Raw genomic sequence first — 220,380 nt, 5'->3', positions numbered from 1 at the left:
TGCTGACTAGCCCGGCGCTGACGTGGTTGACAAGAGTCAGCTTTACTGCGACCTTGTAGGCTTCAAAGCTCATTGGGCATTTCCGTGAATAGAATTGACAAAATGCAAGAGTGGCTGGCCGATCGCGTTGGCTTCGTCCAGTACCCTCGGCTGCGACCAGCGGATGCCCGCACGCGGCGGCATCACGGCATGCAGTGGAAATATCAAATGCCGCTGCTAACTCGGCTCGGTCTTGCTGTTTTCAGCCTCGCCACCATCGTCGTTGCGGGCGCCGCGCTGATTGTCATGTTGTATATCGCCTACGTGGCGATCTTCTAGTCCAGCAATGCATTGCCGCCGGCGATGGCGTCGGCCAATCCGCGATGCATGATCTTCGACACCCTCTCTCGCGTGGCAAACTCAGCTGGCCCCACCACTGGTCGCGGAGGGATCTTGTCGGTCCCGAACTCTTGATAAACCATGATTTCCGAAGTCGATCCGGCAACTGCCTCGCCGTTCGCGGTTTCGTGGCTGATACTGGCGTACAGCTCGCCGTGCACCAGCAGCGGCGTGTCACCGACGCCGGCGGCAGCGTGCTGGTCCAGCGTGGCTGGCGTCAGCTGCGGCCATTCTGGGTAAGGACCAACCGCCGGCTGGTAGTAGCCAATCTCGGCGCGCGCAGCGTCGGCGATTGCCTTTGCCGACTTGTCGAGCGCGGTTTCCGCGCGCTTCATCAGCCCCACCTCGACGGCCAGCAGGTGGTTGGCGAAACTCGCCAGGTCAAATTCGCTCATTTTGGATCTACCCAGCTCATTGAGTCGTAATCGAACTTGCCGCCGCCGCGCTCGCCAGCGACGATCACCCACGCCTTCCGGATCTCGTCTCGCATGTTAAATGCGACATCGATAGGGACGCCCTTTTCAACGAGGAATGTAGCCTCTTGAAATTCGGCGTCCCAGGCTAGTTTTTTACCGCCTCCTCCGACAGCTCGGCCTCTGCCGGATTGCCGTACACGTGGCCCATAACGGCATCCGTGCCCACTTCGCCCAGGCGCGTGATCAGCGCCTCCAACTCCCGTTTCGTGGAGATCGGCGGGGTTGGCGTCTCATTGATTGCAATAATCCAGAGCAGCGGTAGCACCATTCCCATATACGTCTGATTTTTGGCGGCGTCGCCACCAACGATTTCGACGATTCGGTACTGGGCCAGCACACCCGGTTTCTTGAGGGTGATGGTGATGTCACCGGCCGGGATCGTTGCCACCTCTGCGGATTTGGTAATTGCTGCGGTAGCAGCGACGTCAGTGTTGACGCGGACTTTTGATGCGTTTGCCATGGTGCGTTCCTATTGTTGGCAGGCGGCCGGAGCCGTCCTGACCGGGTTTAGCTGGCGATGCGGCGCGATGCCACGAAGTCCAGCTTCTGCTTGATGGTCTTGTTGCCCTCGCGGCTGCCGATGTCAGTCAGCTTCAGCACTACCTGGGTGTAGGTGTACTGCGACACCGACAGATCAGGATTCGTGATGGTTTCCTGAATCGTGCCCCAAGGGAGCGCGGTGCCGGCGTAATATGCCGCCTCGGCCGCCGCCCAGAAGTCGTCCAGCACCGAATTGAAACGGTCCACCTCAAACGAGCCGTTCCAGCCTTCATGGGTGACGTTGTTGCGCACCTGGCCATCAAGGCCGATGCGCTTCTCGTCGCCGGTGACCGGCTTGGAATCGAACTTGGTAATGGCCGCCGCCGGGATGTTCAAGGTGCCGGACGCGGTCACGATGACGACGCTGACGTCCTTGCCGAGGGATTGTCCGCCTGTGCTCATGAGCGCTCCTTATTGTGCGGTGGTGTTGGTGCGGACGATGTCGACATTCTGACCGCCCTGCAGGTTGATGATGAAGTTCTCGACGACCGACAGATAGCGGACGCTGACGTCGGCCTGCAAGTAGCCGGCCGCGATGCGCGTCGCTGGGTTATTGCCCAGGTCGCACTTCGTGTTGTAGTCGTCGATCATGCCGTTCGAGCTCGCAGCAGTGGTCTGCTTCATGCCCAGCAGGAAGTTGTCGAGCGTCGCCTTCACCTGTGGTCGCAGCGTGTCTTGCGCGCTTTGCGACTGCAGTTGGCCGACGTACTGCCCCATGCCAGAGTTCAGGCTGGCGGCGAGGTAGTTGGTCATGCGGGTGTAGTTGTCGCCCCGGATCGACTGGCTGCTCGACGTGTTACGGCCAAAGCGCATACCGAAGTAGGCGCCGCCCGGTACCGGGTTGCAGATCAGGTCCAGCCCGGCCTGGCCGAGGATGGTCAGTTCTGCCTGCGAGTACTTCTTGTTGGCAGCGCTGCGCTGGGTGCCGACGACGCTCTGCACCTGTTTGTTCAGGCCGGAGCTGGCCGGGTTGATATTGGCCAGCAGGCCGGCGCTGAACGCCTGCGGCGACACCAGGCGCGTGACCGAGTTCACCGAATCGGCCCAGTAAATCCAGTCGCCAAACAGCAGCTTCAGCGCGTAGGAGTCGATGCCCAGATTCTTCTTGACGTATGCGGCGCCGGTGGTGACGCCGTCGCCGACCGAGTCGCCGGCCGGGCCGGTCGCGACCATGTAGACGCCCTCGGCCAGGCCAAAGGCTGCTTGCGTCGCCCAGGTGGTCGAATCATCGCAGTCGGCCAGCATGCCGACCGAGATGCCGGCGCCGCGCCAGGCGTACATGCCTTTACGGGACACACCGTCGGTGCCGATCAGCACGGTGCCGGTGATGGTAGCGGCGCCATCGGTGCCGCCGGTCAGCGTCACGGAGCCAGCGACTGGCGCAGCGGTCAGCGCGCCGGCGGCGGCGACCACCAGGTCCGACTTGCCGCGCAGGTCGGAGTTGCCGTTGTTGATCGCGGCGGCGGCATTGACCCAGAAGGCGTTTCCGGTACCGGTGATGTTGTCGAACACCTCCGGCGTGAATCCCGGCAGTGCGAGGGTCAGCTTGAACGAGTTGGCCGCGCTGCCGTTGGCGATGGTCGCCTGGATCTGGTTGCCCAGCGTGCCGGTATATTTCGCGGTCAGCGTCAGGCCAGTGGTCTGCACGGTGGCGGTGGCGGCCACGTCGGTGCCATCGGTCACCCGGGTGCAGCGCATGTTGTTCGCGCCCTGCTGGACCGCGATGGCGACGGCCGTGCCCATGTCGTACTTGCGATTCTGGATGGCGCCATGCGCCTGCGCGTAGTCCGACATCGCGGAAATCGGCGTCGCCGCACCCACCGGACCCCACTGGGCGGTGCCGCAGATGCCCAGCACGTTCGACGGCACGCCGTTCAGCGTTGCTTGGCTCGGCGGGATCACCTGGACGAACAGGTCCGGCACCACCTGCGCGGTGGCGTTGATCTGCCCTTGTTGGTAAATGGTCATTCTGTACCCCTAATAAAAAACCGCGCACGTGGCGCGGTCTGGTTTGAGCTGGAGGCTGCGGCGTGCAGCGCGGGAATTAGTCGGCGGCCTTCGATTTCGCCGCCGGCGCAGATACGGCGACCTTCACCACGAAGTGCGCCTGGTCGCTCTCCAGAATCGCATCGATCTTCGCCTGTTCGGTGATTTCGTCGCCGATTTGGTAGTCGGCGAACTGGGTGATAACAACGAGCTTCATGGGCATCCTCACGTGTAAATGGTTTTGTTACCGATCGCGCCACCGGTGGCCAGCGGTGCATTCGTTTGCTTGATGGTCACGTTCAACTGGGTGGTCACCACCTCGGTCGCCGTGGCCGTCTGCGTGGTCACGTATTCCACCGCGTAGTTCATGTCGCGGCGGAAGGCGCCCTGCTTCACCAGCGCATCGGTCTGCACGCTGTTGCGGTACCGCAGGACGGCGCCGGTGCCGTCCGTAAGCACGATGCGCGTGGTGCCGCGCAGCGCCGGGTCGAGCACCTTGGCCAGCCCGTCCCGCGCCGCTGGTGATGGCGCCCAGATCGTGATCTGGAACACCTTCTCGATGCGCTCCAGCGGCGCAACCATCGTCGCGGTGCCGCCCGTCTTCTGCGAAATCAGCCGCGCGCCCGGGACCGTAATCACCGGCCCGGCATTCGTTGCCGGCTGCGCCGCGCTGATCGCGTTCGCCAGCGCCGTCGCGATGCCAGTCGTGCTGTCGTTCTGCTGAACGGTGTAGCCGAAGGCGGCGCCGTCGATCACCAGGCCGATGTTCTGGCCAGCCGTTGCGGTGCCACCGACGGTGATCTGGTTGCCGGCCACCGTGACGGTGATGGTCGGCTCTACCACTTCCAGCGGCATCAGCCGCGCCGCGAACGAGTTGGTAATCCGCTCGATATTGGTCGGCCAGACCGAAACATGCACCCGCTTGCTGTCGCTGACCATGTCCTGGTCGAGATCCGGTGGATTCGGCCAGCCTTGATAGAGCACGACCGGCAAGCCGATCACCGACGGCGCGGCCGTGCCATCCGGGTAAGCGATGCCAGCCAGCAGACCGACCAGCTCGTCGGCGATTTCAGTGAAGTCGGCCATCAGGTTTGCGCCTGCATTGCGGTGAGGCGCCAGCCCCGGTCGGTCAATTCAGCCGAACTTACCGTGTAGCGGCGCCCCAAATCATCGGTTATCACATCGGTCGACCGCAGCACGACGCCAGGCCACGCCGGCAGCAGGATTGCCCACCACGGCGAGCGGATGTCGGCCGGCAGGTTCGCCTCGGTTTTTTCGCCTTTCGTGCCCTGCAAGATGGAACAGGGCCACTGCGTCATCAATGCGACCTCGTCCGCCACGACGCTGCCGCCGTAGCCCTGTGCGCCGGCGCCGGACTGCTGCTTAGGTCGCGTTACGGTGGCCACGCGATTGCACCGCACTGCATCAATCGGCAGTGCCAGCTGCTGGGCGGCGATGAAATACACCTCGGCGCCGTTCACCAAGTAATCGCCCACCTTGGTAAGCCGACCGTCCGTCAGGCAGTACCAGCCCGGCTTGGCGTAATCGCCCGCCGACCCGTATTTCATGTCCTGCGGGTTAAAGCTGGCCATCACCGTAGCGACGAGCTGCGCCGGTGCGACCGGGTAGTCGGCCGCCGTCGGCCTGTAAAGGTCGTATTGTTGCCCCAGCTTCAGTGCAGCCTTCGCATAGCCTTTGTACAGCTTTTCTTGTACCGAATTCATGCTCACTCACGCCTCCGCATAGTTCACGTTTTCGGCTCCAGATAGTCGTGCGGCGGCGTTTTCGCGAACCGCACGGCCTTAATCGTGGCGTTGCCGTCGATCAGCGCACGCAGCACGCGGTGCCATCCGTCCATGATGAAGCCTTCCTCGGACATGATCACCGGGTAGCTTGTGTCAACGTCCAGCGCCCGGCGCATGTGAAAAGCCATGCCATACGGAGTGCCAGTTGCGCCCCACACCTCGGTGCCGAGGTAGATCGCGGCCAGCGGAAGATCGAATGGTTCCAAGTCCTTCGCGCGGGCGATCAGATTGGTAACGTTCCAGACCTTGCCATCCTGGCTAAAGGTGTTCTCGTGCACTGCGCAGCCTTCAATCTGCACCGCCGGGTATTTGCTCATCCGCGCACCAGCCTTCCCGAATTACTCGATCCACACAGGTACGGCGCCAGCATGCGGTCAACCGCCTTGAAGCGAGGCGATTCTGCCGCACCGCCCTCATATTCGGTGGTAATGGGGCCGACGGTCTCGCGGCTGATGGTCCGCTCGAGATCGGGCGACAGGTCAACACCGCTCGCCACGCGCAACGCCAGCTCGGCGCACGCATTGCGCACTTCTGCCGGCACCACGTTCGAAGCCAAGATCGACACGAATCGGCCATAGCCGACGTCCGGCACCTCGACGTCATAACGCGGCCAGTCGAGCGCTTGCGTGCTGGTGGTGCGCACGCCCTTCCAGCGCGACCGATAGGTCTGGAGCATGTAGAGCGTCGCCTTGCGCAGCGCCTGCTCGCGCAGGGTGTCGCTGGCCAGCGCCGCCCAGGCGGCATTGCCCAGGCCGGCGTGGTATGCGGTGGCGTCGGCCACGCTAATGTAGCTCTCGGCGTTCGGAAGGCCGGCGCCAGTTTCAGTGATGAGGCCCACGATCAGCTCGCCGTGTACTCGACGGCACCAATAGTCGGTAGACGCTCGTACGCGGTTCCAGTCACGTCGTACAGGCCATCAATGTGCCGCACGCCGGCATTCACCAGCGGGCCACCCGCGATTGGCACGGCGGTGGCCCCGTCGAACCAAGTGGCGCCGCCCGAGGTCAGCACAGCGGCCGTAGCGGTCAGGTCTAGCGTCGGGTTGGTGCCGGTGAGTGAGATCTCTTGAACCTTGGCTGCGTCGCTCCAGCCGGAAATTGCATTGCCAGCGCAGTATTTCGTCGGCGAGTCCGCCTCGATGCGGATAGCGGGCTGACCCGCCACACTAGCGGTGCGGTGCAGCGCGTTGTTGAACACCCGCACGCTGCCAGCGGTTGCCGGTTTGAACCACACCGAAATGCCGCGACGGGGATCGGAGGTTGTGCCGCGCTTGAGCTGGTTGGTGTCCACCAGGTTGTTGATGTACGTGCCGTGCGCCACCACCACATCGTTGCCGCCAGTGCCGTCGTCGGTCACCGTGCAGTGCACGTTGCAGTCGATTGTGATGTTCGACAGGAACTGCATCTGCTTGGCGCTGTTCGCTTGAAGGCCAACGTGCGAGTGCTCCACGATATTGGCGTAGGCTACACATTTGTCCGACGTGACGTCGAAATAAACCCCGCAGCCGTCGAACGGTGAGCCGTAGCCCGAGCCGGCGCCCTGCGCCGAGTTGTTCAGCTCGGTGCCTGTGCCGTTCCACGCATCGCGGATGTAGTTGTGGTGGATGCGTCCGTCACCCAGCGCGGCAGATACCAGTTGGAAGTAGAAGCCGCCATGCGCCGACTGCTGCTTGTTGCAACCGTAAATCTTGTTGTACGACATATCGTACGTGTGGGTGCCGCCGTTGGAGTTTTGCGACGCCTTGATTAGCGACGAACCGCAGTCACGCCCGATATTGTTGCTAGCCGTAAAGGAGTGCGCGCCGGCCGATCCGCTGAACCAGCCCAAAAGCTGACCACGGTCCACCTCGCAGTTACGCACATCCAGGCCAACGTGCGCGCCAGCACCTGAGCTGACGTTATTGGAGATGCCGGCGGCCATATCCTGGAAGTGCAGATTCTCGATAGTCGTGTATTGCAGGCCCTGCCATACGTTATGAAACAGACCGCGCGTATTCGGGCAGGTGCGGACCTTCCCGTAATAGGAAGTAGGGTTCTGCGTGCTCGGTGCCCAAACGTACAACTTGCCAGGAGACCCTGTGATGAAGCCGTATTGCAAATCTCCGAACAGCGGTGGATGGTTACCCTGCCACGCATTGGTGCCAGCGATTTTCGCAGTGCCGAAGAAGCACGCCATATCTTGCTGTGGCGATGCTGTTGCAATGGTCAATTCCCATGCATTGTAGGTGGCGCTCCAAACCCAATCTCCTGCGGCTGGCTCGTAGCCATAAGTGAAAGTTGGCTTCAGTCCAGTATGGCCAGCAGGGTCATACGCGCCGATATATAGGCGGTTTCCCGAAGTGCCTTTCATGTTTTGCACATCAATGATGTTGGATGCAGCGGAGGTAGCCACGATGTCCCACAACGAGTCAGTGGCAAAAAGGATAAGAGAATTGCCGCCGATGCTTTGCCCGCTGATTGATGATGGGTTCTTCTTCGGCGAGTAGCGGGTACCAGGGTTGGTATCTAGGCCCCGGTTGAAGTCGATGTAGATCTCAGTTGGCGCCGCTGTAGGGGTGTTGGTATGTGTGAAAGTCGCGCTTTTCAACTCCTTTCGGGTGCGCACATAAAACATCGGCAGGCGTTTGCTCTGCGGCGAGTATGCCTCACCAAGCGTGCGCCGGTTGCCAATAGTGTCTATCAGGGCACCTCCAGCAGTGTCGAGCTGCGGCATCACCAGCACTGCATCCCCCACAACCGCATCAATACTGCCTACGGTGCAGGTCACAAGCACCTTCTGCGCGCCATTAAACGAGCCGATCGGCGGCAGCGGACCAGTGCCGATCACCCACGACTTGCTGGAGTTCGTGCCACCGAGTGCAGGGTCCAGCAGATACGCCATGCCGGCGGCGCCGGCCGAACCCGTGATGGTTAGCGCCTTACCTTCTTGCAAGGTGATGGTCTTGCCGAGCTCGCCGGCGTTGATCGTGGTGGTTTGGGACATGGGCTATCTCGGCAGCGGAATAGAAAATGCCCGCGCGCGGCGGGCTGGAGATGAAGCGTGTTGCGATTACTGAGCAGCGGTCAGCAGCGCAACCAGTTCAGCCTTGTCGGCAGTCGACGAGTAGCTGACGCCCTTGGCGGTCAGCGCCGCCTGCAGCTGGGCCTTGGTCATCGACGAGATGTCGGCGCCAGTGGTGCTGGCAGCGGCCAGATCAGCGAGGCGCTGCGCTTCGGCAGCGTTTGCAGCCTCGCGGTCGACCAGCGCCTGCTCACGCTCGTCCAGCGCACTGGCGCGCTGGTTCAACTGCAATTCGCGGTCGTCCAGTTCGTCCTTGCGGGACGCCAGTTGGCTCTGGGCGACGATCAGCTCAGCCAACGTCGGGACGTCCGAGTTGGTGGTGTTCGTATCGTCGCCCAGAGTTTCGCCGTCCAGTAGCTCGTGCTGACTGGGATCGAAGTCGGATTTGTTGATCACGACATAGCCCAGCGAGTTGTCCGCGCTGATCGGGGCTTTGATTTTGATGGTATCGATTTGCATTCGAAACTCCAGAAAAGGGAGGGCCGAAGCCCTCCTCTATCAGGCCGACAAGCGGCGAATTAGCCCAGCAGCAGCGCGATGTGCTCGTTTTTGGCAGCTTTGACACCCCAGGCCAAGCCAATCTCGTACTTGATCTGGCGGTACATTTTGTACATCGCCACCTGGTAGACCAGGCCGGACAGCGGATCGACCAGTTCGATCACGTCGTCAGCCATGTCCATCGGCTTGCCGTCAGGACCAACCGGCATTGCCGGCGCGCGGGTGATCAGCTGGATCGCATTGCGGTTGAACGCCAGGTTGCCGGTGTAGCTGGCGCCGATGGTCAGGGCGGTTGCCGATGCTGGAATCGCCTGTTGCAGACCGGGAGCCTGCAAGGTGATCGCGCCCGGGCCGGTGATGCCCACGGCAACCACGTACTTGTTGGCATCGCCAGCGAAGGTGACAACGTCGCCCGCCAGCACGGTGCCGGTACCGGTGATCAGGTTGATGACCGTTGCGCCAGCAGCGTAGCCGGCGGTGTTGGTGGTGTACGCCGAGCCGGTGCCCTTGGTGAAGGTCTTGATCTGACCCGATTCGTGCGGGTAGAAGCCATCCACAGGCAGCGCGATCGAGCCAGTGCGCAGCAGGATTTCGGAGCCGGCTTCATTCACTTTGAACAGGCCAGCCTGTTTGCCGCGCATGTTCGCAGCCGCAGCGGTGTTCATCACCATCTGCAGGTCGGTCTGCGGCGCGCCGTTGTCGATCAGGATCTTGCGCGACTGGGCGAAGTCCGACAGATCGTTGGCGGTGCCGAACGGGGTGGTGCCGGCGGTGCCATAGGCGCGCGATGCGCCGATAGCCAGTGCGGCCAGGTCAGCCTCGACAGCGTTAGCCAGCGTGCGGAAGCCCTGGGTGAACTGATCCAGCAGCGTGGTGTTGAAGGTGCCTGCGTTGATCTGGCTGCGCTGCTCCTCGCCGGCCCATTTCACCTCGTAGGCTTTCGACTTCGAGATGGTCATGGTGTTCGGCACGATGGTTTGATCGCCACCATTGCCCGGAGTCACACCAGGGACGATGTCGACCAGCGAGCCCTGAGGGGTGACGGGGATGGTGATCACCTGCCCCAGCGCGGCACGCTCGCCGCTGGAGTTGCGCGCAACCGCCGGGATGAAGCCGACGGCTTCGCGGGATACGGTGTCCAGCGCCTGGAACATCGTCGGGATCAGGCCGGTCAGCGTGTTCGCGCCCAGCATCAGGCCGGTGTTGGCCATGTGGTTGCGCAGGTATGCGCCGGCGATTTCGGCAAACGCCTTGCCGTACAGCTCGGTTTTACGTGCGACTTCGTGGCCGTGGCCAGTCAGGTCGGCGAACAGCTGGAAAGCTGGCGCCAGCGCCAGGGCGACAATGGCCGCCAGCGCGAAGATAATCATCTTCATGGATATTGCCTTTCAGGTATGTGTTTTGGGGTTTCAGAACAGACAGGCCATCCAGCCCAAAGCACCGACTTGCCCATCCAGGCGCCGGCAGAGGTGTTGCGGGTGAAGCGTGGCGCGCGTCGAAGCGCGCCGGAAGCGGTGTTAATCGGTGATGGTCGCACCTTCCTTCATCGCGGAATTGCGCTCTTGCGGGTTCATGGAGTCGAAGGTGGCCCGGGTGATCGTTTTCTTCCCGCCGGGAGCGCCGCCGCTACCGCCAGGTGCGCCGCTGCCCGAGCCACCAGTGCCCTTCAGGATCATGTCCTTGTTCGAGTATTGGCCGACCATCACTTGGATGGCTTCTTCGAAGTCGGCGTGGTTGCCGTGATTCGTGGCCGAGAAGATGGGGTTGCCATCGGCGCCCAGCGGCACCAGCTTGCCGTCATCCACCTTGAAGCGGTCACCGAAGAATTTTTGCGCGATGTCGGCTGGAATGGCCAACTTGTCAGCGATGAACTTCGATCCGGTGAAAGCGCCGCCGATGATGTGGTTGTTCAGGTTCTCCGTCAGCTTTTCGTTTTGTTCGGTCAGCGCGCGTTGCTTTTCTTCCGCCTGGCGGGTAGCGTTGGCGACAGCTTCATTTGCGGTACGCGTAGCAGCGTCCTTGATCTCCTGCACCTTGCCGGCAGTGACCAAGTCGCCTTCCTTGATGTTCTTCGCCAGCCTCACTGCCTCAGCTGCTGCGACTGGATCTTCGATGCCCGCATCCTTGAACGGCTTCAGCGCAGCTTCGGCGGCTTCTTTGGCGATGCGGTGTGCCTTGGCCTCACCGTTCAGGCGGCCAATGGTATCGACGGTACTATCAGCATCGAATGGTGCCTCGGTCCCGTTCGGGTGGATGAAGATCGGCAGTTTTCGCTCGGCGTCCATCGCAATGGTGCCGTCGGCATTGAATTTATATGGCATGGTTCAGTCTTTCCGGGCATCCGCCCTATCGATGGCCTTCCGGCCGGTGCGCCGCGTCGCATCCGCTTGCGGCAAAAGAAAAGGCCGCCAGGTTGCCCGGGCGGCCTTGAGTAAATCCGAATGATTTGGCGCTACTACGGCACGACAACGTCTGGCGCCTTCGGTGGCGCCGGCGGATCGGCGGCAATGCGCGCCTTGACATCCTTCCAGACCAGGTCGGGATTCACGATACCGTATCGGCGCATCTCGTTGAAGGCATCCTCCTTCGATAGCATGCCGGTCTCGACCAGGTCGATCAGTGCTGCTACGAACGGGCCGGCGGTCACCAGTACCGCGTCGGAGCTGAAGTCCTTGAAGATGTCGGTTTTGCCGCTGAACTCGCGCCCCACCCATTCGTGCATCAGGGTGATTGCATTGTCGAGCGCGTCCTCCTCGCCCTCCACCATCAGTTTCAACTGCGACTTGGCTTCGCTGTCCTCGATGTTGTTTTGGGTTGCGGTGGTGGCGACTTGCGTCTCGGCCAGCAGCTCGGCGCCCATGGCGCGCATCTGGTTTTCCAGATCCTGCAGCGACATGCGCCCGGCCTCGATCGCGGCGCCTGTGTGCTCAACATACTTCGCCTCGCCGCCAACAGGGAGGCGGAGAAAGGCTTTCGGTCCGATCTCGATATTGTCGTCATCTTGCAAGCCCGAGATGGCCAGCAGCGGCACGCGGGCGGTGTGCAAGATCGAGTCTTGATCGCTGGACGACTGCCAGTGCTTGATGTTCAAGTCGGCCATGTCGATCAGCGGCGGTGTCGCAGTCATGAACCCGGTGCGCTTCGTGTAGAAGGTCACCAGCGGCACCTTGCCCAGAGAGACCGGACCTTGCTTATGCGGCACCCAGTCTTCCGTGGCCTGGCCGGCGGCGGGCTTCTCAGCCTTGCGGTAGGTCGCCCAGGTCGACGGCGTCAGCACACGGATCTGCGGAATCGTCTTGGTGCCAAATTCGCCATCATCTTCGTCCACCGATTCCATGAAGCGCAGCATGCTCAGCGCTTCCTGACCATCTGGACCGCGCGCGCTGCGCCAGCCAAGAATCTGCTTCGGACTGATCAGCACCAGGTACGGCCGCACTCCGGCGGACTGCTCTGCTGCCTTGGTCGGGTACAGCTGCTTGCCGTCGTCATCCACCGTCGACGGCATGTCGACCAGCACGTGGGCCAGGCCGTAGCCGAGCCCAGCGAGGAACAGCTTGTGCGCGAACACGGTCACGTTGTTGCCGCACAGGTCGATGTTCTCCAGCCACTTCTCGGAATCGCCGTCGATGTCGCGCACGGTCGTCGCTTCGGCGAATGGCTTGGCCGCCATGTTCTCGACGGTCCGACCGGTCGCGTTGTACAGCGTACTGGTCTTCACCCGGAAATCATAGGCATCCTTGCTCTCGGCAGGGAAGCGCGGCAGGTACTTCTCCCCCGCCGCGCGCATGGCCTTGGTGCCGCCGATCAGGGCGTCCATCTTGGCCCAGTCTTCCTCCATGGCCTCGACGGCAGCAGATTTGTCGTTGACCTTGGACATAGATTCCTTGCTTAAATTCTGAGCTCGCCCGACTGGGCGGTGCGTTTGACGATCGGGTACCTCTTCACAATGAAGTAGCCGTTCGCGTCGTTCGGGTGATCGTGGCCGGTCTTCTTATCCGGCTGACCATCGAGCCCCCAGACCTGCTGCTCCAGCGCCTCGGTCGTCGTCGGGCACAGGTCGGTGTTAATCTTCCAGCGGCGCTCGCCGTCGGCGTTCAGGATCATCGCGTTGTAGGCGTTGACCCGGTCCTTCACGGCAGGGTTAGCCGGATTCACGTCGATCTGGAAGCGCGCTGAACGTAGGATCGAAAGATCCGACTCGCTCGCGTTCTTGCTCGTGGTGTTGGCACCAGAGGCATCCGGGTAAATCTTGATCTGGTGACCTTTGTCCGCGAAATCCTCCTTCAGGATTCGGGCCATGGCCGGCGTGTCGCGGACCTTCACGCGCTCAGCCAGCGTCAGCGGCAGGCCGTCGCGCACGACGTTGATGCATGCGGTCATGTTCTGCACGTTGAAGTCGAGCCCCACCTGCAGCGGTTCGCCCGGCAGAATGATCTGCGTTGTGCGATTCTGCACGCGGTCGAAGTCTGGGTAGACGCTGCCGCTGGTCAGGTTGGTGAACTTGCCGCGCAAGTAGGCATCGATCAGCGCCGGCGGATAGCTGGCCAGTAGCGACGGAATGTAGTCTGCCGGCAGGTTCAACTCGTTGTCGAACGTGCTGGCCTGAATCAAGCCGTACAGCGCCGCCAGTTCTGGCTTGTCGCGCACCGCCTTCACGAACTGCTGGTAGACGAACTTGAAGCCCTCGGGCGTGGTCGTCACATCGATGCCGTTCAGCAGCCCAGGTACGTTGTAGCGCATCCGCGCAATGATCTTACGCCACGCAGTCTGCGCCTTGAGCATCGGCATCACGTCGAGCTCGTCGATCAGCGCGTGGCCGATCTTGAAGCCGACGATGGTCTCGGGCTTCTCCATTGACCGGCAGATCACCGTACCACGGTAAAGCCGGCCCTGGTAGACCTCGACCTCGTGGTCACCCTGCTTGACCTTGATTTTCAGGCCCATCGCATAGGCCACCTCTTCCATCGTCGGATAGAAGATGTCGCGGATCTGCGGGTAGGTCGGCGCGAAGTAGCCTTGGTTTATGCCGGGCCACTGCCAGAAATGCATGCAGATGCCCACACAACCGACGAAGGTCTTCCCCGAACCAAAGCCAGCGACATAGGCCTTGAACTTGTGCGGCAGGTTGAGGAAATTCGCCTGCGGTACGTTCAGTTCAAGATTCGGTGTCATCGTGCTTCGCCGCGTCCTTCACGCCGATCGTGATTTGCACCGGCGTGGGCGGCTGATCGTTCTGCTCAGCCTTGTTCTTGTTGACGTAGATGTCGCCAACCTCCTTGGCAGCCTGTTCGATCACCTGGACGGCCAGCGCGATGTTGCGCATGCCCTCAGCCTGCTGCGCCATCCGGCCCAATGCGCGGAGGCGGAATGCACGGCTGGCAATCGGAATCTCCGCAACCTCGTCGCGGAACTTGGCGCGAGTGTCGTTGAACACAGTGCGCCACTTCTCGCTGAGATTGCGGCCGACGTAGCAGTTTGGGTCGTAGCAAGCCACCTGCTGGCGGAGCACATCTAGCCCGAATTCCTCTTTTACTGCCTTCGCCACCTGCGTCGGCGTGTCGTAACAGGCCAGCGCTTGGACGATGAACTGCTTCACCTCGTCTTTGAGTGCGGCCATAGTTGCCTTCCGGTAAAGCGTGCGTAAAGCTTACGCAGCCTTCAGCAAGCAGGTGCCGCAAGCCCTCGCTATATTGATCTTTGCCACCTCCGGGGTGGCGTTTGCAGCTGCGACCAGTTGAGCCAGAGCGCCGTCGGGGTGGCCGATGCCGTAGCGCCGGACCACGCCGACGAACTCTTCGATATCGTGACCTCGGATCGTCAGCTTCGGCATGCCGTACTTGTCGAAAGCCGGGCTGCCGAATGCGTCCATCTCCTGCCCGATGTGGTAAAGCTCGTGCTCGACCAGCGCGCAGAACTCGGCATCGGTGCAGGTCAGGCAGTAGCTGGCGTCCAGCGTGATCAGGTAATCCGGCACCGCGCCGAACCAGTCGGCCATCTGCTGTTGCTGGCGGCCTTTTTGCCACGGCCCGCAGCGAAACAGCATCTCTTCGCACTGGCCGATGACCGTGCGGCCCTGCTTCTGGAAGCTGCCGGGCGCCCATAGGAACTGAACGTCGCAGTATTCCAGGTGAGCGTGGTCTTCGTTGAACAGTTGGCCGCCGCCGGTCAGGATCTCCGCCCTCGCCCACTTCAGCACCTCGGGCGCTGGGGTGTAGCGGGAATTCAGAGGGTCGGCGTAGATGGCCGGCGGCATCGGGCGGCCGGCGCCTGGTGCGGCGGGCTTCTTCGCCATGGCTACAGCGGGTCGACCGACACCATCACCGGCGGCATCGTGTGGCCCAGCACCGCCAGCTCGACGCTGCCGCCAGCGTTCAGGATGGCCAGCTCTTCGGCGCTCGGGCGCCAGTAGGACTTCACCACCGGCATGCCGGCGTACTCGCTGCGCGTAATGGCCAGTGCCTCGCACGGCAGTTCGGCCTGGTTCCAGCCCTCCGGCGCGCCGAGCACGGCATTGTTCGATGGGTGCTGGATCTTGTTCATGTTGCTCTTTCAAGGTGTCACCGCCCGCGCCAAGCAGGGACTACTGGGCGTACTACATTGCCCAGCAGCCGGAAACACCTCTTGGCCTCGTCTTCGTCGGTGATCTGCGCCGCTTTTCGTAGCCCGCCCGCTGTGCGCTTTGGACGGTCAGCACGCGTCAGGAGTATGGCCAGTTGCAGGCCGTGTTCGGTTTGCGCGGCGCGGATGGCACCGGCGACATCTGGTCGACGCCGTACAGGATCATCATGATGGCGAGCAGTGACATTTGAGCACCTCGAACCCACTATTAAAAAGCTGGCGGGATGTTAATATTTCACTTCTTACCTAAAAGGAACCACATGCTCATCCTCTTGATAGACGATGATGCGGATGCCGTTGAGCTGTACAAAGAGTTCTTCGGACTGCTCGGCCACGAAGTGCATCTCGCAAGAACCGCCTATGACGCGCTCAATCTGGTAACCAAGCACGAATACGACGGAATTGTTCTGGACATCTTGCTACCGGACCTCGACGGCTACGCCCTCGCCAGTCGAATTAGGCGACTTCTCGCCTTTCGCCGCCGCGTCAGCATCGTGGCGCTTTCGGGAATGCCATTCGACCCCGCGCACCCACTCGCTGCGGAAGCAAACTTCGATGCCTATCTGCTCAAGCCGGCCCACCTTGATGTGATCCTTGCTGCGCTGGAGCGTTGTGGCGCATAACTGCTGCCGCGATGTGCGAATAAAAAGCCGGCGGCGCACCATGCGCGCGGCGGCGAAGGATCATCTGGCGACGATCGGGAGAAGCTGGAGCGGGCGAAGGGAATCGAACCCTCGTCATCTGCTTGGAAGGCGGCAGCTCTGCCATTGAGCTACGCCCGCGTGTATAGCGTTTCACAGCCCTGCGTTCTCATCCTCTGCCGTGGCCTCGGGATTACCGCAGGTGCTGCAACCACACAGCAGCGTGGCGGCGCGGTGCCGTCGCTGGTGTGTGGCCCCTCTTGCAAGGGGTGGTGAGGACCGCCAGTTTTCGCCGTTCAGCCCACATGGGCCTGGCGATCCTCGTGCTGCTTGGTTACTCGGCGGTGGTGGCGTGCTTCTTCGCCTGCGCCGCCTGGTACGGCATCCATTCGACGTAGCCATATGCTTCGGCGCCATCGACCGTCTTCGGCGTTGCATCACCCTCCTGGATCAGGGTGACGGAGGTCTTGGTGAACGGCTTGCCGTACACATCCAGCACCAGCACGTTGACCAGGCGGTCGCCGTGCACCGCCAGCACCGTTGCATCCAGCGGCTGCGGGTTGTAGTCGGGATTGCCCTGCATCGCCATCGGCAGCGGGCCAGTCAGATCGGAGCGGCTCGGACGGTACCAGACCTTGCGGCCTACGGTCGGAGTGATCATGTGAAATCCTTTGATCGTTGGTGCTGGGTTACCAGCGAGCTGGCTTGCGCGGCAACGTCGCAGCAGCGTCGCAGCAGCGTCGCGCGCCGCCGCCATGCCATCCTGTAACGCGAGCAACGCCATGCATATGCGCACCCAGCGAATCCTGGCGTGAACCTCGGCGACGGTGAGTGTGGTTTGCATGGCAGCCTCGCGAATCAGGCGCGGAAAAAGAAAAACCGCCACGAGGGCGGTTCGGTTTTTGCTCCAGCGCTATCTGCGAAGTGAGCGGTTTGTACACGCGAGCGAAAGCATCAAACGATTTTGGTGCTATCCTCGAATCACTGCTAGCGGTGAGGCTCGAAGCCTGCATTACGACACGCAGTGAGTGTGTAGGGCCCGACGTTAACGTACTCTTCGAGCGCCTGTCAACTCAAATGTGTATGCCACGCGCCACGCAGCATACCGGCAGCGCGCGCGTTGTGCGCTTGGAGCAATCCCTCCAGCTCCGACACCATGTCCAACACGCGCTCACGCTCAAAGCCTTGGCCGCCGACTTCGCCGCGCCCGGTTCCTTTGCAGGGAGTGCAGATGCGGCGATCCTTGTTGCCGGTGCCGGCGCACGTTGGACATTTTCCATCCAACCAGTGCGCAAGCGAACGCTCCGCGACGCGGCGATACAGCGCCTCGGCCGCCTGGCCATCCCAGGCATTGCCGATCTTCACCCACTTCCGTTCACGGCCCTTTTCGATCACGCGCGCAGTCCAGATGCGAAGCAGGCCGGCCAGGTTGGCGCTGCCCGATTCGAACATCTTGTGCTGCGTGCCGTCGGCGTACTTCACGCGCGACAGCAGCGCACCGAAGCCAGCGCCGGCCGTGTCCGCCACCGCCGCCGCGCACAGCGCATCGGTCGCATGATGGTGCTCATCGTCCAGCAGATTGCTCGAATTAACGGAGTGAAGGTATCGGTCAGCAAAGCCCATGTGGTGCGCTCCTTGGTGTGTGGCTGGACGTTAACACAGCCCTTCGCGCTTGCAAAGGGCTGCTGACTAACTTAGTCGGATGTGCCGGCGCCGGGCAGCGCCGGCGTGGTGCTCGACTTCAGAAAATCGATCTCCGGCCGCTCCCCGCGCAGCGCGGCATACGCCAGTTGCACCTTGGCCGATGAGATTATCTTGCCTGCGGTGTTGTTAATTTCGACCGCCTCCTTCGCTTCCATCGTCCCATCCTTCAGTCCGTTAAAAACTTTGATGAGGTCATTGCGGATATCCGTAATGGTTGTCATTTTATGATCCTCCTTTCTTTAGTGATTTAACTTGCCTACGAATTTTTACGATGACTCGCTGCAGCTCGAAAATTTCGGGCGGAACATCCGCCACCCTCACGCCCCAACTACTCGCGATGTACGAATTACTGACTCTGTCACGCCTACTCCGGTACTCCTGTCGCCCCTTGGCGCGCTGCTTTTCAAGTTGCGTCGGCGATAGTTCTCCGACCTTCTTCGTCACATTTAACCGAGCCTTATTCTCGCGATAGTAGCGATCCTGATAGCCGGGATGGTTCAGCCGCCACTGCCGTGTCCTCTCACTCGCACACGCTTTACATTCGGACTTCAAACCATCCGCAGCTGAGGTGCAACGAGAATAACTTGACCGCGATTTTTCAATTTCGCAGCGACTACAACACTTAAATCCCTCCTCGCTCATACCCGCAACACCCCATTGCGGTCGAACTCGCGAACAGCCGCGGCAGCGGCCCGCGATATGTCCGCATTCGACACCGTGCGCAGGAAGTCCATCACCTGCGGCAGCCCGGCCTTGAGCGCGCGCATCTCGTCGCCGCTGGCGCCGATCTTGCCGATGCGCTGAGCGCGGTGCTGGATATCGGCGCACGCCAGCACCATGTTCTGCGCCACCGCGAGGATGGCGTGGCCGGCCGGCGCGGTCCGCTTGACCATGTCCGCCGCCGACAGCAGGTCGTAGACGTGCTGCTCTTGCAGGTGGTCCATGCCCAGCGCGATCATTGCCTGGTAGCCGGGCATCTCCATCTGCACCTGGCGGCGCATGCCGAACGGCAGCACGGCCGGCTTGGGCGTGTAGCGCTTGCGTGGTTTTTTCGTCTTGCTCATGCTGCATCCCTTCGTCCACGATACGATTCCCAGTCGAACACCACCACCTTGCCGCCGCCCTCGCGCAGCCGGTCGACCGCGCGCGCGCCGAGGAACTTCTCCAGCTCGCCGAGCGCCAAGTTGCTGATGATGATCGTCGGCAGCCGCCTCTCGTAGCGGCCGTTGATAATGTCGAACATGATCAGCTTTTCGGTGTCGCTGCCGAACTGGACGCCCACCTCGTCGAGGATCAGCAGGTCCGGCGAAACCAGTTCGCGTATAACCTGGGCCTCTGTCTTCGCCGCGCCGCGCTCCCAAGTCTCCTTGACCGAGGCAATCACCCCGCGCACCGAGGCAAACACCGCCTGGCCGCCCTGCTCCAGCACCACATGCGCGATACCGACCGACAGGTGGGTTTTGCCGGTACCGATGTCACCGCAAAAAATCAGGCACATGCCGGCCTTGCGCACTGCGCCGAAGTTGTCGGCGTACCGCTGCGCCACCTGCAGCGCGCGCTCGGCCTCCGGGCAGGTCGGCTTGTACGTCGACAGCCGACGGTCTGAGAAGCGCTCTGGGATCGCCGCGCGGCCCAGACGAGCCTCCCATGCCCGCGCACCGAGTTCGCGCCGCCAGGCGTCGTTTTGGCTCGCCAGCGCGTTCATCTCGACCTTATTGGCGCACGCGATGCAATCGGACCAGCGGTCGGCCACCAGCATCGATGTGAACTCGCCATGCTCCGGGCAAGTCTCCAGGATCGCGCTGAAGTAGCGCGGCCGGCCTTCAGAACGAGCCATCTGCGCCAACTCCCTTGCGGTAATCCTGCGCCCCAAAGTTTCCATGCTGTTGCCCTTTCTGCGGCGTGCCGCGTTTGATGTTGAGTTGGTCCCACTTGCTTCGCAGCTTCGACGGCGACAGGATGTTGGCGCGCCAGAAGCTGTCGTCTTGCGCCCAGCCGAACAGCTCGCAGATCTCGCGGTGCGTGCGTTTGTCGCTCTCGCGCATCAGGCGTACGTCGTTCGCCCAGGTCGCGAGCTTCGGAAGCTTGTGGTTGGGATTGGTTTTTTTGATGCGGTCGAACAGCCATTGCGCGCAGGCCTCGTCCTCGGGCGTGTACTTCGGCGCAGCCGGTTCGCCCTGCTCAGCACCATTGCATTTCTGATCATCCTTCTGCTCGTCGGCGGAATTCGCCGACAAAGAAGTATGTATACTTGGTGTATGGGTAGTGGGTATTGGTGTCTGGGTAGCCGTAACAGGCGTTGCAGGTGCCGTTGCAGGTTGCGTTTCAGGCGTTTCAGGCTCAGCCGTTGCAGCAACCGTTGCAGGTAGGCCGGCAACCATCTTGCGCAGCTCCTTCATCGTGGTGTTCCAGGCCGCGTGAAGGCCGGCGGCCGTCAGCTGCTGGAACAGCGCCGCGCGCTCTTCGCGGTGGCGCTTCAGGCGCGTCTCTTCGTTCGCCTTCTTCGCCTCGCGCTCCGGCTCGCCGGCCAAGAACGCAGCAATATCAGCATCGCAGCGAGCATTGCGCCAGCCATCCTCGCCCAGCACGAAGAACTCGGCCAGCACCGTCTCCACCGCATCCTTCTCCTCCTTGGTGCGCGCTCCGACCAGGCGCTGCACTGCCTTCATGTCGGCCGGCAGCGGCTTCTCCTTGGCGTAGTACTTGCGGATGCAGCGGCTGTATGCTGCATCCTCGACGAACGACAGGTGCGCTGTCGCCTCGGCGTAATCGCCGATGTGGTGCTCGAAGTAATTCACTTCTCATTCTCCTGGTCCAGCGCCACCAGATCGAAGAGCGTAGGCATGCTCACCTCACGCTCGGCCAGCTGCAGGTAGTGCACCTGGTCGCGGAAGTAGCCGGCGTTGAGCTCCGATCCGGCGCCACGGCGGCCGAGCTTCACCGCGCGCACGCCCACTGTGCCCAGGCCGTGGAACGGGTCATAGACCACGTCGCCCGGGTTCGTGTAGCGGTTGATCAGGCGGTCAACGATGTCAATCTGGAATGGGCAAACGTGGTTCTCGACGGCGCGGGCAGACTGCTCACCGTTCAGGGTGCGCATGCGCACGATGTCGTGCCAGACCATCGGGTCGGTGCTGCCCGGCGCCAGGCTCATGAACGTGGCCGGTAGCGTCTTGTTGACCAGCATCTGCTCGCCGGTGGCGACGTGCAACTCGTAGTCGTAGACGTTGGCCAGCGACAGCTCGGTGAACAGCTTGGCCAGCTTGCCCGGGCCATAGGCGGCCAGCTCGGCCGCGCCCAGCAGCCGGTCGCCGCTGGCGCGCCAGAAGGCGTGCGCGTCGACCTGCCAGCGCGCCACGCTGTAGCCAGTGCCTGGGATCGGCGCCAACTTGCGGTCGAACGGTACGGCGGCGCCGGTGGTGGCATCCGTGCACAGCGGCTTGACCTTGGTCACCGGCACGTCGGCGTAGCCGCGTGAGCGGTCCGACTGCGGCTTGTGGAACAGCAGGACGTATTCCGGCATGCCGACGCCCATCTTCGTGCCGTCCTTGCACACCTCGGAGTAGCCCAGGCGGTAGGTCTGATTGTTCTCGCGCACCACGTCGGTCACCACCGTGATCATGCCCATGTAGTCGAAGCCGTGGCGGCGCGCGTGGAAGATCGCTTCCGCGTGGAACGGGCTGACGGTCGGCACGCCGGCGCCGGTGACGTTGCCGAACAGGATGCGGTCCTTAACGTGGCAGGCGTAGATCCGGCCGGGCTGAAGGATGCGCAGCAGCTGCGGCGTCAGGAAGTCCATCTGGCGCCAGAAGTGGTCATTGTCCTGGCTGTGGCCAAAGTCGTTGTAGCTCGCTGAATATTCGTACTGGTTGCCGAAAGGAATCGACGTCAGGATCATGCCCACCGAGTTATCCGGCTGCTCCAGCGCCTCCAGCACGCAATCGTTGTTCGCCACGCTGAAGTGCTCGCCCACGGCCACCTGGCGCAGCACGCCGATGGTCCGCGCCAGCGAGTCCTGCATCTGCAGCTGGTCCAGCCCGTATTCCCGGATAATCTCGCCCATGCGCGCCACCGCGTCATCGTGTAGGCGCCACTTCTCCATCAGCGTGGCCAGCACCGCGCGCTCCACTTCGGTGTGGATTAGGTGCACGCTGCAGGTGCCGGTCTGGCCAAACCTAAATATCCGATGAACGGCCTGGATGAAGTCCGCAAATTTGAAGCCGATGCCGGCGAAAATCATCATCTGGCACTGCTGCAGGTTCGGGCCGGCGCCGTACATCACCGGCTTCGACAGGAAGATGTCGGTGCGGCGCTCGCGCCAGTCGTCCATCAGTTGCTCGCGCACGTCCTGGTCCTGGCTGCCGTCCAGCGACGACACTTTCCAATTTGCCGCGGCAAAAGCGCGTTCCAGCGCGCGCTGCTCGTCGTTCAGGTCACACCACACAATCGCCTGCGCGCCGGCCGGACGCTGCGCCAGCAGGTCGACCACCTTGGCGACGCGGTCGTCCAGGCTCTCGCGCTTCTCGCCGGCGGCGGCCGACAGGCTCATGGCCACGTTCGGGATCAACAACCCCTGCCCGCTTTTCTCGTTGCCGGCGGCGTCGTAGTTGCTGGCCAGCTCGTGCACCTGCAGGTCCAGCGGCGGCAGAACGTAGCCGTCATCCGAGTGCCCAAGGTCGCTCGGCTTCTGAAGGTACAGCGCCCAGCTGGCCACCCACAACCAGAATTCATGCACCTTATGCGGATACAGCGTCAGGTTGCCGGCCTTCTCGCTGTCGCGCTGGAAGAAACGAGTCAGCGCCTGGCCGGTGTCCATCACGCCCAGGAACCCGGCGTAGTGGATCAGCTCCTTCAGGCGGTTCGGGCTCGGCGTGGCCGTGTAGACGAAGAGAAATTGCGCGTGCGCGAACATCGGCAGGAACTCTTGAAACGTCTTGCTGCCGTAGCTGCGCAGGATTGCAGCTTCGTCAAGGGCGACCGCATCAAAAAGTGTCGGATCGATCTTGCCATCGCGCACCGGCTCGTAGTTCGTCACGTAAATCACGTCATCACGGTCGACCTCGGCGCTCGACTTGATGAACTTCAGCTCGACCGTCAGGTCGCCAGTGAAGCGCTGGCGCACCTCGCGCGCAAACTCTTGGCGCACACCCAGTGGCATGATGATCAAACGCCGCACACCAGGTCGATGGATGCCGATCTGGCGCATCACCTCCAGATTGGTGGCGGTTTTGTGTAATCCGAAGCTGGCGAAGATAGCGCGCTGGCCGCCGGCGAGCGCCCACCGGACGATGTCGCGCGTGTGCGGTTTCAGGTGTGGGTTAATTTGTTCCAGTGGAACGTCGAAACCCTTCTTCGGCGCCAACTTGATCTTCTCGCGCAGGAACTGGCCATATTCAGCCTGTACCAGCAGTTTCTGTTCTTCGGGGCTAAATGCGCTCATTGATTCTCCGTTTCAGTTGTTCTGGACCGGCCGTCAAGCTGCGGCCGATTTCAGTTCTTTCAGTTTTTGTTTGTAATGCGCGGTCATGGCGATCAGTTGGTCGACCGTGTAGTGGCGCGGTTCGTTGTCCGCCTCCAGCGCTTCGACCCTGGCCAGCCCGATGCGCGCAATGAGGCCGACCCGGTAATCGATAGCGCGGCCGGAGTCGTAGCGGTTGCACTTCTTGAGTTGGGCGTGGCAGTTGTCAGGCTCAAACCGCAGGTGCGGCGCGCTACCACGGCTGCGGTAGTGGCCGGCATCCCATGTGCCGCCGCGTGACACGGCATCCGTTTTCCGGCCGCAGCAGATACACGGCAGATCGCGGTCGCGGAAACGCACCCAGGCATTGAAGGCCTTCTGGCAGTCCGCGACGTGGTCAGCCTTGCGCTTGAACTTGGCCAGCTTCTGTTCACGGTCCTTGCGCTCGGCGGACGCTGCTGCCTGCTTCTGCTTCTCCAGCTTCGCCATGGCCAGCACCGTGCCGCACTCCGGCGAGCACCAGATGACGAACGGCGCCGGCCGGACGAACTCCGCGTGGCACGTGCGGACAGCGCACTTGTGCTTTTTCTCGCGCACGGCCTTGGTCTTGATCTTCGTGACCTCCCGGTCCTCGATGCGCTCCGACCGAGCGAAGCCGCCGCGCTTCATCGGCGTGCTGCCCTGCTTGAGGGGTGTGCGGCGCATCATGCTAAGATTCCATTTTTACAAGGGTCTGCATGAACACCAGATTTCTCGAATGGCTCGTATTCGCCGTCTTCGGCGGTGTGATGCTCTACTCCTTGCACCACATACTCGCGGGCAGTTTCCCAGCTAACACCACGCCCGCGCATGGAGCCGGTGACTGGGCAACATGGGTAGGTGCGATTGGCACGGTAGGGACTTTGATCGGAACAATTTGGCTTGCAACCGCTGCAACTCGAAGGGAAAAGCAAATTGCTCACGATAGTGCCGTGTTGGCCGCAGCTGGCATTCAAATTCGACTTCTGGATACCCTGCATGCCCTGGTTGCGATTGCCGAAGAATTGGGTCGACCCATCGAAGACGATGGAAAGCCACAGCCATACGTCACCTGGGCCCACCGGATTAGATCCTCGATTACGTGGCAAATCGCAGACTTGACCCCGCTTATCCACGCGAAAGGCCAACCAGCCCCGGCGCTTGCAGTTGCCAGGGAATGGCTCTTGTCGTGTGCTGATGAACTGCAAAGCCGCCCTTTTAATCAGGATTACGACGACTTTGAATACTGGGAAGCGGCGGAGTTCAACCAATCCCAAGCCGACATCGTTCACGGTGCTGCCGAAATGATCCGCGAAGCCAAGAGGGCGTGCGATAGGCTTCTTGAGCACGTCCCTGCACCATAAGGCCGCGAAAGCGCTCGCTTTCCTCAAGGCGCCACCTCATCCGGAACGTTTTTGCCGTAGACGCTGGCCACCAGCGCGCGCATGGCGGCGATAAGGGGCGTAGCTCCCTCCTTTCTCGGACCACCGTCGGCTCCCGCCAACACGCGGGCATGCCAGCCGCAGCAGCGCCACCGGACGATGTCTGTCTCGTCCTTAGGAGCAATGCCCTGCAGAATGCCGAAACCGATTTCGTATTTTTCGATCAGCGGGCCGCCATGCTCCCAGTTCAGGTCAGGCCGGTAGCCGTGCTCGCCAAATGAGCTGCAAAAGCCATTCGGGAAATACACGATCCAAAGCCCGTTGCTTTGGTCGCCGTCACGCACCACATTCAACTTCTGCGCCCGCGCCACCCATAGCGCCAGGTCGGTGCCGGTCAGTTCAGATACGAGGCGGATCAAGATTGCACCTCTACGAGAGTCCAGCAGATCTGCCTGCCATAGGAACTTGCCACACGGCGCACGCGGCCAGCTTTCTCCATCACCTTTAGCCGGCGCAGAACAAACGCCGTGTCCAGCCCGGGGAAAGTCCAACGCAACCGATTAGCGACGACGTAGGTCATCAGGCCGCCGGTGTGCATCGCAGCCACGATCTGATCATCGGTCGGCTTTAATGCGTTTTTCACCTGGGTCGTCATAACACCGCTCCCAGCGCGCGAGCAATGCCCGAACGATCAAGGCCAGCAGCGCGACAACCGTCGCGAGTGGCGTGGTAGTACTGGGTTTGCAGCAGCTGCTCGCCGGCGAGCGCCAGGCCGGCGGCCACCAGGCGCTCCATCGCGGCGCGATCCTGCACGTTGCACAAGTAGTGGTTGCGGAATCCGGGCTTGGCCGCCGAGTTGCCGGCGGCGCCGAGCATGTGGAGCAGCTTGTCGAGGTCACCCTCTTCCAAGCCGGCCGTCAGGCGGCAGTGCTCGCACTTGCCGTACTGCGCCAGTTGGCGCGCGGTGATGTTTTTGCCGCAGGGGCACTGCTTCGATTCCAGCACCGGGCCGGGCTTTTCTTTCTGGATGGCGCGGTGCTGGCGCTCCGCGCGGGATAGGTCGTAGATCATGATATTCTTTTCTTTTTAATAATTTAAGGGGGCGAGATGCGATACAACTGTGATACGCGACATGGGATGTCTCTCGCGATAATTGGTGTGCTGCACCACAGTGCGACTGTTACAATTGAGTGGCGAGCCAGTAGCGTGAACGACCATGTAAGTTACGTGGCCTACAACATCACGCCGCCAGATGGCTTGCAGAATCAAGGCGTGATTAATGTCGAAGCCTATGCTGCGGCCGCACTTTCGCATTTCCATCGCACGGACCGGCCAATCACGGATCAGCCCGCACTTCGCTTCAGGCTTAACGAAATCGAGCGAGACGGCAGCTTGCGGCTGTACCCAGTTCTGTAATTTCACGCGGCCACCAGCCCCATCTCACGCTCGTGCGTGAAGTTGGTGCAAGCCGGCCAGGCGCCAGTTAGGGCGAAGTGAACGCGGCGGCCGATCCAGCGCATGTTGAACACACACATGGAGTTGCCCAGCGCCTTGTAGCGCGGGCCGTCGGCCGACAGCTTCCACCACTGGCCATCGATCTCAGCCACCGGCTCGCCGCGCACGAGAAGCGTTTCAGCGCGACTTGCCTTTACCTTACTCAGCGGGATCAGGGTGTGGAAATCAGGGAACGATTGCAGGCGCTCGCACTCGCGCGGAGTGAGGCGGCGGACGGCCATGCTGGATGGCGCAAGCAAGCCAACCGGCGTGCCGGCGCCGCGACTGCGGCCTGCGGCGGCATCTAACGTTGCAGCGACAATCGGCTGGCCGCGGCCGGTGCCATCCTCGCTGGCGTCAAAACCTTCAGCCTTCAGGGTGTGCGTGACTTCGCCGGTGATGCAAACCGCCTGCGCCTGCGGGCTAGATGATCCTAGCGCCCCGAACACCTCGATGCTACTCACGCAGTCCTGCCGCGCATCGAATGCGATGGCCGGCGGCTGGCCACCGTTGGCGTGGCTACTGGCGTGATTGCCAGCGCGCAGCGTCGGTGCGCAATCAACCATCGCGTCACCGCCGTAATCCTTAACGCTGAAAGCGATCAAAGAGTCCAGACCATCACCGCGGGGGCGCTCGACCGAACGCTGCACCGGCGCCGCCACCGTTGGCACGAGGTGGCTGTGACCATGGTTGGCGTCTTGACCGGAGCAACCTTGCAGCCGCCCATAGCTGGCGTCGAGCGTGGCAGTCGCGTCAACAAAGCCACCCCCGATGGTAGGAATCAGCGTCTCCGTCTCCGCATCGATGCGCGTCTTTGTTGTCAGGCACCGCGCAAGTTGCCCCCCCGCAATCAAATCAATCGACTGAGCGTTGCCGAAGCTTTGCACCAGTCCCGCCCCACCCTGCTCAAAGATCTCTTGATTGCTGGCGCCTATGCTTCCACTGCGACTTTGCGACGCTTGGCTTAATGGCGGGTGCGCGTACCCGTTCCAGTGGGATTTATGCCGGCTACCTGCTCCAGCGCCAGGCGTAATGCTATCGGTAGCGCCTTGCTGCGCTTCTCGGCTCGGCGGAGAATCCCGGCGCACGCCATCGGGCTCAAAAAGTACCGCTGCGGGATCGAACCCGTCTCGAGCACTTGCGACAACGAACACACGACGGCGTCGTTGGGCCACTCCGAAATATTGGGCATCAAGGACTCGCCAGGCAATATTCCTTTGGGGTCCAAAGACACAACCAGCGTTCGGCCATTTGCCCCCTGGCGCGAGCAGCGGGCTATCCTCGCCGGCAAGCGCTCCCAAAAAGCAGCCGAAAGCGTTGTCCTTGGTGCTGAGCACTCCGGGAACGTTTTCCCAAACGATGACGCACTCGTCGTCTCCGAGAACATGTCGAGCTGTGTCGATTTCATTGGCGATATTTACAAAAGCGAGGGTGAGCTGGCCGCGCGCGTCATCTAGCGATTCGCGCAGACCGGCGATGGAGAAGGCTTGGCACGGCGTGCCGCCGACCAGCACGTCGGGTGCAGCCACCTGGCCGGCGCGCACCATGGCGGCAATCTTGGTCATGTCACCCAAGTTCCGCGGTCCGTCTGTGACGGCCGGCAGCATGCTCACCGCCTTGATCGCGGCGCGCCGCGCATCGCGGTCGCCAGTCATCAGGTCGTCGTTGCGCTCATCCGGATCAGGCATGTGCAGCGGCCGGCCACTGCCATAGTGGTGATGCAGCAGGCGCGCTGGGAATGGTTCGATTTCAGCGACCCATGCGGCGCGCCAGCCCAGCGGATGCCAGGCCACACTGGCCGCCTCGATGCCGCTGCACACCGAGCCGTAGGTGATCTCCGCCGGCAGAGCGTCGCGCTTCATGCCCGCACCTCCGTCGCGCGGCGCGTGATGTAGACGGTGCGAGGATCGTGTTTGCCGCGGTAAGCCGGGCCGGCGATCTGGCCGACGTATGGCGCCGGTGCCGGCTCTCCCAGGGCGCGGCGCGCCTCGGCGGTCAGCGAGTAGCGGATGCCTGTCAAGCGGACGTTACCGCCGATCATGTGGTCAAAGATGTGGCGCAGCGCCTCTTCCAGGCGGGCGTCCTCGATGTCGAAGCCGGCGCGCTCGCAGACTTGATAGAACGTGGCCGGGCCTTCCAGTAGCGCGACCAGCAGCGCGTGTGAGCGGCTGCCTTTCGATGGCATGAAGGTGTTCGTCACGGCTGGCCAGCCTTTCCGTTCAGGTCATCGGCGGCGCTGCGCAGTTCCTGCCGCGCGCGGTACTCAGCGCGCTGGGCCTCGCGGTCGGCCTTGTCGGCAACGTGCGCACGGTCGCGCTCGCGCCAAACGCCAAGTTTGCGCAAGGCAGTGCCCTCCGGCGTGCCAGGTTGGTCTGGCGCCGGTCCTTGTTGTAACGATGTGGACATGGATTTCCTTTGCTGATTTACGGTGCCGCGTTGCAGCACGGCCACGGATTACTTATCTGTAATGAACTTCGTCTCTAGGCGTGTTAGTGTCTAAAATGCAAGTGTCGAAAACTGTCTGGCTGAAAAGTGGTACGGCCGCCCAGAAAATGCGGCCTTTTATTTCCGCCCTTCTGCTGCTTCCTGCGCCAGGCGTTCGTGGTGCTCCCGCTGGTGGTGCTTCTCCCGCTTCATGACGTGCGCTGGCTCGACATCCATTGGTGGCTCGTCGGTGCCGCCGGCCTGCTGCTGGTGCTGCGTCATGGGTTCATCACTTGGCCGGCCAGAATCTGGCGCATCGACTGCACGGTGAAGTTGAACTTCTCGTGCGCCTTCAGGATCATGCTGTCGCCGAATGGCAGCTTGTCGTGACGGATCTTGCTGATGACCGGCGGCGCCACTTCGAACGCGCGCGCCAGGGCGGCATCATTCTTCAATTGCAGCTTGTCGGTCAGGTGGTCGAGCAGCGCCGCGTTGGCGCCGGGCTTCTGTTGCGATGCTTGAGGCATGCGTTTCTCCATCTTCTTCTGCGCCGCACGCAACGGGGTGCGGCATCCCGTATTCACAATGCGATTTCTGCCAAAACGGAATCAGTCCACTTCACCTGCTGGATCGGCGTTCCGTTACCATGGGCCTTGCCGGTGTCGAGCACGACGGCGTGGCGCCGGCCCTTCTCCGTTGGAACCCAGTGTCCGTTGATGCTCTCTTGCAGCCCGGCGTCAGTCAGGCGGCGGTTGAATGCGATGGCGCTTTGGCAGAAGCGCTTGCCCAGCTCGGTCGGCGTGTAGCAGATTTGCTGGGTAGGGGTTGGCAGATGCGTCTGGCCGGCCATGGCCAGCAGGTTCACGCCGGTTTGTGCTGCGGCGATCTGGTTGGCGCCGATGGCGGCAGCGTTCTTGTCAATGCCGCACGCACGCAGTGCGCGGAACACTGGCGGAATCATCGCAGCAGCTTCCAGGACTGGCGGCTTTGGCAGCGCGGTCCGTTTCTTCGGCTTCTCGATCGGCACGACAATGCTGGTGGTGACGGCATCGAAAGTGCGGATCACCTGCAGGTGGAATTTTGGACTGATCCACATGGCGTATGCGTACACCAGTTCCTTGCAGACGAAGGTTCCTTGGCCAGCGCCGCCCCGGACGACCGATATGGGATTCTGCATATCGCTTTCCGACAGCATTTCTTTTGCCAGCGCGCCGGTGGAGTCGAGCCGCAGAAATTGGGCTGGCTGGTGACGCACTTCGCCGCCGGCCGCCTTATGCAAATCGTTCAGCGAAAATCGACCGACGTCATCAAAGCGAATATTCACGCCGGCGATTTTCACGGTTGGTGGAATGGTCAGTTCATTCTGGATCACGGTGGCTCCTTTGCGTTGCGGTTATTTCGAACCTGCGACATGCGATCAGCTAGGTGATCAAAGACGTGGGCGAGGCATCGGCGCGCCGCCCATGCGCCCGCGCGCTGCTGGCAGTTCGACGCGAACTCGGCCGAATTTCGGCCGTTCCCGCCGCCGGTCAGCGCTGCTACGATTCGCCATGTCGGCATCGCGATTGATCAGCACTCGGATGCGAGTCGCGACTGCGACGCCGGCGGCCTGGCAAACGGATTTGAACGACTGGAACTCGTCGACGTTCAGGCTGGTCTTGATTTCCAGGTGACGCGTGTTGCATTTCTTGGGCTGCGTTTTCATGGTGGGTTCCTTTTAGTGGGTGGTTCAGGATTTCAGGTGCTGCAAGTGATACAGGTGCTGCAAACTTCAAAATTCGGGCGGGAGATCCAGATGCGATACAGTTGCAGTTCTCACACAACAACTTGCAAAGGGATCCCCCATGATTGGTACTCTCTCGACCGCACTCTCAAGCCTTAAGTCCGCTACGGACTTGGTTAAAACCGCGCTTCGAGAACGAGACGACCGCTTAATCGATAAGGTGATCGGCGACATGAACGACCGAATGATCGACGTCCAGAATCAATGCTTGGCGCTTCAAGAGCAGCAATTTGCGCTGGCCGATAGCGAACGCGAGCTCAAAGAAAAACTGCGCGAGCAAGAAAGGCGGAACGCGGACCTGGAGAATTACGAACCGCATCGCACCGCTCGTGGTGGCCTGACGTATCGCCAAAAGACCGGATTGAATGCTGGTCAGACCCCGATAGACATTTGCGCAAACTGCGCGGCTAAAGGAATAAAAACCTACCTTCAGCCGAAAGATGATGGCTTCAATCTGACGTGCTCGACGCATGGCGATATTCCTTCTGACAAGGTCCGCGAACCAGGGCCGGTTGGCGCTGTTGGGTACGGCGGCGGTCATGATCCGTACGCTAGTTGATGCGATGCCACCCGCAATCGCCGGCGCGCGGACATACCCGAAGCGCGCAATCAGCGCGTCGATGCGGTTACGGATGGGCATGGGGTTCTCCGGTGGTGGCGGTATCGAACGCTGGCTGCAGCAACTCAAACTTGGTCACCCGACCACCGACAGCGCGCTCAATTGCTTCGCAGCGCTCGACTGGCGGATGGCCCTTCTTCAGCCATTTGTAGACCGCCTGTGCGCTCACGTTGCAAGCGGCAGCGAGGTTGGCAACACCGTCAGTAAGTTCGACGGCCCGCTCGATCGGGGATGAGGATTCGGTTTTCATGACCGAATTAAACCACAGGTTGATTTCGAATTCAACCAGAGATTGGTTGAAAGATGCGAAATTTAAACTGAAGATTCAACTTATGAGTACATATGTTGGTGAAATCCTGTCGAAACGACTGGAAAAAATGGGCAAGACACAAGGCTGGCTCGCTGAGAAAGCTGGCGTGTCTAACAACGCCGTATCGAAATGGATTAAGACTGGGAAGATCTCCAGGGCGAACGCTGTCACAGTAGCGAACCTATTGCAGGTTAGCTTGGACGATCTCTTGTCCGATGGCATTGCGCCACCGGTCGACGGCGACCAAAAGCCACCTCTTCCGACCAGGTTCAAATTGCCGTCGGCACCGCGCTCAGATAGTGATCATGTGCATGCCGACGTGCTGGCGGAACTCAACGTCATATCGCAGCGCGAGGCGCAACTTCTGAATTGGTTTCGGATGGCGACGGAAGATTCAAAAGGAATCATCGAGGATGTGGCGCGCTCAATCGAAAAATCACCCCTAACGTCGGTTGTTGACAACCAAACGAAGGGCGGCCTTTCTGGCGCGTGATACAGCAAGGCTTTTTAATACTGGCAACATGATGCGGCGGCGGTTTGCATCCAACTTTTTAAACGCCCTCATGGCCCGTTCAACGTCATTCATTGCAAGCAACTTTCGTATTCGATAAACAACAATACGACATAACTTGCAGTTAGAAACTATCAAATTGTCACTTCACTGAACTTTACATTTGTAAACGATTGATCTGCAACTTTTAGGCAGATCAATTTGGTGCATATCAGGTCATTGTTTTTGATCTGGTTTAACGATTCGGAGCTCTGGCTTGGGCTCCTCCTCGTTCTTTTCGACCATTTTCTCCAGTGCGTCGGCCATGGCTTTGACGGCTTCGTCACTCATTTTCTCCAAAGCCTCCCTAGCTTGCTCATCTTCCGAGTGCCGGGATTCATTACAATTCATTTCATAACTCCTTGATGTTATTAGGGTAATTACGAATATACGCGAATTGTCACATGATTCCGATAGGAACTTTATATTATCAATTGGAAATTTATCGATGCCCCGCTATGCCCAGTGCGGTTCCTGTAGTGAGCGCGAGTCTTGAAATTTTTCCGAGAGTCGAAAAAAACTGACACTTATCCGCACCAAATACAACACTTTGCGAAATTGTCCCGCAATATCGCGCGCATGACCGATTCCAAACTGAACGCCAAAGTTAAGGCTCTGACAATCCGGATGCCAATGACCCTGCATACCGAACTGAAAAATATCGCGGAGTCCAAGGGCTGGACGCTCAACGACGAAATCAACTTCCGACTACGGGCATTCAACCTGCATGAACAGATGCGCACGGTAGCGACCGATGTTGATGACATCAAGGCAATGCTGCGTCGAGCCGAAGCCGAAAAGTAGTGATAATTCGATAGATTTCCTATTGTCAAGTTTGCATATAATTCACTTTCCATCTATTGGTGATGACTTCTTATATGCATAAACTCCTCATCATTTTCGCCTTAGCTTCATCGACGTGCGTGGCCGCAGATGCCGATATCAATGACGCTTGTCACATCAAGGTCTGCTCTGCAGGCGATCGCGCAATCACCTACTTCAAAAAGGACGATCCATATTACGCCTGTGCGAGCAAAGAGTTATCCGAATACGTCAACTTCGTTATAGGCTTGGTGAGCACGTCGATTCAGTTCACGGGACAAATGCCGGCCATCTCGCCTAAAACTGGCGAGCCTGAATATCTCGATGGTAAAGATGGTCCAAACAAGACTCGCATGATTCTGGATTTGCTCCGTAAAAAGGCTGGTGTGGCAACCCTTGACCAGGCGATGGCTCAGTGCACCAAAGGCAGCCCCAATATCCGCGTCTCTGTGATGAACAATCCGGCCGACAGTCAGGCGATATGGGTAATTGCTGACAAGAGCAAGAAATCTTTCTGGATGCCAAAGTCGCACTTGACCAAGAAATAGCCCGCGAACCATCCGATGCGGCGTGAGAATTCGATAGATTTCAAGATAGCAAGATTACGTATACTGCAAATAAAGGCGCGTGACTCGCGGCAAAGTTGCTGCTGCGTGAGAGCGTTCTGGCAATCAAGCCGACTCGGCAAGCCGGAACCCCAAACTATTCAACACCACTTAACCACTTGCGCCCGCACTAAGTCTATAATCGAGACATGAAAACCAAATTAACAAGAGCGGTTCGCGGTATTCTTGGCGGCGACAAGGTCGACAGGAAAGATGCTGCCCGTGTATTTGGAGTCATTGCTGAGGACCTAAACTCAAGAGGGCGCGAGATTTCGGAACAACAAAAGAAAGCTCGCGATGCAATTGAATCAGGAACAAGAATCACCAAGCGTCGAATACCTCTGTGACTACGTCTACATCGACAACGTCAAGTTGTCGCATTATTACAGTCAACTCTCCTCCAACGGATTGGTCGTCGGATCGAAGCGGATCACAAAGGAAGGTGGCAAACAAGGGTCTAGCGGCACCGTAAAAATTCCGGTCCTTTCCGGAGGAATGGCTGCCGAGACGACAAATGAGCACTCGTTAGAGATCAACATCGATGCGGCTTTTTCAAGGCCGCAAGAGACGCTGGACGCCCTCTTCGATGCTGGCTACATTTCCGGCGGCCTCAGTAACTCCCCGGTGGGCGCACTTGTTCTCGTCAAAGGCTCAATAACCTTGGTTGATATCCGAATTCTCCGCGACCTTTGGGTAGATATGGGGGAGATGGTTGCTGCCAATGAGACTGCGAGCATACAGAACATCAAAGAGCGCCAAAGAGTCGCTGTGCAAAAAAAGAAGGAATTTGAGGCGCTAGCGAAGATGATCGCCAAGCTCCCCCATTCGTTACAAGGGACCTTGTTCACTGACTCCGATGCCGCATGGTTCACACTGAAGCCCGAGTGTCTGCTTGCCAGCGCCGACGACTTAACGTTTAAGCACGGAAGTGCACTGCAGGGGGAGTGGCATACGTTAGGCATTCTCGACGCGCTGCCTGATGGCCTCTATTTCGGCTCGGACGCTCAAAACTACCATCAATTAAGTCCAATCGAAATTGCGATGGGCACGATGTTGAACGGCGTCCGAGAGGGACTCGGGCGACCTGTAGATCGGTACGGCATCACGCCAATCATGATTTTCCGCACGACTAAGAAGATCGCACCTGAGTCGCTCGAATAGTGCGCTTTATAGAAAGCCCCGCCAGTCGGGGCTTTTTAACACCTATCGCTTATCCAGTTGGCCTGGTACTTCGAGACCCAGCTTTAGTTGGATGTCCGCGCGCAGTCGATCCATTGTGCCAGTCAGTTCCGGCTTCTTTTTTTGCCAAAGGCGCATGTTTCTAGCACTGGCGCTCACCTTCGACTTCTCGTTGGTGTACTGCACTTCTGTTGCAAAGAACTGCCTCACCAAGTTATTCCCCTGATTTTGCAGTTGATCCGCCATAGCATTGAAAGCGGCGATGAATCGAATTCGCACAAGGCGGGCCCGATCACCAGTGAAGCTCATAGCCAACTCACTGAGGCCGTCTTTGGTCATCAGGTACATGCGCGACTGCCGGGTCTGCCCCTTGCCCGTTTTGTAGGTTCGGATTCGCGGCTCAAAATTGAGCCGCCAATGATTTGCGATCTCTGGCTGCTTACTGTCCCGCATCTGATCAATCTGCCGCAAGATGTATTTGTGGGCCTTCTTGAATGCCTTGGCCACGCCGAGCGAGTCCGCGACCAATTTGTGATCCTCAATTGTAATGAGTCTCTCGAAGTCAATCACATCGGCGGCGTCGGCGATAGCCTGAGTTGCAGCTTGGGCTGCAGCAGCCGCCAGCAATTCTTGTGAAACTCGATCGTTCATGTCCGATCCCTATATGGTTGGATTAACGGTGCTATTCCTGCGCGAAACGAAACTTCCCTGAAGTGCCACTGGCGCCGCACCCATCGCGCCCACTACGGCTGAATCGCAAGAGTATCACCACCAGCATCGCCTTCGATAGACCCGGCCGGCGCCACTCCATTTTCGGCCACTCTTTCCCAAACACTGCCTGTCAGGCAGCATCCCCACTCCGAAGTCCATACGCCGGCGGCTCCAAGCGGCAAAAGCCCAACAAATCAAAAAAATTTCGATTCAACCGAAAATATATTCAACCTTGGGTTGACGTTTAAATTCAACCTATGGTTTAATGACTCCATCGACACACCAAACACGATGGAGAGCGAAATGGCTACCTACCTAGTCAACGTTAAAACCGAAAACCCAAACGACGGCTGCTACAGCGACGCCTTCGCCACGCTGGATGAGGTCCGCAATTTCATCAAGGACCGCGCTGCATCGTTCCGTCGTTGGAACCCAGCTCTGAAGTGCCACGCGTTCATCATGCGCTCGGGCACGACCATCGCCCAAGGCCGCACGGTCGACTGTTAATTCGGAGGCCACCATGTCCAAAGCCGAACTGAAAGCCCTCGCTGATGCGGCTGCTGCCGCCGGCGACGTGGCGCCAAGCTTCGACCTCAACCAGCCGGCCGCGCCGGCAACTCTGGGCTGATCACCATGAACGCACCTGTATCCATTGCAATCCTGGCCGCCCGTGCCACGCTCCCGAGCAACCCGCAGCCGGAGCAGCCGCAAGTCCCGGACAACTTGAGCCGCTTGGCGACCCGGTACCTGCACGGCAACCTGATCTTGGATCTGCACGGCTATGCCGACGAGGACGAGGGCTGCAGCGTGGAGGCGGTCTCGCTGACCGGCACGCGAGACGACATTTCGGAACTCGTGTCGCCAGCGCAGATGAAGCAGATGGGCTGGGCCGTGGACCGCGCCGCAGTCCGCGCCAAGCAAGCCAGCCGCGCAGAGGATCGCGCCGACCGCGCCGCGTGGGACCGCGCTGCAATCGGCTGAGGCCGAACTCGCACACAAATTCCCCGAGACCACCCTAGAGGTGGTTTCGGCAGTGAGAGGGAATCCTCCCGATCATCAACAAACCATGAAAGGCAACATCATGAAAGGCTTCCTCAAATCAGCCATGCTGGCTGCTGCGGTGATGCTGGCGGCATGCGGTGGCGGCAACGTCAACGCGCAGTCGATCCCCGCAGCTGTCGGCCAATACGTTCAGAACCAGGTGTACTTCGGCCCCAACCAGACCATCGACATCACCCACGCTCGCGCTGTCGATCTGGTCGGCGGCAACTGGAGCGTGGTCGATGCCAACGGCAGCGCGACCGCCGGTCACTTCCTGAACAATTCGGCCTTCTTCAACGCTCCAGCATTCGCGCTGTACGTTCGCTCGACCTACAACGGCGGCTACCGCTGGTGGAACACCGATGCAATCAGCCGCACGGCGTGCGCCAACGGCGAATCGCAAATCACCTGGCACAACGGCGCCCAGACCAACATCGGCGACGGCTGCTCCCTGCAACTGAACATCAGCAACTTCAGCCGCAAGCAGTAATCACCGCGTAGTTGAGTAGCACCTTCCCGCGCCGGTGAAGCGCGGGAACCACAAGTGATCCGGCTGCAATAAGGGCGGACGGCCTATCTGCAGATGGGCTGGCTTACTGCACCGACCTGCCGGTGTTGCCCGAATACGTGGGCCACGCAACCGGATCACTTGTGGTGACCGTAATCCGTGTGATGGATCAAGAAAGTACGCGGCCGCGAAATCGTGGGAAGCGCACGGAACCGATGTATTGCCACCCTAACCTGCGCCGGGTAAGCGCGCAGGAGCCACAGAGCAAGGGCGGAATTGAAAGCAGAAATTCCCCTCACCGCGTTGGGATCAGTTCGCGGAGAAGGTATTCGGTTTCGGGTCGTGCTACCGCGACATAGCCAACCGATAGCTGGAGTAGCGCCCAGCCCTTTGCTCTGTGGTGAAGCGAAGAAGTCCACCACACGCCAACCTGGGGCAGATCACCGCCCACGGCGCACAGGTCCGCAATCGGCGCGGTAAGAGCTGACCAGCTGGTGAAAGGCCAGTCCAACAACGAAGTCAACACGGAGAGCACGATGAGCAAAGAAACTGGCGGCGCCGCATTTCCAGACCCGGGCCGCGCACAAAGCGCACAGCATCGCAAAGATCTGACCGAAACTGGGATGACTTTGCGCGACTACTTCGCCGCGCAGGCGCTGACCGGATTGATCAACGAACCTTCGGAAGGTCGTGGCGGGTCGACCGCAGGCGATATCTGTGCAGCCAACAACAAGCTGCAAGACAACGTCCAAGGCGTCCTCGCGCACGCCGCATACAGCATCGCCGACGCCATGCTCGCGGAGCGTGCCAAGTGAGCGCCGTCACCCACATCACCGCCGGCAAAGCCTCGCGCCTCGCTGTCTCGGGCCTGCTGCATTTCGACTATCAGGACAGCGGATTCGAAGACGTGCTGAACAGCGGCAACCTGGACGCGCCAGAGCAGGCGCCGGCCGGCAGCCACATCAGCCGCTACCAGATCGCTGGCCGCAGCCGCAACAGCGTGGCGCCGCAGCTGGCCGCGCGCGAGTTCGGCCTGACCTACACCGTGACCGAGCGCACTGCCGCCGGTGCGCGCAGCTACACCGCAATCGGCGCAGCCGGCGCGCTGGCCGATGCCGCGTACGACAACGGCGCCATCGGCGTGACGGTGATGGTGCGGCCATGAGCGATCACCGCGATGCCCTGGCGGACATCATGCGCCTGTGCGCCACCTCGCGCACTTACACCCGCCGCGTGCAAAACATCAACGAGGTGGCCATGGTGGCGCTGGGCATGACGGCGAATCAGCGCCACGCCCAGCACCTGGAGATTCTGGATCGCATCGGTGACCAGCCATTCAAAGACGCCTACATGAAGCGCAAGGCCCGCCGCGAAGAGAAGTTCTCGACCTTGCTCGAAGCCGCACAGCACGAGGATGCCTTCGGCGCCTATCACCTCGATGGTGCGCAATGAGCGCCGCTGACCGCCCGCTGCTGGACATGCTGCTGGCCGCCGCGCAGGCCACGCCGGCGGAGCGGGCTCTGCAAAACCTGCTGACGATCATGCGCAACAACGCTGCGCGGCTGGAGCCGCACGAGTTTCGCTACTACGAGATCGCACTGGAAGGCTTGGGCGTGCCGAGCCGCCAACGCCAAATCGAGGTGCGTGTGCTGATCCAAATTAAACGCGACTGGCTGGAAACACGGCGCGCGGCGCGTGAAGGAGGCGGCTGTGAAGAGACTGCGTGAAGCGCTGACCATCGCCGCGCTGGCAATGATCATCCTTGCCGGCTACGCCTTTATGCAGTGGGCTGACGCGGAAGCTGCCGAACGCGAGCAGGCGGCGAGCGCCTGCAAGGCGGATCAGTGAAAGCCGCCCTCGCCCACCTGGCGGCCGACACGCTACGCAACCTGCGCGCCGGCCACCGCCCACAACACGCATTACGTCTTGCCCTGCTGAATGCAGCTTTAACGAAGTTGAACCGGAGAACGAAATGAACGCTGTAGTTGAACTGCCACCGCGCGAGGTGGCCGGCCTCACGGCCGCAGAGGTGCACCGCTACTCGGCCGCCGAGATTCGCGAACGTGTCAACCTGGTGCAGGAGGTGATGCGCGCCGTCATGAAGGAAGGCGTCCATTACGGAAAAATCCCAGGCACACCGAAGCCGACGCTGTACAAGGCTGGCGCCGAGGTGCTGTGCGTGGCTTTCCGCATCGCCCCGTCCTACCGCGTCGATGACCTGGGTGAAGACGGCATCGCCCGGTGCCGCGTCACCTGCGTGGGTACGCATCAGACCACCGGCATCGTTCTGGGCGAAGGTGTGGGCGAGTGCTCGTCGGCAGAAGAAAAATATAAATGGCGAAAGGCTATTTGCACCGAAGAGTTCGATGTCACGCCTGAAACGATGCGACGCATCAAGTTCGCAAAGGGTGAGCGCGGCGCGATCTACAAAAATCCCCAAGTTCGCACCGAAGCCGCCGATCAGGCAAATACGGTTTTGAAGATGGCGTCGAAGCGCGCACACGTGGCAATGACGCTGACGGTCACCGGCGCTTCGGACATGTTCAGTCAGGACATCGAAGACCTACCCGAAGAGCTCCGCCCGTACGAACACTACGAGCCAGCCGCCACGCAATCGGCAGCCCCTGAAGGGCCGCCACCATGCAGCGACGACCTGTTCAACGCTGAATCGCCGAAGTGGAAAAAGACGGTCGAGTCCGGTAAGAAAACGCCGGAGCAGCTGCTCGCAATGCTGAGCACTCGCGCCACCTTCACCGAAGCGCAAAAGAAAACCATCCTGTCCTGGGCGCCAAAGGCGGCCGAGGCAAGTAACGCTGACAAGGAATAATTATGCAACGCGATCCTAACATTCATCACGTAGTGCACCAGCTCGCCCAAGGTAGCGACGAATGGCACACCTTCCGCTCGCAGCACAACGGCGCCAGTGAAGCGGCTGCCATGCTGGGCCTGTCCGACAAAGTCACTCGCGACGAACTGGTGCGCATGAAGGCAACCGGTTTGGCGAAAGAATTCAGCGACTGGGTGCAGGAAAAGATCCTGGACCACGGCCACGAAGTCGAAGCGCTGGCGCGCCCGCTTGCCGAGAAGGTCATCAACGATTCGCTCTACCCTGTTACCTGCTCGCTCGGCCGCATCAGCGCGTCGTGCGACGGCCTGACCATCTGCGACTCGCTGGGCTGGGAGCACAAGCAGTGGAACGAGCAGCTGGCCGCCGCCGTTGCGGCCGGCGAAGTGCCCGACACTCACATGCCGCAGGTCCAGCAGGAGCTGATGGTCACCGGCGCCGAGAAGTGGATGTTCATGGTGTCCGATGGCACCGAGGCGAATAGGGTGTGGACCTGGGTGTATCCAGATACCAGCTGGTTCGCACGCATCGTCGCCGGCTGGGAGCAGTTCGACGCGGATGTAGCCAGCTACACACAGGTCAACCACGCCGTGAAGCCCGAGGCCGCGCCGGCCACCGCCCTGCCCGCGCTGGTCGTGCAGACCGAAGGCAAAGTAGTCAGCAGCAACCTGATGGCCTACCAGAAGGCCGCCGAGAAGTTCCTCGCGACGATCAAGACCGACCTGCAGGATGATCAGGACTTCGCCGACGCCGAGTACAACGTCAAGTTCTGCGGCGAGGCCGAGCAAAAGCTGGAGCTGGCCAAGGCCGCCGCGCTGGCGCAGACCTCGACCATCGACGAGGTGATGCGCACGGTCGACCACATCAAGGCGCAGTTCCGCGCCAAGCGCCTGGAACTGGAAAAGCTGGTCAAGGTGCGCAAAGAGCAGATCAAGGAAACCATTCTGAACGAAGGCCGCTATGCCTATCAGGATCATGTTGTGGCGCTTGAAGAAGAAATTGCGCCGCTGAAAATTTCACTGCCCGCACCCGACTTCGCCGGCGCCATGAAGAACAAGCGCACGCTGGCCAGCCTTCACGACGCCGCCAACACCACGCTGGCGAACGCCAAAATCGCCGCGAGTCAAGCAGCCGCCGATCTTCGCGCCAAGCTGGCCTGGTACAACGCAAACGTCGGCGACCATGCCGGTTTGTTCCGCGACTTGCAACAGTTGTCGTGGAAAGCTATTGATGATTTCCAGCTGGTGGTGCGCACCCGCATCGCCGACCACATCCGCGCCGAAGAGGTCAAGCAGGAAGCGCTGCGCGCCCGGATCGCCGCCGAGGAAAAGGCCAAGGCCGAAGCTGCCGCCGCTGAGAAGCTGGCCGCCGAGCGCAAGGCTGATGCTGATCGCCAGGCTGCGGCCGCGCAGGCCGAACGTGACCGCGTGGCCGCCGAGCAGCGTGCCCAGCAGGCCGCCGTTGCTACCCAGGCTCGCCCGACCACGGCCGCCGCCGCAGTTGCCCAAGCTCAAGCCTTGGCAGCCGCCGCGCGCACCACCACCCCGCCAGCCAGCGGCGCCGCCGATGTGCAGCGCACTGCCAGCTTCTACCGTGACGCGCCGCTGGCCAGCACGCCGGCGCCGGCCGCCACCGGCACCACGGCCGGCCTGTTCGACGTGGCCGACCGCGAAGTGCGGCAGGACATCGACTTCCTGAACTCGCTGGCCAGCTCCGCCGGCATGCAGCTGGCCGCCCTGCTCGACCGCCTCGTCATCATCGATATCGCAACCCTGCGCGCCGAACTGCGCGCTGCAGCTTAACCACCAACCACGGAGAAACCCATGAGCGCCACCCCTACCATCGTCATGCAGCAGGTCGAATCCAGCCAGTTCGCGGCCATCGGCCATGTGCCGGAGCTGAGCCTGCTGGCGATCAAGTTCCACCCGAAGAAGAAGACCGGCGAAAGCGACATCTATCACTACCAAAACGTCAGCGCCGAGATGTTCGCTGAATTCCTGGGCGCCGATTCTCAGGGCTCCTTCTTCATCCAGCGCATCAAGAAATTTGACGCTCAGTTCCCTTACACGAAGGTCGACCAGACGCAGTTCAACCACACTGCGCCGCAGCCGGTCGTCAATACGCCGGCCGAATCGGTCGCCGCGCCGGCGCTGACCAAGGAACTGCTGGCCGTGGCGCTGAACGGCCGCTCAACTCCGTTCGACCTCACGGCCGAGGAGCGGGCGCATGCCAAGGCGGCGGGCCTGGTGGTGATCTTCGGCGCTGGCGGTTACCCGTTGAAGTTGCGCGGCGCCATCCCCGATTATTTCAGGCAGCTTGGCGAGAGCACCGTAGTTATCGCCAATGTGTCGGTGGAACTGCTAGACGGCGGCGCCGATGTCGGCCCCATCTACCGCACGACTGTACCGCACGCCACCTTCGACATCATGGAAGACGGCATCGTGTACTGCCGTGGCATCGTCATCAGCGTGGTCGACCTGGGCGGCGCGGCATGAGCATGACAATCGGGCGCATTGACCGCGCCGGAACCATCACCTTCGGCGACGCCAGCCTCAACATTTACGAGGAAGGCATATCGGCCGCGCGGGCAGCTGGCGGCTACCCGGAGGAAAAGCGTTGGTGCCGCGCATTCAAGCGCGAAGTGTTCGCACGCATTGTCCAGACGCTCAATCGCCTTGGCTGGATCTGCGCGATGCCCGAGGTGTGCGAGCACGACGTCAAGCACTACGGCGGCAATGTGGCCCGCTGGTCCGCTGAGTCGAAACGGCTTTGCCAGAAGGGTGATCTGCACGCAGATCTAAATATTTCGGGGCGGTGCATTCAACTGGATTTCTTCCAAAACGTGAATGCCCCAGACCGACCTGATAACGGCGGCCGTTACCAACACGATAAAGAAAAACATATGCCATACGTGATGTGGCTCGAAATGGAGCGGGCACGGCGTCGGATTCGCACTTACCTTCTCAATGTCCTGAGCGGCTACACGTTTAAACCATCCAGTCCAAAGCTAGGGATTGATGGCGCCACTGCGCTGGAATATGCGAAGCATAGCCAACGCACCTCCGGTCATTACGTGGAGCGCCTCGGCCGTGCTTCCTTTAACAGCCCAGAGGATGGCTTCACCGGTGACGGCGTCGCCATCGAAGACGGCTCCAAGGTCTATGCGATCACAAGTGCCGGGCGGGTGGTGTACGGCTCCGCGTATTACAGCTTGAATGGCCGCTGGATGGTGGTAACTGGGACGCATGGAATTGAGTGGGCGTACCACAAGGAGCTGTACAGCGAGTGCCCGGGCGATCCAAGGGTTAAGCGGAATGCTCGACAGCGCCGCAGCCGCTTGGAAGGTGAAATGGCTAAGGCGATCAAGGCATTGAACTTCGAGCGCGCCGGCGCTCTGCGCGACATCCTGTTTCCAGGCAATCCGGCGCTGTTCGCGATCTACCACACCGGCCACGAACTCTATCACCGCGTGGGCGCGTGCGGCTATACGAGCGACCTTTCGCAGGCCGGAAAATTCACTGCCGACGAGGTGGCTGGCTGGGATCGCGCCCCGAACAAGGTGATCGCGTTGAATTCGCAGACGGTAACCACCAAGGTAGCAGCGCTGGCGGTGGAGACGCCGCCTTGACCCGCCCGAAGTTCGAGCAGCGCAAGTTGCTGCTGCGCGGCCAGGAGCAGGTCGACCGCGCCATCGCCCTGCTCCGCAACGTGCCGCTGGACGCCGAGCGTCCGCTGGAAGTGTTGGTACGCGAAGAAGTAAAGGTGCGGAAGCTGGATCAGAACGCCCGCATGTGGGCGGGCCCGCTGAAAGACATCTCGGAGCAGGTGTGGAGCGACAGGCGGCAGTACAGCGCCGAGGTGTGGCACGAGTACTTCAAGCAGCAGTTCCTGCCAGATGAATTCGACCCGGATCTGTGCAAGGACGAGCAGTACAGGAAGTGGGACTTCGACCCGGGCGGCCAGGCGGTGCTGGTAGGTAGCACCACCGACCTAACGGTCAAGGGCTTCGCCCAGTACATGGAACAGATACACGCATTCGGCGGCCAGATGGGCGTCGAGTTTCACGAACCACCAATACGAGGGCCGCAATGATTGCCGACAAACTCGAGGGCCAACGATTCGGCCGACTTGCAGTCGGCGAGATGGCAAGAAGCACCTCCGGGAAAATCGTTTGGACATGCAAATGTGATTGCGGGCAAACGACCTTTGTTAGGGGTAGTCATTTGAAATCCGGTCAAGTGAAGTCCTGCGGCTGTCATGCAGCAGACAAGGCGCGTGAGCGTGCAACTCATGGCATGTCGGGCACTAGTACGCATGTCATCTGGAAAACAATGCGGGCGCGCTGCGGCAAGCCGGGCTCTTCGGGTTATGCCGGATATGGAGCTCGCGGCATTACGGTATGCAAAGAATGGGACTCTTTCGAAGTGTTCCTGGCTGACATGGGTGAGCGTCCGGCTGGCATGTCACTGGAAAGAATCGACAACAGCAAAGGTTATGGGCCGGACAACTGTAAGTGGGCGACGAACGCGGAGCAATGCCGAAACCGGCGCAGCAATCATCAAATTACCCACAGAGGAAAAACCATGTGCCGCAAAGATTGGGCCGATCAGCTCGGCGTTACAGCAGAGCGCCTGAACCGACAAATCCAAAAACACGGCGTTGAAGCCGCATTCGAAAAGTTAGGGAAATGAGCATGTTCTTCAAAAACCTTCAAATTTATCGCATTCCGGGATTCACCATGACCGCCGAGCACCTGGCCAAACAGCTGGCCAGCTACACGTTCGCGCCGGCCAGCAGCAACGAGCTGATCCGCCAGGGCTGGGACGCGCCGCGCAAGGATGGAGGCCTGGTGCACACCGTCAACAAGCAGATGCTGATCCGCCTGCGCGGCGAAAAGAAGCTGCTGCCGGCCACCGTCATCAACCAGGTGACGAAGGCGCGCGCCGCCGAACTGGAAGAGCAGCAAGGCTTCGCGCCCGGCAAGAAGGCGATGAAGGAATTGAAGGAGCGCGTCACCGACGAGCTGCTGCCGCGAGCATTCACGATCGAATCGAACACCTGGACGTGGATCGACCCGGTCAACGGCTGGCTAGTAGTGGATGCCGCTTCCCCTGCCAAGGCCGATGAAGTCATCAAGCTGCTGCTGAAGGCGGTCGACCGCATGCCGCTGGAAAGCCTGCGCGTGCAGCGCTCGCCGGTGGGCGTGATGACCGAATGGCTGCAAACCGACGAAGCACCGGCCGGCTTCACAGTCGACCAGGACGCCACGCTGCGCGCCACCGGCGAGAGTAAAGCCCAGGTGGCCTACAAGAAGCACACGCTGGACCCGGCCGACGTGCGCCGTCACATCGAGAACGGCAAGCAGTGCACGCGGCTGGCCATGACCTGGGATAGCAAGATCAGCTTCGTGCTGGACGAGAGCCTGGCCGTCAAGTCGGTCAAGCCGCTGGACGTTCTGACAGAGAAGGAAGTCACCAGCCGCAACGACGGCGAGCGCTTCGACGGCGACTTCATGCTGATGACCGGCGAGCTGGCCAAGCTGCTGGGTGATCTGGTGGAGGCGCTGGGCGGCGAGGCGCGCGCGGACGGCACGCCGGCGGAAGCTGACGCTGCCGCACCTGCATCACCTGCATCACCTGCTAAGGGCGACGAGCCGGTGCGCGCGCAGCGCGTGGTCGGCGCGGCCGGCGAAGTTCCGCCCGGCGACGGCACCGCCAGCGATCCGCTTTACCAGCAGGCAGTGACCGTGGTGCGCACCAATCGGCGCGCGTCTGTATCGCTGCTCCAGCGCCACCTGCGCATCGGCTACAACCGCGCAGCCCATCTGATGAATGCGATGGAGGCCGCCGGCGTGGTCAGTGCAGCGGCGTCGAACGGTGACCGTGCGCTGCTGGCGCAAGGCGGTGCAGCATGAGCGCCCACCGCCCCGACATCTTGCTGCGCTCCGGGAACTTCTTCAATTTCCTGTCGCCGGAGACCTCGATTATCACCATCGAGGACATCGCAAGCGGCCTGGCCAACGAGGCGCGATTCAACGGCCAGACGCTTAGCTTCTACAGCGTGGCTCAGCACTCGGTGCTGGTCAGCTTGATCGTCCCGCCAGAGCTGGCCATGGTCGGCCTGCTGCACGACTGCTCCGAAGCAGTGATGAAGGACTTGCCGAAGCCGCTCAAGCGGTTGCTGCCGGACTACCAGGTGCTGGAGCAGGCCATTGAGGCCGCGATCCTCGGGCGCTTCGGCATCACCCTGCCGCTGGACCCGGCGATCAAAGCTGCCGATCTGATCTTGCTGGCGACGGAGAAGCGCGACCTGATGCCACCGCATCACTATCAGGAATGGCCGGGCGTCGAGCCGCTGGCGCAGGTGATCGTGCCAATGCAACCGGTCGAAGCGTACAGCTATTTCATGGACCGCTATCACCAGCTGATGGCATACCACGGTGCGCCACAACACTGAAATTTCACCACCAAGAAGTACAACTTTAACAACTAAAGGAGTCTCATGAACGCAATCACCGCAACAGAAGCCACCGCCATTCAGGCGACGGAATCGATCTTCGTACGTGTGCCGGAGCGCACCCTGCCGGGTGGCCGAATCGTGCCGTCGTTCCTTGTGGGCCAGTACCTGACCTCGCGCAACGATGCGGGCGAGTTGATGGCCGTAGCTGATCGCGCGCCGCTGGTCGAGATCAACTACCACGACGCCGTAACCGCCAGCAAGGCCGCCGGCCTGGCGCTGATCACCGAATCGCAATACCTGTCGCTGGCATTGGATATCGCCAGCGTGGCCGCCAACTGGACCAGCGGCGTGGTCGGCGAAGGAAAGCTGAAACAAGGTCTGCGGAAATGGTCCGTCGAATCGGCTCTGGCCGGCACCTACGTGTCATCGGATGCCGACGAGGACCGTTGGTTCACCCTGTCGAACGGCGAGCGCATTTGCGACGCATCCGGCAACGCATTCACCTGGATCTTCGACGACGTACAGGGCGACGAGCAAGGTCTGGTGACCTCCGCCTTCACCGCCGACTCGCCATCGATCACCAGTGCGGTCGCACCGTCCATGACCAAGGGCGCCGGCTGGCAACCACGTGTTGGCAGTGACTGGGCTGGCGATGCCCTCCTCCGGGGCGGCTGCTGGGACTCCGGGGACTGCGCCGGCGTGTTCCGTCTCGACCTCGGCTGGCCGGACTACGCCGTCGCCTACGTGGGCCTCCGCTGCACCAAGCCCGAATAGGACTCTGGTCACTGGTCACTGGTTTCCGATCACTGCGCAGCGGTGGTCGGTACCCCCCCCTCAACTGAAACGAGAACGATGATGCAAGAGTACAAGTCACAAAACCCGACGGCAGCCGAGCGGGACCAATTTGCGATTCGCGCAATGCGCGGGGTCGACATCGGGCTGGGCGCAGCAGACGCTGGTGCCGTCCAAGCCGCGAAACTGGAGCAGCAATATCGCGATCACCTCATCCTGATCCAGGCTGGCGGCTTCCTGCACGGCTTCGATCGCACCGCGCACGTGCTGGCAACGCTCAAGAGCTACAAACTGCAGTTGGTTGGCACGACGGACCAGCCGCATATTCGTGTCGGCTTCCCGATCAAGAATTTCCAGAAGCGCCTTTGGCCTATGGTGCAGGAATTCGGCATGCCTTATGTGGTGGCGCTTGGCGCCCGGGGCGAGGATCAGAAAATCTACGTTTCCGAACAAAACGCCGGCACCTCGAATCTGATGGCCAGCGTCAGCGCCGATATCGTTCACCAGGTGATCGACGATCTGCGGACTCGCGGGCAACTGAGCCAGGCTGCCGCGAAGCAGATCCTTGCGAATCCCGACAGCTCAGGCTTCAAACTGAAGTCTCACGCGCAAGCGCTGGACGACGCCCTTCTGGCGGACATTATCAAGATGCCCCGCGACCTGCGCACCACGTACGGGGAAAACCTGCGCGCCTGCATGGGGCGAATCATGCGTGCGATCTACGCCTTCGGCGAAGCCGCAAACAAACCGATAGTTCTGACCTCGATTTCGGCCGACATTGATTTGCTGAAACATTACCTCACTCAGGCCGCAGGGCTTAGCCAACTCAAATTTGCGTTTGAGCATCGAGTTGGCTTAGCCGTCGAGCTTGGGCGTCTGACCGGAGGCATCATGCGCTCCATGAAGGCAAAAGCATGAACCATCTCGACAAAGGGGAGTCTCTGAAGGGGCTGGCAATGCCCTCATCCGGGGCGGCTACTGGAACTCCGAGGACAACGCCGGCGTGTTCAATCTCGACAACGACTGGCCGGACAACGCCAACGACAACGTGGGCCTCCGCTGACCCAAAAATTTCATACCTAGACGTTCGGCTGCTAGCCGACGGAAGGTCAATTCTTGGTCGAGACTCTCCTGGGATAATCATCCCGAAAGCGCGGCAATCTGCCAAACCGAAGACCGCTGCGGTGCTCACGAGTGCCGCAGCGGAACGCGGCACGGCGCCGGCGAAGTTCGCCGAACTGACGTCATTGCCCAACCTCTATGCGTGCTGGCGCCAGGCGAAGCGCAGCAAGTCAGCCAGCCTCCGCGTGCAGCGCTTTGGCGACGACGCGCTCCGGCACCTGGTTGAGATCCAACGCCGGCTGCGCGCCCGCGAATACACCTTCGGGCCGTACAAAACATTCACCGTGCGCGAGAAAAAATTCCGCCACGTGGTCGATGCACCAATGAAGGATCGCATCGTCCATTGGATGCTGTACCAGTACCTGCTGCCGATCTGGCAGCCAAGGTTCATCCACGACACCTTTGGCAACCTGCCGAATCGCGGAACGCATGCTGCGGTCGACCGCTTGGCGCAGTTCGCACGCTCGCCGGCGAACAGTTGGGCGCTGCAGGTAGATATCTCCAAGTACTTTTATTCGGTGAATCACTCCCTGCTGAAGGCGCGAGCGCTGCGCTACATCGGCGACCAGGACGTGCGCGCCCTGATCGTCGGCCTGATCGACTCGTTCCGCACCGACGACCAGTTCGATGCCCTATTTCCGGCTGATGGCCTGTACCGCCGGACACGGGATAAGGGAATGCCGATTGGCAATTTGTCTAGTCAGCTGTTCGCGAACGTCTTCCTGTCGGACTTCGACCACTGGATCAAGCAAGACCTGCGCGTGAAAGCATACGTCCGCTACGTCGACGACATCGTCATCCTTGCATCCTCCCGCGCGCAGTTGCTGGAGTTGAGCACCGCCATCGTCGAAAAGCTGGCCGGCGACGGGCTGACCCTGCATCCCAAGAAAATCCGCTTGGCACCGGTGGCCGCCGGCGTGCCATTCCTCGGCTACATCGTTTGGCCGAACCACATATCACTCGGCGCCTACGGCCGCAGCCGCTACCACCAACGGCTGCGCCAGCACGAGTCCGGCATCCGCGACCGAAGCGCCGCGATCCGATCCTATCACGCGATGTTCAGCCATACCGGCACAACTACAAAGAAAAGGACTGCAGCATGACCGCAAACACCGAAACCGAACTTGCCGCGGTAAAAGCCAGCCTGGCCAGCGCCGAGCAGTTGGTGGCCGAGCGCGATCAACGCATCGCCGCGCTGGAGCGCCACACCGAGACCGTCGCCAAGATCATGAACGACCTGCTGGTCGGCAATCAGGCCGCGTGGATTGAATGGCAGCACGGCGCTGGCGCCGAAGCTGCGATGACGTGGGTGGAAGGCAGCCTGATGGGCGTGGGAGTGCCAGGGGAAGATGAGCCGTGGGCGAAGGAGGCGCGGGCGTGGTACAGCGCCAACAAGTCCGATCAGTTCCCGACCTGCTTCTGCGGCCGGCCGTCGAACATCCTTTGGATGGGGCGAGGCTTCTGCAGTGATGCGCACCTGGACCAGGCGCAAGCCAAGGCGAAGGCCGAGGTAGCAGGAAAAACCGGGCTGCCGATTTTCGACGGCAAATCCGAAGATACCGAGGGAGGCAGCTGTGACTGATCTCCAACTCGGACTGAAAGCCTATGAAGTGCGGGAGCCGAACGAAGGTCACTGCGTGATCGTTTTCGCCAACAATGGTGCGGCGGCGCGGCGCGAAGGCGCCAATGAGCTGGATTGCGGCTTCGGAGAAGTGGAGCACTGCAAGCGCAAGCCGCAGTTCGACGCCTACGCGCCCGGCCCGGTGCCGCACGCGGTGCTGATCGATCACGGCTGGTGGTTCGAGTGTCAGCAGTGCAGCCGGAAGGTCAGCGAGGACATGTGGCAGGAAGCTGAGGACGAAGGCGAGGACCACGAACACCTCGGGATCACCACCAGCGGCCGGTCCGTCTACTGCAGCCAGCGCTGCGTGATGACGGAATTCGTCGAACGCCGCGCGCACAAGGCGGCGGAGGTAGCGCTGATCGAATACTTCGCGACCGAATATCCAGAGTGCCAAATCACCGGTGCGCATGTGAGCGGGCCACTGGTGTCTGGGCCCGACAAGCGCGGTCACGCCCAGTCGCTGGTGTATTTCAAATTCCCGGGTGGTGAGTACGGCGCGACGTTTGTATTCGGCGATGGATTCCGCGTGAATCGAACCGACTTGCCGGCCTACTACGCATGGCGCGGCGTTGAGCCGCCGGCGGAGGTGGCATGAAAGGTGTCCTCATACTCGGCGGCCGTCTTGCGGGCAGGGTCACCGCATACCGCGCGGCCACCGCGCAGCAGGCAACCATCATGACCGGGCAGGTGTCCGGGCTGAAGGCTGGCCAAACGATCCAGATCGTTGGCGACAAATTCCGGGTTGTCGGCACCGGGCCCGGGCTGTCGCAAATTGTGATCGAACTGGCGGCGCGCGAGGTGTCGGTCATGCCGGCTTTGCCCGAGCCGCCACGTAACAAACCAGCTTTCGGCAGCGACCGCCCCTACCTCAAAAAGAAGAAAGGAAGATCATGAATTTGAACGACGCACCAAACAATGAAAAGGACCACAACACCCGCGCTCAGTTCTGGCGCCGGATCATCGTTGTCGGCGCCATGGTCGCAGTGGTGGTGCTGATCTCGTGGTGTGTTGAGTGATCGCCCGCAACAAGCAGCCGACCACCCCGGAGCCGACGGCGCGCGACCTGGCGGAGAAGCACGAACGCCTGCTGCTGCGCTGCCGGCAGGAATGCCGCCAAGTGCTCTACCAAGGCGCGAAGCAGTTCATCGCCGGCCTGCACTGGCACAAGGGCGAAGCCGAGGCTGTCGTCTACCTGGAAGGCCGCGCCGAGCCGGTGAAGCCCGCCGAAATCACTTTTATCAAGGAACCAGAATGAGCGACAACAACGAAAACGAGCCGCTGCACGACAACCTGCGCGACCTGATCGGCCAAGCCATCTCCGACGAAATCGCCGCTGGTGCCGAGCAGCCGGACTGGTGCGATAGCCGCGAGATCGACCGGCTGGCTGACGCGGTGCTGGCCGCGCTGCGCAAAGAGGCGCCGGCGCCGCGCCTCGACCTGAATATCGTTATCGACGACACCCTGCCGGCCGACACGGCGGTGCTGGAGGCTGGCGGCCAGTCGGTGGCTCTGGTAGGCCTTGGTGGCGCGCCGGCAGTGACGGTGGATTCACCGGAATTCAACGTCCTGCTTGGCAAGTATGCGGCGGCAGTTGCCGATACCTATCAAGCAACGCATGCTGAATTGACAGCACACATAGAGACTTGGCAGCGTGCCGTCACCGCGCAGGCCGTGGTCGCCGAGCGCGAGCGGGCCGCGCGGCTGGCGCTCCAATGGAGCAATGCACGCATGGCTGAAGGCGGCGGCTATGCGCTCCGCAACTATGCCCAGGCGCTGCGCGATGGCGTCGACGTGGATGAGCGCGACAGCGACTATCATTGGAGCAAATCACCTGCCGCCGCACAGCAGCCCGCGCCAGCGCTTCCAGACCTGACCTGCGTAATCCACTGGCTGGAAAATGGCTGTGACCCGCTGAATGCGGCCAAGGAACTGCGCGCCTATCAGAAACAGATGGGCTTGCCGGATGTGGCGGAATTGCCGGCGCGGCAGCATGCGCAACCGGCGCTGAGCGAGGAGCGGCGCCATCTGCTTCATACGGTCATCGACTGCTGCGAGATTCTTAATAAGCGCCCGCGTCCGATGTGCCGAGACTGCGCTGACGAAGATGGAACCTGCCCACATGGCGGCCTGCAATGCGATATGGACAAACTCTTCGCTGATGCTCGCGCCATCCTCGCTACCAGCCAGTCCGCGCCAGTAGCTTTCGTCCCCGGCGGCGTGCAGGCGCTGGCCGACGTCACCGGTCAGTCGGTGAGGTATGGCGATCAGGAGGTGATGCCGAACGCGCCAGCAGACTCAGCGCTAGTCGATGCAGGGCCGCGCTACATCGCCAATCCAGACGATCTCCAAACGAAGATACTCCACGCGATGTATCGCTGTGCTCAGCGTGGCGACACCGTGGAGCGAATGCACTTCGATGTTTGCCAAGTCATTGCCGCCCAGCCATCCACCGCGCAGGGTGATGCAGTGGGCCAAGATGCTTCTAAGTTCGGCCGATTCATGCGCTGGGAGTACTGCCCGGAATGCGGTTGCCTTGAAAGCAGCCTGCCGGATGAAGAATCACGAACCGTCTGCGCAGGATGCGGCCAAGAGTGGTACACGAAAATTGACTACTCAGGCGTAGTCCGTACCAACCTTCAACGCCTAGTCCAGCGCGCCGCCAGCAAGGACAGCGAGCGCGATGCGGCGCTGCCTGCCGCTGTGATCGCATGGCACACCGCCGAGAAGGCGCGCATCGAAGCCGTCGGCAAGTACAACGGGAAGCTCGCTGCAGCAAAAGAGCATGACTTCCCCGGCCCGGACGTGAGTGCCGAGTTCAAGGTGATGACGGATACCGGTAACGCTGCGCACCGCCTATTGCGCCCGATGTATGAAGCCATCGCCGCCATCGCCGCGCAGCAGAGCGAGAAAGGCGGCGCGTGATGTCCCACTCAGATCAAAGACCGCTGCCGCACCTGGCCGCCGTGCCGCGCGACTTCATCCGCTCCCTGGCGCAGACCGAGCCGACGCTGGGCGACGTGCTGGCCGCCGTCAACTCGCTCGCCGCCCGGTTCGACCGGCTGGAGTCCGCGGTAAATCCACCGCCGTCGCAGCTGGTGGTCAACCCCGATGAAATCGCACGAACCATGGCTCAGCTACGGATAGCGCGGCCAATTACGCGTGTACCGCGATAAAACGAAAAGGAACATCACATGGACATGAGCGAAAGCCAAATTATCAAGCAGCTGGTTGCAGCAATCGAGAAACTTCAACGGCCAGCACTTCCGGTGGCGGTCGACCTGTGGGATACCAGCTTGGTTGCGGCATACCTGAAGCGATCAGTGGACAACGTCCGAAAGGAGATCATCCCGCTACCGTCATTCCCCAAGCCTATCCGATTGCCGGTCGCAGGCCGCGCCCAGGCACTCTACCGCGCGCGTGACGTGATCGCCTGGGCGGAAAGCCACCAGTTAAAGTCGTGAGGCGATGTCCTCGGCCGACTCGTTGTAATAAATCATCAACTTGCGTATGTCCTTGTGGCCGGTCATTCGGGCCAAATCAAGGACATGCAGCTTTTTCGCGAGACGCGTAATCGCCTCATGGCGCGTATCATGGAAATGCAGATCCTTGATAAGCGTGCGCTCATCACGCGCCTGACGGAATAGCGCGTCGATCGATGCGGCCGTGATACCAAACCCCTCCGGCACCATCTTCCAAATCTCCACTGCGCGCGCCGACATTGGCACTCGCCGGTCCTCTCCATTCTTCGCATCCAGCACCAGCGCCACCGGTGGCGTTACCAGCGATTTCGTCAGCTTCACGATTTCACCAGCACGCATGCCAGTCTCGATCGCAAATAAAAAGGCGGCGGCCACACGCTGCTGCTTCGTCACCGGAGGCTTGTTCTGCCAGCCGAGCGCAACGGTTATATGGTCAATCTCGTCCTGGGTGATCCTTCGGAAGCGGGGCGGAGCGCTTTTTGGTCTGCTGACGTCGGTCGTGGGACTGGCCTTGATCCACTTCCATTCTTTCCTGGCTATCGTGAATACGTGCGACAGGAGTGTCAGCTCCCGATCAACCGTTGCGCCGGTAACCGTTTTCAGCCGAACATCACGGTAGGCGGCGATATGTGAAGCATCGATATCAACAACGCGAATTGAGCCGAGTGTGGCGTCGCCGAATGCTGGCAGCGCGGTGCGTCCGGCCGCCGCGAGTCTAAGCGCTTCCCATCGATGCCCCTTCTTCCTGGATGAGATGTCGCGCTCGTACCGATCGAACGCGTCCTGGCAAGTCTGCGTCGTCGCGATGGTCTTGCCGGTCACGACAGTGCGCTGTTCCGCCTCCCACGCGAGCGCGGCGGCCTTGGTCTCGAACGTGCCTGACGTCCGAACACCCTTCACCATAATACGGTGTCTCCACTTGCCATCAACCTTGACTGGGCCTGCCATCGTTGCCAATTCCTTTGCCAAATTTTGGCAAATGGTAGCACTATTTTGCCCAAAAACATCCGTTTTTAACCAAAATCCCAAAAGCAAAAAAGCCGGTTTCCCTCTGTAATATCTAGGGAAACCGGCTTTTATCTGCATTCTTGAATTTGGATGGTGGTGCCTCGAGCCGGAATCGAACCGGCACGCCTTGCGGCGGGAGATTTTAAGTCTCCTGTGTCTACCGATTTCACCATCGAGGCCCACACAAGCCCAATATTATGCCATGAAGTAGGCATAACTGCCAGACAACTATTGAATCCGTTAAGATGTTGGCATTGTCCACTGCCGCCCGAGGATGCCGATGTCCGCTCTGCGCCGCCTGCTGTGCGCCCTTCTGTTAATCACCATGTGCGGTGGCGTGTTTGCCGCCGATGCGTCTGCGCCGACGGTTGGCGCGCCAGCCGCCACGTCGGCCACACCAGCGCAAGCGCGGCTGGTGGTGGCGAACCGCACCATCTACGTGTTCCGCACCGCCATGGCCGGCTTCACACCCGACGACCGCGCCGAGGGGGCACGCAAGCGGCTGGACGCTGTGCTGGCACGCGGCGGCGCGCAGCACGCCGGCATCCATCCGATCAACGAGGGCACGCAGGTGATGCTGGACGGCGCGCTGCTGTTCCTGGTCACGCCGGCCGACATCAACGCGCTGGCCGGCGACACCACCGACAGTGTGGCCACCGAAAGCGCCGAACAACTCACAAAGGCGCTGGCCGAACGCCGCGAACAAGCCAGCCCACGCTATCTGGCCATCGCCGTCGCGTTGTGCGCGGTCGCCACGCTGGCGTATGGCTTGGTGCTGCGCGGCCTGTCGCTGCTGCATCGCTGGGTCGGCAAACGCTCGGCACAGACGTTGAGCCGCCATCTGGGCCGCGTCAAAGTCAAGAACGTGCGTGTGCTGGATGCCGAACACTATGTGCGCTTCATGCGGCATGTGGTCAATTTGCTGATCTGGGCGCTGCGGCTGATCGCGACCTATCTGTGGCTGGCATTCGTGCTGGGCAAAGCACCGTACACGCGCAGCTGGGGCGAGCGGCTGCAGGATTATCTGATCGACGTTATCACCGGCGTGGCCACCAGCATCGTCAACGCCCTGCCCGGCCTGGTGCTGGTGGCGGTGATCGCCGCCATCGCGCGGCTGGTGATGCTGACGCTGGGCTCCGTGTTCCAGCGCGTGGAAAGCGGCGAGCTGCAAGTCGGCTGGCTGGACCAGGATACCGCCGTGCCCACACGCCGCATCGCCAATGTGGTGATCTGGCTGTTCGCGCTGGCCATGGCCTACCCTTATCTGCCCGGCGCGCAGACGGCGGCATTCCAGGGACTGTCGGTGCTGGTGGGGCTGATGGTATCGATCGGCGCCTCCAGCATCGTCGGCCAGGGCGCCAGCGGTTTGATCCTGATGTACGCGCGCTCGCTGCGCAAAGGCGAGTACGTGCGCATCGGCGAAGTGGAAGGCACGGTGGTGGAACTGGGCATGTTCGAAACCCGTCTACGCACCGGCCTTGGCGAAGAAGTCACCATGCCCAACGCCTGGGTGCTGTCTAACACCAGCAAGAACTACTCGCGCGCGTTTGACGGCACCGGCTTCGTGGTCGACACCAAAATCTCGCTCGGCTATGACACGCCCTGGCGCCAAGCACACGCGATGCTGGAACTGGCCGCGCGCCGCACGCCGGACATCGCCGCCACGCCCGCACCTTATGTGATGCAGTCCGCCCTGTCCGACTTTTACGTCGAATATAAGCTGGTGGCCTACTCCAACGCCGAAGCACCACGCCAGCGCGCCGAGGTTCTGAACCGGCTGCACCAGCACATCCTGGACGTGTTCAACGAATACGGCGTCGATATCACCTCGCCACACTTCTTCCAGCCGCAGGAAGGCTCACACATACTGCCGCAGTCCGAATGGCATCGGGCACCGGCTGCGCAACCTGGCGCCGATTAAACTGAAGGCGGCTTGCGGTCGCGCGCCACTGGCGGCAGGCGGTGCTTGAGCAGGCCGACGCGCTGGGCGCGATAGATGCCGCTATGGCCGGAGAACAGGTACGCCACCACGCACGCCAGCGCCGCATAAGGTCCGATCTGCGGACCGAATAATTCGATCGCCATGATGGTAGATGCCAGCGGCGTGTTGGCGGCGCCGGCAAACACGGCGACGAAGCCAAGGCCGGCCAGCATGGCGAACGGCATCTGCAACAGCGGCGCCAGCGCATTGCCCAGCGTCGCGCCGATGTAGAACAACGGCGTCACCTCGCCGCCTTTGAATCCGCTGCCCAGCGAGGCGACCGTGAAGGCGAATTTGCCGAGGAAGTCCCACGGTGCCACCGGCTGCTGGAACGCTTCGACGATCACTGGAATGCCCAGGCCGATGTAGCGCGTGCCCAGCCACCACACGGCCAGCGCCACCACAACGCCGCCGACCAAGGGACGCAATGGCGCGTAGCTAATGTGCCGCTTCATGAACGCGGATGCGGCGTGCGTGGCCTTGGCGAAGCCCATGCCGACCAGTCCAAACACGATGCCGGCCACCAGCACGGCGGCCACGCTCCACAAGGTGATCGGGGCGATGGCGCTGATGGCGTAATGGGTGTGATGCACGCCCCACGCCATCCCCACCTGGTCGGCGGCGATGGCGGCCATCATGCAGGGGAAGATGGCGTCGTAGCGCAGGCGGCCGATGGCCAGCACCTCCAGGCCGAAGATGGCGCCGGCCAGCGGTGTGCCGAACACGGAGGCGAAACCGGCGCTGATGCCGGCCATCAGGACGATGCGGCGTTCGCTGTGGCGCAGCCGGAAGATGTGGGTCAGTTGATCGGCCAGCGTGCCGCCCATCTGCACCGCCGTGCCTTCGCGCCCGACCGAGGCGCCGAACCAGTGCGACACCACGGTGCCGAACAATACCAGCGGCGCCATGCGCAGCGGGACGACTTTCTTGGGATCGTGGATTTCGTCGATCAGCAGGTTGTTGCCGGCTTCCACGCTGCTGCCGAATTTGAGGTAGATCCAGCCGACCGCGAAGCCGGCCAGCGGCAGCAGCCAGATAATCCACGGATGCGTTTCGCGCCAGTGGGTGGCGTAGTCCAGCGAGAACAGGAAAAAGGCCGAGGCCGTGCCGCTCAGTGCAGCGATCAGGCCAGCGAGCGCGGTCCATTTGCCAATATAGGGCAAGAGCAGGATAGGTTCCGGGTAGCGGGAGACTTTCATAGAGCTTTGCATACTAGCAAATCTACTGAGATGGATCAAATCGCATGCGGATAGGTCTAACACCTTATCAGCCCGCCATTGCCGCACTCACTCCGCAGGAGGACGATTTCATGGAAGACCGTATCGCCAAGCTGGAAACCACCAGCGCCAACCATACCGCCGCGCTCGCCAAACTAGAGACTGAGATGGATGACCGCATTCAACACATGCAAGAACAAATCACCGACCTGCAGCATAACAAGGTCGGCGTCGAGCTACGCGGGGACATCAACCGGCGCTTTGACGAAATGCGACAAGACATCGACCGTCGCTTTGACGACTTGAAACAAGAAATCGACCGTCGCTTTAACGACTTGAAACAAGAAATCGATCGCCGGTTTGACGATCTAAAAGAGCACTTCACGCAGCGATTTGACCAAACCGACAAACGTCTCGACCGCATCGAAGCCACCGTCGATGGCGTACGCCGAGATCTGCATGTCTTCATGCTGTGGATGGTAGGCGGCCAGCTCACCATCGCGTTCGGCGTACTGGCACTGGCCGCCAAGGCTTTTTACGGTCAGTGATGGTGATGCATATCACCACCGTCGCGCTTCACGTCCATCGCTTCTGACGGCTTGGACGGCGGCACGCCCGGAGCGCGTGGCGCGGCCGGGGTCTCACCGCTCCACTCCCGTGCCACCGTCCCCTTGGGATGCCGGTACCAGCCCGGATCCTTGTAGTCATTGCGCGCCAGCCCTTCCCTCACCTTCACCACCGTGAACATGCCCCCCATATCGAGCCCGCCGAATGGTCCCTCTCCGGTCATCATCGGCAGCGTATTCTCCGGCAGCGGCATCTGCATGCCATCCATCGCCCCGCCCTTGTCGCCCATGACCATATAGCCTGGCACCAGATTATTAATCTTCTGCGCCACACCACTGTGGTCGACACCGATCATGGTCGGCACATCATGCCCCATCGCGTTCATGGTGTGATGCGATTTATGGCAGTGGAAGGCCCAATCCCCCGGCTCGTCGGCGATGAATTCGATGGCCCGCATCTGCCCCACCGCGATATCCGTGGTCACCTCCGGCCAGCGCGCCGCCGGCCGCACCCAGCCGCCGTCGGTGCCGGTCACCTCGAACGAATGGCCATGCAAATGCACTGGATGGTTGGTCATGGTCAGATTGCCGACACGGATGCGCACCCGGTCATCCTTGCGCACCACCATCGGATCGATGCCGGGGAAGGCGCGGCTGTTGAAGGTCCACAGATTAAAGTCCGTCATGGTGTTGACCTTGGGCGTGTAGCTACCCGGATCGATATCGTAGGCGTTCAGCAGGAACACAAAGTCGCGGTCCACCGCATGCAGCTTGGGATCGTGCGGATGCGTGACCCAGAAGCCCATCATCCCCATCGCCATCTGCGCCATCTCATCGGCGTGCGGGTGATACATGAAGGTGCCAGCATGCTTGGCCACAAATTCGTAGACAAAGGTCTTGCCCGGCGCGATGCCAGGCTGCGTCAGGCCGGTCACGCCATCCATGCCATTCGGCAGACGCTGGCCATGCCAATGCACGCTGGTATGCTCCGGCAGCTTGTTGGTGACGAAGATGCGCACCCGGTCGCCCTCCACCACTTCGATGGTCGGACCGGGGCTCTGGCCGTTGTAGCCCCACAGATTGGCCGTCATGCCGGGAGCGATCTCGCGCACCACCGGCTCGGCCACCAGATGGAACTCCTTGACGCCATCCTTCATCCGCCACGGCAGCGTCCAGCCGTTCAGCGTGACGACCGGGTTATACGGCCGCCCGTTCGGCGGTGCCAGTGGCCCCTGCGTGGCGGCCGACGATTGCAGCGGCGCTTCCGGCAACGACGCCGCGCCGGCTTTGCTTACGACGCCGGCACCCAGCAAGGTGGCGGCACTGCCCAGAAAAGATCGGCGGGTGGTCATGGTTGTACTCCTTTATTCGATGGCAGACGACCGCCCAGCGCGGCCTCCAGATTGGCTTGCGCGGTCCAGTAAGCTTGCAGCGCGCCGATGTAGCCGCTGACGGCACTGGCCTGTTCGCGCGCATCGGCCAGCAGCTCGAAGACGCTCATCAGCATGCCGTTATAGCGCAACAGGGTTTGATCGGAGATCCGCTTGCGCAGCGGGACCACCTGATCGCGGTAGTGGCGCGCCAGCTCGTACGAGGCACGGTAATCGGCATAGCTCTCGCGCGCCTCGCTGCGCGCCTGCACCGCCGCTTGCGCCAGCAGGTTCACCGACTGCATATAGGTCGATTCCGCCCGTGCCACGCGCGCCGAGCCCCAGTCGAACAGCGGGATCTCCAGCGACAGCTCATAGCCGCGCGTGGCGGTGCCGCCGTCGGTATTGCGCACCGCGCCCAGATCCAGCACGTTGATGAAGCGCGTGCTGCGCGTCAGTCCCAGCGTGGAGGCGGTTTGCTCGGTATCCAGCTTGGCGGCTTGGACATCCAGCCGCTCGTTGAGCGCGACCTGCTCGATGTCCGCCAGCTCGCGCGGCGTGGCCGGCAGCTCAGGCAGATGATCCGGCAGACGATAGCTCGCCGCCTGCTCGCCGCTCAGGCCCAGCAAACGGGTCAACTTCTCGCGCGCGCTGACGGCAGCCTTTTGCGCGTGCGTGACTTCGGCCACGGTCTGCGCGTGATACGCCTGCTCGCGCGCCAGATCCAGCGCGCTCCAGTTGCCAGCCTTGCGCATGCGCTCCGCCAGTTCGGCGCTGGCCTGGGCCGATGCCTCCACCTGCTTTGCGTAATCGGCGATCTGGCTGGCGGCCACCGCATCCACCCAGGCGCGGCGCGTATCGGCTGCCACCTTCAGCGCCTCGTTGGCGACCAGCAGCTTGGTCTGTTCATAGCGGCGGCCTTCAATACGGCCGGCCATCGGCGCGGTAATCAGGCCGACCAGATTAAAGGTCAGCGTACGCTCGATACCGACTTCACCGTTGCCGTGGCTACGCTTGAAATCCAGCACCGGGTTTTGCAGACGGCCGGCCTGCACCAGATCCGCCTCGACCACGCCCAGCGACCAATAGCTGGCTTGCAGCCCACGGTTGTTCAGCAGCGCGATCTGCACCGCGTCGTCGGCAGCCAGCGGCTGCGCCAGTTTTTGATGAATGATGGCGGCCAGTGCGCGCTCATCGTCTTCGTTACGCGGCAAGCGTCCCGCGACGCTGGCTTTAACGCCGGTGCGCGCTTCGCTGATGCCGGCGGCGGCGCCAAAGCCGCCATCGCCGGACAGCGACGCACAGCCGCTCAGCAGCAGCACCAGGCTGGCGCCGCCGGCAAGTTTATGCAGACAAGTCATGTCTTACACCTTCAAGTGACAAATTATTAGGAAATTACGCAGCTCGCGGACGGAGCTTGGGTGACATCAGGCGTCGCGGCCTTGAGGGGGACGTTCAGGGTGGGCCAGATCGACCGCAGGAAGGAAGTCGGAATAGAACGGCACCATGCGCGACGCCAGCGGCGACGCGGGTGCGCTCAGGTCCAGCGTCAGCAAGGGCGCGGCGGCAGCGCAGCATGCGGAGCCGGTGCACTTCATGTTGGAATGGCTGGAAGACTGGTCGCCGTCATGCTGATGCGCGGCTTGCGCCGCCAGCATGGCCGCGTGATCGTGCGGGCCGGCCGGCATGTTCATGGCCGCATGCGCTTCCTGTGCCGGCGCCGGAACGACGCACAGCAGCATCTGCGCCGAGGCATATCCCTGATACGGGAGCGCCAGCAGCATCAGCCAAACGAGGAAGGAGCGGAACAGCACAGTCATGCAGCTATGTTATCACAGGCCGCATGGCCATGCTCTTAAGCCAGCCTTACTGCGGATTGGCGATGATGTTGTCGATCTGCGCCCTGGCCTGCGCGCAGGCGGCGGACAGTGCGGCCTCGCGGGTGGTGCTTTCCACCGGTTCGGTCACGTCCTCAAACACTTCCTGGCCATCGCCGGTAATGCGGGCCAGGTCGCAGCTGGCGGCCCAGTGGTGATGGCCGGTCGGTAGCGCGGTGGGAATGATGGCCCACCCTTTATAGTGTAGCGTATCCATGATGTCCTCCCTATCTGTCTGGAAGTCTATCACGGTGGCGGCAGGCCCGGAGCACGGCTGCGCCGGGCCTGTTGACACTTACTCCTGCTTCGGCACGCGGCCGATATTTTCTTCCATATTGGCCAGGAACCAGCTGAGCGAGGTCAGTACCGCCACATGGCGTTTCAGCTCATACGGATTGACCTTGTCCAGCGTGTCGGCCGGGGTGTGGTGGTAGCTGAAGTAGAAGCTGGAGTCCACCAGCGGCTGGAACGACGGCACACCGGCGCGCTCCAGCGGGCCGATGTCGGCGCCGCCAGCCATGTCGTGGCGCTCAAACACGCCGGCGCCAATCGGCTCCAGCGCGCTTTTCAGCGGCGCGAAATACTTCACCACCGGCTGTGGCACGCTGCCGATAAAGCCGAACGGACGGCCGCCGCCCTCGTCGGACTCGATGGCCGCGTAGTGCTTCTCGACCTTATCCTTGTTGACATCGAAGTAGGCGCGGCCACCACGGGTGCCGTTTTCCTCGTTCATCCAGGCGATCACGCGGATGGTGCGGCGCGGTTTCAGGTTGAGCTGCTTCAGGGTCTGGATCACGCCCATCGCGCCGGCCACGCCGGTGCCGTCGTCGTGGGCGCCGGTGGCCAGATCCCAGGAATCCAGGTGGCCGGAGACAATCACCACCTCATCGGCCTTGTCGCTGCCCGGCCAGTCGGCGATGACGTTGTAGCTGTCGGCGTCCGGCAGGGTTTGCGGGGTCAGGGTCAGGTGCATTTTCAGCGGGCCGCGCGCCGACAGGCGGCTCATCAGCATGGCGTCTTCCGCCGTCACCGCCGCCGCTGGAATGCGCGCGCCGTCCGCCAGCAGGGTGGCGCCGGTATGGGCGATGCGGTAGTTGGCGCCGCCAACCGAACGCACCAGCGCCGCCACGGCGCCCAGTTCCGCCGCCGCGCGCGGGCCGAGGGTGCGCACGCGCGAGCCCTGGCCGTAGGCCGGACCGGCCTGGCCGCGATCCGCCATCTCCTGGTCGAAGGCGACGTCGAACAACACGATGGCACCCTTGGCTTGCGCGGCCTTGGTCTTCAGTTCATCCACGCTGCGCACCACCAGCACCGGTGCGGTCAGGCCAGCCGCCGGGGTGGCGCCGGAGCCGCCCAGCGCGGTCAGCACCACTTTCTGCGTCACGCCATTTGGGCGGCCGGTGTAATCGACCAGTTCAGCGGTCTCCGCGCCGCGCACCCAGTGCGGGACTTTGACCGGCTGCAGCGTGACCTTGGCGCCCAGCTTGCGCATCGCTTCCGCCACCTGCTCCACCGCCGCCGCCGCGCCGGCGGAACCGGACAAGCGCGGCCCCACCAGATCGGTCAGGTCGGACAGACGCTCATAAGCCCAGTCGCTTTGCATGGCGCTATCGCGGATCTGCGTCAGCGTGGCCGGATCGTTGGGGGCGGCGCTGGCGCCAACGCTCAGCAGACTGCTGGCCAATACGGTCAATCCGGTCAACGAGCGGGATTTGGAGAAAACGGAGTGCATGCGGTTCCTGTTCTATAAAGGGTTGGGTAGCAAGATCGTTCAAAACGATAACCCAATGTGACGAACTTGTCATCCATGTTGATTTGCTATCGCGCTTGCACTACCATCAAACTTCAACTGGAAGAACGAAAGCACCTATGCTCAAGGGTCAACTCTGCACCGTCCGCCATCTGGTAACCGCCGATCTCAACACCTTTATCGCCCTGGTCAACGACCTGCCCTCGCGCGGCGACTATTTTTCGACCCAGTTCAAATCGCCCGAAATCATGCGCAAGGAGTTCGTGCAGAACAGCTTTGTCACTGAAGACAGCGAGCTGTTTGTGATCGAAGATGCGCTGCACCACATTGTTGGCGTCATCACCCACTTCAAAAGCCGCACCCCGACCACGCGCGAAATCGGCTACCGCCTGTTCGAGCCCAAGCTGACCGGACGCGGATTTGTAACCGAGGCGTGCCGGCTGCTGGTGGATTATCTGTTCAGCGTCCACCAGTATCAGCGGCTGGAACTGCTGACGGCACCGGAGAACGTGGCCTCGGTGCGGGTCGCGCAAAAATGCGGCTTCCAGGCCGAAGGCACGCTGCGTCAGGCGTTCTTCATCAATGGCCGTTACCAGGATGTGGAGGTATTCAGCCTGCTGCGTCCGGAGTGGGAAATGCGGCGTCTTTGAACCCGCAACCAAATGTAACAAGCCATTACCGGCCTGTCCCCTTTGTAAGCATGTGTATAAGACGTGGCGGATTTGCGCCTGCGGTTTATAGTGGAATCACTGGCTAACGCATCATTCCGATGTGAGACCACAGTAAGGGGAAATACCATGTTGAGCAAAAAAATGATGGGTGTGGCGTTACTGACCGTAGCAGCGGTATCGTCGTCAGCATACGCAGGCGACCGTGATTTCAACACGGTGGCCGGTGCTGTGGTAGGTGCTGCAATTGGTAACAGTGCTGGCGGACGCGATGGCGCCATAGTAGGCGGCCTGGTAGGCGCGGCGGTCGGCAACAGCATCCGCACGGACGACCGTTACTATCGCGGCGGTGGCCGCGGCTACGTTGAAACCCGCGTGTATTCGCAGCCGGCGCCGGTCTATTACGAGCGTCCCGCCCCGGCGTACTACGCGCCGCCCCCACGCTACTACGAACCGCCACCACGCGTGGTCTACGTTGAACCGGCCCGCCCGTACTACCGCGAATACCGCGAAGAGCGCTATTACCACCGCCACGACCGGCACGATCGCTGGGATCGTTAATCCCCAGACAATAATGTCCAAAAATGTCCACCTTCGGGGTCAGACCCCGAAGGTGGACATTTTTTTTCGTCCGCCCTCCGCTTGCGCTATGCGACGGGGGAATCATGACGACAACAGACACTATCATCGCTTTGGAATTGGGCCACTACCGGCTGCGCGAGCAGATCGGCGGATCGGCCTACGGCATCATCTGGCGCGCCAGCGGGCCGCAGGCCACGCGCGACGTGGCCATCAAACTGGTGAACCAGGAGCAGATGGCGCGCGCCCTGCCGGCCCAGCGCGAGCGCTGGATCGCCAGCGCCAGTAATGAAATCGCCTTCCTGCAGTCGCTGGAGCCGTGGGACGAGCGGCATATCGTGCGGCTGCTGGACAGCGGCTGGCACGAGGGTCTGCCGGTGCTGGCGCTGGAGTTGATGCCCACCGATCTGGGCAAGCACATGATCGCGCTGAAGGGGCGCGGCGCGGCGGTGCCACTGCCGCAGGCGCTGGGTTGGATCGCGCAGCTCAATCAGGCGCTGGCCAAGGTGCACCAGTACGGCTGGCGGTATCTGGATCTGAAGCCGGCCAATGTGCTGCTCGATCCTCATCTGAACACGGTGAAGCTGGCCGATTTCGGCACCAACCGCGAGCTGGCCAGCCTGAACGAGCATTCCTACGCCGGCACCGCCAACTGGCAGGCGCCGGAGCAGTTCTTCCCGGCCGATGGCGGCGGTTATGCGACCAGTCCGCGCAGCGATTATTTTTCGCTGGGGGCGCTGCTGTATTTTCTGGTCAGCGGCGGCTTGCCGTTGCGCTTCTGCGCCGACTGCGGCCAGGCGTATCGCGACCATCATGTGGCGGGCGCGGATGTGCTGCGCGGCCGCCATGGCGGCGAGATTCCGGTGGCACTGCATCCCGCTGAAGAGGAACGCTTTGCCGCCGCCGTACCCGAAGACAAACGCGATGCCGCGCTGGAGCTGCTGCGGGCGCTGCTGCATATCGATCCGGCCAAGCGTCCGCACCACGCGATTCAGATCAGCCGCATGCTGAATGCGGTGCAGGGGCTGAAGCCGGCACGCGGCACAGTCGACATCGTGGACCCGGCACATGCGATGCGCCGGCCTTCGGCCGCCAACGGCTGGCATACCATGCAGGAGGCGTGATGAGTGGATCGTTTTCTGACGCCACGGCGCGGCGCCCGGTGCGGCGTTTGGTATTGCGGCCTTCGCTGGGCGAACGTGTGGCGGGGCTGATGTCTGGCGTGCTGCGGCTGGCGTTGCGCAATAGCGCGATGGCGTTGACGCTGGCGATGCTGACTGGTTTGTCCGGCTTGCAGGCACTGGCCATGCTGCGGGCGCCGGCGGCCTGGCTACCGGCCGCGATGACGGTGGAACTGGCGGCGGGCGACAGCATCACGCTGGGGCAGCGCGAACTGGCGGCGCCACAGGCGGATCGCAGCCATGTGGTGTTGCGGCGGGATGCGGATGGCTCTTGGATGGTACGTAATCTCAGCACCTCGAAGCAGGTGGCGCTGGTGCGCGATGCGGTCGAGCAGCGCATGGGCAGTGTGACGCTGGCCGGCGTGGAGCGCTTTCAGATCGATGGCACGGTGTTTGAGGTGACGTCGGCAGACGCGCGTAACGTCAGCTTTACGCAGGATGGCCATGCGTGGCGTTACGACGGCGCGGTGCTGTATCGGGATGGCCATCAGCAGGATAACTGTCCGGATGCGCGGCTGGCATCCAAACTGCTGTCGGTGTGGAACCGCGTGATACCACTGGCGTTGACGATTGCGCGGCCGCTGAGTTTTGGCGGCAATCTGTATTGCGACAACCGGCTCGGACTGGCGCAGGTGACGCCGGGCGCGGCGCAACTGGCGCGGGCCAATGGCCGCTTGCAGCTGGTCGCCGGCAATCCGGATGGCGACCGGGCGGCGGTGCTGGTGACGGGACGCGGCGGCGTGACGGATTTGCGCAAGCAGGAAGCGTCGCTGGTAGGCGTGAGTGCGATGCTGGTCGGGCACACCCGTCTGCAAATAGCGGCTGGCGGCGATCGACTGCTGTTGACACCCAGCCGCCACGTTCAGCTGTTCAGCGAGCCGGAACTGAAGCTGCCGGCGCAGGTCAGCTGGCAGTGGCAGCAGCGCGCGTTGTGGAGCGGCGACCATGCGTACGCCATCCTGATCGCCATCGCCCTGTGCGCCACCGGCCTCGCTATCAGCCTGGCTGCCCGCTGGGCTGCGCACTTCCGCCGCGCCGCCCCTGCGTCCGCGCGATCAGGCGCCGCAACGTGGCCGGGGGTGGGGTCGTGGTCATCGCGGCTGGCGGATGGCGCGTCGGTGTTGGCGGCGGTGGGTATGTTGGTAGCGGGCCTGGTGGCGCTGATTGCGCAGCGGGCCGGCTACGCGCCGAGTGCCGCCTGCTCGCTGCTGCTCGGCGCCAGCGCGCTGCTGCTGTGGCTCGCCCTGCCCGGCCGTCTGACGCTGGTCACCGCCGCAGGTGCGATCCTGCTATCGGCTGGCCTGCTGGCCCAACTGGAACTCGGCCTCGGCGCCCCGGAATCGTCCTGGCTGCGCTACTACCAGAAAAGCACCGCAATGCTGGCGATCGGTACCGGCCTTGGCGGCCTGCTGCGCCTGTGGGCACGCCACCAGGCCGCGCGCGGCATCCACCTGCAACAGCGCAGCATCGAATGGATGCTGGCCGCCTTCGCCGCCATCGCCCTCGCCGCGCTGGCCGCGCAAGTACTGTGGGGCGACGAAACCGGCGTCTTCGATCTGCAACCGGTGGAACTGGCCAAACTCGCGCTAACCGCGCTCACCGCGCACTGCCTGGCGTTGCGCTTCCACTGGCACAACGGCCCGCAACGCCTGACCGAACACGGCGCCCGCTGGCTGCAACTGATCGCTCCCGCACTGCTGTTCGTGGCCCTGCTCGGCCTCGCGCTGGTGCAGGTGGACGACTTCTCGCCGCTGATCCTGATGCTGGTCTGGAGCACCGGCATGGGCCTGGCCTACGCGCTCGCCGCCCGCAACCATCTGCTGGCGGCACTGCTGACCGCCACCGCATTGCTGGCCATCGGCGCCATCGTCTACCTGCGCTTGCGCGGCACCGACGACCTGATACGCTGGGGCTTCTACGCCGACCGTTTCCTGGTCTGGCTGAATCCCGCCGAACATCCGCACACCGGCCAGCAACTGCTGCTGGGCGCACGCGCCATTGGCGACGGCGGCTGGCTGGGCGCCGACCACTGGCTCGGCCTGCGCGCGCTGGGCCAATCGGCCGGCAGCGTGGTGCAGATCCCGGCGGTGCAGGACGACTTTGCCGCTTCCTTCTTCCTCAACCGCCACGGCCTGCTGGGCGGGCTGCTGCTGTGGAGCGTGCAGGCGGCCTTCCTGATCGGGATCGTGCTGGCCGCGCTGCACAGCCACCGCAGCGGCGCGCTGGCACGCAACTTCCGCCACGCCTGGCTGGGCCGCTTCCGTTACTTCGCGCTATGCGGCGGCGGCGCGTTTGTGCTCGGCCACTTCCTGCTGTCGTGGGGTACCAACCTGGCGATCTTCCCCATCATGGGCCAGCCAATGAGTTTTCTGTCGGCCGGGGGCAGCCATCTGCTGTTTTTCCTGTGCCCCCTGCTTACCTTCGTTGCGATATCTACTGAAGGAGTCTGAATCATGCCGACCTATGTTCAACACGCCGTCCTGGGGCGCATTCCGGATGTGTTCAATGCCGAAGCGATCTGGCAGACGCCGGGCCTGGCGCTGTTCTCGCGCCGCCCGCTGCTGCGCGACCTGCTGGAGCGCAGCCCGCGCGAGCATCGCGGCCGCGCCGCCACTCGCTGCTTTTCGCATGTGACGCTGATGCTGCCGCAAGAAGATGTCGACGACGATTATCACCTGACGCGTGGCGCCCGCGCGCGCGATCTGGCGCAGACGCTGACGGCGTTGCATCAAAAGGATTTCGGTGACCTGCTCGGCAGCGATCAGGTGCGCTATGACGTGGTGGGCGATGCCACGCTGGCACAGGGCGAGATCGAGGTGATGTTCGGCCATGCGGTGTATCTGCCGGCGCCGGACGAGAAGATTCTGTACAACGTCAGCGTGTCGCGTGACAGCGCGATCTGGCAGCCGGTGTGCCCGATGTATCCGCACCAGCGCCTGGCGCTGATCGGTGGCGAAGGCGGTGAAGCCAGCGCCGTGGCGCCGGCCTGGCCTTTCGGTCCGGATGCCGCGCTGCTGGTGCTGAATGATGGCCCCGACGCGCCGCCGGTGGTACAGATGCGCCCAAAGGACGCCTTCGACTGCCGCTATGATCCGCGCAGCGGCTACTACACCATCAAGTCAATGCGCGAGCCGGGCGGCCAGCGCTTGATGCTGAAGATCGAACGCACGGCTAACACCGCCGCCAGTATGAATAGCGCATCACGGGCGGTATCGTCGGCAGCGGCGCCGATGTCGGCGGCTACCGAGGCGGTAGCGGGGACGCGCGCGGCGGCGGCGGCGGGGGCGGCATTCGACCACGCCACGCCACGCGCTGCCTTGGACGCGGCGGCGAGGGTGGCAACGGCTGCTGCAGCTACCGCGTCCACGCCAGCCCGCCCCGCCGTATGGCAAAGCCGCTCCGGCAGCTCGCGGCCCATCGACTTGACCGCCGTGCCGGCCGCCAGCCACAAGCCCGCCAACCGCCCCGGCGAAAGCGACGCCACCTACGCGCCGGTATCGCAACAACGCATCTCGCTGGTGGCTCTGGCCCTGCCGCGCCTGAGCCGCTACCGCGACACCGGCACCCAGGCTCTGGAACTCCCGTTCGACCGCCAGCTCGCCATCTCGGCCGACGCGCCGGCCGCCATCACCCTGATCGTGGACGCATCGGACCATCTATACGCCTGCACGCCGGAAGGCCGCCAACGCATCGAAGCACCCGCCACCTTCGCGCCAGTCGACGCCCGCGCACTGCGCCTGCTGCCCGCCGCGCCGGAAGTGGCGGACCGCTATCGCGCCATCGTCTGCCTGGCGCAGCCGGTCAGCACCGGCGTCGCCAGCGGCGCGCGCTTCACCTTCGGCCGCAATTCGCCGATGTTGGCGTCACTGCGGCTGCTCGACTCCCCGCGCTTCGTCAAGCGCGCCGCCGATGCGGTGCCCGCCAGCGCCGACCGCATCGGCTTGTCGCGCAACGCTTTCAGCTTTGAAGCCGTCACCAAGGGCTACTCGATTACCCGTCAGAGCACCACGCAGGCGCTGTACCACCTGGACGACAAACTGCAATTCGTCGCCAGCATCGGCGACGCGCCGTACCTGCTGCCGCATGGGCATCACCTGATGGCCGGCCACTACGTGCTGCGCTTCGAGGCTTGATCGGACATGGACGCCGCCAAACTTTATGCCGCCGGCGCTTTCGCCGCTGGACTGGTCGTCACGCTGTTCCTGGCCGCGTATCTGACGCCGCGCGGATGGTGGCGTAGGCCCAACGCCCGCGCGCTGTTCATCATGATCGCCGGCGCCTGGGGTTTCGGCAGCTTGATACTGTACGCCAGCCACGCGCCGGTCTTCAGCGCGCATGCCGCGACCAGCGCAGGTGGTCCGGTGACGGTCGCGGCGGCGTTGCCAACGGCGGCGGATGCGACCGCCGACACCCTGGCCGGCCCGACCTCCGGTCAGCCATTCCGCGTCCACCGCACGCTCAACCTGCGCGCCGCGCCTGGCGTGCATGCCGCCCGCGTCGCGTTGGTGCCGGCCGGCGCCATCGTCACCCCCACTGGCGAACGCCATGGCGACTGGTGGCAAATCCAATCCAGCGCCGACGGCCACACCACCACCGGCTGGGTCAGCAGCCTGTGGCTGCGCCGGAGCGGCGAATGACACACACTCCACCCACCGCCGGCGCCAGGTTTTCGGCTAAGCTGTGGCCTTTCGCATCACGCGCCGCAGCGCCCGCACAGATGACACGCATCACAGACCAACTCCATTTCGGCCCCCATCTCGACGTCGCCGCGCGCAGCGACGCCAGCATCAGCAAACTGCAAGTGCCTGAAAACCAGGACAACCTGCTGATCGTCGACGCCACTGGCCGCGCCCTGCTGCTGCGCGACCAGAAGCCGCACACGATCCAGCTACCGGACTGGCCGCAAGGCCACGTGCGGCTGGCGGTCCTGGACGGCATGGGCGGTCACGGTCATGGACGCCAGGCCGCCGAAGCCGTCGCCAGCGGCCTGCTGCGCGTGCCCGCCTGCGCCACGCTGGAACAACTGAGCCAGCACCTGGACCAGTTGCACCACGACCTGCAAACCCACTTCGCCCGCCCCGACGACCACGACACCTTCCGCCGTCCCGGCACCACGCTGACGCTGATCGAAATCCCGCCTGGCCAACAACCGATGCTGTACCACGTCGGCGACTCGCGCCTGTACGAAATCACCACCCAAGCCGCCACACCGCTGACGGTGGACCACGTCCCCGCCACCGCCTTCGCCATGCACGGCCTGCTGGGCGAACAGGAATGGTGGCAGCAGGTGCACGGCGAACATCGCGCCCAGATCACCCAGGCCTACATCCTCGGCAACGCCTTCGCCAATCCGCAGATCCTGGAAGACGGCCTGCTGCCGCTGGACCAAACCAAGCTGCCGCCCTTCCTGCACCACCTGGCCGACCGCCGAATGCTGACCATGCGCGCCGACGCCACCTACCTGCTGGCCACCGATGGTTTCTGGTCCTGCGCCCAGCCGCAACCGTGGACCGAACGCTGGCCGGCGTTGCTGGCAACGCGCGAGCGTCACGCCGGCCAGGCGCTGGACGCCCTGTTCGCGGACTACATCCACAATCCGCCGCCCCAACTCCACATCGACAACCTGAGCGCCATCGTATTCCGCTACGCCGCGCCTCCGGTCACCGGCAATATTGACGAAACAGCACTACCAACCGCACCAATTCCGTCGCATTTTTGACACCTGCACAGTCAGGCGGAGAAATCGGTTGCAAAATTTGCCAATCAGAGTGAAAACCGCATAAACTGACGGGTATCCCATCGGTCGGTTTGTCATGAAAAAATGCAGTAATGCCCAGCACCCGCATTGCACTTATTGGGTCATGCAAGGAGCGCAAACTTGTGAAGGCGGCCACGCCCAAACAGAAGCCTCCAGCTACGATCTTTTGACTGCCCTGCGCACCACCCGTGCCGCCACTTCGGCCACGGCGCTGGATGCCGTCCCTGCAGCTGATATTCCCGTCACCGAAGCAACCAACTACGCGCGCCCGCTACACCGTGCCCAGGCCCGTCCGCAGTTGCACATCAGCGGTTTCGACCCGCGTGCCGCCGGCGGCCGCCAGACCCTGAAGATGGAACTGCGCGGCATGCCGGACGCCTGCGCGCCGCAACTGGCGCTGCAACTGCAGTCGGACCTGATTCCCAACGGCGCCTCACGCCAGCATTTCGTGCGCGCTGTCAGCGGCGAATGGCGGCCGGTGTTCGTCGAGTTTTCCTCGCGCGGCAAAGAGCATGGCCAGTACCAGATCAGCATCGAACTGCTTAGCCAGCACACCGGCATGGCGGCGCGCAAATGGGTGTGCACCTTCGTCATCCTGGTGCCACGACTGGACGCCACACTGACCGAGATCCACCGCATCTTCCTCAGCACCCACAAGAACGTGCGCGTGATGGCGGACGACGCCTCGATCGCCCGCGTCAGCGCGCAAGGCGGCGACTCGCTGGACATCGACGTCACCGCCCGCAACGCCGGCATCGCGCATCTGGACCTGAACGCGCCGGCCGGCAAAGTGGACCTGGGCTTCTCCACCATCGCCTGGGACGAAGACCTGATCGAAATCGACATGCCGCAGGCGGCCGCCGTGCATCCGCACCCGAGCCAGGCCGCCTCGCTGGTGAACGCCGCGCCGGAAGCCGGCGCCCAGCGCCAGATCCGCATGTTCGCCATGGACGAATGCGTGATCGGCCGCTTCGAACTGGTCGATCCGGAAGCCAACCTCCTGCTGACCCACTACAGCGCCGACGGCCAGGACACCAATGGCCTCACGCGCCGCCTGTCCGGCCGCCACGCCATCATCCGCCGTTCCGGCCAGGGCTTTGAAATTGAAGACGTGTCGCGCTACGGCATCCTGCTGGATGGCGTCTGGCCCGGTAAACACAAGCCGACCGCGCTGCGGCTCGGCATGCGCATCGAATTCAGCGCCAGCATCAAGGGCATTGTGGCGCTGAGCGTATCGGCCATCATGCCGCACGGCGTGATCCTGCACCGCGTCGACCATGGCGCCAATGCCGAATGCTTCTATCTGCTGGCGCCGGACACCCATCCTGGCTATCCGGTCAAGTCGTTTGCCGCCGCGCCGCATGCGGCCGCGCTGCCGCTGCTGCTGCACCGCGACGGCGGCTTCTGGCATCTGGATCAGCTGACCGGCAAGGAGACCGCGTTGGCCCCTACGGTCTCGCTGGATAAGCTGAGCCGCGTGCCACGCCACACCCGCTTCGCCAGCGATCCGTATCCGGAACACTGGATCATCCGCACCAACGCCAACGATTTGTACAGCACTGTGGCGGCGAACGCCATGTCCACCGCCTGACCTTCATCTCCGCCCCAAGGCGATGGACGCGTGATAAGATGGACATCTTTACAACCTTCGCCAGCCATCCGTCGTGCGTCGAAAACCCTCTCCTGATACCCGCCGGTGGGAGCGCGTTGCGCTTGCGGCGCTGATTATTCTTCTCGTCGGCTTGCCACTCGCGGTCTGGATGGACATGCAGCACATCGCCGCCGCCCGGCTGCGCAGCCAGGCCAACGACCTCAATTCCATGATCTCCAGCATACGCGGCTACTACGCCAGCGCGGTGGTGCGGCGCATCCTGGAAAACCATGGCACGGATACTCAGGTGATCCACAACTACGAATCGGTGCCGGGGGCGATTCCGATTCCGGCCACGCTGTCATTGGAACTGGGGCGAGTGATCGCGGACAAGCAATCCAACGTCAGCTACCGCTTCATCTCCGACTACCCGTTCCGTGGCCGCAGCGCGCATACGCTGGACGCTTTCGAAAGCAAATCGCTGGCAGCGCTGCGCGCCGATCCGGAACAGCCACCGCTAATCCTCGCCACCAGCAGCGGCACCGCCTCCAAGGTACGGCTGATCGCGCCGGTGCTGATGGGCGCCGCCTGCGTGCAATGCCACAACCGCCATCCGGACAGCCCGAAAACCGACTGGAAAATCGGTGACGTGCGTGGCCTGCAGGAGATCGAGATCCAGGACGAAATCAGCACCAGCCTGTGGTCCTTCAAATACAGCCTGGCTTACTTCCTGCTGGCCGCCGCCACCGGCCTCGGTTTCATCCTGATGCAACGGCGCCAGAACGCGCTGATACGCGGCATGAACGATGAACTGGCCAGCGCCAACGACTTCCTGGCATCGGTGTCGATGAAGATCTCGCACTACCTGTCGCCGCAGATTTATCGCAGCATCTTCAGCGGCGAGATGGAAGTGTCGCTGCGCACCCAACGCAAGAAGCTGACCATCTTCTTCTCAGACATCAAGGACTTCACCGCCCTGACCGAATCGCTGCAGCCGGAGGCGCTGACGGAGCTGATCAACGAATACTTCACGGCGATGTCGGGCATCGCCATCCGGCACGGCGGCACCATCGACAAATTCATCGGTGACGCGCTGCTGGTGTTCTTCGGCGATCCGGAATCGAAAGGCACGGCGGAAGATGCGCGCGCCTGTCTGCGCATGGCGGTCGAGATGCAGAAGGCGCTGTTCGAACTGAATCTGCGCTGGCGCAAGCGCGGCGTGGAAGCGCCGCTGATGGTCCGCATGGGCATCAACACCGGCTACTGCAACGTCGGCAATTTCGGCAGCAGCGATCGCATGGACTACACCATTCTGGGCGCGGAAGCCAATCTGGCGGCGCGGCTGCAATCGATCGCGCCACCGGGCGGCATCACCGCCAGCTACGAGACCTACGCGCTGGTGCGCGACATCGCCGCCGGCCATGCACTGCCGCCGGTGCACATGAAAGGCATTGCGCGCGAAGTGGTGCCGTATGTGATCGATGGCCTGGTCGATGAGGAAGGCAACACCACGCAGGTGTTCACCCATTCCGGCGACGGTCATGATCTGTATCTGGACCTGGGCCGCATCGATGCGGACGCCGCGCGCAATCTGCGCGGCGTACTGCATCAAGCGATTAGCGCCCTCGATAACAAGACTTAGGAAGGCCGCTTCGGCGGCAGCGGGATGCGGTCAGTCTCGCCGGGCACCTGCGGGAAGCGTTGCGCTTCCCAATCATCGGCCGCCTGCGAAATGCGTTCCTTGCGCGACGAAACGAAGTTCCAGTACATGAAGCGGTGGCCGTCCAGCGGCTCGCCGCCGATCACCACGAAACGCGCCTCGCTGTTGGCCTTCACGCATTGCGGGCCGGCGCTGTCCAACAGCGCCATATTGTGCAGTTCCAGCGCCGCGCCGTCGATTTCCAGCTCGCCGCTGATCGGATAGATCGCTGCTTCGGCCGGCAATTCATTCAACGTCAGCAGACTGCCCGCTTTCAGCACCACGTCCAGATACAAGGTCTGGCTGTAAGTCTGCACCGGCGAGGTGTGGCCGAAGGCGGAACCGATCAGCACCCGCACCTTGGCACCATCCAGCTCCAGCTCGGGAATCTCACTGGCCGGCGTATGGCAGAAACCCGGCGCGCTCTCTTCATGCGCCACCGGCAGCGCGGCCCACAGCTGCAGGCCATGCGTGCGATGCGGCTTCCCGACCAGGTCCTTCGGCGTGCGCTCGGAGTGCACGATACCGCTGCCGGCCGTCATCCAGTTGACGGCGCCCGGCTCGATGCGCTGGAACGTGCCCAGGCTGTCGCGGTGATCCATCGCGCCTTCAAACAGATAGGTCACAGTGGCGAGGCCGATGTGCGGATGCGGACGCACGTCATGATCGGCATCCAGCGGCACCTCGACCGGGCCGAAATGGTCGAAGAAAATGAACGGGCCAACCGCCTGCTTGACGGCGGACGGCAGATAGCGACGCACCAACAGGCCGCCGCCCAGATCCTTTTCGTGCCCCTTGAGCAGATTCGCAATCGTCATGATCTTATCCCAGCACGGTGGTGATTTCGGTGGTCACGGAGGTCATCAGTTTGTGAATCGGGCACTTCTGCGCGGCGGCCAGCAGCTCGGCGCGCTGTGCTTCGCTCAGATCACCGGTGACGTGCAGCGTGGCGTTCAGACGATAGGTGCCCTGACGCTCCTCGCTGGCGTCGCGCTCCATGCTCACTTCCACGTGCTCCAGCGGGATGTTCTTGCGCTTGGCGTACCACACCACGGTCAGCGCCTTGCAGGCGCTGAGGGCGGCGTCGTACAGGTCGTGCGGCGACGGGCCGGCATCGTTGCCGCCCTCCTCCACCGAACCATCGGCGGAGATGATGTGATTGCGCACATGGACGATATGGCGCATCGGCAGGGATTGATCGCGCAGGGCTTTGATAGTCATTCTGTGTTCCTTTTGAGCGTTGAATCAGAACCCACAATGTACACCGAAAGGCCGGCCTGCGCTTCTGCCAGAAGCCTACGCGCCCACCAGCAGCATCGAAAAATCGGCGCCGGACTGACGCAGCGCTTTCAGGCGAGTGTGCTCCGGATCGTCATACCACGCCTGCGCTTGGGCCGCCGATGGAAACTCGATCACTACCACCGCCTCCGGTTGCGGCGGCGAGCCTTCCAGCGCTTTTGGTGCCGAGCGCGCGACCAGCTTGCCGCCGTGTTTGGCCGTCAGCGCCGGCATGTGGGCGCCGTATTCCTGTTGCCATTCGGTGCTGCGCAGGGTCGCGAAGCCAATTGCGTATGCGGTCATGATGAACTCCTTTGCTGTGTAAGAGACTTCATTATCATCCCGAGCTAATTCGGTATAAATAGGCTAAACTTTGCTTCACCCCTAACCAAAAGTTCTGAATATGAGCGACAAGCTACGCAGCATGGAAGTGTTTTCGGCGGCCGCCACGGCCGGCAGCTTTGCGGCTGCAGCGCAGACGCTGGAGATGTCGGCGGTCATGGTGGGCAAGCACGTGCAGGCACTGGAGCAGCAACTGGGCGCGCGCCTGATCGAACGCAGCACGCGCCGCCAGACGCTGACCGAAATCGGCGCCGCTTATCTGGAACGCTGCCGCGACGTGCTGGCCAGCGTGGCGGCGGCCGATCAGGTGGCCGAGAATCTGCGCGCCGAACCGCAGGGCAGCCTGCGCATCTCCGCGCCTGCCACCTACGGCGAGCAGCGCCTGACGCCAGTGATCGCCGAGTACACGGCGCGCTATCCCAAGGTGCGCATTGATCTGGTGCTGAGCAACCGCGTGGTCGACATGGCCGAGGAAGGCGTCGACGTCACCATCCGTTCCGGCCCGATCGTCGACACCACGCTGATCGCGCGGCCGTTGCAGCCGGGGCGCGTGTTGGCCGCCGCCAGTCCGGCCTACCTGAAAAAGCATGGCACGCCCAAACATCCGGCCGATCTAGCGAAGCACAACTGCCTGGTGTTTGCCGGCGCCAGCACCACCTGGCGCTTCCGGCGCGGCGACGAACAAGTTGACGTGGCCGCGCACGGCGACATGGTCAGCAACACAGGCGCCTCGCTGGTGATCGCGGCCATCGCCGGCATGGGTGTCGTGCTGCAGGCGGATGCGCTGATGGAGCCAGCCATCAAGGCCGGCCAGTTGGTACGGCTGCTGCCAAAATGGGAGCTGCCCTCACGCGCCATGCACATCCTGCGCCGCCCGGAAGCACGGCCCAGCGCCAAAGTCCGCAGCTTCGTCGACTTCGTGCTGGAGCGGCTCGGTTAGCAGCTGCTGGACACCACGGTCGCCGATGGCGGCGTAATGGTGCTGCCGGAAACGCTGGCACCCACGTACAGCGTGTAGCAGTTGAGCGCTGCCGCGGTATTCGCCACGCTGACCGGAATCGCGGCAAATGAATTGATGGGTAGCGCCGGTTGGGTCGGGGTTGCGGTGGCGGAGCCGTAGCGGATAATGTAATCGGTGGTACTCAGGCCAGCCGCCAGCGCCATGCCACCGCCGCTGGCCGGCGACGGATACCCCGACACCAGCGTGATCGCGACGCCTTCATTGGTGATGGTGGTGGCGCCAGGATTGATCAGCGCCTGGCCATGCACCATGGCCGAAGTGGATTCCAGCGCGCCTTTGACCGCCGCCAGTGAAGCGATGCGCGCGTCCTTGCTCAGATCGGAGAATCGCGGCAAGGCGGTCGCCGCCAAAATGCCGAGAATGACGATCACCACGATCAATTCAATCAGCGTGAAGCCAGTTGGTTTCTTCATGGGAGTGAGAGCGTAAATTCAGCTATTCCACTCTAATCCCGTTTCAGCACAGCGCCAATCGGACGCGCCTCGGGCTTGAAATTTGAGGTTAAATTACAACGAGTACAATGCGCGCAAGCGTGATGGAGGACGATGGATGGAAGCGGAACTGTTGGAGGGCTGGCTGCGGGCGCGTTCGATCGCGCGTGGCTTGCCGCAGCCGGTGGCGGATCACGGCGGCCTGCGCGTGGATACGGGACTGCCGCACGAACGGCGGCGCTATGTGTTTGCCGGCCCGGCGCCAGGCATCAGCGAACTGGCGCTGAAGATCAGCGAGCCGCATATCTACATCAAGATGCTGGGACCAGCGCCGCAGTTGCTGGCACAAGTGAATCCAAAATGGACGCTGCAACCAGGCGGCTACTTCATGACCAAGGAACCCGGCCGCACACCGGTGCCATCGCTGCCGCCGGGTTACCGGCTGCAAGTGATCACCGAACTCCCGCTCACCACCGCGCGCATCCTGGCGGAAGATGATACCGTGGCCGCCAGCGGCTACGCCGCCGAATACGAGGGTGTGTTTGTGTTCGACCGCATCGCCACCGCGCCCGCGCATCAACACCAGGGGTTGGGTGCGGCCATCATGGCGGCACTGGGCGGCGCCCAGCAATCGCAGACCGCGCAGCGCGTGCTTGTGGCCACCGAAGCGGGACGCTCGCTGTACACCACCATCGGCTGGCGCGTGCGCTCGCCCTATTCCACAGTCGCGATCAAACCACTTTCTTGACGAACTCCGTCTTCAGGCTCATGGCGCCGAAGCCGTCGATCTTGCAGTCGATATCGTGATCGGCATCCACCAGGCGGATGTTCTTCACCTTGGTGCCCACCTTGACCACGCCACCGCCGCCCTTCAGCTTCAGATCCTTGATGACGGTGACGGTATCGCCATCCTGCAGCAGGTTGCCGACCGCGTCGCGGTACTCGCGCGCGCCATCATCCGCTTCAGCCGCGGCGCCGGCGGTCCACTCGTGCGCGCACTCCGGGCACACCAGCTGCGCGCCATCTTCATAGGTATATTCGGAACTGCATTTGGGGCATGGTGGCAAAGCGCTCATAGGGAATCCTGACTTTTCAAAGCCCGGCAGTATACCTCATGCCAGCTTGCGGGCGATGCGGAAGCCGACGATGTCATTCGCCAGCACCGCCGAAAAACCATTACGCACCGCCGAACGCAGATAACGCGGGTTGTACAGCCACGAGCCGCCGCGCAGTACGCGCCGCACCGCATCGCCTCCCTCTTCCCATGCGCTGCCGTCAACCGGCGCGCCGACGTAGTTATCGTGCACCACGTCCTGCGTCCATTCCCACACGTTGCCGTGCATGTCGAACACGCCCCACGGATTCGGCTGATAGGCGCCGACCTTGCTGGTGCCTTGCAGGTAAGCGCCGCGCGGGCCGCCGTTGTAGGTATAGTGGCCGTCGTAGTTGGCCTGCTCAGGGCTGATGGTGTCGCCAAAACTGAACGCGGTTTTGGTGCCGGCACGACAGGCGTACTCCCACTCCGCTTCGGTCGGCAGGCGATAAACCTGGCCGGTCTTTTCGTTCAGCCAGCGCAGGTACTGCTGCACGTCCATCCAGCTGACGCCCACCACCGGATGCTCGTCGGTCTGCTTGAAACCGGGTTCGCGCCAATCAGTATCCGACTGCGACTCCCAACCGGTATCCTTGACGAAGCGACGCCATTGCCCCACCGTCACCGGGAAGCGGCCCATCGCGAACGAATGCTCGATGCCGACCCAGCGCTGCGGCAGCTCGCGCTCCAGCCAGTTCTTTTGCGCGCCGGCCTTGATGGCCAACGCCTGCTCATGTTCGTGAGAGCCCATCTGGAAGCGGCCGGTCGGAATCAGCACCAGGTCGGGGCCGACGCCGCTGCCGTCCAGGAAGCGGTCGCGCAGCACGCCGTTGGCATCCGCCACCGGGCTGGTAGGCGTCGGGATCATCGCTTTCAGCTCGGCCGCGTGACGCTCCGCCTGCTGCTTGCGATGACGCTCCTGCTCCTGGCGGTACGCCAATTCCGCCTTCACCTGCGCCGCCTTGCGCTGCTGCTCCTCACGCTCCTCGCGGGCTTTCTTCGCATCGGCCTCGCGCCGTGCCTGCAACTGATCGCGCAACACCTGCTTGCGCGCTTGCGCGGCCACTTCCGCCTCGGCGCGCTGCTTGGCTTCCAGCAGGCGGCGCTGCTGCTCCTGACGCGCTTTTTCCGCTGCCGCAGCCTGCATCTCGGCCTGACGCCGCGCCACCAGTTCGGCCACCTGCGCCTTGCGCTGCTCCTCCGCCGCGCGCGCCTGCTCGGCCTGCGCCGCCATTTCCTTCTGACGCTGCTGCTCGCGCGCCGCCTGTTCGCGCGCGGCTTGCGCGGCCTGCGCCGCCAGCTCTTCCTCGCTCGGGCCGGCGGCGCGGCGCAACTGCGACAACAGCTCATTCACCGATGCCGGACGACGCTCCTGCAAGTACGCAAAGCCGTCCTGCAGCACCTTCCACTGCCGTTCGTTCAAACCACGCGGCGACGATGGATGGAAGTCGGCAGGCCGCATATCGTCAAACGGCATGCGGCCTTCCAGCAGTTGATAGATCATCACCGCCACCGCGTACACATCCAACCTCGGCGCCGGCTGGCGTTGATGCGTGCCCGCTTCCGGCGCGCGGTAGCCGGCGGTGCCGGCGTTCGGCGTCTGCAAACCAAGGCTGCTGCCGGCACTGCGCGCGCGCGAAGCGATGCCGAAGTCCAGTAGTTTGATTTCGCCGCGCTGGGTCAGGAACACATTGCCCGGCTTAATGTCGCGGTGAACCAGCTTGTGCTTGTCCCACGCGTATTGCAGCGCCTCGCCCACCGGCTCCAGCAGCTTGTACACGGCATCCAGCGACAGCGTGCCCTGCTCGGCCAGATAGGCATCCAGATCCTGCCCTTCCAGATACTCCATGATGATGAAGTAGCTGGACGTGGCCGGGTCCTGCGCCCATTCGTACACCCGCACGATATTCTCATGCGCCAGCTTGCGCGCCTGCGTGGCTTCCTCGATCAGCAGTTTGGCATGGGTGGCGCTCTGGGTCAGTTGCGGCGGCAGGATCTTCAGCGCCACCTGGTCGCTGTGGCCGAGTTCCGCATGCGTGGCGAGGTCGGTCGCCAGCCACACCTGGCCCATACCACCCATGCCGATCAGGCGCTCCAGCCGATAACGGCGATTCTGCGGCCCGATCTCCTGCCCGGTCATCAAGCCCAGCTCCGTGCCCTGACGCGGCGGCAGAACCACAGGCGTGGCGCTGCCTCCCGGTGGCGCGTACTCCGCATCCAGGATGGCGTTCTTGCGACGGTCGAACTCTTGGAGACTCAATAAACCGTCATCATGTAAGGCCCGCAGTTCGCGGATCTTGTCTCTTGCTGTTTGCATCATTACTCGATAGGTTACCGTCCCCTAAACCAGGGGCGCGCCGCATTCGGCGCAAAACTTGTCATGCTCGCGGCCGGGCGGCACCACGTGGCCATGGACGCAGCGGCGCACAGCGGCCGGCGCATGGTGATGATGCACCGGTGCGCCGGCTTGCGCCACGCCGACGCCCAACTGGCTCTGCGTGGTCAGCGCACTGGCGCTGGCGGTGTTCTGGATATTCAACAGGTCGAGCTGGTGGCGGCGGTCCTTGTCCAGTTCCGCGTCGCGGTGCGCGCGTTCTTCCTGCACGCGTTCATAGGCCATGCGCGCCGCTTCCACCGGCGTGATGCCATGTTCGGCGGCCACCACCTGCGACAATGCCTGGATCTGGTCGGCCGTCATGCCGCCCTGGATCTGCATCTTCATGATCTGCGTGACCGCTTCCACGTTGGACGGCGCGGCCACGGCGGCCAACGCAAGGTCGCTCAGGCGGCCCATGGTTTCCATGCGGCGGATTTCATGATCCTGCTGCGATTGCTGGGTGCTGAAAGCGGCGGCGCGCTCCTGCTCGAACTTGCGAAGCTCGTGCTGCCAGGCCGCTTCCTGCTCGCGCTGTTTGAGGATTAGACGCTGTTCGTCGACCGCCAGTTGATCCAGCATCGCCTGTTTGGTGTTGGCCTGGTTCTGCCGCGCATGGATGCCGTCCGCCTCGATGGTGCGCAGCAGTTTTTCGTACTGCGCCACGGCGTCGGCCTCGGCGCCGGTGCGCTTGAGGTCTTCGATTTTCTGGTTAATCTCCGCCACCTGCACCGCATTCGACGCGTCCTTGACGGCGTCTTCGCGCAGCAGGTCGCGCTGGCGTGCCAGTGCCAGTTGGTCTTCCCACTCCTGCACCCGCTCGGCCTCGCGGCGGCGCGCCGCATTCGCCATGGTCAGTCCCTGAATGCGGGCGGCGTGGGCCTCGGCTTCGATTTGCAGCTCGCGCGCTTTTTCATCTTTTTCGCACTGGCGCAATGCCGCGAGTTCGCTGCGGCGATGCGATTCGTCCTCGATCTGCAATGCCTGGGCGATCTGGTTTTCGATCGCCTGCTGACGCAGTTGATGCGACAAGCGCTGTTGCGCCAACTGACGCTGTTCGACGGCGCTCTGCTGCAGCACTTCCAATTCTGTCCGCATGCGGATCTGCGCCAGATGCCGTACGTGCTCCCAATCCGCCTGATCGCCCTGGCGATGCGCCTTGTTGCGCGCCAGTTCATGTTCCAGGTCCGCCAGCACAGTGCCTGCGCCCTTGTCGACGGCCACTTTACGGGTCTTGGAATCCATCACGCGGCTGTACAGCTCCACCTCGCGCGCGCGCAGCGCCTGCACGCGCTCGGACTCTTTCAGCGTCAGTTCGGCCTTGTTGATGCTGGCGTCCTGGCGCAGTTCGGCGCGGCGGAAGTCGGAATGCATCTTCTGTTCTTCGCGCCAGATGGCTTGCCATTCTTCTTCGTTGTAGATCTGGTCCAGCTGTTTGACGTGCTCCAGCTGGACGTGTCGCTCGTCGGCCACCAGCCACAGGGTGCCGATGCGTTCGCGGTTGTGGTCGAATTTGTCGTGGCGCAGCGCGGCGGTTTCCACACCATCCACCGCCAGGCCATAGCTGGCGAGGCGCAGTTTGAGCGCGGCTTGCAGGCGTTCGTTCAGTTGCAGGCGCAGGTCGGGATTGCCGGCCATCTCACGCATCGAGCGGCTGCCGACGAATTCGGCCGCCAACTGGCGCACCGACGGCTCCAGCAACTCGTGCAGATGCAGCGTGCCGACCACGCCGGGCACGGTCATGAAGTGCTGGGCGAAAGCGGCGACGTTTTCAATGCGGATGCCGATCGTGAAGCGGGCCGATATCTTCAGGTGTTCGGCGGTGTGCAGGTCGCTGAACGAGAACTCGACCGGCAGCGGCAAGGTGCGGGTGATCAGGATTTCGGCGTGCTGATTGCGCAGCAGATGATTCAGGCGGGTGAAGAAGCCTTCGATTTCGTATTCGCCCTGCGGCACTTCGGTGGCTTTGTCGGCCTGCAGGATATAGGCGCGGGTGGTGGCCGGCACGCGCAGTGTCTTGGTGAAGATGCCGGACAGCGTGCTGACGCCGAAGTAGACCGCCAGTTCGTTATCGCCGGCGATCCAGCGGTTGTCGCGCAGGACCGGTTCGCTGCGCGGCGCGCCCAGCGTCAGGCCGCAGTGCTTGCAGTAGCCCGACTGGTCGTCGTTTTTGTGCTCGCACCGCGGGCATTTAACGCCGCCAAAACCAAACATTTGGAACATGTCAGACTCCTTCTACGATTCATCTTCCGGGCCGTCCTGCGATCTGCGGATTTTAGCAGGACGCGCCCGATTTGCTTCTTGCGCACGGTTCAAATCATGCCGATCCGGTCGATGCAGGCCAGGCTGGCGCCCTTTTGACGCAGTCCGGCGGCAAATCCGGGCGGCAGGTGTTCTTGCCAATCCTTGGGCAGCAGCACGCGGTCGCCCTGGCCGGCCTGGCTTAATATTAATTCAAGTTTGGGTTCGCGGCCATCTACCGTGTCGACGCGGCCGGCATGCCAGGCGCTGGAACAACCGGTGGCGATGATGCGGCCGCGTGGCACGAACTCGCGGCCGCGCGCAAGGCGGTCGGCCATCACCAGCGCCAATTGGTAGGAGCCGCCCTGAAAGCGTGGCTGGCCAAAGCGGACCACGCTGCGCCAGCGGCCTAGTCCTTTGCCGTCGAAGTGGCGGGCGGCGACCAGAGTCTGGCGGATTTCCTGTTGGGCGGCGAGGTCGAGGCCGGGGGCGGCGATGCTGTCTTCTTCGGCTGTCGCCGGGGCTTGCAGCGGGAAGACGCTGACTTCGAGCCAGCCCAGGGTGTCGTTGATGCCGCCGCTGTGTAGCGGGAACCAGGCGCGCACGGTGGAGACGGCCGCCGACGGATCGGCGTGGCCGCTCAGCGCGCCCAGATGGGTGATGTGTACAGTCTCTCCCTCGCCTGCGATCGCGCCGCCCCGCGCAGAAACGGCCGCTGCGGCCGACGCAGGCCGGGCGACGGGTGGTGAGGCGGCTGCCGCAGGGCCGGAGGCAGATGTCGCGGCGGTGGTGACGGCTGCCGCGACGGTGCTGTGCAACGTGCCGTTGACGCGGCCCAGGTGCCATGTGTCGGAGCCGCCGGTGGCGGTGAGTTGGCGGCCCGGCGCGGCAGGCGGCAAGCCGCGCACCATGCGGTCGGCCAGGACGGCGGCCAGTTCCCAATCGCGCTCGTTGGCGGACGGGGTGAGGTCCATGCTGAGCACAACCTGATCGCGCGTGTCGAGACGCGCTTCGGTGTGGCGCGCCAGGCGGACGATGTGCTGCATGTGTTCAGCGATGGCCGGCGCGTTAGGCACGGTGCATTTGACGTCGGCGCGGTTGGCGCGCGGCCGGCGGCTGGCGGTGATGGTCAGCGTGCGGCCATCTGCCAGGATGCTGCGGCATTCGACATTGGTGGGAACGGCGCTGGTGGAGATGCTGGTCATGGCGCGGGTTCCGTGTGCGGTAGATGGGCGGCGCGGCGCAATGCCAGGCCGGTTTCGAGGTTGGTGCAGATGCGGTCTGCTTCGTCCAGCAGGGATGGCCATTGTAGTTGGCCTGCGCGCTGAAGGCGGGCTAGCAGGGACCAGGCTTCGTCCAGCGCGGTTTGGGCGATCTGGGTTTGCGCGCTGCGGCGGGTCTGGTCTGCGACGGACAGTGGCTGGTCCGGCGCGGCCCAGGCCAAGGATGGCATGGTGTTGACGTTCAGCGCGGCCATGCCGAGGCGGAGCAGCACGGATTGATGTTGCTGGAAGACTGGCAGGCCAGCGGGGAGCGTCAGCAGCCGCAGTTCGCCGCTGAGGGATGGCAGCTCAAGGAACAGCCGCCGCAACGCCCGCGCATCCCGTTCGGCGACGGATGCCGGCGACGTGACCGGAGCGGCATCGGCCTCGCGCCCCCAAACCACGCCCGACGTCGCATCGACGTGCAGCGGTGCCTCATCAAGCGTAGGCTCCACACGCGCACTCGCAGCCTGCGAATTCGGGCCATGCTCCACAGAGCTGGCCGACGCAGCGGCGACCAGCGGCGCGGCGGCTTGGGCCAGGCGAGCGGCTTCGGCGGCTTGCTGGGCACGGGTTTGGAGGATGGTGGCGTAGTCGGTCTGCTCGCCCAGATCGACCGGCACGCAGTCGTCCACCGTCACACCATAGCGCGTGTACATCAGCTGATTCAAGCCGGCCCGAAACGCATGCCACTCTTCCAGCGTGGTACACGGCGGCAGTTCCAGCGTCCCTTGCGCCAGCTCCGCCTGCAACGCCATCTGCGCCGCCAGGCCAAAATCCTCCAGCGTCAGCCGCCCCGCCGTCTCGCTGAACAAGTACAAATCAAAGCGCTGCTGCGACACGCGTGGATTGGCCGCATCCACCACAAACCGCAAGCGCAAGCCCCACTCCGGCGCGGCCGCAAACGGCACCAGATCCACCGTGTACGGCCCGGCATGAAAGCAAAACACCACCTCCCCCGGCTCACAAGCCACCTTACCCGCCGCAACCCGGCGCGCATGACCGCCAGCGTTAAACACCACCACCGTGCTGCCGGCAGGCGCGACCTCCCCCGCATCGAGCCGCAGCGCGATCAGCGTCGAGCCCAGGCCCTCGGTATCGACGGCCTGCTTGCGGCGGCGGCTGAATAATCCCATCATCTACGGCGCCACCGGTTCAACGGCGAAGCCGGCTCCATACAGTTGAAAATGCGAGCCCGGCCCGACCGCAAACGGCCAGACACGCTCACACTCGCCATCCGCGTCGAGACGGCCTTGCAGCACAATCGCGCCACCGCCGTCGATTACCCGCAACAGCGGCTGCTCGCGCAGCAGACGCGCGGCAAACGGCGCCTCCGCCGACAAGGCCAGAATCACCTGCCAACCGCCATCCTGCGGCAGAAAGTGCAAAGTCCAGCAGCCGTCGTCCGTCACCAGCGCCTCCAGCTCGGTGGCGGTGGAGGCCGCGCGCAGCATGCCACGGCTGCCGGTCCATACCGGATCATTGGCCGCCGCCACTGGCACCTGTGCAGCCGCATGGTGCTGCAGCGACAACTGACGGAAGCGGCGCAAGGTCAGCGGCGATGCCGCCAACGCCTGCCGTTCATTGGGCGTCAATGGCCGCGTGCCGTCCAGCGCCGCCAGCAGCGTCGCATCGGCCAACATCAAACGGTCATCCTGTGCAGGCCGCGACAGCAGCACGCGCTCGCGCAACCGCGCATCCAGATCATCTTGTGCTGAGTTCAACTCGTTCTCCTGCATACAGTTTGTCTATTGCTTCATTGCGCCGCTTGCGCAGCGTCGGCATCGAAATCTGATCCAGCGCCGCCAGTTGCTGCAAGGTCGGCAGCTCGCCGGTGGCCGGGTCCAGCCAGGCGTCCGGATAGGTATCATCCGCCGCGCCCAGCAGCTTATGGTAGACCGCCAATCGAATCGGCAGCGATTCATCGCACAATATGCGCATCGTCCAGCTGCCGGCATCCTGCGCAGTCCTTGCCATTTCCAGATAGCGGAGGGGCAGGGAAAGCGCGTCGGCGCGAGCCTGTTCGGCCGCCAGCTCGGCCTCGCTTAGCACCGGGCCGGCGTCGGCCGGCGACAGGCCGTCATCGTCCGCCTCATCGGCATGCTCATCTTCCGGTGGCGGCAGGATGCAGTCCTCGTCCTGCGCCAGGCCGTCGGCCTCGGCCTGCTCGGACTCACCCAGCACGCGCCAGTAGTCTTCCAGCCACAATGCCGCCTCACCGGCCTCGCCCTGCCATTCCTCGCTGCGGTCCATATTGGCGGACAATTCCTCGTAGTCGCCTATCTCTGTCAACAGCGCCGCGATCTTGTCCGGACTGTTTTTCAAACTGGCGAAGCGCTTGGAGCGGGTATGCAGCGGACCAGGCGAACCGCCGAACCGCTCCAGCGTCTCGCTCCAACGGATGATCCACTCGGCCCGGCAACCGCTGATGGAGCGTATCTGCCTCACCTCGATCGGCGTGCCTGCCATCGGCCGGCCCAATATCGCCGCCACTTGCGCGGCATGCTGTTCCCATGCCACGAACAAATCGGAGATGGCGCGATAGGCCGTATCCAGCATGCGATAGGTGTAGATTTTATTCGGCGAGCATTCGCGGCCGGTGGCGACGATGTAGTTATCCGCATCCACCTTGTCGCGCAAAGTGGCATACATATCGTTGACCTTCTTGCGCAGCGCGCCCTCGGCGGTGGGATCGAGCCAGAACGCGCCATTGCGCGCATGTTCGCTGGCCATGGCCGCGGCAAAGCCGGCCCAGTAAGCCGGCTGCGCCTGCAGCTCATACAACAGCGCCAGTGACAATTCGTACACGCTCTCGCCGTAGCTATTGCCCTCGGCCTCGCCGCGCGCGGTGCGGGCGCTGGCGCGCAGCGACGCGGCTACCGCATCGGTATAGGCATCCAGCAGCGACGCATGCTGCTGCGGGTCGAGCACCTGGTGCATTTCAATCTGCCTAAATGCCTGCAAAGAGCAGGCACCGAGCAGCTTGCGCACCTGTTCCCAGCCATGTTCCTGATAGCGGGTTCCTGGCAAACGCATAAAGTCCTGTAAGTGGTGGGTGGTTCAACATGCTTTTCCCAAGGATGCCATAAACCGCCCCACCCCATTAGCGTGTTTACAAGCCTATTTCCCCTTCTGTTCACCGTTCTGCGAGGCCAGCGTGGACAGGATGGCGGCGATCACCGGCGCCGCGTGCTCGCCGCCGGTGGCGTCCGAGTGGCTGACGAAGGCCGCCATCGCCAGCCGGTGGGTCTGACCGGGCAGCGCGCCAGCCTCCAGCCAGCCGGTGAACCAGACCGTGGCCGTGTCCTCGCCGGTCGGCGCGGTGCCGGTTTTGCCATACAGGGCTGGACGGACTTTGGTCAGCGCGGCGCCACGGAAGGCGCCGGCGCCGGTGCCCACATCGACCACGCCTTTCATGCCGGCCTTGATGCGATCCAGGCGGATACCCAGCGGCGGTGCGGACTGCGTGCTGCTGGTAGTGCGGTCCAGCGTCAGCATCAGGCGCGGGCTGACCACTCGGCCCTGCCCCACCGCCGCCGAGGCCAGCGCCATTTGCAGCGGTGTGGTCTGCATGCGCAGGCCGATCGTCATCTGACGCAGTTCGTGGCGGGTGTGGATCGGGTCCATATGGGCCGGCGTGGCTTGCAGCGCGTCCCAGGCGCGCCAGTTGAAATCGGCCGGCAGCAGGCCGCCATCCAGGCGCAGCGCCTGTTCGAAGCCGAGACGGTGCGCGGCGGCGACGATGGGGCGGACCGCGTCCAGCGCGTCGGCATCCAGCGCCTGCAGGTCGGGGGCGCCGCCGTCCGGACGGCCGAACAGGCTGCGGTCACTCATCTCGCCGGACCAGGCGAACCAGGTATTCAGGCTGTAGGTCAGCGCTTGCGCCAGTCCGAGCCTGCCCTCTTGGGCGCGACGGTCCAGGCTTTGCTCGCGGTAGTTGGTGATATGAGCCAGGCGTGGATTGAGCGGATAGCTGGCGGCATCGGTCTGGAAGCCGTAGCCGCGCTGCGCGGCCAGGCGGTTGATGGCCGGTAGCGGCATGCCGCCCAACAGCGCGTCGATTTGCGGATCGTTTTGCGCGGCCAGTTCCAACCCCAGCGCGCTCACTACTTTGAAGGTGGAGCCGGGACTCTGATGAGCGCCGCCGTCATGTTGGAAGGCCGGCAGCCGCAGCGGGCTGCGCGCGGGACTGGTGCGGTCGAAGTCGCGCACTTCGGGCCAGTTGGCGGCGCTGATGTCGCCGGTGCCCGCGCCGGCGGCGGCCAGGATGTCGCCGGTTTCGGTGTCGAGGATGACCAGGCCGGCGTGACGGCCCTCAGGTATGGCCTGGCCGCCGACGCAGCGGCCATCGTCCCAATGGCCGCGTTTCATGGCGACGCAATCCAGTACGTGCTGGCTGAGCGCCTGCAGCGGCAGGTCCAGCGTCAGCGTGGCGTTGATGCTGCCTGCGGGCGCTGGCAAGCGCGCCAGCATGCCGGCGATGCTGTTGGCGTGGTCCGGCGTGATGCCTAGCAGCGGCGCCAGGCCGGCATCGATGGCGGCGTCGCTGGGCGCACCGTCGGACCACAGCATGGTGCCATTGCGGTCTTGCAGGCGCACTGCCGATGGCGCGACAGCGCGGGCGATGGTGTTGTCGCTCTGCGCCAGCGGTTGCCAGATCAGCTTTCCGCCGGCGATGCGCAGGTGGCGGTATTTCTGGTCTTCCGGGGTGTTGAAGTCGAGCGGCTGCACATCCAGCTGGATGCTGCGGGCGCCGGCTTGCAGTGTCAGTGTGATTTGCTGGACGTCGCCAGAGCTGGCGCAGGCGCGGCCGCTGCAGGCCGGGGCGTATTGCGCACCGGCGCCGCTGATGCCGCTGCCGACATGACCGGCCACCATCAACTGCAGCACTTCGCCACCGATGGCGGCATGGGCGAGGTTGAGTGTCAGGTGAACGTTGGGACGTGCACCATTGCCCTCGCCGGCCTGCGGCCAGCGAGCGACGCGGGTCCATGCTTGCCAGCCCTGCGGCAGCGCGGCGAACAGGCGCGAGGCGGCGACCGGCATCTGGCTGGTGGTGGCGATCATCACCGGGGCGTTGCGGCCGCTGGTGGTGGCGTTCCATTCCAGCGCCAGGCCGGCCGGGGTCTTGATGCGCCATGCCAGCAGGCGGCGTTCGCTGTTGTAGATGTCGATCTGCTGGCGGACGTAAGCGCCGTCGGCCTGGTAGTAGAGGCGCTTGAAGAGTTTTTGCGTGGCGGCGCCGGGCTGGATCTGCTGCCAGTCGTTGAGTTCCGCAGCGCGTTCGGTGGCGCCGGCGGCTTGCCATTGCGGCAGGTCGCGTGGCGCGAGTTCGATGGTGCCGGCGCGGGTGAGGCGGATCAGGCCTTGGGTTTGCAGGGCTTCGAACAGGGATTGGTCTTCCAGTTCGGCGCTGGCGGCGGCGGGGACTTGGTAGCTGCCGGGCGCGAGGTAGGCGCTGATGGCGCGGCCGCGCGCGGGGAAGGCGGTGACCAATGCGCTGACAGGCTGGGTTGCCGCGCCAGCCGGGCGATACATCTGCACCAGCAGTTCGCCGGCCTGCGGGCACATGGCGTTGTTGCGGCGTTCGATGCGCAGTGCGCTGGCGTCGCCCCACAGCAGCCAGCCTTGCTGGCGCAGCGCGACCTGGCCGCTGGCGCCCTGCTCTATTTGGCCGAAGCTGGCGTCACTGATCCAACGTGCTTGTCCCTGTTTGTTATGCCAGCTCAGTTGCAGTGGTTCGCTGAGCGGGTCGTTAAAGTCGGCGCGGGCGCTGCCTTCGATCTGCACTTCGGGCATGGCGTTGGTGCCGCTGTCGCGGTCTGCCACCAGCAGCACGTTGCGTAGTGAGATCTGGAGGTTGGCTTGTTCGTTGTGGGCCACCCAGCGTTTGACATCGTCGAAGCGGTAGCCGAGGCGCAGCGGCAGCAGGCGCGGATCGGTGGGGCTGCGCATCTGGCTGCACAGGTCTATGCGTACCGGCGGCGCGGCTTGCAGACCGGCGGCGATCAGCAGGGCACCGGCCGGCTGCAAACTGGTGCTGATGCCAGGCTGCCCGGGAACGGTGAATGCGGCACCGGGCAATACGGATTGGTAGGCATTGGCGGCACGGATGTTGGCGGCGGATTGCGGCGTGCTGGCGGTGGCGGCGGCCAGGTGGCGCGCATGGCCGGCAATCAGCGCGCCGCCGCCGAGCGTGACGCACAAAGCGGCCAACAACAGCCAGACGAAACGCACCGGGCTGCGATCGGCGGCGCGCGCCGGGCCGGAGGCGTCGGATGGCCCGTTGCCGAAAGCGTGGCCACGCGTGTCGCGCACGGCGCCCGTTGGCGAACGGCCGGGCTGGCCGCCAATGCCGGGCGCGGTGCTGGCTGGTGCGGGGCCGGAGCGGTCGCGCTGGGCGGTGGACGCTTGGTTAGGTGCGGCCGGGCGCGATGAAACGAGCGTCATGCCGCGCTGGCCGGCGCGCAGATTGGCCTGGCGCCGACGGGCGCGGCGGCGCTCGGCCCAGGCTTGCAGGATGGTGGTGACAAATCGCGGCATACGCCCCTCGCAGTGATGATCGCTCTGGCCGTCCTTAGCCGGGGGACCGGGAAAAATCAGGCTCCCGTCGCGCCAAAATGCATTTCGGGCCGTCCAAAATGCGGCTCGTCGCAATCCCGTCGCGGCTTGCGGGGCTTGGAGATACAGTGACTACATCGAAGCTCAAATCAACCACCGAAGGAGAAACAAAATGAACGTCCTGAAAAACTTTGAAGCCGTATTCGTCGTCACCGTCGCCCTGGCTTGCAGCGCCGCTTACTCGCTGGACCGCGCCCCGGTAGACACCACCACGGCCGCCGCCATGCCTACCGTCGTAGTCAGCGCCAAACGCCTGACGGCTGAACAGAAACTGCAATCGCTGCGTGAAGAACGCGCCACCGCGCTGGCCGCAGGCAGCAGCAAAGAGGCCGCGATTTGAACGCGCACCACAGCTTCGCCTGTCCGCACGGCCGCCACCACCGCGCCGCTGCGTGACAGACGAAGCACCTCCCTTCTCTCTCCCTTCCGTACGCCAGCGCACACAGCTCTCTCTCAGCTTTGTGTCATATGTAAAAAGTTGCATCATTCGCAGCCGAGCCTTACGCCGTTTGATAGAGTGGATTCATGCGCAGGATTAGCGCAACTGAATCAACGGAGGACTCCATCATGCTCAAGCCCCTATTCGCCACCGCCATGCTCGCACTGAGCGGCGCTGCTTTTATACCGTCGATCGCCTCCGCGCAGGTCGGCGTCAGCATCGTGATCGGCAACGCGCCGCCACCACTACGTTTTGAAAGCGTGCCCGCACCGCGTCGCGGTTATGTGTGGGCGCCGGGTTACTGGAACTGGGACGGCCATCGCCACGTCTGGTATGCCGGCCACTGGGAACAGGAGCGTATCGGCAGCCACTGGCGTCCCGCCGAATGGGTACGCGATGGCGGCGGCTGGCGTTTGATGCCGGCCGGCTGGGTGGTGGTCGACAATGGCCCGAGCTACATCAGCGTCGCGCCGCCGCCACCGCGTTATGAGGTGGTTCCTCCGCCGCGCGCCGGTTATCTCTGGTCGCCGGGTTATTGGGACTGGCGCGGCAACCGCCACGTTTGGGTAGGCGGCAACTGGATCGCTTCGCGGCCGGGTTATGTGTATTCGCAGCCGCGCTGGGAGCAGCGTGACGGCCACTGGTATCGCCAGGAGGCGCGCTGGGACCGTGGTCCGAACGGCGACCGCGATCACGATGGCATCCCCAATCGCTACGACCGTCACGACAACCGCGCCGATAATCGCGGCCGGGGTGACCGCGACCATGACGGCGTGCCCAATCGCCACGACCGCGATCGCGATGGCGACGGCGTGCCAAACAGGTATGATCGTCATCCCGATAACGGACGTCGTGATTAATGGATTCTTTAGAGTTTGAAATGCTGGCCACGGCCGCCTACAAGGGCGAGCGCGTGGCCGCGCGTCGTTTGGCGACGCGCATGCGGTTAAGTGAGCAGCAGGCATTGCTGCAGGTGTTGACGCTGGCCGCCGGGGCACTGGGGTTGGCGCATTTGCTGGCGGAGCGGGAGCAGTCAAGGCAGCGCGATGAGGAACGACGGCTGGCGCGGCAGGCGGTCAGTGCGCACAAGCTGGCGGCGCGCAAGGCCGCATTGCAGCCGGCTGGCGGCTGGCGCGGCTGGTTCGATGGCTCGGCGCATCCGAATCCGGGAGCGATCGGGATAGGCGCGCTGCTGTGCGGGCCGGATGGTCAGCAGGTGGAGATCAGCCGTCGCGCAGGGCATGGCAACAGCAGTGAAGCAGAATATCTGGCGCTGACGGCGTTGCTGGAGGCGGCGCGGTTGGCCGGGGCGACTGGACTCACTGTGTATGGCGATAGCCAGGTGGTCGTCAATGATGTGAATCTGGGAGCGGCGCGTGGCGCTAAGGGATTAGAGGAGTATCGCGCGCGGGTGGCGGAGCTGATCGCTGCGCTGGGCGGCGTGCAGCTGCGTTGGGTGCCGCGCCACCGCAATGGCGACGCGGACCGCTTGTCGCAACAGGCCATCGCCGGCGGCTGAAGCGCCATTCCTGTCATTCCCGCGAAAGCGGGAATCCATGCGGCGCCACCGAGCACGTGGCCTATGGGTTCCCGCTTTCGCGGGAACGACGTGCTAGGCGCTGCGGGCGATGCGCAGGGTTGGGCGTTCCGACGACGCGGTACGCGTGGCGCTGCCGCTGCTGCTGCCGCGCGGTGCGAATGCCGTCACACTGTCACTCACCTTGAACACACTGACCGCCTGCGCCAGCGCCGCCGCCTGATGCTGCATCGATTCCGCCGCAGCCGCAGCCTGCTCAACCAACGCCGCGTTCTGCTGCGTCACCGCGTCCATCGAGCCGATCGCCTGATTCACTTCGTTGATGCCGGCGCTTTGCTCGCTGCTGGCGGCGGTAATCTCCGAAATCATGTCGCTGACTTTATGCACGCTGGCGACAATTTCATCCATCGTGGTGCCGGCATCGGCCACCAGCTTGCTGCCCTGATTGACCTTGTCCACCGAATCACCAATCAGCGCCTTGATTTCCTTGGCCGCCGACGCCGAACGCTGCGCCAGATTGCGCACTTCCGACGCCACCACCGCAAAGCCGCGTCCCTGCTCGCCGGCGCGCGCCGCTTCCACCGCCGCGTTCAAGGCCAGGATATTGGTCTGGAACGCAATCCCGTCAATCACCGCAATGATGTCGACGATTTTGCTGGACGACTGGTTGATCGAATCCATGGTGCCCACCACCTGCGCCACCACTTCGCCGCCCTTGACCGCCACCTGCGCCGCATTGGCCGCCAGCTGATTGGCCTGGCGCGCGTTGTCCGCATTGTGCTTCACGGTCGAAGTCAGTTCCTCCATCGACGACGCGGTCTCCTCCAGCGCGCCGGCTTGCTGCTCGGTGCGGCGCGACAGATCCTGATTGCCCTGTGCAATTTCGGTGGACGAGGTGGTGATGTGATCGGTACCCGAACGCACTTCGGTAACGATGCCCAGCAGGCTGGCGTTCATCTCCTTCAACGCCGACAGCAGTTGGCCGGTTTCATCCTTGGCGCTGTCGTCGATATGGCCGGTCAGATCGCCGCTGGCGACGCGACGCGCCGCCGCCACCGCTTCCTGCAGCGGACGCACGATGCCACTGGTCAGCAGCCAGGCGGAGGTAACGCCAAACGCCAGCACCAGCGCGGCCAGCACAAACAGCAGCTGACGGCTGCTGGAAGCGATGTCTTCGATATGCGCGGCGGCGGCGTCAATCTTCGCGCGCTGCATTTTCAGCAGCTCAACGATCAATTCCTGATACTTGGCCGTGCCGGGACGGAAAACGTTTTCAAAAATCTTGTTAGCTTCATCCAGGTCGCCTGCGGTCTTCAGCTTGGCAATCTGGTCGCGCGACGACAGGTAGACTTTGCGTTGCTCGCCGATGCGGACGAACAAATCCTTCTCGTCGGCGTCGCTGATCAGGGTTTCAATTTTCTTTTGCAGCTCGGACGAAGCGGCCGACGAGGCTTTGGATTCCTCTGCAAAATAAGCGCCCAGCGAGGCATCGCTGCTGCGCGCGATCGCGGTGGTGCGGCGGATGCCGCTGTCGATCTTGCCGGACCAGTCGGAGATCATGCGCTCCTTGGCCAGCGGCACCTGCATCATTTCACTGGTGGCCGAAGCCACGCCTTGCAGGCGCCATACGCTGATGCCGGTAATCAGCATCGCAAACGCCAAAATGATCGTAAAACCCAGGGCCAGGCGTTTTCCGATACTGATATTCGCCAACATATTCATTCTTGCACCTACCTCTCACAGTAAACTCAAAAATATCGACCTACCAGTATCGGGCCTCGCCCGGTCCGGTTTAGGCAGCCAGCGCGGTGGTTTCGATCAAGCCCATGTCGGCACTCGACATCAGCTTGTCGATATCGACCAGAATCAGCATGCGCTCTTCGATGGTGCCGAGGCCGACGATGTGGTCGGTATTCATGGCCGCGCCGATTTCCGGCGCCGGCTTGATCTGCTCCGGGCTCAGCGTGGTGACGTCAGACACGCGATCCACCACCATGCCCACCACGCGGTGGCCGATGTTGAGGATGATGACCACGGTGAACTGGTCGTAGCTCGGCGTGCCCAGCTTGAACTTGATGCGCATATCAACGATCGGCACGATCAGGCCGCGCAGGTTGATCACACCCTTGACAAACTCCGGCGCGTTGGCGATCCGGGTTGGGGTTTCATAGCTGCGGATTTCGCTGACTTTTTGAATATCGATGCCGTATTCTTCCTGGCCCAGGGTAAAGGCCAGATACTCGCCAGCCTTGGAGCCGACCGACAGTTCGGTAACGTTGGACATGTGTTTTCCTTCAGTACTAAATTGACTTGGCGTAATGTTACCCCAAGTCAAGTTCAATCGCACCAAATAAATGCGTTACAGCAATAAATAAACTTATGACAATTTCCACATTGCTGTTTGCGCTATTTTTTCCTCTGCACAAGCCTGCGTCGACGCTGTATGATGCGTAGCAAATCGGCATCGCACAGGGAGAACGATGAATAGCTTGCTTACCAGCTGGCACCCACGCCTGGTGGCCCTGGCCAACGCGGCCTCGGGCATGGATGGCGCCCACGACACCAATCATTTGCACCGCGTCTGGCGCAACGCCAGTCTGCTGCTGGACGATTACCCCGAAGCCGATGCCCTGGTCGTACTGGCCGGCTGTTATCTGCATGACCTGGTCAACCTGCCGAAAGACGATCCGGAACGCCATCTGGCGTCACGCAAGGCGGCGCTGCTGGCCAGCCGCCAGTTGGCCGAGCTGGACTTCCCGCCGAACAAGCTGGCCGCCGTCGCGCACGCCATCGAAAGCCACAGTTTTTCCGCCGGCATCCGCGCCGAAACCATCGAAGCGCGCATCGTGCAGGACGCCGACCGGCTGGACGCGCTGGGCGCGGTCGGCCTGGCGCGACTGTTTTACACCGCCGGCCGCATGAATTCGGCGCTGGCGCACCCGGACGATCCGATGGCGCTGCACCGCGATCTCAACGACAAAGCCTATGCGCTCGACCACATCGACACCAAGCTGGCCACCCTGCCCGGCAAGATGCAGACCAGCTCCGGCCGTCGTCTGGCCGAAACCCGGCTCAAAGAGCTGATCGCTTTCCGCGACACCTTCATCGCCGAATGGGCCGCCAGCCCGGCCACGCCATGACCGCAGCGGCAGCGCCGGCGCGACCGGGGAATCTGAACTTCGTTCTGATCTGCGTTTTCATCGACATGTTGGGCATCGGCCTGATCGTGCCGGTGCTGCCGGTGCTGGTGGGCGAATTCGCCGGCACCCGCGAAAGCCAGGCTTACTGGTACGGCATGATGAGCGCCGTATTCGGCCTGATGCAATTTCTGTTCATGCCGATGCTGGGCGCCATCAGCGACCGCGTCGGCCGCCGCCCGGTGCTGCTGTATTCGATGGCCGGCATGTGCATCAATTTCCTCAGCACGGCGTGGGCACCGAATCTGGCCTGTCTGTTCATCGGCCGCGTGATCGGCGGCATGTCGTCGGCCAGCATGTCGGTGGCGTCGGCCTATGCGTCCGATATCTCGACGCCGGAAAACCGCGCCAAAAGTTTCGGCAAGGTCGGCGCCGCGTTCGGCCTGGGCTTCATCTGCGGGCCGATGCTGGGCGGGCTGCTGGGCGGGGTCGACCTGCACCTGCCGTTTTATGTGGCTGGCGCGCTATCGGCCGCCAACTTCGTCTACGGTTACTTCGCGGTGCCGGAATCGCTGGCGCCGGGAGCGCGCGCGCCGTTCACGCTGGCGCGTATCAATCCGCTGTCGGCGCTGGCCAAGCTGGCGCGCCGCACCGACATTCGCGGCCTGCTGCTGACCTTCACGCTGGCCACGCTGGCGCAGATGATGCTGCAAACCACCTGGGTGCTGTACACCACTTTCCGTTTCAACTGGAGCACCGGCCAGAATGGCGCCGCGCTGTTCTGCGTCGGCCTGACGGCGGCGGTGGTGCAAGCCGGCTTGCTGGGCGTACTGATCAAGCGTTTCGGTGAAGTGCGGCTGTCGCTGCTGGGCCTGATCTCGGGCGGCATCACCTACCTGCTGTACGGCCTGGCCACGCATGGCTGGATGATGTATGTGCTCATTCTTTGCAATGTGCTGTCGTTTGCCATCGGCCCGGCCCTGCAAAGCATTGTTTCCAAAAACACGCCACCGGGCGAGCAAGGCGAGTTGATGGGATCGCTGCAATCGATCAGCAGCGTCGGCGTGATTTTCATGCCGCTGCTGGGCTCGGCCATTCTCGGTGAGGTCAGCCATCTGGCGTCCAGCGACTGGCGGGTCGGCAGCACTTTCTATCTGTGCGCGGCCATGCAGGCGGTGGCGATCGTGGTGGCGCGGCGCTACTTCCGCCAGCACGAGGTGCCGGCATGAAGCTGCTGGCGGCAGCCCTGGTCGCGCTGGCGGCACATGGCGCCGCGCAGGCTGGCTGCTCGCGCGATATCTCGGTGCCGGTGTCGTCCAACGGCGCCAGCGTCATCACCGACGGCGCTGAAGTGCGCGGCATTTACCCGGACGTGTTGCGCAGCCTGACGCCGCGCACCGGGTGCCATTTCGTATTCAGCGTGGTGCCGCGCGCGCGTCAGATGGCGATGTTCAACGCCGGCAAGGTCGATGTGCTGGTGCCGGCCTCGCGCACGCCGGAGCGCGACCGCATTGGTACCTTCATCCCGATGATTAACCATCGCGCCATGCTGATTTCGGTGAACAGCGGCCGCGCGCCCATCACCAGCGCGCAGGATCTGCTGGCGCGGCGCGATTTGCGGGTGGCGGTGGTGCGCGGTTTCGATTACGGCAACCACTATGCAACGCTGATCGACGAGCTGCAGAAACAGGGCCGTTTATTTGTCGAGGTGGATGTGATCGCGGTGGCGCGGCTGCTCAATTCCGGCTCGGCCGACCTCACCATCATGGGACCGACGCTGATGGCCGGCGCCATCCGCCGCGAACCGCGCGTGCACGGCTTGCAGGAGAAGCTGAAAGCGGAAGCCATTCCCGAGCTGCCGTGGAGCATGACCGGCGCCTACATCGCCAACACGCTGGCGCCGGAAGACCACGCGCTGCTGCGCGAGGCGCTGGAAAAGGCCGGCAAATCCAATCAGATCATGGAAGGCTATCTACAGTACTTCCGCGCGGACGTGCTGACCGACAGCGTCCGTCCGCGCTAAACCACTACTTCGCTTCAACCAGCGGCAGTTCGATCGCGCTGTTGTGGTACACCTTCAGCGTGGCCTTCTTGTAATCGGATGGCTTGGCGTAGAAGATGTTCGGCACGTAGGTCTGCGGGTTACGGTCATACAGCGGGAACCAGCTGGACTGGATCTGCACCATGATGCGGTGGCCCGGCAGGAAGACGTGGTTGGCGTTCGGCAGCGCAAAGCGGTAACGCTGCACTTCATTGGCCGGAATCGGCGATGGCGTTTCCAGGCTGTTGCGGTAACGGCCGCGGAAGATGTCCATCGCGATGCCCAGCTGGTAGCCGCCCAGTTCTGGCTGCGACGGCACTTCGTCCGGGTAGACGTCGATCAGCTTGACCACCCAGTCGGCATCGGTGCCGGTGGTGGCGGCGTACAGGTTGACCATCGGCTGGCCGGCGATCTGCACTTTGGCTTTCAGCGGCTCGGTCACATAGGTCAGCACGTCGGTGCGGTCGGAGAAGCTGCGCTGATCGCTCACCAGCCACGGTTTCCACACATTGCCATCGCTGATGCGCACCGGACGCGGTACGAACGGCACCGGCTTGGCCGGATCGGCCACGTATTCGTCGTAGGCTGCGGCGCCATCCTGCGCGGCCTGGAAGCCCAGCTTGAAATCGTTCTGCAGATAGATTGGCTTGAGCGGCGCGGCGCAGCTGTCGGCACAAGCCAGCGGCCATTGCGGCAGCTTTTGCCAGCGGTTGATGCCGGTCTGGTAGTACAGCACCGGCGGCGTATCAGCGACCGGCGCGCCGTCCTTCAGGTACTGGTCGAGGAAGGGCTGCATGAAGTCGCGGCGGAATTCCAGCGCGGTGTCGCCGGTGAACTTGAGCGCGCCCAGCGTCGAGCCTTCGTAATTGACGCCGCTATGGCGCCACGGGCCGACCACCAGATAGTTCTTGTTGTTGTCCTTGTCCTTCGGTTCCAGCGCGCTGTAGACCGCGTGGGCGCCGTAGATGTCTTCCTGGTCCCAGTAGCCGACCACGGTCATGGTCGGCACTTTGAGGTCGCGCTTGGCGAGGATTTTGTCCAGCGCCTGGTTTTGCCAGTAGCTGTCGTAGGCTGGATGCTCGAACAGTTTCTTGGTGAAGTTCAGCTGATCGACGCCGAATTGCGCGGCGTAGCTGGCGATCGAACCGGCACGCAGCAGGGCCTCGTAATCGTCGTAGACGCCGGTGGCCAGTTGCTTGCCGGAGCCGCGCGCAGCGGTCTGGCCGGCGATGTAGTTCAGGTTGGAGGTGCGGAAGGCGCCGTTGTGGAACCAGTCGTCGCCACGCCAGCCGTCGACCATCGGGCTCATCGGCACTGCCACTTTCAGCGCCGGATGCGGGTTGATCAGCGCCATCAGCACGGTAAAGCCTTCGTAGGACGAGCCTATCATGCCGACCTTGCCGTTGGATTCGGGAGTGTTCTTGACCAGCCAGTCGATGGTGTCCCAGGCGTCGGTGGAGTGGTCGGTGCGGGTGTTGTTCAGCGGGCCGATCAGCGGACGGGTCATGACGTAATCGCCTTCCGAGCCGTATTTGCCGCGCACGTCCTGGAACACGCGGATGTAGCCCTCGCTCATCATGGTCTCGTCGCCCTGGGCCACGATGGACTGCAGGTTGGGACTGACGTTGCGGGCGGCGCGGCCGCTGGCGTTGTATGGTGTGCGGGTCAACACGATCGGCGCATGCTGGGCGCCTTTCGGGATCACGATGACGGTGTGCAGTTTGACGCCGTCACGCATCGGTATCATCACCTCGCGCTTGATATAGTCGGCGTTGGGGATGATGGTGTCGAACTTGGCGGGAATGTCCGGCGCCATGGCAGGAGTCTGCGCAAAGGCAGGGGCAGACAGGGCAAGCAGTGCAGCAATAACAGGACCACGCATCTCGGCTCCAGTGAGAATTCCAAAGGAGCAATATACCATTAATGCAGCAATTTAAAGAGTACTGCGGTGACGCCTGCTTGGGCTATCAGCAGTCCGCAAATCCACTGAATCAAGTCGGCCTTGAGATTTGCCAGGTCGGCCCGGAATTCAAGCCGCAGCTCATTGAGCCGCATGTCCAGATACTCCCTCGTAACCATATGGGCATCGATCAGTGTGACCAGTGCGGCGGCCAACGTCGTAGCCTGCTTCTGGGAAAAGTCGCCCGCCACCAGTGTATCGACGAAGGCATTCATATCAAGATTGTTAGCCATGTTGCACTCCTTTTCAGCTTAGACCGCCAGGCGCGCAAAATGGTTCCTGAACTTGACAGACCGGCCATGACCTGCAACCATACGGCCATGATTTTTTATGCCCCGCCTCACGCCCACACGTATTGGCGCCGCTCCTAGCGAGCGCGGCCACTGTACACCCATAGTGAAGTGATATTTTTATCAACGCCGCCCCTGTCTGGTGGCGTTTTTATTATGTGCGCGCTGGACCGGGGCAAACCCTAGCAACCCCGAGGAATCCTGATGAGTCTGCCTGAAACGCCCACTACCGAAGCCGTCGCCGTCGCCCCCAAAGGTCCGCAAATCATCCTGACCGGTGACCGTCCGACCGGCCCGCTGCACCTGGGCCACTACGTTGGCAGCCTGCGCAACCGCGTCGAATATCAGCACCAGTTCAAGCAATTCATCATGCTGGCCGACTCGCAGGCGCTGACCGACAATATGGACGACACCAACAAGGTGCACCGTAACGTGGTCGAAGTGGCGCTGGACTATCTGGCGGTGGGCATCGACCCGGCCAAGTCCACCATCCTGATCCAGTCGCAGATTCCCGAGCTGGCCGAGCTGACTTTCTACTACCTGAACATGGTCACCGTGGCGCGCCTGGAGCGTAACCCGACCGTGAAAACCGAAATCGCGCTGCGCGGCTTCGAGCGCGACATCCCGGCCGGCTTCCTGACCTACCCGGCCTCGCAGGCCGCCGACATCTCGGCCTTCAAGGCCACGCTGGTGCCGGTGGGTGAAGACCAGATTCCGATGATCGAGCAGACCAACGAAATCGTGCGCCGCTTCAACCGCATCGTTGATAAAGAAATTCTGGTCGAGTGCAAGGCACTGGTGCCGGACCTCGGCCGCCTGCCGGGCATCGACGGCAAAGCCAAGATGAGCAAATCGCTGGGCAACACCATCAACCTGGGCGCCACTGCGGCCGAAATCACCGCCGCCGTGAAAAAGGTCTACACCGACCCGCTGCACCTGCGCGTTGAAGATCCGGGCCACCTGGAAGGCAACGTCGCCTTCATCTACCTGGACGCCTTCGACCCGGAAAAGGACAAGCTGGAAGAAATGAAGGCCCACTACGTGCGCGGCGGCCTGGGCGATTCCATCGTCAAGAAACGCCTGGAAGTGGTGCTGCAGGAGATGCTGGCGCCAATCCGCGCCCGCCGCGAAGAGCTGGCCAAGGACAAGGGCTACATCATGCAGCTGCTGAAGGAAGGCACTTTCCGCGCGCGCGAAGTGGCGGCGCAGACCGCCGATGAAGTCAAGGCCGCGCTCGGCCTGAGCTACTTCTGATCGCTTCCTGGCAGCTTTGGCTGGCGGCCGCTTACGGCATCGCCAGCCTGCTCTGCTTCATCGCCTATGCGATCGACAAGTCGGCCGCCCGGCGCGGCGAGCGACGCATACCGGAGCGCACACTATTGCTGCTGGGTCTGTGCTGCGGCTGGCCCGGCGGACTACTGGCGCAACGCCTGCTGCGCCACAAGACCATTAAGACCTCTTTCCAGCTGACCTACTGGTCCAGCGTCGCACTGAATCTCGCGGCGCTGTGGTGGCTCTGCACTCTTCTTTAAGGACGTAAAACCATGTGGCAAGGCGTGTTGTGTGGCTTGCTGGCCGGTGCCCTGTGGGGCATGGTGTTTGTGGCACCGGTGTTCCTCAGCGCGTTTTCGCCGCTGGAGATGGCGTGCGGGCGCTACATCGCCTATGGCCTGATCGCCGCCAGCGTAATGGCCGGGCGCCTGCCGCCGCTGCTGCGCCGGCTGGATCGCGCCGACATTGTCGCCATGGTCAAGCATGCGCTGGCCGGCAACATCGTCTACTACATGCTGCTTGCGCTGGGCGTCAAATTTGCCGGCGTGGCGGCGACCTCGCTGATTATCGGCGTGCTGCCGATTTCGGTCACGCTGATCGGCCACAAGGACCATGGCTCGGTGCCGCTGAAACAGCTGACCTGGCCGCTGCTGCTGGTGGCGGCCGGCATCGCCTGCATCAACGTCGACGTCTTCACGCATGACAGCGGCAACGGCATGCCGCTGGCGTGGAAGCTGCTCGGGGTGCTGTGCGCGGCCGGTGCACTGGCCTGCTGGACCTGGTACTCAGTCGACAACGCGCGCTACCTGAAACGCAATCCGCATTTCAGCAGCGGCGAATGGTCGGCGCTGTACGGCGTGTCCAGCGGCCTGATCGCGCTGGTGATCGCGCTGGTGGCGCTGGCCGTGTTCCATGGCGATGTGACCGGCGCGGCCGGGGCGGCCAGTGGCCGCGACTGGGGTCTGTTCTGGCTGGTCAACGCGGTGATCGCGCTGGGCGCCTCGGCCATCGGCAACCATTTGTGGAATATCGCCAGCCGCAAGGTGCCGCTGACTTTGTCCGGCCAACTGATCCTGTTCGAGACGCTGTTCGCGCTGCTGTACGGCTTTATCTACAAGCAGCAGTTGCCGCGCACGCTGGAGGTGGCGGCGATGCTGTTACTGGTGGCGGGGGTGATGTGGTCAGTGCGGATCCACGCGCTGGAAGACCCCAGCGAGGCGCACGCGGATTAATCCAGCAGGCCGTTCTCGGCCAGCACGTCCTGCACCAGCTCCAGGCGCAGCACCGGATTTTCCTGCAGCAGCAGGCGCTGCTTTTCTTCCAGATCCAGCCGCAGCAGTTCGCACCAGCGATTGGCCACCCAGCCGGCTTCGTCCAGCCGGTACGGCGGCGCCAGCGACATATTGGCGGTGGAGATCTGTTTCTTTTGCAGCGAGCGGATCAGCGCGCCCAGCGCGTTGGCCACGTCCTGCTGTTCGCTAGGGATGGGCACCACCATGTCTTCGGCAACCTCGTCCACCTCGGCCATCCACAGGCCGTGCTTCAGCTGTTCGGCCGATTTGACCTGGAAGCGCGTGGTGCCGATGCAGGAGATTTGCAGCAGTCCCGGCAGCGGCGCGCTCCAGTCGACGATGCGCGCCATGGTGCCAGCGCCGGACAGGGTTTCGTGCTGGTCCGGCACCCGCACTTCGCTGCCGTCCAGCAGCGATACCACGCCAAACTCCTCCCCTTTGGCGATGCAGCGCTTGACCAGATCCAGGTAGCGCACTTCAAACACCTGCAACGGCAAATGTCCGTCAGGAAACAGAATGGTTTTCAGAGGAAATAGTGGTATAGAAGCCATCCCTACATGATCGCATGAAATGGACCGGTCCGGCTCACGGGCGGCGGAAAATCATGCCGCCTTTCATTACTAATTGGACAGTTCGCAGCGCCTCGATGTCCTGGGTGGGATCGCCACGCACCGCCACCAGATCGGCCAGGTAGCCGGGCTTGATCTGGCCCAGCGTGGCCGACTGTTCCAGCACGGCGGCATTGACCACGGTGGCGGCGCGCAGCGCCTCGGTGGGCGTCATGCCCAGCCGCACCATCCACGCCAGTTCGCGCGCGTTGTCGCCATGCGCGAACACGCCGACGTCACTGCCGTTGCCGATGGTGACGCCGAGCTTGCGCGCCAGTTGGAAGGCGCGCGCGGCGGCCTGCATCGATGGCGTTGGTGAGCCACCGCGCTGATACTTCTGGAAGTATTCACTGGTCGCCTCGGGCGCAGTCAGCGTCGGGAAATAGGCGACATGGCGCTCGGCCATCAGCTTGAAGGTGGCTTCGCTGCCGCCGTAACCGTGTTCGATCGTGTCGACGCCGGCCAGCGTGGCGCGCCGCATGCCTTCGTCGGTGCTGGCGTGGGCGGACACTTTGCGGCCGGACTCGTGGGCGGTGCGCACCAGCGCGTCCAGCTCGGCCTGGCTGAAGGTGGCGTGCGGGCTACCGTCGGCGCCGGTGCGGTAATCGGCGTAGACCTTGATCCAGTCGGCGCCATGCGCGCCCTGCTCGCGCACCGCCTTGACCACTTCGTCAACGCCGCTGGCTTCCTGCGCGCCTTTCGGCAGGTCAATATCGTCGCGGTAACTGCGTGGCGAGGGGCCGTAACTACCGCTGGCAACGATGGCGCGGGTGGCGATGAATAAACGCGGGCCGGCGATCACGCCGTCATTAATCGCCTTTTTAATCGAAACATCGGCATAGTTGGCGCCTTCAGTGCCAAGGTCGCGCAAGGTGGTAAATCCCGCTTGTAATGTGGCGGCGGCGTGACGGCCCGCCAGCAAGGTGCGGTATTCCACCGCTTCCTTTAACACCTGATCGTCCCACGAGGTTTCGTTATATGGATGCAGCAGCACATGCGAGTGCAAATCCATTAAACCGGGGATCAGCGTGGCGTCCGGCAGGCTGATACGCTCGGCGCCGGCCGGAATATTCATTTTATCGGCCGGGCCGACCGCCGCGATCTTGTCGCCGGAGATAAGCACGGCCCAATTGGCGTGCGCGGCGCCATCGCCGGTCCACACCCGCGCCGGGCTTAACAAGGTATCGGCAGCCTGCGTCGCCGATGAGAATATCGCAATAAACAGCGAGAATAAGACCGTGGCCCGGCTACGCTTCATGAGTGCGCCATAAAAAGAAAAAAGCTGGTAGCCGGTTTATACGATATAAACCAGACTGACCAGCTTTTGAGAATGAAGGAGAATTACTTAATCAGATAATCATCTTTATTCTTGCCTTCCAGCCATTTCGGAGCGCGGCCACGGCCGGTCCAGGTCTGGCCGGTGGCGTCGTCGCGGTACTTGGTTGGCACCGGTGCGCGTGGTTTCGAGACCTTGGTTTTGGTGGCTACACCACCCAGGTCGGCCAAGCCCAGGCCATAATCGCGCATGATGGTAGCGATTTTCTCTTTGGCTTCAGCGATCTCGTTTTTACGGGCGCTTTCTGCCAGGTTCTCCAGTTCAGCGATCTTCGCTTTGTATTCCTGGTAAGTCGTCATCTTAATTCCTCTGAACGATGGGTTGGATACTTAGAAAACCTCAAGTGACAATCTGTGAGATTCGATAGCCGCAATTTACCATAACTTTGCGGAGATACTCCAGATATATCCTAACAAAATTCAATATAGCTATAAAAGTGAATATTTTCTACCACTGTTTTAGAAATATATCATTCGCACAAGGGCCGTGGCTGTATCCCCTCGCGCACCACCTTGCGGATTAAATTCGCCAGCCGGCAGGTGGCCGGGCCGGCTATTTCGGGATTCGCCACCACCAGCGATAAGGATAATTTCTGCCGCTGCCCGACTCGCAATGGCAAAGGCTTGAGCAAGCCCTGCTCCAGCTGTTTCTGGATTTTGTGCGCCGCCAGCCAGCCAAAACCTATGCCATTACAAATCATTTCCATTCGGGTGTGCGGACTGGTGACGGTCCAGCGCTGATTACTACTCAACCAGCCGTGATCGCGCGGATTCAGCGTGCCGGAATCGCGCACCACGATATGCAGGTTGCGGTTTAAATCATCGACCTCGACATCGCGCCCTAGCGCGTGCAGCGGATTACAAGGGTGGGCCACCGCGATAAATTCGATGTCCATCAACGCATCGCCGAGAAAACCGGGCGGGATGCGGCTGACAATGGCAATGTCGACCCGCTTTTCCAGCAGCGCATCCTCGGAGCCGGACAGCACGGTTTCCTCCAGATTGACGCGGGTGTGGCGCGCCCAGGGTTCGAAGTCGCGCAGCACCTGCACCAGCAATTCGACCGGGAACAGACTGTCGACCGCGATGCTGACCTGCGGCTCCCAGCCCTCGGCCAGGCTGCCGGCCAGTTGCTCCAACTGAAAGGCATCACCCAGCAGCTCGCGGGCGCGGGTCAACAGCGCTTCGCCGTTCTTGGTAAGCCGGGCACGGCGACCGTCGATTTCCAGCAGCTCGACGCCCAGTTGCTCTTGCAGCTTGGCCACCATGTAACTGACCGAGGACTGGCTGCGATGCAGCGCCTCGGCCGCCTGCGCGTAGCCGCCGCATTCAACGATGGCTTGCAGCACCTGCCATTGTTCCAGCGTACTCTTGGGTATTTTCACTTCGATTCCATGATGAAGGTGCCGTCCCAGTCGGACGGCGGCGGATTGACCGCCATGTGGCGGCAGCGGTCGACGTACAGTTCAGCGATCTGGTCACGCGGGTTCAGCGTCAGCACATCCTCGAACAGGCGCTGGGCGGTGGCCCAGTTGCGCTTGCGATAGCTTTGCAGGCCGTTGCGGAACAGCCCCATGGCCTCGGCCAGCGCAGGGTAGCTGTCTTCGTTGTGGTAGTCCAGCACTTCGTAAATCGATACCGGCCGCGTCTTGCCCTTGACCACCACGATGTCGATTTCGCGCGCGCGGTAGGTGCCGCGCAACGCCCGGTAGGTGAACTCGCTCATCAGGATGCGTGCGCCATACTGCTTGCAGGCCGATTCCAGCCGCGCCGCCAGGTTCACGCCATCGCCAATGATGGTGTAGTCCATGCGCTTCTTCGAGCCGATATTGCCGGACACCACCTGGTCGGTATTCAGGCCGATGCCGATCTCGACCGGCGGCTTGCCCTCGCCCGCCCGCGCCAGATTCCAGACATGTAGCGCGTTGACCATGGCGATGGCGGTGCGCACGGCGCGGTCGGCATCGTCCTCGTGCGCCACCGGAATGCCGAAGGCGGCCATGATGGCATCACCGATGAACTTGTCCAGCATGCCCTCTTCGCGCTGGATGCAGTCGACCATCAGCGTAAAGTATTCGTTCAGCAGCGCCACCGTGCCCTGCGCGCCCAGTTGCTCGGTGATGGTGGTGAAGCTGCGGATGTCGGAAAACAGCACTGTGGCGTGGACGTTTTTCCCACCCAGCATTTCAGCACCGTTGGCCACCATCTGATCGGCGATGCCGGGGTCCATGTAACGCGACATGGTGGCACGCAGCCGCTTTTCGCTGGAAATGTCTTCGATCATCAGCATCCAGCCGATGCGCTTCTTTTCCATCGTCAGCAGTGGCTGCACGCTGAGGTTGACCGAGCGGGTGTCGTCGCCCAGCACCAGCTCCACGTCCATCAGGTGCTCGGCGGATTCGTGGACCTCGACCTGGCGCAGCCGGTCCATGATCCAGCCATTGGCGGCGCTAAAGAATTCGCCGGCCGGGCGGCCGAGGATGGCGAAAGCGCTGGTGCGCAGAATGCGCAGCCCAGCCTGGTTGCAGGTGACGATATTCTCCTGGCCATCCAGCGTGATCACGCCATTCGACATCGATTCCAGCATGGCCTCGTTGTAGTTTTTGATCTGCTGGACATCGGCAAACAGCTTGGCATTTTCCAACGCGATCGAGATTTGCGCGGTGAAAGCGCGCAGCCGCGATTCGTCTTCGTTGCTGAACGGGCCGCCGCGCTTGTTCAGCACCTGCGTCACGCCGATGATCTTGCCAGCCTTGTTGACGATGGGGACGCACAGGATCGAGCGCGTGAAATAGCCGGTGCGCTTGTCGAACGCCGGATTGAAGCGCAGATCGGCATAGGCGTACGGGATGTTGATGGTCTTCCCCGAGCTGAACACGGCACCGGCGATACCGGCATTGTTGGGCAGGCGGATCTGCAGCGATTCCAGGCCCTGCCCCACTTCCGACCACAGCTCGCCGGTCTTTTCATCGTTGAGGAACAGCGTCGAGCGCTCGGCGTTGAGCAGGCGCGTGGCCTCGCTCATCACCTTTTGTAGCAGCGAGCCGAGCTTGATGTCGGCCGTGACTTCGGACACCACGTCGATGAACTCCATTTCCTGGCGGCGGATTTTCTTCATGCTTTCCAGGAAGCGCGCGCTTTGCAGCGCCAGCGTGCCCTGGGTGGTCAGCGCTTCCAGCAGTTGCAGATCGGCGCGACTGAACTTGCCACGGCGCTTGTTCAGCGTCTGTGAGACGCCGATGATCTCGCCCTTCACGGTGCGGATCGGCACACACAGGATGTTGCGGGTGACGAAGCCGGTCTGCTCGTCGATCGAGCGGTTGAAGCGCGGATCGGCGTAGGCGTCGGCGATCATCAGCGATTCACCGGTGCTGAAGACGTGGCCGGCAATGCCGCTGTGGTTGAGGATGCGGATTTCGCGCTGGCCCTGACCCTGCGCCACGCGCGAAAACAGTTCGCCGGTTTCAGCGTCGTTGAGGAATAGTGTGCCGCGTTCGGCGTTCAGTTCTTCGGTGGTGACTTCGACCAGCGCGATCAGGATTTCGTCCAGCGTATCGTAAGCCGCCATGCGGCGCGACACTTCCAGCAACAGCTCGACCTGGCGCAGACGCTTGCGCTGGGCCGCATGCAGCGCCGGCTGGTCGTCGGCGCTCATTTGGCGTCCTCCAGCACGGCACGCAGCGCGCGGATGGTGTCTTGCAGTTGGGTCAGTTCGGCGCGGTGACCGGCGGCGGCGGTCTGCAGCGCATCGTTGTGCTGCTGGGTGGCGCTCTCCAGACTGTTGCGCAGCGCGACGATAGTGTCGCGCAATTGCCGAATCTCGGCCTGGGCGGCCGACAGCGCATCCTGCACCTGGCGCTGACCGTCCTGCTGCGCCTGCTCCAACGCGGCGCGCAAGGCCACCACGGTGCGCTGCAAATCCCGCACCTCGGCCAGCTCAGGCTGGAGAACATCGGTTGCGTCTGACGAATTCAGGGTATTCCCCGGCAAAAGAATTCACCGAGGAATCATACCATTCTCAGAAGCGGCGTTCCACGGTCACGCGCAGCTGGGTTTCGCCGCTGGCCACGGTTGTACGGTTAAGGCTCCCGTTGGCGTCGTTGTACAGGCTTTCGGTGGTGTAGTCCTGAGCCAACAGATTGGAGACCGCGACCCGCAGATTGTTTTGCGGATCCAGCTTCCACAGCGCGTAGACGTCGAGATCGCGCCGCACCGAGGTGTAGCCGCCTTGAGTACCGCTGATACGCGCCAGGCCGCCGTTGCGGAAGCTGAAATTGCTGCCGGTGCTGAACTGACCGTCCGGCGTCTTGTAATCGATGCCGAGCGTGGCGCTGAGCGGCACTTGCTGATCGAGCCGGTTGTCCGGGCCGGGCACGCTGTCGACGCGCGACCAGTTGCGGCTGACGCTGGCGCGCAAGTCCAGCTTGGGCGCGTGATCGATCAGCGCGCTGGCCGGGAACTTGGCTTCCAGCTCGATGCCACGGGTTTCGGCGTTGCCGTCGTTGATGGCGGTCTGGACCCAGCGCTGGTCCTGGTAGAACAGCCCCTGGTGCGTGTAGTTTTCGATCCGGCGCACCGAAGCGCTGGCGCTCAGCAGGCCGCCATCGCCCCAGTAATGTTCGAACGATGCGTCCAGTCCCAGCGCCAGTTCCGGCTTCAGATCGGGATTGCCACGACGGTCGGGATCGGTCGGGCTGTTGTTGGTCGAGGTGAACTTGCGCGGAATCAGCGCGGCGGTGGTGGGCGCTTTGTAGGTGCGGGTCAGCGCCAACCGGAACTGATCCTTCTTGTTGGGCAGCTTGATCAGGGTTTGCATCAGCGGGCTGAATACGCTGGAGCGGTTTTGCACCGGATCGATGCTGCCGCCGTCGGCACGGGTATCCAAGCCCTCCCAGCGCAGACCGGTGTAGACCGACCACAGCGGCGTGATATTCCATTCATCCTGGCCGTACAGCGCCAGCCGCGTGACCTTGGCGTTGAAACCCTCATCGCTGTTGACCGGTGTGCTGCCGGGCAGATCGGCATCGCGCTGCACGCGGGTATCGTCGCGCTGGGTCAGGCCGGCGTCCCAGCCCAGCGACAGCGCATGCTCGGTCGCCTCCTGGCCTTGCGACGGCGTGCCGAAAACGAATGGCGTGGTGTACTTGCCCTGCGTGCTGAAGCCCTGCTCCTCGCTTTCCGAATGGACAGTGCGCAGCAGCGTGGCCGACAAGCCGTCGTTACCGCCGATTTGCAGCGAATCCGCGCTGTTGCGGGCATCGCTGACGGCAGCTTTGAGGTCCAGCTTGGCGCCCTCCTCCAGCTTGTGCACCCAGTTCAGATCGGTGCGGCCGAAGCCGTTGTGGTTGCTGTAAGTGCTGTCGATGCGATCATAGTCGGGGCCGGCGCCGAAGGCCGTGTCCGTACGGCTGTGGCTGCTGCTGGCAAAGCGATTGAAATTGAAAAAGCTTTGCGAAGTCAGCGTATCACCGCCATCCAGCGCCCAGTTAATGCGCGGCGACAGATTGAAACCATCGCCACGACCGGCATCCTGCCAGGTCGAAGCGCGCGCGAGATTGGGGACGCCATCTGCGTCGGTACCATTTTCCCAGCTAGGCGTAATGCGGTCATACATAAAGCGCCAGGCGTTGCCGCCGAACGAATAGGAAGTCGTACCGCTGCGGTCCGACATCTGCAAGCTCATGCTGGGCGAACTGCCGTGACTGCTCTTGGATTCACTGAGTTTAAGCTCGCGTTGAGCCGGCTTAAGCGCCTTCTTCAGCACGATATTGATCGTGCCCGCGATCGACTGCGTACTGAATTCCGCGCTGGCGGCGCGCAGCACCTCGATGCGCTCGATCACATCCGGCGCCAGCGTATCGATAGAAAAGCCGGCTGGCGCGCGCTCGCCATTAATCAGAATCTGCGTATAGCCAGCGCCGAGGCCGCGCATACGGACCTCACCGCCGCTACGGCCGGCCGCGCCGCCAACAGTAATGCCAGGCAAGCGCTTGAGCACATCATTGACCGAAGTATCGCCATACTTCTGAATCTCCTCCGCGCTAACCACCGTCTTGCTGGCCGTATCATCCCGCCGCGCATCGTATTTCGCGGCCGAACCCTTGATCTCAACCTTCTGCACCTCCTCCTGTTTAGGCTGCTCCACCTCCGCACGGGCATGAGCAACAAAACTGAGCGCGGCAACAGCAGCGGCAATCTGCGTCAAACGAATAGGCATGATAAGAACTCGCAATTGGAAACCTAACCATTATGCCTTGCCAAGCCAAAAATGTTTAGCAAATCATAACTCCGGGGTCAGGTCCATCATTTCTACACGAGCTCATGTTGAAATGGCGGACCTGACCCCGGAGTGGGCGCTATAATGCGCGATCGTTAATTTGTATGGATTGTTATCGTGTCCGACCGTCTTGCCGTATTGCCGCAATATTTGCTTCCAAAGGGAGCGCTGACCAATCTCGCCGGTCGCATCGCCGGCGCCCGGGCTGGCAATAAAACGACCTGGTTGATCCGCTGGTTCGTCGGCCGTTACAACGTCAACATGGCCGAGGCGCTCGATCCAAATATCGAGAATTACAAGACTTTTAACGAATTCTTTACCCGCGCGCTGCGCCCGGACGCGCGTCCGCTGGCGCCAGCCGAGTACGTCTGCCCGGTCGACGGCCGCATCAGCCAGTTCGGCGCGATTGAAGACGATCAGATTTTCCAGGCCAAGGGCCATCAATTCAGCACCACCGCGCTGGTCGGCGGCGATGCCCAACTGGCCGCGCAGTTCCAGCACGGCAGCTTCGCCAATCTGTACCTGAGCCCGCGCGATTACCACCGCATCCACATGCCGATCGATGGCAAGCTGACCCGCATGATTTATGTGCCGGGCGAGCTGTTCTCGGTCAACCCGACCACGGCGCGCGGCATTCCCGGCCTGTTCGCCCGCAACGAGCGCGTGGTGTGCGTGTTCGATACCGCTCACGGCCCGTTCGTGATGACGCTGGTTGGCGCCACCATCGTCGGCAGCATGGCGACCGTGTGGCATGGCCTGGTCAACCCGCCGCGTCTGCCGCAGGTGACCGAGTGGACCTATCACGATCAAAATATCGTGTTGAAAAAAGGCGATGAACTGGGCCGCTTCCTGCTCGGCTCCACCGTGGTGATGCTGTTCCAGAAGGATGTGCTGAAGTTCAATCCAGCCTGGCAGCCGGGCGCCGCCATTCAGCTGGGCGAAGAAATGGGCCAGCTGAAATAAGTCTCAGATGCCACCCGGCGAGTCGTTCGCAAACGCCGCCTCCAGCGCATCGATGAACACCCGGGTTTTGGCCGGCATCAGCCGCCGCCCGGGAAACACCGCCCACCCCGTCACTTGCGGAAACGCCCATTCCGGCAGCACCCGCACCAGCTCCCCCGTTTGCAGATACGGCCGCGCGATCGCCTCGGTTGAAGCGCCAATACCAATGCCGGTGGCCGCCATGCGCACCAGCAGTTCCGGCGAATTGGCCAGCAGCCGCACCGGCAATTCGCGCTCCCACGAAGTCTTGCCGCGCAACAGATGCCAGCGGATCAGCCCGTTCAGCCGGGGCGGCAGACTCAACAAATCGTGCTTGAACAAATCATCCGGATGCTCGGGCAAGCCGCGCAGATTGGTGTACAGCGGCGAGGCGTACAGCGCCAGCGAGCTGAAGGTGATGCGCCGCGCCGCCAGCGTGGCGTCATCCGGCAGATTGCCCATGCGGATCGCCAGATCAAATCCCTCTGCCACCAGATCGACCCGGCGCGGCGACAAATCCAGTTCCATCGAAATGGCAGGATAACGGTCCAGAAAGCGCGCCAGCACCGCGCTGACCGCGATGTTGGCGAAGTCGGCCGGCATCGACACCCGCAACAGCCCGCTAGGCGCCCCCTGCCGATGCTGGGCCAGCGCGCCGGCCGCCTCGGTCTCGTCCGCCACCTTGCGCGCGTGCTCCAGCAGGCTGGCGCCGAATTCGGTCAGCACCAGCTTGCGCGTGGTGCGTTGAAGCAGGCGCTCGCCCAGTTTGCCCTCCAGCAGCGTGATGCGGCGCGAAACCGTGGATTTGGGCAGCTGCACCCGCTCCGCCGCCAGGCTGAAACTGCCGCATTCAACGATGCGGGCAAACAAAAGCAGGTCTCCAGGGTCGATTTCCATACCGATTGTTCCATTGGTGGATGAATGTTATCCATTTTAGGGTATTCCGCATTGGATTTGAAACGATTAAAGTTACTCCATCGACGCAGCACTCACCAACATACAAGGAGCAACACCATGAACATCCTGCAAATCAACTCCAGCGCCCGTAGCAACGGTTCGGAATCCACCCGTCTGGCGGATGCTCTGGTAGCCAAGATCAGCGCCGCCAACGCAGGCGCCGCCGTGACCCGCCGCGACCTGGCCGCCAATCCACATCCAGTGCTGGACGAGCCTGCCCTGCAAGCCCTGTTCACCCCGGCCGATCAGCGCACTGCCGAACAAGCCGCCCGCGTGGCACTGGACGACGCTCTGATCGCTCAAGTGCAAGCTGCCGACGTGATCGTGATCGGCGCACCGACCTACAACTTCGGCATCACCGCTCAGCTGAAAAGCTGGTTCGACGCGATTGCCCGCGCCGGCGTGACCTTCAAATACGGTCCTACCGGCCCGGTTGGTCTGCTGACTGGCAAGAAAGTGTATGTGGCCCTGTCGCGCGGCGGCATCCACCGCGACGGCCCGACCGACACGCAACTGGCACACATCAAGATCTTCCTCGGCTTCGTGGGTCTGACCGACGTGCAGTACGTGTTTGCCGAAGGCTTGGGCATGGGTCCTGAAGCGGTAACCAAAGCCCAAGCGCAGGCTGAAGCTGAAATCAACGCCATTCTGGTTTAAATCGGAGAATTAACATGACTGATCGAGTAACGACTGTACGCAGTGTAGAACGCATCATCCAGGGCCAGGCCGTGATGGACGGCGCCGGCGTCAAGATCAACCGTGTGTTGACCCAGTCGCTGCAACGTCGCCTCGATCCCTTCCTGATGCTGGATAACTTTGGCAGCGACCAGGCCAACGATTACATCGCCGGCTTCCCGAGCCATCCGCATCGCGGCTTTGAAACCGTGACCTATATGATCGAGGGTCGCATGCGCCACAAAGACAGCGCCGGCAACGAGGGCTTGCTGACCAACGGCGGCGTGCAATGGATGACCGCCGGCCGTGGTGTGATTCACTCCGAAATGCCGGAGCAGGAAGACGGCGTGATGGAAGGCTTCCAGCTGTGGCTGAATCTGCCTGCCAAGGACAAGCTGCGCGCGCCGTGGTATCGCGATTTTAACGGTGCCGATGTGCCGGTGTTCACCACGGCGGAAGGCGCCACGGTCAAAGTGATTGCCGGTCGTTCGCATGGCGTGGACGGCGCGGTGCAGCGCGAAGTCACCGAGCCGCTGTACATCGACGTTGAGCTGCCAGCCGGTGCTTCATTCGAGCAGTTGCTGCCTGAGGGGCATAACGCCTTCATCTTCACCTATCGCGGTTCGGTGAACGTGGGCGACAAAGCGGTGCCGACTGGTCGCATGGCGATTTTGGCCAACACCAAGGGCGCCGATGGCGTGGCGGTAGTCGCTAGCGAAGCCAGCCGCTTCATCCTGATCGCCGGCCAGCCGCTGAACGAGCCGATCGCGCAGTACGGCCCGTTCGTGATGAACACGCAAGCCGAAATCTTCGCCGCCGTGGAAGATTTCCGCGCCGGCAAACTGGGTGAAGAAGCCCACGCGTAACTGTTACAACAGCCGCCAGGCGTGGACCTCCCCGCCTGCGGCTGCCGAATTTCCTCTCTCCCTACTTGGGCCGGGCTAGTCCCGGCCCTTTTTTTTGCGTATCGCGAGCAGGCTTGCCATCAAACGCTGCAGCGCGCCCTTGCGCTCACGTTGCTCGCGCTCCGCCAGCAAGCCACGCACCTGTCGCCGCAATTGAAAATTATCGACGGCATAACCCAATATCAAAACCAAGAGCATCGCCAGCGTGATGGTGTCCCCCAGCCAATGCCAGGAAGCCCAAGCCAGCACTGCAAAAAAGCAGCCACACAGGACCAGCCAGAGCCTGTCCTTCATGGCCGGCTCCATGATTGACGATAGTGCTGCCTGGAGGTCACTTGGGAGTTATAGATGCCGGGCCAACGCATCAAAACACCCGCAAGCCACGGTCGATGCAGGTTATTGCTACGGGCAGATATCAACACGTCGGATAGCGACGTGCCGCCTGCCAGAGTTCGCCCAGTGGCAACGGCGATGCTGCCCACCACCGCTCCGGCATAAAAAGAAGCACGCAAAGCCCCCAGGTAAATTAGCTTCTCCAACCCCGTCCCAGCTCCGATCAATTCCGAAACTGTCACTTTGGAGCCATGCTGCTGAATGGCCGACAACAGCGTCGTTGCCGTTTGAATCGCCGCACCTTTGGTCGCAAACAGCGTTTCTGGACAGTCAAGCCCCAAGCTGTCCATGTTCTCCTTGAAGTACTTATAAAAGTCCGATGCCATAATCTTCTCCTATAAAACGCCGATATACACGGCGTTTTAGAAGCATATGTAATACCCGAGTCCGCGCATTGAGCCATCGCACTACGGCCTGGCGAAGACTGAATGTCCAGCCGCACGCTAAAATAGCATCATGATTGATATTCTGATGACATGGCTGCGCCGCCTTAGCCACCTGCTCGGCTTCGAAACGGCCGATTCCTTCCCGCCCGGCCACCCGTACGAACACACTCGTTGGGATGGCGCCTCTTTCGACATCGCTTCCGACGTCAAGCCGGAGCAGATCGAGCAGCGCTTGTGCGATGCTATCGCCAACACGCCGCTGGTGTTTGGCCGCATCGTCAATCCCACGCCGCGCATGCAGCGCACTTTGTTGGCGGTGCTGGAAGAACGCATGCGCGTCAACCGCGGCCGCGCCACCGAGCTGGCCGCGCTGCTGGTCGAGGCTTACGACAGTCCGCACATCACCGAAGTCATCCCCGGCCTGCGCACCGTCATCGCCAACACGCGCGGTTACGACATCGGCGACCGCGCTCGCGCGGTCATGGCCTTTCTGGGCTCAACCCAGTCGCCGTTTGATGTGATTGAGATGAACTAGCGTAGTTCGACGCCACATAGCGGTCACGCAGCTTCATGAACGGCGTCTCGACCAGCCGGTACAGCAGCCAGCCGGCCAGCGCACTGGCCGCACTCATGATGAGCAGCGCCTGCCAGCTTTCCGCCTCCCAGCCCTGCTCCGCGAGCGGCGCGCGCAGCAGCACGCACAGCTGCTTGTGCGTCAGGTAAATCGCATAGGACCACAGCGCGATGCTGGCCGCGCCCGGCACGCGCCAACGCTGCAACAGCGAACCGGGACTGAGCGCCGCGATCAGCAGCAGACTGTAGCTCAGCCCCAGCAGCGGATAGCCATAGACCGTCATCGTGTAACCATAATGATCGTCCAGCAGCGCGCGCCAGGTCAGCGTCAGCAGGACCACGCCGGCCACCAGCGTCCAGTTGCCATACGAAGTGATACGCGTCCACGCCGCAGCGTGATAATTCCTCAGCAACGCCAGCGCCACGCCAAAAATCAGCTCATCGAAGCGACACCACGAAGCGTAATAAATCACCGTGTAATAATGCCCGTTGCCATACTCCCCCGGCCACAGCTGGCTGCGCAGCAGCATGCCGCCCAACACCGCGCCCACCGCCGCCACCCAAGCCCACAGCAGTGACTTGCGCAGCGTGGCGATCAACAACGCGCTGGCCGGCAGCAGGAAATAAAACTGCTCCTCCACGCACAACGACCACGCATGCGAAAACGCCGTCCCCGGCATCAGATTGATATTCTGGGTGAAGGTCAGGAACTTCCACAGCGGCGGCAATTCGCTGCTGCCGCGCATGGCCGGCCACAAGGCATACAGCGCCAGCACGAAGTAGAAATTGGGCAGCGTCCGCAGCAGCCGACGCGCATAAAACCGCGCCAGCGAAAAGCGCGCCGTGCCCGCTTGCTGCTTGCGGATGCCGGCCAGAATCTGGTTGCCGATCAAATAACCACTGAGGGCAAAGAACAGGTCGACGCCAGCCCAGCCTATCTCGCTAACCCAGCCAAAAGTGGGCGCGCCGCTGACGAAGATCATGTAATGGTTGGCAAACACCAGCACGATGGCCAATGCGCGCAGGGTGTCGAGGCCGGGATTGCGGCCGATGGTGGTGGAATTCATCGGCCGTATCTTATCAGGATGATATAGCCATCGTCAGCACGCTGTTGGTCAGACTCAGCACCGCCGTGCAATCGCTGGGTATCGCCACGTTCTGGCTATGGCAGGAAAAGAATTCCTTTTTGCCCAACTGGATGCGGTCGATGGCCGCGCTGACGCCGTTGCTGATGGTGTACGCACTCAGCACCAGATCCGGCGCCGTCACAAATTTGAAGATCAGATCCTGTCCAGTATTGTTAAGAAAAACCGTCTTGGCCGGTTTGACAGTCTTGCGCGATGGGGTCTCCGTAAAGCAAATATTCATCGTTACAGCACCCGGAAAAAGCCGGCCGGGCGCTCCGGACGATGACACACCATGCCCACGCTGATGCGTCGGCCATCATCCACCGGCAGCGTGGACGCGTGCATCTGCTTCAGGCCGAAATCAGCCTCGTTGCTATCCTCGCCCTCCAGCCAGGCGACCGTGGCCAGACCGCGCTCCAGCATCTGCGCGCAGCAAGCACTGGAACCGTACACCCCCACCTTATAGTGCCGCTCGGCCGGGCCGGCTGCCGCGAACGCCTGGTTGATGCCTTCGAAATAATGGTCGGCGGCGCCGTCGATCTCGGCCACATCCGGCGCCGCGAAATAAATGGCCGAGCCGGACGGCTGACCGATCACGGTCTGCGCCATCAGATAAGCGGCGGCGCCATCGGCACAACCCTGCGCGCGGCTGAAGTAACTGAGGTGCGCATCGGCCGGTTCCCACAACGCGCCGAGCTGGATGCCGGCGTCGGTCAGCGCACGCGCCTCGGCCAACGACAGGCTCTTGCCCGACTGGTGCGTGTAATAACGAATCGCAAAATCGATCCCCTGTTGTTTTATAGCTATTGCGTACTGCGTCAGTTCAAACGGTGCTTTCACGCCGATCAAAACAGTCATGGAGACTCCTGGGGTTTGTGAAACTAAAGCGATGTAAATCTTTAACTATTTCTCTCAAGATAATGTTAGTATTTATCTGTAACGACTGTAACTAACCCTTGGTGAATCGGCCTTCCGGAAACCTTCCGAAGACTGCAAGTGCTTGATTCTGCGATGGTTATTGAGAACGCACAGAAGGTTGGATGTGAATCAGAAGAGTTTCCGTTTTGGCCAGTGGCGGGTTGATCCCGCCACCAACACGCTCAGCTGTGGGGTGCTAAACCGCCAGCTGGAACCACGCGCCATGGACGTGCTGTTGTATCTAAGCCGCCATCCGCACGTGGTGGTATCGGCCGAAACCCTGCTCGACGCCTGCTGGGGCGAAGTCTCGCCCAGCGACAACGCCATCCACAAAATCATCACCCAACTGCGGCGCGCGCTGGACGATTCCGCGACCGAACCCAAGTACATCGAAACCATCCGCAAGCGCGGCTACCGGCTGCTGGCCGAGCTCAGCTACGACGACGAAGTCAGCCAGGGCAGCTGGTTGCACGCCTCGCCGTTCCGTGGGCTGGAAGCATTTGAAGAACAACACGCCGCCATCTTCTTCGGCCGCAAACTCAGCGTCGACCAGCTGGTGCAAGTGGTGGTGGCGCAAGCCCAGGCCGCGTGCGCGATGGTGCTGGTGCTCGGCCCGTCCGGCGCCGGCAAGACCTCGTTGGTGCAGGCTGGGCTGATCCCGGCGCTGAAAAGCGGCGCCGCGCCGGCCGAGTCCGGCATCGCCATCAGCGCCCACGTCCAGCTCGATTGCGCAGACATGGGCCAGTCCGGGCTGCTGGAAACGCTGGCTAGCGTGCTGCTGGACGCCGAGATTGACGACCGACTGCTGTTTGAAAACACCAGCGCCGCCGCCCTGGCGCAGCGCTTGACCAACGACTTGCCGGGCCTGATCGAGCAACTGCAGAAACAGCTGCCAACCATCCGCCTGCTGCTGTTCATCGACCGCTTTGAAGCCGTGTTCCGGCTACCGCACATCAGCGACGTCGAACGCGCCGTGTTCATCAACGTGCTGGACCAGTTGGCGCGCTCGGGCAGCATGCAACTGGTGCTGGCGTGCCGCAACGACTTCTACCCGCATCTGGCGTCCTACCCGGCGCTGATGAGCCTGAAGCTGAGCGGCGGCCACTACGATTTGACGCCGCCCGGCAGCGCCGACATCGCCCAGATCGTGCGCCACCCGGCACAAGTCGCACAACTGCGCTACACGGTGGACGAGCAAGGCGAAGGACTGGACGAAGTACTGTGCCAGGCCGCCCGCTCCGGCCCCGACAGCCTGCCGCTGCTGCAATACTGCCTGCAAGAGCTGTACCGCCAGCGCACCGCCGATGGTGAACTGACGCACGCCGCCTTCCACGCCATGGGCGGCCTCGAAGGCGCGATCGGCGCACGCGCTGAACAAGTCATCACCGCCCTCAAGCCAGAACAGATCGCCGCCCTGCCCCATGTGCTGTCGCAGCTGGTTCTGGTGGCCGAAGACGAATCCACCGTCAGCTCGCGCCGCGTGCCGTGGTCGGCCCTGCGCAACGAAGCCGAAAACAAACTGGTGCAAGCTCTGGTGGACGCCCACCTGTTCGTCAGCGACCTGCAAGGCGGCGCGCCCTACTTCGGCATCGCCCACGAAGCCCTGTTGCGGCGCTGGCCGCGCGTGGTCGCGTGGGTTGAAGAGCACCGCCAGGCGCTACAAATCCGCAGCCGCATCAGCGCCCAAGCCAACCGCTGGCAAGAAAGCGGCCGCAAGCGCGACATGCTGCTGCCATCGGGCACACAGACCAATCAGGCTCGCGAACTGCTCCAGCACGGCGCCCTGAGCTTCACCACGCAAGAACAAAACTTCATCCAAGCCTCGCTCCAAAGCGTGCGCCGTAATGAACGCGTTCGGATGGGCGTGATGATCGTTGTCACCTGCCTTGCTATGTTAGCAGGGGGCTTGGGCCTCGCCGCCCGCTCAGCCCAATCTCAAGCAGAACAAAATCGTGCAGATGCCGAAAGTCTCATGACATACATGCTAGGAGAATTCGTCGAAAAACTGCGCCCTCTAGGCAAGTTAGATTTGCTCGATAGCGTAAGCAATAGGGCTCTACTTTATCTTTCTGATAAAAGTAAAGCTGATGGAAACGACGAAGCACTTGCTCAACGAGCAAAGTCTCTACAACTAATTTCTGAAGTAAAAATAGCTCGAGCCGATTCAATAGGTGCCAATACTGCATTATTAGCTGGTCGCAACATTTTGCATCAACAACTGCAAGCCAAGCCCGTTGACACCACGCTGTTAAAAAGTGCGGGTGAAAATGCGTTTTGGCTAGGACAAATCCATTTTGATCGCAAAGAATGGGAAAAAGCACAACAGTATTTTGACGAATACCGAGTATTGAGCGATCGACTAGCTGCAGCAAACCCCACAGACGCAGAAGGTTGGATTGAACAATCCTTCGCGCACAATACTTTAGGAACTTTAGCCCTTCAACGTAGTGATGTAGAACGTGCATCTAAAGAATTTGAGCTTTCCGTTGAATTAAAGGCGCTCGCACATAAAAAGAATCCCAATGACAAACGACTTACCGCAAATTTAGGCGATACACTATCGTGGTTAGCCAGTACCAAGATGCAGTTAGGATATTTAAGGGAAGCTGAGGCACTATCGGAGCAAGAATTACGTTTATTAGAAAAACTGCATAACGAAAATCCTGCTGATAACCTTTGGTTAAAACCTTTAGCTGCGGCTTTTATACATCAAGCCGAAGCAAAACAGGCCCTTGGTGATCTATCTGCAGCCGCCAGCAGCCTGAATACAGCACATGGCCTACTATCTAGCTTAGTATCGCGAGATCCAAGCAATCGGGCTTGGCAACGTGATCTCTATATCACTGATTTAAAAATTTTAGACCTCAATGAGAAGAACGTGACTCCTGCTCAAGCTATGGTTGACATTGAAAAATTACATGCAAATTTAGCTGAGCTGAGCAACCTTGAACCGAAAAAGTTGAATTTGAGAATGCTGGTCGCGGTTGCGATCCAACGCAAGGCCACTCTGCAGCTACATAATGGGAAGAATTTTGATGCAGCTTTAACATTGAAGCCTGCCTTGGCGGAATTGCAAACCGTTTACTCAGCCGCCCCCACTGATCGAGTCCTACGTAGCAATGTACTTGATTGTTTGCTTTTAAATGCAGAAATAGAACTTGCACAGCAAAATCCAGCAGCCGCTCAAGAGATTTACAAAACAGTGCTCACCACTCTCAGTCCATTTAGTAAAAATAGTAAAGATTTTCAAATATTGGTTCCTCTGGCAAAAGCATATATAGGATTAAATGATTTCGAACACGCAAACGAAATTATAATAAAAATAAATAAAATAGAATACAAAGAAAAAAATTACCTTAAATATATTTCAACCCACCAAAGAAAGTGAAGCCATGAGCAAACTGACTGCATCGACACAGTTTTTGAATGTATTAGTTCAAGTAAAGCCGGGCACAAAGCCTGGTACTCAATATACTGTCCAAACCGCTCCGGCAATCCCTTACGTAACGCAGCCTGACACTGTCATTAATTACCAAATCTATGACACATCAGGTTTTGATATTGTCTTTACGGGCGTGACTGTCGTTCCAGCAGACAATGATCAACTGAGTCCAGCAAGTGTTAGTATCAGCGGAAAACAACTGACCTTCACTGATGCAAATACGAAAAGCATTACTTTTAACATCATCTTGAATTTTAAAGATAAAGATGGTGTCGAATTTTCGCATGATCCGCAAATTCAAAACGACCCTCAAAGCTAGGAGAAAGTTATTTAGTGACAACCGGCTTACACTCACCTTAAGAATACCGACATATCCTGCTAACCATAATGCAATTCAAGTCCATTCAATACAACAGCCAAAACTACGGGGCCCGTTTAATTGTCACAGGAGCTGTGCATGGTAACGAGACCTGCGGAACTAGGGCGATTCTGCAAGTGATGCAGGAGTTGGATGATGGTGTGTTAGTGATACGACGTGGTGGTGTGACGTTTGTTCCAGTCACCAATCCGCTCGCCTATGCCAAAGGCGAGCGGGCTGGGGAGCGGAATTTGAATCGGGATTTATTCCCGAAAGCTGAGCCGAAGGATTTTGAGGATCGGGTGGCGAATTGGCTGTGCCCGCTGTTGGCGCAGCATGATGTGCTGCTCGATCTGCATTCGTTTAATGCGGCCAGCGAGCCGTTTGTGATGGTCGGGCCACGGAATAATGATGGGCCGTTGGAGCCGTTTAAGCATGAGGAGCAGGAGCGCGCGCTGGCGCGTCGGCTTGGTGTGCGGCGGTTTGTCGATGGCTGGCTGCGGACTTATGGCGATGGTGTCCAGCGTCGCATGGGCGGCAGCGATGAATTGCAGAAGGTGCTGCGCTACGGCATGGGCACCACAGAATATATGCGCTCTGTCGGCGGCTATGCGCTGACGCTGGAGTGCGGGCAGCACAATGATCCGCAAGCGCCGGAGGTGGCGTATCGCGCGATTCTGAATACGCTGGCGTTCCTCGGCATGATTGATGCGCCTGAGCCGGAGCCCGTGGCGCCGGAAGACATGGAGGCGCTGAGCATGGTCGCGGTGTACGACAAGCAGCATGCGGACGACAAGTTCAGCCGCAACTGGTCGAGCTTCGATCCGGTTCGGCAAGGCGAGGAAATCGGTCGCCGCGCGGATGGCACGCCCGTGTTGGCGGAATTTGACGGCCGTATCCTGTTTCCCGATAGCGAGGCCGGCGCCAACAGCGAGTGGTATTACCTCACCCGCCCCAACCCGTCGTTTTAAACGGTAGAGACCTTCAGGCCGATGATGCCGCCGACGATCATGGCGATGCAGGTCAGCCGCATGATGCTGGCCGGTTCGCCTAGCACGACAATCCCATAGATGACGGTTCCCACGGTGCCAATGCCAGTCCAGATCGCATAGGCGGTACCCAGCGGGAGCGTGCGCAGCGCTAAACCAAGCATGCCGACACTGCCGGCCATGGCGGCCAGGGTCAGCACGGAGGGGATCAGTTTGCTAAAGCCTTCGGTATATTTGAGGCCCACCGCCCACACCACTTCGAGCAGGCCGGCCAAGATGAGGATAATCCAGGTCATGCGGCACTATACCAAAAATTGGTGCCAGGGCTCTAGCCGCCGCGCCCTTGCTCGGGTCATAATGCTCGTTCAACTCTTATAACAATCGGGAGCACACATGCATTTGGCAGCACAGATCGTCGCCGCACTGGTGGCGCTGGTACACGTCTACATCGTCTTGCTGGAAACAGTATTGTTCAATTCGCGTGGCCGCCGCGTCTTCGGCCTCAGCAAGGAGAAGGCGGAGATTGTGCGCCCCGCCATGTCGAATCAGGGTTGCTATAACGGCTTTCTGGTGGCCGCGCTGGTGGTCGGCTTTGTGCATCCGGACCCGGCGATCGCTTCGGCGTTTACCGTGTTCGGTCTGGCCTGTGTGGCGGTGGCTGGTGTGTGGGGCGGCGTGACCGTCAAGCGCAGCATCCTGCTGATTCAAACTCTGCCAGCCGTGATCGGCCTCGCTCTGCACTTCGCCGCCTGACCATGCAAACCAAGATTAACTGGATACTGATGAGCTGCGCGGCCGCCGCGCTGGTGTTCACCGGCTATAAGGAGATGACGCGCAAGCCGCAATCGCATGTGGTCGACGAGGCCGGCTGCGCGCCGGATGCGATCAAAAGCATCGACAATATCACCGAGCGGGCGATTCAATCGTCGCAGTGCGCGCAGCGCACCAAGTAGCGTTTACTTACGCAAACTCGGCAGCGTAATCGTCACTGACGGCGGCGCTGCCGCTGTTTCCGAGGCTGGCTTGGCGCCGGTGCCGCGCAGTGCCAGCAGCCAGCCGATGCCGTCGAACCAGAATGGCGAGCCGAGTGAGGCGGCAAAAGCGGTTGCGACCCAGCCTACCAGCGCCATCGCCAGCGCTATCACGAATGGCCATGCGCCATCTACGCCATCAAAACGTGATGAGGGCCAGCCGATTGGCAGTTGCTGCACGTCTTTCGCTTTCGCTTGCGCTACGGCGGCCTGCGCCAGTGCACTGGACGCGCCGGACGCGACGGCATCGGGAGGCTGGACAAGCGGCGGCGGCAAGCCGGCGGCGCGTATCTGTTCGGCCTTCTCCACCATGCTATCGCGCAGCGCGTCATCCTTCCACAGCCGCTGCGACAGTTGCAGCGCGTCGATGTTCATCGCCACCGCGTAAAACAGCCCGACCAGGAACAGCACGAATTGCGAGCGCCGCTTGTACCAGCCGCTGATGCGTTCCATCACGGTGTCGTACCAGATCCGCACCGCCGCTTCCAGCGCGGCCACGTCATCCGGCCCCTCGCCCATGATGGCCAGCAGCGTGCGCGTCAACCCTTCATTACCGACCTGTTCCAGCAGCATGGCCGCAGTCTTGCCCTTGCCGTACTTGGCCGTCAGCGTCGACACGAACGCGCGCGCGAAGATCTGCGACGGGATGTAGGACGGCATGCGCCCGCGCTGCGCCATCCCGGTAATCAGCGGATGCCGCATCACCTCGGCCGTCAGCGACGCTGAGCCCAGCTTGTCCAGCCCGAAGCCGCCGTGCCGCCGTAGCAGTCGGCTCAGCGACGGCAAGATGCCGCGCAGCCGCGATTTATGGTCCGGCTCGTGCAGCAAGGTCAGCACGCCGTCCAGCAGCACTTTGGCGCGGGTCTGGAACAGCGAGGCGATGGCTTCGCGCGTGGCCGCGCACAGCAGGCTTACCGCCAGAAAGGTGTAGGACAGCCCGATCAGCACATCCGCGTAATGACTCGTCATAGACCGCAATAAGTTTTGAACAATGTTCCCATAACATAAAGGATTTTCCGGCCTCCAGCACGCTTTTTATTTATATCGTAGAATTCCGATATTGAAATCGGAAGAACACGATACATATAGCCCACCATGGACATAGACGCTATCCACAAAGCCCTTGCGAACCCGATGCGACGCCAGATTCTGGCCTGGCTGAAGGAGCCGAACGTGTACTTCTCGGAGCAGCAGCATCCGCTGAGCCTGGGAGTCTGCGCCGGCATGATCGACAAGCGTGCCGGGCTGTCGCAATCGACCATGTCTGCCCACCTGGCCGTGCTGGTCAAGGCCGGGCTGATCACGTCGCAACGCGTCGGCCAATGGAGCTATTTCAAACGTGATGAAGCTGTGATCCAGGCTTTCATCGACCAAATGCAACTATAGGGAACCATTACCATGCCTACTCTGTTCGATTCCATTACCATCGGCGATATCACGCTGAAAAACCGCGTCGTCATGGCGCCGCTGACCCGCGCCCGCGCCATTGGCGGCGGCCGTGTGCCGAACGCGCTGATGGCCAAGTACTATGAGCAACGCGCCACCGCCGGCCTGATCCTGAGCGAAGCCACCGCCGTCACGCCGCACGGCGTCGGCTATGCCGACACGCCGGGCCTGTGGTCCGATGAGCAGGTGGAAGGCTGGAAGCAGGTCACCGCCGCCGTGCACGCCAAGGGTGGTGTGATCTTCGCCCAGCTGTGGCACGTGGGCCGCATTTCGGACCCGAGCTTCCTGAACGGCGAACCGCCGGTGGCGCCAAGCGCGATCGCCGCCGAAGGCCATGTCAGCCTGCTGCGTCCGCAGCGTCCGTATCCAGTGCCGCGCGCGCTGGCGATCGAGGAGCTGGCTGGCATCGTGGCGGCTTACAAGAAGGCGGCTGAAAACGCCAAGAAAGCCGGCTTCGACGGCGTGCAGATCCACGGCGCCAACGGCTATCTGCTGGACCAGTTCCTGCAAAGTAAAACCAATCTGCGTACCGACCAGTACGGCGGCCCAGTCGAAAACCGCGCCCGTTTGATGCTGGAAGTGACCGATGCGGCGATCGCTGTCTGGGGTCCGGACCGCGTCGGCATGCACCTGGCGCCACGTCGCGATTCGCACGATATGGGCGATGCCAATCCGGCCGAAACCTTCGGCTATGTGGCGCGCGAGCTGGGCAAGCGCAAAATCGCTTTCATCGCGGCGCGTGAAGCGGTGGGCGACGATAGCCTGGGCCCGCTGATCAAGAAGGAATTCGGCGGCGTGTTTATCGCCAATGAGAAGATGGACAAGGTAGTCGCGCAGAGCGTGCTGGATAGCGGCAATGCCGACGCCATCGCTTTCGGCAAGGATTACATCGCCAATCCGGATCTGGTGGAGCGCCTGAAAGCCGACGCCCCGCTCAATCCATGGAAAGCTGAAACCTTCTACGGCGCCACCGAAGAAGGCTATACCGATTACCCAGCCCTGGCGTAATCGATCAGCGCGGCTGCGTGTAGTTAATCGGAACGAACACGTAGCCGCCCTTGCCGTTGGCGCGCACATGGCCCAGCGCCGGGAATGACAGGTGCGGCGCGCCGATCAGATAACCCTCTTTGGCGGCCGCCGCGAACGCTTCCTTGCGCTCGGCAATCGCCACCTTGCTATCGCTGTCAAACGCGATGCCAACACCCGGATCTTCAAACTGCACCGACTGCACATGCAGCAGGTCGCCCAGCAGCACCAGCTTTTGTCCCTTGCTCTCCACCACGTAGGTGATGTGGCCCGGCGTATGCCCGCCATTGAAGTACGATTTAATCCCCGGCACCAGCTCGGTGTTGGCGATAATCGGCTGGAACTTGCCGGCCTTGACGTACGGTCCGATCGACACCTGCGGCCCCTGGAAATTATCCTTGGCCTCGCCCGATGCCTTGTCCAGATTACTTGGGTTCAGATAGTAATCCGCATCCAGCTTGCCGGCGCGGACGATGGCGTTGGGGAACACGCGCTGGTCGTTGGACGCCAGCCCGCCGACATGATCGCCATGCATATGGCTGATGTAGATTTCGTCCACCTGCTCCGGCTTGTAGCCGGACGCTTTTAGATTGGCCAGCAGCTGGCCCAGCGTTGGGCCGAACAGGCTGGCGGCGCCAGTGTCGATCAGCACCAGCTTGCTACCGGTGTTAATCAAGAAGCCATTGACCGAGGTTTGCACCGGACTTTTGAGGAAGGACTTGGCCAACGCCGCATTGGTCTTGTCGGCCGGCTGCTTGAGCAGCTTGTCGACCGGCAGGTCCAGCGTGCCGTCGTTCAGCACGGTGACTTCAAAGTCGCCCAGCGTGGTGCGGTAAAACCCCGGCGCCTGGAAGCGGGCCATGGGCGCGCCCGCCTGCGCGGAAGCGGCCACCAGCAACGTGGCGATGACGGCCCAGGGTTTCAGAGTACTCGTGGTCATGGCTCCCCTTGTTGTGAGAATTGTCAGGACCACTACAATACAACAAATACATGATTTGTGTTCTTCCGATCAGAACGTCATCGGCAGCCGCAACGACAGCTGCACGTCCGGCGTATCGCGCGTCAGCCCGGCGCCGACCGAGAGGTTGACCGTGCGCTGCGGGCTGATGCGGTAGGAAAAGCCCATCAGCAGCGTGCCCAACTGGGTGCGCACCGAGCCGGCCACCGGCGCGCCGTTTTGCCGGGTGCGGGCGATCGAGCTGTGGTCGTAGCCCAGGCTGAGCAGCGCCTTGTCGTTCAGCGCCAGGCCGATGCCGAAGTTGAAGCCGAATACGCCGCCGGGCTCGATTCGTCCCAGCGGCTCCTGCTCGCCATTCAGCACGCGCCGGTTGACGTTGTTGCGCTTGAAGTTGTACAGGTAGCTGACGCTGCCGAACAGGATGGCCGGGTCGCTGGGATACAGCCAGGTCAGGCTGGGCTGCAAGGCGTAGAAGCCAGAGCCGGTGGGCAGTTCCAGCGGCAGGCCGGTGCCGGTGGCGTCCGGCCCCACGCAGCGTTGTGTGCAGTCGGTCACCACTTCAAACGGATCGGTGCCGGTGCGCGATTTGAAACGCAGCCCGGCCACGTAGTAGGGACGATCGTTGCCGCCTTCGTTCAACTGATGACGCAGCGCCAGCTCGACGTCGCCGATGCCGCGCCCGCTGGTGTCGAACACGCGGTCGACGCCGGTACCGGTGAACACTTCGCGGCTGACGGTGGAGTCGGACCGGTACACATACGGCAGCTTGATTTCCAGCTCGGTGCGGTTGCTCAAGCCGTAGCGGCCGCTCAGCGTGGCGGTGCTGGTGTTGCGCTTGACTTCGCGCACGTCCACCAGTCCGATCAGCAGCGCCGGGATGATGGTGTAGCCGACCAGCACCACGCGGTTGCTGGACGAGTAGCCGAATTGCAGCGCCGGCTCCAGCACGAATTTTCCGCGCGGCGTCAGCACGCCGGGTTGTTCAAACAATGGCGCCACCGCCGGCGGCCGGCTGTCCTGCGGCGGTGCGTTGCCGACCGGCGTGTCCGGTTCGGCCATGACGGCGCCGCTGGCCATCATCGCTGCGGCCATGAGTATGGTTGCTTGCATGCGCTCTCCCCTATTTGCTGACCGCGCCACGCAGGGCGTCGCGCAGGCCGCTTTCAAAGTTAACGGCCTTCAGCAGTTGCAGATTGGCGACCGTGGTATCGATCGTGGTCTGGCTGCGAATAGCCTGGTCGTTGAGACTGTTCTGTACCAGCACACCTGCCAGCGCGTCGCTGGCCAGGCGTGCCTGGGCATCGCTCAACTGTGTCACATCGGGGATGGAAAAACGGGAATGCGATACAACAGTGTCATTGATCGAAACCAAACGTTCGACACCTAGCGAGACCAGCATGCCGTTGCCCAGATCAAAACCGCCGCGCGCCTGCTCCAGCTGGCTGTCGTCGACGGCGCTCCAGTCATCGGTGGGATCGGCATGGGCCGCGACCACGCTGGCCGCCAGCAGCACGCTGCATACTATTTTGCGCATGGCAGCGCCTCCTTTTAGAAGTTGCCGCTGCCGTTTTTAGACAGGGTGATATCGGTCAGGCTGGAACGGTTGATCGCCTCGCCCAGCGGCGCGCGCGGCGCGGTGCTCCAGTCGGCCTGCAGATTGAATTGCGGCTGCCCCGGCCAGTTATGGATCACGAACAGCAGCTTGTCCGGCCACATGGCTTCGAACGCGTCGCGCCGCAGCGCGCGGGTGCCGCCGGCAGGATCGCCCAGCAGCACGCGTTCGTCATCGACGCCCTTGATGACAACAAAGTGCAGATAGCCGTTCTCCACGATGCGCACAATGGCCGGATAACCGGCCTGCGCCAGCTTGTGCAGCGGCTGAAAATAGCCGTCGGCGATGAAGCCGTGCTGCGCCAGGTAGCGCTTCATGTCCAGCAGCGAAAAGCCTTCGCGCTGTATCTTCTGCTGGTCGCCGAGGGCATACATGGCGTTGAAGACCTCCGCTTCGCTGACCGGCGTACGATAGTGCCAGGTCAGCAGCGTGGCCACTGCCGCCGAACCGCAGCTGAAATCGTACTGCTGCCGTATGGTGGAGCGAAAGCGCGCCGCCTGCAGGCTGGTGACCGGCACCGAAAAACTGCCGCCGCCGTTGGGCGCCGGCAGATCGGCCGCGCTGGCGTTCAGCGCCAGCATCAAGGGAATCAGGATTTTCATTGCATGTGGATGTTGATGATGGTGGCGTTCTGTATCAGCACATTGGAACCGGAATTCTGAATCGCCACCGGCAGACCGGATGCGTTGCTGAACGCGCCGCTGCTGATGGTGTTGGCGCCGCTGCTGACGTTGGACGCCGAATTCGCCGTCACCGCGCCGTTCACGCGCAGCTCGTTACTGACGGTGTCGGCTCCGGCGTGCAGCGTCGCCAGCCGCTCCGGCGCCACCGGTGCGCTGTCGAAGCCGGCCGGATCGGCCACCTTGATAATCACATCCGGCAGCGGCGGCGCCGCGCTGGCACCACCGCAGACGGCCAGCAACAGCACCATCGCGTAGAAATAGGAAGTAGGCATACAAAATCTCCTCAGGCACGCACAAGGCGGGATGCCAGGCATCCCGCCCGTCAGGCTCAATGGCCCAGCGTCAGGTTGGACTGCACATTGACGCTTTGCTGCACCAGCGATGCGATGCCGCTGTTCTGCGACGCCACCATGATGCCGGCCGCCGACTGGCCGACGCTGGTCATGGTGTTGGACATATTGAACACGCCGGCGTTGACGCCGACCTCACCACCGGCGCCACCGGTTGCGGTGCCGCCCGCGCCGCCAGTGGCCGCGCCGCCGGTGTTGGTGCCGGACGAACCGCCCGCGCCACCGGTGCTGCCGCCACCGCCCGCGCCACCCGCCGCGCCGGCACCCGCCGTCGCGCTACCATTGGTCGGATCGCCATTGGTGGCGGTGCCGCCCGTGCCCGTCGCACCGGCACCTCCGGCTCCGGCCGTGCCCGACGTGCCGGCGCCGGTGCCGCCATCGGTCCCATTCGAGCCGGTGGCATCACCGCTTGCCCCGCCCGCGCCGCCGCTGCCGCCGCTGCTGGAGCCGACATACGGCGAGCCGTTATAAGCGCTGCCGTTGGACGATCCGCCGCCAGACCCGCCGGCACCGCCGTTGCCGCCATATGCCTCCGCGCCGCTGCCACCCCGGCCCCGCGCATTGCCGCCACTGGCGCCGCCGCCGCTGCCGCCAGTCGCCGCGCCGCCAGTGCTGCCGCCGCTGTTGTCAGCGTAGTTGCCGATGTAGCCGGTGGTGTTGCCGCCCACCGTGCCGTTCAGCGTGCTGGTGGCGGTGGCCGAGGTGGTGTTGAAGGAATTGCTGAAAGTGGAGCTCGCCGTGCCGCCGTTGTTCGCTGCCACGCCCGCCAGCGCACTGGCGCTGGCGTCGCCGATGCTGTTGTTATTGTTGTTGCGGTTTCTGGTGCTGCTGTCCGCTGTCGCGCTGGAGGCATCGTTGGCGCTGACGCCGGCGCCGGATTGCGTCACTGCGGTCTGCGCATAAGCCTGCGCACCAAAGGCCAGCGCGATGAGCGTGCCGATCAAAACTTTTTTCATGTTAACTCCTGAGTGTTACGGATTGACGAAGGGTGGAGCCGGAGCGCAAGTCCCCGGTCTCACTTCTTCCGCAAGCTTGGTGCCAGTCGCCGCAAACCCTTGATCCGCAAGGACTTGTGGCTGCGCGGAGGCTAACTGGCTGCGGCGGCAAGCGGCACTACGTCACAGCGTTGAGACAGCGCGGCGGTTCATTCACTCTGGCCGTCGGTGTAACTGGCGCGCGATGGGGCTGCCATGCCATGCTTGGCCAGCAGACGATAGAGCGTCATGCGCGAGACGCCCAGATCGCGCGCCGCCAGCGTGATGTTGCGGCCGGCGCGCAGCAGGCTGGCGTCGATGGCGTCGCGCTCGGCGCGGATGCGGGCGTCGTCCAGCGCCAGCGGCGCCGGTGCGGCGGCGGCCTGCAATCCGAGGTCGGCCGGCAGGATCAACCGCCCTTCAGCCATCACCATGGCGCGCCGCACCCGGTTAATCAGCTCGCGCACATTACCCGGCCAGTGATGGGCGCGGATCGCCTGCGCGGCGGTGCTGCTGAAGCCGCGCACGCGCGGCGCGCGCTCGCTGGCGAAGGTGTGGAAAAAATGTGCGGCCAAGGGCATCAGGTCGTCGCGCCGCTCGCGCAGTGGCGGCACGTCCAGCGCCAGCACGTTGAGGCGGTAATACAAGTCTTCGCGGAAGGCGCCGCGTTGCACCGCCTGCGCCAGGTTGACGTGCGAAGCGGCGATGACGCGCGCATCCACCGTGATACTGCGCGTGCCGCCGACCCGGTAAATGGTTTTCTCCTGCAGGAAGCGCAGCAGATTGGCTTGCAGCTCCATCGGCAGATCGCCGATTTCGTCAAGGAAGATGGAGCCGCCCTGCGCGGTTTCGATCAGGCCGCGCTTGTCGCGCGCGGCGCCGGTGAAAGCGCCGCGCTCGTGACCGAATAATTCGGACTGAATCAGTTGCGCCGGAATCGCGCCGCAGTTGATCGGCACGAACGGTCCCTTGCGGCGTGGCGAATGGGCGTGCACCGCCTGCGCCGCCAGTTCCTTGCCGCTGCCGCTCTCGCCCCAGATCAGCACCGGCGCGCTGGCCTTGGCCACTTTGGCGATCTGCCGCCGCAAGCGCGTGATGGCGACGCTGGTGCCGGTCAGCATGGCGTCGTCGCCAACCCCGGCCGCTTGCTTGGCGCCGGTGGCGCGCGGCGACGCATCGTCATCGCCACACAGCGCGGCCATGCCGAGCGCGTGGCCCAGCGCGTGGCGCAAGCGCTGATGGTCGAGCGGCCAGGTGTGATAGTCGTCGCACAGCTCATGCACCAGTTGGCGCCAGGCCGGCTGCGCCAGCGCGGCCGGCGGCAGCACGGCAATCCAGCGCGTCCCGTGCCGCGCGCCATGCTCGCGCAGCAGCGCATGCAGACTGTCGCAACTATCCTCCGGCTGCACCAGCAACAGCCCGACCGCGCACGGCGTGCTAGTTAAATGACGGCGCGCGTCGGCCAGCGTCGCCGCGCGAACCACCTCCCAGTCGGCCGGCAGGCCAGGCGAGCCGGTGCCCACACAGAGTATCGATTTGGTCGTCATCCCGGTTGGACGGGAAATGATATGAAAAGTTCAAGGCTTGCCCCACTGTCGAGCCCAATATAGAATGCGCGCAGCTTTTTTGACCAGCTCCATACCAGCTTGTCAACAGTGCACAAAATATAAAACCACGGGATGTAGTGAGATGACTGATTTTGAATTGAAGCCGACCGCGCTGCCGAGTTGGCGCCAACGGACTTCGCTGCGCGTGCTGAACCTGTTCGGCTGGCGCATGCTGTACCGCCCCCTGCCCGGCCCACGCGGCATCGTGGTGGTGTACCCGCACACCTCGAACTGGGACTTCATTGTCGGCCTGTTCGGCAAATGGGCGTTGAACCTGCCGTTCCGCTGGCTGGCCAAGGATTCGCTGTTCAAGTCGCCGCTGGGCGGCTGGTTCCGCTCGCTCGGCGGCGAGCCGGTCGACCGCAGTGCGCCGCAAGGCATGATCCGCTCCCAGGCCGAACGCATGAACGCGGCCGACTGGTACTGGCTGGCGATCACGCCGGAAGCCACGCGCAGCTACCGCCCCAACTGGAAGAGCGGTTTCTATCATCTGGCGCTGGAGGCCAAGGTGCCGCTGTGCCTGGTCTACATCGATTACCCGAACAAGACGCTGGGCGTGGTCGACCATCTGCACCTGAGCGGCGACCAGGAAGCCGACCTGGCCGCGATCCGCGCCGTGTACGAAGGCCATCGCGGCCGCTTCCCGAAAAACCAGGCGCCCATTGTGCTGCAGGAGCGCCGCGCCGACGAGCGTCGCTAAGTTTTACGCGGTCGCCACCAGCGCCACGCCGGTGGCGGCAATCGCCGCGCCCGACAGCTTGAGCGCCAGCGCCGGGCTGACGCGGCCCAGCAAACTCCCACCATACACCAGCACCGCACTGGCCGCGAGCAGGCCGAGCGCGCTGGACGCCTGCGGCAGTTCCAGTCCGTGCGCATTCCCGTGCAACAGTGCGAACGCACCCACCATGGTAGCGGCCAGCGCGGCCGGCAGACGCGCGGCCATGGCGATCAACACCCCCATCAACGCGACCGTCAGCGCGATGCCGGTTTCGAGTCCCGGCGCGGCGTAGCCGGCGGCACCGGCGGCCATGCCGGCCATCAGCGCGCCGATGAAGGTAGCCGGCAGCCATTTGGCGTTCTGCTGGCGCACGCTCCACGCGCCCACCGACACCATGGCCAGCAGGTGATCGAGGCCGGTGAACGGATGCGCAAAGCCGGACAGGAAGCCGTGCGTGTGCGCGCCCTCGCCGGTGTGGGCGAAGGCGGCGGTGCTGGCGGCGCTCAGCGCCAGCGTGACGATGATCTTTTTCATGTTCTCTCCCTTTTATTGATCCAGTAAGCCTTGTTCGCGGATGTAGCTGATGACCTGCTCCACGCCCTCGCCGCTGCGCAGGTTGGTGAAGATGAACGGCCGGCTGCCGCGCTGCTGTTTGGCGTCGCGCGCCATGATGTCCAGGTTGGCGCCGACGTGCGGCGCCAGGTCGGTCTTGTTGATGATCAGCAGATCCGAGCGCGTGATGCCGGGGCCACCCTTGCGCGGGATTTTCTCGCCGCCGGCGACGTCGATCACGTAGATGGTCAGGTCGGACAGCTCGGGGCTGAAGGTGGCTGCCAGGTTGTCGCCGCCGGATTCGACCAGGATCAGGTCCAGGTCCGGGAAGTCGGCCTGCATGCGGGCGATGGCTTCGAGGTTGATCGAGGCGTCCTCACGAATCGCGGTGTGCGGGCAGCCGCCGGTTTCCACGCCCATCAGGCGTTCGGCCGGCAGCGCGTCGGCGCGCAGCAGGATTTCCATGTCCTCTTTGGTGTAGATGTCGTTGGTGATGACGGCCATGTCGTAATGGTCGCGCATGCCCTTGCACAGCATTTCGCACAGCGCGGTCTTGCCGGAACCGACAGGGCCGCCGATGCCGACGCGGAGTGGATTGGATGTAGTCATGATGTAGTCTCTTTATGATCGGTATAAACGGCTGTATTGGACTTCGTGCTGCATCGACAGCAGCGACAGGCCGGGCGCCCAGTTGCACATGTCGTCATCGCTGACGGTTTGCGCGTGGCGCGCGGCGGCTTCGATTTCTTCACGCAGCGACAGCAGCATGCGCTGGCCGGCCACCTGCCCCAGTGGCACGGATTTGACGCAGACCAGTACCTGGTTTTCGGCCCAGGCGAACAGCATGGCCAGCAGCGCGGCGTCGTGCGGGATGCCCAGTGCGGCGACGGCGCAGGCGAATGCGGTGGGCAGTGCGACTTCGGGTTCGGCTTGCAGGTGGGCCAGCATCTCGGCATCGGTGATGCCTAGTTCGGCCACCAGCTTGGTGAGCGAGTAGCCCATCTGGATGGTCTCGGCGCGGAATTCGGCGCTGTCGCGCGAGGCGATGAATTTTTCGCTCCATTCGCTGACGGCATTCCAGTCGCGGCACGACCAGGCTTGCATCAGGCGCCAGGCGATAGGCGCTTCCCATTGCGCCACCACTTCGTGCAGATGGCGCACGATCCAGGCGCGCGCGGTGTCGGCGTTGCGCACAGTGCCCGCCTCCAATGCGGCTTCCAGCCCTTGCGAATAGCTGTAGGCGCCGATCGGCAGCGCGGGGCTGGCGAACTGCAGCAAATTGAGGAGCGCGGCGGCCTGCATTTATTTCGGGTCGCTCGGGCGGTGGATCTTTTGGCGCAGCGGAATCGGCGCCAGCGGGCCGGCGCCGTGGTCGTGGTGATGCCCGTGGCCGCCGCCGTAAGCGCCGGATTCCGGCTCGAACGCCGACAACTCTTCCACCACCGTCGCACCGAGGCCGGTCAGCATCTCCTTCAGCACCGCGTCGGCGCGGATGCGCAGGAAGCCATCGCCCACCTGCGCCTGGGTGTGACGATTCCCCAGATGGAAAGCACAGCGCAGCAGTGCATGCGCATCAGCGCAGGTGACTTTGTAGGTCGGTTCCGGCGCGGCCACCACGCGGATCACGCGCTTGTCTTCACCGGTCAGCAGGTCGCCGTCACGCAGCACGGTGCCGCGCACGGTGAACACCGCCACCTCTTCGCCGGTGTCCAGCGCCGCGCGCAGGCGGCACTTCTCGCGCAGTTCATATGGCAGCACCAACTGCGCGGCTACGCTGTCGGCGTGCGGAATTTTGGTATGTAAAGTCAGCATAATCAGAACAGGAAATAGCGCTGCGCCATCGGCAGCACGGCGGCGGGTTCGCACACCAGCAGCTCGCCATCGGCGCGCACTTCATAGGTTTCGGGATTGACGTCCATCTTCGGCGCCAGACCGTTGTGGATCATGTCCGACTTGCGCAGCGAGCGCATGCCCTTGGCCACGATCAGCGTTTTGTTCAACTTCAGCATGTCGCCGATGCCAGCGTCGTACGCCGCCTGCGACACAAAGGTGAAGGACTTTTTCAAGCCGCCGCCAAAGCTGCCGAACATCGGCCGGTAATGCACCGGCTGCGGCGTCGGAATCGACGCGTTCGGGTCACCCATCAGCGCCGCCGCGATCATGCCGCCTTTCAGTATGGTCTGCGGCTTGACGCCAAAGAAGGCCGGCTTCCACAGCACCAGATCGGCGATCTTGCCGACCTCGATCGAACCCACCGCATGCGAAATGCCGTGCGTGATGGCCGGGTTGATGGTGTACTTGGCGATGTAACGCTTGACGCGGAAGTTATCATTGCGCGACGAATCCTGCGGCAGCGGCCCACGCTGCACCTTCATCTTGTGCGCGGTTTGCCAGGTGCGCATGATCACCTCGCCCACGCGGCCCATGGCCTGCGAGTCCGACGACATCATCGACACCGCGCCGATATCGTGCAGGATATCCTCGGCGGCGATGGTCTCGCGGCGGATGCGCGATTCGGCAAACGCCACGTCCTCGGTAATCGCGGCATCCAGGTGATGGCATACCATCAGCATGTCCAGATGCTCGTCCAGCGTGTTGACCGTGTAGGGCCGGGTCGGATTGGTCGACGACGGCAGCACATTCGATTCACCCACCGCCGCGATGATGTCCGGCGCATGGCCGCCGCCCGCGCCCTCGGTGTGGAAGGTGTGGATGGTGCGGTCCTTGAACGCCGCCAGCGTGTCGGCCAGATAGCCGCCCTCGTTCAGTGTGTCGCTGTGGATCGCGACCTGGATGTCCATGCTGTCGGCCACCCACAGGCAGTTGTCGATCGCGGCCGGGGTGCTGCCCCAGTCCTCGTGCAGCTTCAAACCAATCGCGCCAGCGCGGACCTGTTCCTCCAGCGGCGCTGGCAGGCTGACATTGCCCTTGCCGAGAAAGCCCAGATTCATCGGGAACGCATCAGCCGCCTGCAGCATCGCGTGCAAATGCCACGGTCCCGGCGTGCAAGTGGTGGCCGAGGTGCCGGCCGATGGACCGGTGCCGCCGCCGATCATGGTGGTGACGCCGCTCATCAGCGCCTCCTCGATCTGCTGCGGGCAGATGAAGTGGATGTGCGTGTCTACGCCGCCGGCGGTGACGATCATGCCCTCGCCCGCGATGATCTCGGTCGCACCGCCGATCGCCATCGTCACATTCGGCTGGATGTCGGGGTTGCCGGCCTTGCCGATGCCGGCGATGACACCGTTCTTCAGGCCGATGTCGGCCTTGACGATGCCCCAATGGTCGATGATCACCGCATTGGTGATCACCGTATCCATCACATCGGCGGCCACGCGCTGCGACTGGCCCATGCCGTCGCGGATCACTTTGCCGCCGCCGAATTTCACTTCCTCGCCGTAGGTGGCGTAGTCCTTCTCGATTTCGATAAACAGTTCGGTGTCCGCCAGACGGATGCGGTCACCGGTGGTGGGACCGAACATCTCCGCGTAGGCGCGGCGCGAGATTGTAGCCATGAGAGCCTTTTAGCTTTTTGGTGGTGTGGAGTTCAGCTTGCCCATTACTTTGCCATTGAAGCCATAGACTTCCTGGTCGCCATCCAGCTTGACCAGTTCCACGGTACGCTGCTGGCCCGGTTCGAACCGCACGGCGGTGCCGGCGGCGATATTCAGGCGCATGCCGTAAGCCTTCCAGCGCTCCAGCTTGAGCACCGAGTTGACTTCAAAAAAATGAAAATGCGAGCCGATTTGCACCGGGCGGTCACCCTGGTTGGTAACGACGACGGTGGTGGTTTCGCGGCCCACATTGAGGCCGATCTCGCCTTCTTCTAGCTTGTATTCGCCGGGGATCATGATGAACTCCTTATGGGATGGGGTTGTGGACAGTCACAAGCTTGCTCCCATCTGGGAACATCGCTTCCACCTGGATGTCTGGGATCATTTCGGGGATACCCTCCATGACGTCGGCGCGCGTGAGTATGCGCGTGCCGTCGGACATCAGTTCTGCGACAGTTTTGCCGTCGCGGGCACCTTCCATGATGGCGCAGGTAATCAGCGCCACCGCTTCCGGGTAATTCAACTTCAAGCCGCGGGCCAGCCGGCGTTCAGCCAGCAGGCCTGCGGTAAAAATCAACAGCTTGTCTTTTTCGCGTGGAGTCAGGTCCATTCGTGTATCTCTCTCAGGTTTGCCAGATGCGCGGCGTCACCGCCTCGCGCCCCAGCAGGTGTGGACGCAGATGGCGCCATACGGTCAGCATCAGGCGGCGCGCGGTCTCGCTGTCGTCGCCCAGGTGGCGCGCCACCAGCACGCCCTTGGTCTGGGTGATGCCGAAGACGTGCTCGCCGTCGGCACCGATGGCGGCGCGGATGTCATTCAGCACGGCAGCCGGCAGCGGCTTGCCGGCGGCGGTCAAGGTCGCGCACACGGTCTTGCCGTGCAGCGTCAGCGGGCTATCCAGGCGGCCGCCTATCAGATCGCCCTGCTCCCACCAGATCAAGCGCCCTGCGCGGCGGATGCTGCTGCGCTGACGCACGCGGCCGGTGTTGAACACCTCGCCCGAGCCGCGCCGGCCCATGCACAGGATCTCGCAGCCGAGGAAGGTGGCGCCCTCGGCCAGTTCAACGTGCTGCTCCAGCACCACGTTAGCGGTATCAAAGAAGATGGTTTCCTGCGGCAGCCATTCCAGTGCCGCGTGTTCGTTCACATGCAGGTGCACGCTCTGGCGCGACACCTTGCCGTTGGCCTGGTACCACTTGGCGGCGCCCGGCGTGGTGATGAAGGCGTGCGCCTGTGCGCCGACGCCAATGTCGATTTCCAGCTGATCGCCGCCCACCACGCCGCCCGGCGGATGGACGATGATGGCCTGGCATACCCGCTCGTCTTCCGGGTACAACGCCTTCTGCACCCGCAGCGGGCCGTGGTGCAGCTTGTTATATAGACGGGTAGTGCCGGCGTCATCCGCAAAACCCAGCGTGAGACTGGCCTGCCAGGCGCCAGGGCTGGCTGTCAGGTCGCGCGGTGCGGTGCAATCGGGCATGGCTCACTAATGGTTCAAATAATGTTCTGTCCTATGCAAGCCCTGTGCCAGCCCCAGGAGACGCTGGACGGCGTCGGCCGCACCAATAAGTGGCATCGCGCACTAAAGTGGTGCGAATCGCAATTACCTCTGCCAGCAAAAGCGTTTTCTCCTCCGGCAGAGCTCGCCTTGTTGTAAAAAAGTGCCGTACAGCAAAATATTTCGCACTTTCGCCGCCATCAAAAGTCTTACCGCGTGCGCCAAAAGCAGCATTTTTACGGTTGAGGAATAATTGAACTCATTGAAGCGCGGAAACAAAAGTTGTCACGACGCGCTAAACCAAAACTTCAAGGGAGAGCATCATGAAAAGCAAGTCTGTGAACCGCATCCTGGCCTGTGCCACCATCGCCGCCATCCTGGTGCCGGTCGTCGGCGGCGCGGCGGTGTACAGCAACGGCACCAAAACCACCACCTTCGACGTTACGCTGAAGATCATTGCCGACTGCACCATCTCCGCCGCCACGCTGGACTTCGGCCAGTCGCAGGGCGTGCTGGCCACCACCGTCAACGCCACCAGCAACCTGAGCGTCACCTGCACCAACACCACGCCGTACAACATCGGCCTGAACGCCGGTACCGGCGCCGGCTCCACCATCGCCGCCCGCGTCATGAGCGGCACCGGTGGCAACACCAGCACCGTGAGCTACACGCTGAAGCAGACTTCCGGCGGCGCCAACTGGGGTACCACCCAGGGCACCGACACCGTATCGGGCGTCGGCACCGGCAGCGCCGTCTCGATTCCGGTGTACGGCAACATCCCGGTGCAAACCACGCCGCAACCAGACACCTATAAGTCGACGATCACCGCCACCGTCTACTTCTAATACCGCATTCGCCGCCGCCAGCCCGCAACCACGGTTGACCGACGCGCTCCAGCATTCCTCCCGGCGCCCCATCCCGCGCCAGTGCCATCCCCTTGTGTTTTCAAGACCGCCCCAGCTTAGCGGCAAGTTTATTCCGCCACTTACTGGAGAACCATCATGGTCCGCACCCGCATCGCCGCCGCCTTCGCCATCGTCACCCTGCTCGCTCCCATGCTGAGCGGTGCCGCCGTCTACAGCAACGGCAGCAAAACCACCACCTTCGACGTGACGGTGAAGATCATCGCCGACTGCACCATCGCCGCCTCGCCGCTGGACTTTGGCCAGTCGCAGGGCGTGCTGGCCACCGCGGTCAACTCCAACACCACGCTGCAAGTTACCTGCACCAATACCACGCCGTACAACGTTGGCCTCAGCGCCGGCACCACCAGCGGTTCGTCGATCGCCTCCCGCCTGATGGGCGGCACTGGCGGCAACACCAGCACCGTCGCCTTCAACCTGAACCTGACCGCCGGCGGCGGCAACTGGGGCAATACCCAAGGCACCGACACCTTGTCCGGCACCGGTAGCGGCGCCATCCAAAGCCTCACCGTGTACGGCGTGGTGCCGGCGCAAAGCACGCCGCAACCGGACACCTACAAATCCACCATCACCGCCACCATCTACTTCTGAGCGATTCTTGCCACGGCCGCAATGGAGCTTTGCGCTCGGCGGTCTTGGTGCCGGCGCCGCACGTCCCCATACTCTGCTACTCGTATTTGATACCTGGAGCAGAACATGAAAGTATTCGTCACCGGCGCCGCCGGTTTTATCGGTAGCTCAATCGCGGCTGGCCTGGTCAAGGCTGGGCATGAAGTGGTTGGCCTGGTGCGCAAGCCGGAGCAACTGGAAGAAGTTCGCAAGATCGGCGTCACCGGCGTATTGGGCACGCTCACCGACCGCGAACTGCTGATCGCGCAAGCGCGCGCAGCGGACGCCGTCATCAACACCGCCAGCAGCGACAACCGCGCGGCGGTGGAAGCCTTCGTCGAAGCGCTGGCCGGCAGCGGCAAAGTATTCCTGCACACCAGCGGTTCCAGCATCGTCGGCGACGCCTCCGGCGGCGAAGGCACCGACCAGATCTACCACGAAGACCATCTGCCCGAGCCCACTGCGGACAAGGCCGCGCGCGTCGCCATCGACCGCCTGGTGCTGGACGCGGCGCAGCAAGGCGTGCGCTCGGCGGTGCTGTGCAATACCCTGATCTACGGTCACGGCGCGCTGCCGCGCGACTCGGTGCAGCTGCCACGTTTGCTGAAGCAGGCACGCAAGAGCGGCATCGTGCGCCACGTCGGCCCGGGTCGCAATATCTGGTCCAATGTGCATATCGACGACGTGGTCGACCTGTACCTGCTGACGCTCGACAAGACCGAAGCCGGCGCGTTCTACTTCGTTGAAAACGGCGAGGCCGCGTTCCGCGACATGAGCACCGCCATCGCCCACGCGCTTGGGCTGGGCGAAGCGCAGGACTGGCCGCTGGAGCAAGCCAAGGAGGAATGGGGTTACGAGATGGCCTCGTACGGCCTGGGTTCCAACAGCCGCGTGCGCGGTGAGCGCGCGCGCAAACTGGGCTGGCAGCCGCATCGCCCGCCGGTGCTGGAGTGGATTGCAAAAGACATGCTCAATCCACCGGTCTGGCCCTAATCAGGTCGGCTACCATTGCCACGAGAATACATAGCCCCCTAGCCTTGCCCACACCACTGCGGCAACGTGTCTCTTTTGGATGTCTCTTTCTGTCTCTTTTGTCCGCGTTTCGCCTTTGTGCAGCGCACCACCGCACCAGAGACAGGCCCCGACAAAAGGAGACAAAAAGAGACGTGCAAACGAGGCACGTTGCCGCAGGGGGTGATACACGATCACCCACCCAACGCCAGTTCGCCTATTTCGTGGAAGACACGCGCCGGCCGCTCGGCCATCAGCGTCTCAATCAGATTGTAGCCCCAGGCCACCGCGCCAAAATCCGCGCCCGCCTCGGCGGCCACCTTCGCATCACGGATCTCATCGCCCACCATCAGCGTGTGTTCCGGCGCTACGCCCGCAGCGGCCAACACCTTGCGCACCTTCGGCAACTTGCCAAACAAGGACGCGCCGCACTCGAAGTGGCTGAACAGCGCCTCATTGTCAGGCCCCAGTGTAGCGACCACATTGCTTAGCGAGTTAGAGCTGACAAGCGCCAACCGTACCCCACGCTGGCTCAAGACGCGCAGCATGTCGTCAACGCCCGGGAACAAGCGAATCTCGTCCAGGCGATCCGCCATGCGCGAGCGCATAAAGCTGGCGATCATCGGCACCTTCCACAGCGGAATCTTATGGAGAGCCATAATCTGCCGCGCATCCAGCCCCCGCAGCAGATGCCGCTGCTCGTGGTCCAAACGCTTGAAATGATACTTATCCGCTGCCTCATCGAACAGACGCAGAAAAACCGGCATCGTATCCGCCAGCGTGCCGTCAAAATCAAAAATAATCAGTTGGTGCTTCAAGCGTATCCTCAAAGTATATTTTCTTGGAAAAATAATCTAATGTTACCGTTTTTTCAGAAAACAGTGAGAGGCCAATTATTCCAAAGATGGGATTTTCTTCCGAAGGTTCCTCGTCCGGAATCTGGCAATAAGTCACGGCAGTCCCAACAGGTATCAGGATTTCATTTAAAGATAATTTTTCCTTAAGAGGAGCACTTAAACAAAATATCATCTTTCCAAAGCGTTGAGTACTGAACGATGTCGCCTTACCATCTTTCACCCCAGTTAAGCTCATCCAATTCTTCTTCAAATAAATTATGATCCCTGCCGTAGCACTTCCAGTATCGAGCAACATCTTGTGCGATTGCTTCTTGCCATCTTCCATGGTTAGCACTGGAACCACGCCCTTGCCCGTGCTGGCCAATTCCAATTCTGCGGACTCATAGCGCCCACGCATCAGCTCATAAGCGCCGGGGTGGAACTGATAGCGTGCATTACGCAAATCCAATGACAGGCTCCCCTGTAAAAATTCATCATTTCCCAAACTGCCTACAACCTTACTACCATCGTGCTCACAATCCATCGGCCCAGGTTCATTTCGTTCGTATATCAACGAAAAGGTGGCATGCCTCACAGGAATCCCAGTCACAGAGAAATCTTTGACTAACAATTTTTCGGAAGACAAAGCATCTTTGTAATAATTTGGCAAATTATTTCTATACAAAATACTCGCATCCACCCCTGTGTCATATTGCATATAGCACGACCACTGATCTATTTTTACCGGGAAAAGCAAAGCTGCCTTCTTGGACTCCAATCCAAGCACCGTGCTTTCAGCCCAAATAAACTTATTCCACTCCGCATGCGCTGAGAAGACAATCAATAGCCATCCGAACACAATGTACGATAATTTCTTGCAACACGACGTTCCCATTAATTCTTTCAAAAATTAATTCGTTGGATGGAAGGTCAACGCTTGCTGCCGAACGTCGTCGACTATTGGCCGTGGTGTGACAGCAATTTGTATGCTGCCGCCGACTATCGCAGCTGCGGCGAAACGCGGTGCGTGCGGAACGCCGTTTTCCGGGTAATTCACAAGCAGGTTGGGCGATTCGATGACACGGCCATTAAGCAATGGACGGTGAAAGGTGACGGTCACCGTTGGGATTGCAGAAGCCAATCCGTAGACCTCAACAAAGGACGCCAGCTGAGAGCCGAGCAAGGCATTGGCGCCATCCATGCGGAGTGATCCCGGCGTGCATACGCTCGTGCCAGTTGCATCCTGTACGGTGGCGGTAAGCCAATTCTGCCCGCCTTTTTCTTCGCGGGTGACAACGTACGCATAGTGGCCGCTGTGCCAGTGACAGGAGGAACGGACACTCAAGAAATTGCCTTCGTAACCATCGGCTTCGAAATGCGTTCCTGGAGGTCCCTGCGCGTAATCCAGATCAATCGTGTTCCCGGTGGCCCAACGAGAGAACAAGGTTCCACGTCCGAGCGGAACCAACGTGTGCTCGCTGATGCTTGGCCAGCCGGCTACTCGGGTTTGAACACCACCGTAGAAATTCGCGCCGCCCGCAGTCATGAGACCGAGTGGTGCAATATACAGATCCACGTTGTCCGGAATGTCGTTCGAAATGTCGAATGCAATGCTTAGCGTATCGAGTCGTTCATTTGCAGGTAAAGTCCACCAGATATCGGCTAAATGCCATGGATAGGATGGTGGAGCAGCGGCCAAGCACGCAGGTAGCAAAAGCGCGGAGACCGTGAAGATTAACGCCCGCAGCGTCGTCGAGTATTGTTGCTGCGCTACGCGCATGGTCAGATTCATCAGTTGAATAAATTTTCAGTCAGTCCAGGCCAGCATTAAATCGCTTTAGCTACAACAGTGATGAGCAAGGCCGATGGAACAAGAAGCACTTGTGCTAACAAAGTGCCCGATAAGCGACTGACAACAAGCCATACCACGGCACCTCGGAATTGGGTCTCACTCACCTTCCCTTCAATAACATCATCAGTCATACCCGACATGTGCGGATCAATGAACACTGCCATCATGACTGTCGCCCCGCCGTTGATAATTGAAGACAAGGTGCTTGATGTCACTCGAACTGATGGGTCCAACACCCCGGCGTACAACGCAGCGAATACCCCAACTGTCCACAGAGCAGTGGCGAGAACGTTCAGTAGGGTGACGGATAAAGAAACGCTTTTAGTATCGCGCAAACCAGCGATATTGGCGGTTCGAGGCATGCTGGCGTTATCTTTCAGATACGACAGCCCGCCTTTAAAGAAACCGTGCAATATCAGCTTCGGTACAGAGCGATGTATTTGGAAATGAAGCACCGCACGGGAAAAGACGCGCTGAAATGTCGGAATCAAAATAGCACCGACAATCGTTGCCAGAGATGCTGATATCAACAACCACCGAAAATCATCAAGCAGACCAACGCCCGAAGATGGCATGCCGATACTTGACTCTACGCGCTTCGCCAGGAATGGGCCAAGAAAGGAGTTGGATGTCCTTGATACAAGCACGAGAATGCTAAACAACGCCAACGATACAGCGATACGTCGAGTCCTGATTCCTGCTATCCGAACTGAGTACGCAAGTGTGCCTATCAGATGAATCACAAACGTCAGAAAGCAAATGAAAAGGAGTTGGCGGTCCATCAGGGCTCAATACATAATTAATCAATTGGCAAGCACAAGAAAACGCCCCCTTGGCCGCCCACTATCCATCCTGAAGCAGGTTCAATGATCGATCGCGCTTACAAGCTGATTCGCGCGTTTCGATGATTGCGTATCATCCGCAGGAAAATGCAGTCCGAGCGATAAAATCTGTGCCGGCATACCGTCAGCGCTTAGATTCAATTCGTAAAAAACTGGCTGGCCATCACTGGCGGTGGAGGCATATCGAATTTGAACAAACTTCTGAGGTTTCAGCGCTGTATTTCGGGGTGCCGCGATTTCCAGCTTGACACTCTTTCAATTTACCTCCGTAGCTCGCGCGAACTCAATCAGCGTATCATCCGGCCAGCTTTGATCATACAAGGGCGGCGCGTAGCGCATATGGGACTGAGCATCGAGGCGCTCGGCCGACAGCTTTTCGCGGCGCGTGCCGGAGATCAGCGTTGCGCCATCTATTGGAAAATCGGTCAGGTAAAAAACCCGGCTTTTTGATGTGTGGCACACCCCACCCAACGGAACCAGATAAGCCAGTTTGATGAACGAGGCGTCGAACTTGTCGACCGCCCACCGCACCTCGCATTCCAGCCGCAGGTCGCCCAGACGGCGCGTTCCAGCCGGCAGGCCAGGCGTATGAATATCCGGACGCCAGCGATACAAGCCCTTTTTGCTGCTGAGCCGCAGATCGGCGTCGTCTTTGGCCGCCGCCTCATCGCGCGGCAGTGAAAAGGTGGCATTGGCCGCGATCGGGACGTCGATGTTGGTGCTGTCTCCCACGATGCGCAGCGTCAGATCCGCGGCATTCAGCTTGGGCTGCTGCGGGCGTAAAACAAATCGCAGCTCCCCTGCCGGTGCCAACGCATGGTATTTGTCGAACGCATCCAGGCCATCCAGCATTTTGCGATACGGCTTCCAGTCCGGATCCTTGCTGCCCGCGACGGTCACCTGCTGTGGTGCCTCCTCCTCTGCCGCTGCGCAACCCGATATCAACAACAGCAGAAGCGGAAGAACGATACGCATGGAAGTGTCACGCCTTTCAGTAAAAAGTCCCTTTAAGCATATCATCTTGCCAACAGGGAAAATACGTACATTCTCACACCGGGCGCTTTTTTGATGCACAATACGGCGGTTTCCGCTTATCTGATGCCTCATGACTGACTCCAACGTGTACCGCACTCTGCTTGAATCCACCCGCGCCATCCCCTGGCGCATCGAATGGGCCACGATGCAATTTACGTATATCGGCCCGCAAATTGAGGAGCTGTTGGGCTGGAAGCAGGCCAGTTGGCTGTCCGCGAACGATTGGGCCGATCGCATTCACGAGGAAGACCGCCAGAAAACGGTGGAGTTCTGCATCTCGCAATCGCAACAGGGCGTGGACCACGAGGCTGATTACCGCGCGCTGACCAGCGATGGCGATTACGTCTGGATTCGCGATGTGGTGCACGTGGTGCGACGCGACGACGGCACGGTGGAGGCGCTGGTCGGCTTCATGTTCGACATCACCGAGCGCAAACAGGCGGAAGAAAAAATCCTGCAGCTGCAGCACGAACTGGAAGTGCTGTCCTACCGTGACAGCCTGACCGGCGTCGCCAACCGCCGCATGTTCGATACCTTGTATCCAGTCGAATGGGCCAAGGCCCGCACCAGCGGTCACCCGCTGTCGCTGGTGGTGATCGACATCGACTACTTCAAACAGTACAACGATCACTACGGCCACGTGCAGGGCGATGCCTGTCTGCGCCTGGTGGCGCAGTCACTGGACAGCGCCGCATCGCGTTCACAAGATCTGTGCGCGCGTTTGGGTGGTGAGGAATTCGTCTTGCTGCTGCCGTCCACCGATGCCGCCACGGCGCGCAGCCTGGCCGAGCGCTGTCGCAAGCTGGTGGGACAAAAAGAAATCGCACACGCCCGTTCCGGCGTTGGCCGTTTGGTGACCATCAGCATGGGCGTAGGCACCATTATCCCTGGCGATCAGGATGATCCTAGCGTGTTCCTGGACCGGATCGACCGCCGCCTGTATCAGGCCAAGTCGGCGGGACGCGATCGGATCTGCGACGTCGAGGCATAAGCGCCGTCACAACCGCGCCAGATCGACCTTCGACATGGGCACCGCGCTTTCCATCACGATGCGCAGTGCCTGTGCCGGATCGATGATGTCCTTGCTGGTGTAGATGGACTGCTGTATCGCCAGCCCATACAGAATCGGCCAATGCGCCGGCGTGGGACAAAACGCTTTCACTATCGGGAACAGCTTGGGCCAGAAGGTTTTCAGGTAGATCACCGGCAGATGCCGTGGCGTGTGCTCCGCAGATACGCGCGGCATCCCAAACTGATCGCCGCCCACCACCGCCGCGGTGTGCTGAAAAATCTCGTTCAGATCCGGGAAAGCCTGAGCGCCCGCGTGCTGCGCCGCGCCGCCGGCGATGCCCCATACCGAATACTGCGCGCCAGCGATCGCGTGATTCAACTGATCACCGAAAAAATACTGCTTGCCGTCGTTGGTCTGGATCACCTGAAATGGCGCGGTCTCAGACTGCCCCTGCGCGAACGCCTGCGCGCGCAGGCCGGCCTGACATGCATAGCCAGCCAACGCGCCCAAAGCGCACAGCACCGATTCGATATGCACGCCGTCCGCGCTACGCAGATCATTCAGCAACCGCTGATAGACTTCTTTCGAGCCTAGCTTGGCCCCGATCAGCGGATCTTCCTTGCTGCGCTCACGCACAGCTTCGATCAGCGCCTCCTGCTGCGCATTCGCCGGAGCACCCTTCTTCTCCGCAGAGCGGGCGCCGAACCAGTTACCAAACATAGCCACCTCCCATCAGGGCTTCTGCTGCTCGGGCTCAGGCTCGGCTTCCGCCTTCGCTTTCTGTTCCGCGATCTTGCCGCTCAATGCCTTCAGCGGAGCGGCAATGTCGATCACCTTGCCGTTCACCACCAGCTTGCCGTCCTTGATCTCGATGGTCGAACGCAGTTCGTTCTGCTCCACCACCGCAAAGCCGCCGCTGACCGCTTTACCAACCACCATGCTGACCGCCGCGTCGGCGCCGGCGTCAATCTGCTTGGCCGCATCCGGCGCCGCTGGATCGACCGACTTGGCGGCGAACCCGCGCGACACATCACGCACCAGCGCCACCGGCACACGCACCTCAAACCGCGCCACCAGTTTCTTCGCCAGCGTCGCCATGTCCGAGAAGTCCGCCTCCTTCACCTTCTGAAAGCCGATGCGCCCCTTGATCGCGGCGACATTGCCACGGTACGACGTGCTGATATCGTCGATCACCAAGGTCGCGCCGGCGACCGCTGCGCGCTTGCCGAAATCCGCCAGGCTTTTCAGCATGACTTCCTGCTGCGCCTTTTGATCCAGCTTGCTGTCCTGCTGCGCGCGCAGCGTCTTGTCCAGGTCCGCCAGCGACTTGGACGGAATATTCGTCAGGCGGAACGCAAAATTGGTGCGGTCGATCTGCTCACCACCCACCACAATGCTCTTGATCGAGCTGCGATAAGCGATTTCCGCCATCTTGCCGCGACGCGTCACCTCCGAACGCGCCTCGATGTCCTCGATGCGCCCCACTTCCTTGCTCTCGCTCTCACCGTCCGGCGCGCTGCGAATGGTAGTCACGCCGATCTTGAAGTTGGCCGTACCATAAGCGACGTTGTCGGCGCCGCGCAGCTGGCGGCTGTTCATGGTCATGTCCAATACGCTGACGACGCTTTTCTTGGCGGTGACGATCAGCGACGGCCAGGTAGCGTCGATATTCAGCGCGCGCCCGGCTTTATCGGTCGCGATGTTCGCCACCAATTCGGTCCACGCAAAATTGGTGCCGTCTTCCAGCGAGTGGTTGTACGGCGCCAGCTTGCCGACGTAATTGATCTGCCCCTTGGCCACTGACGGCACGCGCTCCAGCGGGAACGGTTGCTCGGCGCCGAAGTACTCTTTAAGTTTGGGACGCAGCTCGGGAGAAAACTGGAATTTGCTGTACTGCTCCAGCTGTTTGGCGATATTACGCTCGCCGGCCGACGCCGACTTCAGTTCCTTGACCATGCCGGCCACGGTTTGCGCGAATTCTGTGTTGGGAACTGTTGCCGGTTCGTCGGCGTAGGAAGGCATGGCCAGCACCGCGCTGGTCATGGTTACTGCGAGTAGCGTCTTTTTCAAAGCATCATCCGGAGGGTTTCGAAGTAATAGTATTTTACTTAACGATTCTCTCCAGAAATGCTCACTTTGTCACTGCGGGTGCGTTCATCAGGGTGCAAAGCGAAGTAAATTGTCCGTCTCGCGCACAGGCGGATGCAATAATGGCTGCGACGTCTCAATGAACAGGAATCAAGCCGGTGAAGTCTGCATATCCAATCTCTCTCAAGCGCATCGCCATCGCGGCATGCCTGCTTACCGCCACGGGCCTCGTGCACCTCGCACACGCGCAGGAGCGCGCTCACATCGGCCGTACCCAGATCGATACGATGTTCTCGAACATGCGCAAGAACGCTCCGTGGAAGGTGGATGGTCCTCTGCTATGGGGTTATTTTTTCGATGGTCAGGATCGCAAGAAGCTGGAGCAACTGGCGGCCGAACTGAATGGCAAAGGATACGGCACGGTCGGCATCAATGCACAACAGGACAAACTGGTTCTGCATGTGGAAAAAGTCGAGACACATACACCGGCCTCGCTCGACGACCGCGATCAGGAGTTCTACGCGGTCGCCGAACGGTACGGCGTTTTCTATGACGGCATGGACGTTGGTCCAGCCGTCGCCCCGGCCAAATAAGGCCGGGTGTGATTACTGCAGGTCGGGATAAGGGCTCTTGCCGCCCTCCGCGATGAACAGATCGATACGCGCTTCCAGCACCGGCAGCGGCACCGAACCCAGTTGCAGCACGGTGTCGTGGAAGGCGCGGATGTCAAACTTCTGACCCAGCGCTTTCTCCGCTTTCTTGCGCGCGTTGATGATGCTCATCTCGCCCAAGTAGTAGGACAGCGCCTGGCCCGGCCACGAAATATAGCGGTCCACTTCCGTCTCGATCTCGTGCTCGGACAGCGCGGTATTCGCCTTCAGGTAGTCCTGCGCCTGTTTGCGGGTCCAGCCTTTGGCGTGAATGCCGGTATCGACCACCAGACGCGAAGCGCGCCATGCCTGATAACTCAGCATGCCAAACACTTCATACGGCGTTTCGTACATGCCCATCTCCGCGCCCAGACGCTCGCAATACAGCGCCCAACCCTCGCCATAAGCCGAGATGTAGGCATTGCGGAATGGCGGACGGCCCTTCTGCTCCAGCGCCACCGGCATCTGGAACGCGTGGCCCGGCGCCGATTCATGCAGCGTCAACGCCGGCATGCTGTACAGCGCGCGCGATGGCAGGTTGTAGGTGTTGACCAGATAAACCCCAGGACCGCCACGGCCCGAGGTGTAGAACGGCGCCTGATCGTCCGGCACCGGAATCACCGCGAAGCGGCGACGTGGCAGATAACCGAAGTACTGGCCCACTTTGCCGTCGAACTTCTTGGCCACCCAGGCAGAGCGCATCAGCAGCTCGTCCGGGGTCTTGGCGTAGAACTGCGGATCGGTGCGCAGGAAGGTCAGGAAGGCCGGCAGATCGCCCTCGAACTTCACTTGCTTCATCACGTCCAGCATCTCGTTGCGGATCTTGGCCATTTCGTCGATGCCGATCTGGTGGATCTGGTCCGCGCTCAGATTGGTGGTGGTGAATTCGACGATCTTCGACTGGTAGTAGGCTTTGCCATCCGGCAGATTGGAGGCCGCCAGGTCTTCACGCGCCGCCGGCACGTATTCCTCGCGCATGAACTTCAGCAGCGCCTTGTGGGCCGGGATCACCGACGTCTCGATCGCCTTCACGCCAGCGGCGCGCAGCTCTTCCTGCTTGGCGGCGGGAATATTCGCCGGCATGCTCTTGAACGGCAGGTAGAACACGGTATCCTGCGCCGTCTTGGCATCGCTCACCGAGGTGATCGACGAATCGCGGCCGACCAGCGTCACCTTCGGCGGCGTGAAGCCACGCGCCATGCCAGCGCGCATATTGACGATTTCGTCGTTGAAGTAACGCGGCACATCGCTCATCTGCTTGATGTAGTCGCGAAATTGCGCCTCGGTGGTCATCGGGCGGCGCGCGGTGCCGGCCATATTCGACCAGAACGCGGTATCGGCGTTCAGCGGCTTTTCATACTCCTTGAACTGCTGGGCGGCGATAAAGGCCGCGATCTGCGCCTTGTACACCTGGTAGTTGATGCGCTCCGGCGCCGACAAGCTGGACTCCTTGATGCCGTCCAGCTTTTTCATCACGCCCTGCCAATAGGCCAGGCGCTTGTTCTGGGTGGCGACATCGATGCGCGGCAGCGACGGCGACACGCCGCTATCGTCATCATCCTCGCCATCTTCCTGCTTCTGACTGGTGCGCCATTTCCATTCTTGTGCATAAACTGCCTTAAATTGGGCATCCGCCGGTCCCGCCTTGATTGCCGGCGCCGCGTTGGCGGCGCTCAAACACAACAACATACATGCACCGGCAATCGCGGTGGTGATTTTCTTATCCATAAAACTCCGGGTGGAAGGTTGATTACATGTCCAACAAATTGCGGCGTTCGCGCAGCAGCGCGGTAAAGCCATCGGCGTTGAGCGGCCGGCTGAAATAATAGCCCTGCATCTCATCGCAACCGCGGTCGGTCAGGAAGCGCACCTGTTCGCGCGTCTCCACGCCTTCCGCGATCACTCGCATATTCAAATTGTGTGCCAGCGAGATGACCGACAACGCGATTGCCGCGTCGGCGCTGTTGGTAGTGACGTCGTCGACGAACGATTTGTCGATTTTCAGCACGTCGATCGGGAAGCGTTTCAGATAGCTCAGGCTTGAATAACCGGTGCCGAAATCGTCCAGCGAGATGCTGACGCCAATGTCCTTCAAGCGCCGCAGCGCCGCCACCGCCTTGTTCGGATCGCCCATCACCGTGCTCTCGGTGATTTCCAGCCCCAGGTACTCGGCCGCCACGCCGAACTTGCGCAGCGTGCTTTCCACGTACGGCACGGTGGCATCGTTGGCAAACTGCGCGGCGGCCAGGTTGACCGCCACCTTGATCTTGCCCAGACCCTGGTCGTGCCACACCTTCATCTGCGCGCACACGCTCTCCAGCACCCACTCGCCGATCAGATTGACCAACCCATACTCCTCCGCCAGCGGGATGAAGCGGTTCGGCGGCACCTTGCCCAGCACCGGGTTATCCCAGCGCAGCAGCGCCTCGGCGCCGACCATGGCGCCGGTCTTCAAGCACACCTGCGGCTGATAATGCACCTCGAACTCGTCGCGCGCGATGGCGCCGCGCAGCTGGCTCTGGATCGCCAGCTTGTCGCGGATCTCGGCGTCCATGCGCTCGGTGAAGAAGGCGTAGTTGTCGCGGCCGATCTCCTTGGCGCGGAACAGCGCCGTATCGGCATTGCGCACCAGTTCATCGAAGCTGTCGCCATCGGTCAGGCTGACCGCGATGCCGATGCTGGAGGTGACCGTGATCTGCTGGCCGTCGATCACCAGCTCCTTGCGCAGCCCGGACAGAATCTGCTGCGCCAGCGCCAGCGTGGCGCTCAGCTGCGTATCGTCGGCGATGATGATCTGGAATTCGTCGCCGCCCTGGCGCGTCACGGTATCGCCCTCGCGCACCGTCTCGGTCAGGTAAGTGGACACCACCTGCAACGCCTTGTCGCCGATATGGTGACCATACGAATCGTTGATGCTCTTGAAGCGGTCCAGGTCCAGGCACATCACCGCCACGCAGCGTCCTTCGCGGCGCGCCGTGGCCAAGGTCTGCGCAAAACGCTCGCGCGCCAGCATGCGGTTGGGCAGGCCGGTCAGCGCGTCGTGATTGGACAGGAAATCAATCAGATGCTGCTCGGCCTTGCGTTCGGTGATATCCATGAACACCGCCACATGGTTGATCACCTGGCCCTGCTCGTCGCGCACCAGCGAGGCGCTGAGCAGACCGGGATAGATGTCGCCATTCTTGCGGCGCGCCAGAATCTCACCCGACCAGTGGCCGGTCTTGGCCACCGAGTTCACCATCGCCTCGAACGAGCCGGCATCGGCCTCGCCGGCATGCAGCAGGCCCACGTTCTGCCCCAGCACCTCGTCCGCGCTGTAGCCAGAAATCTGCGTGAAGGCCGGATTGGTGGCCACGATATGGCCATTGACGTCGGTGACCACGATCGCGTCCTGGGTCGCCTCGAACACTTGACTTGCCAACCGCAGGAACTCCTCGTTGGCACGGCGCTGTTCCACTTCGCGCGCCAGCTCCGCGGTGCGCTCGGCCACGCGTTCCTCCAGCAACGCGCGCTCCTCGGCCAGCGCCTTCTGCGCCCGCCCCAGCTTGACGTGGGCATCGGTGCGGGCCAGGATTTCCTCGGCCTGGAATGGCTTGGCAACGAAGTCCACCGCGCCCAGCTCAAAGCCGCGCACCTTGTCGTCGGTGTCGTGTTGGGCCGACAGGAAGATCACCGGCACCTGGCTCAGTTCCGGCGTCGCCTTCAGGCGCCGGCACACCTCAAAGCCATCCATGCCGGGCATGCGTATGTCGAGCAGGATCAGTTCCGGCGGGCGCGATTGCGCGGTCCATAGCGCCAGTTCGCCGTTGGGGGCCTGGCGCACGTAGTAACCGGCTTCGGTCAGCAGGTCGCTCAGCAGCTTGAGCGAGGCTGGCGTGTCTTCCACGATCAGCACTTCGCCCTTGGTGTGTTGTTCCGACAAATCCCGGTGCATAAAAGTTCTTTCGCCTGGTCAGCGGCTATGGGTGGCTACCGCTATCATATACCGGTCATGCCTGCGGCTCCAATTCTGTATCGGCGTCGTCCAGCAGCGCGCACAGTTGCGGATACTGGTGCAGTTGCAGCATGTGCTCAATGCGCGCCGCCAGTTCGGCCGGCAGTGGCTCCAGCAGCAGCGCCACCCGCGCCAGATTCAGCTCCTGCACGGCGGTCTTCAGATCGCGCCGCAGCGCCGGGTCCAGCGTGCGCAAATCGGCCGCCTGCAGCGGCGACAGTGGCAACTGGCGCGCGGCATGATGGCGCCGCACGAACTGCAGGTCCAGCTGCCGCTCCAGCAGCGCATACAACAGTTCCTGTTCCACCGGCTTGCGCATGAATTCATCGGCGCCGGCGTTCAGCGCCTCCTGGCGTTCCTCTTCAAACGCGGACGCCGTCAGCATCACGATGCGCGGCTGCGGACCATCGGCGCGGGCGCGGATCTGACGGGTGGCGCTGATGCCGTCCAGCGCCGGCATGCGCCAGTCCATGAACACCAGGTCCGGCTGCCACACATCCACCATCGCCAGCGCCTGCACGCCGTCGCCCACCACCGCCACCTCGAAGCCCAGCGGCTTGAGCAGGCTTTGTAGCAGCGTGCAGCCATCGGCGTTATCGTCGGCCACCAGAATGCGGCGCCGCTGCTGGGTTTTCAGCGCCACCACCTCATCCTCGTCCGCCGCCTCCACCTCGTCGGCCACCTGCACCGCCACCGTGAAGGAGAAGGTGGCGCCGTGGCCCGGCACCGATTGCAGCGCCAGCGCGCCGCCCATCAGTTGCACGAATTCGCGCGAAATGGTCAGGCCCAGACCCGTGCCCTCCTTCGCGCCGGGCCCCTCGGCCTGGATGAAGGGTTCGAAGATGCGCTGCTGATCTTCTTCCGCAATGCCGGGGCCATTGTCGATCACCGCGAAACTCAGCTCGCACTGGCCGTTGCGCGCGGCGCCGCGCACCTTCAGCACCACCTTGCCATGGGCGCTGAACTTGACCGCGTTCGACATCAGATTCAATAGCACCTGGCGCAGCTTGGTCCCGTCCACGCGCGCGCTGGCCGGCAAGCCCACCTGATCGACCACCAGCTCGACGCCGGTCTGCACCGCGCGCATGCTGACCATGTCCATCACTTCCTGCAGCATGTCGTTGAGGTTGACCACCTCGGTCTGCAGCACCGCGCGCCCGGCCTCGATCTTCGACAGTTCGAGAATATCGTTAATCAGCGTGAGCAGATGCTGGCCGGAGCGGTGGATGATGGCCAGATTGCGCTTCTCTTCCGGCAGCATGTTCTTCGAATCCGCCATCAGGCGCGAAAAGCCGATCACCGAATTCAGCGGCGTACGCAGCTCGTGACTCATATTGGCCAGGAAGGTCGACTTGGCGCGGTTGGCCGCCTGCGCCTGGCGCACCGCCACCGACAGCGCATTGGTGCGCTCGGCCACCAGCTCCTCCAGGTGGATGCGGTGCCGGCGCAGCTCCTGCTCCGCCGTGCGGCTGGCCGTGACATCGTAATTGACGCCGACCATGCGCAGCGCATGGCTCTCGGCATCGCGGAAGGTCATGCCATCGGCCTTGATGTAATGGATGGTGCCATCGGCCCAGATGATGCGGAACTCGATATCGAATTCCGCCGTGCCGTTCAGCGCCTGCTGCAGCAGCATTTCAGTGGGAATGGCATCGTCCGGGTGCACCATCTTGCGCCAGGTGTCGAACGGGTTGTTCAGGCGGGTGCCCTCCATGCCGTGCAGGCGGTACATCTGTTCATCCCACACCATCTGGCCGGTGACGATATTCCAGTCCCAGATGCCGATCGCGGCCGCGCTGGACGCGATTTGCAGCCGCTCCTCGCTGGCGTGCATCGCCACGTAGCGGCTCTCCATCAGCCGCACCATTTCACGGATCGACGCGTTCAGCGTTTTCAACTCACCGCTATACCAGTCGCGCGGCGGCGAGGCGCCCGGATTCTGGCCCGCCTTGACGCTGGCAGCATAGCGCTCGATATTGGTCAGCGGCTTCAGGATCAGCTGCCATAACAGCAGATAAACACTCAGCACCAGCGTCACGTCCAGCACGAAAATCAAACCGGCGATGGTGTACAGGCGCTGACGCAGCTGCTCGATCAACAGCGCCGGCGACGCATACACGGTGATGGTGCCGATATTCTGGCCACCGGCCACAATCGGCCGCTGCTCGGACAGCAGCTCCGGATCGGACGGCAGACGCTCGGCCGGCACCAGTTGCGCCTGTTCATTGCGGGTCAGGATAAAGGGATGATTGCTGGCCACCGGCGCCACCGCGCTGGCGTACAGATCGCGGTTACTCAAACCGCTCTTCATGATGGTGACGATCTGCGTCTCGTCGAAATTCCAGGCCGGCAGCGCCACCGCGGCGGCCAGTTCCTCGGCGCTGTCGGCCAGCGTCTTGTGCAGCTGCTGCCAGCGCTGCGCGCGCTCCACGTGATAGAAATACAGCGCAAACGTGATCAGCACCAGCGTTACCACGGCGGTCAGCGTAACGCTGACAAAGACGGCGATAGATACTTTTCCTGCACGGCGGGCAAGTCGGGCCAACATCGGAAAACCATTTTTGGGAGTTGATCTGCGGTGCTACGCCTTAGATCATAGGTTCAAACCGGCGCGAAGTCCACGCAAATTTGCGCCTAAGCAACAATGTCCACTTCGGGGTCAGACCCCGAAGTGGACACGAGCTGGACATTTCTACTTGGTGCGTTGCAGCTGGTCGCAGGCGTTGGCGGTGCTGAGGAACAGCTGGCCGTGCAGCTGCTGCAACAACGTACTATTACGTAGCCGGTCCATCACCGGCCCTTTCACCTCGGCCAGATGCAGGCCGATGCCGCGCGCTTTCAGGCTCTGATTCAGTTCCGACAGCGCCATCAGCGCGGTGGTGTCGATCGAGCTGACCGCCGACATCACCAGCACCAGGTGGCGCGCGCTCTGGTGCGTGGCCAGCTCGCATTCGATGCGCTGGCTGACCGCTTCCACATTACCGAAGAACAGATTGGCATCGACCCGCAACACCAGCAGCTCCGGCTGAGTCTCGGCCGCATAGCGTTCGATATTGCGGAAATGCTCGGTGCCGGCGATCCGCCCCAGCACCGCGATGTGCGGCCGGCTGGCGCGCCAGATCAGGGTGCCCATCGACAGCGCCACGCCCACGATCACGCCCGCCTCCACGCCCAGCGCCAGCACGCCGAGACAGGTGGCGCTCCACGCCAGCGCGTCGCTGCGGTCATACTGCCAGGCGGTGCGCAGGATGCCCATCTCCAGCATGCCCAGCACCGCCACCACGATGGTGGCCGCCAGCACCGGCAACGGCAACAACGCCAGCCAGCCGGTCGGCGCCAGCAGCGCACCAGCCAGCAGCAGCGCCGTCATCAGGCTGGCCAGCGGGGTATTGGCACCGGCCGCGAAGTTGACGGCGGAGCGCGACAAACTGCCGGTCACCGGAAAGCCGCCCGACAGCGCACTGGCCACATTGGCCGCACCAAGCCCGATCAGCTCATGATTGCTGACCAGTTTTTCATTGCGCTTGAGCGCCAGCGCCTGCGCGCCGGACATCGACATCAGGAATACGATAAAGCCGATCAGCAGCGCCGGCTGCAGCAAGGCGCGCCAGTGCGCGTTGGATGAAGCCAGGTTCAGATGCGGCAGACCGGCCGGCACCGCGCCGGTGCTGTGGATGCCCATCGCCCCCAGGCCAGTGTGCGACATCAGCGCGATGCCACCCAACACCACCAGCATCGGCGCCAGCTTGGCGCCAATATCGGACGCCGCCGGCCCCAGGCCGCAGCGCCGCAGCAACGGCGCGCCCCACAGCCGCGCCAACACCAGCAGCAGCAAAGCGCCCAGCCCCAGCGCGGCACTAGGCAGATGCCACTGCTGCAACGGGCCGCCCAGCAGGATCGGCAACTGACCGTAAGCGATCACCAGCGCCGAGCCGACGGTGAAGCCGCTCATCACCGGGCGCGAAAAGAAATTGGCCAGAAAGCCCATGCGCAGCAGGCCGCACAGCAGCAGCACCGCGCCCGACATCAGCGCCAGTTGCGCCGCCAGCACGCCGGCCAACCCAGGCTGACCGGGCGCCAGCGGCCCCACCACCGCCGCCGTCATCAGCGAAATGATGGCCATCGGCCCGACCGACTGCGTCATGCTGCTGCCGAACAGCGCGTAGACGATGGGCGGCGCAATGCTGGCGTAAATGCCGACCACCGGCGGCAGGCCGGCCACCAGCGCATACGCCATGCCCTGCGGGATCATCATCATCGCCACCACCAGCCCGGCGCTGATATCGCCAGCGAGCAGCTCACGCCGGTAGTGCTTCAACCATTGCAGCATTGTCATTCCACGGTACAGAAAATACCGCTAGTTTACGATGCGCCCATCCTTAATGCAAATTTGATCTAAGCTTATGCGAAAAACGAATTTAGAACACCCGCCAGCGCGGCGGACCATGGGTACTCAGCCCGGCAACGCGTCCTTCACCGCCTGCAGCAGGTCCACCGCCATCGCCTCGTCATCCAGCGCGCGGGCGAGGACGATGGCGCCGACCATCGCGGCGTAGTTGGCCAGTGCCTGCTTGCGCCGCTCGGCGTCATCCTCGCCCGGCATCAGCTGCGCCAGAATATCGACTTGGGCGCTGGCGCCTTCAGTCAAAGAGCGGCGCGCCTTGGGGCCAAGGCGGGATATGTCGGCGCCCAGTGCCGTCACCGGGCACCCCTTCTCCGGATGGTCGCAATGCTGCCTGGTCAGATAACTGTCGCTGATTTTCTCCAGCGCCGTGTCGCGCCCCGCAGCCAGATAGCCTTGCCAACGCTCGACCGACTTATTCAGCGCGTGCGCCGCCGCTTCCGCCAACAGGTCTTCCTTGGAAGCGAAGTGACCATAGAAACCACCATGCGTCAGGCCGGCGCTTTTCATCAAGTCCGCCACGCCTATGCCGTCATAGCCCTTTTCCCGAAACAGCTTCGCTGCCGTCTCGACGATGCGCTCGCGATTGAGCGCCACCTGCTCTCTGCTGACCTTCATGCCTGCCTCCAACCTCCTAAGACTGCTTGACATTATACATTACGAGCGTAATATATCAATCATTACGACCATCATTAAAAGGAACCGTACCATGAAAGCAGTCATCAGCGCCTACGCGCGTTCGCCCTTTCATTTCTCCCGCAAAGGCAAGCTGGCCGAGGTCCGCCCCGACGAGCTAGGCGCCCAGCTGGTGCGCGGCCTGATACAGCGCACCGGCCTCGATCCCGCCCTGATCGACGACGTCATCCTCGGCTGCGCCTATCCCGAGGCGGCGCAGGGCAACAACCTGGCGCGCATCGTCTCGCTGCTGGCCGGCTTCCCGCACCAGGTCAGCGGCATGACCATCAACCGCTTCTGCGGCTCGTCCATGTCCGCCATCCACATCGCCGCCGCCAACATCGAAGCCGGCCTGGGTGAAGCCTATCTGTGCGTGGGGGTGGAATCGATGACCATGGTGCCGCAGGGCGGCTTCAACTTCTCGCCGCATCCGGCCCTGCTGGCCGAAACCGACGCCTATATCAGCATGGGCGACACCGCCGAAAACGTCGCCCGCAAATATGAAGTGGCGCGCGCCGACCAGGAAGTACTGGCGCTGCAGTCGCACCAGAAAGCCGCCGCAGCCCGCGCCGCCGGCCATCTGCGCGACGAAATCGTCCCCATCACCACCGCCAGCGGCGAGATCATCGCCGAAGACGGCTGCATACGCCCCGGCACCACGCTGGAAGCGCTGGCCGCGCTCAAGCCGGTGTTCGATCCGGAACATGGCGTGGTCACCGCCGGCACCTCGTCGCCGCTGACCGACGGCGCTTCGGCGGTGCTGGTGACCAGCGAGGCATTCGCCCGCCAGCACGGCCTGCAAGCAAGCGCGCGCATCGTTTCCATTGCCGCTGTCGGCTGCGATCCGGCGCTGATGGGCATCGGCCCCATCCCCGCCACGCAGAAAGCGCTACGCCTGGCCGGCCTGACGGCACAGGACATCGATGTCGCGGAAATTAACGAAGCCTTCGCCTCGCAGGCGCTGGCCTGCGTGCGTGAACTGGGAATCCGGCCGGAGGTATTGAATATCGATGGTGGCGGCATGGCGATCGGCCATCCGCTGGGCGCGACCGGCGCCCGCATCACCGGCAAGGCGGCGGCGCTGCTGGCGCGCACCGGAGGCCGCTACGCGCTGGCCGCCCAGTGCATCGGTGGCGGCCAGGGCATCGCCACCATCCTGGAGAAGCTTTAAGCGGCCAGCTGGATGCAGTTGCGGCCGGCGCGCTTGGCCAGTTGCAGCGCGGCGTCGAGCCGGTCCAGCACACCGGGGCCGGCTTCCTCCGGCCCCACCTGCGCCACGCTCAGGCTGATGCTGACCGAGGCGCCAAGGTGCGCGCCCGGCAGGTCCGCCTCGGCGATCGCCGCGCGCAGCTTCTCGGCCAGCCGCACCGCGTCATCGGCGCTGGTATGGGTGGCCACCACCAGAAACTCCTCGCCGCGCATGCGTGCCAGCGTGTCCGAGGTGCGCAGCCGACCCTGCACCGTTTCCGCGATCTTGCGCAGCGCTGGCTCGCCCACCGGCGAACCGTACAAGTCGTTCGACGAGCGGAAGCTGCCGACGTCGAACGACAACACCGCCAGCGGCAAGCCATAGCGGCGCGCGCGGCGGATCTCGTTATCCAGCGTATCTTCGCCGCTGCGGCGATTGGCGGCGCCGGTCAGCGTGTCCAGCGTATTCATTTGCGACAGCTGGCCGGACAGCACATCGTTCTGATGTCGCAGCTCGCTCATGCCCAGGCCAAAGCTGATAAACTGCGCCAGGCTGGCGAAACAGGCGAACTGCTCGCGCGAGAACACGATGTGACGGTCGAACATCAGCGCGATGGAGCCCATCTCCGGGCCGCCCGGCTCGGCGCGCAGCGGCAACGCCAGCACCATGCGCACATTACGGTCATGCAGCGCCATCGCCAGTTCCGGATCGCCGGCCTTTTCCGGCGCATCCAGCAAGATCATCTCGCCGCGCACCACCGCCATCAACGGCGGGAACACGTCGCGCAGCGGCGATTGCAGCAGACGATCGCGCCGCTGCAGCAGGCGCCCCAGGTCGAGATGGTTACGCGCTTCCTGCGCCACCAGTTGCAGATCGCCGCGCTCCTTGATGCTCAGCAGCGCGGTGTGGCGCACACCGGGGAAATTACACAGCGCCAGGCAAACCTGCGAGGCCATGGTGGATATCGTGTCGAAGCCGCTCAGCGCGCGTTGCAGGCTGCGCTGCACGCCCAGCAGGTCGCGCAGCTCTTTTTCCTTGTCCAGCAATTCCTGCTGCAGGGCGGCGGCGGCATCGAGCGGCACCTCCAGCGCTTGTTTGACCGCCTGCTGCAGCTCATCGTCCAGCACGGGGCTCAGACGATAGTCGAAAGTCCCGTAAGCCATCAGTTCCGGCAGCCAGGCACTGTGATCGTAGGGACACAGCACCAGAATGGCCTTGCCGGCGCGATTGCGTATCAGCGCGCCGACGCCGGCCATCTCGCTCAGGTATTCATAACCGTTCAGATCCAGCACCAGCAGCGCCGCGTCGCGCTGCACCACGGCGGTGCTGGCGGCATCCACGCTTTCGCAGCAAACCAGATGCGAAAACATCTCCGCGCAACTGGCCTGGAAAGCGGCGCCGCGCGCCCGGCTGGGGTTGAAAAACACGCCCGTGTGGTTCAATCGGCGGTCGAGGTCCGACATATGAAACTCCCTAGTATTAGTATAGTTGTAATTCTGTGCGTCTCTGTCAGACAGTGTGCCATAAAGTTCATAATTAGCAATCTTTTTGCACGAATTTTATCGGTCGCCGCCGCTATCGATATGTGAGTAATCGCACGGTCACCGGCGGCACCCGCGCCAATACTGATTCTTTACGATGCAGGAGGCCACCATGTCACAATCCGAGAATCCGGTGCAGACCACCGACCATCCCTACCCCGGCACGCCGCTGCCAGCCCAGCATCTGCAAAAACCGGGGCTGGAAGCCGAGATGCAGCAGAAGCCGGAATTCATGGCGCCCGATTACTGCGGCAGCGGCAAGTTGGCCGGGATGGCGGCGCTGATCACCGGCGGCGATTCCGGCATCGGCCGCGCGGTGGCGGTGTTGTATGCGCGCGAAGGCGCGGATCTGGCCATCGTTTATCTGGACGAGGAACAGGACGCGCAGGACACCAAGCGCTATGTGGAAGCCGAGGGCCAGAGCTGTCTGCTGATCCGCGGCGACGTGCGCGACGCGTCGTTCTGCCGCGCCGCCGCGCATCAGGCGCATGAGCGCTTCGGCCGGCTCGACATCCTGGTCAACAACGCGGCCTTCCAACAGCATACGGAAAAACTCGCCGATCTCACCGAGGAGCGCTTCGACCTGACCATGAAGACCAACGTCTACGGCTACTTCCACATGGCGAAGGCGGTGCTGCCGTATCTGAAGCGCGGCGCCGCTATCATCAACACCGGCTCGGTGACCGGGCTGCAGGGCTCCGAGCACCTGTTGGACTACTCGACCACCAAGGGCGCGATCCACGCCTTCACCAAATCACTGGCCTCCAACCTGCTGGAGCAAGGCATACGCGTCAACGCGGTGGCGCCGGGGCCGGTGTGGACGCCGCTGAATCCGGCCGATGCGCCGCCCGACAAGATCACGCAGTTCGGCGCGGATACCGATTACAAGCGTCCGGCGCAGCCGCAGGAGCTGTCGCCGTCATACGTGTTCCTGGCCGCGCCCTGCTGCTCCAGCTACATCACCGGGATTGTGCTGCCGGTGACCGGCTCGGTGGGAGGCTGACATCATGGCGGCGCGCGCGTTGTGGAAAGGGGCGATCAGTTTTGGGCTGGTCTACATTCCGGTCGAGATGTACACGGCGGTGCAGGAGCACGATCTGGATTTGACCATGCTGGACAAGCGCGACTTCTCGCCGATCGGCTACAAACGCTATAACAAAAGCACCGGCAAGGAGGTCGCCTGGGACCACATCGTCAAGGGCTACGAGTACGAGGACAACGAATACGTGGTGCTGTCGGACGAAGATCTGCGTCGCGCCAACGTCGAAGCGACGCAGACCATCGACATCGTGGCCTTCGTGGAGGCGGCCGACGTGCCGCTGACCTATTACGAAACGCCCTACTATCTGGCGCCGTCGCGCGGTGGCGCCAAGGTGTACGCCCTGTTGCGCGAGACCTTGCGCAAGGCTGGCAAGATCGGCATCGCCACGGTGGTGATGCGCACCAAGCAGCACCTGTGCGCGCTGGTCTGCGTGGAAGACAAGATCGTGCTCAACACGCTGCGCTACGCCACCGAAATCCGCAGCGCCGAAGAGTTGAAGCTGCCGCCGGCAACCTTAAAAAGCGCCGGCATCAGCGACAAGGAATTGCAGATGGCGTTGTCGCTGGTGGAAGGCATGAGCGAGGAATGGAAACCGGAGCAGTATCACGACACCTACAAGGAGGACGTGCTGGCACTGGTAAAGAAAAAGATCAAGGCCGGCCAAACCAAAACCATCACCGCGCCAGACAAGGAATCCGCCGCGCCCAAGGCATCCAACGAGGTCGATCTGGTGGCGCTGCTGCAGGACAGCCTGGGCAAGCGCGGCAAGAAAGGGGCGGCAGCAGCCAAATCCCCGCGTCCATCCACGCGCCGCACCAAAGCGAGCGGCAGCCACAAAGTGGCTTAAGAGCTGCCCGGTTTGAAGCGCATCAGCTTCATTGCGGCGGCCAGCCCCTTGGCGGATTTGGCGTAGTCGTCCCAGGGCGCGTTGCCGATGTCGAGGCGAGTGTGGACGTTGGTGACGTTCCATTGGTCCGCTCCCTGCAGGCCTTCCAGCTCGTCCCACGTAATCGGCACGGAGATGCCCAGCCCTGGCCGCGTGCGGGCCGACCATGCGGCGACGGTGGTTGCACCGCGTCCGTTGCGCAGGTAGTCGATGAAAATTTTACCGACGCGGTTGCGCGGACCGCTCTTCACGACAAAACGCTCCGGTATGGTCTCCGCCATGTGCGCGACAATGGCTTGGGAGAAGGCTTTCACGTCATCCCAACCATAACCCGGCTTGATCGGCACGACCACGTGCAAGCCCTTGCCGCCGCTGGTCTTGATAAATGCCGGCAGCGATAGCTGGTCCAGAAACGCCCGTAACAGCTGCGCGCCTTCCCTCACCTGCTGCCAGCTGACGCCCTTGCCGGGGTCAAGGTCGAATACCATGCGGTTTGGCTTCTCGTAGCTGCTGCCGTTGGCATTCTGCGTATGCAGCTCAACCACGTTCATCTGCGCGGCGGACAGCAACGCCTGTTCGCTAGACACTTCCAGCATCGGAGGATGATCGGGATCCAGTGCCTGCTTGAATTGCTTCACACCCGGCATGCGCGAGATCTCGGCGTGCTTCTGGAAGAACAACTCGCCACCCACACCCTCCGGCGCGCGCACCAGCGACACCGGGCGTCCTTTCAGATGCGGCACCATCAGCGCCGACACCAGCGCGTAATAGCGAATCAGCGTCATCTTGGTGGCGCCGCTTTGCTGGTCGATCACGCGGTCCGGATTGGTCACTTTCAGCGATGCGGGAAGCTTGCCCTGCATGGCGGGTTTCTCCTTTACGTGTTGCGGCGTCTCGCGCCTGATCGCGCCGGCGTGCTTGTCCTTGCGCAGCCCCTGGAATACCGCATGGCGTATCGAGCCCGAATGCGTCCACTCGCCGAAACTGACTTCCGCCACCAGCGTGGGCTTGAGCCAGTGCGCTTTCTTGTCGATCTCGCGGCTTGGCGCAAACGGACTAGTAGCGGCGGCCAGCTTGTCCATGCGTGCCTTCAGGTCGCGCAGCGAATTGGCGTTGAAGCCGCTGCCGACATTGCCGGCGTAATGCAGCTTGCCATCCTCGTCGTAAGTACCAAGCAGCAGCGAGCCGAAACCATTGCGCGCGCCCTGCGGATCAGTGTAGCCGCCAATAACGAACTCCTGCCGCTGCCCGCATTTGAGCTTGATCCAGGTGCCGCTGCGGCGCGAACTATAGGGCGCGTCCCGGCGCTTGCCGATGATGCCCTCCAGCCCCATCTGGCAAGCGGCGGCGATGACGTCGCGCGGGGGCGCATTCAACGCGGTGCTGTAGCGGATAGTGGCGCTCTCGCGCTTCGCCAGCACTTCCTGTAGCAGCGCGCGGCGCTGTTCGAGCGGCGTATCGCGCAGATCGTGGCCGTTATGGAACGGCATATCGAAGATAAAGTAGACGATGTCGCCCGGATTGTTTTCATCAAAAGCGTTTTGCAGCAGGCCGAAATCAGGACGGCCGTCCTCGTCGTGGACCACGATCTCGCCGTCGTACCAGCCACTGGGCAGCTTCGCGCGCGCGAGTTGATCGCGCAGCGGCTGCAGCTTGTGGGTCCAGTCATTGCCATTGCGGGTGATGAGACGGATATCCTTGCCATCCACGCGCGCCAGCAAACGATAGCCGTCGAATTTGACTTCGAACAGCCACTCGTCGGCGTTCGCCGGCGGCGCGTCGACCAGCGTGGCCAGTTGCGGAAACAACGATTCCGGCATCGCCACCTTGGGCGTGGTGCGCTCGGTGGCCCTGGCTTTGGCACGCGCTTGCAGCATTGCGTCAGCGGGGGCAACGCCGGTGCCGCCAGCGGCGCCGGGCGCAGGCAGTGGCTCAGGCATCGGCAGCGCCTTCACGCTGTCCGGCATCTCGTCCACCACGCTGAACTCTTCCGCCGATCGCGCGTAATCGTCTTTCTCCTTGATGAGCAGCCACGGCTCCTGCTTCTCGCCCTTGCCCTTCATGCGCACCAGCACCCAGCGGCCATGCATCTTGTGGCCGGCGATCTCGAATTTCAGATTGCCGGCTTTGAGCGCTTTGTGCGGATCATCCAGCGGCCGCCAGGTGCCCTTGTCCCAGATGATCACCTTGCCCGCACCGTACTGCTTGGGCGGTATGGTGCCTTCGAAATCGTTGTATGAAATGGGATGGTCCTCGACGTGCACCGCCATGCGCTTGTCGCGCGTGTCATAGCTCGGACCTTTCGGCACGGCCCAGCTCATCATCACACCGTCGAGCTCCAGGCGGAAGTCGTAATGCAGCCGCGAAGCCCAGTGCTTCTGGATGACGAACGCCGCCCCCTCCTCGCCACCTTCGGCGGGTTCCGGCGTGACGGCGAAGTTGCGTTTTGCTTTGTAGGTTTTGAGCGAGCCTTTCATCCGCTTAGGCTATGCCAGTCCACCCGCGAGAACTGTGCGATACCGAACGTGTAAGCGATTGTAAATGCCGTCAACGCTGAGCATCCGGCCCGCGTTTTTCGCTCAGAGACGCAGGAATTGTCCTGGGCCCGAAACCAACATCGAGGATTGAATCATGACCAAAGTAATCGCTACCCTGATCGCAGGCCTGTTCGCTACCGCTGCTTTCGCACAGACCCCAGCTCCTGCCACCACCACGCCTGCCGCCGCAAAAGCAGAAGCCAAAGAAACCAAAGTCGCAGCCAAAGCGGAAGCCAAAGAAACCAAGGCCGCCGTGAAAGCTGAAGCCAAGACCGCCAAGGTAGAAGCCGACGCCAAGAAAGACGTCGCCGTCGCCCAAGCTGACGAAAAAGCCGACAAAGCCGACGCTCACGCCAAAGCCACCAAAACCAAAGCAAAAGCCCACGCCAAGGCAGAGAAAACCGAAGCTGCTGCCACGCCAGCGCCAGTCACCAAGTAAATCCCCGTCGTGACGAAAAAAAAGCGGACCTCACGGTCCGCTTTTCACATTGCAGCTACCCTCAGTTCTGCGCCACCGTCGGTGCCGCGCCCGAAGCATCCCAGCCGCCACCCAGAGCGCGTATCAACGCCACCGTGGTGACGGCGCGATCGCCACGCAACTGCACCGCGCTACGCTCGACCGCCGCCAGATTACGCTGCGCATCCAGCAGATCGAGATAGCTTGAACGTCCCGCCGTGTACAGCTTTTGCGCCAGATCGGCCGAGCGACGCGCCGACACCACCGCATCCTCAATCTGCGCAGTCTGACCGGCTAGCACGCGCAAGCCCGCCAGGTTATCTTCCACCTCAGCGAACGCCGTCAGCACACTCTGACGATACGTGCCCACCGACTCCTCCAGCGCCGCTTCGCTGCGCGTGATATTCGCACGGTTGCGACCACCGTCGATCAACGGCATCGACAAGGCAGCGCCCAGCAGCCACGAACGGCTGCTCCACTTGAACACATCCGCCACCGTATTAGCCGAGGTGCCGCCCGCATTCGCGTTCAGCAGCAGCGATGGGAACATCGCCGAACGTGCCACGCCGATGCGCGCGTTAGCCGATTCCATCGCGCGCTGCGCGGCGGCGATATCTGGACGACGCTCCAGCAACGAAGACGGCAGACCGGCCGGAATCACCGGCAGCAGCGCGCCATCCAGCAACGGGCTGTTACCCGCCGTGTAGCTGGCCGCCGGCTTGCCCAGCAAGACCGCCAGCGCATGCTCGGTGGTCGCGCGCTGACGCTGCAGGCCGATGGCTTCGGCGCGCGCCGTCGCCAATTCAGTCTTGGCGCGCGACAGATCGAACTCGCCGATATCACCCAGATCGAAACGACGCTGGTTGACTTTGACGTTTTCTTCACGCGTCTGCACCGTGCGGTTCAGCGTTTCCAGCTCGGCGTCGGTTTCACGCAGACGGAAATAAGTCTGCGCCACGTCCGCCTGCACCGACAGCAGCACCGAACGGTAAGTCGCTTCCTGCGCCGCCGCGTCGCCACGTGCCGCCGCCACATTGGACGAGACGCGTCCGAACAGGTCAACCTCATAGCTGGCCGTCAGATTGGCGTTAAACACGCTGGCCGGCGGCACCGGCGTACCGGCCGGCAGGTTCAGCGCCACGTCCGATTCGCGCACACGCTGCGCACCAGCCGCGATGCCGACCTGCGGAATGCGGTCCGCCTCGGCCACACCGGCAATCGCGCGCGCCTGCTTGACGCGGGCGGCGGCGACCGACAGATTGGCGTTGGCGCGGGTGGCTTCGTTGATCAGCTCATTCAGCGCCGTATCGTTGAAAGCCAGCCACCACTCGCCGCGCGGCTGCGCTTCGGCGGCTTGCGCCTGTTTCCAGGTGCTGCCGTCGGCGGCGGTCTTGACCTCCGCAGGCGCCGGCTGTTGCGACTCCTTGAAGGCGGTCGGCACATCCATCGCAGGCTGCTTGAATTCCGGTGCGGCGCACGCGGTCATCAGCAAGGCAGCCAGAATCGGTGCGACGCCTTTTGCGATCATATGCAGTTTGTTCATATTAGTGAGTCCCTTCCAGTTTGGCCGGAGCGGCATCCGCCACCACCACGGCCGGTTTATTCTTCTCCAGACGCACGGCCAAGGTACGCAGCAGCACGTAGAACACCGGCGTCAGGAACAGGCCGAAGAAGGTCACGCCCAGCATGCCGGCAAACACCGCCACACCCATCGCATGACGCATTTCCGAACCGGCGCCGTGCGAGAACACCAGCGGCAGCACACCCATGATGAATGCGATCGACGTCATCAGAATCGGGCGCAGACGCAGACGGCAAGCTTCCAGCGCTGCTTCGACGATCGAGCGGCCATGGTGTTCCAGTTCCCGCGCAAACTCCACGATCAGAATCGCGTTCTTCGACGCCAGACCCACCAGCACAAACAATGCGATCTGGGTGAAGACGTTGTTGTCACCGTGGGTCAGCTTGACGCCAATCAGCGCGCACAGAATCGACATCGGCACGATCAGAATCACCGCCAGCGGCAGGGTCCAGCTTTCGTACTGCGCGGCCAGCACCAGGAACACCAACAGCACGCACAGTGGGAACACGTAAATCATCGTGTTACCGGACAGGATGTCCTGATACACCAGTTCCGTCCATTCGTAGCTGATACCCTTCGGCAGCACCTCGTTGACGATCTTGGTCATCTCGGCCTGCGCTTCGCCGGTCGAAACACCAGGAGCCGGTGCGCCGTTGATCTCGGCGGCCACGTAAGCGTTGTAGCGTTGTACGCGATCCGGGCCATAGCTGTCTTTGACGCGCATCAGCGACGACAATGGAATCATCTCGCCCTTGTCATTGCGGACCTTCAGCTGGGCGATATCTTCAGCGTGCGAACGGAACTGCTGGTCAGCCTGCACCCGCACCTGATAGGTACGGCCGAACTGATTGAAGTCGTTCACATACAGCGAGCCCAGATTGATCTGCAAGGTCTGGTAAATCGTATTCAGCGGCACGCCCAGTTGCTTGGCTTTCTGACGATCGATGTCAGCGAACAGCTGCGGCACATTGATCTGATAGCTGGAGAACACGCCGGCCAGCTTCGGATTCTGCCAAGCCTTCATCTGCACCGCCTGCACCGCTTTGTACAGCGCGTCGTAACCCAGGTTGTCACGGTCTTCGACCATCAGCTTGAAGCCGCCGGTGGTGCCCAGACCATTCACTGGTGGAGGACCCAGCACCATCACGAAGGCGCCTTCGATCGCGCCCATGCGCTTGTTCATTTCAGCGGCAATCGCGTCGGCCGAGGTTTCCTTGGTGGTGCGTTTCTCGAACGGCGCCAGGCCCAGGAACACGATACCGGCGTTAGGCGCGTTGGTGAAACCGTTGATCGACAGGCCAGGGAACGAGATCGAGTTGTCGACGCCAGGAATGTCCTTGGCGATCTCCGACATCTTGCGGATCACGGCATCGGTACGGTCCAGCGAGGCGGCATCCGGCAGCTGTGCAAAGCCGATCAGGTACTGTTTGTCCTGCGACGGCACGAAGCCCGGTGGCACCACCTTGAACATGAAGGCCGCAGCGACAGCCAGCAGCGCGTACACGATCAGCGACGAGCCCTTGCGCTTCAAGACACCAGTCACGCCGGTTTCATAGCTGTGCGAGGCACGGTTGAAGAAGCGGTTAAACCAGCCGAAGAAGCCACCGAACACTTTGTCCATGCCACGGGTCACCACATCTTTCGGTGCGTCGTGCGGTTTCAGCAGCGCGGCGGCCAGCGCTGGCGCCAGCGTCAGCGAGCTGAATGCCGAGATCACGGTCGAAATCGCGATGGTCAGTGCGAACTGCTTGTAGAACTGGCCGGACAGGCCGGATACGAAAGCGATCGGCACGAACACGGCGCACAGCACCAGCGCAATCGCGATGATAGGACCACTCACCTCTTTCATCGCCTGAATGGTCGCTTCGCGCGGCGCCAGGCCGTCGTGAATATTACGTTCGACGTTTTCCACCACCACGATCGCATCATCCACCACGATACCGATCGCCAGCACCAGGCCAAACAGCGACAGCGTGTTGATCGAGAAGCCGAAGCCCAGCATCACGGCGAAAGTACCCACCACCGACACTGGCACGGCCAGCAGCGGAATCACCGATGCGCGCCAGGTTTGCAGGAAGATGATCACCACCAGCGCCACCAGCACGATCGCTTCGACCAGCGTGTGGATCACGGAGCGGATCGACTCCCGCACGAATTGGGTCGGGTCGTACACAATGCTGTATTCGACGCCTTCCGGGAAATCTTTCGACAGACGGGCCATGGTGGAGCGCACGTCGGACGACAGTTGCAGCGCGTTGGCGTTAGGCGCTTCGAAAATCGGAATCGCCACTGCGGATTTGTTGTTCAGCAGGGAGCGCAGCGCGTACGAGTTCGAGCCCATCTCCAGACGCGCCACGTCCTTCAGCAGCGTCACCGCGCCGTCGGCATTGGTCTTCAGGATGATGTTGCCGAACTCTTCTTCCGACTGCAGACGGCCTTGCGTATTCACGGTCAGCTGGAAGTCGGCATTTTTCGCCGGACCCTGGCCGATCACACCAGCCGCCACTTGCACGTTCTGCTCGCGGATCGCGTCGACCACGTCGCCGGCGGTCATGCCGCGCTGTGCCACTTTCTGCGGATCGAGCCAGACGCGCATCGCGTAATCGCCGGAACCGAACAGCTGCACCTCGCCCATGCCGGGCAGACGTGCCAACTGGTCCTTGATGTTCAGCACCGCGTAATTGCGCAGATACAGGTCGTCGTAACGGCCGTTCGGCGAATTCAGGTGGACCACCATGGTCAGGTTGGGCGACGACTTCACGGTCGTCACACCGATCTGGCGCACTTCTTCCGGCAGACGTGGCAACGCGCGTTGAACGCGGTTCTGCACCTGGGTTTCAGCTTGCTCGACGTTGGTGCCGATCTTGAAGGTGACGGTCAGTGCCAGCGCGCCGTCCGAGGTGTTTTGCGAGGACATGTACAGCATGTTCTCGACGCCGTTGATCTGCTCTTCCAGCGGCGCGGCCACGGTTTCAGCGATGATCTTCGGATTCGCGCCCGGATACTGCGCGCGCACCACCACCGAAGGCGGCACCACGTCCGGGTACTCCGAGATCGGCAGCTTGAAGATGGAAATCAAGCCGGCGACGAAGATAATGATCGACAGCACCGCCGCGAAGATTGGCTTGTCGACAAAAAATCGAGAGATGTTCATTTTAATTATTCCTTGCTAGTGCCGGTTTTAGCGACGGCTACTTTCTGATCTTTTTTGGCGGCCAGTTCCGCTGCCAGCGGATCGGCGTCCATCGGCACGATGGTCGGCGTGATCGGCGCGCCAGGCTTCACGCGCTGCAGGCCGTTGACGACGATTTTCTCGCCCGGTTTCAGGCCGTCACGCACGATGCGCAGGCCGTCCACTTGCTGGCCCAGGGTCACAGGGCGGTATTCGGCCTTGTTGTCCTTGTCGACCACGAACACGAACTTGCGATTCTGGTCGGTGTTGACGGCGCGATCGTTGATCAGCAGCGTGGATTTGGCGCCAGTGCTGCCGGCCAGCTGCACGCGGGCGAACAGGCCAGGTACCAGCACGCCGTCGGCGTTGGCCAGGGTGGCGCGCATGCGCACCGAACCGCTGCGCACATCCAGCTGGTTGTCGACGAATTCCAGCTTGCCTTCATGCGGGAAGCCGGTTTCGTTGGCCAGGCCGATGCGCACCACGGCAGGCTTGCCTTGATGAGCGGCGGCGCCGACGCGCAGATAGGTGTCTTCATCGCCGTCGAAGGAGGCGTAGATCTGGTCCAGCGAGACCACCGAAGTCAGCACCGCGGTCGCATCCACCAGGTTACCCAGCGTGATCTCGGCTTTCGATACGCGGCCATTGATCGGCGAGATCACTTGCGTGTAGCTCAGATTCAGCTTGGCGGATTCGTACTGGGCCTGGGCGGCGCGGGCGTCAGCGTCCAGCTGTTTGTAGCTCGATGCCGAGGCGTCGTACTCGCGCTGGGCGATGGCTTTATCGGCCAGCAGTTTTTCGGAGCGGACCAGTTCCACTTTCGCCAGTTCGGCTTTGGCGCGCGCCGAGTTGGCGGCGGCTTCGGCGCGATTGGCTTCGGCCTGATATGGACGCGGATCGATCACGAACAGCACTTCGCCCTTCTTGACGGTGCCACCCGGTTTGAAGTTGATGGCGGTGATGAAACCGCTGACGCGTGGACGGATCTGCACTTGCTCGATCGCCTCCAGGCGGCCCGAGAACTCCTGAGTTTCGGTGATGGTTTTCTCGACCACGGCGGCGGCCGAAATCGGAGGACCGCCCGCTGCCGGCGCTTCGGCCGCTTTGCTATTCGCATCGCTGCAGCCAGACAGGGAAATTGCGGCCAGGCCCGCCAGTGCCAACGCGGCGGCCAGCGGCCGAACCACGGCAGTCATGTTTTCAATGTTTTTCATCTTAAATCCTTTTTACATGAAAATTATTAATATAAGTGGCGGCACCGGGCGGTCTCAACGAAAATCGAGAAAACACGGACCTATCGCCCCGCCGGCAAGCCAGTGGGGACGTATTCAGTTACTGCTTAATGGTTGGGGAATCCTATGCGGCTGGCGGCGTCTCGGACCGTTCCAGGCCAGCGACGAAGCCGGCGATTTCTCCCAGCGCCTGACATCGACAGGCGCATTCGTTGCGTGCCTCCGCGTCCTGCAGAGGCGCCGGCTGCATGCGCCGGACGGTGGTTTTGACGCCGTTGGCAATCAACTTGGCGCCATATTGTTCCGCTTCATCGCGCAGCGGGTCATCTTCGGTCGACAGTATCAGCGCCGGCGGCAGATTCTTCAGCCGGCTCGATTGCAGCGGCGACGCGTACGGGTGGGTACGGTCGGCGGCATTCGGCAGGTAGCCGCGATACGCCTTGGCGCAGGCGTCCGCCACGTCCAGCAACTCCGGCGCCTGCAGTTCGCGCATCGAGCAGGTGGTCAAGCCCGGGTCCAGCATCGGCATCACCAGCACCTGGCCAGCCAGCGCCGGACCGCCGCGATCGCGCGACATCAGCGCGCAGACGGCGGCCAGATTGGCGCCCGCTTCGATCCCCGCCACCAGCAGCTGCTTGCCGGTCCAGCCCAGCTTGGCCTTGTGCTTCTTGGCCCACACCAGCACCGCGTGCGCATCTTCCACCGCCGCCGGGAACGGTTTCTCGGTAGCCAACGTATAGGCAGATGCTAACACCGCCATCTGCTGGCTGTCGTCTGCCAAATGGCGCAGGAACACATCCGCATCTTCCAGATCGCCGCCGACAAAACCGCCGGCGTGGAAGAAGACCAACAGCGTATCGCGCTTGGCGCCGGCATCGCCGCTGGTGTAGAGCCGTGCCGCCAGAGGACCATCCGCGCCCTTCACTTCCAGGCTACGGATTTTTAATTGGTCCGACAAGGTCGGCAGCTGCTCTACTGGTTTGTTCATTGTTGCACCGTTCCGGTTTCATTGGAGGACAACATGTTAGCAGGATCGCAGACCGATTCGCCGCTTGCCACCAGGGTCAGGGCGCGCACGCCGCGCGCTTCCGCCTTGGCGGTGTGAGAATAGGCGTCGGTATATACCACGCCTGCCAGTGCCACCGACGTCAGCGCCAGTGCTATCGTTGCGAAAATTGCATCCCGATATTTCATGATAAGTCCTCCTTTCTTCAACTTTTCCTTTGTGCAGTACAGCAATCATAAACATGTTCTACAATCCGATAAATACGGTAAAGTTGAATTGATTGTTCAGAATCCCGAACAATGAGGGTCATAAATGAATAAACTGCAAGCGATGGAAGTGTTTGTACAGGTGGTGGACGCCGGCGGCTTCACGCGCGCGGCGGATAATATGAAGCTGCCGAAGGCTACGGTGTCGACGCTGGTGCAGTCGCTGGAAGCGTCGCTGGCGGTCAAGCTGCTGAACCGGACCACGCGCCACGTCAGCGTCACCGCCGACGGCGCGGCGTATTACGAACGCTGCCTGCGCATTCTGTCGGACGTGCGCGAGGCCGAGGAATCGCTGTCACGCACCCGGCTCAGCCCCAGCGGCCGGCTGCGGGTGGACGCGCCCACCGGTCTGGCCAGCGAAGTGATCGTCCCCGCCCTGCCCGATTTTTTCAGCCGCTATCCCGACATCCAGCTGGAGCTGGGCTGCAGCGACCGGCCGGTGGATTTGATCGAGGAAGGCGTGGACTGCGCGGTGCGCGGCGGCGCGCTGGGCGATTCCAGCCTGATCGCGCGCCGGGTCGGCATCCTGCATTTCATCACCGGCGCCGCGCCATCCTATCTGGCGCGTTACGGCCGGCCGACGCATCCCAACGATTTGCTGCGGCACCGCTGCGTTAACTATTTTTCGGCGCGTACCGGTAAAATCTATGACTGGGACTTTACCCGCGAAGGCGAACGGGTACAGGTGGCGCTGCCCGGCCATGTCGCGCTCAATGACAGCAATGCCTACATCGCCGCCGGCGTGGCGGGTCTGGGCATTGTGCAAATGGCGAACTTCATGATGGAGCCCATGATCAACGACGGCCACTTCGAATCGATACTCGACGACTGGATCAGCGATCCGCTGCCGATCCACGTGGTGTACCCGCAGAACCGCCACCTGTCGGCCAAGGTGCGGGTGTTTGTCGAATGGGTCGCCGAACTGTTTTCCAATCATCCCGGCATGCGCCTGCAAAAATCCGCCGCGCGCGCGCCATCTTTAGAGGTAGCCATATGACTGAAGTCCACCGCATTGTTTTCCTCGACCGCGACAGCGTGATCGCCAATGTGCGCAAGCCGGCGTTTGGGCACGAATGGAGCGAATATCCGGCCACCCGCGCCGGCGAGGCAGTGCAGCGGCTGCGCGATGCGCGCGCCACCATCGCCATCACCAACAAGGTGGCGCTCAGCGCCGACGACCTGGCGCAGCTGCCGGATTTAAAGCTGATCGCGGTGGCCGCCACCGGCACCAACATCGTCGACCTGGCGGCGGCAAAGCAGCGCGGCATCGTGGTGACCAACATCCGCAACTACGCTGTGCACACCCTGCCCGAGCATACCTTCGCGCTGATCCTGGCGCTGCGTCGACAGTTGGTGGCGTATCGCGCCGACATCGAGGCGGGGCTGTGGCAGCAGTCCGAGCGCTTCTGTTTATTCGGCCATCCGATTTCCGATTTGGCCGGCAGCCGGTTGGGCCTGTTCGGCTACGGTGCGCTGGGCAAGGCCACCGCGCAGATCGCGCGCGCGTTCGGCATGGAAGTCATCGTCCATAACCGCTCGCCGCTGGCCGATGCGGCGAGCGACGGCGTGCGCGAGGCTGGCTTCGACGAGGTGCTGGAGACCTCGGACATCATCAGCCTGCACCTGCCGCTGACCGACAAGACGCGCAATATGATCAGCGCCAAGGAGCTGATCCGCATGAAGCGCAGCGCGCTGCTGATCAACACCGCGCGCGGCGGCCTGGTGGACGAAGTGGCGCTGGCCGACGCGCTGCGCGCCGGCGTCATCGCCGGTGCCGGCTTTGACGTGCTGATCACCGAGCCGCCGCCAGCCGACAACCCGCTGCTGAACCTGCGCCTGCCCAACTTCATCCTGACGCCGCACTCGGCCTGGGCCAGCACGCAGGCGATGCAGACGCTGGTGGATCAGTTGATCGACAATATCGAGGCTTGGCAGGCCGGTAAGCCGCAAAACGTCGTGAGCGCTTGATCTCAATTCGAAAGAATGAAAGATAATTTCTTTCGATTAAACGTTTTTTATTGACGTTTATTTTTCAAAATCCTACCATGCGAAGAAAACGTAAGTTTACTCTTCAACCACACCGGACTTCGCATGTTAAACAGACGCACCTTCATCCAGGGGCTGGCGGCGGCATCGCTGCCCTCTTTCGCGCTCGCCGCCAGTCCACGCATCGCCATCCCGGCGCGCGCCACCGGCGCGATGATTCCCAAAACGATCGTCAGTCTGAGCTACGAAACGGATAATCTGGCCGATCCGCAGTTCTTCGCCGCTTCCAATACCGGACTGGTGCGAATGTTCCGCCGTTTGAATCCGGATGGCGTGCTGCGTTTGGGCGGCAACACCAGCGATCTGGCCCGGCTGGCCGGCTTCCAGGGCGACTTGCCGGTGCTGCATCCGCTGTATCGCAACAAGGAGCGCATCCAGCCCTACTACGATGTGACGCCGGAAGCGATCGATGCGCTGGCCGGCTTCCTGGATGCGACCGGGTGGAAGGTGATTTTCGGCCTGAACATGCGCGCCGATAACGCCGGGATGGTGGCGCGGTTTGCGGCGCTGGTGCGCGAAAAGCTGGGGCCGCGCCTGCTGTCGATCCAGATCGGCAACGAGGCCAACAACTATTACCGCCAATACGACCAGTTCCGCGCCGCCTGGGACAGGCTGTGGGCAAACCCATCAACCAGGGCGACCTGTCCGGTCCGGACTCCGGCGCCAATACCGATTGGGTGCAGCACTTCAGCCGCGACGTGCCGGATGCGGTGCTATTGAGCCGCCATTACTATCGGGAGGCGGCCGAGCGCGGTTCGCTGGCGGATATCCTCCAGCACGATCATGAGTTCGATCAGGACATCGCCTTGCTGTCGCGGGCGGGACGGCGTCATGCGCATGGTTTCTGGCTGACGGAAACCAATTCGTATTATCGCGGCGGACTGGATGGCGTCAGCAATGCGTTTGCTTCGGCCTTGTGGGGGCTGGACTTCAGCTTGTCGGCGGCGTATCACGGCGCCACCGGCCTGTGCTTTCAGGGCGGGCCGCGACGCAGTATCGAAAGCTCGCTGGAAGGCCACCGGACTGGCGGGCGCGATGCCGATGGCGCGGATATGATCGCGCGCATCGATGCGGTGACGGCCAACTATTCACCGATCGGCGGCGATCTGAGCACCGGCTTCGCGGCGCGGCCGCTGTACTACGGTTTGCTGGCCGCGCGGCTGCTGGCTGGCAACCGCTTTCATGTGCTGAAGACGGCCGACGTGGCGCCTGGTGTGCGGGTGTATGCGGCGGCGGGCGCGGATGGAGTGCGCATTGTGGTCATCAACAGCAGCCAGACTGAATCGCGGGTGCTGGGTTTCAGCGGCCTGGCGCCGCGCGCCGCCGTGCGAGTCGCGCCGCTGCAGGCGCCCAGCCTGAACTCGCGCGACGCCCTCACCTTCGGCACCGACAGCCGCACGCTGGAGCCAGACGCGGCGTGGGAGTTGCAATACCAGGAGGTGGCGCCGGTAAGCAACCACGGCACATTGGACATTCAGGTGTCGGCCGGCAGCGCCGCATTGATTTTGTTACCGCAGATAGTTGTATAGCTGGAACATAGCAAACTGAATGGCGAATTGCAGCGCGGTGATTGAGACGCCGACCGAGATTATCCAGTTGCGCATATTCTGGTTCACGCGCTCCAGGTCTTCCTTCGTCGCGAAGTGGACCTGCTTCTCCTCAAGCCGCGCCATGTCTTCGTCCGTAGCGCAATGCGCCATTCTGCTCTCAAGACGAGCAAAATCTTCTTTGGTAGCCAAGTGCGACAGGCGTTCGCCCAGATACGCCGTTGTAACGAAGTTTTCGCGGATTTCCTCGACAATCTCCACCAACGTAGCCATCTGATGCTCCTGCAGCGCCACCCTTAGCTCGATCCGTTTATCATTCGCCATCACCGCCTCCCAGTCAAGGAGGCCAGCCTAGCGTGCGCAGTTCATGCCGCCCCTGAGCAAACGCAAAGTGAAAAGCAAAAGGGCCTGAAGATTTCTCTTCAGGCCCTTCTACTTACGAATTGGTGCGGCTGGCAGGAATCGAACCCACGACCCCTTGGTTCGTAGCCAAGTACTCTATCCAGCTGAGCTACAGCCGCGTAAACTTCTCAACACAACTTTTTACTACCACAAGGTCGATCAAGACCTTGCTCACGAATTTTGGTGCGGCTGGCAGGAATCGAACCCACGACCCCTTGGTTCGTAGCCAAGTACTCTATCCAGCTGAGCTACAGCCGCGCAAAACAAGATTATAACAGCAATTTCTTGTTTGAAAAAAGAGGAATCTTCCAAAACCTCTGGTACAACGAGTGGTGCGGCTGGCAGGAATCGAACCCACGACCCCTTGGTTCGTAGCCAAGTACTCTATCCAGCTGAGCTACAGCCGCACTGTGCAAGCATTATAAAGCATTAATTTCGTTTTGCAAAGCTCGACATTTTCTATCGTTTAATTGGTTCAGCACACGAAATACCGAACTAATCACCTTGCAAACTGCTTTACCGCCAGCCTTTCAAACAGCATGCCGTTCGAAAGAAGCAGCATTATAGGGATACTCTCCCTGCTTGTCCAGCACTCTGTATCAGGTGCCGAATTCGGCCGCCGCCTTGGCCGACCACAACGCTTCGTTATAGGACGGATACGGATCGCCATAACAATCGATGTGCCCGTCGGCGCCGATAAACTTGATCCACCAGCCGGCCGCGTCCGACAAAATCGCAATATCGCCTTCGCGGCAATGGCCGCCTATTTCCTCGTCCTGCGCCAGTATCACGATATTCACTTTGCGGTGCTTGATTATATCCGCCATGTTTTCCTCGCTTCATTCACACTAGTTATTACGCACATTACAAATATAAATTTGCATTCATTTGCGCAATGCAGCATCATTCACCTGTCTCCTCTATTCTCCTCCAAGGAAATAGATTTAGCCCGCTCCCGTAGCGGGCTTTTTTTTTACCGTGTACGATGCACTCAGGTTTGCCTTTATAGTCGAAGTCATAACAAGAGAGAACGCACGCACCGCATGAACTCCCCTTCCGCCTCGATGCCGCCGGCCCCCGACTGGTCCCGCACCGCCCTCGGCGATAGTGCCCACTGGCCACCCAGCCTGCGCCTGACCATCGATATCCTGCTCAACTCGCCTCAAGCCATGCTGCTGCTGTGGGGCGCCGAACAAATCATGGTCTATAACGATGCCTACGCCGCGCTGCTCGGCCTGCCCAGCCTGCGCGCCCCCGGCGGCCAGGTGCCGGCCATGCAACCGTCCGCCTTCAGCTGGAACAGCGCCGCCCTGGCCCCGGTGCGCGAAGGGCACAGCCTCAGCTATCGCAACTGCGCGCTGCCGCTCTGGCGCGACGGCCGCATGGAGCAACAGCCGATGGACCTGTATTACACCCCGATCCGCGAACAGGAGCGGGTCGCCGGCATCTTGTGCACCCTGGCCCTCGCCCGCCCCAGCGTGGCGGCCGGCGGCGACGCGACGCTGCGCCTGCTGGTAGTGGAAGATAACACCGATGCCCGCTATCTGGTGTGCGAAACCCTGCGCGCGCTCGGTCACGAGGTGGAAGCCGTGGCCAGCGGTGAGGAAGCGCTGCCACTGCTGTCCAGCCAGCCGTTTGACGTACTGTTCAGCGACGTCAGCCTGCCCGGCATCTCCGGCGTCGAGCTGGCGCGGCGCGCGCTGCAACAAAACCCGCAACTGGCGCTGCTGTTCGCCTCCGGCTATGGCGACGAGCTGACGCGCCGCCTCGACTTTCCGGCGCGGTCGCTGCAAAAGCCCTACGATATCGAACAGCTGCAAGCGGTGCTGGAACAGATCGCCGCCAGCTTGCCGGCACGCTGACATCACCCAGTGTGCACTCCACTCAAACGTGCGTAGCAGGCGCAGGGGTTGGCGCTAAAATAAGACCATGATACCGAATGATCCCCTCGCCACGCCGCCTCTCGCGCCGGACGCGCACGAAGAGCTGTTGCGCGCCAGGGAAGCCCTACGCCAAAGCCAGCTGGAACTGCGTGCGCTGGCCAATTCCATGCCGCAACTGGCCTGGATCGCCGAGCAGGATGGCGCCATGGTCTGGTACAACCAGCGCTGGTACGACTATACCGGCACCTCGCCCGAGCAAATGGCCGGTGACGGCTGGAAAAACGTCTACGCGCCGGACTGTCTGGACGCCATGGCCAGCCATTGGGAACAATCGCGCCGCGACGGCACCCCCTACGAGCTGGAAATCCCGATCCGCAGCGCCAGCGGCGAGTTCCGCTGGTTCCTGACCCGCGCCAACCCGGTGCACCGCGCCGACGGCAGCGTGCTGCGCTGGTTCGGCACCAGCACCGACGTCGACCAGGTCAAGCGTGCGCAGGAAGCGCTGCGCGACGAAACCGCGGTGCTGGAACTGCTCAACCGCACCGGCGCCGCGTTGGCCTCGCAGCGCGACCTCGGCCTGCTGCTGCAGGAAGTCACCGACGCCGCCACCAGTCTCAGCGGCGCCCGCTTTGGCGCCTTGTTCTATCACAGCACCAACAGCGCCGGCGAGGCGATGGTGCTGCACACCCTGTCCAGCGGCGCGGGCGACGCCTTCGCGCAATACGGCCAGCCGCGCGCCACCGCCCTGTTCGGCCCCAGCATGCGCGGCGAAGGCGTGGTGCGCTGCGACGACGTGCTGCAAGACCCGCGCTACGGCCACAACGCGCCCCACCATGGCGTGCCGGCCGGCCATCCGCCGGTGCGCAGCTATCTGGCGGTGCCGGTGGCGCTGCGCAGCGGCGAGGTGATCGGTTGCCTGATGTTCGGCCATCCGGAGCCGGCCATGTTCACCGAACGCACCGAACGCATCATCGCCGGCATCGCCGCCCAGGCTGCGGTGGCGATCGACAACGCGCGCCTGAACGACTCGGAACGCCAGGCGCGCGCCGAAGCCGAGCGCACCAGCCAGCTCAAGGATGAATTCCTGGCCACCCTGTCGCACGAGCTGCGCACGCCGCTGACCGCCATCCTGGGCTGGGCCCAGGTGCTGCGCCGGGGCAGCCGCAATCAGGCCGACCTCGACCGTGGCCTGCACACCATCGAGCGCAACGCCCGCGCGCAGTCGCAACTGATCGAGGATCTGCTCGACATGAGCGCCATCGCCTCCGGCAAGGTCAAGCTGGACATGCAGCCGCTGTCGCCGGCCGCGCTGGCCGCGGTCGCCATTGAATCGGTGCGGCCGGCCGCCGAGGCCAAGCAGATCCGCATCGAAAAAGACTTTGCGCGCGCGCCCGGCATGGTGGCGGGCGACGCCAACCGCCTGCAACAGATTTTATGGAACCTGCTTAGCAACGCGCTCAAGTTCACGCCACCCGGCGGCACCGTCACGGTGGGCGTGCGGCGCGAGGGCGAGCAAGTCGCCATCAGCGTGCGCGACAGCGGCATCGGCATCGCCCCGGCCTTCCTCCACCACGTGTTTGAACGCTTCCGCCAGGCCGACGCCACCACCACCCGCCGCCACGGCGGCCTGGGGCTGGGGCTATCGATCGTCAAGCATCTGGTTGAACAGCATGGCGGCACCATCAGTGTGACCAGCGCGGGCGAGAACCACGGCGCCTGCTTCACACTGCGGCTGCCGCGCAATCACGCGCTGATGGCGACGCCAACCGTCGCCCCGGCGCCGGTCCATGGTGCGGCGCATGATTTGTCCGGCCTGCAAGTGCTGGTGGTGGACGATGAGGACGATGCGCGCGAACTGATCAAGCGCATCCTCAACGACTGCAATGCCGAAGTGTTGACCGCTGCCACCGCTGCCGAGGCATTAAATTTATTGCAACATGAGCGCCCCGACCTGATGGTCAGCGACCTCGGCATGCCGGAGGTCGACGGCTATGGCTTGCTGGACCGCATCCGCGCGCTGGGACCGTCGCGCGGCGGCGACCTGCCAGCCATCGCGCTGACCGCGTTTGCCCGCTCGGAAGACCGCATCAAGGCGCTGTCCAGCGGCTTCCTGGCCCACATCGCCAAGCCGGTCGAGCCGACCGAACTGATCGCCAAGGTGGCCGCCATGGGCCATCGTCATGCTTAGCCTGCGGCGTGTGGTAAGATTTCCACACGGAAATTACCCAATCCTACTTCACGACGGGGCAATGTCCTACAAGCAATTTCCACAACTCTTGCTACACTACAAAAATCTGCAAAAACGCATTGAGTGATTGCCGTACGGAAATTAAACTATATTGTGTGCGACGCAGCACACTAGCAATGCGGTATTATCGAATTAATCACGCATCACCCGAATAAAGACACTGAGACCCTGACACCATGCCGAGCCGAGAAGAAATCCTGAACGCCAAAATCCTGGTGGTGGATGACAGCGCAGACAACGTCGACCTGATGTTGGAGATACTGCGCGAGGCCGGCTATACCGATGTCTCGTCCACCATGCTGCCGGAACAGGTATGCCCGCTGCACCGTCAGCATTGCTACGACTTGATCCTGCTCGACCTGCAAATGCCAGGCCTGAACGGTTTCCAGGTGATGAAGGGCTTGAAGGAAATCGAACAAGGCGGCTACCTGCCGGTCTTGGCGCTGACCGCCCAGCCCAGCTTCAAGATCGCCGCGCTGGAGGCCGGCGCGCGCGACTTCATCAGCAAGCCGTTCGATCTGATGGAAGTCCACAAGCGCATCCACAACATGCTGGAAGTGCGCCTGCTGTACAAGGAGCTAGCACAATACAGCCGCCAGCAGCAGGAACTGGCGCTGCACGATCCACTGACCAGCCTGCCCAACCGGCGGCTGCTGGAAGACCGCATCGCCACCGTGCTGCAGCATGCCACCCGACAGCAGAGCAAAGCCGCTGTCATGTATCTGGATCTGGACGGCTTCAAGGCCATCAACGACACCCACGGCCATGCCTACGGCGATGAAATCCTCAAGCTGGTGGCGCAGCGCCTGGTCGGCTGCTCGCGCAAGGAAGACACGGTGGCGCGCGTCGGCGGTGACGAATTCGTGATTGTGATGGGCAATATCGCCCATGTGGCCGACACCCAGGAACCCGCTAACAAGCTGATCGAGGCGGTATCGCAGCCCTACCAGGTCAATGGCCTGACGCTGCAACTGTCGACCAGCATCGGCATCGGCATCTTCCCCGACGATGCCCACGAAGTGGCGGCGCTGATTGCCGCCGCCGATGGCGCCCTGTATGAAGCCAAGCGCTCCGGCAAGAACCGCAGCTGCACCGCCCAAGCCACGCAGGGCCAGGTGCCGCAGCATCACACCATGTCGGCCACGCCGGCCTGATGCGTTATCGGGCGGGCTCGCCGCCCGCCCTCCCCTCAATGCGCGGCCGCCTCGTCCTTCAGGCCGGCTTTGGTACTCTGATCGACCTTGCTGGCATGCTGGTGATCGTCGTGCGCATCCACCGTTTCCGGCGCCACTTCAATGCGGGTGATGCCGGCATCCACCGACACCGGATCGCTGGCCGGGAAAGTCATCTCGACCGCGCTATCCAGCAGGGTTTCCCTGGCCAGCTCGGCCGGGGTTTCCTGCTCCTGATCCGCCAGCGTGGTGATGGCGGCGGCCCATTTGACAAACGCCAGATTGGCCAGATCGCGCACGGTATGCACATTGAACGCCTGCGCCAGCGCCTTGGCATCCTTGGCGCTGACGCCGCGCAGCGCGCTGGTCGGCGCATCGGCCAGCGCGCGGAAGCTGTGGCCGAGATAATCTTTGTCCACGACAGTATCGATGTTCATGATGGCATCCTTTCAGTTGAAATCCCCATCCACTGTGACAGCGCCGGCGCGGCCAGTCTGTGCGCGATCGAACCCTGCCAGCGCCGCCCGCCTGTCGTGTTCGATTGAATGTGCCGTTTTGACATTCATATAGGTGCTTGCTATGATCGGCGAGTGCGTCCGCATAGTGCAGAGACCCCGTGCCCAAACTAGATAAACCCAAGATACTGGTCGTCAACGACGACGCCAACAGCCTGTTTGCGCTGACCAGCCTGCTCGCCCAGTGGGCCGAGCAGGAATCTTATGAAGTGTTGGCGGCACGCTCCGGCCAGGACGCGCTGCGCCAGGTGCTGATGCACGACTTTGCCGTGATCCTGCTGGACGTCAACATGCCCGGCATGGACGGCTTTGAAACCGCCGGCGCCATCCACGCCCGCGAACGCTCGTCCGACATTCCGATCATCTTCATCACCGCCTTTGCCACCGACGAGCTGGACCGCCTGAAAGCCTACCAGCACGGCGCGGTCGACTTCCTGTTCACGCCGGTGATCCCGCAAGTGCTGTACGCCAAGATCGCGGTGTTCGTCACGCTGGCGATGAAGAACGAGGAACTGAAAAAGCAGGCGCGCCAGCTGAGCCAGCGCACCACCGAACTGACCGCCAGCAACCGCCGCCTGACCAATGAAATCGAGGAACGCAAGTCGGTGGAACGGCAAAACCACGCCAAGGACGAATTCCTGGCCATGCTGGGGCACGAACTGCGCAATCCGCTCAGCGCCATCAGCAGCGCGGCCTCGCTGATCGGCCTGCCGGGGGTGTCGGCCGAGGGCGTGCACCGCGCCAAGAAAATCATCCAGCGCCAGAGTCAGCACCTGGGCCGCATAGTCGACGACTTGCTGGACCTGTCGCGCGCCATGTCGGGCAAGATCCTGCTCAACCCGGCGCCGCTGGACTTGGCGGCGCTGGTCGCCACCTCGCTGGAAACCTACCGTGCCACCGGCCGCAGCACCGACTACGACCTGGCCCAGGATCTGGACCAGGGCTGGATCAGCGGCGACTGCACCCGGCTGGAACAGATTACCAGCAACCTGATCGACAATGCCCTCAAGTACACCCCACCCGGCGGCCGCATCGAGGTGCGCACCTGGACCGAGAACGACGACGTGGTGCTGAGCGTGCGCGACAACGGCGTCGGCATTGCGCCCTCGCTGCTGCCCCATGTGTTCGACGTGTTCGTGCAGGGCAGCAGCACGCTGGACCGCGCCCAGGGCGGGCTGGGCATCGGTCTGTCGCTGGTGCGCCGGCTGGCCGAGCTGCATGGCGGCAGCGTCAAAGCGGAAAGCCGCGGCGACCACTGCGGCAGCACCTTCACGCTGCGCCTGCCACGCATCGAACACCAGCTCAGTTCCGTGCCGGCGCCGGTCAGCCGCGCCACGCACGCCAAGCCGCGCGTGCTGCTGATCGAGGATAACGACGATGGCCGCGAAATGATGGCCATGATGTTGGGCGGCTATGGCTACGACGTCGAAGCGGCCGCCGACGGCGTGCTCGGCTTGCGCGCCGCCACCAGCTACCAGCCCGATCTGGCGCTGATCGACATCGGCCTGCCCGGCATCGACGGCTACGAGGTGGCGCGCCGGCTGCGCGCCGATCCGGCCACCCGCGACATCAAGCTGATCGCCCTCACCGGCTACGGCCTGGCCGACGATCTGCGGCGCGTGATGGACGCCGGCTTCGACCGCCACCTGGTCAAGCCGGTCGACATCGATCAGTTGATGGAAGTGATCGATACCTGCGCCCGCTTGCCGCTGGCACAGCCGGTGGCAGTCAAGCAGTAGTCGTGCGCCGCTGCCAGCAAAGCTCGGGTATGATCGGGTCAGACCGTAGTCTGTTCGACCTCAACTGAGAAAAACTATGTCCGCACCAGCACCGCAAGAACACAACCACCAGCAAGACGCTCTGCGCAGCGCGGACCTGAGCGAATTGCTGGGCCATGTCCACACCTGTTGGGACAACGAACGGCGCTCGCTGTCGCGCCAGCTGCACGACAGCCTGGGCTCGTCGCTGACGGCGCTGACCATGCACCTCGGCCTGCTGATGCAAAAGCTGCCGCAGGACGCGGCGCTGCAGGACCGCGCCAACCACATGAAAAAGCTGCTCGGCCAAATCGTTGAAACCAACCGTCAGATGCAGCTCAAACTGTGGAACGACAAGCTGGAATTCCTCGGCGTGCGGGTCGCGCTGGATGAGCTGGTGACGCAGTTTGGCGAGCAACGCGGCATCACCGCTCGCTGCAGCCTGCCGGAAGAGGAACTCGATTGCCCGCGCAGCCACGGCATCGTGCTGCTGCACACGCTGGAGGAAGCGCTGCGCAACATCGACATGCACGCGCAGGCCAGCGAGGTCGACGTCATCGTCGACGACAACGAGGATGAGGTGATGCTGACGGTGAAGGACAATGGCGTCGGCCTCGCCGGGCCGGTGCTGGCCGGTCAGTCGGCCGGCAAATTCGGCCTGCGCATGGCGCGCGAACGTGCCGCCTACCTGGGCGGCACGCTGACGCTGGCGGCCGGCGCCGAACGCGGCGTCACGCTGACCATGGTCTTGCCGAAATCGGCCAGCCCGCTTTAATGCAGCTTGACCAGTGGCGTGGTGCGCTTGATCAGATAGCGCGCCACCGCCAGCGTGGCGGTGCGCAGCGTACCCAGCACGGCCTTGTGGTGCATCAGGTGCAGGCTGACGTACATCAGCCGCGCCACAAAGCCCTCGACAAACCAGCTTAGCCCTTTCAACGATCCCATCAGGCTGCCGACCGAGGTGGTCTGGCCGAACGACACCAGCGAGCCATAGTCGCGGTACTCATACAGCTTGGTCTGCGGCGGCTGGCCCTTGTGCTTGCGCACCAGCGTCTCCAGCAAATAATCGGCCTGCTGGTGCGCGGCTTGCGCGCGTGGCGGCACCAGTTTGCCGTCCGGGCCGGCGCAGGCGGCGCAATCGCCCAGCGCGTAAATGTAATCGAACCCTTTGACCGCCAGCGTGCCGTCCACGTCCAGCTGGCCGGACCTCACGGTCGGCAGGCCCAGCGTCCCGAGCAGGTCCGGCGCCTTGATGCCGGCCGCCCACACCACCAGTTGCGCCGGATACACGGTATCGCCGGCGGTGACGCCGCGGCCGTCGATGGCGGTCACGCGGGTATCGGTCACCACCGTCACGGCGCGCTGGCGCAACAGGTCGAGCGCGGCGCTGGAAACTTTTTCCGGCAGCGGCGCCAGGATGCGCGGCGCCCCTTCCAGCAAGGTGATGCGGACGTCGCGCGTCGCATCCAGCTGGCGGAAGCCGTAGGTGGCATACACGCCGCTGGCTTCGCGCAGCTCGGCCGCCAGTTCAACGCCGGTGGCGCCGCCGCCGATGATGACGACATCCACCCCGGCATCCGGCTGGGTATCTTTTTTCAGTTCCGCCAGCGTCAGCAGCTTGAGCAGCGACAGCCGGAAGCGCTCGGCGTCCTCGGTGGCGTTGAGCGAAATGGTGTGCTCGGCGGCACCCGGCACGCCGAAATAATTCGAGGTGCTGCCGATCGCCAGCACCAGGCTGTCGAAACCGATCTGGCGCTGCGGCAGCACTTCTTCCTTGTGCTCGTCACCACTGATGATGGCGCCCACAGTCAGCACGCGCTGCTGCGCATCCAGCGCCAGCAGCGGGCCATAGACGAAGGTGAAGTGATTGTCATGCGCCAGCATTTGATAGGACAAGCCTTCCTGGTGCACATCCAGCGTGCCGGCCGCTACTTCGTGCAGCGACGGCTTCCAGATGTGGAACAGCCGGCTATCCACCAGCATCACGGCCTGCGGCCCCAGCTTGCGGCCCAGTTTACAGGCCAGCTCCAGCCCGCCGGCGCCGCCGCCTACGATGACGTATTTACTCTGCATTCAACCTCCGATGGCGGCCTGGGGCCGCCGTTTAAAATCAATCGCGGCGATCATGGCCGCGACCATTGTCATGGCCGTTGCCATGGCCGTGGTCATCACGACGGTTATCGCCGTGGAAGTCGCGCCGCTCATCACGACGCTCGTCACGGTGTTCATTGCGGTACTCATGGCGCATTTCCGGGCGGCCGGGGCCGCCGTGACGTTCGCGGTAACGCGGCACGTATTGCTGGTTGTACCAATTATCCTGCACGAAGTACACCCGCTGGTTGCAGGCGTGGTAAGCGCGGCAATGCTTGGCCCAGTTCTTCGCGTGGCCAGGCGGTACCCGCAGGTAGACCGGCGCCGCCTCCACGTAGCGCACCGGGCGCTCGATGATCACTGGCTGGCGGTAAATCACCGCCGGCGCCGGATAGTCGCCGATATCGATGCGGCCGTAAAAACCCGGCTGGCCGACACTGATGGACAGGCCGACGTCGGCGGCAAAGGCGGAAGTGACGGACAGCGCCAGCAAGCTGGCGGCGAGGAACTTGGCTTTCATGATGAGTCTCTATGTGGTACGAGCGAACTTGCTCATCCATTAGCATAATAAACTCTCCAGCAAATTTCCGTGCGCTGGCGAACATATATTACCTGTGCTAAACTAATGGTTCGATACCTAACGATTAGCCACGAAATCATATGTCCTCTATAGAAGAGCGCTTCTCCGCCGCCTTGCACGGCACCGCGCGCGCCTGGCGACTGGCGATCGACCGTCGCCTCAAACACCTGGGCCTGAGCCAGGCCAGCTGGATGGCGATCGCCCTCACCGCCAAGGAGACCGAACCGCCGTCGCAGACCAAACTGGCGACGCGCGCCGGCGTCGAGGATCCGACCATGGTGGCCACCGTCGACCGCCTGGTCAAAGCCGGCTATATGGTGCGCACGCCGTCGGCAACCGACCGCCGCGTCAAGCTGCTGAGCCTGACTCCGGCCGGCCAGGAAATCTACCAGACCGTGTGGCAGGAAGCCGACACTTTGCGTCGTGAACTGCTGGGCAATGTCGATCCGGAGATGCTGCGCAACGTCACCCTGTTCCTGGAAGCCATCCAGACCAATATCGAGTCGCAGTCATGAGCAGCGCCGCCGCCAACACCGCCGCCCCGGACGACGGCCTGAACCGGACCATGATCACCGTCTCGATCATGCTGGCCACCGTGATCCAGGCGCTGGACGGCACCATCGCCAACGTCGCCCTGCCGCATATGCAGGGCAGCCTGTCGGCCTCGCAGGACCAGATCACCTGGGTGCTGACCTCGTTCATCGTGGCCGCCGCCATCGCCACCCCGCTGACCGGCTGGCTGTGCGACCGCTACGGCCAGAAAAACATCTTCCTGACCTCGGTGGCCGGCTTCACCATCGCCTCGGTGCTGTGCGGCCTGTCCGGCAACCTGACCGAAATCGTGCTGGCGCGCATGCTGCAGGGCGTGTTCGGCGCCGCGCTGGTGCCGCTCTCGCAGTCGACGCTGCTGGACATCAATCCGCGCGAAAAACACGGCTCGGCGATGGCGGTGTGGGGCATGGGCGTGATGATCGGCCCCATCCTCGGCCCCACGCTGGGCGGCTGGCTGACCGACGCCTACGATTGGCGCTGGGTATTCTTCATCAACGTACCGATCGGCGCGGTGGCGTTTTACGGCATCTGGCGCTACATCCGCCACAGCGCCGCGCCACGCAAGATGAAGTTCGACGCCTTCGGCTTCGCCACTCTCAGCCTGGCCATCGGCGCGCTGCAGATGGTGCTCGACCGCGGCGAACAGAACGACTGGTTCAGCTCGACCGAAACCTGGGTTGAAGTCATCATCCTGGCGCTGAGCTTTGCCTATTTTGTCGCCCATACCGCGACCCGGCCCGCCGGGCAATCCTTTTTCGATTACCGCCTGCTGCGCAATTCCAACTACGTCAGCGGGCTGTTGTTCATCTTCATCGTCGGTCTGGTGCTGTACGCCACCCGCGCGCTGACGCCGTCCATGCTGCAAAGCCTGATGGGCTATCCGGCCAAGATCGCCGGCCTGGTCACCGCGCCCAGCGGCATCGGCACCATGATCGCGATGATGTTCGTCGGCCGCCTGGTCGGCAAGGTCGACCTGCGCCTGCTGCTGGGCACCGGCTTCCTGATCACCGCCTTCTCGCTGTGGCAAATGACCCAGTACACGCTGGTGCTATCGCAAAGCGACATCGTCTGGCCGGGCGTGATCCAGGGCCTGGGGCTGGGTCTGGTGTTCGTGCCGCTCAGCGCCGCCACCTTCGCCACGCTGACGCCGGAACTGCGCGCCGACGGCACCGCGATTTATAGCCTGATCCGCAACATCGGCAGCTCGATCGGCATCGCGCTGGTGCAGACGCTGCTGGCGCGGAACACCCAGACCGTGCACGCCTCGCTGACCGAGCACATCACCATCGCCAATCCGGCGCTGCTGAACAATCTGGCAACGCCGGAAGCGGCGGCGACGCTGAACAACGAGATCACCCGCCAGGCGGCCATGATCTCGTATGTGGACGACTTCTGGATGATGATGATCGCAACCCTGTGCGTGATCCCGCTGCTGTTGCTGATACGGCCGCCGGCCAAATCCGCGCCGGTCGCGGTTGACCACGCGGCCATGGAATAACCCGATGGAACTCAACGTGAAAACACTCTTACGCCCTACTCTGCTGAGCGCCGCGCTGGCCGTGGCACTGGCCGGCTGCGCCACCGCGCCGCCCGATCAACATCCGCTGCAACAACGCGACATCGCCAGCGCCGAACTGTCGGCCAACATCAAGCTGGCGCACGAAGGCTGGCCCGAAGCGCAGTGGTGGACCGCCTACCACGATGAGCAGCTGAACGCCATCATCAAGCAGGCGCTGGCCGGCGGCCCGTCGCTGGAAGTGGCGGCCGCGCACATCGGCACCGCGCGCTCCTCGCTGTCGCGCACCGTGGCCGACCTGGGCATCGACACCTCGCTGTACGCCAACGCCAACCGCCAGCGCTATTCCGGCACCGGCCTGTTCCCGGCGCCCATCGGCGGCTCCTACTACAGCGAAGAAACGCTGCGCCTCGACCTGCGCTACAACTTCGACTGGTGGGGCAAGAACCGCGCCCAGGTCGCCGCCGCCGTCGGTGAACTGAATGTCGGCCGCGCCGCCTACGCCGAAGCCGAACAGGCGCTGGCCGCGTCGATCGCGCAAAGCTACTTCCGGCTGCAGGGCGCGTGGGCGCGACTGGCCAACACCGAACAGCTGGCCGCCACCCAGAACGCGCTGGTGCAGGACAAGGCCAAACGCATCGCGCGCGGCCTGGCCAACGCCGACGAACAGCGCGCAGCCGAATCGGAGCTGAGCCTGATCCGCAAACAGCAGGCGCAACTCAAGGCCGACATCGAACACGAACGCGAAGCGCTGCGCGCGCTGGCCGGCGCCGACAACAGCGCGCTGGCCGATCTGAAACCGGTGGCGCTGTCGCCGGCGCCGCACAAACTGCCGGCGCGGCTGGGCATGGAACTGCTGGCGCGCCGCCCCGACCTGCAAGCCGCGCGCTGGAAAGTCGAAGCCTCGCTCAGCAAGATCGACGCCGCCAAGGCCGCGTTCTACCCGGACATCAACCTGACCGGCTCGATCGGCCTGGACACCGTCAAGTTCGAAAACCTGCTGCAGGGCGCCAGCCGCACCGTCTACCTCGGTCCGACGCTGTCGCTGCCGCTGTTCGACAGCAAACGCCTGGACGCACAGCTGGACGGCGCCCGCACCGCACGCAACGAACGCATCGCCGAATACAACCAGACCGTGATCGACGCCGTGCGCGACGTGGCGCAAAGCGGCGCCCAGTTGCAAGGCATCGAACAGCAGATCGCGCAACAGACCGCGGCCACCGCCACCACCCGCGCCCAGCTGACGTCGGCGCAAGCGCGGCTGGACCACGGCCTGGCCAACAACGCCAGCGTGCTGAACGCGCGCCTGGCCCTGCTCAAACAGCAGGACGCCGACCTCTATCTGCAACAGGTACAACTGCTGGCCGAAGTGGCGCTGACCAATGCGCTGGGCGGCGGCTATCACGAAGACGCGCCGCTGGCGACTGCATCCAAATAATCGAACGGACCACATCATGAGCACTGAAACCACCAAACCTAACGAGAAAAAACGCAAGGCCGTGCTGGCGGGGATCACACTGGCCTTCATCGCCGCCGGCGTGGCGTATGCCGCCTACTATGAAATCGTGCTGTCCAAGGTGCAGGAGACCGACAACGCCTACGTCGGCGGCAACCTGGTCAACATCTCGTCGCAGGTAACCGGCAATGTCACCGAAATCCGCGCCGACGAAACCCAGATGGTGCAAGCCGGCGCGCCGCTGATCCGGCTCGACGCCGCCGACGCCGACGTCGCGCTGGCCCAGGCCGACGCCAAACTGGGCGCCGCCGTGCGCCAGCAACGCCAGCGCTTTGCCGACGTGGCGCAGTACGACGCCGTCATCGTCCAGCGCAAGCTGCAACTGAAAAACGCCGAGGACGACCTGGCGCGCCGCAAACCGTTGGCGGCCGACCACACCGTCTCCGGTGAAGAAGTCGATCACGCGCGCCAGGCGGTGGAAGACGCGCGCGCCGCGATCGCGGTCGCGGTCAAGCAGGAAGAAGCGGCCAAGGCATCGATCAGCGGCGTCAACCTGGCCCAGCACCCGGCGGTGCAAGCGGCCAAGGCCGACTACGTGCAAGCATGGCTGGCGGCGCGCCGCAACACCATCCTGGCGCCGGTGTCCGGCTATGTCGCCAAGCGCAGCGTACAGATCGGCGCGCGCGCCACGCCAGGCACCTCACTGATGGCCGTGGTTCCGCTGGATCAGCTGTGGGTAGATGCCAACTTCAAGGAATCGGAACTGAAAAACATCCGCGTCGGCCAGCCGGCCAAAGTGGAAGCCGACATGTACGGCAGCAAAGTGGAATTCCACGGCCGCGTAGTGGGCCTGTCGGCCGGCACCGGCAGCGCCTTCTCGCTGCTGCCGGCGCAGAACGCCAGCGGCAACTGGATCAAAGTCGTGCAGCGCCTGCCGGTGCGTATCGCACTGGATGCCAAAGAGTTGAAAGAACATCCACTGCGGATCGGCCTGTCGACCACGGTCTCGGTCGACATCAGCAAAACCGACGGCCCGGTACTGGGCGCAGCCATGCCATCGACGCCGGTCTACACCACCGAAGCGCTGACCCAGCCACTGCAACAAGCCGCCACCGCCGCCGACGCCATCATCGCCCGCAACCTGTAACCCAAACCGGGGTCAATCCTCCCAAAGCTACACGGGCTCTACCGTAGCGTTCCGCTACGGTAGAGCCCGTGTAGCTTTGGGAGGATTGACCCCGGTTACATTTCGGCGTCCAGCTGCTTGATGGCGGCTTGCGCCTGGGTGATGACGCGGTCGGCGATGCGCTGGCGCATGCCGGGCACGCGGCCGGCGGCTTCGGCTTCCAGCAAGATCGGCGTCAACAGCTGGACGGCGGAGTCGCGGAAGCCTTCCGCCACCAGGTCCAGCTGCGCGTTGAACGACTGTTCGGCCGCCAGCAGCTGCTTGCGCAGCTCTTCTTCAAAGGCGATGCGCTTGTCGCGGATTTCGGTGCGCTTGCGCTTGCCACCATCGGTGAACCATTTGAACGCGCCCGCCAGCAGCACCGCGCCGCCGACAAACGGCGCCACCGGCGCCACCACCGGCAACACCGCCGCCGTGCCGATCAGATAGGCGGCGGTGCCGGTACTGGCGGCCACTGCGGCGCCGCTGACCAGCGTGACGTTGGCCGCCGTGTCCAGCTTGTTGACGATGCGGGTGCCGATGCGCATGCGCGGCATCAGCTTGGCCAGCGCGGCATGGTGCTGACGCTGAAACACGGTCGCCTGCCCCAGCTTCATACCAGACTGGAACAGCCGCAGATCTTCCTGCAGCAGTTGCAGCGCCTGCTCCTTGCGCCGTACGATGCGGTCCAGCCGCCGCTCCATCTCCTGCCCGAACTGGTTGCGCCCCATGCTGGCCCAGACGTCTTCGTCTTTCCATTTGTCGGTGTTGAGGCGGTCGGTCATGGCCAGTTCGATGGCGTTGCCGGCATCGTGCACGGCGTCGTCGATTTCTTCGATCATCAGCCGGCGTTCGTAGCCGATGCGCTGCTCGACCAACACCAATCGCTGCGTGACCTGATTTTTCAGGTCGCTGGCGGCGCTGACCAGTGAACTGGCCGCCGCCTCGGCCACCGACAGCATGCGCGCCTGCTCCAGGTAGGTGCCGATGTCCTGCGTGATGGCGGTGGTGGTCACGCTGACCAGTTGCCGCAATTCGGTCTGGTCGATGGCGCCGGACTGGAATTCGCGCGCATGGTCGATCAGCGCGGGCTGGCCGGCACTGCGGCCAAAATCCGCCACCGCGTCCGCCAGCGAGCGGCCGCGCACCAGCCGCCGCGCCTGTTCGCCCAGGTTGGCGAGGATGCCACGCTCTTCGGACTGTGGCAGGCGATTCAGGTCTTCGGCGACGACGCGTACCGACAGCGCCTTGGCCAGCCGCTGCGCCAGCGCGCGCGCATCGGCGCCGTGCAGCGCCAGCAGCGGGATCACCATGTGCAATGCTTGCTCGCGGGCGGCCTGGTCGACGCCGGTGCAGCTGCGGCCGAGGGCGTTCAGCGCCCAGTCGACTTCGACCCCGGATTCGATCGCGTTCAGTACCAGCGCGGTGAACACGGCGGACGATTGGCCGTCGCCGGCCAGCTCGGTGACGGCGGCGAATTGGGCCAGCGTCAGGTTGCCCTCGTTGCCGGCGATCGCGCCCACCGCGCGCGCGTAGGCGGAGCTGAAGCTCTGGTCGGATGACAAGTGCTCGTCCAGCGAGCGGACGGCGAGCTGCGATGACGGAGGGTTCACGCCTGCTCCAGTTGGTTGTGATGCCATTATGGCATTGTAACTGAAGCGCGGCTTAGTGCGGCAGGTAGCGGATGAGCGCGATGACGGTGCCGATGGTAATGCTGGTTTGGGCGATGAACAGGGAGACCATCCATTTCAACATGTCGAACTTCAGATCTCCCAGTTGCTGCTTGAGTTCCGCCCTTACCCAATCTTTGGAAGCCATACTCTCCAAGACCTCGGCCAGCGCATCGGCGTGTGCCTGAGCTTGCTCGGGCGGCACGCCGCCTGCTTCGAGCGTTTTACGGTATTTGATGGATTCAACGGAGTTCATGAACACAGTATGCGCCGCCCACCCGCAAACACAAGCGCCGCACTTTGATGCAGATCAGCCCTGCACCACCTCGGTCGACAAAGTTAATGTTTCCTTGATCTCCTCCATCACGACATAACTTTTCGACTGCGCCGCCCCAGGCAGGCTGAGCAGCATATCGCCCAGCAGCTTGCGGTACTCGGCCATCTCGTGTATCCGCGCCTTGATCAGGTAATCGAAATCGCCCGACACCAGATGGCACTCCTGCACCTCCGGTATCCGCAACACCTCGCGCCGGAATTGCTCGAACGCCGGCCCCGACTTCTGATTCAGCGTAATCTCGACAAACACCAGCAGCTTGGCGCCCAGCGACGGCGGATCGATGCGCGCGTGATAGCCGGTAATCACGCCATCGCGCTCCATGCGCTTGACGCGCTCGATAGTCGGCGTAGTCGACAGCCCCACCTGCTCGCCCAGATCCTTCATCGAGATCCGCCCATCCTCCTGCAGGATCTGCAATATCTTTCTGTCCAGCTTGTCGAGACTACGGACCGATTCTTTCTGAATTCTCATGAAAATCCACTGTTTATCTGACGATATATAGTAACAACCACTACCACAACAAGCATACCATAGCGGAATATCTTGCAGCATTAATAATCGGGGGGCGATATGCGTGTAGTGATCTTGGGTAGCGGTGTAATCGGCGTCACCAGCGCCTGGTATCTGGCCAAAGCCGGCCATGACGTAACCGTGCTGGACCGCCAGCCCGGTCCCGCCCTCGAAACCAGTTTCGCCAACGCCGGCCAGATCTCGCCCGGCTACGCCTCGCCCTGGGCCGCGCCCGGCATCCCGCTGAAAGCCATGAAATGGATGCTGCAACGCCACGCCCCACTGTCGATCACGCCCGACGGCACGCTGTTCCAGCTGCAATGGATGTGGCAGATGCTGCAAAACTGCACCACCGAACGCTACGCCACCAACAAGGAACGCATGGTGCGCCTGGCCGAATACAGCCGCGACTGCTTCAAAGCACTACGCGCCGCCACCGGCATTGAATACCAGGGCCGCCAGCAAGGCACCACCCAGCTGTTCCGCACCCAGGAGCAGATGGATGCCGCCGCGAAGGACATCCGCGTGCTGGAAGAAACCGGCGTGCCCTACGAACTGCTGAGCCGCGAACAACTGGTGAGCGCCGAGCCCGGCCTGGCCCGCAACAAGCTGGTGGGCGGCCTGCGCCTGCCCAACGATGAAACCGGCGACTGCCAGCTGTTCACCACCCGCCTGAGCGCGATGGCCGAGGAGCTGGGCGTCAAGTTCCGCTACGGCGTCGACATCAGCGGCCTGGTCAGCGAAGGCGAGCAAATCACCGGCGTGCAATGCGGCGCCGAACTGGTCACCGCCGATGCCTATGTGGTGGCGCTGGGCGCGTATTCGACCGCGCTGCTGAAACCGCTGATGCAAATCCCGGTCTACCCGCTGAAGGGCTATTCGATCACCGTCCCCATCGTCAACGCCGACGCCGCGCCGGTCTCGACAATTCTGGACGAAACCTACAAGATCGCCGTCACCCGTTTCGACGACCGCATCCGCGTCGGCGGCATGGCCGAGATCGCCGGCTTCGACAAGCGCCTCAATCCGCGCCGCCGCGAGACGCTGGAAATGGTGGTCAACGACCTGTTCCCCGGCGCCGGCAACACCGCCGAGGCCAGCTTCTGGACCGGCTTGCGTCCGATGACGCCGGACGGCACGCCGATCGTCGGCCGCACCGGCCTGCGCAATCTCTACCTCAACACCGGCCACGGCACGCTGGGCTGGACCATGTCCTGCGGCTCGGCCCAGCTGCTGTCGGACATCATCTCGGCGCGCTGCCCGGCGATCTACGCCGACGACCTGTCGGTTGAGCGTTACCAGACCCAGCATGGCGCGCGCCAGCCGCAGCTGATCGGCGCCTGAGCCGCCTAGCCAGCCTCTTCCGTGCGCGGCGTTCGCCGCGCACAAACCACTCTTTTGTGGCATTGCCGCCGCTATCCGCGCCGCCGATCGCCACAACGCCGCTGTCAGCGTTGAGATTGACGCCGAGCATGCGTATAATTTTGACCATGAATAAACTCGAAGCATTTGGCCATATTGCGGCCCTGGCCATACGTGGCGAACTCGTCTTTCCGACCAGCGTCAACGCCGCGCTGCGCGTGCAGCTGGCACTGGACGATCCCGACTGTCCTATCGATACCGCCATCAGCCTGGTGCTGGCGGAACCATTGCTGGCCGCGAAAACCGTGGCCATCTCCAATTCCGCCATGTTCAACCGCGCCGGCGCGCCGGTGGTGACCAATGTGCGCGGCGCCATCATGCGCATCGGTTATCAGAACCTGTTCGCGCTGGCCGCCGCCATGGTGGTGCGCCAGTTCGGCAGCAAGATTTCCGATCCCAAGCTGCGCGTCAAGGCTGAAAAGCTGTGGGACCACACGATTGCCGTGGCCGCGCTGGGCCGGCTGATCGCGCGTTATGTCACCGGCGTCAACGAGGATACCGCGCTGTTTGCCGGCATCGTGCACGAGGTTGGCGGCTTTTACCTGCTGTCGCGCGCTGACGAATTCCCCGGCCTGCTGGACGAAGATCCGGAAAACTGGCACTCGGCCAGCGAGGAAATCATCACCCGCGAAGTGATGCGCAAGCTGTGCATTCCAGAACCGGTGGCCGACGCCATCGAGGGTTTGCGCGACAGTTTCATGTCGATCCCACCCGACACCCTGCTCGACACGCTGCTGCTGGCCAATCACCTGACCCCGGTCAAATCGCCGCTGCAGGAACCGCAGCGCGACCTGCCGCCGCATTCCGATTCCGCCATCGACCTGTTCATCGACGAGCAAAAATTGGCGGATATGCTGGAAGAAGCCCGGCGCGACGCCATCGAGATGAGCGCCGCCCTGCTGGTTTAACCTCGCTTGGCCGCCGGCGCAGGCGGCCATTCCTCATTCCCTGGAGAATATGCATGCAGACTGCGCCCTTGTCCTACGGCTCCGATCAATCCGGCCTGGTGTGTGGCTATCTGTTTGGCCGCAGCGCGGATGGCAAGGGGCAGCCGCTGGACACCGACGCCGCCTGCCAGTGGCTCAAGCAGCGCGAGCAGCATCCGGGGGAATTCGTCTGGCTGCACTACAACCTGGCCAACACCGCCAGCGAAAAATGGCTGCACGAGCACACCGTGCTGCCCGAAGAATTCTACGAAAGCCTGCACGAGGGACCGCGCTCGACCCGCATCGAGCTGGCCGACAACACGCTGATCGCGGTGATCAACGACGTGGTGCACGACTTCACCTTCGAGCCATCCGACATTGCCACCATGTGGCTGAGCGTGGACAAGCAAATCGTCATCAGCGCGCGCCGCAAGCCGCTGCGCGCGGTCGACAGTCTGCGCAACGCGGTGCGCGGCGGTGAAACTATCCGTTCGCCGGTGGAGCTGCTGACCCATCTGCTGCGCGACCAAGCCGATGCGCTGATCAAGATCGTGCGCAACGCCATCGCCACCGTCGACAGCATCGAAGACAATCTGCTGGCCGGCAAGCTGACCACCAAGCGCGCCAGCCTGGGCGCGTTGCGGCGGGTGCTGGTGCGGCTGCAACGGCTGCTGGCGCCGGAGCCGGCCGCGCTGTTCCGTCTGCTGCAAAAGCCGCCGGCCTGGGTGGCGGAGCTCGACGTGCAGGAGTTGCGGCAGTCGACCGAGGAATTCTCCATGGTGCTGGCCGATATGGCGTCACTGCAGGAACGTATCAAGCTGATCCAGGAGGAAATTGCGGCGCTGGCCAGTGAAGCCACCAACCACAGCCTGTTCGTGCTGACGGTGGTGACGGTGTTGGCGCTGCCGATCAACATCATTGCCGGCTTGCTGGGCATGAACGTGGGCGGCATTCCGCTGGCCCAGTCCGAGCATGGCTTCTTGGTGGTGGTGGTGATTGTCGCCAGCTTTACCGTGATCGCCGGCTGGCTGGCCTTCCGCCGCCAGCGCGACGTGAGCCCGGACTGAACGAGCGCAGCCGCCAGGCGCCGGCCGCTGCGGCGGCGATACCCATCGCCAGCGCCACCAGATTATCCCGCCGATAGTCGCTGCGCACCTGCGCCAGGCTGGCGACCTCCTTGCCGCCCACCGCCACGCCATACGCGGTGTGAAACTCACCCGGCGCAAAGCCAATGCCGGTTTTCTGCTGGCGGAAGTATGTCACGCTGACCGGATACAGCGCCGCATCGCGGATGGTCTGACGCTGCCGGCCATCGGCATCGCCCTTGGCGTACAGCACCAGCTGCTGCTGATCGGACAGCGTGAAATACAGCGCGCCACGCGTCTCCTGCTGCCACACCACGCGTCCACGCGCCGTCTCCAATTGCTCCGGCCTCGGGAAGCGATACTCCAGCACGCCATACAGCGCGATCAGGCCTATGCCCAACCACAAAAAGAAATACGCACCGCGCTCGCTAGCCCACCACTGTTTCATATGCAAAGCGTTTTAACGAAATAATGCAATGATACGTGACAATTCACGCACATTTATGGAAAGCTACTATGTATAGTGCTAGCCACTTTTCTGAATAGGAAATCACCATGCGTTTGATTATCGCCCTGCTTTTGCCTTGGTTAAGCTTCTTTACCATCGGCCGCCCGTTTGCCGGCATCATCTGCCTAATCCTTCAACTGACGGTGATCGGCTGGCTACCGGCGGCCATCTGGGCGGTTTACTCGCTCAGCCAGTTCAAAACCGACCAGAAGATAGAGCGCGCCCTCAACCGCCGCCCATGACCCCGGTCAGGTCTGCATCAGCTTAACCACGATGAGCACCATGGTGGAGTTCAGCGCAGCCACACCCACCAGCGTGGTGATCATCCATTTCATCAGCCGCGTTTCCAAGTGCGCCAGATCTTCCTTCGAGGCTGACGTCTTAGCCAATACCGCGACGTCCACCGTGAGCGCAGCCACTTTCTCCGTCAGCACGGCGACGTTCTGTGTGAGCCCGGCGACGTTTTGAGTCAGCACAGCGACGCTGGTCTCGACCGCGACCAGTCGCCGGTCGACCGCTGCGAGCTGCTCATTATGTTGGGTAGTTTGCGTCTCCATAGGCCCATCATGCGCGCGCCGCCTCCAGTCAGGCAAGCTGAGCAGCGTTGATATAGGTCAAACTCCAATTTATAAACTTTTAGTTTACTTATTGATGAGCGAAGGCTACAGTAGCGGGCATGAAAACCTCGCTGCTGATTGCCTCCGCCTGCCTGCTGGCCCTGCTCTCCACGATAGGCGCCGCGCTGCCCTATCCGATTTTGCCGCCGCTGTTTGCCGCCGGCGCCAGCAACGGCTTGAACACCTTCCTCGGCCTGCCACCCAAGCTGCTGTTCGGCCTGGCGCTGACCATCAACCCGCTTGGCCTGCTGATCGGCTCCGCCCTGCTGGGACCAATGTCCGACCGCTACGGCCGCCGCCCGGTGCTGCTGATCACTGCGGTCGGCGCCGCCATCGGCCACGCCGTCACCGCCGGCGCGCTGCTGCTGGAAAACTACCCGCTATTCATCGTCGCCCGCTTCGCCACCGGCCTGCTGGAAGGCAGCGGCTCGGTGGCGCGCGCGCTGCTGGCCGACCGCCTCGAAGGCGAACTGCGCCGCAAAGCGCTGTCCTGGCTGAACGGCGCCTTCTACATGGGCTGGCTGGCCGGCCCGCTGCTGGCCGGCGCCACCTTGCAATTCGGCGTCACCACCCCGTTCTGGGTCGCGGTGGCCGCGCTGCTACTGGTGGCCGCGCTGGTAGCCGCCACGTTGCCGCGCGAAGCACCGTCCAGCGCCACCAGCTCATGGTGGCAAGTGGCACGCGACCGCCACTCGCTCAACCTGCTGCGCGAACCCGACCTGCGCAGCCTGTTCATCATCACCCTGGCCTACACCTGCGGCGTGACCGGCTTTTACGAGTTCTATCCGCTGTGGCTGGTGGAAGTGCCCGGCTACAGCGCCCAGGGCATCGCCTGGACCACCGCCGCCATGTGCGCCGTGATGACCGCCACCACCATCGTCGCCGGCCGCCCGTTCCAGGGCGAACCGCTGCTGCGCGCGCGCCGCTACGCCCTGTGCGTGGCCGCCATCATCGCCCTGCTGGCGGCCAGCAACGCCACGCTGGGCATCCTGTGCATCATCCTGTACGGCATACCGCACTCGTTCTACAACGCCATCGTGCCCAACTACTGCGCCGAACGCTTCGGCGCCACCCACGGCCAGGGCGCGGTGATGGGCCTGATCTCCACCACCTTCTGCCTGGCCAACATCATCATGGCGCTGGCCGGCGCGGTGCTGACGCTGATCGACACCCGCCTGATCCTGCTGCTGGGTGCCGTGCTCACCGCCTGGTCGGCCTGGCGCATGCGCACTTGGCACCACAGCATGCGCAGCCGCGTACAGGGAGCGCTGTCGTGAACACCGCCGAACAGACGCTCTTCCTGATCAAGACGCGCGGCCCGCAAACCGCGCAGCAACTGGCCGGCCTGCTCAACCTGACCTCGATGGGCGCGCGCAAGCAACTGGAAGCATGGCAGGAAAAAGGCATGGTCACCCATGAGGACGTGGCCGACAAACCCGGCCGCCCATCGCGCCGCTGGCTGCTGACCGAGGCCGGCCACGCCCGCTTCCCCGACCGTCACGCCGAGCTGACGCTGCAACTGATCGACCAGGTGCGTACGCTGTTTGGCGAAGCTGGCCTGAACAAACTGATCGGCTCGCGCGAGCAAGCCAGCGAACGCGACTACCGCCAACACCTGGCCGCCAGCCGTAATCTGCCGCAAAAGGTGGAAGCGCTGGTCCAGGCGCGCAGCGCCGAAGGCTATATGGCGGAAATCCAACACCAGGACGACGGCAGCCTGCTGCTGATCGAAAACCACTGTCCAATCTGCGCCGCCGCCCGGCAATGCCAGCAATTCTGCCGTTCCGAGCTGGATTTGTTCCAGCGCGTGCTCGGTCCGGACTGCTCGGTCGGCCGCATTGAACACATGTTGGGGGGCGCACGCCGTTGCGTCTATGTTATCAGGCAGATATAATTAAGAATCATTCTTATTCTGATTCTTATCTACCAATAACAAGAAGGAGTTGTTGCATGCCCCGTCACCTGCCTTTGCGCCCCATGTTGCTGGCGCTGTCGCTGATTTATTCCGGCCTGAGCTTTGCCGCCGACACCGATGCCCCGGCCCCGGCCGATAGCACCGACACCCAGATGCAAACCATCACGGTCAGCGGCACCGCGACCAAAGACGCCTACACCGCCCCCAGCACCAAATCCGCCGGCAAGCTCGACCTGTCGCTGCGCGAAACCCCGCAATCGGTCTCGGTGGTAACGCGCGCGCTGATGGACGACTTCAAGCTGGACAACATCAACGCCGTGCTGTCGACCACCACTGGCGTCACCGTCGAACGCGTGGAAACCAGCCGCACCTACTACACCTCGCGTGGCTTCGACATCGTCAACTTCCAATATGACGGCGTCGGCCAGCCCACCACCACCGGCAATATCGGCGGCGACCTGGATACCGCGCTGTACGAGCGCATCGACGTGGTGCGCGGCGCCAACGGCCTGATGGCCTCGACCGGCAACCCGTCCGCCACCGTCAACTTCATCCGCAAGCGTCCGACCGCCACCACCCAGGCCAGCGCCAGCGTCACCGTCGGCTCGTGGAATCACTACCGCGCCGAGGGCGACGTCAGCACCAAGCTGAACGAGAGCGGCAGCGTGGCCGGCCGCGTGGTGCTGGTGCACGACCAAGCCAATTCCTACATCGACCGCTACTCGCCGAAAAAAGACGTGGCCTATGCCGTCGTCGACGCCCACCTCAGCAACGACACCCTGCTGACCGTCGGTCACACCTACGAAACCAGCCACAACAAGAGCCCGATGTGGGGCGCACTGCCGCTGTACTACACCGACGGCACGCCGACCAACTATGACGTCAGCACCTCCACCTCGGCCAGCTGGGGCTACTGGAACATCGACACCAACAGCACCTTCGCCGAACTGAATCACAAGCTGGGCAACGGCTGGGCGATCCAGGGCACCATTAATCACATCGACAGCAAGGCCGATTCCGCGCTGCTGTACGTGTATGGCACGCCGGTCAAGGATGTCGGCGGCGGCCTGTATGCCTATCCGTCGCAATACGCATCGAAACAGCGCCAGACCCTGGCCGACATTTCGGTCGACGGCAAATTCAATCTGGGCGGACGCCAGCATGATCTGAGCTTCGGCTACAGCTGGTCGCGTTCGCGCGTCAGCGATCTGTCGCTGTACGGTCAGGGCATCGGCACCGAGATGCTGGGCCAGAGCGCCTTCGACGGCACTTACCCGATGCCGACCTTCGACGCCGCCACCGATGGCAGCAGCTACGAAGACTACCGCAACACCCTGTTCCTGGCGGCCCGCTTCAACCTGGCCGACGACTGGAAATTGCTGACCGGCCTGAACTCGACCCGCGCCCGCAGCAGCGGCGAATCGTATGGCACGACGAAATACAAATCGGCCTCCAAGACCACGCCATACGTGGGCGTGGTGTACGACATCAACCGCGACCTGTCGGCCTACGCCAGCCACACCGAAATCTTCAACCCGCAAAGCGAGACCGACGCCAACGGCGTGCCGCTCGATCCGGTCGAAGGCAAGACCACCGAGGCTGGCCTGAAAGCGGCGCTGTTCAACAACAAGCTGAATGTCAGCGGTGCCGTCTTCAAGACCAAACAGGACAACACCGCCGAGCAGGCTGGCTATGTGGGCGCCAAGGCGTACTACCGTGGCGTCAACGCGGAATCGCAAGGCTTTGAATTCGACAGCTCGGGCGAGCTGACCAAAGGTTGGCAGGCCAGCGCCGGCTTCACCCGTCTGACCTCGCTGAAGGGCGACCAGGGCCAGGCCGTGCGCACCTATGTGCCGCGCTCCACGCTGCGCGTCAACACCACCTACCAGCTGCCTGGCGTGCCACAGCTGAAAGTGGGCGGCACCCTGGCATGGCAAAGCGAGATCTGGATTGACCAGGGCGGCGGCATCAAGACCACCCAGGAATCGTATGCGACGCTGGGTTTGATGGCGCACTATGAGTTCAACCGCAACCTGTCGCTGAACCTGAACCTGAACAACGTCACCGACAAGAAGTACCTCACCAGCCTGTATTGGACCCAGAGCCTGTACGCCGCGCCGCGCAACGGCAGCGCGACGCTGAGCTGGAAGTACTAAGCGGCTTTGACGGCTGGCGCGGCAAGCAGCTGCGCCAGTTGTTCCGGCGGCAGCGGGCGGCTGAACAGATAGCCCTGCATTTCATCGCAGCCGTTCTCGCGCAGGAAGCTGCGCTGCTGTTCGGTCTCCACGCCTTCCGCAATCACCCGCAGTTTGAGGCGGTGCGCCAGCCCGATGATGGAACTGGCGATCGCCTCATCTCCCATGCTGCGCCCCAGATCGCGCACAAACGATTTGTCGATCTTCAGCGTCGAAATCGGGAATGACTTCAGCGCCGACAGGCTGGAATAGCCGGTGCCGAAATCGTCGATCGACAGCGACACGCCCATCGCCCGCACTTGCGCCATCTTGGCCACGGCCTGCTGCAGGTCGCGCATGATGACGCCTTCGGTCACCTCCAGTTCCAGCCATTGCGCCGCCAGGCCGCTGTCCGCCAGCGCGCGCTGCACACGCTGTACCAGTAGTTGTTCCTCGAACTGGCGCGGCGACACATTGACCGAAATCCGCAACGGCGCAAAACCCTGATCCTGCCAGGCGCGGTTTTGCGCGCACGCGGTACGCAGCACCCATTCACCCAGCGCGACGATGATGCCGCTTTCCTCCGCCAGCGGAATGAAGCGATCCGGCCCGATCACGCCCTGCTCCGGATGCTCCCAGCGCACCAGCGCTTCCACCCCGAACACGCGGCCGGTGTGCAAGTCCACCTTAGGCTGGTACACCAGCCGGAACTGGCCCTCGTCCAGCGCGCTGCGGAGGCCTTCCAGCAGCACCAGCTTTTCCTCGATGGTGGCATTCATCTCGCGGGTATAGAACTGGCAGTTGTTCTTGCCCATGTCCTTGGCGCGGTACATCGCGGCGTCGGCGTTCATCAGCAGCGTTTCGGCGTCGCGACCGTCATCCGGGTAGACCGCCACCCCGATGCTGCAGCTGACCTGCACTTCCTGGCCGCACACGCTAATCGATTGCAGCACCGCTTCGCGCACCCGTTCCAGCACCGGCGCGGCGTCCACCACCTCGCCCGGCTCCGGCAACAGCAGCACAAATTCATCGCCGCCGAAACGACCCACGGTATCGCTGGCACGCAGGCAGCCGGACATGCGGTCGGCCACCACCTTCAATAGTTCGTCGCCGGCGTTGTGACCCAGGCCATCGTTGACCAGCTTGAAGCCATCCAGATCGATGAAGGCCACCAGCACCGCGCCGCCGTTGCGCTGCGCCTGGGCGATGGTCATCTCCAGCCGGTCGGCGATCAGACTGCGGTTGGGCAGGCCGGTCAGGGTGTCGTGGTGCGCCAGATGCAGCATGCGTTCCTCGGCCAGCTTGCGCTCCGAGATGTCGCGCAGGCTGGCCACCAGGCCGCCGCTCACCGCCACCACCTGCTGATGCAGCCAGCGCGCGCGCAGCTGCGGCACGGTACTCTGCCACTCCTGTTCATGCATGCCACCGGTCTGCATCACCTCGATCAGGTGCGCCAGCATGCCGTTGTCGCGCGCGTCCGGAATCAGGGTACAGAAAGTCGTGCTGCACAAGTGCTGCTTGGAGCAGCCCATCATCTGCGCGGCGCGGATATTGGCGTCGACAATGCGGAAATCGACGATGTCGCCGTGCGCGTCACGCATCTCGCGCATGACGAAGAAGGCGTCCAGGCTGGCCGCCGACGCCGCCGCATAGGTCTCCTGCGCGCGCCGCATGCGGGCGCGGGTGCGCGCGCCCTGCCACGACCAGGCCCACACCAGGCCGGCCACAAACACCAGCGCGGCGCTGACGATCACGCCTTCCCACAGCTTTTCGCGGCGCTGGCGTGCAAAGCCGGCCATCACCTCGTTCTCGTCCAGCGCCACCATCACATTCAGCGCCAAGCCATGCAATTCGCGCAGGCCGCTGTAGGTGCCGCCGAGTTGCTGCAGCGCCTGATCGTTGTCCGGATCCAGACGCTGGCCGAACGACATCTGGTCGCCGGTGCGCAGCGCCCGCACCACGCCGTCCGAGCCCACCAGTCCCAGCATGCCATGCTCGCCCAGGCGGCTACGCTCGTAGCTGCTGGTGAAATACGCCGGATCGGCTTCGACGATGACGATGCCGGCGAAGTTGCCGCTGTCATCGTCAAGCCGGCGTGTGAAGTGCAAATGCCACTCGCTGTTGGCGGCGTCGCGCAGCACCGGGCTGACGAAGGTGGCGCCGCTGTCGCGCTGCTGATGGAACTTGAAGTAAGCCTGATCCGCCACCGAAATCGACAGCGCACGCGGATTGCTGGCCACCGTCACGCCATTGCGGTCGACGATGCTGACCACGAACAGCACGCCCGGCGGCAGCAGCCCTTCGCGCCCCAGCTCCGGCAACGCGCCCAGCGCGCCCTTGCGCTCCACCGCATACTTCACCATGCGCAGTGTCTGGTCGATGCCATCGATGCTGCGCGCCACCTGGGCTTCGTAAGTGCCCAGTATTTCATGCAGCGAGTCGTTGGCCGCTTCTTGCGCGTGCAAGCGTTCGGCATCGATCTCGTGGAACGTCACCAGCCAGATCGCCACCAGCAACAGTAGCGCAAACAAGGGCAGCGAGACGTGGGTATCCAGGCCGCGCCGCAACCAGCGCGCGCGCAACGATTCCTTGGTAGCGTTCATGGAGTCACCTGTAAGGCTTTGACGCTGGCATCCAGCGCCGATTTGTCGATGTAGGCGATCATCGCCGGGTTGTCCGCCACCAGTTTGCGCACGGCGGCGCTGTTGGGCAGTTCGCGCGGCGGCTGGCCGCGCCCGGTGAACACCATCTTGGTCCAGTAAGCTTTCATCAGCGCCGGCGTGCGCGCCGCCACCGTGTTGTAGAACTCGGCGCGCAGCGCGCTGCCGACCGGCAGGTCGAGCGCCACCGCCTCGGCGCCGCCGGGGAAACGCCCGCTCTGCGCCAGGAAGATCGCCGCTACCTGGTCGGTGCGCAGCGCGGTGAGCGGATTTTTAGGCGAGACGATCACCACAAAATCGGCCGCCATGGCACTGCCGCATGGCAGGCAGACCAGCAGGCACACCAGCAGACACCATCGAAGACGGGCAACAAGCTTCAACATGGCGCCCGCCTCAAAATACGAAATCGAGGGCTGCACTCAGCACCGCGATCGGTTGGCCGGAACGGAAGCCCGGCTGCACGTTGATGAAAGTCCCGGTCGAGCCCTGCTGCGGCGTGACGCGGTCATATTGCAGCTTGAGCGCATAGTTGGGATGCAGATCCCAGCGCACGCCAACGCCCACCGTGTACTGGCGTGCCACCGCCGCCAGCAGCTGGTTCAGGCCCGCGTTCAGCTGGGCGCCAGCCGCGCTGCGCGCCGCCGTCTGCTGGCTCAGATCCAGGCCATCGACCTGGGTCTGCATATTGGGATGCGAAGCCGAATACACCAGATACGGCGTCAGGTTGCGGTGACGGTAGCCCACGCTCAGATAACCGGCGCTCTTGTCGCCCAGGTAGGAGCGCGAATTAAGCCGGCCGATTTCGCCCATCGCGAACCAGGTGCCGGGGTCGTAGCTAAAGCCCAGCGACGCCACGTAGGCGCGCTTGTCGGCCAGCTCGTAGCGCCGCACCAGCGCCTCGCCCTCATCACCATACGCGCGCAGGCCATCGAACAGCGGCTGCGCCAGATCCACCGTCAGCATGGAAGTGAGCATCGAGGCGCGTAGCGTCAGCGCGCCGGCGGTGGTGGTATTGGACAGCCCGGCCAGACGGCGCGCGCGCACATGCGCCACCGGCGACAACGTCAGATCGGCGTGGCCCAGGAAGGCTTGCGTGACATGATTGATTTCGCCGCTCTGCCAGCGGTAGCTGGCATCCACGCCGTCGCTGCTGGCCAGCGGAATCGCGCCATACAGCTCCACCGGCGTGCGTACCCAGGGCACGGTGTAGCCAGCCTTGCGATAATCGCCGGCCAGGAACAGCGGCAAGGCGATGCGGCCCAGCCGCAGACTGAGGTCCGGCGTCACCTTGTACTGCACATAGGCCCACTCCACCGCCGGCCGGTAGCCATTGTCCAGGGTGCGCTCGGATACCACCTGCAGCACCGCCGACCATTGGCGGTCGATCTCCACGCTGGCCTGTGAGCCAACGCGGCTATCGACACCCACGCTCCAGCGGCGGCTGGCGCCGGCGTCGCCGCGCACCAGCGCGTTGGACGTGAAGTCGGCCTGGTCTTCATTGCTGTGGGCCACGCCCAGCGTGCCAAAACCACCCAGCGTCCAGCGTGGCATATCGTCGTCCGCAGCGTCGCCTGCCAGGGCTGCGGAGCAGCTCAGCATCAACAAGGAGGCGGCCATGGCCGCGCGCGTAGGCGAAATGTCAACGGTCATATAGGGGCGTGCGCAGCTCGGGCTGCGCTAAGCGCTGTCAGTTACTAATCGAATGGGAGTTTGGCGCCAGGGGCACAAGGTTGGGGTGCCGGCTTCAGGTAGTAGAACTTTATACTGCACAAATGCAACTGTCGATACTTTAAAGCAATATACCAAGAATCTCACCAAAAATCACACAAACCGGCTGACATTCGGACAACTTCGATAACACTTCCACATCGGATTCAATTGATTATTGCTATGGATATAAATTTCAGCTACCATGGTGAGAATAGGAATCATTATCATTCTAGAGACACATGGATATCCCTCAAGAGCTGCGCAAACTCGGCCTGAAAGCCACCCTGCCCCGCCTGCGCATCCTGCAATTATTCCAGGAATCGAAGAGCAAACACCTGAGCGCGGACGACGTCTACCGCCTGCTGCATGACGAAAACATCGACATGGGCCTGGCCACCGTCTACCGCGTGCTGATGCAGTTTGCCGATGCCGGCATTCTGATCCGCCGCCACTTCGAGTCGGTGGCCTCGGTGTTTGAGCTGAACGAAGGCGGCCACCACGACCACCTGATCTGCACCAACTGCGGCCGCATGGAAGAATTCCTCGATGCCGAAATCGAAGCGCGTCAGGAAGCCGTGGCGCAGGAGCGCAACTTCGTGCTGCACGAGCATTCGCTGTCGCTGTACGGCATCTGCGGCGATTGCGCCGCCACGCTCAAGCCGATGATAGGCAAGAAGCTGCGCCGCTCCTGAACAGCTGCTCGACAAAGTCGACAAACACCTTGACGCGGGCGGCGCGCTGCTGACGCTGCGGATAGAGCACATGCAGGTCCGGCCCCGGCGCCTGCCATGGCGCCAGCACCTGCACCAGCGCACCGCTGCGCAGCGGCGCCGCCAACGACACCGTCAGCGCCTGTATCACGCCGCCGCCCTGCAGCGCCATCTCGATGATTGAATCGACATGGTCCAGCGCCGCGATACCGCGCGGCGTGGCGGTGAACTGGCGGCCATCCTGTTCGAACATCCATGGCCGCACCTGGCGCGCCTTGGGGTAGACGAAGTTCAGGCACGGCAGCCGCTCCAGATCATCCGGATGCTGCGGAGCGTCGTACTGTTGCAGCAGCGACGGCGCGGCGGCACAGAGATAGTGGTTGCTGAAGATGCTGCGGCCGACCAGCGCGGAATCAGCCAGTTCGCCGATGCGCAGCATCACGTCCACGCCCTCCTCCACCATGTCGATCAAACGATCGCTGGCGCTCAGGCGCACACTCAGTTCGGGATACGCCGCCAGAAAGCGCGGCAAGGCCGGCGCCACATAGCAGCGCGCCAGGATGCCCGGCATATCGACCCGCAGCACGCCGCGCGGTTCATGCACGGCATCGCTCATGCTGGATTCCAGTTCATCCATTTCGTCCAGCAGACGGCGTGCCTGCTCGATGCAGCGCCGGCCATCGTCGGTCAGCGACATGCTGCGCGTAGTGCGGTTCAGCAGCCGAACCCCAAAATGCGTCTCCAGCACGCCTATCTGATGCGTGACCGAGGAGGTGGAAATTCCCAGCCTGGCGGCGGCGCGGCTGAAGCCACCGCTATCGACCACGGCGCAAAACACCTTCAGGGCATCCAGACGATCCATTCCGCTCTCCATTCATCGCATAGCCTCGATTATTCACGATTTCGGGATACTGCATCCCCGCCAGCCCTGTTTTTCCGCGTCCGGCGTGGCGTCAAAATGACGACATCAACATTCCACTTACAGGAGTCATCATGCAAGCCGTCGTACTGAGCGCCTTTGGCGCAGCGCTGTCGTTACAAGAAGTTGCCCGCCCGGTCGCCGCTCCGGGCCAGGTGCTGGTGCGCGTACACGCCAGCGGCGTCAATCCGCTGGACGCCAAAATCGCCGCCGGCAAGGCCGATCACGCCGGTGCCGTGCTGCCGGCGATACTGGGCATCGACATGGCCGGCGTGGTGGTTGAAACCGGCGCCGGCGTCGAAGGCTATCGCGCCGGCGATCGTGTCTACGGCATGACCGGCGGCGTTGGCGGCGTGCCAGGCTCGCTGGCCGAATATGCGGCGGTGGACGCGCGTCTGCTGGCGCACATGCCGGACCAGCTATCCATGCGCGAAGCGGCCGCGCTGCCGCTGATCTTCATCACCGCCTGGGAAGGGTTGGTCGACCGCGCCCGCGTCAGCGCCGGCAAGACGGTGCTGGTGCATGGCGGCGCCGGTGGCGTCGGGCACATGGCGGTGCAACTGGCGGTGGCGCTGGGCGCACGGGTATATGCCACTGGCAGCGCGGCCCAGCGCGGCGTTATCGAAAGCATGGGCGCCACCTTCATCGACCGCGACACCAGCGTCGACGACTATCTCCGCCAGCATACCGATGGCGAAGGCTTCGACGTGGTCTACGACACCGTCGGCGGCGCGGTGCTGGACGCCTCCTTCCGCGCCGCGCGCCGCTATCACGGACACGTGGTCAGTTGCCTGGGCTGGGGCACGCACGCGCTGGCGCCGCTGTCGTTCCGCGCCGCCACCTATTCCGGCGTGTTCACGTTGCTGCCGCTGCTGAGTGGCACCGGCCGCGCCGCGCATGGCGCCATCATGCGCGAAGCCAGCGCGCTGATCGCCGCCGGAAAATTGAAAGTGACGCTCGACCCAACGCACTACACGCTGGACAGCGTCGATGCGGCCCACCACGCATTGGCCGAACGCACGACGCGCGGCAAGCTGGTGGTGTCGGTCACGGAGTAAGCGTATCGGCGCCGCCCCAGGCGGCCGGCGGCGCGAAGATCATGCCCGGATTGGTGAACATTTTGACCGGCCGGGTTTGAGCGTCCTTGATGAAGCCAAACTGCCCGCTATCGTAACGGAACTCGCCGGCACTGTTGACGATGGAGATGCCACCGCTGCCGACATGCACGTGCAGGCCGGGCGTCAATCCGGGCGAGGCATCGATATCGCCCTTGCCGCTCAGGTATTCGAGAAAGAAGGTGGTGCCGCGTATGCCGATGGTGGCACTGGGCGTTTTCATCGCAAAGCGATCCTTGCTGCGCTTGCCCAGTAGACCGGTCACCGAACGCAGGCCGCCTTTCACCAGCCGGAACGAAGCCCGATCCGCCTCCGGTTTGCCATCCTCGAACGCAAACTGTTCGACCACAAGCGTGCTGCCCGGCTTCAGCGTCAACTCGCTATTGTCGATGAACCGCACCAGCGCGTAGGCGCCGGCGGCGGTGCTCAGTGTGTCGCCGCTTTCCACCTCTGAACGAACCTGCAAAGGCTTGACCGCGCCGGATGGTGTACGCGCCGACAGCGCGCCGCTGGTCTGCACCACCACCCCGGCCACCTGGCCCGCATGGGCGACAGCGGCCATACACAGCAACACAAGAATCGGCACAAAGCGCATGGCTGGCAGCTCCGGTATCGAAACCACCAGCATACATCAATTGGCTTACACCAGGCCGGCGACGTAGTGCCTGCCGTGGTTGGCCGGCGCCGTGCGCGGCTTCGGCTTGGCCACCACCACCGGCATCTCGATCACCGTCAATTCCTCACGCGCCGTACCGGCCAGTTTGAACAGGCTAACGCTGCGCGCCAGCCGCGCCGCCTGCTCTTGCAGCGAGACGATGGCCGCCAGCGATTCCTCCACCAGCGTCGCATTTTGCTGCGTAACGCCATCCATCGCCGCCAGTGTGCGGTTCACCAACTGCAGGCCCGTGCTTTGCTCGCGCGTGCCGTTGCTGATATCGCCGATCAGCGCCGCGCCCCGGCGCACGCCGCCCACCACATCCTCGATGGTGATGCAGGCATCGCGCACCGCCTGATTGCCGCTGCCGACTTCCGCCAGCGACTGCGCGATCAGCGTCTTGATCTCCTTGGCCGACTGCGCGCTGCGCTGGGCCAGCTCCCTCACCTCGCCCGCCACCACCGCGAAACCGCGCCCATGCTCGCCGGCGCGCGCCGCTTCCACCGCGGCATTCAGCGCCAGCAGATTGGTCTGGAAGGCGATGCCGTCGATCAGCCCGACGATGTCGGCTATCCGGCGCGACGAACCGCTGATGCGCTCCATGCTGGCCGTCAGCGCGGACACCGCCACTTCCACCTCAAGCGCCACCGACGCCGTCTGCTCCATCAGCTTGCGGGCTTGCTGCGCCTTGTCGGCGTTATTGGCCACGGTGGCGCTCAACTGCTCGACGGTGGCGGCGGTTTCCTCCAGCGTAGCGGCCTGGCCCTCGGTGCGCTGCGACAGATCGCCGGTACCGGCCGCAATCTGCGCCGACGCGGTGGCGATGGTGTCGGTGCCGGCGCGTACCTGCGTCACCATCCGCTGCAAATTACCGCTCATGACATTCATGGCGCGCAGCAGATCGCCGGTTTCATCGCGGTCACTCACTTCCGCCTCGGTACGCAGATCGCCATCCGCCACCCGCCGCGCCACCTCCACTGCCCGCGCCAGCGGCGCCGAGATCGAACGCGCCACGCGGCCAGCCAGCAACACGCCCAACACCAGCGCGCCGGCCATGAAGCCGAAAATCAGCTGCCGCGCCCGCGCATAGGTCTGGTCGGCCGACAGCGCCGCCTGCGTGCTGCCGCTTTCGTTGATCACCACCAGCTTGTCGATCAGCGCCATCGCCGCGAAGTCGTACTTGCGCGATTCGCCACGTACCACCGCCAGCGCACCGACGTCGTCGCCACGGCGCGACAATGCCACCACCTGCCGCACCGCGCCGCGATAATCATTCAGCGTGGATTGCAGCTGGCCGATAATCTGCTGCTCTCCGGCGCTGTGCGTCAGTGCCGCATAGCTGCTCAGCGACTGCTGCACCTGGCGCATCTGGTTGTCCATGTCCTGCTCGTACTTGCGCAGGATATCCGGTTCGGTGGACACCACGTGGAACAGCTCAAAGGTGCGGAAGCGCGTCAAGCCGTACTTGATGTCCAGCGCATTGCGCACGCCCGGCGTCCAGCGATGGTCGATTTCATTGGTCACCCGGTCCAGCTCATACAGCTGGAACACGGAAAACACGCCCAGGGCCATCATCAGCGCCAGTACGGCGGCCACCACCACATTCAGTTTGCTGGCGATTTTCAGGTTGAGGAACCATTTCATGACGTTCTCCATATTATGCCGCCTGCAGCTGCAGGCTACCTTCGAGGAAGTTCAATGCGGATGCCGCCGGCAGCGGACGGCTGTAGTAGTAACCCTGGATTTCATCGCAGCGCCAGGCGCTCAGCATGGCGCGCTGCGTTTCCGACTCCACGCCTTCGGCGATCACGGTCAGCCCCAGGCTGTGGCCCAGGCCAATCGTGGCCTGCACGATGGTGCCCTGCTCGCTGACCGCGTGCATATTGCGCACGAAGGACTGGTCGATCTTCAGTTTGTGTATCGGGAAGCGCGACAGATAGGCCAGGCTGGAATAACCGGTGCCGAAATCATCGATCGCCAGCTTGAGGCCCAGCGCGCGCAGCCGGTGCAGCAGCGCGATCGCGCTCTCCGCATCTTCCACCATCACGCTTTCGGTGATCTCCAGCTCCAGGCAGGATGGATCGACGTGGCTGGTGGCCAGCAGATCTTCCAGATGCGCCAGGAAGCCCGGCGCAGCAAACTGGCGCGGCGAAATGTTCACCGCCACCACTACCCGCTGCCCGGTCTCGGCTTGCCACTCGCTGATCTGGCGGCATGCCTGTTCCAGCACCCAGTTGCCGATGGCGACGATCAGGCCCGACTCCTCGGCCAGCGGAATGAACTCGGCCGGCGAAATCAGCTTGCCCATGCGGCGCCAGCGCACCAGCGCCTCAAAGCCAATCAAGCCGCCGTTCTGCAAGGCTTGCTGCGGTTGATAATGCAGCTCCAGCTCCTCACGCTCCACCGCGTGGCGCAGCAGCGACTCCATGTCCAGCCGCTCGCCGGCTTCGGCATTCAGCTGCTGCGAATACACCTCCAGACGGTCGCCCCCTGCCTTGCGCGCCGCCTGCAGCGCCGCGTCTGCATTGCGCAACAGCGCGTCCGGATTGGCGCCGTGCAGCGGGAAGCTGACCGCGCCCAGGCTCAGGGTGGTGAAAATCTCATGACCTTCGCAATCGTAGGGATTGCGCACCTCGTCGCGCAGGCCGGACATCGCTTCGGCAAACTGCGCATCGCCGCAGTTCATGCGGTACAGGATGGCGAAGTTGGCACCATCCAGACGGAATACCTCGCCGCCGCTGCGCTCCGCCGCGCCACGAATCCGTTCCGCCAGACCGACCATCACGCGGTCACCGAAGGCGTGGCCAAAGCCGCCGATAATGCGCGAGAAGCGGTCGATGGTGCCCAGCACCACCACGTGCGGCGTGTCCGGCAGCGCGGCCAGGCGTGCCTCGAAGCTGCGGCGGTGCGCCAGCCCGGTTAAAGGATCGTGGCGCGCCTGGTGGCTCAGTTCATCCTCCACCCGCACCCGGGCCCGCACGTGGTACAGCATGAACAAACAGGTCACCAGCGCCAGTACGTCGAACACATGGACCAGCCCCGTGATCCAGCCGATGGCGCGATTGGCCATGGTGCCGTTGGCGTAAATCGCATCCTCGACCTGCTGCTGCAAGGCGTCGATGCGCATGCGCAGCGCCTTGACTTCCTCATTCATCCGGATCAGCACCGCGCGCGCCGCCACCGGATCGGTGCCGACCTGGCGCTCGAATTCCGGCGTCAGCGCGATGATGCGCAGGTAGCCCGCGCGCAGTGCCGCCAGCTCCGGGCCATCGCCCAGGCTGGAACGGAGCTGCAACAGGCCGGCATCGAGTTCGCCACGGCCCATGCTTTCCAGTAGCTGGAAGCGGCCCGGCGTAATCGATTCCGTGAATCGCTTGTCGAGCGCCAGTTGGTAGCGCAGCAAGGCGCTTTCGAAATCGCCCAGATTGCGCATCTGCGGGATGGTGCGGTTCAACAGCGGCGTTTCGTTACGGCGGATATTGCGCGCCGTGTGCTCCATGACCAGCGACAGTGTGACGCTGGCTGTAATCACCAGCAGCAGCAACATATAGATAAGACGGCGCGAACTGCTGATGGTGTTCTTCATGGGTTTTACTCCTCGGAGTGGGTCGGGAAACTGCCGCTGGCCTGATTCAGGCAGCGCAGCAATTCGTTCGCTTCAAAGGGTTTGCTGAGGAAACAGGAGGCACCGCTGTTCAAGGCACGCTTGCACAGCGCCGGTTCCGGAAAGGCGGTCATCAGGATCAGCGGCAGCGGATTGCCGGTGCGGCGCAGCTGTTCCAGCAGTTCGATGCCGCTCATGCCAGGCATCTGCAGGTCGGTGACGATGCAGTGATAGTCGCCCAGCGCGCCGGAGGCCAGCAGCGCCAGCGCCGATTCGTAGGCTTGGGCGTTGTAGCCATAAGAGCGCAGCAGGCTGCGCAAGCCGACGCGCACGGCTTCGTCATCGTCGACGACGGCGATATTACAAAATTTTGGATCTGGTTCAGACACTGGTGACTCCCATATTCAGCATGGGAGTACGATACCGTCCGGGGCTAGCGAAGAAAATTATACAAGGGTATAGGTCAGGCCAACAGCTTATGCCAACCCCAGCGCCTCGGCCATGCGCACCAGGTCCGCGAAGGTCTTGGCTTCCATCTTGCGCATCGCATTACCACGGTGGATCTTGACCGTGATTTCGCTGGTGCCCACCTCGCCGGCGATCTGCTTGTTCATCAGACCACGCGCGGCCAGCGCCATGATTTCACGCTCGCGCGGCGTCAGCGTCGCATAACGCTCGTTCAAGCCATTCAGCGCCTGATCGCGCAGACGCCGCTCGCGGTCGGCCGCCAGCGCGGCGTGGATCGCGTCCAGCAGATCCTGATCGCGGAATGGCTTGGCCAGGAAATCGACCGCGCCCGCCTTCATGGCCCGCACCGACATCGGGATGTCGCCATGGCCGGTCATGAAGATGATCGGCAGCGCCACACCCTCGCGATTCAGCTCGGCCTGGAAATCCAGTCCGTTCACGCCCTGCAGCCGCACGTCCAGCAGCAAACAGCTGGGAGTCTCGCGCCTTGGCTGAGCCAGGAATTCGGCCACCGAGGCGTAGCCCGCAACCTGCATGCCGACCGAGCGTAACAAGCTGGAAATGGCGCCGCGCAGCGCGTCCTCGTCGTCGACGATGTAGACCAGCGCGTCGGAATAATCAATCGGATTCATGGGCGGGCAAAGTGAAGAGGATGGTGGCGCCGGCTACCGGGCTATCCGGGGCTGTTTCCTTGACCCAGATGCGGCCACCGTGGTTTTCGATGATGGAGCGGCAGATCGGCAGACCCATGCCCATGCCGTCTTCCTTGGTGCTGTAAAAGGCTTCGAACAGGCGTGGCACGGCGCTGGCCGGTATGCCGGGGCCGGAATCGCTGACGCTGGCCTGCAGCATGCCCTCCGCCGCCAGCTGAATTTGCACCGTCAGCACCGCCTGGCCGGGGCGGCAGGCCGCCATCGCCTGTATCGCGTTCATCAGCAGGTTGATGAACACCTGCTGCAGCTGCACCCGGTCGCCGTGCGCCGGCGGCAGGTCCGGCGCCAGGCCAAGCATCAGCGCCACGTGCTGGTTATTCAGTTCGCGCCGCACCAGGTCCACGCTTTCCTCCACCACCGCCTTCAAGTCCAGCGCCATGTATTGCGGATCACTGCGCCGCGCCAGCGCGCGGATGCGCTTGATCACGCCGGTGGCGCGGGCGCTGGATGCCAGGATGCTGGTGACCGATGCTTTGGCCTCGTCCAGATCCGGCACCGCGCGATTCATCCAGCGCAGGCACGCCTCGCCGTTGGTGGAGATGGCGGCCAGCGGCTGGTTCACCTCATGCGCGATCGATGCCGCCAACTCGCCCAGCATGGTGACGCGGGTGGCGTGGGCCAGTTGTACCTGCGAGCGGTGCAGCGCCTGTTCGGCCAATACCGACGCCGTGACGTCGGTCAGCGCGCCCAGGTACTCGCACTCGCCTTCCTTGGTATGGCGGGGACGCGACAGCACATGCACGTATTTGAGTTCACCGTCCGGCATCAGCAGCCGGTGACGGATATCGACTTCGCCGTCGCAGCGCAGCGACTGGTCGATCGCCGCCTGCACGATGTGGCGGTCCTCCGGCGCGGTGTGGGCCAGGACGCGCTCCATGGTCGGCTCCACGTCCAGCGGATAGCCGTAGATGCGGGCCGCCTCGTCCGACCAGTACATGGCGCCGCCGGGCGACTTGAAACTGAAGCTGCCGCTTTTGCTGATGCGCTGGGTGCCGGCCAAAAACGCCTCGCTGCGGCGCAGCGCATCCTCGCGCGCCAGCAGTTCATTGGTGGCGGCCTGGCCGCGCAGCACCAGCAGGCAGGTGATGGCGGTGGCCAGCAGGCCGACCAGCATGCGGCCGGAAGCCGCGCCGGAAAAAGCTTCGGTATGTGTCAGCAGATAGGACATCACGGTCAGCGCCATGCAGCCGGCGGTCGCCAGCAGCACGCCGCGTCGCTGCCAGATGCTGGCCGATATCAGCACCACCACCACGTACATGACCGCGATCGCCATGTCCAGCGGCGAAAAGGTGTCGATCACGAAGATCAGCAACATCAGCAAAATCAGCAGCGCAGACATCCAGGGAGTGCGGGGTACCCTTAACATGCCTATCCTTTTGGTTATATTGGCAACTACCCCAATTATAGTGAGGTTTTCCCCGCTTGCACCCTATACTTCGGTATGAGCCTGAACCTGTCGGATGGAGAAAAAGCGTGAAATTGTACGAAACCCTGGCCGCCGATATCGCCAGCCAGATCGCCCAGGGCGTGATCCGCGAGGGAGAAAAGATCCCCTCGGTGCGGCAAACCAGCCAGCATCACAACCTGAGCGTCTCGACCGTGATCCGCGCTTTCCTGCTGCTGGAAAGCCAGGGCTTGATCGAGAGCCGGCCGCAATCCGGCTATTTCGTGCGCCGCAAACCGGCCGTGCAGGCCACCGCCACCGCCAGCGAGCCGCCGGCGCCGGCCCAGATGGCGCGCGGCGAAACGCTGGACACCAGCGAATTCGTACTCACCACGCTACGCTCCATCAACCAGGGCAGCGTGCCGCTAGGCTCACCCTACCCCGATCCCGCCGCGTTCCCGTGGGTGAAGCTCAACCAATACGCCAACAGCCTGGCGCGCCGAGTCGGCCAGATGGGCATGACGGCCGATCTGCCGCCGGGGAATCCGGAACTGATACGGCAAATCGCGCGCCGCCACCTGGAAAACGGGCTGGCGGTGGATGCCGGCGAAATCATCGTCACCACCGGCGCCACCGAAGCGATCAATCTGTGCCTGCAGGCGGTGGCGGCGCCGGGCAGCGCCATCGCGGTGGAATCGCCCACCTACTACGCGCTGATCCAGGCCATCGAACGCATGGGCATGCGGGTGGTGGAGATAACCACCGACCCGGCGCTAGGCATCGACCTGCAAGCGCTGGAGCGCGCTATCGTTGAACAAGGCGTGGTGGCCTGCATGGTCATGCCCAACTTCCAGAATCCGCTGGGCTACCAGATGAGCGATGAGCGCAAGCGCGCCATGGTGGAAATGCTGGCCCGCCACGACGTGCCGGTGATCGAGAACGACGTCTATCACGAGCTGTATTACGGCGACGTGCATCCCAGCTCGCTGAAGAACTACGACACGCGCGGCCTGGTCCTGCACTGCAATTCCTTCTCCAAGACGCTCAGCCCCGCCAACCGCATCGGCTGGACGCTGCCCGGCCGCTACAAGGCACAGGTGGAAAAACTGAAGTTCCTGAACACGCTGAACACGCCGGCGTTGCCGCAACTGGCGATTGCCGAGTACCTGAAGAATGACGGCTACGACTACCATCTGCGCAAGGTGCGCAAGGCCTATGCGCAGCAGGCCAGCATCATGGCGGCGGCAGTCCGGCGCTTCTTCCCGGACGGGACCAGCGTTTCCACGCCGGCCGGCGGTTATCTGCTGTGGGTGACGTTGCCGGATAGCGTGCGGGCGCTGGAGCTGTACGCGCGGGCGCAGGAACGCGGCATCAGCATTGGCGCCGGTAACATCTTCGCCACCGGCGACGCTTTCCAGCACTGCATCCGCCTGAACTACAGTTATCCATGGACGCCTGAAGTGGAGGCGGCGGTGCGCACCCTCGGCCTGCTGGCCGGCGAGCTGCTGGATCACGACACGTTATAGCGATCGCACGGCTGCAGCTGTTCCGGCAACTGCTCGCCGCACTGCTCCAGCAGCGAACGCTCGATATTGCGCGTCATCGCATTCAGCGCCAGGCAATTCGGATCGGTGCCGAACGGCTCCGATATCTCCTGCGCGATGGCTTCCAGCGCAAACAGCGTGTAGGCCACAAACACGCACACCAGCGGCGTCGCCATCCCCAGATCGGCCACCAGGCCGAATGGCAGCATGAAGCAGTACAGATAGACGGTGCGATGCACCAGCACGCCGTAGGCAAACGGAATCGGGGTATTCGAAATCCGCTCGCAACCGCCGACGGCGGCCGCCAGCTCGCTGACCTGCGCGTCCAGTATCCACAACAGCGGCTCGCCCTCGCCGCGCTGGCGGCCGGCGCGCGACAGCATCAGCCGCAGCCGATCCAGCAAGGCCACCGGGATGTACTCCATGCCAGCCAGCTCGCGTGCCTCGGCGGCGGGCAGATAACGCGCCAGATCCACTGTCGGATCGGTATTGCGCAACTGGTGCGTGAGCGCATAGACGAAAGCGATCAGCCGCTGCACGAACAACTTGCGCTCAAAGCCATCACCATCCGCCGGCAGATAGTTAATGACCTGCGAAGTCAGCGCGCGCGCCGCGATCAGGATGCGGCCCCAGATCTGCCGCGCCTCCACATAACGCGCATAAGCGGCGTTGTTACGGAAAGCCAGGAAGATCGCCAGGCTGACGCCGACCAGCGGAAACGGCACAGTATCCAGCGGCACCTTACTGCCAAATACGTGACCGCTGGTCCATACCGCCAGCACGCTGATCGCCAGGATAATCAGCAGTTGCGGCACAATGGTCTTGAGTACGGAGCCATTCCATACGAACAGCATCCGCAACCAGTTGGTTGTCGGACGAACGATCATGATGCGCCCGCGGGTGTCAGAAGGACAGGGATCGACTTCGAGGTCGGGGTGCCGGCGCCATCGGCCACGCTGGCCAGCGGCACCAGCGGATTGGTCTCCGGGTAGTAGGCGCCGATGCAGCCGCGCGGGATATCGTAGGCGACCAGCATGAAGCCGTCGGCACGACGCTCCACGCCGTCGTCCCACACGCTTTGCACGTCCACCCAGTCGCCGCTCTTCATGCCCAGCATGTCGATATCGGCCTGGTTGATGAAGATCACCCGGCGCATGCCAAACACGCCGCGATAACGGTCGTCCAGCGCGTAGATGGTGGTGTTGTACTGGTCGTGCGAACGGG

At 62.6% G+C, this 220,380-nt stretch carries 237 protein-coding genes, 5 tRNA genes and 1 pseudogene (2 of these 243 running past the window's edge); 103 read left to right on the top strand and 140 right to left on the bottom strand.

Translation table 11 applies throughout. The annotated features are described in order from the left end of the window. Window positions 1-73, bottom strand: partial view of a phage tail tape measure protein gene (locus GJ699_RS02620; protein ID WP_154372795.1) — the 5' portion only. 2,015 nt of this gene lie to the left of the window's left edge; 73 of the gene's 2,088 nt are visible here — the first part of the coding sequence; it begins with the start codon at window positions 71-73; the stop codon falls past the left edge of the window. A gap of 29 nt (window positions 74-102) precedes the next feature. Here GJ699_RS02620 and GJ699_RS02615 point away from each other — a divergent pair, with 29 nt between their 5' ends. Then, entirely contained in the window at window positions 103-318 is a 216-nt protein-coding gene (locus GJ699_RS02615) for a hypothetical protein (protein ID WP_154372792.1), read from the top strand. On the opposite strand, the gene GJ699_RS02610 is transcribed toward GJ699_RS02615, so the two are convergent. From GJ699_RS02610 to GJ699_RS02530, 18 genes are all read right to left on the bottom strand, one after another. Then, a complete protein-coding gene (locus tag GJ699_RS02610) occupies window positions 315-773 on the bottom strand; it encodes an HK97-gp10 family putative phage morphogenesis protein (protein WP_154372789.1) in 459 nt (152 codons plus the stop codon). The genes GJ699_RS02615 and GJ699_RS02610 overlap by 4 nt on opposite strands. A gap of 166 nt (window positions 774-939) precedes the next feature. Next, window positions 940-1,314, bottom strand: coding sequence for a hypothetical protein (locus GJ699_RS02605; protein ID WP_154372787.1), 375 nt, complete (start codon window positions 1,312-1,314; stop codon window positions 940-942). A 47-nt stretch (window positions 1,315-1,361) separates the two neighbouring features. After that, window positions 1,362-1,796 carry a hypothetical protein gene (locus tag GJ699_RS02600; protein WP_154372785.1) on the bottom strand — a complete coding sequence of 145 codons (435 nt, stop codon included), beginning with the start codon at window positions 1,794-1,796 and terminating at the stop codon, window positions 1,362-1,364. A 9-nt stretch (window positions 1,797-1,805) separates the two neighbouring features. Next, the gene (locus GJ699_RS02595; protein WP_154372783.1) at window positions 1,806-3,362 is read right to left on the bottom strand and encodes a phage tail protein; all 1,557 of its coding nucleotides are present in this window, start codon (window positions 3,360-3,362) and stop codon (window positions 1,806-1,808) included. A gap of 76 nt (window positions 3,363-3,438) precedes the next feature. Further along, window positions 3,439-3,597, bottom strand: a complete 159-nt coding sequence (locus tag GJ699_RS34090; protein WP_195763441.1) for a hypothetical protein — start codon at window positions 3,595-3,597, stop codon at window positions 3,439-3,441. Window positions 3,598-3,605: 8 nt separating this feature from the next. Continuing rightward, window positions 3,606-4,466: a hypothetical protein gene (locus GJ699_RS02590; protein ID WP_154372781.1), complete on the bottom strand. Its 861-nt coding sequence runs from the start codon at window positions 4,464-4,466 to the stop codon at window positions 3,606-3,608. After that, window positions 4,466-5,104 (bottom strand): hypothetical protein, encoded by a 639-nt coding sequence (locus tag GJ699_RS02585; RefSeq protein WP_154372778.1) that lies wholly within the window; start codon window positions 5,102-5,104, stop codon window positions 4,466-4,468. Before GJ699_RS02585 ends, GJ699_RS02590 begins: the two co-directional genes overlap by 1 nt. 23 nt (window positions 5,105-5,127) lie before the next feature. Next, window positions 5,128-5,502 carry a hypothetical protein gene (locus tag GJ699_RS02580; RefSeq protein ID WP_154372776.1) on the bottom strand — a complete coding sequence of 125 codons (375 nt, stop codon included), beginning with the start codon at window positions 5,500-5,502 and terminating at the stop codon, window positions 5,128-5,130. Continuing rightward, complete coding sequence (locus tag GJ699_RS02575; RefSeq protein WP_154372774.1) at window positions 5,499-6,023, bottom strand: DnaT-like ssDNA-binding protein; 525 nt, start codon at window positions 6,021-6,023, stop codon at window positions 5,499-5,501. The genes GJ699_RS02580 and GJ699_RS02575 overlap by 4 nt, the downstream gene beginning before the upstream one ends. 2 nt (window positions 6,024-6,025) lie before the next feature. Next, on the bottom strand, window positions 6,026-8,167 hold the full coding sequence (locus tag GJ699_RS02570; protein WP_154372772.1) for a hypothetical protein: 2,142 nt from the start codon (window positions 8,165-8,167) through the stop codon (window positions 6,026-6,028). Between the two features lie 66 nt (window positions 8,168-8,233). Then, a complete protein-coding gene (locus tag GJ699_RS02565; protein WP_154372770.1) occupies window positions 8,234-8,704 on the bottom strand; it encodes a HeH/LEM domain-containing protein in 471 nt (156 codons plus the stop codon). 59 nt (window positions 8,705-8,763) lie between these two features. Next, window positions 8,764-10,119: a P22 phage major capsid protein family protein gene (locus GJ699_RS02560; RefSeq protein ID WP_154372768.1), complete on the bottom strand. Its 1,356-nt coding sequence runs from the start codon at window positions 10,117-10,119 to the stop codon at window positions 8,764-8,766. A 141-nt stretch (window positions 10,120-10,260) separates the two neighbouring features. Continuing rightward, window positions 10,261-11,064 carry a DUF6651 domain-containing protein gene (locus tag GJ699_RS02555; RefSeq protein ID WP_154372767.1) on the bottom strand — a complete coding sequence of 268 codons (804 nt, stop codon included), beginning with the start codon at window positions 11,062-11,064 and terminating at the stop codon, window positions 10,261-10,263. A gap of 134 nt (window positions 11,065-11,198) precedes the next feature. Continuing rightward, the gene (locus tag GJ699_RS02550; RefSeq protein WP_154372765.1) at window positions 11,199-12,620 is read right to left on the bottom strand and encodes a DUF4055 domain-containing protein; all 1,422 of its coding nucleotides are present in this window, start codon (window positions 12,618-12,620) and stop codon (window positions 11,199-11,201) included. 11 nt (window positions 12,621-12,631) lie between these two features. After that, entirely contained in the window at window positions 12,632-13,915 is a 1,284-nt protein-coding gene (locus GJ699_RS02545; RefSeq protein ID WP_154372762.1) for a terminase large subunit domain-containing protein, read from the bottom strand. Next, window positions 13,899-14,360, bottom strand: a complete 462-nt coding sequence (locus GJ699_RS02540) for a DUF2280 domain-containing protein (RefSeq protein ID WP_154372760.1) — start codon at window positions 14,358-14,360, stop codon at window positions 13,899-13,901. Before GJ699_RS02540 ends, GJ699_RS02545 begins: the two co-directional genes overlap by 17 nt. A 30-nt stretch (window positions 14,361-14,390) precedes the next feature. Then, window positions 14,391-15,035, bottom strand: coding sequence for a putative metallopeptidase (locus GJ699_RS02535; RefSeq protein ID WP_229261900.1), 645 nt, complete (start codon window positions 15,033-15,035; stop codon window positions 14,391-14,393). Window positions 15,036-15,037: 2 nt separating this feature from the next. After that, a complete protein-coding gene (locus GJ699_RS02530; RefSeq protein WP_154372758.1) occupies window positions 15,038-15,283 on the bottom strand; it encodes a hypothetical protein in 246 nt (81 codons plus the stop codon). Between the two features lie 338 nt (window positions 15,284-15,621). Here GJ699_RS02530 and GJ699_RS02525 point away from each other — a divergent pair, with 338 nt between their 5' ends. Then, entirely contained in the window at window positions 15,622-15,984 is a 363-nt protein-coding gene (locus GJ699_RS02525) for a response regulator (RefSeq protein WP_195763440.1), read from the top strand. An 85-nt stretch (window positions 15,985-16,069) separates the two neighbouring features. Here GJ699_RS02525 and GJ699_RS02520 read toward each other — a convergent pair. The 9 genes from GJ699_RS02520 to GJ699_RS02480 all read right to left on the bottom strand — a co-directional run bounded on the left by GJ699_RS02520 (window position 16,070) and on the right by GJ699_RS02480 (window position 23,872). Continuing rightward, window positions 16,070-16,143 (bottom strand) — tRNA-Gly (locus GJ699_RS02520). 193 nt (window positions 16,144-16,336) lie between these two features. Next, entirely contained in the window at window positions 16,337-16,663 is a 327-nt protein-coding gene (locus GJ699_RS02515; protein WP_154372754.1) for a hypothetical protein, read from the bottom strand. A 407-nt stretch (window positions 16,664-17,070) separates the two neighbouring features. After that, on the bottom strand, window positions 17,071-17,625 hold the full coding sequence (locus tag GJ699_RS02510) for a hypothetical protein (protein WP_154372752.1): 555 nt from the start codon (window positions 17,623-17,625) through the stop codon (window positions 17,071-17,073). A 71-nt stretch (window positions 17,626-17,696) separates the two neighbouring features. Next, the gene (locus tag GJ699_RS02505) at window positions 17,697-17,927 is read right to left on the bottom strand and encodes a hypothetical protein (RefSeq protein ID WP_154372750.1); all 231 of its coding nucleotides are present in this window, start codon (window positions 17,925-17,927) and stop codon (window positions 17,697-17,699) included. 417 nt (window positions 17,928-18,344) lie between these two features. Further along, window positions 18,345-18,770 carry a hypothetical protein gene (locus GJ699_RS02500; RefSeq protein WP_154372749.1) on the bottom strand — a complete coding sequence of 142 codons (426 nt, stop codon included), beginning with the start codon at window positions 18,768-18,770 and terminating at the stop codon, window positions 18,345-18,347. Continuing rightward, window positions 18,767-19,543, bottom strand: a complete 777-nt coding sequence (locus GJ699_RS02495) for an ATP-binding protein (RefSeq protein ID WP_154372748.1) — start codon at window positions 19,541-19,543, stop codon at window positions 18,767-18,769. The genes GJ699_RS02500 and GJ699_RS02495 overlap by 4 nt, the downstream gene beginning before the upstream one ends. Beyond that, a complete protein-coding gene (locus tag GJ699_RS02490) occupies window positions 19,530-20,504 on the bottom strand; it encodes a YdaU family protein (protein ID WP_154372747.1) in 975 nt (324 codons plus the stop codon). The genes GJ699_RS02495 and GJ699_RS02490 overlap by 14 nt, the downstream gene beginning before the upstream one ends. Further along, window positions 20,501-23,146 (bottom strand): DNA methyltransferase, encoded by a 2,646-nt coding sequence (locus GJ699_RS02485; RefSeq protein ID WP_154372746.1) that lies wholly within the window; start codon window positions 23,144-23,146, stop codon window positions 20,501-20,503. The genes GJ699_RS02490 and GJ699_RS02485 overlap by 4 nt, the downstream gene beginning before the upstream one ends. A gap of 33 nt (window positions 23,147-23,179) precedes the next feature. After that, complete coding sequence (locus GJ699_RS02480) at window positions 23,180-23,872, bottom strand: recombination protein NinG (RefSeq protein ID WP_229261899.1); 693 nt, start codon at window positions 23,870-23,872, stop codon at window positions 23,180-23,182. Window positions 23,873-23,901: 29 nt separating this feature from the next. Here GJ699_RS02480 and GJ699_RS02475 point away from each other — a divergent pair, with 29 nt between their 5' ends. Continuing rightward, complete coding sequence (locus tag GJ699_RS02475; RefSeq protein ID WP_154372745.1) at window positions 23,902-24,546, top strand: hypothetical protein; 645 nt, start codon at window positions 23,902-23,904, stop codon at window positions 24,544-24,546. A 23-nt stretch (window positions 24,547-24,569) separates the two neighbouring features. On the opposite strand, the gene GJ699_RS02470 is transcribed toward GJ699_RS02475, so the two are convergent. From GJ699_RS02470 to GJ699_RS02460, 3 genes are read right to left on the bottom strand one after another with little or no spacing between them, the layout of a single operon-like run. After that, window positions 24,570-24,983 (bottom strand): phage protein NinX family protein, encoded by a 414-nt coding sequence (locus GJ699_RS02470; RefSeq protein WP_195763439.1) that lies wholly within the window; start codon window positions 24,981-24,983, stop codon window positions 24,570-24,572. Then, window positions 24,980-25,219 carry a hypothetical protein gene (locus GJ699_RS02465; RefSeq protein WP_154372736.1) on the bottom strand — a complete coding sequence of 80 codons (240 nt, stop codon included), beginning with the start codon at window positions 25,217-25,219 and terminating at the stop codon, window positions 24,980-24,982. The genes GJ699_RS02470 and GJ699_RS02465 overlap by 4 nt, the downstream gene beginning before the upstream one ends. Continuing rightward, window positions 25,216-25,635 (bottom strand): hypothetical protein, encoded by a 420-nt coding sequence (locus GJ699_RS02460; RefSeq protein WP_154372734.1) that lies wholly within the window; start codon window positions 25,633-25,635, stop codon window positions 25,216-25,218. Before GJ699_RS02460 ends, GJ699_RS02465 begins: the two co-directional genes overlap by 4 nt. Before the next feature lie 135 nt (window positions 25,636-25,770). Between GJ699_RS02460 and GJ699_RS02455 the strand changes: the two genes are divergently transcribed. Beyond that, window positions 25,771-25,980, top strand: coding sequence for a hypothetical protein (locus GJ699_RS02455; protein ID WP_154372733.1), 210 nt, complete (start codon window positions 25,771-25,773; stop codon window positions 25,978-25,980). A gap of 2 nt (window positions 25,981-25,982) precedes the next feature. Here the strand turns inward: GJ699_RS02455 and GJ699_RS34360 are convergent, their stop codons facing one another. The 9 genes from GJ699_RS34360 to GJ699_RS02405 all read right to left on the bottom strand — a co-directional run bounded on the left by GJ699_RS34360 (window position 25,983) and on the right by GJ699_RS02405 (window position 31,134). Further along, a complete protein-coding gene (locus GJ699_RS34360; RefSeq protein ID WP_229261898.1) occupies window positions 25,983-27,920 on the bottom strand; it encodes a DNA cytosine methyltransferase in 1,938 nt (645 codons plus the stop codon). Next, complete coding sequence (locus tag GJ699_RS02440) at window positions 27,917-28,258, bottom strand: hypothetical protein (RefSeq protein WP_154372731.1); 342 nt, start codon at window positions 28,256-28,258, stop codon at window positions 27,917-27,919. The genes GJ699_RS34360 and GJ699_RS02440 overlap by 4 nt, the downstream gene beginning before the upstream one ends. Further along, window positions 28,255-28,464, bottom strand: a complete 210-nt coding sequence (locus GJ699_RS02435; RefSeq protein WP_154372729.1) for a hypothetical protein — start codon at window positions 28,462-28,464, stop codon at window positions 28,255-28,257. Before GJ699_RS02435 ends, GJ699_RS02440 begins: the two co-directional genes overlap by 4 nt. Window positions 28,465-28,620: 156 nt before the next feature. Then, complete coding sequence (locus GJ699_RS02430) at window positions 28,621-28,764, bottom strand: hypothetical protein (RefSeq protein WP_154372727.1); 144 nt, start codon at window positions 28,762-28,764, stop codon at window positions 28,621-28,623. Further along, on the bottom strand, window positions 28,761-29,021 hold the full coding sequence (locus tag GJ699_RS02425) for a hypothetical protein (protein ID WP_371867434.1): 261 nt from the start codon (window positions 29,019-29,021) through the stop codon (window positions 28,761-28,763). The genes GJ699_RS02430 and GJ699_RS02425 overlap by 4 nt, the downstream gene beginning before the upstream one ends. Window positions 29,022-29,062: 41 nt before the next feature. Beyond that, a complete protein-coding gene (locus GJ699_RS02420; protein ID WP_154372723.1) occupies window positions 29,063-29,854 on the bottom strand; it encodes a KilA-N domain-containing protein in 792 nt (263 codons plus the stop codon). Window positions 29,855-29,911: 57 nt separating this feature from the next. Continuing rightward, window positions 29,912-30,187: a hypothetical protein gene (locus GJ699_RS02415; RefSeq protein ID WP_154372721.1), complete on the bottom strand. Its 276-nt coding sequence runs from the start codon at window positions 30,185-30,187 to the stop codon at window positions 29,912-29,914. 226 nt (window positions 30,188-30,413) lie between these two features. Continuing rightward, window positions 30,414-30,905, bottom strand: coding sequence for a hypothetical protein (locus GJ699_RS02410; protein ID WP_154372719.1), 492 nt, complete (start codon window positions 30,903-30,905; stop codon window positions 30,414-30,416). Then, the gene (locus GJ699_RS02405; RefSeq protein ID WP_154372717.1) at window positions 30,892-31,134 is read right to left on the bottom strand and encodes a transcriptional regulator; all 243 of its coding nucleotides are present in this window, start codon (window positions 31,132-31,134) and stop codon (window positions 30,892-30,894) included. The genes GJ699_RS02410 and GJ699_RS02405 overlap by 14 nt, the downstream gene beginning before the upstream one ends. Between GJ699_RS02405 and GJ699_RS02400 the strand changes: the two genes are divergently transcribed. Then, the gene (locus tag GJ699_RS02400) at window positions 31,133-31,687 is read left to right on the top strand and encodes a helix-turn-helix transcriptional regulator (protein ID WP_154372715.1); all 555 of its coding nucleotides are present in this window, start codon (window positions 31,133-31,135) and stop codon (window positions 31,685-31,687) included. The genes GJ699_RS02405 and GJ699_RS02400 overlap by 2 nt on opposite strands. A gap of 234 nt (window positions 31,688-31,921) precedes the next feature. Here GJ699_RS02400 and GJ699_RS02395 read toward each other — a convergent pair whose 3' ends face one another. Beyond that, on the bottom strand, window positions 31,922-32,095 hold the full coding sequence (locus GJ699_RS02395) for a hypothetical protein (protein ID WP_154372713.1): 174 nt from the start codon (window positions 32,093-32,095) through the stop codon (window positions 31,922-31,924). A gap of 228 nt (window positions 32,096-32,323) precedes the next feature. Here GJ699_RS02395 and GJ699_RS02390 point away from each other — a divergent pair, with 228 nt between their 5' ends. The 4 genes from GJ699_RS02390 to GJ699_RS02380 all read left to right on the top strand — a co-directional run bounded on the left by GJ699_RS02390 (window position 32,324) and on the right by GJ699_RS02380 (window position 34,332). After that, window positions 32,324-32,548 carry a hypothetical protein gene (locus GJ699_RS02390; RefSeq protein WP_154372711.1) on the top strand — a complete coding sequence of 75 codons (225 nt, stop codon included), beginning with the start codon at window positions 32,324-32,326 and terminating at the stop codon, window positions 32,546-32,548. Window positions 32,549-32,622: 74 nt separating this feature from the next. Beyond that, window positions 32,623-33,114, top strand: coding sequence for a hypothetical protein (locus GJ699_RS02385; protein WP_154372709.1), 492 nt, complete (start codon window positions 32,623-32,625; stop codon window positions 33,112-33,114). A 206-nt stretch (window positions 33,115-33,320) separates the two neighbouring features. Beyond that, window positions 33,321-33,518 carry a hypothetical protein gene (locus GJ699_RS34085; protein ID WP_195763438.1) on the top strand — a complete coding sequence of 66 codons (198 nt, stop codon included), beginning with the start codon at window positions 33,321-33,323 and terminating at the stop codon, window positions 33,516-33,518. After that, complete coding sequence (locus tag GJ699_RS02380; RefSeq protein ID WP_154372707.1) at window positions 33,469-34,332, top strand: DUF6414 family protein; 864 nt, start codon at window positions 33,469-33,471, stop codon at window positions 34,330-34,332. The genes GJ699_RS34085 and GJ699_RS02380 overlap by 50 nt, the downstream gene beginning before the upstream one ends. Window positions 34,333-34,374: 42 nt before the next feature. Here GJ699_RS02380 and GJ699_RS02375 read toward each other — a convergent pair whose 3' ends face one another. After that, window positions 34,375-35,001 carry a Rha family transcriptional regulator gene (locus tag GJ699_RS02375; protein ID WP_154372705.1) on the bottom strand — a complete coding sequence of 209 codons (627 nt, stop codon included), beginning with the start codon at window positions 34,999-35,001 and terminating at the stop codon, window positions 34,375-34,377. A gap of 363 nt (window positions 35,002-35,364) precedes the next feature. On the opposite strand from GJ699_RS02375, the gene GJ699_RS02370 reads away from it, so the two are divergent. From GJ699_RS02370 to GJ699_RS02250, 28 genes and pseudogenes are all read left to right on the top strand, one after another. Further along, a complete protein-coding gene (locus GJ699_RS02370) occupies window positions 35,365-35,568 on the top strand; it encodes a hypothetical protein (RefSeq protein ID WP_154372703.1) in 204 nt (67 codons plus the stop codon). Between the two features lie 126 nt (window positions 35,569-35,694). After that, the gene (locus tag GJ699_RS02365; protein WP_154372701.1) at window positions 35,695-36,042 is read left to right on the top strand and encodes a hypothetical protein; all 348 of its coding nucleotides are present in this window, start codon (window positions 35,695-35,697) and stop codon (window positions 36,040-36,042) included. 85 nt (window positions 36,043-36,127) lie between these two features. Then, window positions 36,128-36,592 carry a hypothetical protein gene (locus tag GJ699_RS02360; RefSeq protein WP_154372699.1) on the top strand — a complete coding sequence of 155 codons (465 nt, stop codon included), beginning with the start codon at window positions 36,128-36,130 and terminating at the stop codon, window positions 36,590-36,592. A 554-nt stretch (window positions 36,593-37,146) separates the two neighbouring features. Then, the gene (locus tag GJ699_RS02355) at window positions 37,147-37,425 is read left to right on the top strand and encodes a hypothetical protein (RefSeq protein ID WP_154372697.1); all 279 of its coding nucleotides are present in this window, start codon (window positions 37,147-37,149) and stop codon (window positions 37,423-37,425) included. Then, window positions 37,422-37,775, top strand: coding sequence for a hypothetical protein (locus GJ699_RS02350; protein WP_154372695.1), 354 nt, complete (start codon window positions 37,422-37,424; stop codon window positions 37,773-37,775). The genes GJ699_RS02355 and GJ699_RS02350 overlap by 4 nt, the downstream gene beginning before the upstream one ends. Next, window positions 37,772-38,062 (top strand): hypothetical protein, encoded by a 291-nt coding sequence (locus GJ699_RS02345; RefSeq protein WP_154372693.1) that lies wholly within the window; start codon window positions 37,772-37,774, stop codon window positions 38,060-38,062. The genes GJ699_RS02350 and GJ699_RS02345 overlap by 4 nt, the downstream gene beginning before the upstream one ends. Continuing rightward, complete coding sequence (locus GJ699_RS02340) at window positions 38,059-38,337, top strand: hypothetical protein (RefSeq protein WP_154372691.1); 279 nt, start codon at window positions 38,059-38,061, stop codon at window positions 38,335-38,337. Before GJ699_RS02345 ends, GJ699_RS02340 begins: the two co-directional genes overlap by 4 nt. After that, complete coding sequence (locus tag GJ699_RS02335; protein ID WP_154372689.1) at window positions 38,321-38,458, top strand: hypothetical protein; 138 nt, start codon at window positions 38,321-38,323, stop codon at window positions 38,456-38,458. The genes GJ699_RS02340 and GJ699_RS02335 overlap by 17 nt, the downstream gene beginning before the upstream one ends. A 124-nt stretch (window positions 38,459-38,582) precedes the next feature. Continuing rightward, on the top strand, window positions 38,583-39,437 hold the full coding sequence (locus tag GJ699_RS02330; RefSeq protein WP_154372688.1) for a hypothetical protein: 855 nt from the start codon (window positions 38,583-38,585) through the stop codon (window positions 39,435-39,437). A gap of 2 nt (window positions 39,438-39,439) precedes the next feature. Next, window positions 39,440-41,257: a YqaJ viral recombinase family protein gene (locus GJ699_RS02325; protein ID WP_154372686.1), complete on the top strand. Its 1,818-nt coding sequence runs from the start codon at window positions 39,440-39,442 to the stop codon at window positions 41,255-41,257. A gap of 21 nt (window positions 41,258-41,278) precedes the next feature. Further along, window positions 41,279-41,950 carry a KTSC domain-containing protein gene (locus tag GJ699_RS02320; protein WP_154372684.1) on the top strand — a complete coding sequence of 224 codons (672 nt, stop codon included), beginning with the start codon at window positions 41,279-41,281 and terminating at the stop codon, window positions 41,948-41,950. After that, window positions 41,947-43,083, top strand: a complete 1,137-nt coding sequence (locus tag GJ699_RS34080) for a UvrB/UvrC motif-containing protein (RefSeq protein WP_195763437.1) — start codon at window positions 41,947-41,949, stop codon at window positions 43,081-43,083. Before GJ699_RS02320 ends, GJ699_RS34080 begins: the two co-directional genes overlap by 4 nt. Then, a complete protein-coding gene (locus tag GJ699_RS02315; RefSeq protein ID WP_195763436.1) occupies window positions 43,080-43,547 on the top strand; it encodes a recombination protein NinB in 468 nt (155 codons plus the stop codon). Before GJ699_RS34080 ends, GJ699_RS02315 begins: the two co-directional genes overlap by 4 nt. Further along, window positions 43,544-44,146, top strand: a complete 603-nt coding sequence (locus tag GJ699_RS02310) for a hypothetical protein (protein WP_154372680.1) — start codon at window positions 43,544-43,546, stop codon at window positions 44,144-44,146. Before GJ699_RS02315 ends, GJ699_RS02310 begins: the two co-directional genes overlap by 4 nt. 2 nt (window positions 44,147-44,148) lie before the next feature. Further along, window positions 44,149-45,060: pseudogene (locus GJ699_RS02305) on the top strand (recombination-associated protein RdgC); the annotation flags it as partial. Window positions 45,061-45,111: 51 nt separating this feature from the next. Next, window positions 45,112-45,369 (top strand): DNA translocase FtsK, encoded by a 258-nt coding sequence (locus GJ699_RS34355; RefSeq protein WP_371867444.1) that lies wholly within the window; start codon window positions 45,112-45,114, stop codon window positions 45,367-45,369. Then, window positions 45,366-45,911 carry an HD domain-containing protein gene (locus GJ699_RS02300; protein ID WP_154372678.1) on the top strand — a complete coding sequence of 182 codons (546 nt, stop codon included), beginning with the start codon at window positions 45,366-45,368 and terminating at the stop codon, window positions 45,909-45,911. Before GJ699_RS34355 ends, GJ699_RS02300 begins: the two co-directional genes overlap by 4 nt. 45 nt (window positions 45,912-45,956) lie before the next feature. Then, complete coding sequence (locus GJ699_RS02295; protein WP_154372676.1) at window positions 45,957-46,688, top strand: hypothetical protein; 732 nt, start codon at window positions 45,957-45,959, stop codon at window positions 46,686-46,688. A 78-nt stretch (window positions 46,689-46,766) separates the two neighbouring features. Beyond that, a complete protein-coding gene (locus GJ699_RS02290; protein ID WP_154372674.1) occupies window positions 46,767-47,624 on the top strand; it encodes a four helix bundle protein in 858 nt (285 codons plus the stop codon). A gap of 266 nt (window positions 47,625-47,890) precedes the next feature. After that, window positions 47,891-48,931 carry a reverse transcriptase domain-containing protein gene (locus GJ699_RS34935; protein WP_371867432.1) on the top strand — a complete coding sequence of 347 codons (1,041 nt, stop codon included), beginning with the start codon at window positions 47,891-47,893 and terminating at the stop codon, window positions 48,929-48,931. Then, window positions 48,928-49,410, top strand: coding sequence for a hypothetical protein (locus tag GJ699_RS02280; protein WP_154372672.1), 483 nt, complete (start codon window positions 48,928-48,930; stop codon window positions 49,408-49,410). Before GJ699_RS34935 ends, GJ699_RS02280 begins: the two co-directional genes overlap by 4 nt. Beyond that, the gene (locus GJ699_RS02275) at window positions 49,403-50,047 is read left to right on the top strand and encodes a hypothetical protein (protein WP_154372670.1); all 645 of its coding nucleotides are present in this window, start codon (window positions 49,403-49,405) and stop codon (window positions 50,045-50,047) included. The genes GJ699_RS02280 and GJ699_RS02275 overlap by 8 nt, the downstream gene beginning before the upstream one ends. Continuing rightward, complete coding sequence (locus GJ699_RS02270; protein ID WP_154372668.1) at window positions 50,044-50,346, top strand: hypothetical protein; 303 nt, start codon at window positions 50,044-50,046, stop codon at window positions 50,344-50,346. The genes GJ699_RS02275 and GJ699_RS02270 overlap by 4 nt, the downstream gene beginning before the upstream one ends. Then, complete coding sequence (locus tag GJ699_RS34930) at window positions 50,343-50,468, top strand: hypothetical protein (RefSeq protein ID WP_267877699.1); 126 nt, start codon at window positions 50,343-50,345, stop codon at window positions 50,466-50,468. Before GJ699_RS02270 ends, GJ699_RS34930 begins: the two co-directional genes overlap by 4 nt. Further along, window positions 50,465-50,707, top strand: a complete 243-nt coding sequence (locus tag GJ699_RS02265) for a hypothetical protein (protein ID WP_154372666.1) — start codon at window positions 50,465-50,467, stop codon at window positions 50,705-50,707. The genes GJ699_RS34930 and GJ699_RS02265 overlap by 4 nt, the downstream gene beginning before the upstream one ends. Next, window positions 50,704-52,374 (top strand): zinc ribbon domain-containing protein, encoded by a 1,671-nt coding sequence (locus tag GJ699_RS02260; RefSeq protein ID WP_154372664.1) that lies wholly within the window; start codon window positions 50,704-50,706, stop codon window positions 52,372-52,374. Before GJ699_RS02265 ends, GJ699_RS02260 begins: the two co-directional genes overlap by 4 nt. Then, window positions 52,374-52,625 (top strand): hypothetical protein, encoded by a 252-nt coding sequence (locus GJ699_RS02255; protein WP_154372662.1) that lies wholly within the window; start codon window positions 52,374-52,376, stop codon window positions 52,623-52,625. The genes GJ699_RS02260 and GJ699_RS02255 overlap by 1 nt, the downstream gene beginning before the upstream one ends. An 18-nt stretch (window positions 52,626-52,643) precedes the next feature. Further along, a complete protein-coding gene (locus tag GJ699_RS02250; protein WP_229261897.1) occupies window positions 52,644-52,913 on the top strand; it encodes a hypothetical protein in 270 nt (89 codons plus the stop codon). Here GJ699_RS02250 and GJ699_RS02245 read toward each other — a convergent pair. Beyond that, a complete protein-coding gene (locus tag GJ699_RS02245) occupies window positions 52,902-54,017 on the bottom strand; it encodes a tyrosine-type recombinase/integrase (protein WP_229261896.1) in 1,116 nt (371 codons plus the stop codon). The two genes, GJ699_RS02250 and GJ699_RS02245, sit on opposite strands and share 12 nt — an antisense overlap. A 16-nt stretch (window positions 54,018-54,033) precedes the next feature. Further along, window positions 54,034-54,118: transfer RNA gene (locus GJ699_RS02240), tRNA-Leu, on the bottom strand. 101 nt (window positions 54,119-54,219) lie between these two features. Between GJ699_RS02240 and GJ699_RS02235 the strand changes: the two genes are divergently transcribed. Then, window positions 54,220-55,860, top strand: a complete 1,641-nt coding sequence (locus tag GJ699_RS02235; RefSeq protein WP_154372660.1) for a mechanosensitive ion channel family protein — start codon at window positions 54,220-54,222, stop codon at window positions 55,858-55,860. On the opposite strand, the gene GJ699_RS02230 is transcribed toward GJ699_RS02235, so the two are convergent. Then, window positions 55,857-57,119: a voltage-gated chloride channel family protein gene (locus tag GJ699_RS02230; protein WP_154372658.1), complete on the bottom strand. Its 1,263-nt coding sequence runs from the start codon at window positions 57,117-57,119 to the stop codon at window positions 55,857-55,859. The genes GJ699_RS02235 and GJ699_RS02230 overlap by 4 nt on opposite strands. Window positions 57,120-57,163: 44 nt before the next feature. Here GJ699_RS02230 and GJ699_RS02225 point away from each other — a divergent pair, with 44 nt between their 5' ends. Further along, window positions 57,164-57,685, top strand: a complete 522-nt coding sequence (locus tag GJ699_RS02225) for a DUF4407 domain-containing protein (protein WP_154372656.1) — start codon at window positions 57,164-57,166, stop codon at window positions 57,683-57,685. Here the strand turns inward: GJ699_RS02225 and GJ699_RS02220 are convergent. From GJ699_RS02220 to GJ699_RS02200, 5 genes are all read right to left on the bottom strand, one after another. Beyond that, on the bottom strand, window positions 57,679-59,055 hold the full coding sequence (locus GJ699_RS02220) for a multicopper oxidase family protein (protein ID WP_154372654.1): 1,377 nt from the start codon (window positions 59,053-59,055) through the stop codon (window positions 57,679-57,681). The genes GJ699_RS02225 and GJ699_RS02220 overlap by 7 nt on opposite strands. Then, complete coding sequence (locus tag GJ699_RS02215; RefSeq protein ID WP_154372652.1) at window positions 59,052-60,434, bottom strand: TolC family protein; 1,383 nt, start codon at window positions 60,432-60,434, stop codon at window positions 59,052-59,054. The genes GJ699_RS02220 and GJ699_RS02215 overlap by 4 nt, the downstream gene beginning before the upstream one ends. Before the next feature lie 66 nt (window positions 60,435-60,500). Beyond that, window positions 60,501-60,893, bottom strand: a complete 393-nt coding sequence (locus tag GJ699_RS02210) for a hypothetical protein (protein WP_154372651.1) — start codon at window positions 60,891-60,893, stop codon at window positions 60,501-60,503. A gap of 46 nt (window positions 60,894-60,939) precedes the next feature. Next, entirely contained in the window at window positions 60,940-61,167 is a 228-nt protein-coding gene (locus GJ699_RS02205; protein ID WP_154372649.1) for a hypothetical protein, read from the bottom strand. A 78-nt stretch (window positions 61,168-61,245) separates the two neighbouring features. Then, window positions 61,246-62,682, bottom strand: a complete 1,437-nt coding sequence (locus GJ699_RS02200; protein ID WP_154372647.1) for a M20/M25/M40 family metallo-hydrolase — start codon at window positions 62,680-62,682, stop codon at window positions 61,246-61,248. A 137-nt stretch (window positions 62,683-62,819) separates the two neighbouring features. Between GJ699_RS02200 and GJ699_RS02195 the strand changes: the two genes are divergently transcribed. The 9 genes from GJ699_RS02195 to GJ699_RS02155 all read left to right on the top strand — a co-directional run bounded on the left by GJ699_RS02195 (window position 62,820) and on the right by GJ699_RS02155 (window position 74,119). Next, window positions 62,820-63,350 (top strand): GNAT family N-acetyltransferase, encoded by a 531-nt coding sequence (locus GJ699_RS02195; protein ID WP_154372645.1) that lies wholly within the window; start codon window positions 62,820-62,822, stop codon window positions 63,348-63,350. Window positions 63,351-63,497: 147 nt separating this feature from the next. Next, a complete protein-coding gene (locus tag GJ699_RS02190) occupies window positions 63,498-63,929 on the top strand; it encodes a YMGG-like glycine zipper-containing protein (protein ID WP_154372643.1) in 432 nt (143 codons plus the stop codon). Between the two features lie 104 nt (window positions 63,930-64,033). Next, window positions 64,034-65,071: a protein kinase domain-containing protein gene (locus GJ699_RS02185; protein WP_154372641.1), complete on the top strand. Its 1,038-nt coding sequence runs from the start codon at window positions 64,034-64,036 to the stop codon at window positions 65,069-65,071. Next, window positions 65,071-67,578 (top strand): FtsW/RodA/SpoVE family cell cycle protein, encoded by a 2,508-nt coding sequence (locus GJ699_RS02180; protein ID WP_154372639.1) that lies wholly within the window; start codon window positions 65,071-65,073, stop codon window positions 67,576-67,578. The genes GJ699_RS02185 and GJ699_RS02180 overlap by 1 nt, the downstream gene beginning before the upstream one ends. A gap of 3 nt (window positions 67,579-67,581) precedes the next feature. Further along, complete coding sequence (locus GJ699_RS02175; RefSeq protein WP_154372637.1) at window positions 67,582-69,261, top strand: hypothetical protein; 1,680 nt, start codon at window positions 67,582-67,584, stop codon at window positions 69,259-69,261. A 6-nt stretch (window positions 69,262-69,267) separates the two neighbouring features. Continuing rightward, window positions 69,268-69,765, top strand: a complete 498-nt coding sequence (locus GJ699_RS02170) for an SH3 domain-containing protein (protein WP_154372635.1) — start codon at window positions 69,268-69,270, stop codon at window positions 69,763-69,765. Between the two features lie 80 nt (window positions 69,766-69,845). Further along, complete coding sequence (locus GJ699_RS02165) at window positions 69,846-70,847, top strand: PP2C family protein-serine/threonine phosphatase (protein ID WP_154372633.1); 1,002 nt, start codon at window positions 69,846-69,848, stop codon at window positions 70,845-70,847. 142 nt (window positions 70,848-70,989) lie between these two features. Next, on the top strand, window positions 70,990-72,477 hold the full coding sequence (locus tag GJ699_RS02160; protein ID WP_154372631.1) for an FHA domain-containing protein: 1,488 nt from the start codon (window positions 70,990-70,992) through the stop codon (window positions 72,475-72,477). A 175-nt stretch (window positions 72,478-72,652) separates the two neighbouring features. Beyond that, a complete protein-coding gene (locus tag GJ699_RS02155) occupies window positions 72,653-74,119 on the top strand; it encodes an adenylate/guanylate cyclase domain-containing protein (RefSeq protein ID WP_229261895.1) in 1,467 nt (488 codons plus the stop codon). On the opposite strand, the gene GJ699_RS02150 is transcribed toward GJ699_RS02155, so the two are convergent. The 3 genes from GJ699_RS02150 to GJ699_RS02140 form a co-directional block, all read right to left on the bottom strand. Beyond that, a complete protein-coding gene (locus GJ699_RS02150) occupies window positions 74,116-74,994 on the bottom strand; it encodes a pirin family protein (protein WP_154372629.1) in 879 nt (292 codons plus the stop codon). The two genes, GJ699_RS02155 and GJ699_RS02150, sit on opposite strands and share 4 nt — an antisense overlap. 4 nt (window positions 74,995-74,998) lie before the next feature. Then, window positions 74,999-75,397 (bottom strand): OsmC family protein, encoded by a 399-nt coding sequence (locus tag GJ699_RS02145; protein WP_154372628.1) that lies wholly within the window; start codon window positions 75,395-75,397, stop codon window positions 74,999-75,001. A 75-nt stretch (window positions 75,398-75,472) separates the two neighbouring features. Beyond that, window positions 75,473-75,757 (bottom strand): DUF1330 domain-containing protein, encoded by a 285-nt coding sequence (locus GJ699_RS02140; RefSeq protein WP_154372627.1) that lies wholly within the window; start codon window positions 75,755-75,757, stop codon window positions 75,473-75,475. A 100-nt stretch (window positions 75,758-75,857) separates the two neighbouring features. On the opposite strand from GJ699_RS02140, the gene GJ699_RS02135 reads away from it, so the two are divergent. Continuing rightward, on the top strand, window positions 75,858-76,736 hold the full coding sequence (locus GJ699_RS02135; protein WP_154372626.1) for a LysR substrate-binding domain-containing protein: 879 nt from the start codon (window positions 75,858-75,860) through the stop codon (window positions 76,734-76,736). Here the strand turns inward: GJ699_RS02135 and GJ699_RS35105 are convergent. Next, complete coding sequence (locus GJ699_RS35105) at window positions 76,733-77,230, bottom strand: type II secretion system protein (protein ID WP_154372625.1); 498 nt, start codon at window positions 77,228-77,230, stop codon at window positions 76,733-76,735. The two genes, GJ699_RS02135 and GJ699_RS35105, sit on opposite strands and share 4 nt — an antisense overlap. Before the next feature lie 136 nt (window positions 77,231-77,366). Here GJ699_RS35105 and GJ699_RS02125 point away from each other — a divergent pair, with 136 nt between their 5' ends. Further along, complete coding sequence (locus GJ699_RS02125) at window positions 77,367-77,996, top strand: GNAT family N-acetyltransferase (RefSeq protein WP_154372624.1); 630 nt, start codon at window positions 77,367-77,369, stop codon at window positions 77,994-77,996. On the opposite strand, the gene GJ699_RS02120 is transcribed toward GJ699_RS02125, so the two are convergent. The 8 genes from GJ699_RS02120 to GJ699_RS02085 all read right to left on the bottom strand — a co-directional run bounded on the left by GJ699_RS02120 (window position 77,980) and on the right by GJ699_RS02085 (window position 90,761). Continuing rightward, window positions 77,980-78,324 (bottom strand): zinc ribbon domain-containing protein YjdM, encoded by a 345-nt coding sequence (locus tag GJ699_RS02120; protein WP_154372623.1) that lies wholly within the window; start codon window positions 78,322-78,324, stop codon window positions 77,980-77,982. The two genes, GJ699_RS02125 and GJ699_RS02120, sit on opposite strands and share 17 nt — an antisense overlap. A 36-nt stretch (window positions 78,325-78,360) precedes the next feature. Beyond that, window positions 78,361-80,661 carry an SUMF1/EgtB/PvdO family nonheme iron enzyme gene (locus GJ699_RS02115; protein WP_154372622.1) on the bottom strand — a complete coding sequence of 767 codons (2,301 nt, stop codon included), beginning with the start codon at window positions 80,659-80,661 and terminating at the stop codon, window positions 78,361-78,363. 21 nt (window positions 80,662-80,682) lie between these two features. Beyond that, window positions 80,683-82,938, bottom strand: coding sequence for a hypothetical protein (locus GJ699_RS02110; protein ID WP_154372621.1), 2,256 nt, complete (start codon window positions 82,936-82,938; stop codon window positions 80,683-80,685). A gap of 89 nt (window positions 82,939-83,027) precedes the next feature. Further along, complete coding sequence (locus tag GJ699_RS02105) at window positions 83,028-84,161, bottom strand: hypothetical protein (RefSeq protein WP_154372620.1); 1,134 nt, start codon at window positions 84,159-84,161, stop codon at window positions 83,028-83,030. After that, the gene (locus tag GJ699_RS02100) at window positions 84,158-85,357 is read right to left on the bottom strand and encodes a hypothetical protein (RefSeq protein ID WP_308495497.1); all 1,200 of its coding nucleotides are present in this window, start codon (window positions 85,355-85,357) and stop codon (window positions 84,158-84,160) included. Before GJ699_RS02100 ends, GJ699_RS02105 begins: the two co-directional genes overlap by 4 nt. Next, a complete protein-coding gene (locus GJ699_RS02095) occupies window positions 85,358-85,942 on the bottom strand; it encodes a hypothetical protein (RefSeq protein WP_308495496.1) in 585 nt (194 codons plus the stop codon). After that, window positions 85,923-87,254, bottom strand: coding sequence for a hypothetical protein (locus tag GJ699_RS02090; RefSeq protein ID WP_154372618.1), 1,332 nt, complete (start codon window positions 87,252-87,254; stop codon window positions 85,923-85,925). Before GJ699_RS02090 ends, GJ699_RS02095 begins: the two co-directional genes overlap by 20 nt. A gap of 84 nt (window positions 87,255-87,338) precedes the next feature. Continuing rightward, window positions 87,339-90,761, bottom strand: coding sequence for a penicillin-binding transpeptidase domain-containing protein (locus GJ699_RS02085; protein ID WP_154372617.1), 3,423 nt, complete (start codon window positions 90,759-90,761; stop codon window positions 87,339-87,341). Between the two features lie 190 nt (window positions 90,762-90,951). Here GJ699_RS02085 and GJ699_RS02080 point away from each other — a divergent pair, with 190 nt between their 5' ends. From GJ699_RS02080 to GJ699_RS02065, 3 genes are all read left to right on the top strand, one after another. Beyond that, a complete protein-coding gene (locus GJ699_RS02080; RefSeq protein ID WP_154372615.1) occupies window positions 90,952-91,179 on the top strand; it encodes a hypothetical protein in 228 nt (75 codons plus the stop codon). 227 nt (window positions 91,180-91,406) lie between these two features. Continuing rightward, window positions 91,407-92,138, top strand: coding sequence for a YXWGXW repeat-containing protein (locus GJ699_RS35240; protein ID WP_371867430.1), 732 nt, complete (start codon window positions 91,407-91,409; stop codon window positions 92,136-92,138). Then, complete coding sequence (locus tag GJ699_RS02065; protein ID WP_154372613.1) at window positions 92,138-92,797, top strand: ribonuclease HI family protein; 660 nt, start codon at window positions 92,138-92,140, stop codon at window positions 92,795-92,797. Before GJ699_RS35240 ends, GJ699_RS02065 begins: the two co-directional genes overlap by 1 nt. A 93-nt stretch (window positions 92,798-92,890) precedes the next feature. On the opposite strand, the gene GJ699_RS02060 is transcribed toward GJ699_RS02065, so the two are convergent. Both GJ699_RS02060 and GJ699_RS02055 read right to left on the bottom strand, forming a co-directional pair. Beyond that, window positions 92,891-94,537: a methyl-accepting chemotaxis protein gene (locus GJ699_RS02060; protein ID WP_154372611.1), complete on the bottom strand. Its 1,647-nt coding sequence runs from the start codon at window positions 94,535-94,537 to the stop codon at window positions 92,891-92,893. 70 nt (window positions 94,538-94,607) lie between these two features. Then, window positions 94,608-95,099 carry a chemotaxis protein CheW gene (locus GJ699_RS02055; protein ID WP_154372609.1) on the bottom strand — a complete coding sequence of 164 codons (492 nt, stop codon included), beginning with the start codon at window positions 95,097-95,099 and terminating at the stop codon, window positions 94,608-94,610. 196 nt (window positions 95,100-95,295) lie between these two features. Between GJ699_RS02055 and GJ699_RS02050 the strand changes: the two genes are divergently transcribed. From GJ699_RS02050 to GJ699_RS02040, 3 genes are read left to right on the top strand one after another with little or no spacing between them, the layout of a single operon-like run. Beyond that, the gene (locus GJ699_RS02050) at window positions 95,296-95,955 is read left to right on the top strand and encodes an HD domain-containing protein (protein WP_154372607.1); all 660 of its coding nucleotides are present in this window, start codon (window positions 95,296-95,298) and stop codon (window positions 95,953-95,955) included. Beyond that, window positions 95,952-97,181, top strand: coding sequence for an MFS transporter (locus GJ699_RS02045; protein ID WP_154372605.1), 1,230 nt, complete (start codon window positions 95,952-95,954; stop codon window positions 97,179-97,181). Before GJ699_RS02050 ends, GJ699_RS02045 begins: the two co-directional genes overlap by 4 nt. Further along, on the top strand, window positions 97,178-97,975 hold the full coding sequence (locus tag GJ699_RS02040) for a substrate-binding periplasmic protein (RefSeq protein ID WP_154372603.1): 798 nt from the start codon (window positions 97,178-97,180) through the stop codon (window positions 97,973-97,975). The genes GJ699_RS02045 and GJ699_RS02040 overlap by 4 nt, the downstream gene beginning before the upstream one ends. Before the next feature lie 4 nt (window positions 97,976-97,979). Here the strand turns inward: GJ699_RS02040 and GJ699_RS02035 are convergent, their stop codons facing one another. Both GJ699_RS02035 and GJ699_RS02030 read right to left on the bottom strand, forming a co-directional pair. Beyond that, a complete protein-coding gene (locus GJ699_RS02035; RefSeq protein WP_229261893.1) occupies window positions 97,980-99,809 on the bottom strand; it encodes a CocE/NonD family hydrolase in 1,830 nt (609 codons plus the stop codon). A gap of 104 nt (window positions 99,810-99,913) precedes the next feature. Beyond that, the gene (locus GJ699_RS02030) at window positions 99,914-100,186 is read right to left on the bottom strand and encodes a CCDC90 family protein (RefSeq protein ID WP_154372599.1); all 273 of its coding nucleotides are present in this window, start codon (window positions 100,184-100,186) and stop codon (window positions 99,914-99,916) included. A gap of 261 nt (window positions 100,187-100,447) precedes the next feature. On the opposite strand from GJ699_RS02030, the gene trpS reads away from it, so the two are divergent. Genes trpS through GJ699_RS02015 form a run of 3 tightly spaced genes read left to right on the top strand, consistent with a single transcriptional unit; the run spans window position 100,448 to window position 102,747 of the window. Continuing rightward, window positions 100,448-101,497 carry a tryptophan--tRNA ligase gene (gene trpS, locus GJ699_RS02025; protein ID WP_154372597.1) on the top strand — a complete coding sequence of 350 codons (1,050 nt, stop codon included), beginning with the start codon at window positions 100,448-100,450 and terminating at the stop codon, window positions 101,495-101,497. After that, entirely contained in the window at window positions 101,494-101,775 is a 282-nt protein-coding gene (locus GJ699_RS02020; protein ID WP_154372595.1) for a DUF1294 domain-containing protein, read from the top strand. The genes trpS and GJ699_RS02020 overlap by 4 nt, the downstream gene beginning before the upstream one ends. A 12-nt stretch (window positions 101,776-101,787) precedes the next feature. After that, window positions 101,788-102,747 carry a DMT family transporter gene (locus GJ699_RS02015; protein ID WP_154372593.1) on the top strand — a complete coding sequence of 320 codons (960 nt, stop codon included), beginning with the start codon at window positions 101,788-101,790 and terminating at the stop codon, window positions 102,745-102,747. Here the strand turns inward: GJ699_RS02015 and GJ699_RS02010 are convergent. The 7 genes from GJ699_RS02010 to GJ699_RS01980 all read right to left on the bottom strand — a co-directional run bounded on the left by GJ699_RS02010 (window position 102,744) and on the right by GJ699_RS01980 (window position 110,967). Next, a complete protein-coding gene (locus GJ699_RS02010; RefSeq protein ID WP_154372591.1) occupies window positions 102,744-103,358 on the bottom strand; it encodes an LON peptidase substrate-binding domain-containing protein in 615 nt (204 codons plus the stop codon). The genes GJ699_RS02015 and GJ699_RS02010 overlap by 4 nt on opposite strands. A 34-nt stretch (window positions 103,359-103,392) precedes the next feature. Then, window positions 103,393-104,673 carry a metal-dependent hydrolase family protein gene (locus GJ699_RS02005; RefSeq protein ID WP_154372589.1) on the bottom strand — a complete coding sequence of 427 codons (1,281 nt, stop codon included), beginning with the start codon at window positions 104,671-104,673 and terminating at the stop codon, window positions 103,393-103,395. 83 nt (window positions 104,674-104,756) lie between these two features. After that, the gene (locus GJ699_RS02000) at window positions 104,757-105,050 is read right to left on the bottom strand and encodes an H-NS histone family protein (RefSeq protein WP_154372587.1); all 294 of its coding nucleotides are present in this window, start codon (window positions 105,048-105,050) and stop codon (window positions 104,757-104,759) included. 170 nt (window positions 105,051-105,220) lie between these two features. Continuing rightward, a complete protein-coding gene (locus tag GJ699_RS01995; RefSeq protein WP_371867429.1) occupies window positions 105,221-106,135 on the bottom strand; it encodes a LysR family transcriptional regulator in 915 nt (304 codons plus the stop codon). Continuing rightward, entirely contained in the window at window positions 106,132-108,405 is a 2,274-nt protein-coding gene (locus GJ699_RS01990) for a GAF domain-containing protein (protein ID WP_154372584.1), read from the bottom strand. The genes GJ699_RS01995 and GJ699_RS01990 overlap by 4 nt, the downstream gene beginning before the upstream one ends. Beyond that, window positions 108,402-108,740: a hypothetical protein gene (locus tag GJ699_RS01985; RefSeq protein WP_229261892.1), complete on the bottom strand. Its 339-nt coding sequence runs from the start codon at window positions 108,738-108,740 to the stop codon at window positions 108,402-108,404. Before GJ699_RS01985 ends, GJ699_RS01990 begins: the two co-directional genes overlap by 4 nt. A gap of 28 nt (window positions 108,741-108,768) precedes the next feature. Then, window positions 108,769-110,967 carry a TonB-dependent receptor plug domain-containing protein gene (locus GJ699_RS01980; protein WP_154372582.1) on the bottom strand — a complete coding sequence of 733 codons (2,199 nt, stop codon included), beginning with the start codon at window positions 110,965-110,967 and terminating at the stop codon, window positions 108,769-108,771. A gap of 177 nt (window positions 110,968-111,144) precedes the next feature. Between GJ699_RS01980 and asd the strand changes: the two genes are divergently transcribed. Continuing rightward, on the top strand, window positions 111,145-111,990 hold the full coding sequence (asd, locus tag GJ699_RS01975; RefSeq protein WP_371867428.1) for an archaetidylserine decarboxylase: 846 nt from the start codon (window positions 111,145-111,147) through the stop codon (window positions 111,988-111,990). A gap of 3 nt (window positions 111,991-111,993) precedes the next feature. Here the strand turns inward: asd and GJ699_RS01970 are convergent, their stop codons facing one another. After that, complete coding sequence (locus GJ699_RS01970) at window positions 111,994-112,905, bottom strand: LysR family transcriptional regulator (protein ID WP_154372580.1); 912 nt, start codon at window positions 112,903-112,905, stop codon at window positions 111,994-111,996. 117 nt (window positions 112,906-113,022) lie between these two features. Here GJ699_RS01970 and GJ699_RS01965 point away from each other — a divergent pair, with 117 nt between their 5' ends. Together GJ699_RS01965 and GJ699_RS01960 are read left to right on the top strand one after the other, a co-directional pair. Further along, on the top strand, window positions 113,023-113,622 hold the full coding sequence (locus GJ699_RS01965; protein ID WP_154372578.1) for an FMN-dependent NADH-azoreductase: 600 nt from the start codon (window positions 113,023-113,025) through the stop codon (window positions 113,620-113,622). Between the two features lie 14 nt (window positions 113,623-113,636). After that, window positions 113,637-114,506 (top strand): pirin family protein, encoded by an 870-nt coding sequence (locus GJ699_RS01960; protein ID WP_154372575.1) that lies wholly within the window; start codon window positions 113,637-113,639, stop codon window positions 114,504-114,506. 75 nt (window positions 114,507-114,581) lie between these two features. Here the strand turns inward: GJ699_RS01960 and GJ699_RS01955 are convergent, their stop codons facing one another. Next, the gene (locus GJ699_RS01955) at window positions 114,582-114,839 is read right to left on the bottom strand and encodes a hypothetical protein (protein ID WP_154372574.1); all 258 of its coding nucleotides are present in this window, start codon (window positions 114,837-114,839) and stop codon (window positions 114,582-114,584) included. Next, window positions 114,836-115,264, bottom strand: coding sequence for a hypothetical protein (locus GJ699_RS01950; protein ID WP_154372572.1), 429 nt, complete (start codon window positions 115,262-115,264; stop codon window positions 114,836-114,838). Before GJ699_RS01950 ends, GJ699_RS01955 begins: the two co-directional genes overlap by 4 nt. A gap of 130 nt (window positions 115,265-115,394) precedes the next feature. Here GJ699_RS01950 and GJ699_RS01945 point away from each other — a divergent pair, with 130 nt between their 5' ends. Beyond that, window positions 115,395-115,859 carry a hypothetical protein gene (locus GJ699_RS01945; RefSeq protein WP_154372570.1) on the top strand — a complete coding sequence of 155 codons (465 nt, stop codon included), beginning with the start codon at window positions 115,395-115,397 and terminating at the stop codon, window positions 115,857-115,859. Here the strand turns inward: GJ699_RS01945 and GJ699_RS01940 are convergent. Genes GJ699_RS01940 through GJ699_RS01930 form a run of 3 tightly spaced genes read right to left on the bottom strand, consistent with a single transcriptional unit; the run spans window position 115,804 to window position 117,882 of the window. Continuing rightward, the gene (locus GJ699_RS01940; protein WP_154372568.1) at window positions 115,804-116,964 is read right to left on the bottom strand and encodes an acyltransferase family protein; all 1,161 of its coding nucleotides are present in this window, start codon (window positions 116,962-116,964) and stop codon (window positions 115,804-115,806) included. The two genes, GJ699_RS01945 and GJ699_RS01940, sit on opposite strands and share 56 nt — an antisense overlap. A gap of 13 nt (window positions 116,965-116,977) precedes the next feature. Then, the gene (locus GJ699_RS01935) at window positions 116,978-117,265 is read right to left on the bottom strand and encodes a hypothetical protein (RefSeq protein ID WP_154372566.1); all 288 of its coding nucleotides are present in this window, start codon (window positions 117,263-117,265) and stop codon (window positions 116,978-116,980) included. 2 nt (window positions 117,266-117,267) lie between these two features. Continuing rightward, window positions 117,268-117,882, bottom strand: a complete 615-nt coding sequence (locus GJ699_RS01930) for a glycoside hydrolase domain-containing protein (RefSeq protein ID WP_154372564.1) — start codon at window positions 117,880-117,882, stop codon at window positions 117,268-117,270. Window positions 117,883-118,066: 184 nt separating this feature from the next. On the opposite strand from GJ699_RS01930, the gene GJ699_RS01925 reads away from it, so the two are divergent. The 3 genes from GJ699_RS01925 (at window position 118,067) to GJ699_RS01915 (ending at window position 122,713) form a co-directional block, all read left to right on the top strand. Beyond that, entirely contained in the window at window positions 118,067-121,330 is a 3,264-nt protein-coding gene (locus GJ699_RS01925; protein WP_371867427.1) for an nSTAND1 domain-containing NTPase, read from the top strand. A gap of 4 nt (window positions 121,331-121,334) precedes the next feature. Continuing rightward, entirely contained in the window at window positions 121,335-121,703 is a 369-nt protein-coding gene (locus GJ699_RS01920) for a DP-EP family protein (protein WP_154372560.1), read from the top strand. A gap of 68 nt (window positions 121,704-121,771) precedes the next feature. Beyond that, a complete protein-coding gene (locus tag GJ699_RS01915) occupies window positions 121,772-122,713 on the top strand; it encodes a M14 family metallopeptidase (RefSeq protein ID WP_154372558.1) in 942 nt (313 codons plus the stop codon). On the opposite strand, the gene sugE is transcribed toward GJ699_RS01915, so the two are convergent. Beyond that, window positions 122,710-123,027, bottom strand: coding sequence for a quaternary ammonium compound efflux SMR transporter SugE (gene sugE / locus GJ699_RS01910; RefSeq protein WP_154372557.1), 318 nt, complete (start codon window positions 123,025-123,027; stop codon window positions 122,710-122,712). The two genes, GJ699_RS01915 and sugE, sit on opposite strands and share 4 nt — an antisense overlap. A 97-nt stretch (window positions 123,028-123,124) precedes the next feature. On the opposite strand from sugE, the gene GJ699_RS01905 reads away from it, so the two are divergent. Both GJ699_RS01905 and GJ699_RS01900 read left to right on the top strand, forming a co-directional pair. Continuing rightward, on the top strand, window positions 123,125-123,484 hold the full coding sequence (locus GJ699_RS01905) for a DUF1304 domain-containing protein (protein WP_154372555.1): 360 nt from the start codon (window positions 123,125-123,127) through the stop codon (window positions 123,482-123,484). A gap of 2 nt (window positions 123,485-123,486) precedes the next feature. Then, the gene (locus GJ699_RS01900) at window positions 123,487-123,684 is read left to right on the top strand and encodes a hypothetical protein (RefSeq protein WP_154372553.1); all 198 of its coding nucleotides are present in this window, start codon (window positions 123,487-123,489) and stop codon (window positions 123,682-123,684) included. 3 nt (window positions 123,685-123,687) lie between these two features. Here GJ699_RS01900 and GJ699_RS01895 read toward each other — a convergent pair whose 3' ends face one another. Next, window positions 123,688-124,731: a hypothetical protein gene (locus tag GJ699_RS01895; protein ID WP_154372551.1), complete on the bottom strand. Its 1,044-nt coding sequence runs from the start codon at window positions 124,729-124,731 to the stop codon at window positions 123,688-123,690. A 126-nt stretch (window positions 124,732-124,857) separates the two neighbouring features. Between GJ699_RS01895 and GJ699_RS01890 the strand changes: the two genes are divergently transcribed. Both GJ699_RS01890 and GJ699_RS01885 read left to right on the top strand, forming a co-directional pair. Continuing rightward, window positions 124,858-125,148, top strand: coding sequence for an ArsR/SmtB family transcription factor (locus tag GJ699_RS01890; protein WP_154372550.1), 291 nt, complete (start codon window positions 124,858-124,860; stop codon window positions 125,146-125,148). 12 nt (window positions 125,149-125,160) lie between these two features. Then, window positions 125,161-126,216: an alkene reductase gene (locus GJ699_RS01885; RefSeq protein ID WP_154372548.1), complete on the top strand. Its 1,056-nt coding sequence runs from the start codon at window positions 125,161-125,163 to the stop codon at window positions 126,214-126,216. Between the two features lie 4 nt (window positions 126,217-126,220). Here GJ699_RS01885 and GJ699_RS01880 read toward each other — a convergent pair whose 3' ends face one another. The 7 genes from GJ699_RS01880 to GJ699_RS01850 all read right to left on the bottom strand — a co-directional run bounded on the left by GJ699_RS01880 (window position 126,221) and on the right by GJ699_RS01850 (window position 132,358). Further along, window positions 126,221-127,174 carry an MBL fold metallo-hydrolase gene (locus GJ699_RS01880; RefSeq protein WP_154372546.1) on the bottom strand — a complete coding sequence of 318 codons (954 nt, stop codon included), beginning with the start codon at window positions 127,172-127,174 and terminating at the stop codon, window positions 126,221-126,223. A 69-nt stretch (window positions 127,175-127,243) separates the two neighbouring features. Beyond that, on the bottom strand, window positions 127,244-128,302 hold the full coding sequence (locus GJ699_RS01875) for an acetate kinase (RefSeq protein WP_371867426.1): 1,059 nt from the start codon (window positions 128,300-128,302) through the stop codon (window positions 127,244-127,246). A 10-nt stretch (window positions 128,303-128,312) separates the two neighbouring features. Continuing rightward, window positions 128,313-128,726, bottom strand: coding sequence for a hypothetical protein (locus GJ699_RS01870; RefSeq protein ID WP_154372543.1), 414 nt, complete (start codon window positions 128,724-128,726; stop codon window positions 128,313-128,315). A gap of 14 nt (window positions 128,727-128,740) precedes the next feature. Next, on the bottom strand, window positions 128,741-129,406 hold the full coding sequence (locus tag GJ699_RS01865) for a C39 family peptidase (RefSeq protein ID WP_154372542.1): 666 nt from the start codon (window positions 129,404-129,406) through the stop codon (window positions 128,741-128,743). After that, window positions 129,403-129,759 (bottom strand): hypothetical protein, encoded by a 357-nt coding sequence (locus GJ699_RS01860; RefSeq protein WP_154372540.1) that lies wholly within the window; start codon window positions 129,757-129,759, stop codon window positions 129,403-129,405. Before GJ699_RS01860 ends, GJ699_RS01865 begins: the two co-directional genes overlap by 4 nt. 56 nt (window positions 129,760-129,815) lie before the next feature. Then, a complete protein-coding gene (locus GJ699_RS01855) occupies window positions 129,816-130,793 on the bottom strand; it encodes a hypothetical protein (protein WP_154372538.1) in 978 nt (325 codons plus the stop codon). Between the two features lie 188 nt (window positions 130,794-130,981). Continuing rightward, window positions 130,982-132,358 carry a sigma-54 dependent transcriptional regulator gene (locus GJ699_RS01850; RefSeq protein ID WP_154372536.1) on the bottom strand — a complete coding sequence of 459 codons (1,377 nt, stop codon included), beginning with the start codon at window positions 132,356-132,358 and terminating at the stop codon, window positions 130,982-130,984. Window positions 132,359-132,500: 142 nt separating this feature from the next. On the opposite strand from GJ699_RS01850, the gene GJ699_RS01845 reads away from it, so the two are divergent. Continuing rightward, window positions 132,501-133,118, top strand: a complete 618-nt coding sequence (locus tag GJ699_RS01845) for a 1-acyl-sn-glycerol-3-phosphate acyltransferase (protein ID WP_154372534.1) — start codon at window positions 132,501-132,503, stop codon at window positions 133,116-133,118. A gap of 3 nt (window positions 133,119-133,121) precedes the next feature. Here GJ699_RS01845 and GJ699_RS01840 read toward each other — a convergent pair whose 3' ends face one another. From GJ699_RS01840 to GJ699_RS01805, 8 genes are read right to left on the bottom strand one after another with little or no spacing between them, the layout of a single operon-like run. Then, a complete protein-coding gene (locus tag GJ699_RS01840) occupies window positions 133,122-133,670 on the bottom strand; it encodes a HupE/UreJ family protein (RefSeq protein WP_154372532.1) in 549 nt (182 codons plus the stop codon). 12 nt (window positions 133,671-133,682) lie between these two features. Further along, window positions 133,683-134,297, bottom strand: coding sequence for an urease accessory protein UreG (gene ureG / locus GJ699_RS01835; RefSeq protein WP_154372530.1), 615 nt, complete (start codon window positions 134,295-134,297; stop codon window positions 133,683-133,685). Between the two features lie 12 nt (window positions 134,298-134,309). Continuing rightward, window positions 134,310-134,990 (bottom strand): urease accessory protein UreF, encoded by a 681-nt coding sequence (locus GJ699_RS01830; protein ID WP_154372528.1) that lies wholly within the window; start codon window positions 134,988-134,990, stop codon window positions 134,310-134,312. Beyond that, on the bottom strand, window positions 134,991-135,500 hold the full coding sequence (ureE, locus tag GJ699_RS01825) for an urease accessory protein UreE (RefSeq protein ID WP_154372526.1): 510 nt from the start codon (window positions 135,498-135,500) through the stop codon (window positions 134,991-134,993). A 2-nt stretch (window positions 135,501-135,502) separates the two neighbouring features. Beyond that, window positions 135,503-137,203: an urease subunit alpha gene (ureC, locus tag GJ699_RS01820; RefSeq protein WP_154372524.1), complete on the bottom strand. Its 1,701-nt coding sequence runs from the start codon at window positions 137,201-137,203 to the stop codon at window positions 135,503-135,505. A gap of 9 nt (window positions 137,204-137,212) precedes the next feature. Then, window positions 137,213-137,539 (bottom strand): urease subunit beta, encoded by a 327-nt coding sequence (locus GJ699_RS01815; RefSeq protein WP_154372522.1) that lies wholly within the window; start codon window positions 137,537-137,539, stop codon window positions 137,213-137,215. Between the two features lie 10 nt (window positions 137,540-137,549). Continuing rightward, entirely contained in the window at window positions 137,550-137,852 is a 303-nt protein-coding gene (locus tag GJ699_RS01810) for an urease subunit gamma (protein WP_154372520.1), read from the bottom strand. Between the two features lie 13 nt (window positions 137,853-137,865). Continuing rightward, complete coding sequence (locus GJ699_RS01805; protein WP_154372519.1) at window positions 137,866-138,723, bottom strand: urease accessory protein UreD; 858 nt, start codon at window positions 138,721-138,723, stop codon at window positions 137,866-137,868. 341 nt (window positions 138,724-139,064) lie between these two features. Between GJ699_RS01805 and GJ699_RS01800 the strand changes: the two genes are divergently transcribed. The 3 genes from GJ699_RS01800 (at window position 139,065) to GJ699_RS01790 (ending at window position 141,266) form a co-directional block, all read left to right on the top strand. Next, on the top strand, window positions 139,065-139,586 hold the full coding sequence (locus GJ699_RS01800) for a Csu type fimbrial protein (RefSeq protein ID WP_154372517.1): 522 nt from the start codon (window positions 139,065-139,067) through the stop codon (window positions 139,584-139,586). A gap of 156 nt (window positions 139,587-139,742) precedes the next feature. Further along, window positions 139,743-140,255: a Csu type fimbrial protein gene (locus GJ699_RS01795; protein ID WP_154372515.1), complete on the top strand. Its 513-nt coding sequence runs from the start codon at window positions 139,743-139,745 to the stop codon at window positions 140,253-140,255. Between the two features lie 105 nt (window positions 140,256-140,360). Continuing rightward, window positions 140,361-141,266, top strand: a complete 906-nt coding sequence (locus tag GJ699_RS01790; protein WP_154372513.1) for an NAD-dependent epimerase/dehydratase family protein — start codon at window positions 140,361-140,363, stop codon at window positions 141,264-141,266. 212 nt (window positions 141,267-141,478) lie between these two features. Here GJ699_RS01790 and GJ699_RS01785 read toward each other — a convergent pair whose 3' ends face one another. The 5 genes from GJ699_RS01785 to GJ699_RS01765 form a co-directional block, all read right to left on the bottom strand. Next, on the bottom strand, window positions 141,479-142,102 hold the full coding sequence (locus GJ699_RS01785) for an HAD hydrolase-like protein (RefSeq protein WP_154372511.1): 624 nt from the start codon (window positions 142,100-142,102) through the stop codon (window positions 141,479-141,481). Further along, complete coding sequence (locus GJ699_RS01780) at window positions 142,077-142,964, bottom strand: hypothetical protein (RefSeq protein WP_154372509.1); 888 nt, start codon at window positions 142,962-142,964, stop codon at window positions 142,077-142,079. Before GJ699_RS01780 ends, GJ699_RS01785 begins: the two co-directional genes overlap by 26 nt. A 66-nt stretch (window positions 142,965-143,030) precedes the next feature. Beyond that, window positions 143,031-143,912, bottom strand: a complete 882-nt coding sequence (locus GJ699_RS01775) for a hypothetical protein (protein WP_154372507.1) — start codon at window positions 143,910-143,912, stop codon at window positions 143,031-143,033. A 35-nt stretch (window positions 143,913-143,947) separates the two neighbouring features. Next, window positions 143,948-144,754 carry a lipid II flippase Amj family protein gene (locus GJ699_RS01770; RefSeq protein ID WP_154372505.1) on the bottom strand — a complete coding sequence of 269 codons (807 nt, stop codon included), beginning with the start codon at window positions 144,752-144,754 and terminating at the stop codon, window positions 143,948-143,950. Between the two features lie 315 nt (window positions 144,755-145,069). Further along, window positions 145,070-145,789 (bottom strand): hypothetical protein, encoded by a 720-nt coding sequence (locus GJ699_RS01765; protein ID WP_154372503.1) that lies wholly within the window; start codon window positions 145,787-145,789, stop codon window positions 145,070-145,072. Window positions 145,790-145,919: 130 nt separating this feature from the next. Between GJ699_RS01765 and GJ699_RS01760 the strand changes: the two genes are divergently transcribed. Next, window positions 145,920-146,840 carry a GGDEF domain-containing protein gene (locus GJ699_RS01760; protein WP_154372501.1) on the top strand — a complete coding sequence of 307 codons (921 nt, stop codon included), beginning with the start codon at window positions 145,920-145,922 and terminating at the stop codon, window positions 146,838-146,840. A 6-nt stretch (window positions 146,841-146,846) separates the two neighbouring features. Here GJ699_RS01760 and GJ699_RS01755 read toward each other — a convergent pair whose 3' ends face one another. Both GJ699_RS01755 and GJ699_RS01750 read right to left on the bottom strand, forming a co-directional pair. Beyond that, entirely contained in the window at window positions 146,847-147,581 is a 735-nt protein-coding gene (locus tag GJ699_RS01755; RefSeq protein ID WP_154372499.1) for a hypothetical protein, read from the bottom strand. A 12-nt stretch (window positions 147,582-147,593) separates the two neighbouring features. Further along, complete coding sequence (locus GJ699_RS01750) at window positions 147,594-148,931, bottom strand: DUF945 family protein (protein ID WP_154372497.1); 1,338 nt, start codon at window positions 148,929-148,931, stop codon at window positions 147,594-147,596. A 176-nt stretch (window positions 148,932-149,107) separates the two neighbouring features. On the opposite strand from GJ699_RS01750, the gene GJ699_RS01745 reads away from it, so the two are divergent. Continuing rightward, complete coding sequence (locus GJ699_RS01745; protein WP_371867424.1) at window positions 149,108-149,542, top strand: ribonuclease E inhibitor RraB; 435 nt, start codon at window positions 149,108-149,110, stop codon at window positions 149,540-149,542. A gap of 12 nt (window positions 149,543-149,554) precedes the next feature. Here the strand turns inward: GJ699_RS01745 and GJ699_RS01740 are convergent, their stop codons facing one another. From GJ699_RS01740 to GJ699_RS01720, 5 genes are all read right to left on the bottom strand, one after another. Continuing rightward, window positions 149,555-151,327, bottom strand: a complete 1,773-nt coding sequence (locus GJ699_RS01740; RefSeq protein WP_154372495.1) for a DUF885 domain-containing protein — start codon at window positions 151,325-151,327, stop codon at window positions 149,555-149,557. 22 nt (window positions 151,328-151,349) lie between these two features. Continuing rightward, window positions 151,350-153,533, bottom strand: coding sequence for an EAL domain-containing response regulator (locus GJ699_RS01735; protein WP_154372493.1), 2,184 nt, complete (start codon window positions 153,531-153,533; stop codon window positions 151,350-151,352). A 55-nt stretch (window positions 153,534-153,588) separates the two neighbouring features. Continuing rightward, the gene (locus tag GJ699_RS01730; protein WP_154372491.1) at window positions 153,589-156,141 is read right to left on the bottom strand and encodes an ATP-binding protein; all 2,553 of its coding nucleotides are present in this window, start codon (window positions 156,139-156,141) and stop codon (window positions 153,589-153,591) included. 144 nt (window positions 156,142-156,285) lie between these two features. Continuing rightward, the gene (locus GJ699_RS01725) at window positions 156,286-157,923 is read right to left on the bottom strand and encodes a SulP family inorganic anion transporter (protein ID WP_154372489.1); all 1,638 of its coding nucleotides are present in this window, start codon (window positions 157,921-157,923) and stop codon (window positions 156,286-156,288) included. A gap of 123 nt (window positions 157,924-158,046) precedes the next feature. Continuing rightward, a complete protein-coding gene (locus GJ699_RS01720) occupies window positions 158,047-158,613 on the bottom strand; it encodes a TetR/AcrR family transcriptional regulator (protein ID WP_154372487.1) in 567 nt (188 codons plus the stop codon). A gap of 91 nt (window positions 158,614-158,704) precedes the next feature. On the opposite strand from GJ699_RS01720, the gene GJ699_RS01715 reads away from it, so the two are divergent. Next, window positions 158,705-159,841, top strand: coding sequence for a thiolase family protein (locus GJ699_RS01715; protein WP_154372485.1), 1,137 nt, complete (start codon window positions 158,705-158,707; stop codon window positions 159,839-159,841). Here GJ699_RS01715 and GJ699_RS01710 read toward each other — a convergent pair. Then, on the bottom strand, window positions 159,838-161,322 hold the full coding sequence (locus tag GJ699_RS01710; RefSeq protein WP_154372484.1) for a GGDEF domain-containing response regulator: 1,485 nt from the start codon (window positions 161,320-161,322) through the stop codon (window positions 159,838-159,840). The genes GJ699_RS01715 and GJ699_RS01710 overlap by 4 nt on opposite strands. A gap of 190 nt (window positions 161,323-161,512) precedes the next feature. Here GJ699_RS01710 and GJ699_RS01705 point away from each other — a divergent pair, with 190 nt between their 5' ends. Both GJ699_RS01705 and ku read left to right on the top strand, forming a co-directional pair. Continuing rightward, window positions 161,513-162,403: an SDR family oxidoreductase gene (locus tag GJ699_RS01705; protein WP_195763434.1), complete on the top strand. Its 891-nt coding sequence runs from the start codon at window positions 161,513-161,515 to the stop codon at window positions 162,401-162,403. A gap of 4 nt (window positions 162,404-162,407) precedes the next feature. Then, window positions 162,408-163,289 carry a non-homologous end joining protein Ku gene (ku, locus tag GJ699_RS01700; protein ID WP_154372480.1) on the top strand — a complete coding sequence of 294 codons (882 nt, stop codon included), beginning with the start codon at window positions 162,408-162,410 and terminating at the stop codon, window positions 163,287-163,289. Here the strand turns inward: ku and ligD are convergent. Continuing rightward, window positions 163,286-165,805, bottom strand: a complete 2,520-nt coding sequence (gene ligD / locus GJ699_RS01695; protein ID WP_154372478.1) for a DNA ligase D — start codon at window positions 165,803-165,805, stop codon at window positions 163,286-163,288. The two genes, ku and ligD, sit on opposite strands and share 4 nt — an antisense overlap. Window positions 165,806-165,959: 154 nt before the next feature. Between ligD and GJ699_RS01690 the strand changes: the two genes are divergently transcribed. Continuing rightward, window positions 165,960-166,304, top strand: coding sequence for a hypothetical protein (locus GJ699_RS01690; protein ID WP_154372476.1), 345 nt, complete (start codon window positions 165,960-165,962; stop codon window positions 166,302-166,304). A 61-nt stretch (window positions 166,305-166,365) separates the two neighbouring features. Here the strand turns inward: GJ699_RS01690 and GJ699_RS01685 are convergent, their stop codons facing one another. The 5 genes from GJ699_RS01685 to GJ699_RS01665 form a co-directional block, all read right to left on the bottom strand. Continuing rightward, a complete protein-coding gene (locus tag GJ699_RS01685) occupies window positions 166,366-167,865 on the bottom strand; it encodes an efflux transporter outer membrane subunit (protein ID WP_154372474.1) in 1,500 nt (499 codons plus the stop codon). A gap of 1 nt (window position 167,866) precedes the next feature. After that, complete coding sequence (locus GJ699_RS01680; protein ID WP_154372472.1) at window positions 167,867-171,058, bottom strand: efflux RND transporter permease subunit; 3,192 nt, start codon at window positions 171,056-171,058, stop codon at window positions 167,867-167,869. Between the two features lie 5 nt (window positions 171,059-171,063). Then, window positions 171,064-172,290, bottom strand: a complete 1,227-nt coding sequence (locus GJ699_RS01675) for an efflux RND transporter periplasmic adaptor subunit (protein ID WP_154372470.1) — start codon at window positions 172,288-172,290, stop codon at window positions 171,064-171,066. Window positions 172,291-172,432: 142 nt separating this feature from the next. Then, window positions 172,433-173,296, bottom strand: coding sequence for an alpha/beta hydrolase (locus GJ699_RS01670; RefSeq protein WP_154372468.1), 864 nt, complete (start codon window positions 173,294-173,296; stop codon window positions 172,433-172,435). Beyond that, entirely contained in the window at window positions 173,293-173,502 is a 210-nt protein-coding gene (locus tag GJ699_RS01665; protein ID WP_154372466.1) for a hypothetical protein, read from the bottom strand. The genes GJ699_RS01670 and GJ699_RS01665 overlap by 4 nt, the downstream gene beginning before the upstream one ends. A 124-nt stretch (window positions 173,503-173,626) precedes the next feature. Here GJ699_RS01665 and GJ699_RS01660 point away from each other — a divergent pair, with 124 nt between their 5' ends. From GJ699_RS01660 to GJ699_RS01645, 4 genes are all read left to right on the top strand, one after another. Further along, complete coding sequence (locus GJ699_RS01660) at window positions 173,627-174,577, top strand: LysR family transcriptional regulator (protein WP_154372464.1); 951 nt, start codon at window positions 173,627-173,629, stop codon at window positions 174,575-174,577. Continuing rightward, the gene (locus GJ699_RS01655) at window positions 174,574-175,548 is read left to right on the top strand and encodes a D-2-hydroxyacid dehydrogenase (RefSeq protein WP_154372462.1); all 975 of its coding nucleotides are present in this window, start codon (window positions 174,574-174,576) and stop codon (window positions 175,546-175,548) included. The genes GJ699_RS01660 and GJ699_RS01655 overlap by 4 nt, the downstream gene beginning before the upstream one ends. A 123-nt stretch (window positions 175,549-175,671) precedes the next feature. Then, a complete protein-coding gene (locus GJ699_RS01650) occupies window positions 175,672-176,346 on the top strand; it encodes a hypothetical protein (RefSeq protein WP_154372460.1) in 675 nt (224 codons plus the stop codon). Then, entirely contained in the window at window positions 176,241-177,155 is a 915-nt protein-coding gene (locus tag GJ699_RS01645; RefSeq protein ID WP_154372458.1) for a glycosyl hydrolase family 79 C-terminal domain-containing protein, read from the top strand. Before GJ699_RS01650 ends, GJ699_RS01645 begins: the two co-directional genes overlap by 106 nt. Here GJ699_RS01645 and GJ699_RS01640 read toward each other — a convergent pair. The 5 genes from GJ699_RS01640 to GJ699_RS01620 all read right to left on the bottom strand — a co-directional run bounded on the left by GJ699_RS01640 (window position 177,135) and on the right by GJ699_RS01620 (window position 178,402). Next, on the bottom strand, window positions 177,135-177,497 hold the full coding sequence (locus GJ699_RS01640; protein ID WP_154372456.1) for a hypothetical protein: 363 nt from the start codon (window positions 177,495-177,497) through the stop codon (window positions 177,135-177,137). The two genes, GJ699_RS01645 and GJ699_RS01640, sit on opposite strands and share 21 nt — an antisense overlap. A gap of 120 nt (window positions 177,498-177,617) precedes the next feature. Further along, window positions 177,618-177,694 (bottom strand) — tRNA-Arg (locus GJ699_RS01635). 62 nt (window positions 177,695-177,756) lie between these two features. Beyond that, a tRNA-Arg gene (locus GJ699_RS01630) sits at window positions 177,757-177,833 on the bottom strand. 72 nt (window positions 177,834-177,905) lie between these two features. Then, window positions 177,906-177,982 (bottom strand) — tRNA-Arg (locus GJ699_RS01625). 192 nt (window positions 177,983-178,174) lie between these two features. Then, window positions 178,175-178,402, bottom strand: a complete 228-nt coding sequence (locus tag GJ699_RS01620; protein ID WP_154372454.1) for a hypothetical protein — start codon at window positions 178,400-178,402, stop codon at window positions 178,175-178,177. Window positions 178,403-178,618: 216 nt separating this feature from the next. Between GJ699_RS01620 and GJ699_RS01615 the strand changes: the two genes are divergently transcribed. From GJ699_RS01615 to GJ699_RS01605, 3 genes are all read left to right on the top strand, one after another. Beyond that, window positions 178,619-179,437, top strand: a complete 819-nt coding sequence (locus GJ699_RS01615) for a response regulator (RefSeq protein ID WP_154372452.1) — start codon at window positions 178,619-178,621, stop codon at window positions 179,435-179,437. 67 nt (window positions 179,438-179,504) lie between these two features. Beyond that, window positions 179,505-181,646, top strand: coding sequence for a PAS domain-containing hybrid sensor histidine kinase/response regulator (locus tag GJ699_RS01610; protein WP_154372450.1), 2,142 nt, complete (start codon window positions 179,505-179,507; stop codon window positions 181,644-181,646). Window positions 181,647-181,882: 236 nt separating this feature from the next. After that, entirely contained in the window at window positions 181,883-182,860 is a 978-nt protein-coding gene (locus GJ699_RS01605; RefSeq protein ID WP_154372448.1) for a GGDEF domain-containing response regulator, read from the top strand. Window positions 182,861-182,895: 35 nt separating this feature from the next. Here GJ699_RS01605 and GJ699_RS01600 read toward each other — a convergent pair whose 3' ends face one another. After that, window positions 182,896-183,315, bottom strand: coding sequence for a hypothetical protein (locus GJ699_RS01600; RefSeq protein WP_154372446.1), 420 nt, complete (start codon window positions 183,313-183,315; stop codon window positions 182,896-182,898). Window positions 183,316-183,494: 179 nt separating this feature from the next. On the opposite strand from GJ699_RS01600, the gene GJ699_RS01595 reads away from it, so the two are divergent. Together GJ699_RS01595 and GJ699_RS01590 are read left to right on the top strand one after the other, a co-directional pair. Beyond that, entirely contained in the window at window positions 183,495-185,132 is a 1,638-nt protein-coding gene (locus tag GJ699_RS01595) for a response regulator (protein WP_371867420.1), read from the top strand. A gap of 76 nt (window positions 185,133-185,208) precedes the next feature. Continuing rightward, window positions 185,209-185,925, top strand: a complete 717-nt coding sequence (locus GJ699_RS01590; RefSeq protein ID WP_154372444.1) for a sensor histidine kinase — start codon at window positions 185,209-185,211, stop codon at window positions 185,923-185,925. Here GJ699_RS01590 and GJ699_RS01585 read toward each other — a convergent pair. Together GJ699_RS01585 and GJ699_RS01580 are read right to left on the bottom strand one after the other, a co-directional pair. Continuing rightward, entirely contained in the window at window positions 185,922-187,223 is a 1,302-nt protein-coding gene (locus tag GJ699_RS01585; RefSeq protein ID WP_154372442.1) for an NAD(P)/FAD-dependent oxidoreductase, read from the bottom strand. The two genes, GJ699_RS01590 and GJ699_RS01585, sit on opposite strands and share 4 nt — an antisense overlap. A gap of 37 nt (window positions 187,224-187,260) precedes the next feature. Further along, window positions 187,261-187,761, bottom strand: coding sequence for a hypothetical protein (locus GJ699_RS01580; protein WP_154372440.1), 501 nt, complete (start codon window positions 187,759-187,761; stop codon window positions 187,261-187,263). 140 nt (window positions 187,762-187,901) lie between these two features. Here GJ699_RS01580 and GJ699_RS01575 point away from each other — a divergent pair, with 140 nt between their 5' ends. Genes GJ699_RS01575 through GJ699_RS01560 form a run of 4 tightly spaced genes read left to right on the top strand, consistent with a single transcriptional unit; the run spans window position 187,902 to window position 192,492 of the window. Beyond that, entirely contained in the window at window positions 187,902-188,336 is a 435-nt protein-coding gene (locus GJ699_RS01575; protein WP_154372438.1) for a MarR family winged helix-turn-helix transcriptional regulator, read from the top strand. Further along, on the top strand, window positions 188,333-189,871 hold the full coding sequence (locus GJ699_RS01570) for a DHA2 family efflux MFS transporter permease subunit (protein WP_154372436.1): 1,539 nt from the start codon (window positions 188,333-188,335) through the stop codon (window positions 189,869-189,871). The genes GJ699_RS01575 and GJ699_RS01570 overlap by 4 nt, the downstream gene beginning before the upstream one ends. Window positions 189,872-189,887: 16 nt before the next feature. Continuing rightward, window positions 189,888-191,327 carry an efflux transporter outer membrane subunit gene (locus GJ699_RS01565; RefSeq protein ID WP_371867419.1) on the top strand — a complete coding sequence of 480 codons (1,440 nt, stop codon included), beginning with the start codon at window positions 189,888-189,890 and terminating at the stop codon, window positions 191,325-191,327. Between the two features lie 16 nt (window positions 191,328-191,343). Continuing rightward, complete coding sequence (locus tag GJ699_RS01560) at window positions 191,344-192,492, top strand: HlyD family secretion protein (protein ID WP_154372433.1); 1,149 nt, start codon at window positions 191,344-191,346, stop codon at window positions 192,490-192,492. A 95-nt stretch (window positions 192,493-192,587) separates the two neighbouring features. Here the strand turns inward: GJ699_RS01560 and GJ699_RS01555 are convergent, their stop codons facing one another. Genes GJ699_RS01555 through GJ699_RS01545 form a run of 3 tightly spaced genes read right to left on the bottom strand, consistent with a single transcriptional unit; the run spans window position 192,588 to window position 194,988 of the window. Then, window positions 192,588-194,123, bottom strand: a complete 1,536-nt coding sequence (locus GJ699_RS01555) for a hypothetical protein (protein WP_371867418.1) — start codon at window positions 194,121-194,123, stop codon at window positions 192,588-192,590. Window positions 194,124-194,175: 52 nt separating this feature from the next. Further along, window positions 194,176-194,436, bottom strand: coding sequence for a hypothetical protein (locus GJ699_RS01550; protein WP_154372429.1), 261 nt, complete (start codon window positions 194,434-194,436; stop codon window positions 194,176-194,178). 54 nt (window positions 194,437-194,490) lie between these two features. Then, window positions 194,491-194,988: an Lrp/AsnC ligand binding domain-containing protein gene (locus GJ699_RS01545; RefSeq protein WP_154372428.1), complete on the bottom strand. Its 498-nt coding sequence runs from the start codon at window positions 194,986-194,988 to the stop codon at window positions 194,491-194,493. Window positions 194,989-195,087: 99 nt separating this feature from the next. Here GJ699_RS01545 and GJ699_RS01540 point away from each other — a divergent pair, with 99 nt between their 5' ends. The 3 genes from GJ699_RS01540 to GJ699_RS01530 all read left to right on the top strand — a co-directional run bounded on the left by GJ699_RS01540 (window position 195,088) and on the right by GJ699_RS01530 (window position 198,442). Continuing rightward, window positions 195,088-196,371: a D-amino acid dehydrogenase gene (locus GJ699_RS01540; RefSeq protein WP_154372426.1), complete on the top strand. Its 1,284-nt coding sequence runs from the start codon at window positions 195,088-195,090 to the stop codon at window positions 196,369-196,371. A gap of 146 nt (window positions 196,372-196,517) precedes the next feature. Then, window positions 196,518-197,357, top strand: coding sequence for an HDOD domain-containing protein (locus GJ699_RS01535; protein WP_154372424.1), 840 nt, complete (start codon window positions 196,518-196,520; stop codon window positions 197,355-197,357). Between the two features lie 53 nt (window positions 197,358-197,410). After that, window positions 197,411-198,442, top strand: coding sequence for a transporter (locus GJ699_RS01530; protein WP_154372422.1), 1,032 nt, complete (start codon window positions 197,411-197,413; stop codon window positions 198,440-198,442). Here the strand turns inward: GJ699_RS01530 and GJ699_RS01525 are convergent. Then, window positions 198,384-198,908 carry a hypothetical protein gene (locus tag GJ699_RS01525; RefSeq protein WP_154372420.1) on the bottom strand — a complete coding sequence of 175 codons (525 nt, stop codon included), beginning with the start codon at window positions 198,906-198,908 and terminating at the stop codon, window positions 198,384-198,386. The genes GJ699_RS01530 and GJ699_RS01525 overlap by 59 nt on opposite strands. 107 nt (window positions 198,909-199,015) lie before the next feature. On the opposite strand from GJ699_RS01525, the gene GJ699_RS01520 reads away from it, so the two are divergent. Next, complete coding sequence (locus GJ699_RS01520) at window positions 199,016-199,210, top strand: YqaE/Pmp3 family membrane protein (RefSeq protein WP_154372419.1); 195 nt, start codon at window positions 199,016-199,018, stop codon at window positions 199,208-199,210. 6 nt (window positions 199,211-199,216) lie between these two features. Here GJ699_RS01520 and GJ699_RS01515 read toward each other — a convergent pair whose 3' ends face one another. Further along, complete coding sequence (locus GJ699_RS01515; RefSeq protein WP_154372417.1) at window positions 199,217-199,525, bottom strand: hypothetical protein; 309 nt, start codon at window positions 199,523-199,525, stop codon at window positions 199,217-199,219. A gap of 119 nt (window positions 199,526-199,644) precedes the next feature. Between GJ699_RS01515 and GJ699_RS01510 the strand changes: the two genes are divergently transcribed. Genes GJ699_RS01510 through GJ699_RS01500 form a run of 3 tightly spaced genes read left to right on the top strand, consistent with a single transcriptional unit; the run spans window position 199,645 to window position 203,656 of the window. Then, complete coding sequence (locus GJ699_RS01510; protein WP_154372415.1) at window positions 199,645-200,862, top strand: MFS transporter; 1,218 nt, start codon at window positions 199,645-199,647, stop codon at window positions 200,860-200,862. Continuing rightward, entirely contained in the window at window positions 200,859-201,479 is a 621-nt protein-coding gene (locus GJ699_RS01505) for a helix-turn-helix transcriptional regulator (RefSeq protein ID WP_371867417.1), read from the top strand. Before GJ699_RS01510 ends, GJ699_RS01505 begins: the two co-directional genes overlap by 4 nt. A 56-nt stretch (window positions 201,480-201,535) precedes the next feature. After that, the gene (locus tag GJ699_RS01500) at window positions 201,536-203,656 is read left to right on the top strand and encodes a TonB-dependent siderophore receptor (RefSeq protein WP_229261889.1); all 2,121 of its coding nucleotides are present in this window, start codon (window positions 201,536-201,538) and stop codon (window positions 203,654-203,656) included. Here GJ699_RS01500 and GJ699_RS01495 read toward each other — a convergent pair. The 3 genes from GJ699_RS01495 to GJ699_RS01485 are packed head-to-tail and all read right to left on the bottom strand — an operon-like array spanning window position 203,653 to window position 207,951. Continuing rightward, window positions 203,653-206,277, bottom strand: a complete 2,625-nt coding sequence (locus GJ699_RS01495; RefSeq protein WP_154372411.1) for a bifunctional diguanylate cyclase/phosphodiesterase — start codon at window positions 206,275-206,277, stop codon at window positions 203,653-203,655. The two genes, GJ699_RS01500 and GJ699_RS01495, sit on opposite strands and share 4 nt — an antisense overlap. Next, on the bottom strand, window positions 206,274-206,717 hold the full coding sequence (locus GJ699_RS01490) for a type 2 periplasmic-binding domain-containing protein (RefSeq protein WP_154372409.1): 444 nt from the start codon (window positions 206,715-206,717) through the stop codon (window positions 206,274-206,276). Before GJ699_RS01490 ends, GJ699_RS01495 begins: the two co-directional genes overlap by 4 nt. 10 nt (window positions 206,718-206,727) lie before the next feature. Then, window positions 206,728-207,951 (bottom strand): hypothetical protein, encoded by a 1,224-nt coding sequence (locus tag GJ699_RS01485; RefSeq protein WP_229261887.1) that lies wholly within the window; start codon window positions 207,949-207,951, stop codon window positions 206,728-206,730. A 332-nt stretch (window positions 207,952-208,283) separates the two neighbouring features. On the opposite strand from GJ699_RS01485, the gene fur reads away from it, so the two are divergent. Beyond that, the gene (gene fur, locus GJ699_RS01480) at window positions 208,284-208,736 is read left to right on the top strand and encodes a ferric iron uptake transcriptional regulator (protein WP_154372405.1); all 453 of its coding nucleotides are present in this window, start codon (window positions 208,284-208,286) and stop codon (window positions 208,734-208,736) included. On the opposite strand, the gene GJ699_RS01475 is transcribed toward fur, so the two are convergent. Next, the gene (locus GJ699_RS01475; RefSeq protein ID WP_154372403.1) at window positions 208,699-209,616 is read right to left on the bottom strand and encodes a LysR family transcriptional regulator; all 918 of its coding nucleotides are present in this window, start codon (window positions 209,614-209,616) and stop codon (window positions 208,699-208,701) included. The two genes, fur and GJ699_RS01475, sit on opposite strands and share 38 nt — an antisense overlap. A gap of 131 nt (window positions 209,617-209,747) precedes the next feature. Between GJ699_RS01475 and GJ699_RS01470 the strand changes: the two genes are divergently transcribed. Beyond that, window positions 209,748-210,731, top strand: a complete 984-nt coding sequence (locus GJ699_RS01470; protein ID WP_154372401.1) for a zinc-dependent alcohol dehydrogenase family protein — start codon at window positions 209,748-209,750, stop codon at window positions 210,729-210,731. On the opposite strand, the gene GJ699_RS01465 is transcribed toward GJ699_RS01470, so the two are convergent. The 6 genes from GJ699_RS01465 to GJ699_RS01440 form a co-directional block, all read right to left on the bottom strand. Further along, entirely contained in the window at window positions 210,721-211,416 is a 696-nt protein-coding gene (locus GJ699_RS01465; protein WP_154372399.1) for a FecR family protein, read from the bottom strand. The genes GJ699_RS01470 and GJ699_RS01465 overlap by 11 nt on opposite strands. Before the next feature lie 12 nt (window positions 211,417-211,428). Further along, the gene (locus GJ699_RS01460; RefSeq protein ID WP_195763433.1) at window positions 211,429-213,087 is read right to left on the bottom strand and encodes a methyl-accepting chemotaxis protein; all 1,659 of its coding nucleotides are present in this window, start codon (window positions 213,085-213,087) and stop codon (window positions 211,429-211,431) included. 13 nt (window positions 213,088-213,100) lie between these two features. Further along, the gene (locus GJ699_RS01455; protein ID WP_154372395.1) at window positions 213,101-215,029 is read right to left on the bottom strand and encodes a putative bifunctional diguanylate cyclase/phosphodiesterase; all 1,929 of its coding nucleotides are present in this window, start codon (window positions 215,027-215,029) and stop codon (window positions 213,101-213,103) included. A 5-nt stretch (window positions 215,030-215,034) separates the two neighbouring features. Further along, on the bottom strand, window positions 215,035-215,436 hold the full coding sequence (locus GJ699_RS01450) for a response regulator transcription factor (RefSeq protein ID WP_371867415.1): 402 nt from the start codon (window positions 215,434-215,436) through the stop codon (window positions 215,035-215,037). 87 nt (window positions 215,437-215,523) lie between these two features. After that, window positions 215,524-216,147, bottom strand: coding sequence for a response regulator transcription factor (locus GJ699_RS01445; protein WP_154372393.1), 624 nt, complete (start codon window positions 216,145-216,147; stop codon window positions 215,524-215,526). After that, window positions 216,134-217,594 carry a sensor histidine kinase gene (locus tag GJ699_RS01440; RefSeq protein WP_154372391.1) on the bottom strand — a complete coding sequence of 487 codons (1,461 nt, stop codon included), beginning with the start codon at window positions 217,592-217,594 and terminating at the stop codon, window positions 216,134-216,136. The genes GJ699_RS01445 and GJ699_RS01440 overlap by 14 nt, the downstream gene beginning before the upstream one ends. A gap of 107 nt (window positions 217,595-217,701) precedes the next feature. On the opposite strand from GJ699_RS01440, the gene GJ699_RS01435 reads away from it, so the two are divergent. After that, window positions 217,702-219,138 (top strand): aminotransferase-like domain-containing protein, encoded by a 1,437-nt coding sequence (locus GJ699_RS01435; protein ID WP_371867414.1) that lies wholly within the window; start codon window positions 217,702-217,704, stop codon window positions 219,136-219,138. Here the strand turns inward: GJ699_RS01435 and GJ699_RS01430 are convergent. Together GJ699_RS01430 and GJ699_RS01425 are read right to left on the bottom strand one after the other, a co-directional pair. Further along, a complete protein-coding gene (locus GJ699_RS01430) occupies window positions 219,123-220,043 on the bottom strand; it encodes a bestrophin family protein (protein WP_154372387.1) in 921 nt (306 codons plus the stop codon). The two genes, GJ699_RS01435 and GJ699_RS01430, sit on opposite strands and share 16 nt — an antisense overlap. Next, window positions 220,040-220,380 carry the 3' end of an FdhF/YdeP family oxidoreductase gene (locus GJ699_RS01425; RefSeq protein WP_154372385.1) on the bottom strand. 1,972 nt of this gene lie beyond the right edge of the window, so only the last 341 of its 2,313 coding nucleotides appear in the window; the start codon falls outside the window, past its right edge; its stop codon occupies window positions 220,040-220,042. The genes GJ699_RS01430 and GJ699_RS01425 overlap by 4 nt, the downstream gene beginning before the upstream one ends.

Origin of the sequence: Duganella guangzhouensis (genome assembly GCF_009674535.1) — a bacterium.
GTDB classification, from domain to species: domain Bacteria; phylum Pseudomonadota; class Gammaproteobacteria; order Burkholderiales; family Burkholderiaceae_D; genus Rugamonas; species Rugamonas guangzhouensis.
This window is presented reverse-complemented; position numbering and strand designations above follow the sequence as displayed.

Excerpts from the sequence above, each read along its gene's own strand:
- GJ699_RS02615 (WP_154372792.1), top strand. The coding sequence starts at position 103 with ATGCAAGAGTGGCTGGCCGATCGCGTTGGCTTCGTCCAGTACCCTCGG.
- GJ699_RS02610 (WP_154372789.1), bottom strand. The coding sequence starts at position 773 with ATGAGCGAATTTGACCTGGCGAGTTTCGCCAACCACCTGCTGGCCGTC.
- GJ699_RS02605 (WP_154372787.1), bottom strand. The coding sequence starts at position 1,314 with ATGGCAAACGCATCAAAAGTCCGCGTCAACACTGACGTCGCTGCTACC.
- GJ699_RS02600 (WP_154372785.1), bottom strand. The coding sequence starts at position 1,796 with ATGAGCACAGGCGGACAATCCCTCGGCAAGGACGTCAGCGTCGTCATC.
- GJ699_RS02595 (WP_154372783.1), bottom strand. The coding sequence starts at position 3,362 with ATGACCATTTACCAACAAGGGCAGATCAACGCCACCGCGCAGGTGGTG.
- GJ699_RS34090 (WP_195763441.1), bottom strand. The coding sequence starts at position 3,597 with ATGAAGCTCGTTGTTATCACCCAGTTCGCCGACTACCAAATCGGCGAC.
- GJ699_RS02590 (WP_154372781.1), bottom strand. The coding sequence starts at position 4,466 with ATGGCCGACTTCACTGAAATCGCCGACGAGCTGGTCGGTCTGCTGGCT.
- GJ699_RS02585 (WP_154372778.1), bottom strand. The coding sequence starts at position 5,104 with ATGAATTCGGTACAAGAAAAGCTGTACAAAGGCTATGCGAAGGCTGCA.
- GJ699_RS02580 (WP_154372776.1), bottom strand. The coding sequence starts at position 5,502 with ATGAGCAAATACCCGGCGGTGCAGATTGAAGGCTGCGCAGTGCACGAG.
- GJ699_RS02570 (WP_154372772.1), bottom strand. The coding sequence starts at position 8,167 with ATGTCCCAAACCACCACGATCAACGCCGGCGAGCTCGGCAAGACCATC.
- GJ699_RS02565 (WP_154372770.1), bottom strand. The coding sequence starts at position 8,704 with ATGCAAATCGATACCATCAAAATCAAAGCCCCGATCAGCGCGGACAAC.
- GJ699_RS02560 (WP_154372768.1), bottom strand. The coding sequence starts at position 10,119 with ATGAAGATGATTATCTTCGCGCTGGCGGCCATTGTCGCCCTGGCGCTG.
- GJ699_RS02555 (WP_154372767.1), bottom strand. The coding sequence starts at position 11,064 with ATGCCATATAAATTCAATGCCGACGGCACCATTGCGATGGACGCCGAG.
- GJ699_RS02550 (WP_154372765.1), bottom strand. The coding sequence starts at position 12,620 with ATGTCCAAGGTCAACGACAAATCTGCTGCCGTCGAGGCCATGGAGGAA.
- GJ699_RS02545 (WP_154372762.1), bottom strand. The coding sequence starts at position 13,915 with ATGACACCGAATCTTGAACTGAACGTACCGCAGGCGAATTTCCTCAAC.
- GJ699_RS02540 (WP_154372760.1), bottom strand. The coding sequence starts at position 14,360 with ATGGCCGCACTCAAAGACGAGGTGAAGCAGTTCATCGTCCAAGCGCTG.
- GJ699_RS02535 (WP_229261900.1), bottom strand. The coding sequence starts at position 15,035 with ATGGCGAAGAAGCCCGCCGCACCAGGCGCCGGCCGCCCGATGCCGCCG.
- GJ699_RS02530 (WP_154372758.1), bottom strand. The coding sequence starts at position 15,283 with ATGAACAAGATCCAGCACCCATCGAACAATGCCGTGCTCGGCGCGCCG.
- GJ699_RS02525 (WP_195763440.1), top strand. The coding sequence starts at position 15,622 with ATGCTCATCCTCTTGATAGACGATGATGCGGATGCCGTTGAGCTGTAC.
- GJ699_RS02515 (WP_154372754.1), bottom strand. The coding sequence starts at position 16,663 with ATGATCACTCCGACCGTAGGCCGCAAGGTCTGGTACCGTCCGAGCCGC.
- GJ699_RS02510 (WP_154372752.1), bottom strand. The coding sequence starts at position 17,625 with ATGGGCTTTGCTGACCGATACCTTCACTCCGTTAATTCGAGCAATCTG.
- GJ699_RS02505 (WP_154372750.1), bottom strand. The coding sequence starts at position 17,927 with ATGACAACCATTACGGATATCCGCAATGACCTCATCAAAGTTTTTAAC.
- GJ699_RS02500 (WP_154372749.1), bottom strand. The coding sequence starts at position 18,770 with ATGAGCAAGACGAAAAAACCACGCAAGCGCTACACGCCCAAGCCGGCC.
- GJ699_RS02495 (WP_154372748.1), bottom strand. The coding sequence starts at position 19,543 with ATGGCTCGTTCTGAAGGCCGGCCGCGCTACTTCAGCGCGATCCTGGAG.
- GJ699_RS02485 (WP_154372746.1), bottom strand. The coding sequence starts at position 23,146 with ATGAGCGCATTTAGCCCCGAAGAACAGAAACTGCTGGTACAGGCTGAA.
- GJ699_RS02480 (WP_229261899.1), bottom strand. The coding sequence starts at position 23,872 with ATGATGCGCCGCACACCCCTCAAGCAGGGCAGCACGCCGATGAAGCGC.
- GJ699_RS02475 (WP_154372745.1), top strand. The coding sequence starts at position 23,902 with ATGAACACCAGATTTCTCGAATGGCTCGTATTCGCCGTCTTCGGCGGT.
- GJ699_RS02465 (WP_154372736.1), bottom strand. The coding sequence starts at position 25,219 with ATGACGACCCAGGTGAAAAACGCATTAAAGCCGACCGATGATCAGATC.
- GJ699_RS02460 (WP_154372734.1), bottom strand. The coding sequence starts at position 25,635 with ATGATCTACGACCTATCCCGCGCGGAGCGCCAGCACCGCGCCATCCAG.
- GJ699_RS34360 (WP_229261898.1), bottom strand. The coding sequence starts at position 27,920 with ATGAAGCGCGACGCTCTGCCGGCGGAGATCACCTACGGCTCGGTGTGC.
- GJ699_RS02435 (WP_154372729.1), bottom strand. The coding sequence starts at position 28,464 with ATGTCCACATCGTTACAACAAGGACCGGCGCCAGACCAACCTGGCACG.
- GJ699_RS02430 (WP_154372727.1), bottom strand. The coding sequence starts at position 28,764 with ATGACGCAGCACCAGCAGCAGGCCGGCGGCACCGACGAGCCACCAATG.
- GJ699_RS02425 (WP_371867434.1), bottom strand. The coding sequence starts at position 29,021 with ATGGAGAAACGCATGCCTCAAGCATCGCAACAGAAGCCCGGCGCCAAC.
- GJ699_RS02415 (WP_154372721.1), bottom strand. The coding sequence starts at position 30,187 with ATGAAAACGCAGCCCAAGAAATGCAACACGCGTCACCTGGAAATCAAG.
- GJ699_RS02410 (WP_154372719.1), bottom strand. The coding sequence starts at position 30,905 with ATGCCCATCCGTAACCGCATCGACGCGCTGATTGCGCGCTTCGGGTAT.
- GJ699_RS02400 (WP_154372715.1), top strand. The coding sequence starts at position 31,133 with ATGACCGAATTAAACCACAGGTTGATTTCGAATTCAACCAGAGATTGG.
- GJ699_RS02405 (WP_154372717.1), bottom strand. The coding sequence starts at position 31,134 with ATGAAAACCGAATCCTCATCCCCGATCGAGCGGGCCGTCGAACTTACT.
- GJ699_RS02395 (WP_154372713.1), bottom strand. The coding sequence starts at position 32,095 with ATGAATTGTAATGAATCCCGGCACTCGGAAGATGAGCAAGCTAGGGAG.
- GJ699_RS02390 (WP_154372711.1), top strand. The coding sequence starts at position 32,324 with ATGACCGATTCCAAACTGAACGCCAAAGTTAAGGCTCTGACAATCCGG.
- GJ699_RS02385 (WP_154372709.1), top strand. The coding sequence starts at position 32,623 with ATGCATAAACTCCTCATCATTTTCGCCTTAGCTTCATCGACGTGCGTG.
- GJ699_RS34085 (WP_195763438.1), top strand. The coding sequence starts at position 33,321 with ATGAAAACCAAATTAACAAGAGCGGTTCGCGGTATTCTTGGCGGCGAC.
- GJ699_RS02380 (WP_154372707.1), top strand. The coding sequence starts at position 33,469 with ATGCAATTGAATCAGGAACAAGAATCACCAAGCGTCGAATACCTCTGT.
- GJ699_RS02375 (WP_154372705.1), bottom strand. The coding sequence starts at position 35,001 with ATGAACGATCGAGTTTCACAAGAATTGCTGGCGGCTGCTGCAGCCCAA.
- GJ699_RS02370 (WP_154372703.1), top strand. The coding sequence starts at position 35,365 with ATGGCTACCTACCTAGTCAACGTTAAAACCGAAAACCCAAACGACGGC.
- GJ699_RS02365 (WP_154372701.1), top strand. The coding sequence starts at position 35,695 with ATGAACGCACCTGTATCCATTGCAATCCTGGCCGCCCGTGCCACGCTC.
- GJ699_RS02360 (WP_154372699.1), top strand. The coding sequence starts at position 36,128 with ATGAAAGGCAACATCATGAAAGGCTTCCTCAAATCAGCCATGCTGGCT.
- GJ699_RS02355 (WP_154372697.1), top strand. The coding sequence starts at position 37,147 with ATGAGCAAAGAAACTGGCGGCGCCGCATTTCCAGACCCGGGCCGCGCA.
- GJ699_RS02345 (WP_154372693.1), top strand. The coding sequence starts at position 37,772 with ATGAGCGATCACCGCGATGCCCTGGCGGACATCATGCGCCTGTGCGCC.
- GJ699_RS02340 (WP_154372691.1), top strand. The coding sequence starts at position 38,059 with ATGAGCGCCGCTGACCGCCCGCTGCTGGACATGCTGCTGGCCGCCGCG.
- GJ699_RS02330 (WP_154372688.1), top strand. The coding sequence starts at position 38,583 with ATGAACGCTGTAGTTGAACTGCCACCGCGCGAGGTGGCCGGCCTCACG.
- GJ699_RS02325 (WP_154372686.1), top strand. The coding sequence starts at position 39,440 with ATGCAACGCGATCCTAACATTCATCACGTAGTGCACCAGCTCGCCCAA.
- GJ699_RS02320 (WP_154372684.1), top strand. The coding sequence starts at position 41,279 with ATGAGCGCCACCCCTACCATCGTCATGCAGCAGGTCGAATCCAGCCAG.
- GJ699_RS34080 (WP_195763437.1), top strand. The coding sequence starts at position 41,947 with ATGAGCATGACAATCGGGCGCATTGACCGCGCCGGAACCATCACCTTC.
- GJ699_RS02310 (WP_154372680.1), top strand. The coding sequence starts at position 43,544 with ATGATTGCCGACAAACTCGAGGGCCAACGATTCGGCCGACTTGCAGTC.
- GJ699_RS02300 (WP_154372678.1), top strand. The coding sequence starts at position 45,366 with ATGAGCGCCCACCGCCCCGACATCTTGCTGCGCTCCGGGAACTTCTTC.
- GJ699_RS02295 (WP_154372676.1), top strand. The coding sequence starts at position 45,957 with ATGAACGCAATCACCGCAACAGAAGCCACCGCCATTCAGGCGACGGAA.
- GJ699_RS02290 (WP_154372674.1), top strand. The coding sequence starts at position 46,767 with ATGATGCAAGAGTACAAGTCACAAAACCCGACGGCAGCCGAGCGGGAC.
- GJ699_RS02280 (WP_154372672.1), top strand. The coding sequence starts at position 48,928 with ATGACCGCAAACACCGAAACCGAACTTGCCGCGGTAAAAGCCAGCCTG.
- GJ699_RS02270 (WP_154372668.1), top strand. The coding sequence starts at position 50,044 with ATGAAAGGTGTCCTCATACTCGGCGGCCGTCTTGCGGGCAGGGTCACC.
- GJ699_RS34930 (WP_267877699.1), top strand. The coding sequence starts at position 50,343 with ATGAATTTGAACGACGCACCAAACAATGAAAAGGACCACAACACCCGC.
- GJ699_RS02260 (WP_154372664.1), top strand. The coding sequence starts at position 50,704 with ATGAGCGACAACAACGAAAACGAGCCGCTGCACGACAACCTGCGCGAC.
- GJ699_RS02255 (WP_154372662.1), top strand. The coding sequence starts at position 52,374 with ATGTCCCACTCAGATCAAAGACCGCTGCCGCACCTGGCCGCCGTGCCG.
- GJ699_RS02250 (WP_229261897.1), top strand. The coding sequence starts at position 52,644 with ATGGACATGAGCGAAAGCCAAATTATCAAGCAGCTGGTTGCAGCAATC.
- GJ699_RS02245 (WP_229261896.1), bottom strand. The coding sequence starts at position 54,017 with ATGCAGATAAAAGCCGGTTTCCCTAGATATTACAGAGGGAAACCGGCT.
- GJ699_RS02235 (WP_154372660.1), top strand. The coding sequence starts at position 54,220 with ATGTCCGCTCTGCGCCGCCTGCTGTGCGCCCTTCTGTTAATCACCATG.
- GJ699_RS02230 (WP_154372658.1), bottom strand. The coding sequence starts at position 57,119 with ATGAAAGTCTCCCGCTACCCGGAACCTATCCTGCTCTTGCCCTATATT.
- GJ699_RS02225 (WP_154372656.1), top strand. The coding sequence starts at position 57,164 with ATGCGGATAGGTCTAACACCTTATCAGCCCGCCATTGCCGCACTCACT.
- GJ699_RS02220 (WP_154372654.1), bottom strand. The coding sequence starts at position 59,055 with ATGACCACCCGCCGATCTTTTCTGGGCAGTGCCGCCACCTTGCTGGGT.
- GJ699_RS02215 (WP_154372652.1), bottom strand. The coding sequence starts at position 60,434 with ATGACTTGTCTGCATAAACTTGCCGGCGGCGCCAGCCTGGTGCTGCTG.
- GJ699_RS02210 (WP_154372651.1), bottom strand. The coding sequence starts at position 60,893 with ATGACTGTGCTGTTCCGCTCCTTCCTCGTTTGGCTGATGCTGCTGGCG.
- GJ699_RS02205 (WP_154372649.1), bottom strand. The coding sequence starts at position 61,167 with ATGGATACGCTACACTATAAAGGGTGGGCCATCATTCCCACCGCGCTA.
- GJ699_RS02200 (WP_154372647.1), bottom strand. The coding sequence starts at position 62,682 with ATGCACTCCGTTTTCTCCAAATCCCGCTCGTTGACCGGATTGACCGTA.
- GJ699_RS02195 (WP_154372645.1), top strand. The coding sequence starts at position 62,820 with ATGCTCAAGGGTCAACTCTGCACCGTCCGCCATCTGGTAACCGCCGAT.
- GJ699_RS02190 (WP_154372643.1), top strand. The coding sequence starts at position 63,498 with ATGTTGAGCAAAAAAATGATGGGTGTGGCGTTACTGACCGTAGCAGCG.
- GJ699_RS02185 (WP_154372641.1), top strand. The coding sequence starts at position 64,034 with ATGACGACAACAGACACTATCATCGCTTTGGAATTGGGCCACTACCGG.
- GJ699_RS02180 (WP_154372639.1), top strand. The coding sequence starts at position 65,071 with ATGAGTGGATCGTTTTCTGACGCCACGGCGCGGCGCCCGGTGCGGCGT.
- GJ699_RS02175 (WP_154372637.1), top strand. The coding sequence starts at position 67,582 with ATGCCGACCTATGTTCAACACGCCGTCCTGGGGCGCATTCCGGATGTG.
- GJ699_RS02170 (WP_154372635.1), top strand. The coding sequence starts at position 69,268 with ATGGACGCCGCCAAACTTTATGCCGCCGGCGCTTTCGCCGCTGGACTG.
- GJ699_RS02165 (WP_154372633.1), top strand. The coding sequence starts at position 69,846 with ATGACACGCATCACAGACCAACTCCATTTCGGCCCCCATCTCGACGTC.
- GJ699_RS02160 (WP_154372631.1), top strand. The coding sequence starts at position 70,990 with ATGCAAGGAGCGCAAACTTGTGAAGGCGGCCACGCCCAAACAGAAGCC.
- GJ699_RS02155 (WP_229261895.1), top strand. The coding sequence starts at position 72,653 with ATGCAGCACATCGCCGCCGCCCGGCTGCGCAGCCAGGCCAACGACCTC.
- GJ699_RS02150 (WP_154372629.1), bottom strand. The coding sequence starts at position 74,994 with ATGACGATTGCGAATCTGCTCAAGGGGCACGAAAAGGATCTGGGCGGC.
- GJ699_RS02145 (WP_154372628.1), bottom strand. The coding sequence starts at position 75,397 with ATGACTATCAAAGCCCTGCGCGATCAATCCCTGCCGATGCGCCATATC.
- GJ699_RS02140 (WP_154372627.1), bottom strand. The coding sequence starts at position 75,757 with ATGACCGCATACGCAATTGGCTTCGCGACCCTGCGCAGCACCGAATGG.
- GJ699_RS02135 (WP_154372626.1), top strand. The coding sequence starts at position 75,858 with ATGAGCGACAAGCTACGCAGCATGGAAGTGTTTTCGGCGGCCGCCACG.
- GJ699_RS35105 (WP_154372625.1), bottom strand. The coding sequence starts at position 77,230 with ATGAAGAAACCAACTGGCTTCACGCTGATTGAATTGATCGTGGTGATC.
- GJ699_RS02125 (WP_154372624.1), top strand. The coding sequence starts at position 77,367 with ATGGAAGCGGAACTGTTGGAGGGCTGGCTGCGGGCGCGTTCGATCGCG.
- GJ699_RS02120 (WP_154372623.1), bottom strand. The coding sequence starts at position 78,324 with ATGAGCGCTTTGCCACCATGCCCCAAATGCAGTTCCGAATATACCTAT.
- GJ699_RS02115 (WP_154372622.1), bottom strand. The coding sequence starts at position 80,661 with ATGATGCAAACAGCAAGAGACAAGATCCGCGAACTGCGGGCCTTACAT.
- GJ699_RS02110 (WP_154372621.1), bottom strand. The coding sequence starts at position 82,938 with ATGTTCCAAATGTTTGGTTTTGGCGGCGTTAAATGCCCGCGGTGCGAG.
- GJ699_RS02105 (WP_154372620.1), bottom strand. The coding sequence starts at position 84,161 with ATGACCAGCATCTCCACCAGCGCCGTTCCCACCAATGTCGAATGCCGC.
- GJ699_RS02100 (WP_308495497.1), bottom strand. The coding sequence starts at position 85,357 with ATGATGGGATTATTCAGCCGCCGCCGCAAGCAGGCCGTCGATACCGAG.
- GJ699_RS02090 (WP_154372618.1), bottom strand. The coding sequence starts at position 87,254 with ATGCGTTTGCCAGGAACCCGCTATCAGGAACATGGCTGGGAACAGGTG.
- GJ699_RS02085 (WP_154372617.1), bottom strand. The coding sequence starts at position 90,761 with ATGCCGCGATTTGTCACCACCATCCTGCAAGCCTGGGCCGAGCGCCGC.
- GJ699_RS02080 (WP_154372615.1), top strand. The coding sequence starts at position 90,952 with ATGAACGTCCTGAAAAACTTTGAAGCCGTATTCGTCGTCACCGTCGCC.
- GJ699_RS35240 (WP_371867430.1), top strand. The coding sequence starts at position 91,407 with ATGCTCAAGCCCCTATTCGCCACCGCCATGCTCGCACTGAGCGGCGCT.
- GJ699_RS02065 (WP_154372613.1), top strand. The coding sequence starts at position 92,138 with ATGGATTCTTTAGAGTTTGAAATGCTGGCCACGGCCGCCTACAAGGGC.
- GJ699_RS02060 (WP_154372611.1), bottom strand. The coding sequence starts at position 94,537 with ATGAATATGTTGGCGAATATCAGTATCGGAAAACGCCTGGCCCTGGGT.
- GJ699_RS02055 (WP_154372609.1), bottom strand. The coding sequence starts at position 95,099 with ATGTCCAACGTTACCGAACTGTCGGTCGGCTCCAAGGCTGGCGAGTAT.
- GJ699_RS02050 (WP_154372607.1), top strand. The coding sequence starts at position 95,296 with ATGAATAGCTTGCTTACCAGCTGGCACCCACGCCTGGTGGCCCTGGCC.
- GJ699_RS02045 (WP_154372605.1), top strand. The coding sequence starts at position 95,952 with ATGACCGCAGCGGCAGCGCCGGCGCGACCGGGGAATCTGAACTTCGTT.
- GJ699_RS02040 (WP_154372603.1), top strand. The coding sequence starts at position 97,178 with ATGAAGCTGCTGGCGGCAGCCCTGGTCGCGCTGGCGGCACATGGCGCC.
- GJ699_RS02035 (WP_229261893.1), bottom strand. The coding sequence starts at position 99,809 with ATGGCGCCGGACATTCCCGCCAAGTTCGACACCATCATCCCCAACGCC.
- GJ699_RS02030 (WP_154372599.1), bottom strand. The coding sequence starts at position 100,186 with ATGGCTAACAATCTTGATATGAATGCCTTCGTCGATACACTGGTGGCG.
- trpS (WP_154372597.1), top strand. The coding sequence starts at position 100,448 with ATGAGTCTGCCTGAAACGCCCACTACCGAAGCCGTCGCCGTCGCCCCC.
- GJ699_RS02015 (WP_154372593.1), top strand. The coding sequence starts at position 101,788 with ATGTGGCAAGGCGTGTTGTGTGGCTTGCTGGCCGGTGCCCTGTGGGGC.
- GJ699_RS02010 (WP_154372591.1), bottom strand. The coding sequence starts at position 103,358 with ATGGCTTCTATACCACTATTTCCTCTGAAAACCATTCTGTTTCCTGAC.
- GJ699_RS02005 (WP_154372589.1), bottom strand. The coding sequence starts at position 104,673 with ATGAAGCGTAGCCGGGCCACGGTCTTATTCTCGCTGTTTATTGCGATA.
- GJ699_RS02000 (WP_154372587.1), bottom strand. The coding sequence starts at position 105,050 with ATGACGACTTACCAGGAATACAAAGCGAAGATCGCTGAACTGGAGAAC.
- GJ699_RS01990 (WP_154372584.1), bottom strand. The coding sequence starts at position 108,405 with ATGAGCGCCGACGACCAGCCGGCGCTGCATGCGGCCCAGCGCAAGCGT.
- GJ699_RS01980 (WP_154372582.1), bottom strand. The coding sequence starts at position 110,967 with ATGCCTATTCGTTTGACGCAGATTGCCGCTGCTGTTGCCGCGCTCAGT.
- GJ699_RS01970 (WP_154372580.1), bottom strand. The coding sequence starts at position 112,905 with ATGGAAATCGACCCTGGAGACCTGCTTTTGTTTGCCCGCATCGTTGAA.
- GJ699_RS01965 (WP_154372578.1), top strand. The coding sequence starts at position 113,023 with ATGAACATCCTGCAAATCAACTCCAGCGCCCGTAGCAACGGTTCGGAA.
- GJ699_RS01960 (WP_154372575.1), top strand. The coding sequence starts at position 113,637 with ATGACTGATCGAGTAACGACTGTACGCAGTGTAGAACGCATCATCCAG.
- GJ699_RS01955 (WP_154372574.1), bottom strand. The coding sequence starts at position 114,839 with ATGAAGGACAGGCTCTGGCTGGTCCTGTGTGGCTGCTTTTTTGCAGTG.
- GJ699_RS01950 (WP_154372572.1), bottom strand. The coding sequence starts at position 115,264 with ATGGCATCGGACTTTTATAAGTACTTCAAGGAGAACATGGACAGCTTG.
- GJ699_RS01945 (WP_154372570.1), top strand. The coding sequence starts at position 115,395 with ATGATTGATATTCTGATGACATGGCTGCGCCGCCTTAGCCACCTGCTC.
- GJ699_RS01940 (WP_154372568.1), bottom strand. The coding sequence starts at position 116,964 with ATGAATTCCACCACCATCGGCCGCAATCCCGGCCTCGACACCCTGCGC.
- GJ699_RS01935 (WP_154372566.1), bottom strand. The coding sequence starts at position 117,265 with ATGAATATTTGCTTTACGGAGACCCCATCGCGCAAGACTGTCAAACCG.
- GJ699_RS01930 (WP_154372564.1), bottom strand. The coding sequence starts at position 117,882 with ATGACTGTTTTGATCGGCGTGAAAGCACCGTTTGAACTGACGCAGTAC.
- GJ699_RS01920 (WP_154372560.1), top strand. The coding sequence starts at position 121,335 with ATGAGCAAACTGACTGCATCGACACAGTTTTTGAATGTATTAGTTCAA.
- GJ699_RS01915 (WP_154372558.1), top strand. The coding sequence starts at position 121,772 with ATGCAATTCAAGTCCATTCAATACAACAGCCAAAACTACGGGGCCCGT.
- sugE (WP_154372557.1), bottom strand. The coding sequence starts at position 123,027 with ATGACCTGGATTATCCTCATCTTGGCCGGCCTGCTCGAAGTGGTGTGG.
- GJ699_RS01905 (WP_154372555.1), top strand. The coding sequence starts at position 123,125 with ATGCATTTGGCAGCACAGATCGTCGCCGCACTGGTGGCGCTGGTACAC.
- GJ699_RS01900 (WP_154372553.1), top strand. The coding sequence starts at position 123,487 with ATGCAAACCAAGATTAACTGGATACTGATGAGCTGCGCGGCCGCCGCG.
- GJ699_RS01895 (WP_154372551.1), bottom strand. The coding sequence starts at position 124,731 with ATGACGAGTCATTACGCGGATGTGCTGATCGGGCTGTCCTACACCTTT.
- GJ699_RS01890 (WP_154372550.1), top strand. The coding sequence starts at position 124,858 with ATGGACATAGACGCTATCCACAAAGCCCTTGCGAACCCGATGCGACGC.
- GJ699_RS01885 (WP_154372548.1), top strand. The coding sequence starts at position 125,161 with ATGCCTACTCTGTTCGATTCCATTACCATCGGCGATATCACGCTGAAA.
- GJ699_RS01880 (WP_154372546.1), bottom strand. The coding sequence starts at position 127,174 with ATGACCACGAGTACTCTGAAACCCTGGGCCGTCATCGCCACGTTGCTG.
- GJ699_RS01875 (WP_371867426.1), bottom strand. The coding sequence starts at position 128,302 with ATGCAAGCAACCATACTCATGGCCGCAGCGATGATGGCCAGCGGCGCC.
- GJ699_RS01870 (WP_154372543.1), bottom strand. The coding sequence starts at position 128,726 with ATGCGCAAAATAGTATGCAGCGTGCTGCTGGCGGCCAGCGTGGTCGCG.
- GJ699_RS01865 (WP_154372542.1), bottom strand. The coding sequence starts at position 129,406 with ATGAAAATCCTGATTCCCTTGATGCTGGCGCTGAACGCCAGCGCGGCC.
- GJ699_RS01860 (WP_154372540.1), bottom strand. The coding sequence starts at position 129,759 with ATGCCTACTTCCTATTTCTACGCGATGGTGCTGTTGCTGGCCGTCTGC.
- GJ699_RS01855 (WP_154372538.1), bottom strand. The coding sequence starts at position 130,793 with ATGAAAAAAGTTTTGATCGGCACGCTCATCGCGCTGGCCTTTGGTGCG.
- GJ699_RS01850 (WP_154372536.1), bottom strand. The coding sequence starts at position 132,358 with ATGACGACCAAATCGATACTCTGTGTGGGCACCGGCTCGCCTGGCCTG.
- GJ699_RS01845 (WP_154372534.1), top strand. The coding sequence starts at position 132,501 with ATGACTGATTTTGAATTGAAGCCGACCGCGCTGCCGAGTTGGCGCCAA.
- GJ699_RS01840 (WP_154372532.1), bottom strand. The coding sequence starts at position 133,670 with ATGAAAAAGATCATCGTCACGCTGGCGCTGAGCGCCGCCAGCACCGCC.
- ureG (WP_154372530.1), bottom strand. The coding sequence starts at position 134,297 with ATGACTACATCCAATCCACTCCGCGTCGGCATCGGCGGCCCTGTCGGT.
- GJ699_RS01830 (WP_154372528.1), bottom strand. The coding sequence starts at position 134,990 with ATGCAGGCCGCCGCGCTCCTCAATTTGCTGCAGTTCGCCAGCCCCGCG.
- ureE (WP_154372526.1), bottom strand. The coding sequence starts at position 135,500 with ATGCTGACTTTACATACCAAAATTCCGCACGCCGACAGCGTAGCCGCG.
- ureC (WP_154372524.1), bottom strand. The coding sequence starts at position 137,203 with ATGGCTACAATCTCGCGCCGCGCCTACGCGGAGATGTTCGGTCCCACC.
- GJ699_RS01815 (WP_154372522.1), bottom strand. The coding sequence starts at position 137,539 with ATGATCCCCGGCGAATACAAGCTAGAAGAAGGCGAGATCGGCCTCAAT.
- GJ699_RS01810 (WP_154372520.1), bottom strand. The coding sequence starts at position 137,852 with ATGGACCTGACTCCACGCGAAAAAGACAAGCTGTTGATTTTTACCGCA.
- GJ699_RS01805 (WP_154372519.1), bottom strand. The coding sequence starts at position 138,723 with ATGCCCGATTGCACCGCACCGCGCGACCTGACAGCCAGCCCTGGCGCC.
- GJ699_RS01800 (WP_154372517.1), top strand. The coding sequence starts at position 139,065 with ATGAAAAGCAAGTCTGTGAACCGCATCCTGGCCTGTGCCACCATCGCC.
- GJ699_RS01795 (WP_154372515.1), top strand. The coding sequence starts at position 139,743 with ATGGTCCGCACCCGCATCGCCGCCGCCTTCGCCATCGTCACCCTGCTC.
- GJ699_RS01790 (WP_154372513.1), top strand. The coding sequence starts at position 140,361 with ATGAAAGTATTCGTCACCGGCGCCGCCGGTTTTATCGGTAGCTCAATC.
- GJ699_RS01775 (WP_154372507.1), bottom strand. The coding sequence starts at position 143,912 with ATGAATCTGACCATGCGCGTAGCGCAGCAACAATACTCGACGACGCTG.
- GJ699_RS01770 (WP_154372505.1), bottom strand. The coding sequence starts at position 144,754 with ATGGACCGCCAACTCCTTTTCATTTGCTTTCTGACGTTTGTGATTCAT.
- GJ699_RS01765 (WP_154372503.1), bottom strand. The coding sequence starts at position 145,789 with ATGCGTATCGTTCTTCCGCTTCTGCTGTTGTTGATATCGGGTTGCGCA.
- GJ699_RS01760 (WP_154372501.1), top strand. The coding sequence starts at position 145,920 with ATGACTGACTCCAACGTGTACCGCACTCTGCTTGAATCCACCCGCGCC.
- GJ699_RS01755 (WP_154372499.1), bottom strand. The coding sequence starts at position 147,581 with ATGTTTGGTAACTGGTTCGGCGCCCGCTCTGCGGAGAAGAAGGGTGCT.
- GJ699_RS01740 (WP_154372495.1), bottom strand. The coding sequence starts at position 151,327 with ATGGATAAGAAAATCACCACCGCGATTGCCGGTGCATGTATGTTGTTG.
- GJ699_RS01735 (WP_154372493.1), bottom strand. The coding sequence starts at position 153,533 with ATGCACCGGGATTTGTCGGAACAACACACCAAGGGCGAAGTGCTGATC.
- GJ699_RS01730 (WP_154372491.1), bottom strand. The coding sequence starts at position 156,141 with ATGTTGGCCCGACTTGCCCGCCGTGCAGGAAAAGTATCTATCGCCGTC.
- GJ699_RS01725 (WP_154372489.1), bottom strand. The coding sequence starts at position 157,923 with ATGCTGCAATGGTTGAAGCACTACCGGCGTGAGCTGCTCGCTGGCGAT.
- GJ699_RS01720 (WP_154372487.1), bottom strand. The coding sequence starts at position 158,613 with ATGAAGGTCAGCAGAGAGCAGGTGGCGCTCAATCGCGAGCGCATCGTC.
- GJ699_RS01715 (WP_154372485.1), top strand. The coding sequence starts at position 158,705 with ATGAAAGCAGTCATCAGCGCCTACGCGCGTTCGCCCTTTCATTTCTCC.
- GJ699_RS01710 (WP_154372484.1), bottom strand. The coding sequence starts at position 161,322 with ATGTCGGACCTCGACCGCCGATTGAACCACACGGGCGTGTTTTTCAAC.
- GJ699_RS01705 (WP_195763434.1), top strand. The coding sequence starts at position 161,513 with ATGTCACAATCCGAGAATCCGGTGCAGACCACCGACCATCCCTACCCC.
- ku (WP_154372480.1), top strand. The coding sequence starts at position 162,408 with ATGGCGGCGCGCGCGTTGTGGAAAGGGGCGATCAGTTTTGGGCTGGTC.
- ligD (WP_154372478.1), bottom strand. The coding sequence starts at position 165,805 with ATGAAAGGCTCGCTCAAAACCTACAAAGCAAAACGCAACTTCGCCGTC.
- GJ699_RS01690 (WP_154372476.1), top strand. The coding sequence starts at position 165,960 with ATGACCAAAGTAATCGCTACCCTGATCGCAGGCCTGTTCGCTACCGCT.
- GJ699_RS01685 (WP_154372474.1), bottom strand. The coding sequence starts at position 167,865 with ATGAACAAACTGCATATGATCGCAAAAGGCGTCGCACCGATTCTGGCT.
- GJ699_RS01680 (WP_154372472.1), bottom strand. The coding sequence starts at position 171,058 with ATGAACATCTCTCGATTTTTTGTCGACAAGCCAATCTTCGCGGCGGTG.
- GJ699_RS01675 (WP_154372470.1), bottom strand. The coding sequence starts at position 172,290 with ATGAAAAACATTGAAAACATGACTGCCGTGGTTCGGCCGCTGGCCGCC.
- GJ699_RS01670 (WP_154372468.1), bottom strand. The coding sequence starts at position 173,296 with ATGAACAAACCAGTAGAGCAGCTGCCGACCTTGTCGGACCAATTAAAA.
- GJ699_RS01665 (WP_154372466.1), bottom strand. The coding sequence starts at position 173,502 with ATGAAATATCGGGATGCAATTTTCGCAACGATAGCACTGGCGCTGACG.
- GJ699_RS01660 (WP_154372464.1), top strand. The coding sequence starts at position 173,627 with ATGAATAAACTGCAAGCGATGGAAGTGTTTGTACAGGTGGTGGACGCC.
- GJ699_RS01655 (WP_154372462.1), top strand. The coding sequence starts at position 174,574 with ATGACTGAAGTCCACCGCATTGTTTTCCTCGACCGCGACAGCGTGATC.
- GJ699_RS01650 (WP_154372460.1), top strand. The coding sequence starts at position 175,672 with ATGTTAAACAGACGCACCTTCATCCAGGGGCTGGCGGCGGCATCGCTG.
- GJ699_RS01640 (WP_154372456.1), bottom strand. The coding sequence starts at position 177,497 with ATGGCGAATGATAAACGGATCGAGCTAAGGGTGGCGCTGCAGGAGCAT.
- GJ699_RS01620 (WP_154372454.1), bottom strand. The coding sequence starts at position 178,402 with ATGGCGGATATAATCAAGCACCGCAAAGTGAATATCGTGATACTGGCG.
- GJ699_RS01615 (WP_154372452.1), top strand. The coding sequence starts at position 178,619 with ATGAACTCCCCTTCCGCCTCGATGCCGCCGGCCCCCGACTGGTCCCGC.
- GJ699_RS01610 (WP_154372450.1), top strand. The coding sequence starts at position 179,505 with ATGATACCGAATGATCCCCTCGCCACGCCGCCTCTCGCGCCGGACGCG.
- GJ699_RS01605 (WP_154372448.1), top strand. The coding sequence starts at position 181,883 with ATGCCGAGCCGAGAAGAAATCCTGAACGCCAAAATCCTGGTGGTGGAT.
- GJ699_RS01600 (WP_154372446.1), bottom strand. The coding sequence starts at position 183,315 with ATGAACATCGATACTGTCGTGGACAAAGATTATCTCGGCCACAGCTTC.
- GJ699_RS01590 (WP_154372444.1), top strand. The coding sequence starts at position 185,209 with ATGTCCGCACCAGCACCGCAAGAACACAACCACCAGCAAGACGCTCTG.
- GJ699_RS01585 (WP_154372442.1), bottom strand. The coding sequence starts at position 187,223 with ATGCAGAGTAAATACGTCATCGTAGGCGGCGGCGCCGGCGGGCTGGAG.
- GJ699_RS01580 (WP_154372440.1), bottom strand. The coding sequence starts at position 187,761 with ATGAAAGCCAAGTTCCTCGCCGCCAGCTTGCTGGCGCTGTCCGTCACT.
- GJ699_RS01575 (WP_154372438.1), top strand. The coding sequence starts at position 187,902 with ATGTCCTCTATAGAAGAGCGCTTCTCCGCCGCCTTGCACGGCACCGCG.
- GJ699_RS01570 (WP_154372436.1), top strand. The coding sequence starts at position 188,333 with ATGAGCAGCGCCGCCGCCAACACCGCCGCCCCGGACGACGGCCTGAAC.
- GJ699_RS01560 (WP_154372433.1), top strand. The coding sequence starts at position 191,344 with ATGAGCACTGAAACCACCAAACCTAACGAGAAAAAACGCAAGGCCGTG.
- GJ699_RS01550 (WP_154372429.1), bottom strand. The coding sequence starts at position 194,436 with ATGAACTCCGTTGAATCCATCAAATACCGTAAAACGCTCGAAGCAGGC.
- GJ699_RS01545 (WP_154372428.1), bottom strand. The coding sequence starts at position 194,988 with ATGAGAATTCAGAAAGAATCGGTCCGTAGTCTCGACAAGCTGGACAGA.
- GJ699_RS01540 (WP_154372426.1), top strand. The coding sequence starts at position 195,088 with ATGCGTGTAGTGATCTTGGGTAGCGGTGTAATCGGCGTCACCAGCGCC.
- GJ699_RS01535 (WP_154372424.1), top strand. The coding sequence starts at position 196,518 with ATGAATAAACTCGAAGCATTTGGCCATATTGCGGCCCTGGCCATACGT.
- GJ699_RS01530 (WP_154372422.1), top strand. The coding sequence starts at position 197,411 with ATGCAGACTGCGCCCTTGTCCTACGGCTCCGATCAATCCGGCCTGGTG.
- GJ699_RS01525 (WP_154372420.1), bottom strand. The coding sequence starts at position 198,908 with ATGAAACAGTGGTGGGCTAGCGAGCGCGGTGCGTATTTCTTTTTGTGG.
- GJ699_RS01520 (WP_154372419.1), top strand. The coding sequence starts at position 199,016 with ATGCGTTTGATTATCGCCCTGCTTTTGCCTTGGTTAAGCTTCTTTACC.
- GJ699_RS01515 (WP_154372417.1), bottom strand. The coding sequence starts at position 199,525 with ATGGAGACGCAAACTACCCAACATAATGAGCAGCTCGCAGCGGTCGAC.
- GJ699_RS01510 (WP_154372415.1), top strand. The coding sequence starts at position 199,645 with ATGAAAACCTCGCTGCTGATTGCCTCCGCCTGCCTGCTGGCCCTGCTC.
- GJ699_RS01500 (WP_229261889.1), top strand. The coding sequence starts at position 201,536 with ATGCCCCGTCACCTGCCTTTGCGCCCCATGTTGCTGGCGCTGTCGCTG.
- GJ699_RS01495 (WP_154372411.1), bottom strand. The coding sequence starts at position 206,277 with ATGAACGCTACCAAGGAATCGTTGCGCGCGCGCTGGTTGCGGCGCGGC.
- GJ699_RS01490 (WP_154372409.1), bottom strand. The coding sequence starts at position 206,717 with ATGTTGAAGCTTGTTGCCCGTCTTCGATGGTGTCTGCTGGTGTGCCTG.
- GJ699_RS01485 (WP_229261887.1), bottom strand. The coding sequence starts at position 207,951 with ATGGCCGCCTCCTTGTTGATGCTGAGCTGCTCCGCAGCCCTGGCAGGC.
- fur (WP_154372405.1), top strand. The coding sequence starts at position 208,284 with ATGGATATCCCTCAAGAGCTGCGCAAACTCGGCCTGAAAGCCACCCTG.
- GJ699_RS01475 (WP_154372403.1), bottom strand. The coding sequence starts at position 209,616 with ATGGATCGTCTGGATGCCCTGAAGGTGTTTTGCGCCGTGGTCGATAGC.
- GJ699_RS01470 (WP_154372401.1), top strand. The coding sequence starts at position 209,748 with ATGCAAGCCGTCGTACTGAGCGCCTTTGGCGCAGCGCTGTCGTTACAA.
- GJ699_RS01465 (WP_154372399.1), bottom strand. The coding sequence starts at position 211,416 with ATGCTGGTGGTTTCGATACCGGAGCTGCCAGCCATGCGCTTTGTGCCG.
- GJ699_RS01460 (WP_195763433.1), bottom strand. The coding sequence starts at position 213,087 with ATGAAATGGTTCCTCAACCTGAAAATCGCCAGCAAACTGAATGTGGTG.
- GJ699_RS01455 (WP_154372395.1), bottom strand. The coding sequence starts at position 215,029 with ATGAAGAACACCATCAGCAGTTCGCGCCGTCTTATCTATATGTTGCTG.
- GJ699_RS01445 (WP_154372393.1), bottom strand. The coding sequence starts at position 216,147 with ATGAATCCGATTGATTATTCCGACGCGCTGGTCTACATCGTCGACGAC.
- GJ699_RS01440 (WP_154372391.1), bottom strand. The coding sequence starts at position 217,594 with ATGTTAAGGGTACCCCGCACTCCCTGGATGTCTGCGCTGCTGATTTTG.
- GJ699_RS01430 (WP_154372387.1), bottom strand. The coding sequence starts at position 220,043 with ATGATCGTTCGTCCGACAACCAACTGGTTGCGGATGCTGTTCGTATGG.